The 211,035-nt window shown below is 48.5% G+C and carries 182 protein-coding genes and 1 pseudogene; 90 read left to right on the top strand and 93 right to left on the bottom strand.

What is annotated here, in order from left to right; all coding sequences use genetic code 11:
* Window positions 1-679 precede the first annotated feature (679 nt).
* Window positions 680-802: pseudogene (locus AC4IE7_RS15490) on the top strand (phage integrase N-terminal SAM-like domain-containing protein); the annotation flags it as partial.
* Window positions 803-996: 194 nt separating this feature from the next.
* Here AC4IE7_RS15490 and AC4IE7_RS15485 read toward each other — a convergent pair.
* The 10 genes from AC4IE7_RS15485 to AC4IE7_RS15440 all read right to left on the bottom strand — a co-directional run bounded on the left by AC4IE7_RS15485 (window position 997) and on the right by AC4IE7_RS15440 (window position 15,924).
* Window positions 997-2,448 (bottom strand): glutamate synthase subunit beta, encoded by a 1,452-nt coding sequence (locus AC4IE7_RS15485; RefSeq protein WP_490777756.1) that lies wholly within the window; start codon window positions 2,446-2,448, stop codon window positions 997-999.
* Window positions 2,449-2,450: 2 nt separating this feature from the next.
* Window positions 2,451-7,091 carry a glutamate synthase large subunit gene (gene gltB, locus AC4IE7_RS15480; RefSeq protein ID WP_490777755.1) on the bottom strand — a complete coding sequence of 1,547 codons (4,641 nt, stop codon included), beginning with the start codon at window positions 7,089-7,091 and terminating at the stop codon, window positions 2,451-2,453.
* A gap of 311 nt (window positions 7,092-7,402) precedes the next feature.
* Window positions 7,403-9,106 (bottom strand): AAA family ATPase, encoded by a 1,704-nt coding sequence (locus AC4IE7_RS15475; RefSeq protein ID WP_490777754.1) that lies wholly within the window; start codon window positions 9,104-9,106, stop codon window positions 7,403-7,405.
* 24 nt (window positions 9,107-9,130) lie between these two features.
* On the bottom strand, window positions 9,131-10,222 hold the full coding sequence (gene aroB, locus AC4IE7_RS15470; RefSeq protein ID WP_490777753.1) for a 3-dehydroquinate synthase: 1,092 nt from the start codon (window positions 10,220-10,222) through the stop codon (window positions 9,131-9,133).
* Between the two features lie 10 nt (window positions 10,223-10,232).
* Window positions 10,233-10,754, bottom strand: coding sequence for a shikimate kinase AroK (gene aroK, locus AC4IE7_RS15465; RefSeq protein ID WP_490777752.1), 522 nt, complete (start codon window positions 10,752-10,754; stop codon window positions 10,233-10,235).
* A gap of 198 nt (window positions 10,755-10,952) precedes the next feature.
* Entirely contained in the window at window positions 10,953-13,127 is a 2,175-nt protein-coding gene (locus AC4IE7_RS15460) for a type IV pilus secretin PilQ (RefSeq protein WP_490777751.1), read from the bottom strand.
* 31 nt (window positions 13,128-13,158) lie between these two features.
* A complete protein-coding gene (locus AC4IE7_RS15455; RefSeq protein ID WP_490777762.1) occupies window positions 13,159-13,683 on the bottom strand; it encodes a pilus assembly protein PilP in 525 nt (174 codons plus the stop codon).
* Window positions 13,684-13,694: 11 nt separating this feature from the next.
* Complete coding sequence (locus AC4IE7_RS15450) at window positions 13,695-14,294, bottom strand: type IV pilus inner membrane component PilO (RefSeq protein WP_490777750.1); 600 nt, start codon at window positions 14,292-14,294, stop codon at window positions 13,695-13,697.
* A complete protein-coding gene (locus tag AC4IE7_RS15445) occupies window positions 14,291-14,851 on the bottom strand; it encodes a PilN domain-containing protein (RefSeq protein ID WP_490777749.1) in 561 nt (186 codons plus the stop codon). Before AC4IE7_RS15445 ends, AC4IE7_RS15450 begins: the two co-directional genes overlap by 4 nt.
* Complete coding sequence (locus AC4IE7_RS15440; RefSeq protein WP_490777748.1) at window positions 14,851-15,924, bottom strand: pilus assembly protein PilM; 1,074 nt, start codon at window positions 15,922-15,924, stop codon at window positions 14,851-14,853. The genes AC4IE7_RS15445 and AC4IE7_RS15440 overlap by 1 nt, the downstream gene beginning before the upstream one ends.
* Before the next feature lie 210 nt (window positions 15,925-16,134).
* Here AC4IE7_RS15440 and AC4IE7_RS15435 point away from each other — a divergent pair, with 210 nt between their 5' ends.
* Together AC4IE7_RS15435 and AC4IE7_RS15430 are read left to right on the top strand one after the other, a co-directional pair.
* Window positions 16,135-18,600, top strand: coding sequence for a penicillin-binding protein 1A (locus tag AC4IE7_RS15435; RefSeq protein ID WP_490777747.1), 2,466 nt, complete (start codon window positions 16,135-16,137; stop codon window positions 18,598-18,600).
* Between the two features lie 169 nt (window positions 18,601-18,769).
* Entirely contained in the window at window positions 18,770-19,411 is a 642-nt protein-coding gene (locus AC4IE7_RS15430; RefSeq protein ID WP_490777746.1) for a hypothetical protein, read from the top strand.
* A gap of 11 nt (window positions 19,412-19,422) precedes the next feature.
* Here AC4IE7_RS15430 and AC4IE7_RS15425 read toward each other — a convergent pair whose 3' ends face one another.
* On the bottom strand, window positions 19,423-20,724 hold the full coding sequence (locus AC4IE7_RS15425) for a citrate synthase (RefSeq protein ID WP_490777745.1): 1,302 nt from the start codon (window positions 20,722-20,724) through the stop codon (window positions 19,423-19,425).
* A 488-nt stretch (window positions 20,725-21,212) separates the two neighbouring features.
* Window positions 21,213-22,553 carry a KamA family radical SAM protein gene (locus AC4IE7_RS15420; protein WP_490777761.1) on the bottom strand — a complete coding sequence of 447 codons (1,341 nt, stop codon included), beginning with the start codon at window positions 22,551-22,553 and terminating at the stop codon, window positions 21,213-21,215.
* 666 nt (window positions 22,554-23,219) lie between these two features.
* Here AC4IE7_RS15420 and sucC point away from each other — a divergent pair.
* From sucC to AC4IE7_RS15405, 3 genes are read left to right on the top strand one after another with little or no spacing between them, the layout of a single operon-like run.
* The gene (sucC, locus tag AC4IE7_RS15415; protein WP_490777744.1) at window positions 23,220-24,380 is read left to right on the top strand and encodes an ADP-forming succinate--CoA ligase subunit beta; all 1,161 of its coding nucleotides are present in this window, start codon (window positions 23,220-23,222) and stop codon (window positions 24,378-24,380) included.
* A 28-nt stretch (window positions 24,381-24,408) separates the two neighbouring features.
* Entirely contained in the window at window positions 24,409-25,278 is an 870-nt protein-coding gene (sucD, locus tag AC4IE7_RS15410) for a succinate--CoA ligase subunit alpha (RefSeq protein WP_490777743.1), read from the top strand.
* 14 nt (window positions 25,279-25,292) lie between these two features.
* Window positions 25,293-26,189 carry a PPK2 family polyphosphate kinase gene (locus tag AC4IE7_RS15405; protein WP_490777742.1) on the top strand — a complete coding sequence of 299 codons (897 nt, stop codon included), beginning with the start codon at window positions 25,293-25,295 and terminating at the stop codon, window positions 26,187-26,189.
* A 39-nt stretch (window positions 26,190-26,228) separates the two neighbouring features.
* On the opposite strand, the gene AC4IE7_RS15400 is transcribed toward AC4IE7_RS15405, so the two are convergent.
* On the bottom strand, window positions 26,229-26,384 hold the full coding sequence (locus AC4IE7_RS15400; protein ID WP_490777741.1) for a hypothetical protein: 156 nt from the start codon (window positions 26,382-26,384) through the stop codon (window positions 26,229-26,231).
* Between AC4IE7_RS15400 and AC4IE7_RS15395 the strand changes: the two genes are divergently transcribed.
* A complete protein-coding gene (locus AC4IE7_RS15395) occupies window positions 26,383-27,156 on the top strand; it encodes a hypothetical protein (protein ID WP_490777740.1) in 774 nt (257 codons plus the stop codon). The genes AC4IE7_RS15400 and AC4IE7_RS15395 overlap by 2 nt on opposite strands.
* 33 nt (window positions 27,157-27,189) lie before the next feature.
* A complete protein-coding gene (locus AC4IE7_RS15390; RefSeq protein ID WP_490777739.1) occupies window positions 27,190-27,351 on the top strand; it encodes a CPXCG motif-containing cysteine-rich protein in 162 nt (53 codons plus the stop codon).
* A 276-nt stretch (window positions 27,352-27,627) separates the two neighbouring features.
* Here the strand turns inward: AC4IE7_RS15390 and AC4IE7_RS15385 are convergent, their stop codons facing one another.
* The gene (locus tag AC4IE7_RS15385) at window positions 27,628-28,416 is read right to left on the bottom strand and encodes a dienelactone hydrolase family protein (RefSeq protein ID WP_490777738.1); all 789 of its coding nucleotides are present in this window, start codon (window positions 28,414-28,416) and stop codon (window positions 27,628-27,630) included.
* Between the two features lie 96 nt (window positions 28,417-28,512).
* Here AC4IE7_RS15385 and AC4IE7_RS15380 point away from each other — a divergent pair, with 96 nt between their 5' ends.
* The 3 genes from AC4IE7_RS15380 to AC4IE7_RS15370 all read left to right on the top strand — a co-directional run bounded on the left by AC4IE7_RS15380 (window position 28,513) and on the right by AC4IE7_RS15370 (window position 31,012).
* Window positions 28,513-29,787, top strand: coding sequence for a TlpA disulfide reductase family protein (locus tag AC4IE7_RS15380; RefSeq protein WP_490777737.1), 1,275 nt, complete (start codon window positions 28,513-28,515; stop codon window positions 29,785-29,787).
* 118 nt (window positions 29,788-29,905) lie between these two features.
* On the top strand, window positions 29,906-30,631 hold the full coding sequence (locus AC4IE7_RS15375; protein WP_490777736.1) for a hypothetical protein: 726 nt from the start codon (window positions 29,906-29,908) through the stop codon (window positions 30,629-30,631).
* Window positions 30,632-30,670: 39 nt separating this feature from the next.
* Window positions 30,671-31,012, top strand: coding sequence for a GNAT family N-acetyltransferase (locus AC4IE7_RS15370; protein WP_490777735.1), 342 nt, complete (start codon window positions 30,671-30,673; stop codon window positions 31,010-31,012).
* A gap of 224 nt (window positions 31,013-31,236) precedes the next feature.
* Here AC4IE7_RS15370 and AC4IE7_RS15365 read toward each other — a convergent pair whose 3' ends face one another.
* The 6 genes from AC4IE7_RS15365 to AC4IE7_RS15340 form a co-directional block, all read right to left on the bottom strand.
* On the bottom strand, window positions 31,237-33,033 hold the full coding sequence (locus tag AC4IE7_RS15365; protein ID WP_490777734.1) for a hypothetical protein: 1,797 nt from the start codon (window positions 33,031-33,033) through the stop codon (window positions 31,237-31,239).
* A 151-nt stretch (window positions 33,034-33,184) separates the two neighbouring features.
* Window positions 33,185-34,309: a 6-phosphofructokinase gene (locus tag AC4IE7_RS15360; RefSeq protein WP_490777733.1), complete on the bottom strand. Its 1,125-nt coding sequence runs from the start codon at window positions 34,307-34,309 to the stop codon at window positions 33,185-33,187.
* Window positions 34,310-34,412: 103 nt separating this feature from the next.
* The gene (locus tag AC4IE7_RS15355) at window positions 34,413-35,225 is read right to left on the bottom strand and encodes a thermonuclease family protein (RefSeq protein ID WP_490777732.1); all 813 of its coding nucleotides are present in this window, start codon (window positions 35,223-35,225) and stop codon (window positions 34,413-34,415) included.
* Window positions 35,226-35,240: 15 nt separating this feature from the next.
* Window positions 35,241-35,444 (bottom strand): 50S ribosomal protein L31, encoded by a 204-nt coding sequence (gene rpmE, locus AC4IE7_RS15350; protein ID WP_490777731.1) that lies wholly within the window; start codon window positions 35,442-35,444, stop codon window positions 35,241-35,243.
* A 116-nt stretch (window positions 35,445-35,560) separates the two neighbouring features.
* Window positions 35,561-35,911, bottom strand: a complete 351-nt coding sequence (locus AC4IE7_RS15345) for a DUF3135 domain-containing protein (protein ID WP_490777730.1) — start codon at window positions 35,909-35,911, stop codon at window positions 35,561-35,563.
* 166 nt (window positions 35,912-36,077) lie between these two features.
* The gene (locus AC4IE7_RS15340) at window positions 36,078-36,344 is read right to left on the bottom strand and encodes a transcriptional antiterminator, Rof (protein ID WP_490777729.1); all 267 of its coding nucleotides are present in this window, start codon (window positions 36,342-36,344) and stop codon (window positions 36,078-36,080) included.
* An 84-nt stretch (window positions 36,345-36,428) separates the two neighbouring features.
* Here AC4IE7_RS15340 and AC4IE7_RS15335 point away from each other — a divergent pair, with 84 nt between their 5' ends.
* The gene (locus AC4IE7_RS15335) at window positions 36,429-36,890 is read left to right on the top strand and encodes a hypothetical protein (RefSeq protein ID WP_490777728.1); all 462 of its coding nucleotides are present in this window, start codon (window positions 36,429-36,431) and stop codon (window positions 36,888-36,890) included.
* A gap of 33 nt (window positions 36,891-36,923) precedes the next feature.
* Here AC4IE7_RS15335 and AC4IE7_RS15330 read toward each other — a convergent pair whose 3' ends face one another.
* The 4 genes from AC4IE7_RS15330 to uvrD all read right to left on the bottom strand — a co-directional run bounded on the left by AC4IE7_RS15330 (window position 36,924) and on the right by uvrD (window position 44,739).
* The gene (locus AC4IE7_RS15330) at window positions 36,924-39,611 is read right to left on the bottom strand and encodes an EAL domain-containing protein (protein ID WP_490777727.1); all 2,688 of its coding nucleotides are present in this window, start codon (window positions 39,609-39,611) and stop codon (window positions 36,924-36,926) included.
* 401 nt (window positions 39,612-40,012) lie between these two features.
* Window positions 40,013-41,155 carry a radical SAM family heme chaperone HemW gene (gene hemW / locus AC4IE7_RS15325; RefSeq protein WP_490777726.1) on the bottom strand — a complete coding sequence of 381 codons (1,143 nt, stop codon included), beginning with the start codon at window positions 41,153-41,155 and terminating at the stop codon, window positions 40,013-40,015.
* 79 nt (window positions 41,156-41,234) lie between these two features.
* The gene (locus tag AC4IE7_RS15320; protein WP_490777725.1) at window positions 41,235-42,320 is read right to left on the bottom strand and encodes a TRAP transporter substrate-binding protein; all 1,086 of its coding nucleotides are present in this window, start codon (window positions 42,318-42,320) and stop codon (window positions 41,235-41,237) included.
* A gap of 262 nt (window positions 42,321-42,582) precedes the next feature.
* Window positions 42,583-44,739 carry a DNA helicase II gene (gene uvrD / locus AC4IE7_RS15315; protein WP_490777724.1) on the bottom strand — a complete coding sequence of 719 codons (2,157 nt, stop codon included), beginning with the start codon at window positions 44,737-44,739 and terminating at the stop codon, window positions 42,583-42,585.
* 118 nt (window positions 44,740-44,857) lie between these two features.
* Between uvrD and glk the strand changes: the two genes are divergently transcribed.
* The gene (glk, locus tag AC4IE7_RS15310; protein WP_490777723.1) at window positions 44,858-45,844 is read left to right on the top strand and encodes a glucokinase; all 987 of its coding nucleotides are present in this window, start codon (window positions 44,858-44,860) and stop codon (window positions 45,842-45,844) included.
* Between the two features lie 165 nt (window positions 45,845-46,009).
* On the opposite strand, the gene AC4IE7_RS15305 is transcribed toward glk, so the two are convergent.
* Both AC4IE7_RS15305 and AC4IE7_RS15300 read right to left on the bottom strand, forming a co-directional pair.
* Window positions 46,010-46,999, bottom strand: a complete 990-nt coding sequence (locus AC4IE7_RS15305) for a cytochrome-c peroxidase (protein ID WP_490777722.1) — start codon at window positions 46,997-46,999, stop codon at window positions 46,010-46,012.
* 301 nt (window positions 47,000-47,300) lie between these two features.
* A complete protein-coding gene (locus AC4IE7_RS15300; protein ID WP_490777721.1) occupies window positions 47,301-47,729 on the bottom strand; it encodes a Fur family transcriptional regulator in 429 nt (142 codons plus the stop codon).
* Between the two features lie 275 nt (window positions 47,730-48,004).
* On the opposite strand from AC4IE7_RS15300, the gene AC4IE7_RS15295 reads away from it, so the two are divergent.
* From AC4IE7_RS15295 to AC4IE7_RS15270, 6 genes are all read left to right on the top strand, one after another.
* The gene (locus AC4IE7_RS15295; protein ID WP_490777720.1) at window positions 48,005-48,421 is read left to right on the top strand and encodes a rubrerythrin family protein; all 417 of its coding nucleotides are present in this window, start codon (window positions 48,005-48,007) and stop codon (window positions 48,419-48,421) included.
* Between the two features lie 77 nt (window positions 48,422-48,498).
* Window positions 48,499-49,842, top strand: coding sequence for a heterodisulfide reductase-related iron-sulfur binding cluster (locus AC4IE7_RS15290; protein ID WP_490777719.1), 1,344 nt, complete (start codon window positions 48,499-48,501; stop codon window positions 49,840-49,842).
* 14 nt (window positions 49,843-49,856) lie between these two features.
* A complete protein-coding gene (locus AC4IE7_RS15285) occupies window positions 49,857-50,144 on the top strand; it encodes an encapsulin-associated ferritin-like protein (RefSeq protein ID WP_490777718.1) in 288 nt (95 codons plus the stop codon).
* A gap of 17 nt (window positions 50,145-50,161) precedes the next feature.
* Complete coding sequence (locus AC4IE7_RS15280; RefSeq protein ID WP_490777717.1) at window positions 50,162-50,746, top strand: DUF3501 family protein; 585 nt, start codon at window positions 50,162-50,164, stop codon at window positions 50,744-50,746.
* Between the two features lie 334 nt (window positions 50,747-51,080).
* Entirely contained in the window at window positions 51,081-51,476 is a 396-nt protein-coding gene (locus AC4IE7_RS15275; RefSeq protein WP_490777716.1) for a DUF4398 domain-containing protein, read from the top strand.
* A 40-nt stretch (window positions 51,477-51,516) separates the two neighbouring features.
* Window positions 51,517-52,350 carry an OmpA family protein gene (locus AC4IE7_RS15270; RefSeq protein WP_490777715.1) on the top strand — a complete coding sequence of 278 codons (834 nt, stop codon included), beginning with the start codon at window positions 51,517-51,519 and terminating at the stop codon, window positions 52,348-52,350.
* A 564-nt stretch (window positions 52,351-52,914) separates the two neighbouring features.
* Here the strand turns inward: AC4IE7_RS15270 and AC4IE7_RS15265 are convergent.
* The 4 genes from AC4IE7_RS15265 to cysC all read right to left on the bottom strand — a co-directional run bounded on the left by AC4IE7_RS15265 (window position 52,915) and on the right by cysC (window position 55,866).
* A complete protein-coding gene (locus AC4IE7_RS15265) occupies window positions 52,915-53,574 on the bottom strand; it encodes a PEP-CTERM sorting domain-containing protein (protein ID WP_490777714.1) in 660 nt (219 codons plus the stop codon).
* Between the two features lie 188 nt (window positions 53,575-53,762).
* Window positions 53,763-54,785 carry an AI-2E family transporter gene (locus tag AC4IE7_RS15260; RefSeq protein ID WP_490777713.1) on the bottom strand — a complete coding sequence of 341 codons (1,023 nt, stop codon included), beginning with the start codon at window positions 54,783-54,785 and terminating at the stop codon, window positions 53,763-53,765.
* Window positions 54,786-54,800: 15 nt separating this feature from the next.
* Entirely contained in the window at window positions 54,801-55,199 is a 399-nt protein-coding gene (locus AC4IE7_RS15255; RefSeq protein ID WP_490777712.1) for an asparagine synthetase, read from the bottom strand.
* Between the two features lie 58 nt (window positions 55,200-55,257).
* Window positions 55,258-55,866: an adenylyl-sulfate kinase gene (gene cysC, locus AC4IE7_RS15250; protein WP_490777711.1), complete on the bottom strand. Its 609-nt coding sequence runs from the start codon at window positions 55,864-55,866 to the stop codon at window positions 55,258-55,260.
* Between the two features lie 233 nt (window positions 55,867-56,099).
* On the opposite strand from cysC, the gene AC4IE7_RS15245 reads away from it, so the two are divergent.
* Window positions 56,100-57,299, top strand: a complete 1,200-nt coding sequence (locus AC4IE7_RS15245; RefSeq protein ID WP_490777710.1) for a TraB/GumN family protein — start codon at window positions 56,100-56,102, stop codon at window positions 57,297-57,299.
* Window positions 57,300-57,320: 21 nt separating this feature from the next.
* Here AC4IE7_RS15245 and AC4IE7_RS15240 read toward each other — a convergent pair whose 3' ends face one another.
* The 3 genes from AC4IE7_RS15240 to AC4IE7_RS15230 are packed head-to-tail and all read right to left on the bottom strand — an operon-like array spanning window position 57,321 to window position 59,185.
* Window positions 57,321-57,458 (bottom strand): hypothetical protein, encoded by a 138-nt coding sequence (locus AC4IE7_RS15240; protein ID WP_490777709.1) that lies wholly within the window; start codon window positions 57,456-57,458, stop codon window positions 57,321-57,323.
* Window positions 57,459-57,491: 33 nt separating this feature from the next.
* Window positions 57,492-58,718, bottom strand: a complete 1,227-nt coding sequence (locus tag AC4IE7_RS15235) for a multifunctional CCA addition/repair protein (RefSeq protein ID WP_490777708.1) — start codon at window positions 58,716-58,718, stop codon at window positions 57,492-57,494.
* Entirely contained in the window at window positions 58,718-59,185 is a 468-nt protein-coding gene (locus tag AC4IE7_RS15230) for a DUF4124 domain-containing protein (protein ID WP_490777707.1), read from the bottom strand. The genes AC4IE7_RS15235 and AC4IE7_RS15230 overlap by 1 nt, the downstream gene beginning before the upstream one ends.
* 487 nt (window positions 59,186-59,672) lie before the next feature.
* Between AC4IE7_RS15230 and AC4IE7_RS15225 the strand changes: the two genes are divergently transcribed.
* Window positions 59,673-59,996, top strand: a complete 324-nt coding sequence (locus tag AC4IE7_RS15225) for a PilZ domain-containing protein (RefSeq protein WP_490777706.1) — start codon at window positions 59,673-59,675, stop codon at window positions 59,994-59,996.
* Window positions 59,997-60,182: 186 nt separating this feature from the next.
* Here AC4IE7_RS15225 and AC4IE7_RS15220 read toward each other — a convergent pair whose 3' ends face one another.
* Complete coding sequence (locus AC4IE7_RS15220) at window positions 60,183-60,377, bottom strand: hypothetical protein (protein ID WP_490777705.1); 195 nt, start codon at window positions 60,375-60,377, stop codon at window positions 60,183-60,185.
* A gap of 96 nt (window positions 60,378-60,473) precedes the next feature.
* Window positions 60,474-60,941, bottom strand: a complete 468-nt coding sequence (locus tag AC4IE7_RS15215; RefSeq protein WP_490777704.1) for a c-type cytochrome — start codon at window positions 60,939-60,941, stop codon at window positions 60,474-60,476.
* Window positions 60,942-61,065: 124 nt separating this feature from the next.
* On the opposite strand from AC4IE7_RS15215, the gene AC4IE7_RS15210 reads away from it, so the two are divergent.
* From AC4IE7_RS15210 to AC4IE7_RS15195, 4 genes are all read left to right on the top strand, one after another.
* On the top strand, window positions 61,066-64,920 hold the full coding sequence (locus AC4IE7_RS15210; RefSeq protein ID WP_490777703.1) for a DUF3683 domain-containing protein: 3,855 nt from the start codon (window positions 61,066-61,068) through the stop codon (window positions 64,918-64,920).
* A gap of 148 nt (window positions 64,921-65,068) precedes the next feature.
* Window positions 65,069-67,888: a phosphoenolpyruvate carboxylase gene (ppc, locus tag AC4IE7_RS15205; RefSeq protein WP_490777702.1), complete on the top strand. Its 2,820-nt coding sequence runs from the start codon at window positions 65,069-65,071 to the stop codon at window positions 67,886-67,888.
* Between the two features lie 263 nt (window positions 67,889-68,151).
* Window positions 68,152-68,391, top strand: coding sequence for a type II toxin-antitoxin system ParD family antitoxin (locus AC4IE7_RS15200; RefSeq protein ID WP_490777701.1), 240 nt, complete (start codon window positions 68,152-68,154; stop codon window positions 68,389-68,391).
* Window positions 68,388-68,690, top strand: coding sequence for a type II toxin-antitoxin system RelE/ParE family toxin (locus AC4IE7_RS15195; RefSeq protein ID WP_490777700.1), 303 nt, complete (start codon window positions 68,388-68,390; stop codon window positions 68,688-68,690). Before AC4IE7_RS15200 ends, AC4IE7_RS15195 begins: the two co-directional genes overlap by 4 nt.
* Window positions 68,691-68,785: 95 nt before the next feature.
* Here the strand turns inward: AC4IE7_RS15195 and AC4IE7_RS15190 are convergent, their stop codons facing one another.
* Together AC4IE7_RS15190 and AC4IE7_RS15185 are read right to left on the bottom strand one after the other, a co-directional pair.
* Window positions 68,786-68,983: a manganese efflux pump gene (locus AC4IE7_RS15190; RefSeq protein ID WP_490777699.1), complete on the bottom strand. Its 198-nt coding sequence runs from the start codon at window positions 68,981-68,983 to the stop codon at window positions 68,786-68,788.
* Window positions 68,952-69,224, bottom strand: a complete 273-nt coding sequence (locus tag AC4IE7_RS15185) for a manganese efflux pump MntP (RefSeq protein WP_490777698.1) — start codon at window positions 69,222-69,224, stop codon at window positions 68,952-68,954. Before AC4IE7_RS15185 ends, AC4IE7_RS15190 begins: the two co-directional genes overlap by 32 nt.
* Window positions 69,225-69,408: 184 nt before the next feature.
* Here AC4IE7_RS15185 and AC4IE7_RS15180 point away from each other — a divergent pair, with 184 nt between their 5' ends.
* Both AC4IE7_RS15180 and AC4IE7_RS15175 read left to right on the top strand, forming a co-directional pair.
* On the top strand, window positions 69,409-69,984 hold the full coding sequence (locus AC4IE7_RS15180) for a phage integrase N-terminal SAM-like domain-containing protein (protein WP_490777697.1): 576 nt from the start codon (window positions 69,409-69,411) through the stop codon (window positions 69,982-69,984).
* A 507-nt stretch (window positions 69,985-70,491) separates the two neighbouring features.
* A complete protein-coding gene (locus AC4IE7_RS15175; RefSeq protein ID WP_490777696.1) occupies window positions 70,492-71,820 on the top strand; it encodes a CAP domain-containing protein in 1,329 nt (442 codons plus the stop codon).
* Window positions 71,821-71,864: 44 nt separating this feature from the next.
* On the opposite strand, the gene AC4IE7_RS15170 is transcribed toward AC4IE7_RS15175, so the two are convergent.
* The 5 genes from AC4IE7_RS15170 to hemE form a co-directional block, all read right to left on the bottom strand.
* Window positions 71,865-72,554, bottom strand: coding sequence for a hypothetical protein (locus AC4IE7_RS15170; RefSeq protein ID WP_490777695.1), 690 nt, complete (start codon window positions 72,552-72,554; stop codon window positions 71,865-71,867).
* A 499-nt stretch (window positions 72,555-73,053) separates the two neighbouring features.
* Window positions 73,054-73,491 carry a bacteriohemerythrin gene (locus tag AC4IE7_RS15165; protein WP_490777694.1) on the bottom strand — a complete coding sequence of 146 codons (438 nt, stop codon included), beginning with the start codon at window positions 73,489-73,491 and terminating at the stop codon, window positions 73,054-73,056.
* Between the two features lie 107 nt (window positions 73,492-73,598).
* Window positions 73,599-75,467: an ATP-binding protein gene (locus AC4IE7_RS15160; RefSeq protein WP_490777693.1), complete on the bottom strand. Its 1,869-nt coding sequence runs from the start codon at window positions 75,465-75,467 to the stop codon at window positions 73,599-73,601.
* A 920-nt stretch (window positions 75,468-76,387) separates the two neighbouring features.
* Window positions 76,388-77,275: an NAD(P)-dependent oxidoreductase gene (locus AC4IE7_RS15155; protein ID WP_490777692.1), complete on the bottom strand. Its 888-nt coding sequence runs from the start codon at window positions 77,273-77,275 to the stop codon at window positions 76,388-76,390.
* Between the two features lie 33 nt (window positions 77,276-77,308).
* A complete protein-coding gene (hemE, locus tag AC4IE7_RS15150) occupies window positions 77,309-78,379 on the bottom strand; it encodes a uroporphyrinogen decarboxylase (protein ID WP_490777691.1) in 1,071 nt (356 codons plus the stop codon).
* A 136-nt stretch (window positions 78,380-78,515) separates the two neighbouring features.
* Here hemE and AC4IE7_RS15145 point away from each other — a divergent pair, with 136 nt between their 5' ends.
* The 3 genes from AC4IE7_RS15145 (at window position 78,516) to AC4IE7_RS15135 (ending at window position 84,593) form a co-directional block, all read left to right on the top strand.
* Window positions 78,516-79,460 (top strand): hypothetical protein, encoded by a 945-nt coding sequence (locus tag AC4IE7_RS15145; RefSeq protein ID WP_490777690.1) that lies wholly within the window; start codon window positions 78,516-78,518, stop codon window positions 79,458-79,460.
* Window positions 79,461-79,708: 248 nt separating this feature from the next.
* A complete protein-coding gene (locus AC4IE7_RS15140; protein ID WP_490777689.1) occupies window positions 79,709-82,630 on the top strand; it encodes a chemotaxis protein CheB in 2,922 nt (973 codons plus the stop codon).
* 16 nt (window positions 82,631-82,646) lie between these two features.
* On the top strand, window positions 82,647-84,593 hold the full coding sequence (locus AC4IE7_RS15135; RefSeq protein ID WP_490777688.1) for a putative bifunctional diguanylate cyclase/phosphodiesterase: 1,947 nt from the start codon (window positions 82,647-82,649) through the stop codon (window positions 84,591-84,593).
* Between the two features lie 7 nt (window positions 84,594-84,600).
* Here the strand turns inward: AC4IE7_RS15135 and AC4IE7_RS15130 are convergent, their stop codons facing one another.
* The 9 genes from AC4IE7_RS15130 to AC4IE7_RS15090 form a co-directional block, all read right to left on the bottom strand.
* Window positions 84,601-85,359 (bottom strand): oxygen-binding di-iron domain-containing protein, encoded by a 759-nt coding sequence (locus AC4IE7_RS15130; RefSeq protein ID WP_490777687.1) that lies wholly within the window; start codon window positions 85,357-85,359, stop codon window positions 84,601-84,603.
* Window positions 85,360-85,708: 349 nt separating this feature from the next.
* A complete protein-coding gene (locus tag AC4IE7_RS15125; RefSeq protein WP_490777686.1) occupies window positions 85,709-86,113 on the bottom strand; it encodes a hypothetical protein in 405 nt (134 codons plus the stop codon).
* A gap of 211 nt (window positions 86,114-86,324) precedes the next feature.
* Window positions 86,325-87,731 (bottom strand): nitrogen regulation protein NR(I), encoded by a 1,407-nt coding sequence (gene ntrC, locus AC4IE7_RS15120; RefSeq protein ID WP_490777685.1) that lies wholly within the window; start codon window positions 87,729-87,731, stop codon window positions 86,325-86,327.
* Window positions 87,724-88,773, bottom strand: coding sequence for a nitrogen regulation protein NR(II) (glnL, locus tag AC4IE7_RS15115; RefSeq protein ID WP_490777760.1), 1,050 nt, complete (start codon window positions 88,771-88,773; stop codon window positions 87,724-87,726). Before glnL ends, ntrC begins: the two co-directional genes overlap by 8 nt.
* Window positions 88,774-89,191: 418 nt before the next feature.
* A complete protein-coding gene (locus AC4IE7_RS15110; protein WP_490777684.1) occupies window positions 89,192-89,695 on the bottom strand; it encodes a DUF4124 domain-containing protein in 504 nt (167 codons plus the stop codon).
* A gap of 111 nt (window positions 89,696-89,806) precedes the next feature.
* Window positions 89,807-91,213 carry a glutamate--ammonia ligase gene (glnA, locus tag AC4IE7_RS15105; RefSeq protein ID WP_490777683.1) on the bottom strand — a complete coding sequence of 469 codons (1,407 nt, stop codon included), beginning with the start codon at window positions 91,211-91,213 and terminating at the stop codon, window positions 89,807-89,809.
* Between the two features lie 341 nt (window positions 91,214-91,554).
* Window positions 91,555-92,691: a cation diffusion facilitator family transporter gene (locus AC4IE7_RS15100; RefSeq protein ID WP_490777682.1), complete on the bottom strand. Its 1,137-nt coding sequence runs from the start codon at window positions 92,689-92,691 to the stop codon at window positions 91,555-91,557.
* 5 nt (window positions 92,692-92,696) lie between these two features.
* The gene (locus AC4IE7_RS15095; RefSeq protein WP_490777681.1) at window positions 92,697-92,936 is read right to left on the bottom strand and encodes a sulfurtransferase TusA family protein; all 240 of its coding nucleotides are present in this window, start codon (window positions 92,934-92,936) and stop codon (window positions 92,697-92,699) included.
* Window positions 92,924-93,967 carry a tRNA (5-methylaminomethyl-2-thiouridylate)-methyltransferase gene (locus AC4IE7_RS15090; RefSeq protein ID WP_490777680.1) on the bottom strand — a complete coding sequence of 348 codons (1,044 nt, stop codon included), beginning with the start codon at window positions 93,965-93,967 and terminating at the stop codon, window positions 92,924-92,926. The genes AC4IE7_RS15095 and AC4IE7_RS15090 overlap by 13 nt, the downstream gene beginning before the upstream one ends.
* A gap of 197 nt (window positions 93,968-94,164) precedes the next feature.
* Here AC4IE7_RS15090 and AC4IE7_RS15085 point away from each other — a divergent pair, with 197 nt between their 5' ends.
* The 6 genes from AC4IE7_RS15085 to AC4IE7_RS15060 all read left to right on the top strand — a co-directional run bounded on the left by AC4IE7_RS15085 (window position 94,165) and on the right by AC4IE7_RS15060 (window position 99,518).
* A complete protein-coding gene (locus AC4IE7_RS15085) occupies window positions 94,165-94,614 on the top strand; it encodes a DUF2780 domain-containing protein (protein WP_490777679.1) in 450 nt (149 codons plus the stop codon).
* A 262-nt stretch (window positions 94,615-94,876) separates the two neighbouring features.
* Window positions 94,877-95,815 carry a glycine--tRNA ligase subunit alpha gene (glyQ, locus tag AC4IE7_RS15080; protein WP_490777678.1) on the top strand — a complete coding sequence of 313 codons (939 nt, stop codon included), beginning with the start codon at window positions 94,877-94,879 and terminating at the stop codon, window positions 95,813-95,815.
* Entirely contained in the window at window positions 95,808-97,898 is a 2,091-nt protein-coding gene (gene glyS, locus AC4IE7_RS15075) for a glycine--tRNA ligase subunit beta (protein WP_490777677.1), read from the top strand. Before glyQ ends, glyS begins: the two co-directional genes overlap by 8 nt.
* A complete protein-coding gene (locus tag AC4IE7_RS15070; RefSeq protein ID WP_490777676.1) occupies window positions 97,895-98,230 on the top strand; it encodes a nucleoside triphosphate pyrophosphohydrolase family protein in 336 nt (111 codons plus the stop codon). Before glyS ends, AC4IE7_RS15070 begins: the two co-directional genes overlap by 4 nt.
* Window positions 98,231-98,247: 17 nt before the next feature.
* The gene (gene gmhB / locus AC4IE7_RS15065) at window positions 98,248-98,799 is read left to right on the top strand and encodes a D-glycero-beta-D-manno-heptose 1,7-bisphosphate 7-phosphatase (RefSeq protein WP_490777675.1); all 552 of its coding nucleotides are present in this window, start codon (window positions 98,248-98,250) and stop codon (window positions 98,797-98,799) included.
* Window positions 98,796-99,518 (top strand): lysophospholipid acyltransferase family protein, encoded by a 723-nt coding sequence (locus tag AC4IE7_RS15060; RefSeq protein ID WP_490777674.1) that lies wholly within the window; start codon window positions 98,796-98,798, stop codon window positions 99,516-99,518. Before gmhB ends, AC4IE7_RS15060 begins: the two co-directional genes overlap by 4 nt.
* A gap of 65 nt (window positions 99,519-99,583) precedes the next feature.
* On the opposite strand, the gene gyrB is transcribed toward AC4IE7_RS15060, so the two are convergent.
* From gyrB to dnaA, 4 genes are all read right to left on the bottom strand, one after another.
* Window positions 99,584-101,989, bottom strand: coding sequence for a DNA topoisomerase (ATP-hydrolyzing) subunit B (gyrB, locus tag AC4IE7_RS15055; protein ID WP_490777673.1), 2,406 nt, complete (start codon window positions 101,987-101,989; stop codon window positions 99,584-99,586).
* Between the two features lie 77 nt (window positions 101,990-102,066).
* Window positions 102,067-103,137, bottom strand: a complete 1,071-nt coding sequence (gene recF / locus AC4IE7_RS15050; protein ID WP_490777672.1) for a DNA replication/repair protein RecF — start codon at window positions 103,135-103,137, stop codon at window positions 102,067-102,069.
* Between the two features lie 48 nt (window positions 103,138-103,185).
* Window positions 103,186-104,286, bottom strand: a complete 1,101-nt coding sequence (dnaN, locus tag AC4IE7_RS15045; RefSeq protein WP_490777671.1) for a DNA polymerase III subunit beta — start codon at window positions 104,284-104,286, stop codon at window positions 103,186-103,188.
* 228 nt (window positions 104,287-104,514) lie between these two features.
* Window positions 104,515-105,852 carry a chromosomal replication initiator protein DnaA gene (gene dnaA / locus AC4IE7_RS15040; protein ID WP_490777670.1) on the bottom strand — a complete coding sequence of 446 codons (1,338 nt, stop codon included), beginning with the start codon at window positions 105,850-105,852 and terminating at the stop codon, window positions 104,515-104,517.
* A gap of 264 nt (window positions 105,853-106,116) precedes the next feature.
* Here dnaA and rpmH point away from each other — a divergent pair, with 264 nt between their 5' ends.
* The 5 genes from rpmH to mnmE are packed head-to-tail and all read left to right on the top strand — an operon-like array spanning window position 106,117 to window position 109,875.
* Window positions 106,117-106,251: a 50S ribosomal protein L34 gene (gene rpmH / locus AC4IE7_RS15035; protein ID WP_071892818.1), complete on the top strand. Its 135-nt coding sequence runs from the start codon at window positions 106,117-106,119 to the stop codon at window positions 106,249-106,251.
* A gap of 11 nt (window positions 106,252-106,262) precedes the next feature.
* Window positions 106,263-106,625 carry a ribonuclease P protein component gene (gene rnpA, locus AC4IE7_RS15030; protein WP_490777669.1) on the top strand — a complete coding sequence of 121 codons (363 nt, stop codon included), beginning with the start codon at window positions 106,263-106,265 and terminating at the stop codon, window positions 106,623-106,625.
* Entirely contained in the window at window positions 106,613-106,849 is a 237-nt protein-coding gene (gene yidD, locus AC4IE7_RS15025) for a membrane protein insertion efficiency factor YidD (RefSeq protein ID WP_490777668.1), read from the top strand. The genes rnpA and yidD overlap by 13 nt, the downstream gene beginning before the upstream one ends.
* The gene (yidC, locus tag AC4IE7_RS15020; RefSeq protein ID WP_490777667.1) at window positions 106,842-108,515 is read left to right on the top strand and encodes a membrane protein insertase YidC; all 1,674 of its coding nucleotides are present in this window, start codon (window positions 106,842-106,844) and stop codon (window positions 108,513-108,515) included. The genes yidD and yidC overlap by 8 nt, the downstream gene beginning before the upstream one ends.
* 13 nt (window positions 108,516-108,528) lie before the next feature.
* The gene (mnmE, locus tag AC4IE7_RS15015) at window positions 108,529-109,875 is read left to right on the top strand and encodes a tRNA uridine-5-carboxymethylaminomethyl(34) synthesis GTPase MnmE (RefSeq protein ID WP_490777666.1); all 1,347 of its coding nucleotides are present in this window, start codon (window positions 108,529-108,531) and stop codon (window positions 109,873-109,875) included.
* 127 nt (window positions 109,876-110,002) lie between these two features.
* Here the strand turns inward: mnmE and AC4IE7_RS15010 are convergent, their stop codons facing one another.
* On the bottom strand, window positions 110,003-110,746 hold the full coding sequence (locus tag AC4IE7_RS15010) for a PEP-CTERM sorting domain-containing protein (RefSeq protein WP_490777665.1): 744 nt from the start codon (window positions 110,744-110,746) through the stop codon (window positions 110,003-110,005).
* A 264-nt stretch (window positions 110,747-111,010) separates the two neighbouring features.
* Between AC4IE7_RS15010 and AC4IE7_RS15005 the strand changes: the two genes are divergently transcribed.
* Complete coding sequence (locus tag AC4IE7_RS15005) at window positions 111,011-111,247, top strand: HP1242/YdcH family protein (RefSeq protein WP_490777664.1); 237 nt, start codon at window positions 111,011-111,013, stop codon at window positions 111,245-111,247.
* Window positions 111,248-111,289: 42 nt separating this feature from the next.
* On the opposite strand, the gene AC4IE7_RS15000 is transcribed toward AC4IE7_RS15005, so the two are convergent.
* The 3 genes from AC4IE7_RS15000 to AC4IE7_RS14990 are packed head-to-tail and all read right to left on the bottom strand — an operon-like array spanning window position 111,290 to window position 115,139.
* On the bottom strand, window positions 111,290-113,266 hold the full coding sequence (locus AC4IE7_RS15000; RefSeq protein WP_490777663.1) for a transglutaminase TgpA family protein: 1,977 nt from the start codon (window positions 113,264-113,266) through the stop codon (window positions 111,290-111,292).
* Window positions 113,253-114,221: a DUF58 domain-containing protein gene (locus AC4IE7_RS14995; RefSeq protein ID WP_490777662.1), complete on the bottom strand. Its 969-nt coding sequence runs from the start codon at window positions 114,219-114,221 to the stop codon at window positions 113,253-113,255. The genes AC4IE7_RS15000 and AC4IE7_RS14995 overlap by 14 nt, the downstream gene beginning before the upstream one ends.
* Window positions 114,222-115,139, bottom strand: a complete 918-nt coding sequence (locus tag AC4IE7_RS14990) for an AAA family ATPase (RefSeq protein WP_490777661.1) — start codon at window positions 115,137-115,139, stop codon at window positions 114,222-114,224.
* A 403-nt stretch (window positions 115,140-115,542) separates the two neighbouring features.
* Here AC4IE7_RS14990 and mnmG point away from each other — a divergent pair, with 403 nt between their 5' ends.
* From mnmG to glmS, 21 genes are all read left to right on the top strand, one after another.
* Window positions 115,543-117,417: a tRNA uridine-5-carboxymethylaminomethyl(34) synthesis enzyme MnmG gene (gene mnmG, locus AC4IE7_RS14985; RefSeq protein WP_490777759.1), complete on the top strand. Its 1,875-nt coding sequence runs from the start codon at window positions 115,543-115,545 to the stop codon at window positions 117,415-117,417.
* Entirely contained in the window at window positions 117,417-118,079 is a 663-nt protein-coding gene (gene rsmG, locus AC4IE7_RS14980; RefSeq protein ID WP_490777660.1) for a 16S rRNA (guanine(527)-N(7))-methyltransferase RsmG, read from the top strand. The genes mnmG and rsmG overlap by 1 nt, the downstream gene beginning before the upstream one ends.
* Before the next feature lie 129 nt (window positions 118,080-118,208).
* Window positions 118,209-119,000 (top strand): ParA family protein, encoded by a 792-nt coding sequence (locus tag AC4IE7_RS14975; RefSeq protein WP_490777659.1) that lies wholly within the window; start codon window positions 118,209-118,211, stop codon window positions 118,998-119,000.
* 12 nt (window positions 119,001-119,012) lie between these two features.
* Window positions 119,013-119,906, top strand: a complete 894-nt coding sequence (locus tag AC4IE7_RS14970) for a ParB/RepB/Spo0J family partition protein (protein WP_490777658.1) — start codon at window positions 119,013-119,015, stop codon at window positions 119,904-119,906.
* Between the two features lie 455 nt (window positions 119,907-120,361).
* Window positions 120,362-120,841, top strand: coding sequence for a GlcG/HbpS family heme-binding protein (locus tag AC4IE7_RS14965; protein WP_490777758.1), 480 nt, complete (start codon window positions 120,362-120,364; stop codon window positions 120,839-120,841).
* Window positions 120,842-121,579: 738 nt separating this feature from the next.
* Window positions 121,580-121,837, top strand: coding sequence for a BufA1 family periplasmic bufferin-type metallophore (locus AC4IE7_RS14960; protein WP_490777657.1), 258 nt, complete (start codon window positions 121,580-121,582; stop codon window positions 121,835-121,837).
* Between the two features lie 20 nt (window positions 121,838-121,857).
* The gene (gene bufB / locus AC4IE7_RS14955) at window positions 121,858-122,748 is read left to right on the top strand and encodes an MNIO family bufferin maturase (protein ID WP_490777656.1); all 891 of its coding nucleotides are present in this window, start codon (window positions 121,858-121,860) and stop codon (window positions 122,746-122,748) included.
* Window positions 122,732-123,496: an HvfC/BufC family peptide modification chaperone gene (locus tag AC4IE7_RS14950; protein ID WP_490777655.1), complete on the top strand. Its 765-nt coding sequence runs from the start codon at window positions 122,732-122,734 to the stop codon at window positions 123,494-123,496. Before bufB ends, AC4IE7_RS14950 begins: the two co-directional genes overlap by 17 nt.
* A gap of 37 nt (window positions 123,497-123,533) precedes the next feature.
* Window positions 123,534-123,974, top strand: a complete 441-nt coding sequence (locus AC4IE7_RS14945; RefSeq protein WP_490777654.1) for a DoxX family protein — start codon at window positions 123,534-123,536, stop codon at window positions 123,972-123,974.
* A 225-nt stretch (window positions 123,975-124,199) separates the two neighbouring features.
* Window positions 124,200-124,580 (top strand): ATP synthase subunit I, encoded by a 381-nt coding sequence (locus AC4IE7_RS14940; RefSeq protein WP_490777653.1) that lies wholly within the window; start codon window positions 124,200-124,202, stop codon window positions 124,578-124,580.
* A gap of 11 nt (window positions 124,581-124,591) precedes the next feature.
* Window positions 124,592-125,452: a F0F1 ATP synthase subunit A gene (gene atpB / locus AC4IE7_RS14935; protein WP_490777652.1), complete on the top strand. Its 861-nt coding sequence runs from the start codon at window positions 124,592-124,594 to the stop codon at window positions 125,450-125,452.
* Between the two features lie 45 nt (window positions 125,453-125,497).
* Window positions 125,498-125,728, top strand: a complete 231-nt coding sequence (gene atpE, locus AC4IE7_RS14930; RefSeq protein ID WP_068994713.1) for a F0F1 ATP synthase subunit C — start codon at window positions 125,498-125,500, stop codon at window positions 125,726-125,728.
* Window positions 125,729-125,779: 51 nt separating this feature from the next.
* Window positions 125,780-126,250, top strand: coding sequence for a F0F1 ATP synthase subunit B (locus AC4IE7_RS14925; protein ID WP_490777651.1), 471 nt, complete (start codon window positions 125,780-125,782; stop codon window positions 126,248-126,250).
* A 9-nt stretch (window positions 126,251-126,259) separates the two neighbouring features.
* Window positions 126,260-126,799 (top strand): F0F1 ATP synthase subunit delta, encoded by a 540-nt coding sequence (locus tag AC4IE7_RS14920; RefSeq protein ID WP_490777650.1) that lies wholly within the window; start codon window positions 126,260-126,262, stop codon window positions 126,797-126,799.
* Between the two features lie 13 nt (window positions 126,800-126,812).
* Window positions 126,813-128,354 (top strand): F0F1 ATP synthase subunit alpha, encoded by a 1,542-nt coding sequence (gene atpA / locus AC4IE7_RS14915; RefSeq protein ID WP_490777649.1) that lies wholly within the window; start codon window positions 126,813-126,815, stop codon window positions 128,352-128,354.
* A gap of 32 nt (window positions 128,355-128,386) precedes the next feature.
* The gene (gene atpG / locus AC4IE7_RS14910; protein ID WP_490777648.1) at window positions 128,387-129,247 is read left to right on the top strand and encodes a F0F1 ATP synthase subunit gamma; all 861 of its coding nucleotides are present in this window, start codon (window positions 128,387-128,389) and stop codon (window positions 129,245-129,247) included.
* A gap of 72 nt (window positions 129,248-129,319) precedes the next feature.
* The gene (gene atpD / locus AC4IE7_RS14905) at window positions 129,320-130,696 is read left to right on the top strand and encodes a F0F1 ATP synthase subunit beta (RefSeq protein WP_490777647.1); all 1,377 of its coding nucleotides are present in this window, start codon (window positions 129,320-129,322) and stop codon (window positions 130,694-130,696) included.
* 18 nt (window positions 130,697-130,714) lie between these two features.
* On the top strand, window positions 130,715-131,143 hold the full coding sequence (locus tag AC4IE7_RS14900; protein WP_490777646.1) for a F0F1 ATP synthase subunit epsilon: 429 nt from the start codon (window positions 130,715-130,717) through the stop codon (window positions 131,141-131,143).
* A 52-nt stretch (window positions 131,144-131,195) separates the two neighbouring features.
* Window positions 131,196-131,684, top strand: coding sequence for an FKBP-type peptidyl-prolyl cis-trans isomerase (locus tag AC4IE7_RS14895; protein ID WP_490777645.1), 489 nt, complete (start codon window positions 131,196-131,198; stop codon window positions 131,682-131,684).
* Window positions 131,685-131,843: 159 nt separating this feature from the next.
* On the top strand, window positions 131,844-133,214 hold the full coding sequence (glmU, locus tag AC4IE7_RS14890; RefSeq protein WP_490777644.1) for a bifunctional UDP-N-acetylglucosamine diphosphorylase/glucosamine-1-phosphate N-acetyltransferase GlmU: 1,371 nt from the start codon (window positions 131,844-131,846) through the stop codon (window positions 133,212-133,214).
* A gap of 21 nt (window positions 133,215-133,235) precedes the next feature.
* Entirely contained in the window at window positions 133,236-135,062 is a 1,827-nt protein-coding gene (gene glmS, locus AC4IE7_RS14885) for a glutamine--fructose-6-phosphate transaminase (isomerizing) (RefSeq protein ID WP_490777643.1), read from the top strand.
* Window positions 135,063-135,399: 337 nt separating this feature from the next.
* Here the strand turns inward: glmS and AC4IE7_RS14880 are convergent, their stop codons facing one another.
* Complete coding sequence (locus tag AC4IE7_RS14880) at window positions 135,400-138,183, bottom strand: hypothetical protein (RefSeq protein WP_490777642.1); 2,784 nt, start codon at window positions 138,181-138,183, stop codon at window positions 135,400-135,402.
* Between the two features lie 547 nt (window positions 138,184-138,730).
* Between AC4IE7_RS14880 and AC4IE7_RS14875 the strand changes: the two genes are divergently transcribed.
* On the top strand, window positions 138,731-139,369 hold the full coding sequence (locus AC4IE7_RS14875) for a cysteine hydrolase family protein (protein ID WP_490777641.1): 639 nt from the start codon (window positions 138,731-138,733) through the stop codon (window positions 139,367-139,369).
* 55 nt (window positions 139,370-139,424) lie between these two features.
* On the opposite strand, the gene AC4IE7_RS14870 is transcribed toward AC4IE7_RS14875, so the two are convergent.
* Complete coding sequence (locus AC4IE7_RS14870; protein WP_490777640.1) at window positions 139,425-140,144, bottom strand: transcriptional regulator domain-containing protein; 720 nt, start codon at window positions 140,142-140,144, stop codon at window positions 139,425-139,427.
* Between the two features lie 450 nt (window positions 140,145-140,594).
* Here AC4IE7_RS14870 and AC4IE7_RS14865 point away from each other — a divergent pair, with 450 nt between their 5' ends.
* A complete protein-coding gene (locus AC4IE7_RS14865) occupies window positions 140,595-141,389 on the top strand; it encodes a PEP-CTERM sorting domain-containing protein (protein ID WP_490777639.1) in 795 nt (264 codons plus the stop codon).
* A 144-nt stretch (window positions 141,390-141,533) separates the two neighbouring features.
* Here the strand turns inward: AC4IE7_RS14865 and AC4IE7_RS14860 are convergent, their stop codons facing one another.
* The gene (locus AC4IE7_RS14860) at window positions 141,534-142,796 is read right to left on the bottom strand and encodes an HDOD domain-containing protein (protein WP_490777638.1); all 1,263 of its coding nucleotides are present in this window, start codon (window positions 142,794-142,796) and stop codon (window positions 141,534-141,536) included.
* Window positions 142,797-142,813: 17 nt separating this feature from the next.
* Entirely contained in the window at window positions 142,814-143,782 is a 969-nt protein-coding gene (locus AC4IE7_RS14855; protein ID WP_490777637.1) for a dihydroorotate dehydrogenase, read from the bottom strand.
* Between the two features lie 34 nt (window positions 143,783-143,816).
* Here AC4IE7_RS14855 and trmL point away from each other — a divergent pair, with 34 nt between their 5' ends.
* Window positions 143,817-144,281 (top strand): tRNA (uridine(34)/cytosine(34)/5-carboxymethylaminomethyluridine(34)-2'-O)-methyltransferase TrmL, encoded by a 465-nt coding sequence (gene trmL / locus AC4IE7_RS14850; protein WP_490777636.1) that lies wholly within the window; start codon window positions 143,817-143,819, stop codon window positions 144,279-144,281.
* A gap of 5 nt (window positions 144,282-144,286) precedes the next feature.
* Here trmL and AC4IE7_RS14845 read toward each other — a convergent pair whose 3' ends face one another.
* The 4 genes from AC4IE7_RS14845 to AC4IE7_RS14830 all read right to left on the bottom strand — a co-directional run bounded on the left by AC4IE7_RS14845 (window position 144,287) and on the right by AC4IE7_RS14830 (window position 146,711).
* A complete protein-coding gene (locus tag AC4IE7_RS14845) occupies window positions 144,287-145,297 on the bottom strand; it encodes an NAD(P)H-dependent glycerol-3-phosphate dehydrogenase (RefSeq protein ID WP_490777635.1) in 1,011 nt (336 codons plus the stop codon).
* A complete protein-coding gene (gene secB, locus AC4IE7_RS14840) occupies window positions 145,297-145,779 on the bottom strand; it encodes a protein-export chaperone SecB (RefSeq protein WP_490777634.1) in 483 nt (160 codons plus the stop codon). The genes AC4IE7_RS14845 and secB overlap by 1 nt, the downstream gene beginning before the upstream one ends.
* Window positions 145,780-145,802: 23 nt before the next feature.
* Window positions 145,803-146,225: a rhodanese-like domain-containing protein gene (locus AC4IE7_RS14835; RefSeq protein ID WP_490777633.1), complete on the bottom strand. Its 423-nt coding sequence runs from the start codon at window positions 146,223-146,225 to the stop codon at window positions 145,803-145,805.
* A gap of 180 nt (window positions 146,226-146,405) precedes the next feature.
* The gene (locus tag AC4IE7_RS14830) at window positions 146,406-146,711 is read right to left on the bottom strand and encodes an ArsR/SmtB family transcription factor (protein ID WP_490777757.1); all 306 of its coding nucleotides are present in this window, start codon (window positions 146,709-146,711) and stop codon (window positions 146,406-146,408) included.
* A gap of 393 nt (window positions 146,712-147,104) precedes the next feature.
* Between AC4IE7_RS14830 and gpmI the strand changes: the two genes are divergently transcribed.
* The 5 genes from gpmI (at window position 147,105) to AC4IE7_RS14805 (ending at window position 152,648) form a co-directional block, all read left to right on the top strand.
* Complete coding sequence (gpmI, locus tag AC4IE7_RS14825; protein ID WP_490777632.1) at window positions 147,105-148,658, top strand: 2,3-bisphosphoglycerate-independent phosphoglycerate mutase; 1,554 nt, start codon at window positions 147,105-147,107, stop codon at window positions 148,656-148,658.
* 3 nt (window positions 148,659-148,661) lie between these two features.
* Window positions 148,662-149,936, top strand: coding sequence for a murein hydrolase activator EnvC family protein (locus tag AC4IE7_RS14820; RefSeq protein ID WP_490777631.1), 1,275 nt, complete (start codon window positions 148,662-148,664; stop codon window positions 149,934-149,936).
* 66 nt (window positions 149,937-150,002) lie between these two features.
* The gene (locus AC4IE7_RS14815) at window positions 150,003-151,331 is read left to right on the top strand and encodes a S41 family peptidase (RefSeq protein WP_490777630.1); all 1,329 of its coding nucleotides are present in this window, start codon (window positions 150,003-150,005) and stop codon (window positions 151,329-151,331) included.
* 52 nt (window positions 151,332-151,383) lie between these two features.
* Window positions 151,384-152,172 (top strand): divergent polysaccharide deacetylase family protein, encoded by a 789-nt coding sequence (locus AC4IE7_RS14810; RefSeq protein WP_490777629.1) that lies wholly within the window; start codon window positions 151,384-151,386, stop codon window positions 152,170-152,172.
* Complete coding sequence (locus AC4IE7_RS14805; protein WP_490777628.1) at window positions 152,100-152,648, top strand: DJ-1 family glyoxalase III; 549 nt, start codon at window positions 152,100-152,102, stop codon at window positions 152,646-152,648. Before AC4IE7_RS14810 ends, AC4IE7_RS14805 begins: the two co-directional genes overlap by 73 nt.
* A 592-nt stretch (window positions 152,649-153,240) precedes the next feature.
* Here the strand turns inward: AC4IE7_RS14805 and AC4IE7_RS14800 are convergent.
* From AC4IE7_RS14800 to AC4IE7_RS14790, 3 genes are all read right to left on the bottom strand, one after another.
* Window positions 153,241-153,621, bottom strand: coding sequence for a hypothetical protein (locus AC4IE7_RS14800; protein WP_490777627.1), 381 nt, complete (start codon window positions 153,619-153,621; stop codon window positions 153,241-153,243).
* A 7-nt stretch (window positions 153,622-153,628) separates the two neighbouring features.
* Window positions 153,629-154,312: a hypothetical protein gene (locus AC4IE7_RS14795; protein WP_490777626.1), complete on the bottom strand. Its 684-nt coding sequence runs from the start codon at window positions 154,310-154,312 to the stop codon at window positions 153,629-153,631.
* Between the two features lie 296 nt (window positions 154,313-154,608).
* The gene (locus AC4IE7_RS14790) at window positions 154,609-155,055 is read right to left on the bottom strand and encodes a hypothetical protein (protein WP_490777625.1); all 447 of its coding nucleotides are present in this window, start codon (window positions 155,053-155,055) and stop codon (window positions 154,609-154,611) included.
* Window positions 155,056-155,453: 398 nt separating this feature from the next.
* Here AC4IE7_RS14790 and yjjJ point away from each other — a divergent pair, with 398 nt between their 5' ends.
* Complete coding sequence (gene yjjJ / locus AC4IE7_RS14785) at window positions 155,454-156,803, top strand: type II toxin-antitoxin system HipA family toxin YjjJ (protein WP_490777624.1); 1,350 nt, start codon at window positions 155,454-155,456, stop codon at window positions 156,801-156,803.
* A 99-nt stretch (window positions 156,804-156,902) separates the two neighbouring features.
* On the opposite strand, the gene AC4IE7_RS14780 is transcribed toward yjjJ, so the two are convergent.
* The 6 genes from AC4IE7_RS14780 to AC4IE7_RS14755 all read right to left on the bottom strand — a co-directional run bounded on the left by AC4IE7_RS14780 (window position 156,903) and on the right by AC4IE7_RS14755 (window position 166,532).
* Window positions 156,903-157,640, bottom strand: a complete 738-nt coding sequence (locus AC4IE7_RS14780) for a M48 family metallopeptidase (RefSeq protein WP_490777623.1) — start codon at window positions 157,638-157,640, stop codon at window positions 156,903-156,905.
* Complete coding sequence (locus tag AC4IE7_RS14775; RefSeq protein ID WP_490777622.1) at window positions 157,633-160,767, bottom strand: type I restriction endonuclease subunit R; 3,135 nt, start codon at window positions 160,765-160,767, stop codon at window positions 157,633-157,635. Before AC4IE7_RS14775 ends, AC4IE7_RS14780 begins: the two co-directional genes overlap by 8 nt.
* Window positions 160,768-160,989: 222 nt before the next feature.
* The gene (locus tag AC4IE7_RS14770) at window positions 160,990-162,456 is read right to left on the bottom strand and encodes an ATP-binding protein (protein ID WP_490777621.1); all 1,467 of its coding nucleotides are present in this window, start codon (window positions 162,454-162,456) and stop codon (window positions 160,990-160,992) included.
* Window positions 162,453-163,556, bottom strand: a complete 1,104-nt coding sequence (locus AC4IE7_RS14765) for a restriction endonuclease subunit S (protein ID WP_490777620.1) — start codon at window positions 163,554-163,556, stop codon at window positions 162,453-162,455. Before AC4IE7_RS14765 ends, AC4IE7_RS14770 begins: the two co-directional genes overlap by 4 nt.
* 89 nt (window positions 163,557-163,645) lie before the next feature.
* Window positions 163,646-166,105, bottom strand: coding sequence for a type I restriction-modification system subunit M (locus AC4IE7_RS14760; protein WP_490777619.1), 2,460 nt, complete (start codon window positions 166,103-166,105; stop codon window positions 163,646-163,648).
* 19 nt (window positions 166,106-166,124) lie between these two features.
* Entirely contained in the window at window positions 166,125-166,532 is a 408-nt protein-coding gene (locus tag AC4IE7_RS14755; RefSeq protein WP_490777618.1) for a type I restriction endonuclease, read from the bottom strand.
* A 221-nt stretch (window positions 166,533-166,753) separates the two neighbouring features.
* Between AC4IE7_RS14755 and AC4IE7_RS14750 the strand changes: the two genes are divergently transcribed.
* Together AC4IE7_RS14750 and gspD are read left to right on the top strand one after the other, a co-directional pair.
* Complete coding sequence (locus AC4IE7_RS14750; protein ID WP_490777617.1) at window positions 166,754-167,047, top strand: hypothetical protein; 294 nt, start codon at window positions 166,754-166,756, stop codon at window positions 167,045-167,047.
* 319 nt (window positions 167,048-167,366) lie between these two features.
* Window positions 167,367-169,526 (top strand): type II secretion system secretin GspD, encoded by a 2,160-nt coding sequence (gene gspD, locus AC4IE7_RS14745; protein ID WP_490777616.1) that lies wholly within the window; start codon window positions 167,367-167,369, stop codon window positions 169,524-169,526.
* Window positions 169,527-169,920: 394 nt separating this feature from the next.
* Here the strand turns inward: gspD and AC4IE7_RS14740 are convergent, their stop codons facing one another.
* On the bottom strand, window positions 169,921-171,441 hold the full coding sequence (locus AC4IE7_RS14740; protein ID WP_490777615.1) for a YifB family Mg chelatase-like AAA ATPase: 1,521 nt from the start codon (window positions 171,439-171,441) through the stop codon (window positions 169,921-169,923).
* 123 nt (window positions 171,442-171,564) lie between these two features.
* The gene (ubiK, locus tag AC4IE7_RS14735) at window positions 171,565-171,810 is read right to left on the bottom strand and encodes a ubiquinone biosynthesis accessory factor UbiK (protein ID WP_490777614.1); all 246 of its coding nucleotides are present in this window, start codon (window positions 171,808-171,810) and stop codon (window positions 171,565-171,567) included.
* Between the two features lie 379 nt (window positions 171,811-172,189).
* Here ubiK and AC4IE7_RS14730 point away from each other — a divergent pair, with 379 nt between their 5' ends.
* The 4 genes from AC4IE7_RS14730 to AC4IE7_RS14715 all read left to right on the top strand — a co-directional run bounded on the left by AC4IE7_RS14730 (window position 172,190) and on the right by AC4IE7_RS14715 (window position 175,263).
* Window positions 172,190-172,867 carry a TorF family putative porin gene (locus AC4IE7_RS14730; RefSeq protein ID WP_490777613.1) on the top strand — a complete coding sequence of 226 codons (678 nt, stop codon included), beginning with the start codon at window positions 172,190-172,192 and terminating at the stop codon, window positions 172,865-172,867.
* A gap of 64 nt (window positions 172,868-172,931) precedes the next feature.
* Window positions 172,932-173,270: a P-II family nitrogen regulator gene (locus tag AC4IE7_RS14725; RefSeq protein ID WP_490777612.1), complete on the top strand. Its 339-nt coding sequence runs from the start codon at window positions 172,932-172,934 to the stop codon at window positions 173,268-173,270.
* A gap of 30 nt (window positions 173,271-173,300) precedes the next feature.
* Window positions 173,301-174,563 carry an ammonium transporter gene (locus AC4IE7_RS14720; protein ID WP_490777611.1) on the top strand — a complete coding sequence of 421 codons (1,263 nt, stop codon included), beginning with the start codon at window positions 173,301-173,303 and terminating at the stop codon, window positions 174,561-174,563.
* A 199-nt stretch (window positions 174,564-174,762) separates the two neighbouring features.
* Window positions 174,763-175,263 carry a DUF4124 domain-containing protein gene (locus AC4IE7_RS14715; RefSeq protein ID WP_490777610.1) on the top strand — a complete coding sequence of 167 codons (501 nt, stop codon included), beginning with the start codon at window positions 174,763-174,765 and terminating at the stop codon, window positions 175,261-175,263.
* A 479-nt stretch (window positions 175,264-175,742) separates the two neighbouring features.
* On the opposite strand, the gene AC4IE7_RS14710 is transcribed toward AC4IE7_RS14715, so the two are convergent.
* On the bottom strand, window positions 175,743-176,087 hold the full coding sequence (locus AC4IE7_RS14710) for a TusE/DsrC/DsvC family sulfur relay protein (RefSeq protein WP_490777609.1): 345 nt from the start codon (window positions 176,085-176,087) through the stop codon (window positions 175,743-175,745).
* A gap of 239 nt (window positions 176,088-176,326) precedes the next feature.
* Here AC4IE7_RS14710 and polA point away from each other — a divergent pair, with 239 nt between their 5' ends.
* A complete protein-coding gene (gene polA, locus AC4IE7_RS14705; RefSeq protein ID WP_490777608.1) occupies window positions 176,327-179,032 on the top strand; it encodes a DNA polymerase I in 2,706 nt (901 codons plus the stop codon).
* 250 nt (window positions 179,033-179,282) lie between these two features.
* Here the strand turns inward: polA and yihA are convergent, their stop codons facing one another.
* The 8 genes from yihA to AC4IE7_RS14665 all read right to left on the bottom strand — a co-directional run bounded on the left by yihA (window position 179,283) and on the right by AC4IE7_RS14665 (window position 186,417).
* Window positions 179,283-179,903 (bottom strand): ribosome biogenesis GTP-binding protein YihA/YsxC, encoded by a 621-nt coding sequence (yihA, locus tag AC4IE7_RS14700; RefSeq protein WP_490777607.1) that lies wholly within the window; start codon window positions 179,901-179,903, stop codon window positions 179,283-179,285.
* A gap of 128 nt (window positions 179,904-180,031) precedes the next feature.
* Entirely contained in the window at window positions 180,032-180,484 is a 453-nt protein-coding gene (locus AC4IE7_RS14695) for a bacteriohemerythrin (RefSeq protein ID WP_490777606.1), read from the bottom strand.
* 113 nt (window positions 180,485-180,597) lie between these two features.
* Entirely contained in the window at window positions 180,598-181,077 is a 480-nt protein-coding gene (moaC, locus tag AC4IE7_RS14690) for a cyclic pyranopterin monophosphate synthase MoaC (protein WP_490777605.1), read from the bottom strand.
* A complete protein-coding gene (locus AC4IE7_RS14685; RefSeq protein ID WP_490777604.1) occupies window positions 181,077-181,616 on the bottom strand; it encodes a metallophosphoesterase family protein in 540 nt (179 codons plus the stop codon). Before AC4IE7_RS14685 ends, moaC begins: the two co-directional genes overlap by 1 nt.
* 44 nt (window positions 181,617-181,660) lie before the next feature.
* Window positions 181,661-182,209 carry an inorganic diphosphatase gene (gene ppa, locus AC4IE7_RS14680; RefSeq protein WP_490777603.1) on the bottom strand — a complete coding sequence of 183 codons (549 nt, stop codon included), beginning with the start codon at window positions 182,207-182,209 and terminating at the stop codon, window positions 181,661-181,663.
* Between the two features lie 356 nt (window positions 182,210-182,565).
* A complete protein-coding gene (locus AC4IE7_RS14675; protein WP_490777602.1) occupies window positions 182,566-184,614 on the bottom strand; it encodes a sodium-translocating pyrophosphatase in 2,049 nt (682 codons plus the stop codon).
* A 141-nt stretch (window positions 184,615-184,755) separates the two neighbouring features.
* A complete protein-coding gene (locus AC4IE7_RS14670; protein WP_490777601.1) occupies window positions 184,756-186,012 on the bottom strand; it encodes a 6-phosphofructokinase in 1,257 nt (418 codons plus the stop codon).
* Between the two features lie 60 nt (window positions 186,013-186,072).
* Complete coding sequence (locus AC4IE7_RS14665; RefSeq protein ID WP_490777600.1) at window positions 186,073-186,417, bottom strand: hypothetical protein; 345 nt, start codon at window positions 186,415-186,417, stop codon at window positions 186,073-186,075.
* Window positions 186,418-186,850: 433 nt separating this feature from the next.
* Here AC4IE7_RS14665 and AC4IE7_RS14660 point away from each other — a divergent pair, with 433 nt between their 5' ends.
* From AC4IE7_RS14660 to AC4IE7_RS14650, 3 genes are all read left to right on the top strand, one after another.
* Window positions 186,851-188,185 (top strand): adenylate kinase family protein, encoded by a 1,335-nt coding sequence (locus AC4IE7_RS14660; protein WP_490777599.1) that lies wholly within the window; start codon window positions 186,851-186,853, stop codon window positions 188,183-188,185.
* 218 nt (window positions 188,186-188,403) lie between these two features.
* A complete protein-coding gene (locus tag AC4IE7_RS14655) occupies window positions 188,404-190,671 on the top strand; it encodes a bifunctional diguanylate cyclase/phosphodiesterase (RefSeq protein ID WP_490777598.1) in 2,268 nt (755 codons plus the stop codon).
* Window positions 190,672-191,138: 467 nt separating this feature from the next.
* Window positions 191,139-192,290, top strand: a complete 1,152-nt coding sequence (locus tag AC4IE7_RS14650; protein ID WP_490777597.1) for an integrase core domain-containing protein — start codon at window positions 191,139-191,141, stop codon at window positions 192,288-192,290.
* Window positions 192,291-192,431: 141 nt separating this feature from the next.
* Here AC4IE7_RS14650 and AC4IE7_RS14645 read toward each other — a convergent pair whose 3' ends face one another.
* The 3 genes from AC4IE7_RS14645 to AC4IE7_RS14635 all read right to left on the bottom strand — a co-directional run bounded on the left by AC4IE7_RS14645 (window position 192,432) and on the right by AC4IE7_RS14635 (window position 199,621).
* Complete coding sequence (locus tag AC4IE7_RS14645) at window positions 192,432-193,643, bottom strand: autotransporter outer membrane beta-barrel domain-containing protein (RefSeq protein WP_490777596.1); 1,212 nt, start codon at window positions 193,641-193,643, stop codon at window positions 192,432-192,434.
* 888 nt (window positions 193,644-194,531) lie between these two features.
* Window positions 194,532-197,993, bottom strand: coding sequence for a choice-of-anchor D domain-containing protein (locus AC4IE7_RS14640; protein WP_490777595.1), 3,462 nt, complete (start codon window positions 197,991-197,993; stop codon window positions 194,532-194,534).
* Window positions 197,994-198,733: 740 nt separating this feature from the next.
* Window positions 198,734-199,621, bottom strand: coding sequence for a hypothetical protein (locus AC4IE7_RS14635; RefSeq protein WP_490777594.1), 888 nt, complete (start codon window positions 199,619-199,621; stop codon window positions 198,734-198,736).
* Window positions 199,622-200,700: 1,079 nt separating this feature from the next.
* On the opposite strand from AC4IE7_RS14635, the gene AC4IE7_RS14630 reads away from it, so the two are divergent.
* The gene (locus AC4IE7_RS14630; protein WP_490777593.1) at window positions 200,701-201,924 is read left to right on the top strand and encodes a sensor histidine kinase; all 1,224 of its coding nucleotides are present in this window, start codon (window positions 200,701-200,703) and stop codon (window positions 201,922-201,924) included.
* Window positions 201,925-202,502: 578 nt separating this feature from the next.
* On the opposite strand, the gene AC4IE7_RS14625 is transcribed toward AC4IE7_RS14630, so the two are convergent.
* The 3 genes from AC4IE7_RS14625 to AC4IE7_RS14615 form a co-directional block, all read right to left on the bottom strand.
* Window positions 202,503-202,862 carry a hypothetical protein gene (locus AC4IE7_RS14625; protein ID WP_490777592.1) on the bottom strand — a complete coding sequence of 120 codons (360 nt, stop codon included), beginning with the start codon at window positions 202,860-202,862 and terminating at the stop codon, window positions 202,503-202,505.
* A gap of 110 nt (window positions 202,863-202,972) precedes the next feature.
* Window positions 202,973-203,371, bottom strand: a complete 399-nt coding sequence (locus tag AC4IE7_RS14620) for a hypothetical protein (protein ID WP_490777591.1) — start codon at window positions 203,369-203,371, stop codon at window positions 202,973-202,975.
* 337 nt (window positions 203,372-203,708) lie between these two features.
* Window positions 203,709-203,933: a hypothetical protein gene (locus AC4IE7_RS14615; protein WP_490777590.1), complete on the bottom strand. Its 225-nt coding sequence runs from the start codon at window positions 203,931-203,933 to the stop codon at window positions 203,709-203,711.
* 305 nt (window positions 203,934-204,238) lie between these two features.
* On the opposite strand from AC4IE7_RS14615, the gene AC4IE7_RS14610 reads away from it, so the two are divergent.
* From AC4IE7_RS14610 to AC4IE7_RS14580, 7 genes are all read left to right on the top strand, one after another.
* Entirely contained in the window at window positions 204,239-204,409 is a 171-nt protein-coding gene (locus tag AC4IE7_RS14610) for a tyrosine-type recombinase/integrase (protein ID WP_490777589.1), read from the top strand.
* Window positions 204,410-204,727: 318 nt separating this feature from the next.
* Complete coding sequence (locus tag AC4IE7_RS14605; RefSeq protein WP_490777588.1) at window positions 204,728-205,210, top strand: TlpA disulfide reductase family protein; 483 nt, start codon at window positions 204,728-204,730, stop codon at window positions 205,208-205,210.
* A gap of 256 nt (window positions 205,211-205,466) precedes the next feature.
* Window positions 205,467-205,688, top strand: coding sequence for a DUF4266 domain-containing protein (locus AC4IE7_RS14600; protein ID WP_490777587.1), 222 nt, complete (start codon window positions 205,467-205,469; stop codon window positions 205,686-205,688).
* Window positions 205,679-206,962, top strand: a complete 1,284-nt coding sequence (locus AC4IE7_RS14595) for a DUF3570 domain-containing protein (protein WP_490777586.1) — start codon at window positions 205,679-205,681, stop codon at window positions 206,960-206,962. The genes AC4IE7_RS14600 and AC4IE7_RS14595 overlap by 10 nt, the downstream gene beginning before the upstream one ends.
* Window positions 206,963-206,978: 16 nt before the next feature.
* The gene (locus tag AC4IE7_RS14590) at window positions 206,979-207,887 is read left to right on the top strand and encodes an FAD:protein FMN transferase (protein WP_490777585.1); all 909 of its coding nucleotides are present in this window, start codon (window positions 206,979-206,981) and stop codon (window positions 207,885-207,887) included.
* A gap of 151 nt (window positions 207,888-208,038) precedes the next feature.
* Window positions 208,039-209,724, top strand: coding sequence for a hypothetical protein (locus AC4IE7_RS14585; RefSeq protein WP_490777584.1), 1,686 nt, complete (start codon window positions 208,039-208,041; stop codon window positions 209,722-209,724).
* A 583-nt stretch (window positions 209,725-210,307) separates the two neighbouring features.
* Entirely contained in the window at window positions 210,308-210,559 is a 252-nt protein-coding gene (locus AC4IE7_RS14580; protein WP_490777583.1) for a hypothetical protein, read from the top strand.
* Window positions 210,560-211,035: the final 476 nt, after the last annotated feature.

Raw genomic sequence — 211,035 nt, 5'->3', positions numbered from 1 at the left:
AAATATACTCTGTAAAGTCGCTTCCATGCGTTTCTCCTGCTACTACCATTATCCTTAATGGCATGTTGAATTATTGGTGATGTAAGGCGCTATCTCTTCCTTTTATTTGTACAACAGTGGATTATGTGGACGGCTCACAGAATGACTTATGACGCCGGCACATATATTGTCTTATGACGCCATATGTACTATAAATGTTCTCAAGCATAGAAGGACAGACTTTAGAGTTATAATACGCATGGAATCTTCCGAAGATCGCTAATTTTGGCGAAATTGTGCAAAGATACTTTAATGTTTCCGTATTCCCCCAAAGTCTATCCCCTGGTATCGACGCCATATTGAAGCTTTTCTGGCTGATCATCCCAATGTAGGACTCAGATCTCATTCCGCTAAGAGTGTTACTGACTGGCTTGAACTCACTGGGAGAGATACCAATAATAATAGCTGGCAATTCCGTCAAAAGGTCGATGCCCTTCGATTGTTGATCTGCCACATCTTGAAACTGCCCTGGAGAAGTTACTTTGACTGGGCACACTGGTCTACCGGGTAGCAGGCTCTTGAAAAGAGCCACCCTACGATTACCCGCACTTATGAGATGATTCTTAAGACGGTGGAAGATCCAAAAAACCATTTGGGGAAGAACTTCCCTGATTAGAATCGGAAATTTCTTGTTGTAACCAGACTCCCCGACTATTCGATCAGCACCGAGCGCTGCCACCTCGGATGGATCAACCGGTTTCTCTATTTCCATAAAGAGAAGTATCCCTGCAATTGTGCTGAAACTGATGTTGTTCCTTTCTAGAACATTTATCGCTTCAACGCAAGGTTTCTGGGAAACTGCGGAATCTGGTGTACTGGACAGCCCCTAGGAGATATTGAAGGAAATAACAGAACAACGGGCGATCTAACGCACCTTAAATGAGCGCATCAATCAAAACCCAGGGATGTTAAATCAGTGACGGCATGCCCGGGTAGATAACCCGGGCAGACTATGCATTACCACAAAGGCAGGTCGGTGGTTCCCATCAGGTACTCGTCCACTGCGCGGGCGCATTGACGGCCCTCACGGATGGCCCATACGACCAGGGATTGACCCCGACGCATGTCACCTGCAGCGTAAACGCCATCGATGGAAGTTTTGTAGGCTGATCCTCCCTCGGTGGCCGCCTTGACGTTACCCCGGTTATCCAGATCAACACCCAGCTCTTCCAGCAGACCTTCATGTACGGGATGAACAAATCCCATTGCCAGGGTGACCAGGTCAGCTTTGAGTTCAAATTCGGACCCGGCGACTTCTGTCATTTTCCAGTTGCCGGCGGAATCTTTCTCCCACTCAACCTTTACGCAGAGAACCCCGGCCAGATTACCGTTGCCATCATCGATGAAGTTCTTGGTCGCCACCTGCCACATGCGATCACACCCCTCTTCCTGGGAGCTGGAGGTGCGCATTTTATTGGGCCAGTTAGGCCATGTGGTGCCCTTTTCCTCTTTTTCAGGAGGTTGAGGCAGTATCTCTAACTGGGTTACTGATGCAGCGCCGTGTCGATGTGATGTACCGATACAATCTGATCCGGTATCACCACCACCGATTACCACGACATGTTTTCCGTTAGCGGAGATAAAGTCATCTACCTGGTCGCCCTGTACTTTATGGCTGTTACTGCGCAGGAAATCCATTGCGAAGTGCACACCATTTAACTCGCGGCCTGGAATCGAAAGATCGCGGGGCTTTTCGGAACCGCCAGTCAGCACAACGGCGTCAAAATCATCGATCAACTGCTTGCCTGGAAGATCGACACCAATGTTGATGCTGGTCTTGAATTCCACACCTTCTGTTCGCATCTGAGCCATACGGCGGTCGATGATCTTTTTGTCGAGCTTGAAATCCGGAATGCCGTAACGCAGCAAACCACCGATTCGATTCTGCTTTTCATAGAGCACGACCGCATGACCCGCTCTGGCAAGTTGCTGAGCTGCTGCCATGCCTGCCGGGCCTGATCCGACCACAGCAACCCTTTTGCCACTCTTGTGATCGGCAATCTGGGGCTTGACCCATCCTTCATTCCAGGCCTTCTCGATAATGCTGAACTCGATGGTTTTGATCGTTACCGGACTGTCATCGAGATTCAGGGTGCAGGATGCCTCGCAGGGTGCGGGACAGATGCGACCGGTGAATTCAGGAAAGTTGTTGGTGCTGTGCAGCACGTCGATTGCAGCTCGCCAATCACCCCGATAGACCAGATCGTTCCAGTCCGGGATGATGTTGTTGACAGGGCAACCCTGATGGCAGAAAGGGATTCCGCAATCCATGCAGCGCGCACCCTGTTGACTGACATTATCATCACTCAAGGGAATAACGAATTCACTGTAGTGTGTGACTCTGTCTGCCACCGGAGCATAGGTCCGGTCCTGACGATCGATCTCTTTAAATCCTGTTGGCTTACCCATGATTAGCGACCCCCATGGCTTGCTGCTGAGCCATCACTCTTTTTTGCCTGCATCTCTTTCAATGCACGTCGATATTCAACCGGCATGACCTTCACAAACTTCGGTAGCATGGTTTCCCAGTTATCCAGAACCCTTTTCGCTACTGCGGAGTTGGTGTAGTGCAAGTGGCGTTCAACCAGCTGTTTTAAGCGCAAATCATCGTAACGGGTCATGTCATGGCTCAGATCCACCATGCCGTGCGTCTCCAGATCCCCACCCTGGTGATCCAGGTCTTCCAGGGCCTGATCCTCTGCCTCTATCGGCTCCAGTTCAACCTGAGCAAGGTTACAACGATCGCCGAAGTCCCCCTCCTCGTCGAGAACATAGGCAATACCCCCGGACATACCTGCTGCGAAGTTTCGACCGGTTGAACCCAGGCAAACCACGACACCACCTGTCATATATTCACAGCCGTGGTCTCCCACGCCTTCGATAACCGCAGTGGCGCCAGAGTTACGCACACCAAAACGTTCACCACCGACACCGCGAAAATAGCACTCGCCTTTGATGGCACCGTACAACACGGTGTTACCCACAATGATGTTCTCTTCCGCTTTGCCGATAGCAGACTCTTCTGGTGGATAGATAACCAAACGTCCCCCGGAGAGACCCTTGCCGACATAGTCATTACCTTCACCGGCCAATTCGACAGTGATACCTTTCGCCAGCCAGGCACCGAAGGATTGGCCTGCGGTCCCTTTGACCTTGATATAGATAGTGTCGTCAGTCAAACCGGCGAGACCATATTTCTCAGCAACCCGGCCAGAGAGCATGGCGCCGAATGTACGGTTGTAGTTGTGAATGTCGATATCGATCTTCACCGCCTCAGCTGACTCCAGAGCCGGCTTGGCCAGCTCTATGAGTTTCAGATCCATGGCTTTGTCGAGTCCATGATCCTGAGTTTCGCTGTTGAAAATAGCCACTCCATCAGCTGCCTCAGGTTTTTGCAGCAGACGGCTGTAATCGAGACCTTTGGCCTTCCAGTGGTTGATCGCTTTGCGCATATCCAGGCGATCACTCTGCCCGACCATCTCATTCCAGCTCTTAAAGCCGAGCTCTGCCATCAGGCGTCGAGCCTCTTCTGCTACAAAGAAGAAGTAATTGATCACATGATCAGGCGTACCGGTAAAACGTTTACGCAATTCGGGGTCTTGGGTGGCAATACCGACAGGACAGGTATTGAGATGGCATTTGCGCATCATCAAACACCCTTCTGCGATCAGTGGTGCGGTTGCAAATCCGATCTCATCAGCACCTAACAGCGCTGCAATCACCACATCCCGGCCTGTTCTCATTCCGCCGTCAGCCTGAACTGCAATACGTCCACGCAGTCTGTTCAACACCAGGGTCTGATGTGTCTCTGCCAGACCGATCTCCCAGGGTGAGCCAGCATGTTTGATCGATGTGAGAGGACTCGCCCCTGTACCACCATCATACCCAGAGATGGTGACGTGATCTGCATGGGCCTTTGATACCCCGGCTGCCACGGTACCCACACCCACCTCAGAGACAAGCTTGACTGATATACGCGCTTTTGGATTGACGTTTTTCAGATCGTGGATCAACTGAGCCAGATCCTCGATTGAGTAGATATCATGATGGGGCGGTGGCGAAATCAGACCCACGCCTGGGGTCGAGTGCCGCACCCGGGCAATCTGCTGATTCACTTTATGGCCAGGCAGTTGTCCACCTTCCCCTGGCTTTGCACCCTGCGCCATCTTGATCTGAATATCATCGGCATTGACCAGATATTCAGTGGTGACGCCGAAACGTCCTGAGGCGACCTGCTTGATGGCAGAGCGCTCTGGGTTTCTTGTGCCATCCGGGAGCGGGTTGAACCTTTCAGGCTCCTCACCACCTTCACCGGTGTTGGACTTGCCACCGATCTGATTCATCGCTTTGGCCAGCGTTGAATGGGCTTCGTAAGAGATTGAACCAAAGGACATCGCCCCAGTTGCGAAACGCTTTACGATCTCACTCGCAGGTTCCACTTCATCCAATGACAATGGCTGATCAGCCCGTTTGAACTCAAAAAGCCCACGCAGTGTCAGCAGGATCTCATTCTGAGTGTTAACCGCATCGGCAAAAGTCTGGTAGGTATTCCAATCATTGCTACGCACAGCATGCTGCAGATTGGCAATGGTCTGAGGTGTCCAGTTATGGTCTTCACCCCGCAGTCGATAGGCATAATCCCCACCCACATCGAGATGCTTTTTATAGATCTGCTGATCGCCATAGGCCTTGTCATGCCACTTCACGGCTTCAGCTGCGACCTCACTCATTCCAGCGCCTTCAATGGTCGTTGTGGTACCGGTGAAGAAGTCATCCACAAACTGACTGGAAAGCCCTATGGCGTCAAAAATCTGCGCGCCACAGTAGGATTGATAGGTTGAGATGCCCATCTTCGACATCACCTTCTTCAGACCCTTGCCAATGGCTTTGATATAGCGATGTTGAGCATCCGGGAAGGACAGTGACTCTGGCAGATTGGGCAACAACGCCTGAATCGTATCGAAGGCCAGGTATGGGTTGACGGCCTCGGCACCATAGCCAGCCAATGTGGCAAAGTGGTGTATTTCCAATGCGCCACCTGTTTCCAGTACCAGACCGGATTCGGTGCGCAACCCTTTCCGGATCAGATGGTGGTGTATCGCTGAAGTGGCTAATAGAGCAGGAATGCCTACGTTGTCTGCATCCACTTTACGATCGGAGAGGATGAGGATGTTGTAGCCCTCTCTGACTTTATTTTCCGCCAGCTCACAGAGAACCTTCAACGCAGGCTTCATGCCTTTGGCGCCATTTTTTATCGGATAGATGATATCCAGGGTTTTGGTACGGAAGGCACCACCGGTATTGTCCTCAATGTGGCGTATGCGTTCCAGATCCTCGTTGGTAAGCACGGGCTGACTGACCTCGAGGCGCATATGTTCGCCTGCATCAGCCAGATTCAGCAGATTGGGCCTGGGCCCGATCAGGCTTACCAGAGACATCACCAGCTCCTCACGAATCGGATCGATCGGTGGGTTGGTCACCTGGGCAAAATTCTGTTTGAAGTAAGTTGAGAGATGCTTCGCTCTCAGTGACAACACAGAGGGCGGATTGTCCGCGCCCATCGAACCGGTTGCCTCCTGTCCTGTCAGTACCATCGGTGTCAGCAGGAACTTGATATCCTCCTGGCTGTATCCGAAAGCCTGTTGGGCATCCAGCAGATCTTCATCGTTAGGCGCCATTGGCGCTACATCTGAAGGGAGTGAATCCATGTGGATCTGGGTCTGATCAAGCCAGTCCTGATAGGGTTGTGCCTTGGAGAGTTCAGATTTTATCTCGGCGTCGTCAATGATCCGCCCCTGATCCAGATCGATAAGAAACATCTTTCCGGGTTGCAGACGCCACTTTTTAACAATCTTCTCTTCCGGTATGTCCAATACACCCATTTCCGAACCCATCACCACCAAGTCATCTTCGGTGATCAGATAGCGGGCAGGGCGCAGACCATTGCGATCCAGGGTCGCACCAATTTGACGACCATCGGTAAAGGCAACAGCTGCCGGGCCATCCCAAGGCTCCATCAGCGCGGCATGATATTCATAAAAAGCGCGCCGCTGCTCATCCATCTGTTTGTTGCCACCCCAGGCTTCTGGAATCAGCATCATCATCGCCTGAGCAAGGCTATAACCGCCCGCCACCAAGAGCTCCAAAGCATTGTCGAAGCAAGCTGAGTCGGACTGACCCTCTGGAATCAATGGCCAGATCTTCTCAAGATCATCTCCCAGCACATCGGAAGCCATGGAGTTTTTGCGTGCCCGCATCCAGTTGACATTGCCGCGCAGTGTGTTGATCTCGCCGTTATGGGCAATCATGCGGAACGGGTGGGCAAGATCCCAGGTCGGAAAGGTATTGGTGGAGAAGCGTTGATGCACCAGAGCCAAGGCTGAAACCATCCGCTCATCCTTAAGATCCAGGTAGTAATCGCCCACCTGATCAGCCAGCAACATACCCTTGTAGACCACTGTTCTGGATGAAAAAGAGGTGAAGTAGAAGTCACTGCTACCCTCCATTTCAGACTGTTCGATCTTGTTTTCTATCTGTTTGCGAATAACAAACAGCTTACGCTCGAAGGCATCCTGATCTGCACACTCCTCTCCACGCCCAACAAAAATCTGTTTAATCACAGGTTCCGTGGGAATGACACTGTAGCCAAGATCGGTGTTACTCACAGGCACATCACGCCAGCCAAGTAGCTTTTGTCCTTCCGATGCTATAAAAGATTCGATGATCTCTTCAGCCGCTGTGCGGCTGCCGCTGTTTTGCGGCAAAAAGGCCATACCAATGGCGTAATCACCACTCTCCGGCAGATCGAAATCTATCTCAGCACGAAAAAAGGCATCCGGAATCTGAAGCAGAATTCCAGCACCATCCCCAGCTTTGGGATCCGCGCCTACAGCACCACGATGGGTAAGCCGCTCCAGTATTTCCAACCCCTGTCGGACTGTTTCATAGCTTTTAACCCCTTTGATATTGGCAACAAAGCCGACACCACAGGCATCGTGTTCATTTGCGGGATCATAGAGTCCCTGTTTTGGTGGTAAAGCACCATGGCTCATTTCACAAACCTCATTTTGCCCGCCCTTGGCGGATACCAATCACGCCAAAGGTCATGCATATAACCTAAAATAAGGAAGTCACAACGGCGAATTAAGCCGCCAAGTGTCACAGAACCTTGCAGGATACTTGAGAAATGCCTCTCAATCTAGAGCCTGAGGCTTTTTTCATTAATCCAACAGATTCACTATCCTAAAAAAACCGCTATTCGGACTCTTAGATTACACCTTCATGGCGCTGAAATACCCTGCCGCATACCATGGCAATCTGGAATCCAAACCCGCAAAGCAGTGAATTGTTGAGTTCAGCACTATCAGCCACCCGGCGGGCCGGTCAGAGATGAGAAAGTTCTCGCCCAAACGCCACTTTTTTGTACCGCCAGCGGAAGTTGTGTTTGTGCCTTCAATGCCTGCTCCCGACTTTCAAAGCTGCCCCAGACAAGTGCATACCAAGGCAAGCCTTTTCTTTGCGTTTTCACTGTAAACACTTGATTAACCAGGTTATTTAACCTAATGAACCGTGAAAGCGAGGCGATATTTTCAACAGCTATTAATTGAAGCGTATAGTTTTGAGGTGGCTGTTCATGCGCCCACTCCATGGACAGGGTAAGCTGATCTTTTTGTACCGGTTTTGTCGGTGTCTCTATAGGCGGTAGAGTCACCTCGGCCAAATTTTCAGTCGCTTTACTCTTTATCTGGGATGGAATTTCATCTGCTATTTCTGGCTCCACCGCTTCAGCAGCCAGGCCAACAACTTCTGTAGATTCTGGGGACTGAGCGCCACTCACAGCACCTGCATCTGGCTCTTCGACAGGAGTCACCTGCTCTGCTAGACGTATCTCTTCTGCCGCCACTTGCAGCGACTCTTCTTCCGCCTCAGGGATATCGATGGTTTGCGGTGGCAGATCCTCAGCCAGGGGCGACTCTATCGGCACCGGATCGATTACCGGCTCCTCTACCAGAGTTTCAACTGCCTTATTACTTGCGAGATCCACATCTCCAACCGGAGTTTCAGGTAGTGAGGGTAGCAAATCAGCGCCAGAGTCGCTCTCAGCTTGGGTATCGACAAGCTCAGCTTGTGCAGTTGTGTCTACTTCATCTGGCTGTTGCGCATCATTACTGCTAACGGCTTCCTCTGGTGATGGCAGGACAATCTGACTGCTTTCCTGCCCTGTGACAGCTGCGGTTGGGTTCTGCTCTACCTCAGACGGGTCAAACAGCGAGTTGATCGGACCCTGAAACAGTAGCAGTATCAGAATAATGGAGAGAATGGGTACGCCAATCGTGACAAGCTGCTTTCTGTAAACACTGAGAAAAGGCTGATTTGTGCTGCCTAGCTGTCCAATCTCATTCAGGATTTCATTCGCTAACCGCCCCGGAACCCCTCCTGTCTCCCGATGTAACCGGCTTAATTTCGCCTCATCCAGGTAAAATTGCTCAGACAGCCCCTCACTCTTCAATACAAAGTGCATGAAGCCAGTTGCCTCCTGCAGAGTCAGTGCAGGCATGTCGATGGCCTGTATCGCTTGTGGTGTCATCACCTGCAGCTGAGGTGTTGAAAGCAGCAGATCAATCTGCTCATCAGCGAACAGGACGATACTGACCAATCTTGCACCTTCCACCTGACGCTCAAACAGACGCAGCAGGGTCATCAGGCTGGTTGGAGGAAGCATTTGCGCATCGTCAATCAGCAAGACGGGAACCCGACCTCTTTTCCTCAAAACCTCAAAGCGATCAGCGAGACGCTGCATCAGGTCTCCTGCAATATCAGGCAAGCCACTACAACGCGCAATAAATGCAAGTAGACGCTCAGGCTGCAAGGTTGGTTCAGCAGAAAAATGGCATACAACCCAATTCTCCGGCGCTGACTGCTGGAGTCTGGATGCTAAAAGAGATTTGCCAATACCCGCCGGCCCTCTGACCAACGGCACCAGCTCACTGTTCTCGATTAGATGACGAACGAGATCGAGGTGAGCGCTAACTTCTGGTGTAGAAAAGAACTCATTGGAATCAGACACTATTGTCCCCGCAAAAAAATGAGATCAATTAGAATAATGCACTAAGGTTTGCTCTAACAACTCTCTATCGAAATCATCAGTGACCAAAGATTGGCCGATTTCTTTAAGAAGAACAAGCCTCAACTGTCCATCCACAACTTTTTTATCAACTGCCATCAATTCAAGAAAGCGTGCTGGTGTCAGTTCTCTAGGTGGATTCACAGGCAACTTAGCCCGCTCTATGAGACGAATCGTACGATCAAACGACTGCTGTGAAAACCAGCCGAGTCTAAGGGATAGATCGGCGGCCATACACATCCCTGTTCCTACAGCTTCACCATGCAGCCACTCTCCATAGCCCATTCCAGTTTCTATAGCATGCCCAAAAGTATGACCCAGATTAAGCAATGCACGCTGACCGGCCTCTTTTTCGTCAGCCTCAACAACATCAGCCTTACATCGGCATGAGACCTGAATGGCATGGGCCAATAAAGCTGGATCTCGTGCCAGCAGGCCATCCATGTTCTCTTCAAGCCAACTGAAAAACGGCTCATCGACGATCAGTCCATACTTGATTATCTCAGCCAAACCCGATGAAAACTGCCTGTCATCAAGGGTTTTCAATGTCGCGGTGTCTGCCAGCACCAACCGAGGCTGATAGAAGGCGCCAACCATATTTTTTCCCAGCTTATGATTTACACCCGTCTTACCCCCGACAGAAGAGTCGACCTGGGCTAACAGCGTCGTTGGCACCTGAATAAAATGAATACCACGTTGATAGGTTGCCGCAGCGAAACCGGTCATATCGCCAATCACGCCGCCACCCAAAGCGATGAGCGTGGATTGACGGGTGAAGCGATGCTCAAGCAAAGCAGTATAAATACGATTCACCATATCCAGGGTTTTATACTGTTCACCATCAGGCAGAATAGAGGTCGCCACCTCATAGTCAGCCAGTGCATCAATGGTTTTCTGCAGATAGAGCGGTGCTACTGTTTCATTGCTCACCACCATAACCTGACGCCCTGGAATCGCTTCTCGGTAGTGGTCTCTGTCGGCATAGAGACCTTCGCCAATGAAAATTGGATAACTTCTGTCGCCTAAATCGACATCCAATCGTTTTTCATAGTTACTCAAGGCTTAAATCCTACGAATTAAGTGAAATGATCTGTTTACGTATATCCTGAACCACGGCCTGGGTGTTCCTGCCCTCAGTACTGACCAATATATCAGAGGTCTGTCTATAGAGAGGATCCCGTTCCTCCATCAGTGATTTCAATTTCGACTTGGGGTCATCAGTCTGAAGCAGCGGACGATTCTTATCTCTGTGGGTTCTCTCATACTGCTGCTCTACAGTACAGTGCAGATAGATCACTAAACCCCTTGATGACAAGACTTTACGATTCTCCTCGTTGGTCACTGCCCCACCACCAGTCGCTAGAACAATCCCGTCTCTTGCCGTTAATTCGTTGATCACCTCTTGTTCACGTAAGCGAAAGCCCTTTTCTCCTTCAAACTCAAATATGGTTGGAATATCAACACCCGTTCGGCGCTGTATTTCCTGATCGGAGTCGATAAACTCCTTTCGGAAATATTCGGCCAGCTGTCGTCCGACAGTGGTCTTTCCAGCTCCCATGGGGCCGATTAGAAATAGGTTTTGAACATGCATACAATCATTGATAAACCGAAGTGACAGAAGAGTAATGATCAACTTATACAGCACATTAGGCCGCACAGAAAAGGATTATTCGCTTAGTTAGCAAGATTCCTGAGACAAGCTGGCAAAGAATCAGTGCTGAACAGGTATATTCTACAAAAAAAAGGCGCGCCTTTCAGGCGCGCCTTACTCATGATATCTGAGAACGAGCTAACGAACTGTAAGGGTCTCCTTGAGGATTTTCGGTGTTACGAAAATCAGCAGTTCGTTATTGTCGTCAACCTGCTCGTTACGTCTGAACAGCACACCTGCGTATGGGATGTCGCCGAAGAAAGGTACTTTCTCCGTGCTCTTGGTTTTGTTTCTCTCAAAAACACCACCCAATACAACAGTCTCCCCGTTATCCACAAGTACTGTAGTCTCGATCTTACGTGTATCGATAGGAGGTACGCCTAAAATTGAACGTGTGTAATCAGGATTATCCTTGTTGATGATGAGGTCCATTCTGATTCTGTCGTCCGGGGTAATATGAGGAGTCACATCAAGCTTTAGCAGCGCCTCTTTAAAAGAGATTTTAGTTGCACCACTGGCGGTAGCCTCTTGATAAGGTATCTCTACACCCTGCTTGATTGAGGCTTGGGTCTGGTCAGAGGTAATCACTCGAGGGCTTGAAATCAACTCGCCTCTACCTTCAGTCTGCATCGCCGTCAATTCCAACTGCAGCAGATAGCTCCCCACCTTACCTACCAGAAAGTTCAATCCACCGGAAGGTGAGTTGACCGGTAAATTCACCATCAGGGCTTCCCGATTGGCATCATCGCCGTCATCACCATTATTCTCGATACCAGGTGCATAACCGGCAGAATTATTAAGATGACCCGGCAAGGCGCCACCAGTTAAAGTGTAATTATCATCGAACGATCCATCGAAATTCGCACCAAATCGCACACCGAGATCCTTAGCGAAGTCGTTGTTTGCAATCACGATTCGCGACTCAATAAGCACCTGCCTGACAGGGATATCCAGTTTCTGAAGCAGGCGACGAATGTCTTCCAGTTTCGCAGCCGTATCTTGAATCAAGAGTGTATTGGTTCGAACATCAACCGTCACATTGCCCCTTTCCGAGAGAAGCCTGTTCTCTTCAGATTTCAGCAGTTCAGCTAAATCCTCAGCCTTGGCGTAGTTAACCTGAATAAAATCGGAGCGAAGCGGCGCCAGTTCTTCAATTTTCTGTTGAGACTCCAGCTCGAGCTGTTCCCGTGCCGCCACCTCTTCAGTCGGCGCCACCATAATCACATTATCGATCTGACGCTTGGTCAAGCCCTTTGATTTGAGGATGATATCGAGGGCCTGGTCCCAGGGTACATTTTTCAGCCTCAGTGTGATCCGCCCATCCACTGTGTCACTGGTCACCAGGTTCAAGCCGGTAAAATCTGCCAGCAACTGTAGTACAGCACGCACCTCGATATCCTGAAAGTTCAGTGACAGTCTATCTCCGGTAAAAACCAGTCTCTCTTTAAGCAGGTCCTCTTTCTCCTGTTTGGAGAGTGAGCGAACCTCTACAGCAAAGACTTCATTTGCCTGATAGGCAAGATAGTCATACTCACCATTAGGAGTAATTTCGATGACAACATTCTCACCAACCGGCTTGGTTTCAATCTTGCTGACGGGCGTTGCAAAATCCATGACATCCAATGACTGAATAAGGGAATTGTCAATCGAGGCCTTAAAAACCTCCATGATGATTTTTCCACCCTGTTCACGCACATCAATCGGAACCGAGGAATCACCCAGAGTTACCAGTACGCGACCTTCACCCGCCTCTCCACGACGAAAATCGATATTGGCGATATCAAAATCGCCTGCAGAAGAGATATCCTCCGCTGTCTCGTCATAGGTTACTGCCGAGGTAGTTGACTCCTGAGCTAAACTTGCACTTGAGCCAATACCCTGATTGCTGACATCCAGAGTGATCAATATATTAGAATCATTGACCTCTGTCTTATACCCCACCAATGAGGATAGATTGATAACAATTCGTGTTCTGTTACCTGCCTCAAGTGCAGTGATGCTGTGAGCGGGGCCGACACCAATCAGCTTGGTCTTGTAGCCCAGGGAATTGCTGACGCCTGAAAAGTCGAAAGATATTCGAGCAGGGTTTTCAGTGACGAAACTCGCCGGCTCATCGACAGCCCCTGACATCTCCAAAGTAATCTGTACCCTGTCTCCAGGTAGCGCGGAAAAATTTATCGCCTGCAGGGAAGGCCCGGCCATTGCCGCGAGGGGCAAGCCCCACAAAATCAACAGAAACATCAACCCGTTAACTCGGTGCGTTAAGTCACGAACCAGTCCAGATTGTTCCATCCCACAGTGTCTGAGTGCCATTGGCAAACCCCTCATCTCGAAATCCTCTTGACTATTCCGCCAACGCTAGCGAAGCCTGACGCTCAATGTAACCACCAGAACCATCCTGGACGATTTCGTTCAATTCGATTCTGTCTTCAGTAATCAGCATGATACGGCCATGGTTCTCGCCCATATAGTTGCCATTCTTTACCTTATGCACCGTACCCTCTTTGGTCTTCACAAGACCCCAAGCAACTCCTGTCTGCTCCAAGGTTCCAACCATACGGATCGAATCTAGCGGAAAACCTTCCAACTCTTCCCTGCGTCGATTGATATCGGGCCGCAGTCCGTTACCGGTAACACTGGTAGCCTCGGCCTGTTCACCCGACATATCAACGAATGGGTTGCGGCGACCCGCTTCAGTGTAGAGAAAGGTTTCAATCTGCTTGATCTCAGGCAGGGGTTCAATCCGTGTAGGAGGCGCCGATTTCTGATCAGCCACATAATTTCTCAACTCATCCAGATTAGGGTTTGCGCAGCCAAAGATCATTAGCATGGGCAACAAAGGGATCAGCAATCTGTATTTTTGCAGCATAATACTCACGCTCACTCTCCCCCCTCTTCATCAAGATAGCGGTAGGTCTTGGCCGTTGCTTCCAGCACCAATTCGGTATTACCCGATTTTGGATCGCCCCGCTTAATCTTGATGTCATGAATGGTCACGATGCGCGGCAGCGCGGCCAATCCACTGATAAAATTCCCGAACTCATGGTATTTACCATTTACAATGATCTGTATCGGCAACTCAGCGTAAAACTCCTTTGGTACTTCGTCTAGCGGCTTGAAGAGTTCAAACTCGAGTCCCGATGCCAAACCGGTCTGTGACACATCCACCAATAATTCTGCGACTTCTGTCTTATCCGGTAGTTGCCTCAACATGGTACCAAAAGACTGCTTCATCTCTTCCAGCTGCTGGCGGTAGGCATCCAGATTTGAAGCTTTCGCCTGTTTGGTCTCAAACTCCTTGCGTAAGGTCTGCTCTTTACTCTGTACAGCTTCGAGACCAATGAGCTGATCTTCGATAATCAGGTAGTAACCTGCTGCAATCACAATCACTGCAACAAGCACCACAACAACAGCCTTAACCGGTGTTGGCCAAATACCTATGTTATTCAGGTCTAGTTCATTGAGATCTTCAAAATTCATTCTTCCACCTCCACATTCTGGGAGGCTTGCTTAACCGTGAGCTTGAAATGGCTGTAACCCGTTCCGGTTTTCTCTTTGCTCTCGATAAAATCCAGTGTTGGACTATCCAGCCACTCAGAGCTATCGATATTTCGCATCAAGGAAGAGACCCGGGCATTGGATTGAGCCTGTCCTTTAAAAGCAACTTTATTACCTGACTGCTCAATCTCATCGAGATAGACCCCATCGGGCAGAGTTGACACAACCTCATCAAACAGATGTACGATCTGTGGCCGACTACTCTGCAACTCTTGAATGATGTTCATTCTGGCCAGTAGATTTTGTTTGGTCTTATCCAGATCACGAATTTCGCTAATCTGCTTTTCAACCGCCTTGATCTCTTGCTTCAGGTAGTTGTTTCGCTGATCTTGCGCTTCTATTTGAGACTGGATGATGCTGTGAACACCATATACAGCAAAAGCGGATAGGAGCGCCCCTGCCAGGACCATCATCCCAAACTCTTTCTGGCGCTCTTTACGTTCAGCTTCCCGCCATGGGAGTAAGTTAATGCGCGCCATCAGTCGAAACTCCTCAGTGCGAGACCACAGGCAATCATTAATGCGGGAGCATCAGCACTCAACGCCTGTGGTTTTACCCTGGATGAAACCGACATGTTAGCGAACGGATTCGCCACCGATGCCGGGGTTCCCAACTTCTCTTCCACTAAATCGTCAATACCCGGTATGGATGAACTGCCGCCAGCCAGGATAATATGATCCACGCTGTTGTAGGCACTGGAGGAGAAGAAAAACTGAAGTGATCGGCTAACCTGCTGTGCCATCGCCTCTTTGAAAGGCTCCAACACTTCAGGGATGTAGTTATCAGGAAGACCACCCTGACGTTTAGCCATACCAGCCTCTTCAATTGAGAGTCCGTAGCGTCTCTGAATCTCTTCAGTCAGCTGACGGCCACCAAAATTCTGTTCACGTGTGTAGATGATCTTATTGTTGTGGAGTACATTCAGTGTCGTTGTCGTAGCACCGATGTCAGCAATGGCGATGGTCTGATCCTCACCATGCTCGGGAAGCTGATCCAGTAACTGGGAGCAGGCATTCTCCATCGCGTAAGCTTCAACATCCACAATATTGCCAGTAAGACCTGCGATATCCAAAGCTTCAACCCGATCATCCACGTTTTCGCTACGGGAAGCAGCCAGTAACACATCCACCAACTCCGGATTTTTCTCCGAAGGCCCGATCACCTCGAAATCGAGATTGACCTCTTCCAATGGGTAGGGGATGTACTGATCCGCTTCTAACTGGATTTGGCTCTCCAGCTCTTGATCAGACAGGGAGGCAGGCATGGAAATTACTTTCGTAATGACTGCCGACCCTGAAACGGCGACAGCAGCATGCTTTGCCTTCGAGCCGGAACGCCGGACCGCAGCACGTATCGCTTCGCCAACAGCATCAACTTCAGCGATGTTCTTTTCAACGACAGCATTGCCGGGGAGTGGCTCCACGCCATAAGCTTCGACACGATAGGTCGAACCGGTGCGCCCAGTAGCTTGCGACAACTCCAGCAGCTTAACTGCCGTAGAACTGATGTCGATGCCTATTAAAGGCGGCTTTTTTCTTCCGAATAGTGACATGCGGTTTACCCAAACGATCCTTATGCCGCAGAACTTAACTAGGATTCTCTTTAACTAGAGTAAGTAACTATATAGCAGCAAATGATTTTTTTGTGAAGACATTTTTTCACAAATGAGCTGAAAAAGCTCGCATTTTATTTGCTAGACTATCTGACTTTGCATGGAAACCATTCTGTTCCCTCCGGATCAACCAATTCTGTGAACCAGCGCATGAAGTCGTTCTACAAACTCTCAAGATACCTCGTTTACTTCTTATTCGGCCTTTCGGCGATAGGTGCCATCGGTCTATATGGTACCTACCTCTACCTTGAACCCAAGTTGCCATCCATCGAAACACTCAAAGATGTGCATCTACAGGTCCCCCTTCGTATCTACAGCAGCGACCACCTGTTGATCGCAGAGTTTGGAGAAAAACGTCGCGAGCCTCTCGACTTTGACGAAGTTCCCCCACTCATGATCCAAGCCTTCCTGGCTGCTGAAGATGACCGCTTTTTCCAGCACCCTGGCGTGGACTATCACGGCATAATACGAGCAGCCGTTCAACTTCTCCTAACCGGTGAACGCCGGCAAGGTGGCAGCACCATTACGATGCAGGTCGCAAGGAATTTCTTCCTTAGCAGTGAGAAGACCTACACTCGTAAATTGAATGAGATATTTCTCTCCTTCAAGATAGAGCGTTTGCTCTCCAAAGAGGAGATACTCGAACTCTATCTCAACAAAATCTATCTCGGTCACCGTTCATATGGCGTGGGTGCCGCTGCTTTAGTCTATTACGGCCGGCCGGTTGAAAAACTTGAGCTTTCTGAAATCGCTATGATTGCCGGCCTGCCTAAAGCACCATCGCGACTTAACCCCCTTTCAAATCCTCAACGCGCATTGATTCGCCGTAATTATGTTCTACGCCGGATGCTGGATCTGGACTACATCAGTCAAGCTGAATACGAAGCTGCAAAGACAAGTCCAATCAGCGCTGAACCACATAATGCACCAAGTGAAATTGAGGCACCTTATGTGGCAGAAATGGCGCGGGCAGAAGCAGTTACGCGCTTTGGACAAGAAGCCTATACCAGAGGCTACACCATCACAACCACTATCGAAAGCCATCTTCAGGAGGCTGCTAACAGGGCATTGCGTGATGCAATTCAAAGCTATGATAAGCGCCATGGTTACCGGGGTAGTGCTGGATATTACGAAATCAGCGAGGAGACCGAAGAGGCGACATTGATCGAAAAACTCGCTGATCTGGCCGATGCAGCCGACTTAAAAAAGGGCATAGTGATCGCTGTAACTGAGAAGGAGATCACAGTTCTGTCAGCGCAGGGAGAGCACCTCACCATAGATTGGGCCGGTTTATCATGGGCTAGTGCCTATATCGACACTGAGCGTAAACAGACAGAACCCAAACAGGCAGCTGAGATAGTTAAGCCTGGTGACATGGTCTATCTCTATAGCGAACTGAATGAGGATGGATTACCCTACTGGCGGCTTGCCCAGATACCTAAAGTATCTGGCGCCATGGTTTCACTATTTCCAAATAACGGTGCAGTTAAGGCCTTAGTTGGCGGCTATGACTTCTACCTCAGCAAATTCAACAGGGTGACACAGGCAAGACGCCAGCCAGGCTCTGGTTTCAAACCCTTTATCTACTCATCTGCACTGGAAGCTGGCTTCAACCCTGCCAGTATTATTAACGATGCCCCTGTGGTCTTTGACGACGAAGGCCTGGAGGCTGCATGGCGACCTGAGAACTACAGCGGAAAATTCTTTGGCCCGACACGTCTCAGATACGCCTTGACTCATTCGCGAAACCTGGTCTCTATACGACTACTGAGAAAGATAGGTATCAAGCAGGCTATCAACTACGCAAGCCGCTTCGGATTCGATAAAAAACAGTTACCGCATGATCTATCTCTTGCATTGGGGAGTGGTGCAGTCACCCCTCTGGCTATGAGCGAAGGGTATAGCGTGCTTGCAAATGGCGGCTTTTATGTCTCATCGCATATTATAGAATCTATACGAGATGATCAGAGTGAGCTCCTATATCAAGCCAACCCTCTGCAGATATGCGACGAAGCTATGGAACAGGCCGCAGCTGAAGCGGCTGATCAGATATCAATAAACGATCCAGAGTCGGAAATCACAGAGCAAGCCGAGCCGATAACTCCCCGCTGCGCCGCGCAAGCCATATCCCAACAGAACCATTATCTGATGCACTCCATGCTGCGTGATGTGATTCAACTTGGTACAGCCCGGAAGGCCCGTGCACTTGGAAGAAAAGATATCGCAGGTAAAACAGGCACCACCAATGACCAGAAAGATGCCTGGTTCAACGGCTTTAATCACTATCTGGTGACCACTGCCTGGATTGGGTTTGACGATGTTTCCCCTCTTGGCAGAGGTGAAGTGGGTGGTCGTGCCGCACTACCCGCCTGGATCGACTATATGAAGGTAGCACTCAATGGCATAGAGGAGCGTATCCCTGACATGCCTTCAGATATGATCACCATGCGCATCGATTCTGAAACCGGCCAACCAGTCGGAGTTGGTCACCCCAGAGCAATGTTTGAAGTTTTCGAAGTTGGCAAAGCACCTGCTCAACCGAAGCAAAACTCCAACAGCAATACGCAACAGGAGCAGAGGAGAGGAAGCGTAAAAGCCATTGAGGATCCGTTCTGATATCGATGACCTCGGGCGAATCGCGATGAACTTTCAATCAAAGAAATGGCCAATGCTATAGAAACATGCTACGAATAGTCGGCGAGTGAGGATATCTCAAATCCAAAAAATTAATCGATGTAAATAGGCTATCCAGTCCGGCAGACAACACACTTCGGTAAATACTCCTATGACCAACGGCAAACGACTTCTACAAAAACGCATTGCCTACGAGGCCGCACGCATACTGACTGAATTACGTTCCGATAATATTGCCTACGCATGTCGAAAAGCTGCAGCTAAACTTGGCGTTACCCGGCAGCAGATGATGCCGAACAGGGAGGAGGTGGAATTTGCCCTTCAGGAACAGCAACGTCTGATTCTGGGTCATCAGCAACCTGATGCTTTACAGCTGTTGCGTGAAAACGCACTTGAGGCGATGCAGGCGTTGAAGACCTTTCATCCACATTTGGTTGGACCGGTACTTCGCGGCACTGCAGACAGTAACAGCCGGATAGAATTACATCTCCATGCCGAGACGCCAGAAGAGGTACTCTTCACCCTTAGCGACCTGCATATTCCATGGCAAGAGAAACAGCGTAACCTGCATTTCAGCGATGGCAGCCATGAGACAATACCCTGCTTTACCTTCTCAGCCGACGAGATACAGTTTTTATTGGTTGTATTTCCTAACGACAGCCGTCATAAACGCCCATTGGACTCTTTTGACAACCGCCCCTACGAGGGGATTAACCTTAAGCAGCTGAGAGATTTGCTGGCGAAGGAACAGGCAATGGATGAGCCATTGCCTGAGAACCGTGCCTTGATCTGAGCCATAGTTGCCTATCGCTTATCCATCGGCACATAGTCTCGCCGCGGATAGCCTTTGTAGATTTGACGGGGACGGCCGATCTTCTGCCTTGGGTCATCCATCATCTCCAACCAGTGCGCAACCCAGCCAACCGTTCTGGCAATTGCGAACATAACTGTGAACATATTGTTAGGTATACCGAGTGCCCGGTAGATGATGCCGGAGTAGAAATCCACATTCGGATAGAGTTTGCGTTCGATGAAATACTCATCATTAAGCGCGATCTCCTCCAGACGCTGGGCTAACTCGAACATCGGATTGCTGTCGTCAGCAAGACGCTCAAGTACCTGATGACAGACTTCTCTTATGATGCCGGCACGTGGATCATATTTTTTATAGACGCGATGACCGAATCCCATCAAGCGGAAACCATCATCCTTGTCTTTCGCTTTGGCCAGATATTTATCGATTTGTGATACATCGCCAATCTCATTCAACATATCCAGAACCGCTTCGTTGGCACCACCATGGGCAGGCCCCCACAAAGAGGCAATACCTGCAGCAATACAGGCAAAGGGGTTAGCCAGCGAGCTACCAGCAAGCCTGACTGTTGAAGTACTGGCATTCTGCTCATGGTCCGCATGCAGAATGAAAAGCAGATTGAGCGCCTTCTCAGCAACTGGATCCAATTCATACGGTTCACAAGGGGTGGCATACATCATGTGCAGCAAGTTCGCACAATAGGAGAGGTCATTGCGTGGATACATGATCGGCTCGCCAATATTGTGTTTGAAGCTGGCGGCAGCAATGGTGGGCATCTTTGCGATCAGACGATGGGCAGCCACTTGTCTCTGCTCAGGATCATTGATATCCAGTGAATCGTGGTAGAAAGCAGACAAGGAGCCAACAACCCCAACCATGATCGCCATAGGGTGAGCGTCATAGTGGAAACCGCCAAAAAAGTGCTTCAAAGTCTCGTTCAGCATTGTATGACGACTGATCAAACTGTTGAAATCAACCAATTCGCTTTTCGTGGGAAGCTCACCATTCAAGAGCAGATATGCTGTCTCCAGGAAATCTCCGCCATCAGCGAGCTGCTCAATGGGATAACCTCGATATTCAAGGATACCCACCTCACCCTGGATAAAAGTGATTTTACTGTTACAGCTTGCCGTGGACATAAAGCCCGGATCGTAGGTAAAAACACCTGCATCACTATAGAGCGAAGAGACGTCAATTGCCGGTGGACCCTGTACCGACTCCCGAACCGGTAGCTTGATTGACACACCGGTCTCATCATTGGTCAAGGTATAAGTTTTTTGATTATCCGCCATGGTGAACTCCGTAAATTACCGCAAACCAACCCGCTGCACGACACGATATGCCGATTTAGCTAAAAAGGCCAGTCACAGTGAAAACAGGCATAACCCTGTGAATTGATTATTTATTTTTACTGCCCATGGTAGGGGTAGGAGCTATAATGTTGACTGAACACATTCAGAGATTCAAGCTTTGCAAGTGACGCGGGGGCTCCTGTCACTTAATAAAATCACCTTAATGCGAGCAGAAAACCGCTACAGGTATAATCTCCATACTCCTCATATAATATTTTTATAAGGCCCCAAATTATAACTTAAAGCCATGCTGAAACATCAACAAGTTTATGTAAATGATAACTATTGGGTTTTACAGCAAATAGTCTGCAGGCAACACCATCACCCCTGAATAGTCACCAGAAAACAGCAGAACATCTCCGATCCGGCCCAAAAAGGTTCTATCTTTGTGGCAAGCTGTTAATCCAGAATCGCTCTCGCCCTGGCACCTACAAAGTGACCGGATCACTAAAAAAGCGGGCCGAAGCTTCATTGGCAGGCCTCAATTGATCGAACCAAGTCGCCCTTTCATCATATTTTGCGAAAAAAGGCTGCTGAACCCAAGAGGGGTCTCTCGCCTGAATGAATCGCAGCACGAATACCTTTTCGCCATCGACCTCAGCAACACCCTGAATCTCAACCTTGCCTGGGGCTGCACTCATACTGGGACCACGAGCGGTGCGACCAAGACCTGAGACCTTCTGCATCGCTTCTCTGTAGATTTCCCAGGCCTTATACAGCGGCACTTCAAAATAGCGTCTTGCGCCAGTATCTCGCTCAACGAACTGGTAGTAGGGAATAACCCCCAGCTTAACCTGTTCATTCCACATTCTCACCCAGTCATCAGCCTGATCATTGATATGCGCCAGCAGGGGACCCTGACTCCTTATTTCAGCACCCGTCGCCCTCAAGCGACGAATCGCGGCTCTTGCGATGTCCGTATCCAACTCACGCCAGTGGTTATAGTGCGCCATGATGGCGACATGTTTCCCCGCCAGAACCAGATGATGTATCAGCTCGATCAACTCATCTGCGTCACTATCGGTAATAAAGCGTTGAGGCCAGAAGCTAAGCGCCTTGGTACCAATCCTCAGCGATTGAATATGACTGAACTGCGGGTGCAGCAAGGGCTCAAGATAGCTCTTCAACTGACGACTCTTCATCACCATTGGATCGCCGCCAGTCACCAGCAAATCGGTTACTTCGGTGTGTTCCCGAAGATAGCTGTATAGACGCTCAGACTCAGTGGTGGCCATCCGCAAAGATTTATCACCGACAAACTGAGCCCAACGAAAACAGAAGCTGCAGTAACTGTGGCAAGTTTGACCCTGGCTGGGGAAAAACAGCACAGTCTCGCGATACTTGTGCTGCAAGCCCGGAACAGGTTCACCTGACTCATCGCGGGGTATGTTCTCACCCAGCTGACCGGCAGGATGAGGATTAAGTTCTGCTCGAATCGAATCAGCTAATACTCGCAGGGCCTTCTTATCCGCGCCAGAGCGTATTGCCAAAGCCATGCGATTGAAGTGTGCCTCTGAAAGCATCCCTTTCTGCGGAAATATGAGCTGAAAAATTGGATCCTCAGGCACACAGCTCCACTCTATAAGCTCTTCGATCACATAGGCATTAATCCTGAAGGGTAATACCGACGAGACGACCTTCATCTCAAAAAGCAACTCACTTGGAAGCTGCTTCAATTGTTCGATTTTATCGAAATCTCGAGCAGTAAATACCTTGAATTGCTGTGGTGCGTCTTCAAACTCAACTTTGTGTAGCAAAGTTCGAGTCATTGACGATTGTTGTGACATATTCGGCTCCAGGTCTTCCGCCTAACCTACGCAAAGGTCTCAGATGACTTAACAGCCAGCTGAGTTGCACCCGATAGATCAAGTTAAGTAGCTGTGGCAGATGACAAATTCATCGCCTAAAGTCTCAGCGAAAGATAAAGTTAGCGATTAACAGGCTCTTTTTTATGATTAACACTACTGTTTTGAGCTGCATTCACCTTGAGAAATGTTTTCGGTGAAACAGTAGCTATGTCCCTAAATCGAAGAAATTTTCCACCCCTCAGCAAATCCCTTTCATGTAGGAAGGAGGGCGCATACCCTAACAAACAATAGTCATCGGAGCAAAACAGTAGCGCACAGCCTCCGGCATAAAAAAACCCATCTCACCGAAATTAGCGTCATTTTAAAGCAATTAGCCTCTATATCATAAAACATAGATATACATTACGTTAAACAATACTTGATTACATAAGCATTAAAAACTATATATATTGTCTTGACTGCTATGTTAGACAAATAATTGCCAGCAACCTGTTTAGACACCAAATAACGAATATGGACACTTATTGTGCAAAGCACTATAAATTTTTTTCGCTACCATCCATAATTCAGCTTATGGACTCATAATTAAAAACAGATAGCCGACAGACCATCCACCAAGGCAACGATATGAACCTACACGAATACCAAGCTAAATCACTATTTGCCAACTACGGCATACCCGTTCCTCAGGGGCAGGCGGTTTCAAGCCCGAGTGAAGCCCGTGCCGCCGCACAGGAACTTGGAGGCGACCTTTGGGTAATCAAAGCCCAGGCCCATACCGGCGGACGTGGTAAGGCAGGCGGCGTACAACTGGCCCGCAACCTTGATGAAGTAGAGCAGATGGCTGGAGAGATTCTCGGCATGACACTGGTCACCAATCAGACCGGTCCAGAGGGATTGCCAGTCAACAGTGTTCTGGTGGAGGAGGGGAGTAACATCGACAGAGAACTCTATCTCGGCGCTCTGCTTGACCGGTCACGTTCCCGTATCGCATTCATGGCCTCTGCCGCCGGCGGCATGAACATTGAAGAAGTCGCCGCCAATACCCCGGAGAAGATCCTCACCACAGTGATTAACCCAGCCACCGGCATGCTCCCCTATCAATGCCGCAAACTGGCTTTTGGCTTAGGCCTTACCGGGGATCAGATTAAACAGTTTTCGAAAATTATGATGGCGCTTTATCGACTCTATATCGACAAAGATATCAGCCTGATCGAAATCAACCCACTGATAATCACCACTGACGGAAAACTCATTGCTTTGGATGCAAAAATCAATCTGGACAGTAACGCCCTCTATCGTCACCAGGATCTGGTTGCCCTGCGAGATATATCTCAGGAGGACGAAAAAGAGGCCGCAGCCGCGAAGCATGACCTCAACTATATAACCCTGGACGGCAGTATCGGCTGTATGGTCAATGGAGCCGGCCTGGCAATGGCTACTATGGATATGGTTAAGCTTCACGGTGGGGAACCGGCAAACTTCCTCGATGTGGGTGGTGGCACTACGGCCGAAAGAGTCACTGAAGCATTTAAACTCATTCTCTCTGACGACAAAGTCAAAACAGTATTGGTGAACATCTTTGGTGGCATTGTTCGTTGCGACCTCATCGCTGAAGGCATTATCACCGCAGCACGTAGCATCGGCGTACCGGTTCCAGTGGTTGTCAGGCTTGAGGGAACCAATGCAACAGAGGGCCTCGAAATGCTCTCTTCGAGCGGTCTGGACTTCATTACCGCCAATGACTTCACCGAGGCCGCTAAAAAGGCCGTCTCGGCCGCCGCTTGAAACCACCAGCTGACAGGAAAAAAGAGACATGAGCATTCTCGTAGACAATAACACCCGCGTCATCTGCCAAGGCTTTACCGGCAAGCAGGGTACCTTCCACTCTGAACAGGCAATCGCCTACGGCACCAATCTGACTGGTGGTGTCACCCCGGGAAAAGGAGGGCAGTCCCATCTCGACCGCCCTGTTTTCGATACAGTCCATGATGCTGTGGCAAATACGGGGGCTGATGCCAGCATGATCTATGTTCCTCCGCCATTTGCTGCCGACGCAATCATCGAAGCAGCGGACGCAGGTATCAAGGTTATCGCCTGCATCACTGAAGGCATACCCATCCTTGATATGCTGAAGGTCAAAGAGGCGTTGAAAACCTACCCATCCCGACTCATAGGACCCAACTGTCCCGGCATCATTACACCAGGCGCATGCAAAATCGGCATTATGCCTGGCTCGATTCATCTACCAGGCAGAGTCGGGGTTATGTCACGCTCCGGCACCTTGACCTATGAAGCGGTTCATCAGACCACCCAGGCCGGACTGGGTCAAAGCACCTGCGTCGGACTCGGAGGCGATCCGATCAATGGCACCAGTTTCATCGATTGCCTCAAACTCTTTGAAGATGATGAGCAGACTGATGGCATTATTATGGTTGGCGAGATCGGCGGCTCTGCCGAAGAGGAGGCAGCCGAGTACATCAAACAGCATGTGAAAAAGCCGGTAGTCGCCTATATCGCTGGAGTCACGGCACCTCCGGGTAAACGCATGGGACACGCTGGCGCAATCATCAGCGGCGGAAAGGGTACAGCTGAGGCCAAGTTTCAGGCTCTGGAATCTGCAGGGGCACATGTGGTTCGCTCCCCCGCCGAGATGGGTAGGCGCATGGCGGAACTGCTCGATTGAACGTTACAGGATCCATGATGAAAAAAGCCAATCTGACCAAACCAATCAAGAGCCCTTATCTGATACCCCTCGACGGGTCTTTAAAGTTAAAAGATCTCTCCACCCAACCTCCCGATGACGCCCCAGGAAAAAAGGACTGTAAAAAAAATCTAGCGAATGAGGTCGAGGCACTCAATGAACTGCAGCGACAACTCTATGCCGAGGATCGGCGTTCGCTGCTGATTCTATTCCAGGCGATGGATGCCGCAGGAAAAGACAGCACAATCCGGGCAGTGATGACAGGCATCGATCCCAGCGGCTGTCAGGTATTTTCATTCAAGCAGCCCTCCAAACTCGAGTTGGATCATGATTTTTTATGGCGCACCACACGCTGCCTGCCAGAGCGTGGTCGTATTGGCATTTTCAACAGAAGCTATTATGAAGAGACCCTGGTAGTGCGGGTTCATCCTGACTATTTAGACTCCCAGCGCATACCAATTCCGTCAAATCTGGATGATCTTTGGCAACAGCGTTTTGACTCGATTCGCCAATTTGAAAAACATTTAGCCCTGAATGGCACCGTGGTCATCAAATTCTGGCTCAATGTCAGTAAAGACGAACAGCGCAGGCGCTTTCTCTCACGTCTTAACGAACCACACAAACATTGGAAATTTTCAGTCAAGGACGTTGAAGAGCGGCAACACTGGAAAACCTATATGAAGGCATATCATGAGACCCTGACTGCCACATCAAAACCCGGAGCGCCCTGGTATGCCATCCCGGCTGATAACAAACCCTATATGCGCTGGCAGGTAGCACGAATTATCCGCAAAACCCTGGAGTCTATGGCCCCTCAATACCCTGAAGTAGATCAACAGGAGTCGGGGCGATTCGAAGAGATGCGCCAACTGCTCAGCCAGGAAGACTCATAAGGCAACCCAATCAAGTTATCAGGCGCTGATCAGGCGCCACTATAGCGGATCTACCAGTGTGGGCGCATAATAGGGTGGTTGCCCACTCTCCTCTTCAGCAGCCTCACGAAGAGGACGGTAATTGATGAAGCAAGATGCAAGGAAGAGATTTTTTAAACCAATGTCGATAAACTGACAGCCATCTGGAAAAACCATGACCCGTTGGATTCCCCTACTCACCACCATCGGCCTGATCATATCTCTCCCAGTTAGCGCCGATCGATTCTCCGAAACCCGAAGCAACCGCCAGAATGCGGCTACCACCTGCAACGACTATCGGGTTAATAATCGATTACCCTGCTTTGTTTCCCGCAACCGATGCCCTAACGGCTTTGAGGTATTAGAGCGCTTTGACAGTGGGCCTGGTACAGAATTTGTTGCCTGCCGAGACTTAAGACATGAACGTCCAGCCACCGTTAACAGAGCTACAACTGTCAGCAGCAGCAAACGCCTATTGTCGCAGCAGTTCAACCGACTGGTACGCCTGGCCCAAAATAGTCAGGTTGGGAAGACTTACCACCTGCCTAAATCGACCCAAAAAATACTGACCACCTATTTCTCTCAGATCAGTCTCGATAGGATCACTATCCACCAGAGCAAGGCGATAGAGACAGGCTGCTTCAACGACTGTCAGAGGATCTACTGCTCGCTCAAGGAACCGGTCGAAAATTGGATCAAGCCAAACAGGGGGCAGATTGCATCCAGCCTGTTACATCAGGTAGCCCACGCTGAGCGCTGTGATATTCAAGGTGGAAGGGAGAGATTTATAACAAACTGGCTAGATAACCTACCCGATGAGGTCATCAACAGTCTGGAGCAAGGCACCCCATTCGACGCCTCGAATATTCACTACGAGAACTACATAGAGCGACATGCACAGAATCGCACTGAAAGTGTTTGCCGCCGTATTCACTGCTCCAAAGAGTGACATGCATTGGCGTCACAAGCTATTGACCCTTAAATGAATCTGCTTGAAGCCACAACCCTCTACTGTCCCTATTGCGGTGAGATGAATGAGATTTTGGTTGACCGCAGCGAGACAGAACAATCCTACATTGAGGATTGCTCTGTCTGTTGTCGTCCTATGGCGCTTCAACCTAAAAAGATCAGTTGGGCAGCGTGAAGTGTGCGTTTGTGGTGGTGCAGGGCAAGGCGCAACGACGCGGAATAGCCCGCTATTCCAAGGAGTTGCAACGCCGCTATGCGCCGCCACAAGCGTGCAATTCATGCTGTAGCGTGATTCACCCAACAGGTGACCATCTGCATCGAAGCTATTTTCAACAAAATCAGTAACCTGCTATTAGAATGGAGCGGTCAACTGATTTTTTTAGGTTCAAATCAACTGTGGTCCCGAAATCAAACTGAGCGTTAAACGGGATGATGAGTGATTACTCTAAAACTATTGCTTATAGGTAGCCTTAAGCGCCTTTGATAGTGACGCCCATGATTTTTCATCTGCCTCTTTCTGATAGGCCAATGGCAACTCAAACTGCTTACCGAATTTATCAGCGTCAGGATTGGTAAATGAGTGTTTTGCGCCAGGATAATTGGTGAAAGTGTGTTTCACGTTCGCATGGGCCATCTCTGCCATGAATGCATCGATATGCTCCTGTTTAACGAAAGGATCATCAGCCCCGTTATACACCAGTACTTCGGCCTTTACGCCCCCTTTTTCCGCTGGCTTCGTGGCGGGCAGACTACCGTGAAAACTACCCACCAGATCAAGGTCTAAACCTCTACGGGCCATCTCCAGCACAATCCCACCACCAAAGCAGTAGCCGATGGCAGAGATATCCTCTTTTTCCACTGTCTCATGACCTTGCAGACTTGCCAGCGCCGCCTTGAAGCGAGCCGTAGCAACCGACATATTCTTTTTGACTTCACCAGCAAATTTACCTGCATCCTTTGGATGGCTGGCCTGTTTGCCTTCACCATACATATCAACGGCGAGCGCAGTATATCCCATACCAGCTAACTGCTTGGCCCGGTTACGGGCGTACTCATTGTGTCCCCACCACTCATGAACCACCAGTATGCCAGGGCGTTTACCCTGAATCGCATCGTCATAGGCCAAAAAACCCTTCATCAGGGTATCGCCGTCTCGATATTCAACAGGCTCGCCCACAACTGCAGCGGAGACCGCTATGGAAAAACAGTATAAAAGAGTTCCAATCAAGCTTCTTTTCATGACTCCATCCTCTTAGATTTAACCTGAATCCGTGGGTTCAGGTTTAATTTTAATTTATCGTGAAAGTAGAGTGGCAAAAGTTGTACCATCCCGCCCATGCGACACTTTTTTTCAATACTCCTCACCCTATGCAGTTTTACCGCCACTGCTGATGAAATCAACCTGATAGACTCTGAGGAGAATGATATTGCCATCCAGGTCAGCCCGGCAGAGGGTGACCTGCTGATGATTTGGTTGCTTGATCACGATCAACAGCGCCCCCTGTTTGATACCCTGCTGCAAAATATCGTAAAAGCCGGTATTGAAGTCTGGCGTGTGGATCTGCTGCAAGCCTATTTCATGCCCAGGTCGAGCGAGAACATTCGGACCCTTGATGGCAACGGCGTCGAAGCAGTACTGACTGCGGCCCATAAGCACAGTAATAAACGCATCCTGCTTGCCTCCTATGATCGTATGCCACTACCTCTGCTTCGCGGCGTGCGCCAGTGGCAGGCGCAGACTTCCGACTCGCGTCTGAGTGGCGCCCTGCTGTTCTATCCCAACCTCTTTGGCCCACCCCCCATTGCCGGGGAAGCCCCTGTAGCCGATCCCATTCTCTATGCGACTAATATCCCCCTGGCCATCTTTCAGCCAGCCCTGGGCAGCCACCGATGGCGAATGGATGAGATTCTTTCAGCCCTCTGGCAAACTGGCTCTGCAAGCTATCTCTATCTGGTACCTGGGGTTAGAGACTGGTTCTTTATGGGTGAGGGTGACGACCCTCCCACCGAAGAGGAGCAGCACGCAACAGATCTGATACCAGAACAGATTAAACAGTTCGCCAAATTGTTCGAGAGCCACCCCAAACCCAGCACCGCCCTTCCAATGGATGCTCATCACGACACCCCCAGAGTAATCCGATCACTGGAACAGCTCAAACAGCCAAAACCAGGCAGCAGTTTCACTCTATCTGACATTCATGACCAGAGGTTCGATAGTCACATCCTGGATGGCAAGGTGGTTTTACTCAATTTCTGGGCGACTTGGTGTCCACCCTGTGTCGAGGAGATCCCCTCTCTGAATCGCTTGAATCAGCTCTTCAAGGATAATGAGCTGCGTATTGTTTCAATCGATTTTCGTGAAACCCCTGAGGAGATGTCCACTTTTCTTAAGCAAATCCCTGTCGATTTTCCAGTACTGATGGACAGGGACGGGTTGGTTTCAATGGACTGGCAGGTCTTCAGTTTTCCCAGCTCTTTCATCATCGACCGGCAAGGTCAGATTCGTTACTCCGCTAACCGGGCGATCAGTTGGGATAGTGCCGAAGTGGTCAACACCTTGAACAATCTGCTTACAGAACAGGCTCCTACAGCAAAACCCAGCAGCAGATAGCACACCAGGGTTGAGGGAACTCTACAGCGTTCATAATGTGATCAAAATCATATCGCTGAATAAGTGTTTTATAATAAACTAATAAAACCTTACTCCATTTCAAGTGAGCAGTTTGATCATGGCTACAAAAACCACAAAGAAAACAGCGGCGCCGGCAAAGTCCAACGCCGCCTCAAGCAGCACTAATACCCGCAAGAAGAGCACCCCGAAAAAATCAACTGCACAGAAAAGCCAAGCCAAGAAACCCTCCTCAGACAACAAAATTCTTCCAGGCCTGATGCAGGGCTTACAGTCAGTCTTTGACAAAATCCACAAAGATAACCAGATTCGTGAAGATCACCATGAGAAGATCATTGAGGAGTTCAGTGATCGTCTCACCCACGCCTTCAAGCAAACCCATGAAGAGGCAGAAGAGCGGGAGAAACTGCTGCAGGAGAGACTTGAGGCGATCGAGAAGGAACAGACCTATAAGATCCAGAGAATCAAGCTCTTCTCCCTGCCCGGCACACTCATTGCGATAGCAGCACTGATCTATCTGTTCTATGTGGTGCATGTTATGGAGAGTTCCATGACCAGTATGTCAGCAGATATGCATAAGATCCAAGGCTCTATCGCCGCCATCGGCCAAGACACCTCCACTATGTCTGTTGGCGTGACAGACATGAATGAAAACATAACTGACCTGAATGGCAATATGAAGTCTATGACCAGTGAAGTGAAAGGCATGAATGGTAATATGGGGCATCTAAACCGTAACGTTGGAGTAATGACCCGGGATGTTGGTGATATGTCCCACACTGTCAGCCCAGTGATGAACGGTATGCGTACCTTCATGCCCTTCTAATACACTATCTACGATGGATTGCTAATAATAGGAGCCAGGATGAAGGATCATCTACTCACAGTAATACTGGAGCCGAGCAGAGATGAGATCAAACCCATTCTCGATGGACTCACCGAGTTTGGCATTCAAGCTATCGGGGGAGAGCACCCCCGATCTATAGCTGCTTTACTTCATGATGCTTCTGGAGTGGTAATTGTAGGCGCTACCGGACAAACCATTCTGGGTCATTTTCATCTCAATCAGCTTTGGGTCGAATCATCACTACGAAACCAGGGGAATGGTGGACGTATCCTGGAATGCATAGTCAGCCAGGCAATCGAACAGGGTTGTAGTGAAATTCGCTTGGATAGGCATGAATCCCAGGTCGAAATCATTTTATGAAAAGCACGGTTTCAAAATCTATGCTGAGATAGCAGATTACCTTCCTGGTTTTACACGTACCTTCTACACCAAGCTGGTTTAATATAGCTCTTAAGGCACTGAAGGGGTCGGAGTCGAGTGCTCCTTATTGTGTATCACCTCGAAAAAAACAGAACTGCATTTCTCTAGCAATTCAGTCCGTTCTAGATTCGACTCCGCCCCCAGAGATCAGTAACTTCATTACCTTAAAGAGTCGGAGATTTCCGATTGACGAAACGGATCAAGTCGACAGTTTCTCCAATCTGTGCCGGGCCAACATCAGCTGCCATAACAGCGAAGCCGATGACAGGAACACCAGTCCAATAACCTGCACCATCACCATTGATTCCGCCAACTGCTTCAGTCATATTCATGATTCTTACGTCAGTGTTGTAGTCGTATAGAGACATATCGATCTGAACCCAACCTGCCTCAAAACCCTCATCAAGTTGCCAATAAAAAACATTCGCCACTGGTGTTCCCAGCACTGAGGCACTTGTACCGTTGTTATGATGAGCCTTTACCACGTTAACCTCGCGATCCAAAGTGTACGCATCAAGATAATCGACAGGTGGAAGTATCCAGTCCCAGGTTTCTTCTAGGGTCAGAGAAGCAGCGCGCTCGTCGTAGTCATAGTAATAGAGACTGACCTGAACATCAGGCGTACTTGGTGCGAAACCACCATTTTCACAGTAAACACCTGCAATAACTGGGTAATCCTGAGCAGTGATACCAGTGTTGGGAATAGTAACAGCGGCACCATCGTCAATCCCATCATCGATGTCTCCGTCACAAGCAACAACTTCACGATCAATCTGGTCCGTCAAGACAGTGCCATTGTAGATACCGTGCTTTCTCATTGGGAAGGTGGCCACGATTTCGGTGCCACCGTTGATTCCGGCTTCAGTGAAATATGGCGCTGCGATGACATCAGCACTCAGAGCCACAGCAATCGGGAAAGGGTTAGAGCCCATCGGGACCGAAGGATTTGGCGCGATATCGTTGACCGCACCGGTATCCCACTCAGTAAGACTCAAAGAGCCGGTAGATTTAACACCTCTACTGTTGTTCAACATGTGCGCCTGAGTGACATCACCAGAAGCCAGTGAAGGTAGCAGGTAGTAGGATGAATCGTTGCTGCGATAGTGCTGTGGCAGTGTGGCGTAATCATCAATATGAGTACCAGGCTCAACGAAAGCGGCGCCGCTGGCAGCGTTGATCATTATCGCGTAGGCAGTGATGCCACCACGATCCGTCGCCTCATAGACCAGTCCGGCATTGAGTGTACTGTCGTAGGGGTCATTGGTGGCACTACTGGCGGCTATACCCTCAGCAGTCAATCCGCCTGGCTCAAAACCATTGATGTTGGCATCGACCTGACCAGCACTCCATGCATCCTCGACAACTGAGCAATCAGCGGGAATCCCGTTAGCATTATGTAGAAGACCAGCAGCGATAGAGCGGTCACCATCAGTAATCACTCCGTCAGCAATGCCAGTGGCGTCGATCTCAGCGTATTTATTACCATCAGTGGCACTAGAGCTACCGGGGCCATCAGCGATAACACCCATCTCTATAATCTCAACATAACCTTCTGTCAGATCGTCGTCACTGATGGCAGTGTAGTTGTTATTGAAGTCAACACCAGCCTGAAGATGTGCTTTGTCAGGAAAGGTGCAAGATTCATCCTCTGTGATGAAATTGGGGAGACCTGTCGCTGGGTTCAGGCGAATAGTACCGTTCCAGACGTCATAAGGTGACAGATAGAGGTTGACGTCGAACACATCTGCAGAGATAAGGGAATCACGAAAACGCACCTTTACCGCTTTGAACAGACCCGTGGTATTGATGATGTTGATGCTGGTGATGATGTTGTTGTTTACATTATAGTAAGGCAGCAGCGCGATCTGGCCAAAACCATCACTATTGACGAAAGCGGCATTTCCAACAGTTGTGATGCCAGCTATCAGCATGGTCAGGGCAATCCTGGATCTCCTTAACACGGGTGCATCTCCTATTTCCTTATACGATGCTGGATTATAAACATAACCAGCCAGTGACGCTTTGATAATCGTACCCTGAAGGGGTCGACCCCTGGGATAAAATCAACTATCAACAGCACTTCCAGGTGAAAAGGCTTGCTTGGCTAAGCTGCTATTCATCCCCAAAACTGGTTCCCACCCGCTTCGCACTGATTACCCAGGGGTGATCTGGAGGTACCAGTTTTTTGTAGCCTGCCACATCAACCAACGGCACAGGCACCGCCTGGTCACCCCTGGATGCCACCATCACACCGAACGCACCTTCTGAAATCAGATCGGTGCATGCGGTTCCCAGGCGGGTTGCCAGTAACCGGTCTGCAGCAGAAGGTATTCCACCCCGTTGCAGATATCCGAGAATGGTCACCCGGGACTCAAGCCCGGTCAGCTCTTCAAGCTGTCTGGATAGGGTGACGGTGTGGTTCGCATACTCCGATTCAATTGCTGTCAGCTCTGCTTTAATCTGTTTGCGCGCCTTCTTTTCTGTCTCTTTCTGTTTTTTGTCACGCAGATCCTGCACCTCTTCCGCCACCCCTTTAGGCAGCGCACCTTCAGCAACGGCAACGATACTGAACGGCTTGCCGCCGGCAGCGCGTGCTCGAATGGCTTCTGCTACGCTTTCGATCTCATATGGGATCTCTGGTAACAGAATTACATCAGCGCCTCCTGCTAATCCCGATCCCAGAGCCAGCCAACCAGCCCGATGCCCCATGATCTCCACCACAATGATGCGGTGATGGCTGTGCGCAGTGCTGTGCAATCGATCAATGGCGTCTGTTGCAATACCCAATGCGGTATCGAAGCCAAAGGTGGTGTCTGTATGAGCTACATCATTGTCGATGGTTTTCGGCAGGGTAATCACATTCAATCCCTTTTCCATCAACTGCAAGGCGTTCTTTTGTGTTCCCCCACCCCCAATACAGACCAGGGCGTCGAGATGGTGTGCCTGATAATTCTGTGCGATAACGTCAGTCATGTCCTGGCGTTTTCCATTGAAGTACATCCGATGAGGTTTCTCGCGACTGGTTCCCAGAATAGTGCCGCCGCGAGTGAGGATGCCGGATAGTCCTGCCCTGTCCAACTGCATGGTACGATTTTCAACCAGGCCACGAAAACCATCCCGAATCCCTATGACCTGCATATCATATTGGCCCAATGCTGCTTTGCCGACACCACGGATGGCCGCGTTCAAGCCGGGGCTGTCACCACCGGAGGTCAGAATTCCGATATGCTTGGTCATGAAAACTCCTGCACTGCTGAGGGTCAGTTTTGCGTAGTGTACATTGTCAGGAGGATTGTGGAAGGCCTTGCGTTTTATTAACCCGTAGATCAAATCCTATCAGTCAGTCCAACCAGCGTATCGAACTGGGATGGCGAATCCTCAGGCGTTGCTGACCTTTACGCTGGTATAGCCATCCTCTGGCCTCTAGGGAGTGACCAACCAGCTGCTCGGGATCATCAATACCGAAGGCCTTCCAATCTTTCCAGGTAATGCGTAACGCTAGGGGGCCTTCCAGGTTTAGCCACAAGGCACTGCGGCTCTCACCAACCCGTACAATACGACCTTCAAGATGGTGAAACCCAGTCTCATTCCCCTGTAGCGAGGTAGCTCGATTCGGAGCCTCTTTCCATATTCCAAACCGCTTATCCCTGGCTTCAGATTCTGCGGCAAAATAGCAATTCGTACGACTCAGGTTGGGTGGTACGGCGATCGCCCAGCCCATCCCTTCACGCAATAATTGTGCAGCTATATTCTGCCCATCCTGACCGGAGAGATGGGCAAGTTGACGACCGTAGCGATCTTGTTTCTCAGCGCCAGGACAGACAGCGACCCGTCCTAGGTTCTGAGAGATCAGCTTCTGCAGATACTCCTTCGCTGCGAGGCCGCCAGGTTGCTCCGGTTTCCCCCAATGCCCAAGTTCAGGTGTATTGATCCCAATCAGACGAATTTTTTCACCACTTTTCAGCCTCAGGGTATCCCCATCGACTACCCGGTCCACTTTATGGGGAACACCACTGCAGGGCTTACAAACAGAGGCTTCAAGAGAGAGAGAGGAGAATATCAGGAAGGGGAGAGCGAAAAGCAAAAAGGCTCCGCGTTGCGGAGCCTTTTTAAACACTTTCGTGACCATCGACCAAGCGTCATGACGACGCATGAATAAGCCGATAGCTTAACGGCTGTATTTTTTGCGGAACTTGTCTACACGGCCAGCAGTATCAACCATTTTCTGCTTACCGGTATAGAAAGGATGACAAGAAGAGCATACTTCAACATGCATCTCTTCCTGACCCAATGTGGATCGGGTGACAATTTCGTTGCCGCAACTGCATACGACTTTGATGTCCTCGTATTGAGGATGAATGTCCGCTTTCATGACTGACTCACTCGTGAGAAATTAGTAATGATCCTGCCACATCGGCAGGCAAGGCGCGAAATAATAGGCCAAGATGGCTCATAAGGCAAGTACCAGACCCAGGAAAATCGAAATTATCAGCTGGGGCGCAAAGGAAAATCGAGAATCTGGCAGCAGTTTCCATCCGCTTGCATGCCAGTTGCAGTGGAATTTACACCCTGTAAATATCCAAGCATCCCTTTTGGGCCGACCATATTCTCCCACATCAAGCCTGATATATGCATACAAGCACTCAGTGGAGATCGATTTCGCCGCTCCTGGTCAATACGCCATTGAAGTCTGCGCAGCAGTACCTGGCGCTCATTGGGCAGTGTAGTAATGTAGTTGTCGATCGCATTCTGACGCAGATCCTCGAATTTTACCGGGTCCCTCTCGGCCAATTGGAGCAAATGGTCGAAATCCAGATCTCTAGGATCATCTTTGTTCATGGCGCTATTCTCTTGCGTCGTCAATTATAAAGCTACCATACTCTCTGAACACTGTCTCAGATGGTAATTCCTAAAGTAGGATACTTAACCTGCACCATAAACTACGATATTAATTATATTTCAATAAGTTAACTCCATTAACACTCTAGTGACGAATTTTAATCACCTAATATACGAGGACTTTGCCAGTTGATGCCTCCACTGCCTGTTCAATCCAATCAAGACGTATCTCCAGGGTCTGTCCACTTTTCTCTCTGAAAACCAGATATTCAGCTCTATCCCGGGTTACCACGTCCAGTGGCATTACCTGAGCTTGATGGGGCATACCTGACCCATCCCGCCAGTGTAGAACCAGCTCAGAACAGGCTAAAACCGCATACTGAAAGGATTCATGCAGACCACAGTCGATAGGGCGGTAGGGGTTATCATTCATTAATCATACTCTAGTGTGATTTGCTATCATGCCTCAAAGGATTTTACAATTCTCCAGAATTAAAATCATAATGAGCAGAGGACTATGCCAAATATTGAGAAGCAAATCGAGGCCCTGAAGGCTGAAATTACCCGCCTGGAAAAGGAACAACAGAAGGCCGATCAGGAGAAGAGGGCCCTGCGGAATGCCAGTGAACAGATCACGGCCATCCTCAAGGAGAACGATGTCAGTTTTGAAGCCTATATTGGTTACCAACTTAAAAAAGTCAGCCGGATTGTAGATAAACTTCTTGAAAAACAAGCCACTAAAGCCAGCGCACCTGTCAAAAAGCCAGTAAAGTCACGCACCACCAGCAAAAGACGCCAGGCCGTAAAAAGCAAAGCCAAAATAACTGTAAAAATACCTGCCGGACAATATGGCAAACTGCCCGCTCAACCAGAGCAGGTATTTGAAGTCAAAGAGAAGGGCCCCCGTCCCAAGATTTTAAAGGCTTACGCAGAAGAGATTGGCCTGGAAGCTTTCCTGAGTCAGTGTCGCATCAACTAGGATTGATCCCAGAGCTAGCTGCTCAAAGCAGATTTAGTGGAGAAGGCCGGGAGAGGAGATCTGTTCTCTACCGATGCCATGCAATGGGGAAGGCTGAACTATCCCGTAGCCTTGGGCATAATCAACGCCAATATCTATCAGCTGTTCTAGTATCTGATCGTTTTCTACATATTCCGCGATGGTCTGCAACCCCATCAAGTGGCCAATATGGTTGATCGACTCAACCATCGCTCTGTCCACAGGATCATTCAGCATATTGCGTACGAAACTACCATCAATTTTCAGATAGTCGACTGGCAGATGTTTGAGGTAGGCGAATGAGGACATTCCAGTTCCGAAATCATCCAATGCAAAACGGAAACCCCGCCTTTTCAGCAGACTCATAAAACGAGCAGCCTGATCAAGTCGACTGACTACCGCGGTTTCTGTAATTTCAAAAGAGATCTTTTCAGCAGGCAGATTATAGAGGCGCAGTTTCTCAAGAATATACTCATGTAAATTTGTTTCGCCCAAAGACTGGCCCGATAGATTGATCGCGCACAAGCCTAACTCTTCAAGACGCTCAGGATTTTCCGAAAGCCACCGGAATGCCTCACCAATCACCCATCGGTCAACGCTGTGCATGATATTGTAACGTTCCGCTGCTGGGATAAAGGAGCCGGGCATGATCTGCTCACCATCTTCATCCTCCATGCGTACTAACAGTTCAATATGCTCATCCCCGATGGCATTGCTCTTAAGGGACATAATCGATTGTTGCAGCAATGAAAAGCGTTGCTGATCGATAGCGCTCTCTATTTTGGTTACCAGACGCATCTCCCCCTGTTGACGGTTGATCTCTTCGTCATAGGTTTGATAGATATGAATTCGATTACGCCCCATATCTTTCGCAACGTAACAGGCTGCATCCGCTGAACTCAAAGCGCTGTGCGGACTCTCAGTTTTTGGCCCTATCGCCACAATACCAATACTGACACCGGTAGTGAAACTACGCCCCTCCCAACTGAATCGAAATGCTTTTACTGTTGCGCTGATCTCATTTGCCTTTTGCCGGGCCTGATCCAGCTTACAGTTTTCCATCAACAAGCCGAACTCATCCCCACCCAAGCGAGCCAAGACATCATTTACGCCGATTGTGCTTTGCAGACGGTGGGAGAGTTGTCTCAGCATCATATCCCCGGCCACATGGCCACAGGTATCATTCACCAACTTGAATTGATCAAGATCCATGTAGAGCAGCACATGTTCAGCACTGTGCTCCTGGGAGTCAGCAAAAGCCTGACGAAGTCGCTGGTCAAAAGCGTGCCGGTTCAGCAGATGGGTGAGAGAATCATGGGTGGCTAAAAATCGCATCTCTCGCATCATTGAACGACTAGAGGTGACATCACGAAAGACAGTAACCGAACCTTTGAATACTCTTTTTTCCTCTATCGGATAGGTTGAATATTCAACTGGAAACAGGGTTTCATTCAACCGTAAAAAAGACTCATCCTTCACCCTGGCAGGATTCCCCTGCACCACAACCGTATTGTTGAATGAGAGACCCGCCTCATCAAACATCCTTACCTTTGTATGTATGGGCTTTCCAAGTAGCTCTTTCTGGGCGTATCCCAACATCTCTGCCCCAGCCTTGTTGATAAAAGTGCAGCAATCTTTATCGTCGACGCCGAAGATACCCTCTCCAGTCGACTCAAGCAGCAGGGAGAGCTGCCTGTTCGCCTCAGTAAGCTGCCTCGATGACTCTTCCGATGACTCCCGTGCAATCCTATGAGCCTGGTCACGCTCATAGTTCTCTATGGCGAAGGCAAGACTACTGACCATCGCATCCAAAAGATCATGGATCGATTGTGAAATAGTGTTCGGTTCAAGTGCATAGACGGTAAATGCTGCAACCACTTCCTGTTTTACCAGGATAGGAAACACTGCAACAGATTGACCACCACTCATCTGAGCTATCCGATGCCAAGTGGTTTTACCCTCTTCCTGGTCAATCCTGGTAACTACCGATGAACACTTCCCGTAGATTGCTGCCGCTAATGGACTGTCCCCCTGAGGGTCAGTCAGGTCGAGGTCAAATTTGCACACTTTGAGGTGCTCTTTTTTGATTCCGGCGCAAGCAATTGGGTGGAGTAGTTTCCCCTCAATCTCTACCTCACCAACCCAAGCTGCTACAAAACCACCGAAGTTCACAGCGATATCGCATGCCTTCTCAAAAAGCACATTAGGCGGTGGGTTTAGCAATACCATCTTGCTGATTTCTGATAGCGCGGTATAAACCTTTTTCTGTTGCGCTATAACCTGTTGATGTTTGAAGTTCTCCCTTGCCATCTGCTTAATGACATCAGAGAGCGGCGCCAAGGCCCCTGCTACAGGTAGCCGATGGGCTGCCAGATAGTTACCCTGCGACAACTCATCAGCAATTTTCCTATATTCAGATAGCGGTGAGCGTAATACACGGTTGATCAGCCAGTAGAGGAGTAGAAAGCTAAAAATCAAAGCCAGACCATAGATCAAAGCATTTTGCTTAACAGCATCCACTGTTTGCACTTCGAATTTTGTCCCTTGGTCTTTCAGGCCAGCTAGACCCTGAGATGTAGATGAAGAGTGAGCGCTTTGTTGGGATTCAGTATGGATCAGGCGGTAATCCAGATAGCTGTCCAGAATGAACAAGCAAGCAAACAGCACGGCCATCGCCGCAACAAATTTTGAGATCAGTTGCATTGCTCAGCCACTGCGCATGTCACGCCGAGGCCCCCCCCACAGAACAGTAACTGGAATCCGGTCAACAGGCTTGCGGGTGCAAAACTTAATGACCTTTATAATGGAAGCCCAATGTGATGGATTCCGTTCGCTCCCTGCTTAACAGCTCGCGTATCCAGATCAGACGAGAGGTTTTTCTAACTCCTGGTGAAATCTTCTATCCTAATTAAACGCAGGATAGTGCCTATAAATTTAATACCTTAGATCAATTACGTCAAATTAATATTAAGAAGTCACTTTAACCTAAAAAGATCAGTTGCAGAGTGTAGAGCGTACGCATGACAAGGGCGTGCTGCAGCTCCACGCGCCGCCACAAGCGTTCTATTTAGTCACCGGATGGAGCATTCAACCGTTTTTTAGGTTTAATTTGAGAAATGAGTTATCAAGTCATTTAAAAACCGTCGCCCCAGATCAGTGGCACAGAGTCTCTGTTCTACCGGCAGTAGTAAACCCTTATCAACTGCGTGGCTAAGCAGACCTTCAATCTCTGCCAGTCCGATACCTGAATGGGCCTCAAACAGATCCACTTCCACGCCTTGATAGAGTCGCAACGCATTCATCATGAACTCCAGTATCAGATCATCCTGATCGAGGTACCTCTGCCCCTGGGTAAAATCCTCTGCTTCCGCTGCTGCCAGATAGGCTTCGGGATGGCGATGCTTCCAAAACCGCTTAACTTGCCCTCCTGGCAGGGTCAATTTAGCGTGGGCGCCTGCACCGATTCCCAAGTAGTCTCCAAAGCGCCAATAATTATTGTTATGACAACATTGAGCATCCGGCCGAGCAAAAGCGGAGACTTCATAGTGCTCAAAACCGGCTTCGGCCAGGATCTCCTCCCCCTGTTGCAGGATCTGCCACAGATGATCCTCTTCTGGTAGTGGGGGTGGGTTGTGATAAAACGAGGTGTTTGGCTCCAGTGTCAATTGATAGTAGGAGAGATGTTCACTGTTCAGGTCTATTGCAGCAAGTAGATCCTGACGGGCCATTTCCGGCGTCTGTTGAGGCAAGCCAAACATCATGTCGATATTAATGTTGTCAAACCCAGCCTTTCGAGCCAGGGAAACCCCATCGATAGCTTCCTCAGGGCTGTGAATTCTTCCCAATGCCGATAGGGCACTCGCCTGCAGGCTTTGAATACCCAACGACAAGCGATTGACCCCCGCTTCCCGGTATCCTGCAAATGCCCTGGAATCAACTGCTCCAGGATTTGCTTCAAGGGTAATCTCTATCGATTCAGTAAGCTCTATCTGCTGCGCTATACCCTGTAACAGGGTTGCTACCGCATCAGCGGAAAAGAGACTGGGGGTCCCCCCTCCGATAAAGATTGAGTTCAGTTTTCGCGCTGAAATGTAGCTCGAATCAGCCTTCAAATCACTCAACAAAGCAGCCACATAGGCCTGCTCTGGCAGGTCACTCTTCACGGCATGAGAGTTGAAATCACAATAGGGGCATTTACGCACACACCAGGGAATGTGGATATAGAGCGATAGTGGTGGCAAATTCACTTTGAAGCGGTATTACAAAGGTGTGGTATGCAATTGACTCTATGGCCCGTTACAAGCCACACCTTCATACGATATGAGATCAACCTTTGTCTCTTGCCTTCAAGTAGGCAAAGTCTGAGATTGAGCCCCATTCCCGCGAGCCTTTTAGAAAGTTCATATAGGAGTCATACACCTTCTTGGCGAAAGCATCTTTTCCAGCCAGCTCCTCAACCACCTCACTGGAGAACTTACGCAGGGTAGCCATTACGTCATCAGGATAGGCACGGATATCCACCTTGTGTTTTTCAACCAGTGTCTTCAGTGCAGCTGGATTACGCGCTGTATACTCCGCGAGCATCTCCTGATTGGCAACTTTACAGGCATTTAAAACAATCGCTTGAAGATCTTTCGGTAAGCCATTAAACGCCTTCTCATTGATGATCGCTTCAAGGGTGGTACCCGGCTCATGGAAGCCTGGAAAATAGTAATATTTTGCCGCTTTGAAGAGACCGAAGGCCAGGTCATTATATGGATTGACCCACTCGGTGGCATCGATTGCACCAGATTGCAGGGAGGTAAAAAGCTCACCACCAGGTAGATTGACCGGTGTCCCTCCAGCCCGTTTAAGCACTTCACCACCTAAGCCGGGGATGCGCATTTTCAACCCTTTCAGATCAGCAACACTATTGATCTCTTTATTGAACCATCCACCCATCTGCATACCGGTGTTGCCACCAGGTGCAGGTATCAAACCAAAGGGCTTATAGAGTTCTCGCCACAGCTCCAGTCCACCGCCGAAATAGAGCCAGCCATTCATCTCCTGGGCGGTAAGCCCAAAGGGGACAGTGGAGAAAAACTGTGCGGTTTCACTCTTACCTTTCCAATAATAGGCCGCGCCATGTCCCAACTCTGCAGTTCCACTGGAGACTGCATCGAAAACTTCAAAAGCTGGAACCAGCTCTTTTGCGCCATAGACTTTGACGTGCATGCGCCCGCCACTCATCTCATTGATGACTTCGGCAAGTTTGTTGGCGCCAGTTCCGAGGCCAGGAAAATTCTTTGGCCAGGTGGTGACCATCTTCCATTTGATCTCAGCTTTAGCTTCAGCCATACGTGTAGTAGACAAACCCACACCGGTTGCCAACGCACCCACGCCAACCTTTGTTATAAATTCACGACGTTTCATCTAACCCTCCTCTCTTTTTTATTCTCTCTGATGCGGTTGCTGCTCAACACCCAGCGCCCAACCGAAACGACTATTGTGGCTCAGTAGATCGATTCAGAGCTAAGCTGAACGACTTACGCACCATACTAGTGGTGCGACACTATTACCCCTATCAGGGATGAATTGCAAAACCTGTAGGGGCCGGCTCTGGCACTCTACCTGAGATGCTTTTATTTTTATTCACAACCAGTTGCGAGCTTAAAGACCAGCTTGGAGAGCTGCGTCAACAGGGAGATAGATTGGCATAGGCCACCACCAGCCATTTGCTGCCAACCTCCTCGAAGTTAACCTGAACCCTTGCACTCTGTCCCTCTCCTTCAGCATTCAGTACAACACCCTCACCAAATTTTGCATGGCAAACCCGCTGCCCCAGATCGAAGCCGCACAACTCAGTCGTTTCGAGATAGGGTGAAGCACCATAGATTGGCTGACTGACACTGGGGCCAGCGCGTACCTCCCGCATCAGTTCCGCCGGAATCTCGCGGATGAACCGGGAGGGCAGGGGATAGCTTTCGCTACCGTGTAATCGCCGACTCTCTGCATGACTGAGATAGAGCATTTTCATCGCTCGCGTGATGCCGACATAGCAGAGCCTGCGCTCCTCTTCGAGTCGCGTGGGGTCGTCTGCTGACATGCTGTGAGGGAATAGCCCCTCCTCAACACCAACCAGAAACACCAGTGGGAACTCAAGCCCCTTGGCTGAATGGAGGGTCATCAATTGCACACAATCCTCAAACGGGTCTCCCTGGGACTCACCTGCCTCCAGTGCAGCATGTGATAGGAAGGCATCTAGCTCATCCAACTCATCATCATCTGCCCACTCAAACTGACGCGTGGCGTTGACCAGCTCTTCAAGATTCTCTTTTCGATCAACGCCTTTGCCATCTCTGCTTTTTTCAAAGTGAGCGGGAAGACCGCTGGCAGTCAACACCTGATCGACCTTCTCAGCCAGGGACAGATCACCTGTATCCACCTTGAGCTCTTCCACTAAATCAATGAATCGCTGAAGCGCGCTGGCGGCACGTTTCGTCATTCCACCACCCTTCAAAAGATCGACAGAGGCCTGCCACAGTGAGCAGTCAAACATCCGCGCATGACTGCGCAGTGCCTCCATGGTCTTCGCGCCTATCCCTCTCGGGGGGGTATTTACTGCACGTTCGAAACCGCTGTCATCATCTGAATTGCTGAGCAGTCTCAAGTAAGCGAGTGCGTCTTTGATCTCTGCCCGTTCGAAAAACCGCAACCCGCCATAGACCCGATAGGGGATGGTAGACTGGATCAGCGCCTCTTCAAAGAGACGGGACTGGGCAGTAGTCCGATAGAGAATCGCAACCTCGGTACGGGCATGCCCCTCCTCGATGAACTGGCGAATTCTCTCTACCACAAAACGCGCCTCATCAATCTCATTGAAGGCAGCGTATAGATTGATCGGCTCTCCATCACTGTCTTCTGTCCAAAGCTGCTTTCCTAGGCGTGAGGGGTTGTTGTTGATCAGCGCATTTGCCGCATTCAGAATATTACCGGTTGAGCGGTAGTTCTGTTCCAGACGAACCAGCTTTGCGTTTTGGAAATGTGACTGAAAGCTTTGGATATTCTCGACCTTGGCACCACGCCAACCATAGATCGACTGATCATCATCTCCGACAATGAAGAGGTGACTCTTTGAACCTGCCAGCAGACGCAGCCAGGCATATTGAATGGTATTGGTATCCTGAAACTCATCCACCAGAACATGCTGAAAACGATTCTGATAGTGCTGCAACAGATCCGGACGATCACGCCACAGCTCATGAGCCCTTAGCAGCAGCTCAGCAAAATCTACCTGACCACCCCGCTCGCAGGCCGACTGATACTCTTTATAGATCTGAATCATCTGCCGTTGGTATGGATCACCACCATCATCCAGGTGTTGAGCGCGCAGCCCCTCATCCTTACGGCCATTGATATACCATTGAACCTGCCGGGCCGGCCAACGCGCCTCATCTAGATCGAGACTCTTCAACAGCCGTTTGATCATGCGGAATTGGTCGTCTGAGTCGAGTATCTGGAAACTCTGAGGCAATCCAGCCTCTTTCCAGTGGGCACGCAACAGTCGATGAGCCAGACCGTGAAAGGTACCGACCCACATCCCTCCAAGAGGTTGGCCCAATAGGGATTCAATGCGCTGGCGCATCTCTCTGGCCGCTTTATTGGTGAAGGTAACCGCCAACAGAGACCAGGGGGTTATCTGCTCAACCGCCAGTAACCAGGCGATTCGATGTACCAGAACCCGGGTCTTACCGCTTCCGGCGCCCGCAAGCACAAGCAGACTGCCGACTGGGGCAGTTACCGCCTCGCGTTGTGCCTCATTGAGAGGATCAAGTATGGGAGAAACATCCATCCGAGTATGATACTAGTGTTTCATCCTAGAATCCGCAGTTGAGCATCGATTTATCAGAGATATCGGCGGTCCACTGATTTTTTAGGTTCAAATAACAATATAACCAGCGAGGTCAACCATGCAGATATTGGCAGGCGACATTGGAGGAACCAATACCCGGCTCGCGCTGTTCGACACCTCTAGCCCAACCTGGCCAAAAGCGACCATCGAAACCAGCTATCCCAGCCCGGCACACCCCTCGGTCGAATCGATCCTGGAACAGTTCATCAGTCAACATAGACTCAGCAACATAGATCGCGCCTGCTTTGGTCTGGCTGGGCCTGTTATCGATCAAGTTTGCGAAACCACCAATCTGCCCTGGCGAGTTGTTGCCGCCAACATAACCCAACAGTTCTCTTTCAAACAGAGCTGGCTGCTGAATGACCTGGAGGCAAATGCCTGGGGTATAGAGACCCTGGAGAGTAGCGATATCTTCACCCTTAACCAGGGTAGTGATAGTGCAGCTGGAAACCGCTCTATCATCTCCGCAGGCACCGGTCTGGGTGAAGCTGGGCTGCTGTGGGACGGCAATAGATACCACCCCTTCCCTTCAGAAGGTGGGCATACAGACTTCTCCCCCAGCTCAAATCTGGAGTATGCACTCTACGAACACCTTGCCGGACACTATGGACATGTCAGTTGGGAACGAATCATCTCTGGCCCAGGCCTGGAGATGTTATATCGTTTTATAAGCAATTATCGAGCAACCACAACACCGGACTGGCTACAGCAGCAGATGAACAGCATCGGGGTTGCACCGGCAGTTTCCGGGGCTGCAATGGATAAAAGCGATGCCATCTGTGAGGAGACACTGGATCTGTTTATTCATCTTTATGGACGGGAGGCCGGCAATCACGCTTTGAAGATCATGGCCACCGGAGGCGTCTATCTAGGAGGCGGTATTGCCCCCCAGATCCTGCCCCTGTTAAAAGAGGGAGGATTTATGCGGGGTTTTCTCGATAAAGGACGCATGCAGCAGTTGGTGGCTTCAATGCCAGTAAAAATAATACTCAATGACAAGACAGCACTCTTGGGCGCAGCACACTATGCATCTTTGCAGAATTGATGCGGTAATTTCTCCCTCGTGTTGATAGTCAGAAACTTGTTTCTGACTATCAACACGAGGGTTCTGGAGAACTACAAGCTGTTGCCGAACTTGCTACAAGCTGCAATCACACCATGGCCCGATTGGCGCCATGGTGTGATTCAGGTGGACGGTGTAAACCGCTACTTAGTCGAAAGGTTTGGGTTGCGGTGTATTATCGGTTGACGGCGGTAGTATAGGCATCAGAAATGAGGGTTGATCCCCTGTCAGCGTCTTCAGAAAGAGAACAATCTGCTCATTCTCATGTTTGCTGAATTTGCGCCCAAGCTGCAGCCTGCCCATGATATCTACCGCTTCCGTCAGGGTCTCTGCCTCGCCATCATGGAAGTAGGGATAGGTCATTTCCACATTTCTCAAGGTGGGTACTTTGAATTTAAAGCGATCTGCATCCTTGCCGGTTACCCCACTCAGGCCCTCTGCAGAGCTTTTGGTTTTATAGGCTTCAACCAGACCCATTTTTTGAAATGAGTTACCGCCAACTGCCTCTCCATTGTGGCATGCTGTACAGCCGCTCTCTTTGAATAGTTTATAACCAGCCAACTCTTGCTCGTTCAGCGCAGCCTTATCACCCAACAACCACTTGTCAAAATCGGCATTTGGCGTCACCAGGGTCTTTTCAAACTCTGCGATTGCCTGAGTGACCTCATCAATGGTGATCTTGTCGACACCGAAGACCGCTTTGAACTCCATGACATATTGCGGAATCGACTCAAGCACTTCAATTGCCAGGGTATGGGTGGCTGCCATCTCCCCCGGATTGGCGATAGGCCCGCCGGCCTGCGCTTTCAGGTCTGCAGCCCGCCCATCCCAGAACTGAGCCAGGTTAAGACTGGAATTCAGCACTGTAGGTGCATTAATCGGTCCCTGTTGCCAGTTATGACCAATTGAGGTTTTAAGGTTATCGGTTCCGCCCATGCTCAAGTTGTGGCACGAATTACATGAGATGAAACCAGACTTGGAAAGACGTGGATCAAAATAGAGTTTTTTACCTAACTCAACCTGTCCTAGATTGATATTCTGCACCGGTTTTATAGGCTTTATCGGCTCTTCCGCCGCTGTTACAGAAACTGAGACACCCAATAGCACACAGACAATTATTGTAAGTTTAAAATTCATATCCCTTACCTACTCGTTCATTATGACATTTAAGACCATCCTCATAGAGAGAAACGCAGTTTCACTTGCAAATCAGCTGGGTGACACGGCAATTCCCACATTTAAATTGTTATCGTTTTTTTAGCCACACCTTCCACACTTCAACCCACCACTAAATTAAACAGCGTGGGTAAACCATGAAAAGCGCAGGGTTAATTTAGAATTAGTCTAAATCTAAAACAATGATGTAGGTCAATTGATCACATCGCTTCTGTTATGAAGGCGAATCTATGAAGTGCAAACAAGCAGATGCCAGGCTAGATCAGGGGCTCTTATTTTTAACCCGTATGACCAGGTCAAGGATCTCCATGGACGTTCCGTCAGGTAAGTTCGGACCTAAGAAGTGTGGTGCTAAATGCTCTTTGATGTCGATCAAATCCCCGGTATCGACATTGTAGAAGTGATGATGGTGACTGTTATTGGAGTCATAGAAAGTACGAGTGGCATCGATGAATATCTCCCGAATCAACTTCTTTCGGGCAAAAAGTCCCAAGGTATTGTAAACCGTTGCCTTGGAAACTCGACTTCCTGATTGCTGAACTGCATCGAACAACTGATCAGCCGTCACATGCTGGTTCCGTGCAAAAAGAACATCCGCAATGATGCGTCTCTGTTTTGTCGGATTAACCCCGTGTGAATACAACATTTCAGTGATGTTGCGATTCTGTTGGATCTGATGTTGATCTTCCATTTCCACCTCGCCAAAGTAAGTCCCCCCGCGGAAGACTACCATAAGCGTGACTAAACTCTCAAGAAAACAGAGGATTATGACTAGATACTCATTTTCGACTGTTCGCCTGAAAAACAGCGCCAGAAAGGTGTAAACTAATATTAGGCAAAAGCTATCAATACCATCGAAAAGACCATTCGCTTCCAATCATTTTTAGATCTATTCTAATCATCAGCGGAGAGTTAATTTGACTCATCGTAAAAATCCACAATAACCATCATTTCGGAGAACCAGATATGGAACTCAAAGGTAGTAAAACCGAGCAAAACTTAAAAGACGCATTTGCCGGAGAATCTCAAGCCAACCGTCGCTATCTCTACTTCGCAGGTAAAGCGGATATTGAGGGTTATAACGATGTCGCGGCTCTGTTTCGCTCAACCGCAGAAGGTGAAACCGGACATGCTCATGGCCACCTTGAATACCTCGAACAGTGCGGCGATCCAGCTACCGGTCTGCCGATTGGCGCAACCGGAGACAATCTGGCGGCGGCAGTTGCAGGTGAGACCCACGAATATACCGATATGTACCCAGGTATGGCTAAAACTGCCCGTGATGAGGGATTCGATGAAGTAGCTGATTGGTTCGAAACCCTTGCAAAAGCAGAGCGATCTCATGCCAACCGCTACCAAAAGGCCCTGGACGAGATGGAATAAGCCCCCTTTAAGGAACAGGCTTAAACCGATCAGGCGGCCTCCAATGGGGCCGCCGAGCATCAACCAGGAGCACATTCATGGCAGCACCCACCGGTCAGAGAGAAGGCAACCTGGAAGCCCCTACAAGGCATCCAATCGACTGGAAGAATCCAGAATACTACAACCAACAGAAACTGATGGAGGAGCTGGAACGGGTCTTTGACCTGTGCCACGGATGTCGACGCTGCGTCAGCCTCTGTCAGAGCTTTCCAAGCTTATTCGATCTGGTGGATGAATCGGAGACCATGGAAGTCGATGGGGTTGCAAAAGAGGACTATTGGCAAGTGGTAGACCACTGCTATCTGTGCGACCTCTGTTACATGACGAAATGTCCCTATGTACCGCCTCATGAATGGAATATCGACTTTCCTCACCTGATGCTCAGGGCCAAGGCCGTCAAGTATAAGAACGGCGACGTGAAACTGCGTGATCGGCTACTTACCAGCACAGACAATCTTGGCAAACTGGCAGGCATACCTGTGGTTTCAGGTGTCGTCAACCGATTCAATAAAACAAAAAATTTCCGTGAAATTCTCGACCACGCTTTGGGTGTTCACCCTGAAGCTAAACTACCGGAATTTCATAGCAAGCCACTACGCAAACGCCTGGCAGAAAAAGTTTCCATTGAAGCGCAAGGGGTACCTGCCGGTAAAACCAATGGCAAAGTAGCCCTGTTTGGTACCTGTTATGGCAACTACAACGAACCCCATGTTGGAGAGGATCTTGTCGCTGTGTTTGAGCATAACGAGATCCCGGTGACCCTTGCGGAAAAAGAGCAGTGCTGCGGTATGCCAAAGTTGGAATTGGGCAATCTTGATGCAGTGGAAGAGGCAAAAGAGGCAAATATACCTGTGCTCGCCAAACTGGTCGATGAAGGCTGGGACATTGTTGCTCCAGTGCCATCCTGTGCGTTGATGTTCAAGCAGGAACTACCCTTACTGTTTCCTGACGATCCACAGGTCAAGAAAGTTGCCAATGCGGTTTTCGATATCTTTGAATACCTGATTATTCGCCACAAATCAGGTTTGCTCAAAACCGACTTCAAACAGAGCCTGGGTAAGGTTGCCTACCATGCCGCCTGTCACCAGCGAGTGCAGAACGTCGGTGCAAAAACCAAAGAGATGCTGACACTGATACCAGATACCCAGGTTACCGCCATCGAGCGCTGTTCGGGTCATGACGGAACCTATGCTGTCAAAAGTGAATTTCATAAATATGCGATGAAGATCGGAAAACCCGTAGTCAATCGGGTTAAACAGGCCGAAGCGGATTATTATGGGAGCGACTGCCCAATGGCGGGACACCACATCGAGAATGGTCTCCAGGACGGTAGAAAACCAGAACACCCCATTAGCTTGATTCGTAAAGCCTATGGTATTTAAGACGGAGAATTACTATGTCAAATGAAGGGTATCACGAACCCGTAGATCAACTCAGTAATGAGACCAGAGATATGCATCGCGCTATCGTTTCTCTGATGGAAGAACTGGAAGCGGTCGACTGGTACAACCAGCGGGTAGATGCCTGCACCAACCCAGAACTCCGCAACATTCTTGCCCATAATCGAGATGAGGAGAAGGAGCATGCTGCGATGGTGCTGGAGTGGATTCGGCGTCAGGATCCCAGCTTCGACAAAGAGCTGAAAGACTACCTGTTCACAGACAAGACTATCGCACACGATTGATATATTAGGAGTGCCTCATGACACAGCTTTCCCATGAAGACCTCTACAGTCTCGAAGAGTACGCCCGCATTCGCCAGGAGTTCAGGGCTCGCGTTATGGATCATAAAAAAGCCAGACGTTTGCCAATTGGCCCTCATGCCGCGCTCTATTTTGAAGATCAACTGACAATGCAGTACCAGATTCAGGAGATGTTGCGTATCGAGCGCATATTTGAACCTGATGGCATCCAGGATGAGCTGGATGTCTATAATCCACTGATCCCTGATGGCACGAACTGGAAGGCTACCTTTATGGTGGAGTACCACGACGTCGAAGAGCGCAAAGAGGCATTGGGACAACTGATCGGCATCGAGAATTCGATCTGGATTCAGGTCGAGGGACACGAAAAAGTGCGTCCGATTGCCAATGAAGATCTTCAGCGTTCGACCGAAGACAAAACTTCTGCGGTACATTTTATCCGCTTCGAGCTCACCACTGAGATGATTGATAGTTTGAAAAAGGGTGCCAGCCTTTCAGCGGGAATCGATCACTCTAATTACAATTACACTGTTGATAACCTTGACTCTCCGGTAAAAGCTTCGTTGATCAAAGACCTCCATTGACCACTATACATATCGGCACTGTTTTAGCAGTGTCGATATGACCTCTCTGATAAACGCCCAAAAGCGTTAACCACTCCCGCGACACTCCAATCGTTATAAATCGTAAAATCAGAAGATAGAGTTGCATTGGTTATTCTCAATCTGAGGTATACTTACCTGGTGTGAATCTGTTCGCGCCAGTATAAGATCAGAGACACTCATTACAGGTGTGGCTTTTTTGTAAACCAGATCTCACTCAAAGAAAGCGTGGTTGACGGATAAGCCAAAGCCTCCAATAATCGATCCACAATAAAAACTACCAGACTGCCGAATCTAAACAATAAGGAATGTCGTCATGCTGAACTCTCTATTATCAAATTGGCGGGCGTTTAAGTTCCCCGCAATCATTACCCTGATTTTCATTGCAATACCGGGGTGCAGCTCTGCTCCCAAGCCTGTAGCTGAAATCTCAGCCGCTGAAACAGCCCTTATTGCTGTAGAGAGCGATGAGGCCTCAAAACATGCCCCCGTACGGATGGATCGTGCACGACAAAAGCTAAAACAAGCCAGGGCGGCGATGGCCAAAGAGAACTACAGTGAAGCCAAAAGACTTGCTGAAGAGGCTCAGGCTGATGCAGAACTGGCTCAGGCAATCACCGCAAAAGCGGAAACAGACATGGCCGTCAGCGAACTCGAAAACAGCATCAAGGTGCTACGTGAAGAGATCATGCGTGCCAGAAAAAGGCAGTGATAGATCCATTTAAAAACAAGATTTATAGGGAGTACCCGCCATGTCCCGGATTTTTTACAGTTTATTGATCTTTGCTGCCCTTGCGATAGTGCAAACAGGTTGCAGCACCATTCAGAAAAACCAAGCCCTTACTGACGCTGAGCAAGCCTTTGCAGAAGCAAAACAGGATGAACAGATTCTGCAGTATGCCTCAACAGAGCTTGAGAGAGCATCGAAGGCGCTGAACCGAGCAGCTTCTGCAGAAACAGAAGAGGATATGACCTCACTCGCCTATGTGAGTAGTACCCGCATTGAATCAGCCCGTGCCATCGCCGCACGAAAAGCGGCCAATGCCAGACTTCAGGAGCTTGGGGATGTCAAAAACAAGGAGCGACTCAAGGCACGTGAAATAGAGATTCAACTCGAGCAGCAGGCAAAATCGCAGGCCCTTCGTGATAAAGAGGCCGCTCTGTTGGAAAGAGAGAGTGCCTTGGCAAAGGCTGAAGCGCTTCGCCGTGAACTTGAAGAGTTACAGGCCCTCAAGACCGAGCGCGGCATGGTCATGACCCTGGGGGACGTGCTTTTCTCAACAGGTAAGACCGAGCTTCTTCCCGGCGCAATGAACACCATCGATAAACTCGCTGCGTTTCTACAGGAGTATCCTGAAAAAACAGTTTTAGTCGAAGGACACACAGATAACGTAGGCACTGATGAATTCAATATGGATCTCTCTGAAAGACGGGCCCTATCGGTAAAAGAGGCGCTGATCCAGGTCGGTGTCGATGCTTCAAGGATTGATACACTTGGCTTGGGTGAGACCTCCCCCATCACCGACAATTCAACCTCTGCTGGACGCTTGAAGAATCGTCGGGTGGAGATAGTCATTCGCGACTGATTGCTTTTTTGGTGGGGCCCTGCCCCACCAAAAGGCTTATATTAGGATTTAGCTAACGCAAAGAAAGTTTCGATTGTTGGAAATTCCGGCTCAGGAAAATCTACCCTATCCAGAGTGATTGGAAAGGCATTAGAAATTGAGGTTTTCACTGTAGACAAAATCTATTGGCAGCATGGATGGAAGCAAACACCTCACGAAGAATCTAAGAAAATTCATGATGCATGGTTGAATTCGGATTCGTGGATTATAGATGGTGTTGGGCACTGGGAAGAGATGCAACAAAGACTACTTCAATCTAAGGGAACAACCATTACCTGCGGGCTGCGCCTTGCACTCACGGCTTGAGCGGCTTTCTAAATACAGGGTTTATATGACGCACCACACTAGGGTAGGGTGGGGCCATGCCCCACCAAATGCCATCTTGAAACGAAAGGTGCAGCAGGGCTGCACCATAGGGATTCCAGATTGAATATTTCTTTTTAGGAAGACAAAAAAAAGCCGCCTGTTAAGGCGGCTCAATGATGGAGTTCTAAAGGAGGAGAACTTTCAACATAAAACTTTAGGCTACTTCTTTTTACGAGCGAGTCTGCTGGCACCAATACCAACCAGTCCAAGTCCAAGAAGTGCAATCGTGCTGGGCTCAGGTACGCTGACCTGGAAATTCTGAACAACCTTGTCACCACGCTCGACGACATCAACCATAGGTGCATTGAAATCCTGACCAATGAAGATGCCAGTCGCTTCAACCGGTGAAGTGCTCGGCGTTAGGTCAGTAAAGTTGGTGCTCCAAAGGCTGAAGTTCAGCACTGCATAATATTGGGTGTTAAGTGAAAAATTGAAACCGTCGTAACCGGATCCTGCAAAGCCATCAAAGTTGATGAAATCTTCAATACCGCCTACATCCTGGAACACATAGGTCGCATCACTCTGTCTGGATTCGAAACGAACATCGACAACGCTACCACTAGCAAGGTCGGTGAGGGCTACTTGGCCACCCCAGTCACCACGAAGCACTGTACCAAAATCATTACCGGTCCAGCGAACAGCCCATTCATCATAGGTGTCGTTGCTCCAGATGTAGTAGCCAGCAGCATTGCTGGCAGCACCACCAGGATTGGTGCGGAAGTCGGCCGCTGTTTCGCCACTATAGATAGGCAGCGCCTGGGTCACAGTGGATAAGCAAAGAGCAGTGAATGCCAAAGCCGATAGTATGATTTTTTTCATGACTCTTAAACCTCAAAACAAAATACGTCGTGTTATACCTGGACTCTTAAGCATTCTGCATGCCAATATTTTTAAGTCATTGATTACATGCAGAATAAAACTTAAATTCCTGGTAAGGTTTTAAGTCAATGTAAATAATACCGACACCCAGCAGCTCTCTATAAAAGGGGGGTGTGGCTTGATCAGAGTTAACCTAACATTGCCGCGTAACCCCGTGTACCGGGATTGCTGTCGAGGACAATCTTCATGGTCATAGTTAAAGGAACTGAGAGAAACATGCCTACTGGCCCTAAAATCCACCCCCAGAAGACCAAGGATATAAAGACAATCAATGGCGACAATCCAAGCCCCTTGCCCATAAAACGGGGCTCAATGCCATTACCTACCACGCTGTTGATAATTAAATAACCCACAGCTGTCCATACAGCCAGCTGGGGGCCCAATTGAATAAGTGCCAGAAGTACTGCTGGCACAGAGGCAATGATTGAACCTATGTTGGGTACGTAATTGAAAAGAAATGCCAATGTGCCCCATAGCAGTGGATAGTCCACACCAAGAAGTGCCAGCAATACCGCCACCAAAACGCCAGTCAACAGACTGGTCGAGGTTTTAATCACCATATAGCGCTTAATACTGGATGTGATTGCCTCTACTCTGGCAAGTGAACGCTCAGGACTCTCGGCATGATTTTTTAATTTGGTCTGAAAGGAACTCGCTTCAAAAAGCATGAAAATAACAGTGATCAGAATCAGGAAGGCCTGTGTCAGTACATTCCCCAGACTACCCATCAAACTACCCGCCAATGCCATTGCTTTAGAGGGATCAAAATAGGTTGTCATGGCATTCAGCTTCAGCTCGATACCCTGCTGCCCCAGCCAAGCCACAAATTTGGCACTTTGCTGCTTCAGCACCTCCTGATAGCTTGGAAGATTAGCGGTAAAGTCATCCAGCGAGCCACCAACCAGCCACGCAAGCATCAGACCAATAACAATAATCATCCCCACCACTGAGACCATCGCCAATCCACCAGGAACCCCTTTATCTTTTAGATAGAAGAGTGGTGGGGCCGCAATCACCGCAATGAACAAGGATAGTAAAAATGGGATAAGCAGTGTTACGGCTGCTTTCATACCCGCCACGATGACTACGAAGGCAGCTGCAGAGAGGAGAAATCTGGTGGTAGGCGAGAGCGCGTGATATTCCTCATTCATAGCCTTCAGGTGCCTCTATTTATACTCTGGAACCGGACTGTATAAATGCCAGGTCTCTGCCTCTTCGTCATAGCGCCACTCCTGTTTATCACTAACCTCTCTAAGTACCTGGGTATCCTGAAAAACAAATTGGATGATGACTGTTTGAATAGCCAGATCCTCACCAAGCATGGTAGGACCCTGTACCACTTCATAGTGGGTCACCTTGAGATTTCTGGATACAGGTTTGTACTCTTTATCCTTGTGCTCAGGGGGGAGGAAATTGTGCACCTGCTGGCCCGATGTCCAACGCACTGAAGCCTCATAACGACGTAGAACATTTTCCAGGGTTTCAGCCCGCTTGTGTTCACCCAATGTCTGACAAGCTGTCAAGAGGATGAAAAATGGGATAAGGAAATATTTTAATCTAATCACAGGCCGGCTCCTAAATACATTAGCCTAAGATAATTCAGCGTATCTATGAGAGTCTCATCTATACCACACGGTTGGGAATTACACCCCTCTGCTCCAGGGCCTCAACAATCTCACTGACACAAGCCTCCACCTCTTTATTCGCCGTTTGTATGGTGATCTCTGGTTTAACAGGTGGCTCATAGGGAGATGAGATTCCTGTGAACTCCTTGATCTCTCCGGCTCTCGCTTTTTTATAGAGCCCTTTTACATCTCGTGTCTCACAGACCTCCAGCGGACAGTCGACATAAACCTCAATGAAATCCCCATGGGGGAAGAGGCCCCGGGCTCGATCCCTATCTTCACGGATGGGTGAAATAAAAGCTGTCAGTGATATCACACCGGCATCGACGAAGAGCTTTGCCATCTCACCGATACGGCGAATATTTTCAGTACGATCCTCCACACTGAAACCAAGATCCCGACAGAGTCCATGACGTACATTGTCACCATCAAAAACGTAGGTACGACATCCCCGCTGAAAAAGCTCCTCTTCCAGTGCGTGAGCCAGGGTCGATTTTCCCGATCCAGACAAGCCGGTAAACCAAAGTAGTTTAGCCCGGTGTTTATTCACTTTTTCCCGTCGTTCCCGGGTGACTGTAGCTTGGTGCCAGACGATATTATTTTGCATTGAGATCCATCTTTCCTGATTGGAAGAAAACCATACCGCGTAAGTTAGCAGAGATGATATTTATTTGTAAGCTCAAGACATTCAACCTCCGCAACTACCCATCAACACTGACATAGCCATGTTCAGTCCAAGTGTTCCTGACAAACCACCTCGAAACCTTTGGATTTATCCGCCCTCTCACTGAGCAAGACTGATACAATGAGCGGCTTTTACAACAACTAAAAAACGACACCATGGAACAAACTGACCGGGAACCCATAAAGGAAATCCTTCTGGGAGAAAGCAAAATCACCCTTCTGGGGACAGCCCATGTCTCACGAAGCAGTGCTGAGAAGGTTCAGGAGCTGCTGAACTCCGGTGACTATGATGCCGTCGCGGTAGAACTCTGCCCAAGTCGGTTCAATGCACTGATCAACCCGGATGATCTGGCAAAGATGGATCTGTTCAAGGTGGTCAAACAGGGCCGGGTGATGATGGTGATGGCCAATCTCGCCCTGGGCGCCTATCAGCAAAGGCTCGCCAACCAGTTTGGCATCGCACCTGGTGCTGAGCAAAGGGAAGCGATACGCATAGCTCAGGAATCGAACCAACCCCTGTTATTGATCGACCGGGAAATCAGCACCACGCTGAAGCGGGTTGCCGGAAACCTCTCCTGGTGGAAACGTCTGACTCTGTTTACCGGACTGCTAGCAAGCATCCTCTCAAAGGATGATGTTACAGAAGAGGAGATCGAACATCTCAAAGAGGGAGATATTCTTGAGACCACATTTGCAGAGTTTGCAGAGGATCGCCAGGATCTCTATCTACCTTTGATCGACGAGCGGGATCGCTATATGGCGGCACGACTCAGGCAAGAGATCGAAGAGCAGGGTCATGAGAATCTGCTGGTCGTCATCGGCGCAGGACATATGAATGGTATTGCCAACTATCTCCAGCAATCCGATCAAACCAACCCCACAGAAACCATTTCACAACTCGAGCAGGAACCCAAGCCCAGTTCCTGGCCTAAACTGATCCCCTGGCTGATTGTCGTTTTGGTGTTGAGCGGATTCGCTATCGGCTTCAGCCGCAGCCCCGAACTGGGTTGGGAGCTTATCGCTGATTGGGTGTTGATCAATGGTGGCCTATCCGCCTTGGGCGCACTGCTGGCAGTCGCCCACCCATTGACCATCCTGACCGCTTTTCTTGCGGCCCCACTGACTTCACTCAATCCGGCGGTAGGTGCCGGCATGGTGACTGCCATGGCAGAAGTATTTCTTCGTAAACCCACTGTGGCCGACTTCAGTCAATTGCGAGACGACACCACCAGCGCCAAGGGTTGGTGGCGAAACCGGGTCTCCCGGACACTGCTGGTATTCCTTTTCAGCACAATCGGCTCGGCTGCAGGCACCTATATTGCGGGCTTCAGGATATTTGGCCGTCTGGTTGATTAAGGCTGGATTTCTACTCGCAGATCATTTTGCTGAGAAGCTCTCAGCAAAATGGTATCCGGTTTTTTTCACACCTTCCCGCTCATAAAAGCGGTGCGCGTCCAGTCTCTGCAGCCCTGAGTCGAGATGCATCTGTTCGCATCCCTCTCTTTCGACTTCCATTTTCAATTTCTCTATCCGTCTCGACAACTCTAATCATAACTGCTGTTTAACCGAAGACATTACTGTTTTAATTTGCTCAATACGTGCTCGGCGAATCGCCTCACCAAGCAGTGGACCAACAATGCCTTTTGGAAAATCACCCGGCACCACTTGCAGAGCAGCCTGATAGGCGCTGATCAGATCCTTTGCCTGGGGATAAGCGCGTTGTTCAAACCCTTTTCGGCCCTGGAAATCTGCCGTACAAACGATAATAAACCATTCAAGGTTCTGCGGTTTTCTAAATGCATCCAACCCTTGCAGTAACTGCAAGATTGTTTTCGGCCTCAGTTCATATAGACGGTGAAGATGGGTATGGAAAGTTGCACAGCGCTCAGCCAGGTCACGAAAACCAGCTGGTGCTTTAAGGCGCTTACAGAGAGACTTTATAACTTTTGCTCCCCGCATCTCATGCCCATGGTGACTCGGCAGAATATCCTTGGATGTAGTTGCCTTACCCAGGTCATGGGTCAGGGCAGCAAATCGAACCTCCAGGGCATCACTCAAACGACAAGCCGTTGCCAGCGCCATCATAGTATGAACCCCGCAATCCACTTCAGGATGCCAGTTTTGAGGTTGAGGAATCCCCCAAAGTGCGTCTATTTCAGGAAAAATATGGCGCAAGACGCCCATCTCTCGCAAACACTCAAAGAAACGTTGCGGCTGTACCTCGGCCAGAGACTTCACCAGCTCCTGCCAGACCCGTTCAGCAACCAGGTTATCCAGCTCTCCCGCCTCAGCCATCGATTGGACCAACTGTTTTGTCTCAGCTGCCACCTGAAAATTGAGGTCGCTGTAGCGGGCCACAAATCGGGCCAGTCGAAGCACCCGTATCGGATCTTCCCTGAATGAATCGGAGGCATGGCGTAACAAGCCATTGTGTAAATCTTCAACACCGTTAAAGGGGTCGAACAGTTGCCCTGACTCATCCTCAGCAATGGCATTGATGGTTAAATCGCGACGACCAAGATCCTCTTCAAGGGTAACACCTGGCTCGGCGATGACTTCACCACGCTGATGGTGTTGTGTTCTGCGTGCGCGAGCGAGTGCATACTCTTCATGAGTTTCTGGATGGAGAAAAACTGGAAACTCCTGACCAACCTGACGATATCCCAAAGCTTGCATATCTGCTGGGGATGCCCCAACAACCAAATAGTCTCTTTCTGTAACGACTCTACCTAGTAGCCGATCTCTGACAGCACCACCAACAAGATAGATCTGCATCAGTAACCACGTAGCGACTTGTAACGTTTTCTCGCCTCTTCCAACTCCTTCTCAGCTTTTTTTACACGCTCGTAGTAATCAGGCTTGATGAAACTCTTGCCCCCCTGCAGGGTTTGGCGGTCATCATCACCAATCTCCTGCATTTCACTGAGTCTCTTCTCAGCCTCTTCAACCTCTTTCTTAGCCTCGCCGAGTCGCTCCTTGCCTGAAGTCTGTGCCTCAAGTCGTTTTTCCCGCGCCTCCTCCATCGCTTTACGGATGGCTTTATTGCGTTCCATGGCTTCGCTGATCGACTCTTCAGAAGGCCCAGGATGTATTTCGATCTTCTCGACTTCAGATGGGTTGGCCGAGGGGGAGTCGGTGTAGGTAATATTGCCCTCCTCATCCACAGTACGAAAAACCTCAGCCTGTAGAGTCAGCGGGACGACCACCATTGCGATCAGTACTGGATAGAATTGCTTGACCATAATAGTTCCCTTATTCGGGTGACCTCTCTAATGGTTAGACATCAATTAGATGATATTTTCGCATATCACAATAGACAGCATCATCTGTTTATACGTTCTAATCAATGGGCAAATAGAAGAATTGCTCTCAATCAGTAGATGAGAGCCAGGCGGCGACTACAACTACTCCGACAGGCGATGATCTGCTCAGTAAGGCCAGAAAAATCGACTGTTCCGGCCTTTTGCACTATCGCTGATGCAAACCCAGGAAAAAAAAGCCTGAATTTAGGTTTAAAAGATCCACTTTTGTCCTCCAAGCCTGATAAATTATGGCCCAGGTGATCCAAACTACTGGATAGCTCTTTGTATAGAACAAGGTTCCAGTTATGACTCAACCTAAATAGGTGACAGCTGCTAAGCTAAGCAACACGCCTATCGATACCAATCGATCGGCTATTCAGGCAGCTTGGCAGAATACCCTAGCCTTCACTTTCGGGGAGACTTTAGCATGAATGACTTTTCAGAAAAGCGCAGCTTTTATCGTATGGCTGTGAATGGCCCGGTAAAATTTCGAGTCAATGGGGACAGTAAAGTATCGACCGGCAGTGTTATCAATCTGAGTAGCAGTGGCCTGCTTATCGCCTCTGAGGAAGAGGTACCGGTCGACAGCCATATGATCGTTCAGATTATCCCCACCCAGGCAATCACCCCACCGCTGACAGCCGAGGTCGAAGTCGTGCGAGTCGAACCTGATAGCCAATTTGGGAATCAGATTGCCTGTCGCATGGTGAAACTTCTGGCGGATAATGAGGCTGGACCCGAATTCTCTTGATCTAATAAATGCAGCCTGGATGAAGCGCAGCGGAATCCGGGATAACATGGATCTTTCATGAATGGTACTTACTAATCAGATATAAGTAGGGCAGGATCACACTCTGCACGTGATAAAAGCAGGAAACAAACAGAGGGAGAGAGATCCAGCACCCCGGATTCCGCTACGCTCCATCCAGGCTACGGACTAGGCAGTAGCCTGCCAACTCACAGCAAGTAGCAACAACAGAGCATCAGCCGCATCCTGAGGAGTAACATTACCAACCCCTACAGGCACTTCGAAACTTGCCACCACCCTCACCAGTTGATCCACTTGACTTCTCGGTGGGGCATGGCCCCACCCTACGCCTATACGGACAGGTAGGGTGGGGCCATGCCCCACCAAAACCTGCTGAAAAGCGCCACCTGACAGGCGTCGTTGCAGATAAAGTCAGTGCCATTCAGAACCTACCCTGGATTCCCCACCAAAGGCGAGCAATCAGTTTTTATACTTTTTATGGCAGGCCTTGCAGCTCTTGCCCGCTGCCTTCAATGCCTCACCCATTTTTGACTTGTCACCGTTTTGTGCAGCGTCATTCAAGGCTTTGGCAGCAATACCCATTTCCCGATATTTATTTTCAAAATCCTCAAAATCCATCCAGATCTCTGCCAGGGCATCACTCTCTTCAGATTCTGAATCCTCAGGAAAACCTCTCATCAGATTGAGTTTAGAGGCAGTTGCCAGCTCCTGGGCATGCTCAGCAAATTGCTTTTGATCATAGCTGGTTTTACCCTTCATCATGTCCCCCATCGCTTTCATGTTCCAGCTGAAGACATTCATCACCCCTTGTCGATACTCCACCGCCTTTTCCACATCCCCTGCAATAGCTGGTGCTCCGCTGTGGAAGAGGATAAAAGATGCACTCAAACCTAAGGCACGAGTTAAAAGTCTATTCTTGCTTTTCATTGGTCGACCCCTGTAAACACTTAAAAGTTTTGATTATTGAAAAAAACTATACTTATAAAGTAAAGACCCATTGTTCTTTTGGGTTACAATAGGCCGCTTCACCCCTGGAAAACGCCTGCCCTAGATGAACATGCAGCCTACTGCGCGGATTCGAGAAATCCCATATAACTATACCTCCTTCTCTGACCGGGAGATCGTTATCCGGTTCCTCGGAAAACCGATGTGGACTCTGATCGAAGAGTTGCGCGGCACACGCCGCACCGGACGCTCTGCTCGCATGTTGTTCGAGATTCTGGGTGATATGTGGGTCGTCAGCCGCAATCCCTACCTGCAAGATGACCTTCTCGACAATGATCAGCGCAGACAGGCTCTGATCGATGCGTTGAATCATCGTCTGGTCCAGTTCGAATCCCGGGCCAACAACAACCAGCAAGCACTGCAGCTACATGCCGCCACCCGCCAGGCTGTGGATGATTTTGCCAAACGCTTTGTGGATCTGATTGAGCTGCGACGTCTCACCCGCCGCAACATGATCGGACTGACCCGGCCTGACAATATCGACTTCAGCGGATTGGCAAGAGTCTCTCACGCTACCGATGCAACAGATTGGCGTGTCGAAATTCCTTTTGTGGTTATCACTCCAGACACGGAAGAGGAAGTGGCGCCGATTGTTAAGGCTTGTCTCGATTCTGGCCTGACACTGATCCCCCGCGGCGGCGGTACAGGCTATACCGGCAGTGCGGTTCCTCTCGACCCTCACAGCGCTGTAATCAATACAGAAAAACTCGACGGGATTGGAGAAGTCGAGAGGATTGATCTGCCTGGCGTTGCAAACCAGGTGGCCACGATTCAGGTTGGCGCCGGGGTTGTCACCCGCCGGGTCTCTGAAAAGGCGGATGCCCAGGGACTCGCATTTGCTGTCGATCCCACATCCCAGGACGCATCGACCATCGGTGGCAATATCGCAATGAACGCCGGCGGTAAAAAAGCGGTTTTATGGGGAACCACTCTCGACAACCTGGCCAGTTGGCGCATGGTCACGCCCAATGGCGAGTGGCTGGAAATCGAACGCCTGAACCACAACCTCGGCAAGATAGACGAGCAGGAAGAGGTCAGCTTTCTACTCACCCGATATGATAGCAGTGGAAAAAATACCCTTGGCGAACCTCAACAGCTCACCATGCCCGGTCGCTCATTCCGTAAAGCCGGGCTAGGAAAAGATGTCACCGATAAATTTCTCTCCGGCCTGCCCGGTGTGCAGAAAGAGGGTTGCGATGGACTGATCACCTCGGCACGTTTTGTTCTCCATCGTATGCCGGAGCAGGTACGAACACTTTGCCTGGAGTTTTTCGGTGCCGATATCGGCAAAGCAGTACCTGCGATTGTCGAACTCAAAGAGTATCTCGACCAGCATCAAGAGGTTCTGCTGGCTGGTCTTGAGCATCTCGATGAACGCTACCTCAAGGCTGTCAAATACTCCACCAAAGCAGCCAGGCGCGAGCGACCAAAAATGGTACTGCTCGCTGACCTGGTCAGTGACCATGTTGAGCTTCTGGAGACCGCCGCCAAAGAGGTGGTGCGAATGACCGAAGCCCGGGAAGGGGAGGCGTTTATCGCCAGCAGCCCTGAAGCACGAAGAAATTTCTGGCTCGACCGCTCACGCACCGCCGCGATTTCCGCCCACACCAACGCCTTCAAGATCAATGAAGATGTGGTCATTCCACTGGATAAGCTGGCTGACTACAGTCGAGGCATTGAGCGCATCAACATCGAGGAGTCGATCAAGAACAAGATCGCAATCGCTGATGAAGTCCTGGCCTACCTGGTTGGTGACCACTCACTTCGTAAGCCAGATGGTGATTTTGAGGCAAGTGATGAGAACCGCTCCATACTGCAGGGCAAGCTCGATCTGGCTCAACAGGCGGTACAGCAGGCAAAGCAGCGCTGGCAGACCTTACTGGCCCAAATCGAATCCCCGGCCAAGGATCACATCGAGTTAATAAATGGTACTTCGAGATCCCTGCTACAAGCCGGAGACCGGTTGCTGGATCTGTTACTTCGAAGAGATTTCGTGGTCTCCTACAGGGAGGAGATTGCCTCCCGACTCGATGAGATTTTTTCCGGACAGGAGGTCAAACGGCTACGCCTTGCGATGCGGGAGATCCACACCCGGTTACGTGACTCACGCCTGTTCGTAGCACTGCATATGCATGCCGGTGACGGTAATGTTCACACCAACATTCCTGTCCACTCAGATAACTACGCCATGTTGCAGCAGGCAGACAGGATCGTTGATCGAATCATGCAACTGGCCCTGAGTCTGGATGGGGCCATCTCTGGTGAGCACGGTATTGGGCTGACCAAGCTGCAATACATGGAGAGAGAAAAACTTGAAGCCTTCGCAGCCTATAAGCAGCAGGTCGATCCCGACAGTCGCTTTAACCGGGGTAAACTGATTGCCGGTGCAGATCTGGAGTTGGCCTATACCCCCTCTCTGAGATTGTTGGAACAAGAGGCTATCATTCTCGAAGAGAGTGAGCTGGGCACCCTCAATGATGAGATCAAACACTGCCTGCGCTGTGGCAAGTGCAAGCCGGTATGCATGACCCACATACCCAGAGCCAATCTGCTCTACTCCCCACGAAACAAGATTCTTGCAACCGGCCTGATCATCGAGGCATTTCTCTACGAGGAGCAGACCCGCCGTGGTGTCTCGATACAGCACTTTACTGAAATGAATGATGTTGCTGACCACTGCACCATCTGCCACAAGTGTGAAAACCCCTGCCCGGTGAATATCGATTTTGGCGAGGTCACGACATTGATGCGTAAGATCCTCATCGATCGTGGCAAAAAGCGTTTCAGTCTCGGTGCCAAAGCCGCGATGACCTTTCTCAATATGACCCACCCCACCGCCATCCGCTGGATGCGCCGCGGTTTGGCGGAGTGGGGCTTCAAAGGCCTCAACCTGGGTCATAGCATTGCCGCCAAAGCGGGACTGCTGAAGGCCAACAATCAACCACCTGCTGCTACCACTGGCAATCCGAAGCCCCAAACTCTGCTGGTGGAGATGCTGCAGAAACCGATCCGTGTCGAACCTCCTAAGCAGACCCTGCGGGATGTGCTCAAGCTGGAAGATACCCAGTCTGTGCCGATCCTGCGCAATCCTAAGCTGGTCTCTGAAGAGAGCGATGCGGTGTTCTATTTTCCCGGTTGCGGCTCTGAAAGGCTGTTCAGTGAAATCGGTCTCGCGACTCTGGCGATGCTGACAGAACTCGGCGCTGAAACCGTACTTCCTCCTGGCTATCTCTGTTGCGGCTATCCACAGACCGCAGCTGGACTCCATGCCAGGGGACGACAGATCACCACCGAGAACAGGGTGCTGTTCCATCGCGTTGCCAATACCCTCAACTATATGGATATCAAGACAGTACTGGTCTCATGCGGAACCTGTATGGATCAGTTGCAGGCGTATCAGTTTGAGAAGATATTTCCTGGCTGCCGCTTACTCGATATTCACGAATATATGTTGGAGAAGGGGGTCGCTCTGGATGGCAATCAGAGCACCGAATACCTCTATCATGACCCCTGTCATACCCCGATCAAACACTACAGCCCATTGAAAGTGGCCTCTGAGTTGACCGGCAAGTCGGTTCTACTCAGCGATCGATGCTGTGGTGAAGCTGGTACCTTAGGCACCAGTCGCCCCGATATTGCCAACCAACTCCGCTATCGCAAGGCAGAAGAGCTGGATAAGGGTATCCAGACACTCTCAGCTCAGCAGCCTGGACGACCGGAGATCAAACTACTCACCAGTTGCCCGGCGTGTCAGCAGGGCCTCAGTCGCTATACCGACCAGACTGGCCTCAAACCCGAATATCTGGTGCTTGAAGTGATGCGCCAACGCAACGGCGATCAGTGGCAGCAGCAGTTTATCGATCAGTTGATGAAAGATGGTATCGAGATGGTGCTGGTCTGACCCAGCGTGGCAGATTGGCTAAGCCAGTCTGTACTTCAAAAAGTCTCTGCGCTCGAGCAGAGATTCCATGTGATATGAAGGGTGTCAGGCCTGCTGCTGATTCTGCTACTGTTTGAGTCAGAGTTTGCCTAATTGAATCGAGCCCCCAATGACAGATAATTTTACTAAAGCCTGTGTTAAGCATGATAAAAATCTACGCAGTCGAGTGCGTCTCCTCGGTGTTTTGCTGGGGGAGGTGTTACGTGAACAGGTGGGTAAGGAGACCTATACCGTCGTTGAGCGACTACGCAAAGGCTATATCAAGCTACATAAGCGACATGACCCGGCCCTCTATGATCGACTCACCCGACTGATTCAATCCCTGCAACCTGAAACACTGAGTGCAGTGGTACGCGCTTTCAGTATCTATTTTGTGCTGGTGAATATTGCCGAGGAGGCGTTTCAACATCGGCAGAGACGTCGTATCGCCGGCAAAGGCAGTGAACTTTGGGAAGGCTCCTTCGACCACACCCTGCGCGAATTTCGGGCTGATAACATTCAACCGCAGCAGCTACAGAGCATCCTCGATGATGCAGCTTACATTCCGGTATTCACTGCCCATCCGACAGAATCCAAACGGCTGGTCATCATGAATCTGCTGCGCCGTATCTTTCTCACCAGTGATACCCTGGATGCCCCCAAGCGGCGGCTGGAGCAGCGGGAACAGACTATCCGCTCCCTGAAGACACAGATACAGACACTATGGAAAACGGAGGAGGTTCGGGCGGTACGCCCCGAAGTGCGGAATGAAATTAGACTGGGCCTGCACTATTTCCAGAGCAGCCTGTTTGATGCCGTACCCCAGGTATTCCGACGCCTACAGGCCGGTATCGAACGCATCTACGGCAAACATCCCGACTATCACGGTATTCAGCTCTCCCCCTTTATTCGTTTCGGATCCTGGATCGGCGGCGACAGGGATGGCAACCCCTATGTGACCCCCGAGGTCACACGACTGGCCCTTGGGCTGCAGCAGCAGACCATACTGCGTGAATATATACGACGCATCGACGGTTTGATTGCTGAACTGACCTTCTCCAATCGTTTCTGTACCCCAAACTGGCCATTCACTGAGAGCCTTAAGGCTGATAGTGAACTCTGCAAACAGCTGTTTTGTGATAACCCCAGACGCTTCGAAGATGAACCCTATCGCCGCAAGCTCTATATCATGCGCGAACGCTTGCGCCTGACACTACCCTCCTTTGAATCCGAGACGGAGGATGTCGCCAAAGCCCACCCAGGTGCCTATGCCAATGAACAGGCCTTTCAAAGGGATCTCAAACTGATCTCCAATTCCCTCTTGAGCCATGGTGACGGCGACGCCGCAGAGTGCGCTCTACAGGACTTGATCCATTTGGCCGAAACCTTTGGTTTCTACCTGACCTGCCTCGATGTTCGTCAGGAATCAACGCAGCATACCAATGCCGTTGCTGAGATCCTCAAAGCCAGTGGAGACACAGACGAGTATCTACAACTCGATACCTCAAAGCGTCTCTCGTTACTCGATCAAACGATAACCAATGGACTCTCAACCCTACCTGTCAGAGACCAGCTTTCCCAGGAGACTCAGGATATTCTGGCTGTGTTTGATCTGATTGCCGAGACGCAGAAACGGGTCAGCCCTAATGCGATTGGCCAATATGTCATCTCTATGACCCACCAGGCGAGTGATATTCTGGAAGTGGCACTACTTGGCGGTATGGCCGGCCTGTTAGGCGTAGAGAATGGCACCTGGTTTTGTCGACTCGAGATCTCCCCACTGTTTGAAACCATCGACGACTTGAAACGCAGTGAAAACATTCTGCAACAGCTCTTCGCCAGCCCCTGTTATCAACAGCTGCTAAATGCCAATCGTCGACGCCAGGAGGTCATGCTTGGCTATTCCGATTCGGCCAAAGACGGTGGCATCATGGCCTCGGCATGGAATCTCTATCAGACCCAGAAGCGCATCATTGCTCTGGCCAATCGCGAGAAGATACGCTGTCGCCTGTTTCACGGCAGAGGCGGTACTGTAGGCCGGGGTGGCGGCCCCACTCATCAGTCGATCCTGGCACAACCAAAAAACACCGTAAATGGTGAGATCAAATTTACCGAGCAGGGTGAAGTCCTATCCTACAAATATGGCAATCAGGAGACTGCGATATTTGAGTTGACCATGGGTATAACCGGCTTGATCAAGGCAAGCCAAGGGCTGGTACGTCATGTCAAACAAGAACGAGAGAGTTACGCTCAAACCATGCAGGAGATCGCTCATTTCAGTGAACAGCGATTTCGTAAACTGACCGAAGAGACCCCCGGTTTTCTCGACTACTTCTATGAAGCCACACCGGTAAACGAAATTGCACTGATGAATATCGGTTCTCGCCCCTCCCACCGAACCAAAGGCAATCGATCCAAATCCTCAGTACGTGCCATAGCCTGGGTATTTGGCTGGGGCCAGTCGAGGCAGAATCTGCCAGGCTGGTACGGTATAGGCACCGCTCTGTCGAAGTGGCACAAAAACAAACCGGGAAGGGTGAAACAGCTACGTACCATGTACCAGGAGTGGCCCTTCTTTCAGGCCCTGCTGAATAACGCTCAGATGGCCCTCTCCAAAACGAATATGACCATCGCCAGGAAGTACGCCAATCTCTGTCTCGATAAACCGAGCCGCAAACTGATCTTTAATGAGATCGAGGCTGAGTATGATCTAACCTGCAAGGAAATTCTCTCAATTGCGGAGATAGACGAACTGCTGGATGACTCACCAATCCTGCAGAAATCGATCCGCCGGCGTGACTCCTATCTCGACCCTCTGAACCACATTCAGCTTGAGTTGATAAAACGATATAGACACAGTGGCCTCAGTGAAGAGGAGAAGGAGCTGTGGTTGACGCCACTACTGCGCTCTATCAATGCAATATCAGCAGGATTGCGTAATACCGGATAGCGCCTAATTTCAATCTTCAACAGAGTATCTTAGAGTAACTCCCCTCTCCCCTTGCGGGAGAGGGGCCGGGGAGGGAAAGATTCGATATCAACTTCTGTATTGCGACCATAGACGACATTAGGGTGAAACTTACTACTTCCGGAAAGCGGACATTAACGCCGCAATTAGTGGCAAACGGAGCAATGCGTAGTGCGTCCGCTAGATTGCCTTGTTATGAGTTTTATACCATAATTTGGTATATATTGGTATAACTGAGGTGAAACATGGCTAAAAACACTAGTATTACACTTGGCGAACACTTTGATGGGTTCATTACACACCAGATTGAAAGCGGCCGTTATGGCTCTGCAAGTGAGGTGATACGCGCTGGATTGAGAGAGCTTGAAGATAGAGAGCATAAACTTGAAGCATTGCGGCAAATGTTGACTGACGGTGAGGAGAGCGGGAGAGCTGAGTACAGCTATGATAAGTTCATCGCCGAGCTGGATGATGATAGCAAGTGAGTACATTTACATTAACACGGCGTGCTAAAGCTGATTTGAAAGCCATAGCGAAGTTTACGGAACAGCACTGGGGGCGTACACAACGGAACGTTTACATTAAACAGTTTGACGATACGTTTCATATGCTTGCAGACACCCCATCTATTGGCAAAGAGTGTGGTTATATAAAGCCGAACTATCAGAAATTCCCTCAAGGCAGCCATGTGATTTTTTACAAAACAAGCACTTCAGAAGAAATTGAAATAATACGTATACTTCACAAAAGTATGGATATTACTTCCAACCTCATTGACTCATAACGCCAGCCATAACCGGCGGCAAAAAGCGCAACGCAGCGTAGCTTTTTGGCATCCGAGTTTATGGCATTGTTGTGTGTTTGATTCATGGCCGAGATTCAAAAGAGTAAAATTTTAAAGCCAATCGCGATCAATATTACTCCACCTAATAGCTCAGCCTTACTCTCAAGCCAGACTCCACTCTTGACGCCTACAAATACCCCTGCCCAACTGAATAGAAAAGTTGTTGCTCCAATTATACCGCAGGCTATGAGTGGATTAACGTCAAGCAAATTTAGAGTGAACCCTGCTGCCATTGCATCTATTCAATAGCAAAAGGAAAAATGCAATCCAATGGGCGTAACTTTCAACCCAACCAATAACACCTTTCCCACCAAAAAAACCGATTAGAGGCATCAATCCTTGAAACAGTCCGAAATAAGTCGAAGCAAGTAAGGCTAGTGTTTTCGTCTTCTTGGCATTTTTTGAGCCTAGCCCCACTGATATAGCAAAAGCATCCATACTCAGTGCTATAGCCAAAATTAGCACTTCAAGCATTAAATATTCTCATACTCGTTGCTCAGCAGTTTTTTACACATAACAGCTTTATTAACGAGACCCCGTGTCTCGTTATACATTTATAGCAAGACCTTTATATAACACTTTAATTGACAGAATATCAATGAGTTAGATTCATGGCGTCTCGTTATACATTCTCAGCAAGTCGTGACAGTGGCAAACTATGGATTTCGGAGGAAAATCATGGGGTCAGCCAACTGAATCCCGTAAGCCACGCTTACTTGATCAGGTACGAATCGCCTGTCGGCAGAAACATTTCAGTCACAGAACTGAAAAGACTTATGTCTACTGGCTACGCCAGTTCATCCTATTCAATGGGAAGCGCCATCCCAATGAGATGGGCAAGCAAGAAATCGAGGATTACCTCAATCACCTGGCTTCCCGACGAAATGTCTCTGCCAGTACCCAATCAGCTGCCCTCAATGCGATAGTTTTCCTGTATCACATTGTTTTGAAACAGGAATTACCTGAGTTAGACAATCTCAGACGGATCAAACGCTACAAATCCATTCCTATGGTGATACCGGCGCAAGAGGTGTCGGCCGCCTTCGCGCTGATGAGCGGTACTACGCGCCTGATGGCAGAACTCATCTATGGAACAGGAACGAGAATCCATGCGTGTATAACCCTCCGGGTCAAAGACCAGGTCTGCTTGGGTACAGAAAAAAATCTTACGCTTTCCCGCCATCAATGGTGCGGCAGGGCCGGCACCCTACGACGTATGCGACACCCTCCGTAAAGGAAAGGGGCTTGTAAACGATCTCCCAATTACACACATGTGTGCTTACTTATGGGTGTTTGAGAGTTAAATTGTGAACTCGCCCTATTTTTACACCGTTTAATCCTCTAGTTTCAAACATCGCAGCCGACACTTTCTCGTGAGTGCCCTTGTCTCAATGCAAAGGATGGCTGGGTCATTGACTGGCACACGGGTTCTAGTGTGGTGCGCCATATTAATCGACGATTCTAGAAGCCAGCTCAGGCCAGGAGACAAGGCGCAATGCGCAGGGAATGGCTTGCCCTTTTCAAGCATTGCAACGCAGTATCCTGGCCTGAGCTGGCTTCCCTTCGGGCGAGACGCTAAGCGGTCATCCGCGTTGCACCCCAAGGGCACTTCCTTTGGGGCGTTGCGAGCCTTGGATAGGGCCTGCCATTCCCGGCGGCACGCGCCTAGCGGCTGACCACTTAGCGTCTCGCTAGAATCGTCGATTAGTATGACGCACCACACTAGCTACTGGTTACTCTTATGTCTCTTAAAGAAATTATTAAGCCTCTCTGTCTGTCGTTATTGATCAGCCTCACTTTTATTGCCTGTGGTGGTGGTTCCGGAGGTGATGATCAAAGTACTCAAACCACACCGGAAGAGAACACTCAGGATGATCCTGCCGATGATGGCAACACCACCACCCCGGATGAGACAACGAATCCAGATCAAGGTGACAGCGCACCAAACCCAGATGATGACGCTACCCCACCAGTAGATGAAGCCACCCCACCGCAAGCGACCAACCAGCCTCCGGTAGCCAATATTACCGGAACTCAATCAGTCACCTCTGGTGAGACAGTGACTCTTGATGGTTCATCTTCCGATGATCCGGATGGAGATACACTCAGTTTCGTCTGGAGCCAGACCCAAGGCACCCCCATCAACCTTGTTGATAGCAGCAACCCGACCCTCAGCTTTATTGCACCTGAGGTGACTCAAACCACCACCTTAGGCATTCAGCTGAGTGTCAGCGATGGTGAATACACTTCAATCTCGGCCATCGGAATTCAAGTGTCGCCTATGGCTGACTCCACAGCCCCGTCAATTACATCCCAATCACCGCTGCCTGATGCTATCGGGGTTTCCACAACAACTACCATCAGTGTCAGTTTCGATGAGGCATTGGACGAAAGCCTGATCAACAATCAAAGCCTGCAAGTCACGCAAGCAGGCAATGATGTTGCTGGGACAGTCAGCTATGACAACAACTCAGAGACCCTTACACTGACCTTCGACGCGGCTTTGCTGGCCGATAGCAGCTATAGCGTTACCCTCGGAACAAATCTTCAAGATCCCAGCGGCAATCAGGTTGAGAATAGTAGCTGGAGTTTCACTACCGGCTCGGCCTACAACCTGGGCGCCACATCCCAGGCAACCATTGACCTATGTATGAATGAGAGTGACAAACTGATGCTTACCCTGGTTAATAATGCCCGGGCAGTTACCCGCTCCTGTGGAGATACCGAATATAAGGCTGTTGAGGCCATAGCCTGGAACTGTCTGCTTGAAACTGCAGCACAGAACCACTCCACCTCGATGGCGGACAACGATTACTTCAGCCATACGGGCCTGGATGACTCAAGCCCTGGCGACCGGATAACTGCAACGGGTTATAGCTGGCGCACCTATGCAGAGAATATTGCTGCCGGATATGCTGATGAAGAGGCGGCAATGACCGCCTGGCTGGAGAGTCCGGGTCATTGTGTCAATATTATGAGCAGTCGGGTGACTGAGCTGGGAGCAGGAGTTTCAGAAAACCCAGCTGCCCAGTATCGGATCTATTGGACTCAGGATTTTGCAGACCAGTAATCAGCCCCGGCTGTCCAGAATTTAAATTGGTGGGCTATTTGCGATCAGGCATTGAGTCCATCACTCTCCAGTGAATCGAGCAGCCCCTGGAGTGTCTCAAAGCGGGCTTTCGCTTTTTCCCAGGCGTCATTCTCTTGCGCAAACAGAAAAAAGGCCTCACCCAGTCGGCAGATTTCTGCCAATTGAGTGGGGTCAAACAGGGTTATTGCTGCCTCGAACTCACTCTGCTCTGCACTCAGCAGAACGGGCAGTAATTCATCTTCATTGATCAAGGATTCAGGATCGAGAAGATCCGCTACCAGAGTGCTTTCGAGTAGTTCGAAATGGGTCCTACGTGCCGCCTCCTCCTGTTGGAGTTCACGATGTGCCAGGGTGTCGTTACCCGCACCCTTCCATACGGCACGCATGATCACCTCAACGAGTTTTAAAATCGCATCCTTGTTCGGGGTTTGGTCATCTGCCAGTCGGCAGGCAGTCTCATAAGCCTTATCCAGACGCTCCTTAAGCTCCAGGATAACGTCACTCTGCTCATGTGGGCCCAGGGCCACTGCTTCACCCACTAATTTACGCAGGCCTTCAATATAGGCCACCAACTCTTCGTGATCCAAACGCTGGGCTTCGGTCAGTTGCTCTTGAGTCAGTTGGCGAAGAGGCTCTTGAAACAGGGGGTTCTCATACTTGCGCATCAAGTGGCGTTCAAAGCGTCCTGGAAGTTCACTAAACAACAGATTCATATTGGCTTGTACTCTCGGAAATATGTGCTATTTGTACCATGAAAGCAGGCTCGATTGGCAACTTCAAAACCTGCCAACCGGGCTGAGCAGGTGAACTTGGAGCAATCCTGGGGTAACTGACTGAATCAGAACTTACGGCAACAAAAGCGTATTCCGACATTCACACTTCTGTCTCTTTTTTTGTAGGAGCTCTTTAAAACCTTTCAGTTCATTGACTTAAGTCAGTTTAAATCACAAGAAGAATAAATACCCTGTCTCGTGCAATGTTATTGCTGGTCTCGTGAGTAAACAGCTTACTAATCAGTCTAACTCAGTGAGACTAACGTTTGGTCAGTGTCAACTTTGGAGGACAACGCCATGTTAGGTAGTGATAAAGCAATAGTCGGCGCACTAGCAATCCTGATTCTGGGAATCGTAATCTCAGTATTGATTGGCTAACCGCAAAGGAGGGCGGAGGTCAGTGAATGGCCCCGCTCTCCCTAAATTTCTTACCAAAGTCTCAGTCATTAATCCGTGCCAGAAATTGGGCAGTAACACTATCCATACTCTTCACGTGACCATCAAACCAATTTCGCCACTCCACAAAGACAAACTTTACCAGTTCGTCCAGATCCCGTTGTTTCAACCACTGCTCATATAGACCCTGGATAAGCGCCAAAACCTGATCATGCTCACCTTTATGTACAGGGTAGGGCGGAAAACCGTGCTCTGCCATCAGTCTGTTTTCCCTCTCAAAATGTTCGCGGGTATGTACAATCCACTCCTCAAGGCAGAGATCAATGGCCTCATAAACAGAGCTCTGCTGTAAACCTTCCAGTAATAAACCACCCAATCGATTGATCAGATCGACCTCTTCTCTATGAACCTGGTTCATGATTTCCAGATCGACAAGAGGCATCTGATCGGGAACAACGATAGGTAATTGATATTCACTCATATTGGGCTAATCATAGTGAAGGAGAGTTTAAACAGACATGATTTGAATCAAGTGGCGTAAGCTATTAATCCGGTAACAAATCTCTAGCTCAAATTGATCTCATTGTTTTATAGAATATTTTCAGATACCTGATATTTGTTGTAATCCCCTCGATAAGCATAGGTTAATGTCTTTACAAGGTCTTCCAGACCAATGGGTTTGGTCACAAGGTCAGAAAAGCCCGCTTCAAGTATCGTTTGATGTTGTTCTGGAAAAGCATGTGCAGTAACTGCAATCAATATTGGGATTGATAAGGACTCGGATTGCAAACGGTTAGCCACATCGATTCCGCTAAGTCCAGGCATCTGAATATCCAATAAAACCACATCGAAGTTTCCACGCCGAATATGCTCCAGTGCTTCATACCCACTGGAAGCCTGTTCAAACGAATTGCCAAGTTTTGAGAGAAATGCACAAAGTAACATGCGGTTTATCTCATTATCATCTACCACTAATACATGAAATTGTCGCCATAGATCAGGCGTCACTCCAGGTGGCTTTTCCGTCTCTATTATTCTTTTGATATCTGGATGATATTTCATAGCCAATTCGAAACTAAAACAGGATCCCTCATTGGGACTGCTCTCTACATCAAGTTTGCCTCCCATTTTATGCGCCAGGCTTTTTACAATTGCGAGCCCCAATCCTGTTCCTTCTGTTCGACGTGTTTCAAAGTTTTCGATGCGTGTAAAATTATCAAAGATATTGTTCAGTGCGGCCTCGTCAATACCAATACCTGTATCTATAACATCGAAACGTAGCACTATATTGTTATTACCCGTTTCTGCTAACTGCTCTATATTCAGAGTAACGCATCCCGATTCAGTATATTTAATGGCATTTGAGAGTAGATTACTGATGATCTGTCTAAGACGGCTTGCATCACCATAAAACTGTTCTTTTAAATGCTCATCTATATTAATTTTTAAACGTAAATATTTACGCTCTGCAATAGGACGCATTATGGCCACTAAATCATCCATTTCCGTGCGTAGCGAAAACGGCTCTTCATATAAACTTATCTGTCCTGCTTCAATGGCTGTGATATCGAGGATATCATTGACGATGCGCAGCAGGCTCTTACCTGCTTTATCAATCTGGCTCACAAAGTCTCTATGCTTTTGTTCTAATACCTCTTGACGAAGCAGTTCAGCAAATCCTGTGATGCCATTCAATGGTGTACGAAGTTCATGGCTTACATTTGCTAGAAATTGGTTTTTTGCTTCACTTGCGCGTTCCGATCTCTCCTTGGCTTCTATCAATTCAGATTCGATTTTTTTTCGGTACTCTATCTCCTTAGTCAGTTCCTGATTGGCCTCCTCTATTTCAGCGTGTGACATGCGTACTTTTGCCAGAAGCTTTTCGTTATCAAGCCAGATTTGTATATTTCGATTTACGCTGAAGCTGTAACCCTTGGCAACCCATAGCATGAATACGATATAGATCATTATCAGGATAAACATGCTTTCTGCTATCGCAGTACCTTGCATTGCAAGTGTTACTGCCAACGGCGTCAATAGAGCAAATAGTGATATCACATAATTTCTAAAAATTGTCGCACGTGTGATTATTCCAGTTGCCGTTACACCACCCAGCATGAATAGCGTTAGCAATTGATAAATTTCATTATCAATCATAAAACTGATGGGACCAATAAAGCCCCATGGCACTTCCGTCAGAATTACCAGATAGGTGTAATATGCCAACCATTTGTGGGCATTATCTTCTGTTGATTTACTATTGAACTCTCTAGTGACAATCAACACGAGAGTTGCGATAAGAAAATTCACCCCAACCCAAGAGAGCAAAATATAGGAAGGTAACTTTCCCCAAAAGAAATAGGTGATGGCAAGAAGCATGGCATAACTTCCAAAACTGTTTTTAACAACCAGCCTGTAGTACTCCTTAGCCAATTCCAGATTTAGTTTTTTATTCATATCTGAACACTTTTATAAATTCCGTTTAAAAAGATATTACTAATTACTTCCTCTACCGAACAGTGTGCTTTTTAAATTATGTCTCCCTTGTAAACACACAGGCTATTAACTCAGCTCATTCTTCACTATTTAAAGATCTAGTCTGATACTGCACTTTGGTTATTTGACTACTTACAATTGTTAACAGCGGTTTAGTATTACTATTCGCTTCAGTTAGGAAAATTAAAAGGAAGTGTCAATTTCATGCAGAACCACTCAATTGCTATGAATAGTACTGATGGGCAATAACAAGGTGAAACTATATCTCAGTGCTTGAGATTAAATCAGGTAAGGTCACGGTTCCCTCCGAATATTTATTGTTACAATCAAATATAATATGTCATTTAACACATTTATTCATATTGGGGAATACCCAAAGACAGCTCTCTTTCAGGCAATTTCTACTGAATTAAAGCTAGCAGTAGATAGATTTTCAGCCAATAATTCACTGGCTATAAGCGAGAATAATAATACATTTCTTCATAATAAAAAAAGAGTGTCTATATTTACGCCTTAACTACAATCTAATTGAACGGAAAACTTTTCCAATAACAGTTGCTCAATGGATAGGGTAGAGCTCTCCCCCTACCTAGATGTTTGAGAATTTAAAATTATAAAACCATGTTGAATATATTAAATAGAGATAACTTTTTACTACTACATTGATGTAGCAAAATATCTGGGGCAATAGTGTAAACAGATGGGATGAGTTAATGCCTACTTTCAAAGTTTAAAGTAGGCAGTCCACACTCAACATCTATTTGCAGCAGACGAGAAGGGGTTGAAAACCTTAGTTTAATCTATCGTGAAACAGTGATCTGAAATAACGGATAAGACTGACCCGGATGACTTAAGGGCACAAGCAATTAACAGAGGCGCCCTTAACAACCAATATCGGTCTCTGCATCAAATCCGGGATTAATCGCTTCATAGAGTGCAGAGTAATCCTCATCACCATAACCTGCCTGCTCTCCGCTGTTGAGTACACTCAACATTGCATCTGAAACCTGGGCATTCATTCCTGATGATTCAGCAACCTGCTTGAAGAGTCCAACATCCTTGATCAGATGTTTGAGGGGGAAGTTTGCGTTGCTATAGTCGTGTTCAATATATTTCTGTAACTTTTTATCAAATGTGGGTGCATAGAGAGAACTTTCACGTAGCAACTTCATGAACAGCTCTAGATCAACACCTTCCGCCCTTACCAAGCCCAGGCTTTGGGCAAATCCCACTGTAAGCGCTGCAATCAACTGATTCATTGCCAATTTCATTGCTGCAGCCTGGCCAACACTACCAACCAGATCAACTTCCTTGCCCAAGCCCCGTAACAGTAGCAGACAGTGATGATAGGCTGCTTCAGAACCAGCAGCCATGATAATCAATTCGCCATTTTTTGCCTCTGGAATACTGCCTAAAACCGGTGCCTCTAGATAGTCGCCACCTGCAGCCTGAACGCGTTCAGCCAGTGCACGACTCTCATCTGGAGATATGGTACCCATTTGCAAAACCGTCTTGCCTTTGAGTTGGGATTCGACCTGAGCACTGAATATCACCGCTTCTATGGCGGCGGCATCACTTAGGGTAAGTAGCAGCAATTCATTGTCAGCTACTGCCTGGGCCAGATCCGGCTGGATCTCTATACCCTCTTCGGTAGCCACTTTAAGCCGCTCTTCGGATCGATTCCAGGCCGTTACTTCATGGCCACGCTGAATCAAGCGATGGGCAATAGGAAGTCCCATCAATCCGAGCCCTAAAAGTGTCACTTTCATAATTGTAAACCGTTTAGAAAATCTATGGTCTGGTTATTCAGGTACGTGGTAGGGTCGGCTCAACTCATGAACCGCCTCGATAAATACCCCAGCATGCTCAGGATTGATCTCTGGATGAATACCATGTCCCAGATTAAAGATATGGCCACTACCCTGGCCATAACTTGCCAGTACTTGAGCCACCTCGTCGCGAATCCGTTGCGGTGAGGCATATAGGGTGCATGGATCCATATTACCCTGTAGTGCAACCTTGTCTCCTACCCGGCTTCTGGCATCGGCCAGTGACAATGTCCAGTCAATACCGAGACCATCGCAACCCGTTTCCGCCATCTTTTCCAGCCAAAGCCCCCCCCCTTTGGTGAACAGAATGGTGGGTATCTTTCTGCCGTCTGCCTCTTTCTTCAGACCATTCAGGATCTTTGCCATATAGTCCAGAGAGAAGGCCTGATAGTGTTGAGGCGTCAATGCGCCACCCCAGGTATCAAAGATCATCAGTGCCTGAGCACCAGCGTCAATCTGTGCATTCAGGTAGGCTGTGACAGCCGTCGCCACCTTCTCAAGCAGTCGGTGCATCAGATCAGGACGATCAAACATCATCCCCTTAACTTTAGAGAAGTTCTTGGTACCCCCGCCTTCGACCATATAGGTGGCCAGTGTCCAGGGGCTGCCGCTGAAACCAATCAGAGGCACTCGTCCATCCAGTTCCCTGCGTATGGTGCTCACTGCATCCATCACATATCCCAGGTCATCGGCCATATCCGGCAGACCCAGTGCCTCGACCGCGGCATCATCTGTCACCGGCCGCTCAAAGCGGGGGCCCTCTCCAGTCGTGAAATAGAGCCCAAGTCCCATGGCATCCGGGACGGTAAGTATATCCGAAAAGAGTATTGCCGCATCCAGGGGATAGCGCGCCAAGGGTTGCAGGGTAACCTCACAAGCCAATTCAGGGTTTTTGCAAAGATCCATAAAACTACCGGCCTTTGCCCGGGTCGCACGATATTCAGGCAGATAGCGCCCAGCCTGTCGCATCATCCACACCGGAGTCATATCTACAGGTTGTCGTGCCAAGGCTCTTAGAAATCGGTCATTTTTCAAACTGGTCACGGAAGAAGATCCTTTGGAATCATTTTTTGGTATAAAGAACAACTAAATCCAACACCATAATATGGTGTCAGGATGATAATTGTACACAGAAACGTGTTTTACATCCCTTTTCACCCCAGGAGCAGACTTCAGTAGCATGTCCCCGGTCAAACAGATCATTCTTGCAAAAAAAGATGCCTTAGCCAGCGCTATTGGCGACCCCCTCTCTCAACTGGCTGATCAGTGTGCGCTAGTGTGGCAGGACGCAGACGCATTGGATGCTGTTTTATTCAAGCACATCTCCACAATCACCAATTGTGAATTTCTCTACGCCTGGGATCTGACCGGTAAGGAGATCTCCTCCCTGGTCATGCCAGACGGACTGAATAACAGCTGGCGTGGCAGAGATCTTTCGGAACGCCCCTATCTGAAGAACAATCTCCCTTTCAAGGGCATCATGCTCTCCTCGGTCTACCACAGTCAGTTCAGCCAGCGGGAGTGCGTCACTGCCCTCCAGGCAGTTCGACAGGATAAACAGCTGGTGGGCTTCATCGCAGCAGATTTCTCTCTCGACAAACTCACCGCCCAAGAAGGGGGTCTCGAAGAGCAGCCCCAGTGGCAACAGTTTAAAGGGGATCCAGCGGTACGCGGACAGCTGTTCATGCAACAGAGAATTCAGAGTCGGCTTGATGAACATATCGATTCAGTACATGACACCGTATATGACCTGATGACGGAGCACGGCATTTTCCACTGCAAGATTCACTACTCAAGCGGACGCTGCTCTTTTTGGGATATCAAAGACCCCTACAGTTACCATATTCACGGTGTGGAGGAGATTATCGATCCAGACATTGCACTGGCCTACTCACTCCAACCCTATCCTGATCGGGCGCAGGTAACACCTGCACAGCTGAGAGAGGTTTTTCAGGAGTTCAAGGCTTTACGCTTTGCGGATGAGACCATCTATCTGCGTAGTGCGTCGATCAACATCATGAATCGCATGCTTGGCCTCACCTTCTCCTGTGACGGCTCCCACTATATGCCTGTCGATGAATTTATCGAAAAAAATCTCAGTTTCTGGATCGGCTCCAGCCACTAAGGCGCGACAACTCAACTCCCCGGCTATTGGAAAGGGCTGACCATTCTCGGCGAGCCGCGCCTTGATCAAGGGCAGGTTTGAAACCCTGAAGACGACATACTTAGTCGCCGGGTTAATAGTTGCTTGTTCCCTTAAATATCAACGACGCAAATGGGACTTAAATTTGTTGATCGACAGCATTCAAGATACTATCTTAATAAGTATTATATTATGGGAATCATACACCAACACCATGACCAAGCTCCGATATGAATGAGAAGAACAGTGATGACAAGGCACAATCCAACAAAGTGGAACAAGCAGCACACCCCACACACATAGTCGGTATTGGTGCTTCGGCAGGTGGATTGGAAGCCATAGAGGCTCTTTTCAAGGAGATGCCACCAGTAAGCGGGGTGGCCTTCGTCGTAATACAGCATCTCTCCCCAGACCACAAAAGCCTGATGGCAGAGTTGCTTTCAAAGCGTACCAGAATGCCGGTCCACCGGGCTGAGGATGGAATGGGGGTAGAGCCTAACTCAGTCTATCTGATCCCACCCAATAAAAATCTCCGCCTCTTCCATGGTCGTATCATCCTCTCGGAACAGGACAGGGATTCACGAGGCATCAATCTCCCCATTGATATATTCTTCCGCTCTCTGGCCGAAGACCAGGGCGCAAAAGCGATCGCCATAGTGCTTTCTGGCACTGGTAGTGATGGTACCAGTGGCATTCGTGCCATTAAGGAAGAGCTGGGCATGGTCATGGTTCAGGCCGAAGAGACCGCTGCCTTTGACGGCATGCCCCGCAGCGCAATCGCTACCGGACTGGTGGACTACATTCTTCCGCCGAATGAGATGCCCATTCAGTTACTCTCCTACTTGAAACACCCGTTTACTGCCAAGGATGAATATGACAGCACGGTGCTCAACGATGAGGATGGGGTAGCAAGAATATTTGCCCTGCTTCGGGAAAGCAGCAAAATTGATTTCACCTACTATAAACCGACTACCATCATAAGACGTATCGAACGTCGCATGGCGGTCAATCAAATACACGATTTAAACGACTATGTCAGGTTTATGGAAGGCTACCCTGTTGAACTCAACAGTCTGCATAAAGATCTCCTGATAGGAGTTACCAGCTTTTTTAGAGATCCTGAAGCTTTTAAGGGAATCGCAAACAAGTATCTACCACAACTGTTTCTAGATGCGAAAGAGGACAAGCTCAGACTCTGGGTGAGTGGTTGTTCAACCGGTGAAGAGGCCTATAGCCTGGCCATTTTATGTTGTGAGGAGATCGAGAAGCAAAACCTCAGAACAGACGTCAAAATATTTGCCACAGATGTGGACAGGGAAGCGATTCTTACTGCCAGTGCAGGGGTATTTGCTGAAAGTGCAGTCGCAGATATTGAGCCAGGCATGCTCTCCAAATATTTTTATCGCCGAGACGAGGGGTTCCACATCAGTCGCCAGGTCAGGGAGATGGTGGTCTTTGCACAGCACAACCTGGTCAAGGATCCGCCCTTTACCAATATGGATCTGATCAGTTGCCGCAACCTGCTTATCTACCTTCAACCCGTACTGCAAAAGCGTGTACTTGAACTATTCAATTTTGCACTTAACCCCAAGGGCATCCTGTTTCTGGGAAGCAGTGAGACCACTGGTGAAATGGCCGAATATTTCGAACCGATCGACCATAAATGGCGCATTTATCAATCACGGGGACGGCGCAAACATTCAGAACTATCAGAACCCGCTATAAATTTCGATGCCAAACGATGGTACAACAACAATCGTATGGCAGGACGCGGTACAAGCGCCCGTCTCCAGGAGGAGGAACGTCTCCTGGAAAGACTCGTTGAAGGTGTAGCAGGAGACTATTTACCATTCTGCCTCGTCGTCAGCGAAACACTGGAACTGATGCATGTCGCTGGCGATGCAAAAGACTATCTACAGTTTTCTACTGGGAAGGTGGTCAATGATGTCTCAAAACTGGTGATTAAGGATTTATCAATTCCTCTAACCACCGGCTTGCAAAAAGTTTTTAAGAGCAAAGAGGAGTTAGTCTACTCCAACATCAACTTGAATATGGAAGCGGTACATAAAGTCGTCGATATGCGACTAAAACCTCTGCCCACAAAAAAGCGACAGGCATTGTTGGTTGCAGTTTTTATTGAAGAGGTACGTACTACCCTTGAATCAGAAACTTTTTCTGCAGAAACCTATAATGTCGGCAAGGAGGCTCAGCAACGCATTGTAGATCTTGAGAATGAGCTTCAATTTACCAGAGAGAATCTGCAGGCCACAGTTGAAGAGCTTGAAACCTCGAATGAAGAGCTTCAAGCCACCAATGAAGAGTTGCTGGCGAGTAATGAGGAGTTGCAAAGTACCAACGAAGAGCTGCAATCCGTCAATGAAGAACTCTATACCGTCAACTCAGAGTTTCAAGGCAAGATTACAGAGCTGACAGAAGTCAACAACGACTTGGACAACTTACTGCGTAACACCCGTGTTGCCACCCTGTTTCTTGACGAAAATCTGGAAGTACGTCGCTTTACACCAGAAGTTACTCAACTGTTTCGTGTTATAGACCAGGACATTGGTCGGCCGGTCAGTCATCTCTCCCATAGTCTCAAGGATGTAGATATCATTGAACTGGCTAAAAAGGTTCTATACACAGAAAAAGGGATCGAGATAAAAAAAGTTAGCTCTGACAATAATGACGAGTTTTTATTACGGGTCTTTCCTTATCAGATAGCACCGAATACTTACTCAGGTGTGGTTTTTACTTTTATTAATACAAGTGGACTAAAAAAAGCCCTCAATGAGTTGGTTGAGCGCGAACTACGCATGGAGGCACTGCTCAAGGTTAGCGATGCCTATGTGCTTATTAATGATGACGGTGTCATTCAAGAGGTAAACGATAAACTTTTAGAGCTGGTCGACTTCGAACAATCAGAGTTGATTAATAACAACATCTCAATGTTAATGCCTGATAAGGATGCCTCACAACATGACCACCATATCAGTAGATATTTGAAGGAGGGCACTTCAAAAGTCATCGGCACCAGCCGGGAAGTTCAAGTCAAAAAGAAAGATGGAAAAACCATCCCTTGTATACTGACTCTTTCAGAAGTCACTATCGACAACCGCCATTGGTTTGTTGGCCTACTCAAGTCATTAAATTGAAGCGTGGAGACTAGAGTTGAGTAGTAATGATAAAAACAATCCTGTCAGCGTACACCACGAATTCATGCGTGATAAAGCTGAAAAGATTGCACAAAGACGGGCACGAATTGATTTCGAAAAAAAGATAGCTGACCGTGACAGGCTTTTACAGGATTTACATGTTCATCAAATTGAACTTGAACTACAGAACGATGAGTTACGACAATCACAAATTAAACTAGAGTTTACTCACCAACAGTATCTTGACCTTTATAACGATGCGCCAGTGGGATATGTCAGCTTGGACGATAGCGGAATTATAGTTCGCGCCAATCAAATGTTTGCCTCTATGTTGGGGATTGAGAAATATATCCTCTCCGGTAAGGCACTCGCGGAATTTATGCTTCCGGCTGACCAAAATATATACCGCAGCCGCTTCAAAGCGTTCTCAAACAAACCTGACAACAAACACATCGATGTCCGATTCAAAATTGGCTCGAATGATAAAGAGAACAATATCTTTGTCGGTAGGATTCAGGGACGCCGGCTCAATAATAAAAATTCATCACCTAACAGTTCTCACTGGTCTGAAACTATTCTTGTCGTTATCAGTGATATCACTGAACTTAAAGAATCGGAAGAGAAGATTCACTTTCAAGCTCACCACGACACGCTTACTAAGATACCCAACCGTACTTCACTTTTTGATCAGTTAGAGACAGCACTTTCACTCGCGCTTCGGCAGGGCAAATCTGGCGCTCTGCTTTTTATGGATCTAGACCACTTTAAAAATGTAAATGATTCACTCGGTCACCATACAGGTGACAAACTTTTGATCAGCTTTACAAAGAGATTACGCGAACATATTCGCCGTGAAGACATGCTGGCTCGAATGGGTGGGGATGAGTTTGTAATACTGCTTGCTGAACAACATTCTGACAACAATATGATGGCAGTTATTGCGCAACGCTTTGCTGAACATATTGCCGAATCCCTCAATGAACCAATCATAATTGATGGCCACATTTTTCAGATAACTGTAAGTACAGGAATCTCTATCTTTCCATTTCATGATGACGACAACATCAATGATATTGTGCGTCAAGCAGACACAGCAATGTACCAGGCCAAGAGTGATGGCCGAGGCATGGCACGATTTTTTCAATCCTCTATGCAGGAAGCAGCAAAACAGCGTATGACTGTTGAGGCAGAGCTGCATGTTGCATTAATCGAGCAGCAGTTTAAGCTTTTTTATCAACCCCAAGTAGATAAAGATGGAATCATTCATGCGGTCGAAGCACTACTGCGTTGGCAGCACCCCTATCGTGGGATAGTAACACCAGATAAATTTATAAATGTTGCTGAAGATACTGGAATGATTGTAAAAATCGGAATCTGGGTCATTGAAGAGGTAGTAAAACAGATTGTCGAGTGGCGCAAGCAGAAAGTCTTTGACTCAAATATATCCTATGCGATTAACATCAGCGCAAAACAGATAACATCACCAACATTTTATAGTCAGGTCGAAGAGATTATTGAGAAATACCAGATTGACCCAAGCTGTCTCGTATTTGAAATCACTGAGTCACTCCTTCTACCCAACAACAAAATCGCCAACGAAACCCTAAACAGACTTTCGCAGCTGAATATTACCTTTTCTGTAGATGACTTTGGTACCGGCTATTCATCTCTTGCCACAATAGACAAAGCCCCCATAGGACAACTGAAAATTGATAGATCTTTCGTAACAGATCTGAATTGGCCTGATGAAGCAGAAGAACCAGTGCAGGATCAACCATACTCTCTCGTGAATGCGGTGCTCTCACTTGGTAGGGCTTTAGGTCTTGATGTTGTAGCAGAAGGGGTGGAGACTCTGGAGCAGTTGCGAGTATTGATACATCTTGGATGCCCATACCTGCAGGGGTACTATTTTAGTCGACCAATTCCAGAGAACGAGGTCCCTGAATTGGTCGACAAACTGTAGCTGGGATTCAGGGCAGTTGATAGTTAGCCTGGGTCACGAGATCAACACCACACTCCAGATTCTCAACCCAAGATATAAACTCTTTGACCACCTTTTTACCAATAAAGGCACGACCATGCTGGGGTACGATCATCTCGATGTCGAGCTGTCTAACCATATTAGCCCAGAGTCTGCATACCTTATTGGAGTTCATGTAGCGTCGGTGAAAACCCTCCATATAGGGCATCACTTCTGATAATTTTTTCACTGGGGCATTCAGATCACCTGGTGGTAGATTTGCCCCTAGATCGCCAGAGAAAAGTATTCTGCTAAGTGGATCGTAAAATTGGAAATTACCTTCCGCATGCAGGAAATGGGCAGGTAGTGCCATCAGCCGGATATTTCCCAGCTGCAGATTGGTGCCCTCATCAGGAATTGGTACAACACGATCAACAAGTCGGCCTGGTCGCGTGAAATGGGGTATGAATCGTTCCCAGAGTGCAGGTACTACGACCTTACAATCAGTGCCAACCAGCCATTTGTTGACTGAAGCAACAATATCCGGGTCTTGATGCGAAGCGACTACATAGTCGAGTTTCTTCACATTCATATAATCACTGATTGCCATGAAGAGGCGAGAGTAGGTTAACTCCCCTCCAGGATCTATAAGTGCAGCATGTTGATGATCGTAAATAAGGAACTGGTTGGCTTGAACTGCTTCGCCAGATACCAGATCCCTGAATGCCACACATATGTGGCTACCATTATTGAATAGCTCAACTGACATAATTTTCGCTGCTTATTGTGATTGAAACTTTGCTGCTTAGAGCAGGTTCATCCTTGTATTCGATATCGGCCTTATCGTCCGGAATCTTAAAAGCTTAACCATAATACAGTAAAATATAAATAAAAAAGGCCTTTTTATTGACCTCTAACCACCCATACAGCCTCTAATCGTCTCTAAGATGCCGTTATTCTTCTTTTAAAGGGTAATTTAAATCGTGAAAATTTCATTGGATCTGGCAACAAAGTGATCTGTTGCAGTGCAAAATCCCATTGGATCATGATTTGTGCGGGTAGATCAGGGCAAATCAGCCCGTCAGCTTCTTATCAGACTTTTTACAGAAACCGCTTGGCTAATCCTGATCTCCAGGACGTATATGCTCGATATAGCGGGGCCGGTCTACCATTTCCAACTTTACCCCTTCAGCCCAAGCCTGTAGTGGCTCCTGGTCCTTGAATCTGAGATCGCAACGGGCTCTTCCATGGCTATCCAGAGGTAGTGGAATCATATCCCTATAGGTGTAGACATTCTCTCCGACATCTCCACCTTCACAAATGGTAGGACAGCTGGGTAGGGTGGTTTCCAGTTCAGCACTCTCAAAAATCAATGAACCTGCCTGCCACCATCGGGTTCGCTCTGATGAACCACTCATGGTTTTGATAATTATGGTTTTTGAAAATCTGATCGTCAGCGTACCGTTTTCATACTCGACCGACTCCACCTCGCTACCTGGTAGATCAATTGTGCTGGAATCCATGAATCACCTGCTTTGCTAAATCTTGAATGAATAACCTTAAGGGCACCATAAAAAATAGCTGCTCCGGTTGCTCAAGAGGGGCATCATAACCTTATGCCAGCCTGAGATGAAAGCCGGGTTACCCCGATCTTTTTGGGGATGAGGGTTGGCAATCAGCTATGGAACAGCCAACTTCACAAGCCTCAAAAAACCTCATTAAACAGAATTAGAGTTATCTCTCTTCCATTCCAAGCTCTTTAATCTTTCTTGTTAATGTGTTGCGTCCCCATCCCAGCAATCGGGCCGCATCCTGGCGTTTGCCTGCTGTGTGCTCCAGTGCTGTCTCAATCATCACCATTTCAAAATCAGGTTCAGCTTCATTGAGTATCCCTTCGCAACCCTCATTAAGGCGCCTTTTGACCCATCCTCTCAATGATTGCCGCCAATCATCCTGAGCAACCCCCTCAACCTCCGTCTCTTTCAGCTCGGTAGGCAGATCTTCAATATGGATCTCCTGACCCGAAGCCATGACAGTCAGCCAGCGGGCAGTATTCTCCAATTGTCGAACATTCCCCGGCCACTCCAATTGACTGAGATAACCTTCTGTCTCAGGTAGCAATAGCTTTGAATCCACGGCCAGCTCTTCTGCAGCTGACTTAAGAAAATGGCCCATTAGCAAAGGAATATCTTCCCGACGCTGACGCAGCGACGGCAGATGAATACGGATTACATTGAGTCGATGAAAGAGGTCCTCACGAAAAGCACCTTCTTTCACCAGCCCTTCCAGATGTTGATGAGTCGCAGCGATAATTCTTACATCCACCTTCACCGGCTCATGGCCTCCGACACGATAGAATTCACCATCGGCAAGCACACGCAGGAGTCTTGTCTGCAACTCCGCAGGCATGTCACCTATCTCATCCAGAAACAGGGTACCTGTATCTGCCTGTTCAAAACGTCCAACCCTACGAGTCTGTGCACCGGTAAAAGCACCCCGCTCATGTCCAAACAGTTCTGACTCCATTAAATCCTTGGGGATCGCTGCCATGTTGAGGGCGATAAATGGTCCTTCTGCACGACTGCTGTGACGGTGTAGAGCCTGGGCAACCAACTCTTTACCTGTTCCAGACTCACCATTGATCAATACCGTGATATTGGATCGAGCCAACCTGCCGATAGCACGAAACACCTCCTGCATGGCTGGCGCTTCACCGATGATCTCCATCGCACTCTCTTTAGCATCGATTTTAGGCTGCTCTTCAACCGTTAACTGCTGACGACAAGCCCTACGAATCTGCTGTACAGCATCGTCTACATCGAAAGGCTTGGGCAGATATTCAAAGGCACCACCATGATAAGCGGAGACGGCGCTCTCCAGATCCGAATGAGCCGTCATAATTATCACTGGCAGATTTGGGTAGCGAGCATGAAGCAGTTCCAATAACTCAAGCCCGTCCATACCCGGCATACGGATATCGGAAACGACCACATCTGGTTGCCCCTTATCCAATGAACTCAGCACACTGTCTGCGCTCTCAAAACTGGTCACCTCCATTTCAGCTTTTTCCAAGGTTTTTTCCAAAACCCATCGAATTGAGCGATCATCATCAATCACCCAAACCCGGCATGCTCTATCCATCTACCTGCTCCAAAGGAAGTAATACTCTAAATACTGTTTCACCAGGTTTACTGGTAAATTCGATCAATCCATGATGTCGGTTGATTAAGGTTTGGGATATGGAAAGACCAAGCCCCATACCTTCACTGCCAGAGACAAGGGGAAAGAACACCCGCTCTTGTAACTCCGGTGGAATTCCCGGACCGTTATCTGAGATTTCAATCGAGGCCACCAGTCGGTGGCGTATATTGCCAATAGTGAACTGTCGTAAAACCCGGCTATTGATTCCTACCACACCATTCGGGCCCGCAGCCCTTACAGCATTACGGACAATATTCAGAAATGCCTGGATTAACTGATCCATATCCCCTGTCATATCGGGAATACTTGGATCATAATTTTTGCTGATCACCAACTTCGCCCCTGTCTCTGCTTTGGTCAGACCACAAACCCGTTCCAGAACCTGGTGAATGTTAGTAGGCTTCATTTCAGGGATGCGATTTGGCCCAATCATTGTATTTACAAGGTTTTGAAGTCGATCAGCTTCCTCAATGATTATCTGGGTATATTCTGTCAGTGATTCATCGGGCAGCTCTCGTTCCAGCAGCTGAGCTGCGCCACGCAAACCACCCAGTGGATTTTTTATCTCGTGGGCCAAACCTTTCACCAGTGCTCTGCTGGCTTGATTTCGTGACAGGATCTGTTCCTCTCGAGTGATTCTCAGCTGTCTGTCTACCTGCTGTATTTCTACAAGAAATTCGTTCACAAACTGTCCAGAGCGTAAGGGAATTACCGTACAATCCACTGTAATCTCCCGCCCCTTCTGCAGTTGCAGCTGGTGTTCTCGCTCTGTAAATGGCTGTCCGGTCTCCAGTGAACGGTTTAAATTATTCCTCACTATCCCACTGGAGCAGTAGATCAGTTCAGCCGCTGGGTTCCCAACCATCTTCTTGGCACTTACACCAAACAACATCTCAGCTGATGAGTTGATGAAGAGCAGATTAAATTTACGATCGAAGAGCAGAATGGCTGTGCTCAAATTATCAAGCACTCGGCGCTCCATCGGAGAATTTGGATGATGTGGGTTCATGTCAAACTACCTGCAATAAGTACACCAACGATAGAGATAGGAGAGTGATCAACCATTTTTTTGCAGCTAACCTAACTAAAAGGCGCAGCTTCAGGTATTTCAATGGCGTTTCATGAACTACCGATCAACCAACTGAACTTGAATGCCCATAACTTTCTCTTTGTTATAGTGAGCAAAGCAGGTCTATTGCACTATTATAGTGCATCGATCACATTGACTGTTTGAATTTAACTGAAAATGGGACTGGGGCTTAATTGGAGAGGTCAAAAGTGTTGCTGGCTTTTACCAGAGGAAAAGGGGAGATCGGCGCATCATGAGCTACTGGTTGACCCAGCTGTAGACGCGTGAGTAATCAGCAGCTCTAAAGCAACCGTAAAACAGGGAAGAGGTATTACTCAACTTCAGCTTGGCGAAGATGGAAGGTGGTACTGCCAGTCTCTTTCATCTTATTACCCTCTGCATCGAGGATCTCAGCATTAAGGGTATGTGTGCCCCGACTGAGCTGCTGCAAAACCAGCTGCGAGGTTGTGATATCAGAGTCAAGTTTTCTACCATCCACATAGAGATGAATGATGTGACCGCTTCGCAGAGGAGGAGAGATGGAAAGACCAACGGAAACCGATCCTTCGGCACTGCGTATGGTCTCATCATTGCCCGGCTGAACAATGTCGAAATTGGTATATTCACCAGTAGCCGCAGCTTCGGACTCTTTATCCAGATTTTCCACATTCAGGGATGATTTTCTCTTTTCATCACTCACACGGATCTTCTCTGCGCCCGGTTGATAGGATTCAGAGTAGACGACCTCTCCATCCTCAGTAACCCATTTATAGACATCTCTGGCCATAAGCGGCTGAGAAAGCAGAAGAATAACTAATATGATTACGATACGCATAGTGCCAAGCATAGACATTCAGAGCAAAACTAACAAGCGACGAAGTTCGCAAAAAAAACGCCCCCCGATGAAGGGGGGCGTTTTAACTACACATCAACCCGGATTGTAATATCAGAGGCTGTAATACATATCAAATTCAGCAGGATGTGTGGTCATACGCATGGTGGTCACTTCTTCCATCTTCAGATCAATATAGCCATTGATCAGGTCATCAGTGAAAACGCCACCAGCTGTGAGGAAGTCACGATCTGCATCGAGTGCTTCCAGAGCCATATCAAGGCTATGACAAACTGTTGGAATGCTTGCAGCCTCTTCAGCTGGCAGATCATACAGATCCTTGTCCATTGCATCGCCAGGATGGATCTTGTTCTGGATACCGTCCAGGCCAGCCATCATCATGGCTGCGAAAGCCAGGTAGGGGTTGGCTGTTGGATCAGGGAAACGAACCTCAACACGGCGACCCTTAGGGCTTGATACCCATGGAATACGGATTGAAGCAGAGCGGTTACGTGCGGAGTAAGCCAGCATTACTGGTGCTTCAAAACCTGGAACCAGACGCTTGTAAGAGTTGGTAGAAGCATTGGTGAAAGCGTTCAGAGCGCGGGCATGCTTGATGATGCCGCCGATATAGTAGAGCGCAGTTTCAGACAGGCCACCATACTGATCACCTGCAAATACGTTCTCTCCACCTTTAGATAGGGATTGATGCACATGCATACCAGAGCCGTTGTCACCAACGATTGGCTTAGGCATGAAGGTCGCGGTTTTGCCGTAGGCGTGGGCAACATTCCAGGTACAGTATTTCTGTATCTGAACCCAGTCAGCTCTCTCTACAAGGGTACTGAAACGGGTACCGATCTCACATTGACCGGCAGTAGCAACTTCGTGATGGTGAACTTCAACAGGTACGCCCATCTCTTCCATGGCGAGGCACATGGCACCACGCAGGTCGTGCAGTGAATCTACTGGGGGTACTGGAAAGTAACCGCCTTTGACGCCGGGACGATGACCGATATTACCATCTTCATAGACACGCTCAGAGTTCCACTCAGCCTCTTCAGAGTCGATCTTCACCATGGAACCACTCATATCGACGCTCCAGCGAACATCGTCGAGCACGAAGAATTCTGGCTCTGGTCCAAAGAATGCAGCATCAGCAATTCCTGTTGATGCCAGATAGGCTTCTGCACGCTTGGCAACAGAACGAGGATCACGCTCGTAGCCCTGCATGGTGGCAGGCTCAAGAATATCACAGCGAATGTTCACCGTATTCTCGTCAGCGAAAGGATCGATGACTGCAGTGGCATCCTCAGGCATCAGAATCATGTCCGACTCATTAATACCTTTCCAGCCCGAGATGGATGAACCATCGAACATCTTGCCATCAGTGAACAGTTCTTCGTTGATCTCACTGACTGGCAGAGTAACGTGCTGCTCCTTACCGCGAGTATCGGTAAAGCGGAGATCAACGAATTTCACGTCATTGTCTTTGATCATCTTAAGGGCTTTCGAGGCCATCTCATTCTCCAAGAGTTTTGGTTTACACAATGCTGAGCAAGTATCAGCTACTCATTAGCTTTGGCGGCCAGGCAACTATACCAGACGCTTTGGAATACGCATTAGAGCATGAATCATGCCATGGGTAAAAACTGATAATGATAGCGAAATACTCACCTTTGGCTGCTAAGCCTAAGCAATAGAAATATTCTGCGAAATTAATAGGTTATTATATACAAAAAAGAAAACTGATACGGGTCCTTAGATTGGCTTCCTGCTAGCTATGAATTAGAAAAAAAGTACAAACCTGGAACGACGCACAATTGTAGTGCGTCCAATATTATCAATGCACCAGATTAGTGCTAACCAAACCAGACCTGAACCGTTCTGAACAGTTCAGATCCTTCAATGGCCTTTTGATAATCGGATTTCAGTTCACTCGCACTTTCACTTGACTTGAAACAGTGGCTCGGTAGATAGATATCCACATCAATTTTTCCTGACAGGTAGTGCAGCACTATGCGCATCCGCTCATCGAAACAGGCCATCTCAGACCAGTGGGAGAGTAGTAATTTTTCTGCTTCTTCTCGCAATGGCAATTTTGCACACGAGGGTCCGGCCTCATCATCTTCGGGATCGATGTGGACAGTAACATCCTCCAAAACATCGACACCATCAATCAATCCATACTGAACAACTTCTGCAATTCTATGCCCCTCGGAAACGCTCAACCAGGGATCAACCTGCACATGGACATCAGCAAGTGCATGCCCGCCCAGCTTCCTGGTACGCAACATATGTACATTGTTCACCCCGGAAACGCTGCCAATGACCTTGCGTATCTCTTCTAGTGACTCTTCCTCAAGCCCGGCATCTGCTAGTTCATGTAGTGCCTGCCAGCCGAGTTCCCAACCGATTTTCACTACCATCAAGCCAACCAGTACAGCTGCAATTGCGTCCAGATAGGGCAGGCCAAGGATGGTGCCTCCGATACCAACCAGAACCACAATGGAGGATACTGAATCACTGCGATGGTGCCAGGCGTTTGCCCGCAACAGATCTGAATTGATGAGATTTGCCAGATAACGGGTGTAGAAGAAGAGGGCTTCATTCGCCAGGATGGAGAACGCCGCCACATAGAGTGTCAGGGTTTCCGGTACCAGTAGTTCTTCAGGAGAGAAGAGGCGAAATACAGCATCCCAGACAATGCCAACCCCAACAGTGATCAGGAAACCGCCGAGTACTAAGGTGCCAACCGTCTCGAATCGCCCATGTCCATAAGGGTGCTCTTCATCCGGTTCCTCATTTGCATGACGTGCCGTGAACAGCACCAGGGCATCCGTCAGCAAATCAGAGAGAGAGTGAATGCCATCAGCGATCAATGATTGTGAGTGACCCAACCAACCGAAGAGTATTTTCAATAGCGCCAACACGCTGTTTGTGATGGCTCCCACAATCGCTGCCTTGCGGCTCATTTCATAGCGTTGATCACTTTTCATGATATCTACTCGCCCACAACCTCAACTACCACAATATACTCACCATCATCTGTTCGCGTCTCCACTACCCGGTGACCGTTGATCCTTGACCAGGCAGGAATATCGTTCAAAGCACCAGGATCGGTACAGACAGCTTCTACAAGCGCCCCAACCGGCAACGACTCGACCGCATTCTGCACCTTGATAACCGGCATTGGACAGAGCATTCGCCGGCAATCAATCTGATGACGATTCAAATCAGCCACTCTTTGGGTATCTCATGGGGTTTCAGGGGTACTGAATGTATATCACGGGAGTCACCGCTTTTATTGGTAAACTCCAAAATCACTTGATCAGCATCTCTACCCTGACTGTAGCGGGCAACCAGCCTACCGATCAACTCAACATCCGTATCAGATATCTCGCCATCTATAAGCGCCAGTGGGCCGCCGTGACTGGTTGTCTTGATGTGTGGAAAGCTTTTTCTGTACCCTTGCAGAAAATTCGCTTCTCCCTCTTCACGAGCAATGATCACTTTATAGTGAGGAGATGGACGCAGATGTCTACCGACCTTCAACAACATAATATCATCCATCTCATACTCACGACTGCCGCGGGCCTGCCATAGATCTTTCAATTTGACAGCATACTGCTCATCGGTAAGAAAACAGCAGCCACCTGCAGGTTGTGCATAGTCCTCAAAACCAAAACTGGCGGCAAGTGCCATTTGAGGTTTACGGCTGCGACCTGAGAAATCGAACAGCTGCTCACGATCCACCCAGCCTTCACGTTCAGGCAGAGTCTCCGGCAGATTTTTTGCGCAGAGAGGCCGCAACAAAAGATCATTGGCGCCAGACTCATCGGAAATGATCGGCATGGTCTCTTTTCGCTGTGACATCGGACGCTGACCAATTACCTCTCCGGTAATAATGAAATCGAAGCCTCTCTTCTGAATCCACTCATGGGCTTTGCGAACCATGAAGACCTTACAGTCGAGACAGGGGTTTAGATTGGCGCCATAACCATGCTTTGGCTTAGTCAGAACTTGTTTGTAATCTTCAACGATATCTTCAATGTGCAACTTCATACCCAGCTGTTCAGCGACCCAAAGGGCATTATTGCGCTTAGCCTTGTTCTGATCCTTTTTACGAATGGCATGAGTGTGCCCCTCTACACAGAAACCGGTAAAGAAGTTAATGCCTTCAACATGTATACCCTGCTCTTGAATGACGCGGGCAGCTAAAAGCGAGTCCAGCCCCCCGGAAATCAGTGCAACAGCCTTTCTTTGCTCACTCATGAGATATCATCATTAGCCAAAATGGCAATTATACCCTGAATCGTCCTGGCATAGGATGGGCAAAGGCTAGCGTAAAATTGGCTAAATACCCCATTTACGCTCTCAATCTGCAACACCCTTTTACAATTCAGGGAAACTACAAAACCCTTTTTGCGAATATAATGCCCATACATGAATATAAACCTGAGGAAGGAATAATGAAAAATTTCGCACGTACGCTTTTTGCAATCTCACTGCTTTTTTCCACCGCCACGGTCTTCGCAAATGATCTGTTGTCAGCACTCACCAGTCAGCTTGGGGTTAGTACGGAACAGGCCTCAGGTGGCGCAGGCTCCCTGTTTAAAATGGCTCAGAGCAATCTTTCAGAAGGAGATTTTTCGCAAATAGCTTCTGTTGTACCCGGTATTGAAGAGATGATGTCCGGCGCCCAGTCTTCAGGTAAAGAGTCTGGCGCAGTTGGTGCTGTTGCTTCAATGCTTGGGGATAACAGCTCAGCAGGAAATCTGGCTAACCTCGCCTCATCATTCGGTAATCTGGGTATGGATTCAGATATGGTCGGAAAATTTATGCCCATCGTTCTCGACTTTCTTCAAACACAAGGCGGTGACACTGTTATGTCTTTGATGAAAGGTGCTCTTTCACTCTAAGTAGAGTGACTGATAATGGTAATCTCCGGTTAAACCTGGTGGGACTTGCGGTATATTTTGTAATGTTCCGACAGCCCACTGAGTTTTAACAGACCGGGGATTACCTCTAAATAGCCTCTGGAACCCTATATCCATTCTCAGATCCCCCTCAATTCTTCCTTTAAAATGTGGCTTAAACCAGCATAACCGCCCGTAAGTTAGCCATTGTAAGGCGGCATCGTTATACTTACGCCGTTTTCATCCACATCAACGGGGCCTCGTTGTGACTCGAGCTTCAGAACCAAATCAGCGAAACATAAAAACTTTTCAGGAACTGATATTCGCGCTTCAGGAATATTGGGCAGACCAGGGGTGCATCATTCTGCAACCCTACGATATGGAAATGGGTGCTGGCACCTTCCATACCGCAACATTTCTACGCTCAATAGGGCCTGAACCCTGGAACGCTGCCTATGTCCAGCCCTCACGTCGTCCAACAGATGGTCGCTATGGTGAAAATCCAAACAGGCTGCAGCACTACTATCAGTACCAGGTTGTGATGAAGCCATCACCAAAGAATATACAGCAACTCTACCTGGGTTCTTTGCAGATGTTGGGGCTCGATCTCAATGTGCATGATATCCGCTTCGTAGAGGATAATTGGGAATCTCCAACCCTCGGAGCCTGGGGACTAGGATGGGAAGTTTGGCTGAATGGCATGGAGGTCACCCAGTTTACCTATTTCCAACAGGTCGGTGGACTCGATTGCCGCCCTGTTACTGGTGAGATCACCTATGGTCTGGAACGAATTGCCATGTATCTGCAGGGGGTCGAGAGCGTATATGATCTTGTATGGACTGAAGGTCCTCAAGGCATCGTGACCTATGGCGATGTGTTTCATCAAAATGAGGTTGAACAATCTACCTACAATTTTGAACATGCCGATGTGGACTATCTGTTTGCTCAATTTGACCAGTGTGAATCTGTCTCACAAAAACTGATAGAAGCGGGTCTGCCCCTGCCTGCCTATGAGCAGGTGCTTCAAGCTTCACACACATTCAATCTGCTCGATGCACGTCATGCAATTTCTGTCACCGAACGCCAGCGCTATATCCTGCGTGTTCGCGCCTTGGCACGGGCGGTAGCCCAAGCCTACTACGATGCTCGAGAACGACTCGGTTTTCCCATGCTCAAATCGTCCCAGGAGGCTGCTAATGGCTGATCAAGCAGACCTGTTATTCGAACTAGGTACAGAAGAGCTTCCTCCCAAAGCACTGAAACGCCTGAGTCAATCTTTTACTGAGACCTTTATAGCTGGTCTCAATCAGGCAAATTTAGAACATGGAAAAGTTGAAAGTTTTGCCTCACCGAGACGCCTGGCCCTGCTAGTAAGTGAATGCTCACTACTCCAGCCCGACAGTGAAATGGAGAGACGTGGTCCGGCTATTAAAGCTGCATTTGATGACGCAGGTAATCCAACCAAGGCTGCAGAAGGTTTTGCCAGATCCTGCCAGACAACCGTGGATCAACTGCAGCGACTTAAAACAGATAAAGGCGAGTGGTTGACCTACAAATTGGCCACAAAAGGTAAATCAGCTGAAGAGCTGTTACCTGATATTGCCACTCAAGCGCTCAACAAGTTGCCAATCCCCAAACGAATGCGTTGGGGTGCCTCAGAAGCACAATTTGTACGCCCTGTGCACTGGCTGGTATTTCTTCTCGGAGAAAAGGTCGTTCCATGCACACTTTTGGATGCAGAATCTGATCGCTTGACCTATGGCCACCGTTTTCACCACCCAGGCGCCATCACCCTATACAATCCTCAGGATTACGCTTCAGTCCTACAGGATCTGGGCTATGTAATTGCCAGCTTTGAAGAGCGCAGATCCAAAATTGCCGAATCTGTGCAGAGCAGTGCAGCTGCCTTGGGAGGTAGTGCCGACCTGGATCCTGATCTGTTGGATGAGGTAACTGCACTCAACGAGTGGCCGGTTCCTGTTTCAGCCAGTTTTGAAGAGCGTTTTCTTGAAGTACCCCAGGAAGCACTGGTCGCTACCATGAAGGGTAACCAGAAGTACTTTCCTCTATTCACCGCCGAAGGCAAGTTGATGAACCACTTCATCACCATCGCCAATATCAGTAGTCCCCAACCCGAACTGATCCGTGAGGGCAATGAAAGAGTGATCAGGCCCCGCTTGGCTGATGCCATGTTCTTCTGGGAGCAGGATGGCAGGAAAAGTCTCGAAGATCGTTTGGAATCTCTGAAACAGGTGGTTTTTCAAAATCAACTGGGCAGTATGTTCGACAAATCCCAACGGGTTGCTAATCTGGCAAAAACCATCGCTACTCAAATTGGTGGCGATGCAGATCTTGCTTATCGAGCGGGCCTGCTCAGTCGCTGTGACCTTACCACCGATATGGTCTATGAATTTCCCGAGATGCAGGGGATCATGGGGCGCTATCAGGCAAAAAGAGACAATGAATCTGATGAGCTGGCTCAAGCACTGGATGAATTCTATATGCCAAGATTTTCCGGTGATCAGCTACCGAAAACTACCACCGGCATCGCCATCTCTTTAGCAGAGAAACTCGACACCCTGATCGGTATTTTTGGCATAGGTCAACGACCTACCGGTGATAAGGACCCCTTTGCACTAAGGCGTTCTGCTCTAGGTGCTTTGCGTATAATACGTGAGCACTCACTTACATTAAACCTACTGGAACTACTTGAGTCAGTAGTAAGTTCTCTTGCTGGAAGTCTGACTGAAGAGAAGATAGCTGAATCAGTCTACCACTTTATGCTGGATCGCCTGAAAGGTATCTATACCGATCTTGGCGTCACTCTTGATCTGTTTCAGTCAGTAGCCGATGTGACACCTGAAACCCTTGCTGATTTTGACCGACGTATATGGGCCATGCAGGCATTCTGCAAACTTCCTGAAGCAGAGAGCCTTTCAGCAGCAAACAAGCGCATTCGCAACATCCTTAAAAAGAGCAGTGAGGAACTTACAGAATCTGCTGATCCAGCCCTCTATCAAGACCAGGCCGAGCGCCTTCTTGCCGAGAAAATGGATGAACTGGCGCCTATGGTACAACCTCTGTTTGAACAGGGAGAGTATGCAAAAGGCCTGCAAATTCTGGCCGGTCTGAAAGAGCCTATCGACAATTTCTTCGACCAGGTGATGGTCATGACCGATGATCAATCGCTCAGAACCAACCGGCTCTCCCTACTCGCTCAACTTGAACGTCTGTTCCTCTCTGTTGCTGATATCACCCGTCTACAGATAGAGGAACAACAGACATGAGCAAAGACTCCTACGAACAGATGCTAACTGCGGTTCAATCCTTTCATGACAAACACCGTTTTCGCGAAACCGGTGGTGAAGAGATGACCTACCGGGTTGCATTAATGGCTGAAGAGTTAGGCGAAATCTCATCATGTGTCACCAAAGGAAAATCCAAACAGGCTCTGGCTGAAGAGGTGGCTGATCTACTGATACTGGTGATGGGCACTGCAATAGCCCAGGACTTCGATCTCAATCAAGCCTTCTGGGAGAAGATGCAAAAACTCGATAAGAGAGATTCAAGAATGGTCAACGGCCGAATACGTGTCTCCGAATTCAGAGATGTAGACTGAAAGTAAGTACTCACTTAATGAAATTAATAATCCTCGACAGGGATGGTGTAATCAACAAGGATTCTGACAGCTATATCAAGCACCCCGACGAGTGGCATCCAATCGAAGGTAGTCTTGAGGCGATCGCTCGACTCAGCCGTGCCGGCTACCGGATTTTCGTTGCAACCAACCAGTCTGGGCTGGCACGAGGCTTGTTCAATATAGAGGCCTTGAATGCGATTCATCGAAAAATGTTCGATGCAGTTCAACAGGTCGGCGGTCATATTGAGGGCATACTCTTTTGTCCCCATGGTCCAGATGATAACTGTAGCTGCCGCAAGCCAAATCCTGGACTATTCAAAGCTATTGAAGAGCGGACTCATACTGTACTGGAGAATATACCAGTTGTTGGTGATTCACTTAGAGATCTTCAGGCAGCAGTAGAAGTAAAAGCTCAACCGATTCTTGTTCGCAGTGGCAATGGTGAGAAGACACTAACTCAGCTAAGCGGTCTCCTTGCAGATATTCCTGTTTATGATGATCTCTACTCTTTTTCAGTGAAACTTATCAAAGAAAGTGAGCATAAATGATTCTTCTTCGTTCAATTCTCTTTTTCACTTTTCTGGTCATCAATACAATATTGATCGCAGGATTGGGTAGTCTCTTAGGATGGGTGCTCCCCAGCAAACAGATACATCTTTTCGATACTACATGGAGCCGTATCAATCTCTGGGCACTCAAATTCTTTTGTGGGTTAACTTATAAAATAAAGGGACTGGAAAACTTACCCAAAGAGAACTGCATCATTTTTGCCAAGCATCAGTCAGCCTGGGAGACCATAGCGCTAGTCAGCCTGATACCTGGTCCAAAGTCCTGGGTTCTGAAACGAGAGCTGCTCTACGTGCCTTTCTTCGGCTGGATAATGGTTCACTTCAGACCTATTGCGATTGATAGAAAATCGGGCCGCAAAGCTGTAGAACAGATCATCGAACAGGGCATTGAACGACTCAAATCTGGCAACCATGTGATTGTCTTTCCGGAGGGAACAAGAGTCGCTCCTGGAACCCGTAAACGTTATGGAATTGGTGGCGCAATTTTGGCAGAGAAGTCTGAATATCCAGTTATGCCTGTGGCTCATAATGCTGGCGTATTTTGGCGACGTCGGGATATTCGCAAATACCCTGGTGTAATAGATGTCTCGATCGGACCAATGATCGAATCTACCGGTAAATCTGCCTCAGAAATCAACCAGATTGCTGAGGAGTGGATCGAGACAGAAGTAGAAAATTTACCCAGTGATAGAGGCTGAAATATCTATAAACCAGCCTCTGAAAGGTAAGTATGTACTTACTAACTTAATTCAGATCAGATAGCTTATACATCCAGATTTTCAACAGTCAGAGCATGAGTTTCTATAAAATCGCGGCGTGGTTCTACCTGATCACCCATAAGCGTAGCGAAGATCTGATCTGCTGCGACTGCATCCTCAATGCTGACTTGCAGAAGACGACGTGATTCAGCGTTCATCGTTGTCTCCCAAAGCTGTTCAGGATTCATCTCACCCAAGCCTTTGTAACGTTGCACGTGCTGACCACGCTTTGCATCATCCATAAGCCAGTTCAGGGCCTGCTTGAAACTAGCGACTGGCTGCTCCTTTTCGCCTCTTTTTATAACAGCATCATCACTCAACAAGCCATTGAGCTGTGTCCCTAACTCGACAATCTTTCTATATTCAACACTGTTGAAAAAATCGAAGGGAATAAAGTGTTCATTTCCGATGCCATGAACTTTTCTAACCAGAAGCAAACCAGCATCATCGCCATCAGCTTCATCAATCTTTTGCAAAGTGCATGACTCAGAAATACCAAGATCGGTATTTAATCTTCCTTCAAGTTCTTTGATCCAGGCATCGATCTCTTTTTGCTCTTCAATCATCTTCTCTTCAAGCTTTGGCATATAGATCAGCTTTTCGAGTAGATCAGCATCATAACGTAGTGAAAGACGGTTAATACTTGCCATAACCACCAAGAAGGATCTTGCCATATTCTCAAGGCTCTCACCTGATAGAGGTGGTGCACCTGTTGTTACAATCAATGCTGCATTATCGAGTGCTGATTGAAGAAAGTAGTTATTCAGATCCTGATCATCTTTCAAATACTGTTCTTGTTTACCCTTCTTAATTTTATAAAGAGGTGGCTGAGCAATATAGACATGACCGCGATCGATCAGCTCAGGCATCTGACGATAGAAAAAGGTAAGCAGTAGAGTTCTGATATGAGCACCATCCACATCAGCATCAGTCATGATGATAATGCGATGATAGCGCAACTTATCCGGATTGAACTCTTCTCTACCAATGCCACAACCCAACGCAGTAATCAAGGTGCCTACTTCTGCAGAAGATAGCATCTTATCGAAACGCGCCTTTTCGACATTCAGTATTTTACCCTTCAGAGGAAGAATAGCCTGAAACTTCCTATCCCTGCCCTGCTTTGCAGATCCACCGGCAGAATCACCCTCCACCAAGTAGAGTTCAGATAAAGCGGGATCCTTCTCTTGGCAATCAGCCAACTTACCAGGTAAACCTGCTATATCCAGTGCACCCTTTCTGCGGGTCATCTCCCTTGCCTTACGAGCAGCTTCCCGGGCACGAGCCGCATCTATCATTTTCCCAGCGATACTCTTTGCTTCGCCAGGGTTTTCCAGAAGGAAATCACTCAGATTATCAGCAAGTAGATTTTCTACGACACCTTTAACTTCTGAAGAGACAAGTTTATCTTTTGTTTGCGATGAAAATTTTGGATCTGGCACCTTTACCGACAATACTGCGGTCAAACCCTCACGAGCATCATCACCTGATGTATTTACTTTCTGTTTCTTAGAGAGACCGGACTGCTCTATATATTGATTCAATGTTCTAGTGAGTGCAGCTCGAAAGCCCGCAAGGTGGGTACCACCGTCACGCTGAGGAATATTATTGGTGTAGCAGAAAATGCTCTCTTGATAAGACTCATTCCACTGCATAGCAATCTCGACAACAATGTCGTTCCGCTCATCTGAAAAGCTGAAAACCTGCTCATGCAGTGGTGACTTATTTCGATTCAGATGCTCTACAAAGGCAAGTATTCCACCAATATATTCGAAAACGTCCTCCCTTCCTGTAGCCTCTTCTTTCAGATGAATTTTAATACCTGAATTAAGGAAAGAGAGTTCACGTAACCTTTTTGCCAAAATATCGTAGTGGAACTCGATATTACTGAAGGTACCGCTGCTCGGAAAGAATGTCACACTGGTACCACTCTTCTCTGTTACACCTGTCTCCTTCAAATCAGATACAGGAACACCATGCTGATAGGTTTGCTCCCAAACCTTTCCCTGGCGCCTGATCTTTAACTTCAGCTCTTCAGAAAGCGCATTAACAACAGATACTCCAACGCCGTGCAGTCCGCCAGATACCTTATAGGAGTTATCATCAAATTTACCCCCAGCATGCAGCACCGTCATAATGACCTCTGCAGCTGATCTTTTTTCCTCTGGATGCTCATCAACAGGAATACCACGACCATTATCACTAACAGTCACTCGTTGATCAGAGTGGATTGTCACTTTGATTTCGTTACAGTATCCTGCGAGTGCCTCATCAATTGAGTTATCGACAACTTCGAATACCATATGGTGAAGACCTGTACCATCATCCGTGTCACCGATGTACATACCAGGACGCTTTCTTACCGCATCCAAACCCTTCAACACTTTTATATTCGAGGAATCGTAAGTCATTAATTATTCCGTAGAGAAAACCCATGTAGATGATAATCCGTTATTATACCTACACTTTCAGTCGATACACGACTCATTTAGCATTCTTTGATAATTCCATGTTCCACGTGGAACATACCAATCTCCTCACGCTTGAAGAATTTGGCATTTTCTTTAGTCAAGGACGTTATAAAGGTTTGTACATTGAGATCAGATATCTGATTTTGAACCTGTTCGTAGTGATCTCTATCAAGCTCTGACTGAAAATCGTCGACAAGAATGATTGGAGACTCTTTTTTGTCTCTCTTCAGTAGCATTGTTTGAGCAAGCATCATATTCAAGGCGAGTATTTTATTCTGTCCTCTTGAAAAAAAGTTCTTAGTTAATCTATCTTCAACAGTAATCTTAATATCTAGTCTATGTGGTCCAGGGGTTGTGAAACCTCTTTCCAAATCAGAGTTGGTCTGATCTTCTAGGGCCTGTAAAAGTGAAAGCCCTTTTTTCCAACCATTTTGCATCTCGAGTCTGTATTGACTTCCTAAACTCTGATTTTCTGAAAGTTCGTTTAAACAATTATTCCATTTTGTTAGATAGCTCTTCTGGAGTTGGTTTAGCTCCTCACCAATTACAGCCAGCTGTTTTGTCCAAATGGGGAGTTCTTTTCTATTTTTTCTTAGTGCACTATTCCTTTGGTCAATAGTTTTTTTATAGCGTAGTGCCATTTCTCCATATGATTGTTCCACGTGGAACAATCCCCAGTTTAAAAGTTTTCTTCTATGGGCAGGCCCCTCTTCTACAATGCGCTGTATGTTTGGAGTAATAATAGTTAGTGGGATGGTACTGGCTAGATCTGAAAGACGAATAATTTTTTTACCATCTTTTCGAACTGTTGTTTTCTCTTTTTTCTTACTTAGCCCGATTCTATTCAGTGATGAGTCATCTCTGGTGATTTCGGAATAGATTATGAGTTCTGACTGATTTTCTGAAATAAGATTTCTATTTTGACTTTGTCGGAATGATTTTGCTCTTGCGAGTAGATAGATTGATTCAAGGAGGGTTGTTTTACCTGCGCCGTTCTTACCAAGAATTATGTTTACTTTTGGTTTGGGGAAAATCTCCGCACTTTTTATGTTGCGGAGATTTTGAATCTTTAGTTTGAGCAGGTGCAATTTTTAATGCAGTGTGTCGCTGATCTTTAGTATTTGTATAACTGTTTACTAAATTCTCATGGGCATTACGACGTATTTACTATCCTTGTTATTTTTACCGTAGATCAGTGCACTGCTGTTTGTATCTTTTAGCTCTATGATGATGGTCTCTTCCTTAATAGCAGATATGGCATCAAGAAGGTATCCAACATTAAAACCTATCTTCAGCTCATCTCCCTGGTAAGTTACCTCAAGCTCTTCTTCAGACTCCTCCTGTTCAGGATTATGGGCCTGGAGTTCGAGTAAATTTGGTTTTAGATGAAAGCGTATGCCACGATACTTTTCATTCGATAGAATTGAAGCTCTTGTCAGTGACTGTTTAATCGTGCTCTTTTCCGCTTCAACTTCTTTGTCAGATCCAGAAGGCATTACACGTTGGTATTCAGGAAATCGCCCATCTATTAATTTTGATGTAAAAACGGTTTGTTCAAAGAGTACTTTAATGTAACTGTTGCTTAGCTCAACTTTGATCTCATCTTCGCTGTCACTTAATAGACGACTCAGTTCGATAACTGCTTTACGAGGCAGAATAACTTGTAGATTGATTTTTTCCTCAATCGCTTTGAGTGACTGACTCATTGCCAGGCGATGCCCATCAGTGGCTACTGTTCTGATATCACCCCCGGATAATTCGAGTAACATCCCGTTTAGGTAGTAGCGAACATCCTGCTGTGCCATAGCAAATTGAGTGTTTTCAATGAGTGTATTTAGAATTGACTCTTTTATCGAAAAAACTGAACTACTGGGTGTTGGCTCTATTACCGGGTAGTCGCGAGCTGGTAACACACTAAGAGAAAATCTACTTCTACCTGATTGTAACTTTACCTTATCGTCAGATACATCCAGTGTGATGGGAGCGGACTCTGGAAGCGCCTTACAGATGTCGAGTAGCTTTCTGGCAGGTATTGTGAAGTCAGTATCGCCCTCACACTCAGCTTCTGTTTGAGTTTTGAGTTCCACTTCCAGATCAGTTGCAGTGAGATTTAACTGACCGTTGTTAGCGTTTACAAGAATATTTGCCAGTATTGGAAGTGTTTGTCTTCGTTCTACAACGCCAGCTATCTTCTGTAGTGGTGCAAGCAAGTTGTCCCGATCGGTGCTAATTTTCATGTTATCCACTCAGCATCTTATTAATTATCTTTTAAGATATATAGACCTGTTATTATTATTAGGCCTGTTGATATCTTGATTGATTGTTTCTATCATATTGATTTATATGAATATTTTCATGTTTTTTCATATGTATCAGCCTACTCTAATCCTGCTGAATAAGTGTTGATGGTTTGTGGATAAGTTTGGATTTTTATATTAGCTGATTTTCTTAACATTTTATCCACATTAACTACTTAGGGTTCTTAACAGATTGGAATAGTCTTCTGATATTCTCGGATCACTCTCTCTTAACTCTTTAACCTTGCGATTTGCATGTATGACTGTGGTGTGATCTCTGCCACCAAATGCAGTGCCTATTTCAGGGAGACTGTGATTGGTCAACTCTTTTGCCAGGGTCATCGCTATTTGTCGTGGTCGTGCGATAGAACGGCTTCGCTTGGAAGAGACTAAGTCTGATGTTCTGATCTGAAAATACTCTGCAACGGTCTTTTGAATATTCTCAATAGTTACCTGCTTGTCATGAGCAGCTAACATATCGCGAAGTGCGTTTTTTGCAAAATCGAGATTGATGTCTCGACCGGTGAAGGTGGAGTTTGCGATGACGCGTCTCAATGCACCTTCGAGTTCTCTAATGTTTGATCTGATGCGCTTGCCCATAAAGAAAGCAACTTCGGTGGGTAATTCAGCATTCAGCTGTAGTGCCTTGCTTTGCAGTATTGCAACTCTTGTTTCCAGATCAGGGGGTTCTATTGCCACGGTGAGACCCCATCCAAATCTTGATTTCAGGCGCTCTTCCAGTCCGGTAACCTCTTTTGGAAATCGATCACTGGAAAGGATAATCTGCTGCTGTGACTCAAAAAGCGCATTGAAGGTGTGAAAAAACTCCTCCTGTGAGCGCTCTTTGCCAGCAAAAAACTGAATATCATCGATAAGCAGCGCATTTACAGAACGGTATTTCTTTTTGAATTGATCAATGGTGTTGTGTTGTAGTGCTTTTACCATTTCAGCGACAAATCGTTCTGAGTGGAGATAGATGACCCTGGCCTGAGGGTCCCTCTTCAGCATCATGTTGCCCACTGCATGCATCAAATGGGTTTTACCCAATCCTACCCCACCATATATAAAAAGCGGGTTGTAAGCCTTGCCAGGATTTTCACCAATCTGCATGGAGGCGGCCCTGGCAATCTGATTGGATTTACCTTCGACAAAAGTATCAAAAATAAAACTTTGATTGAGATTGCTTTGTATGGGTGAGGTATTGTCACGCCTGGAGGTTACTGTAATAGGTTGGGGTGGTGGGATAGGTTGCTTTTTCTGAGGGCGGGACTTAGAACCGATTTCTACCAGGATCTTGGGCGCTTCTCCATTACAGACGATATTGAGATGATTCTGTATGACATCCAGGTAGTGGTTACGTACCCAGTCAAGAACAAATCTGTTTGGTGCGAGGAGTCTAAGAAGCTGAGGCTCTTCGATGATTTGCAGTGGCCGAATCCAAGTGTTGTATTGCTGTGGTGAGAGTACTTGCTCCAGGTGCTCAGTGCAGCGGTGCCAAAGGTCCAATTTCACTCTCCAGCGATGGTCTTGAATCTACTTGGTGTTTAGTTCGAAGGTTATCCCGAGAGCCCATACATTGATCTGTAATACAGCATGGTTCGGTTCAAAGTATGCAAGTCTACTCTTGGTCGCCAGAGTTATCCACAGTTATAATTAATTTTATCTTACGTAATTTGTTCTATTATCTATTGACAAACCATCTCTTTTCGGACTAGTCTACGCGTCTTTTTTTCGTCCATAATTCATTGGCGGATTTACCGGTAAGCAGCTATGAAAAGAACATTTCAGCCCAGCAATCTAAAAAGAGCCCGTACGCACGGTTTTCGTGCGCGCATGGCTACACGTAATGGCCGTAAAGTGCTTAAAGCAAGACGTGCTAAAGGTCGTGCTCGTATCGCTCTCTGAGCAAAGGTTCATTGCCAAGATCTGAAGGGGCCTTCCCTCGCAGTCGTAGATTGTTAAAACCCGACGAATATCGTCGGGTTTTTAGTGAAGGTCGGCGATCCAGTGATCGTCACTTTCTGGTATTGGCATATCCTAACAGAGACCTCCATGCTCGCTTGGGTCTTGCTGTCGCAAAGAAGCATTGTCGAAAAGCAGTGGACAGGAACCGTATCAAGCGTATGATTCGCGAAAGCTTCAGACATAACCAGAATGTTGTGGCTGGATTGGACTTGGTTGTTGTCGCCAGACATGGTGCAGCAGTCGCGGATAACAAGCGTTGTCTGGATTCACTACAGCAGCATTGGTTTAGGATTGCAGAGCTATGCGCCAAATAATGATCTTTGTGATCAGGCTCTATCAAACTATACTAAGCCCCTTTGTCGGCCAGCACTGCCGTTTCTACCCCACTTGCTCTGCCTACTCACTGGAGGCTATTGAGAAGCATGGGGCTTTATACGGTTTCTGGCTCTCTCTGAAACGAATATCACGTTGTCACCCCTGGCATGAAGGCGGGGTTGACCCGGTACCTGAACCTCAAAAAAAGCAGTTAAATGGATAATCTACGACTGATTCTCTTTTTTACCCTGGCCTTTCTGGGCCTTCTTATTTATCAAGCCTGGCAGGAGGACTATGGTGTCCCTGCGCAGAGGCAAGCCGAGCAGACCAATGGTGGCACCGATTCACCCAGCGTACCTGGTGAGGTGGACACAGGTGTTCCGACGGCTGATGTGAAGGCAGATCTTCCCCAGGCCGCATCAAACATGCCACATCAGGATGGCACTGTTTCGACTCAAAATGTAGAAGTAATCAAAGTAGTAAGTGATCTCTTGAGCCTTGAAATTTCCACTTTGGGTGGAACGGTTCAGAGAGCTGATCTCCTTAATTTCAGAGACACGTTTGAGACGCCAGATATCAAGGTTGAGCTGTTAACCCCTTCAGGTCCGAATCTCTATATCGCTCAATCCGGATTAATTGGCGCTGAAAATGATGCTGCGCCAAACCATGATGCGATTTTTCAGAGCGAGCAGTCTCTCTATGAGATGGCTGAAGGTGAGGATGAGCTGATTATTCCGCTGGTATGGAAAAGCAGCGAAGGCGTTACTGTAACTAAACAGTTCAAACTGAAAAGAGGCAGTTATCTCACAGAAGTCAGGTATTTGATTGACAATCAGTCTGGTGAGAGTTGGGCGGCCAGGGATTATGGCCAGATTCAGCGCTCTGAGCCTGAAAGCGACAGTAGTGGCTTTACTACCTATACCTATACAGGTGGCGTTTTTTACAACCCCAAGGATAAGTACGAGAAAGTTGATTTCGATGATATGGCTAAGAAAAAGCTTGATGTCGAATCGGATCGCGGTTGGTTGGCGATGATTGAACACTACTTTCTCTCTGCCTGGATTCCGCCTAAGGATCAGGTAGAGCACTACTACACCAATGCACTGAGTGGTGGAAAGTACCTGATCGGCAGCTATTCTCCCTCGATCACTGTAGAGCCTGGTCAGTCCAAGGAGATCAGTAGACAGCTCTATATAGGCCCAAAACTGCAGGATCAGTTGGAAGCTATAGCTGAAGGTTTGGAACTGACAGTCGACTATGGATGGCTCACAGTAATTGCCAAGCCGATTTTTTGGCTGCTGAAGACAATCCATAACCTGGTTGGGAATTGGGGCTGGTCAATCATCCTGCTGACGATATTGATTAAAGCCGTTTTCTTTAAGCTCTCGGAGACCAGTTATAAGTCGATGGCGAATATGCGCAAGTTTACTCCCAGAGTTCAAGCGCTTAAAGATCGCTACGGGGATGATAAGCAGCGCTTTCAGCAGGCGATGATGGAGCTCTATAAAAAAGAGAAGATAAATCCATTAGGAGGCTGTCTGCCGATTCTGGTGCAGATTCCGGTTTTTATCGCACTCTACTGGGTGCTGCTGGAGAGTGTGGAATTGCGCCATGCACCTTGGATTCTTTGGATAGAGAGTCTCTCTGAGAAAGACCCCTACTTTATTCTGCCCTTGATCATGGGTGTTTCCATGTTTGTTCAGCAGAAGCTCAATCCGGCGCCACCAGATCCAATGCAGGCAAAAATTATGATGAGTCTGCCGTTTGTCTTTACCATCTTTTTCGCCTTCTTCCCGGCGGGATTGGTACTCTACTGGGTGGTTAACAATCTGATCTCAATTGCTCAGCAGTGGTATATCACTCGCCAGATTGAGAAAGCCGCCACCTGATTGAGATAGATTAATGACGCTGCGTGAGACGATCGCTGCAGTTGCCACCCCACCCGGTCGAGGTGGGGTGGGTATAGTTCGGATCAGTGGAGCTGGCTGTCAAAAGATTGCAGATTCTCTGATCGGTACACTCCCCCCTCCCAGGCAGGCCAAACTGGTCGATTTTCGCGATCGGGATCAACAGATCATCGATAAGGGGATTGCCCTTTTCTTTCCTGGTCCACACTCCTTTACCGGGGAGGATGTATTGGAACTCCAGGGGCATGGTGGTCCAGTGGTCATGGATCTACTGCTTCAAGCTGTTCTCAATGCAGGAGCACGAGTTGCCCATGCGGGAGAGTTTAGTGAACGTGCATTTCTGAATGATAAATTGGATTTAGTTCAGGCTGAGGCCATTGCTGATCTCATCGATGCACAGAGTCAAGCTGCGGCCCGTCTGGCCAGTCGTACCCTGCAGGGTACTTTTTCTCAACGTATTACAGATCTAGTAGAGCAACTGATTGAGTTGCGACTCTATGTGGAAGCAGCAATTGACTTCCCTGAAGAAGAGATAGATTTTTTGAGTGATGGCCATGTTAGTAAGCAATTACTTACGGTTATTGATGCTGTTACAAAGACTTTCAATTCTGCACAAAGTGGTAAAGTTCTACGGGATGGTTTAACACTTGTTATAGCTGGACGGCCGAATGCCGGTAAATCGAGTTTGCTGAATGCCCTGGCAGGGACAGATTCAGCAATTGTTACAGAGATTCCAGGAACGACCAGGGATATTCTGAAGGAACGCATCAGTATTGATGGTATTCCGCTGCATATAATCGATACGGCTGGACTGCGTGAGAGTGCAGATCCGATTGAAGAAGAGGGTATTCGTCGAGCAAAGCAGCAAATGGCCGATGCCGACAGGGTGCTTTGGGTTTTTGATGATCAATCTGATCCGGATCATCAGCTGCAGGATGATGCTGTACTGCCACAAGGTGTGCCTCTGACACTGATTCGAAATAAAATTGATATCACCAACAAACAACCACAGATTCGGGAGTCAGGTTCAGCTGTTGAGATTTCGTTATCTGCGAAACAGGGAATAGGTATAGATCTTCTCAATGATCATCTCAAACATTGTGCTGGCTATATGGATCAGAATGAAGGTGAATTTATTGCCCGCCGCAGACATCTTGACGCCCTGCAGCGAGCTCTGCAGTATCTTGATCACGGAAAGTTGAGCTTGCAGCGGGATAAGGCTGGAGAACTGCTCGCGGAAGATCTGAGATATGCACAACAAGCACTATCTGAAATCACTGGTGAATTTACTGCAGACGACTTGCTGGGGCGGATTTTTTCCAATTTTTGTATTGGAAAATAGCTTCTATTAAACCTGAAGACGACATACTTAGTCGCCGGGGTAATAAGGTGGGGCAATGCCCCACCGAATCACGTTGACTGAAGGATTTGTGGTGGGGTATGAACCTACCCTTCACAAAAAGATGCCGTTAGGCTGCTTTTTTTCGTAACAATCCTATCCCTAAAAGTCCGCTGAGCACCAAAAAATAGGTGGTAGGTTCAGGAACGTTTGCGGGCGAATCCTCTATGGGTGTCACAGGATCTGGTTGAGTGGGATACTGGGGTTCACCGCCAGTATGATCTTGGGACACGATATTTAAAGCTAAATCTGCATCGAAAGCCATGAAGCCTTGTGGACTTTCCATTATATTCCAGTCAGCGTCAGTCATTATTTGCGAATCTACCTGCCACTCTGAATAACTGGACATAATATTGAGTTGGATAAACCCATTTGATCCATAACCTCTAAAGATCACTTCCATATCACCAATATTCCCTTGCGGTGTTATGCCCTCACGAGCATAAAACTGACCATAGGAATTACCAGTCAGAGGATTGTAACCCGTTGCGTTTTCATCAACGAGGATCTCACTTCCACCGACAAATTCAGCGTAGTAATTGTAACTGTGATACACCCACCCTTCACCCGAACTACTTGTATGGCCGTATTCCACAGTTCTTCCCTCAGGATTTACCCAACTGCTAACCTCGTCATCGACGACAAAGCTATACGAGATCGGATCACCTACCGACACATTCACGGTATCATCCATTTCATATTGAGCTGTAACATTCCCTGTAAAAGTATATAAGACCGGCAGAGCGAGAGTGTTCTGCATATAAAATGACAATCCCCCCCAAACAAACAGTGTGATCAATTTGAAAGTTTTCATAGCTACAGCTCCTTGTTGTACATTCCATTAATAACGCCACCTATAGAAGGCAAATATTGAGCCACAAATAGGAATTTTAGTAATATCAGAATGTTAAAGATAACCAACGTGTTTTATGTGTTAAATTATTCGACAAGAATTCAGGACACCAAAAATTCCTGTTGAATAAGAGGAATTACTGTTTTCTTGATTCTGTACATTGTTGTCATAGCCTTGTAACAGATAAGGTGTTGAAATAAGGGTTCATAAGAAGAGGAGAGAGAGATGCTGGGTGAATCACACGATCTTTTGCATGAGTTTCCTGAGTATGCCGACAAGATTGTAGACATGCGTAAGAGCAACGAGGTTTTTCACAATCTGATGGATGAATACGATTGGCTGGATGCCCATATTCGTAATCTGGAAGAGTTGAGTACTCCAGTCTCTGATTTCCATATAGAAGAGATGAAAAAACGTCGTCTTCTATTAAAAGACAGACTCTATACAATCTTGCATGACTGATAACCCACTTGGGTTAAACAGACCCTTGAATGACGAGGTACACTAGGCTTTGTGACGGCTTGGATGAAACTGTCTGACCTGTCGAATTAAGGCCTGCGCCTGGTTTTTCTCTGGGTTCGGGCCATAGCGCACTTTGATATAGAGCGCAGTAATTCTGCTGATGGATGCAGTCAGGTCGGGTCTTATCCTGATTGCTTTTTTTGCATAATCCATCGGTCCTTCATGAACTTCACGTTTGATACCCAACCGGGCAAGACGTTTACAAAAAAGATTATAAGCGTGTGTGACAGGTGAGGGTGCTTTTCGGCCTGAAAGCACCAGCCTCAGTGCCACCAGAATCAGTGGGATTGCTATCAGCGATATGGTTATAAGACTCCATTGAAGTGGGGTTAGATTATCGAAGCCGAAATTGCGCATCAGTGAGAATTGATGTTCTCGACTATATCCAATCACCCAGCGTCGCCACTCTATGTTGGCGCTATCCAGCAAATGAGTAAATCGTCGCAGAGTTGATCCAACCAGGCCTGAATCATCCAGTTGAAACATTACGGGTGAGCCTTGCTCACCAAAATCTGCTCTGATCCGAAAACGTATCCGTTCCGGTGCAACTGCCGCTGTGGGATCGACTCTCTGCCAACCGGTATCATCGAGCCAGACTTCAGTCCAGGCATGGGCATCGTATTGTCGTATGATGAAATAGTCACCCATCTCGTTGTACTCGCCCCCCTGATAACCCAACACCAGACGACTCGGAACCCCGGCGATTCGCATCAGCTGTGCAAAGCTTGTAGCGTAGTGCTCGCAAAAACCTTCACGACCTTCAAACAGAAATTCGTCTATAGGATTGTTGATATAACGTGGTGGTGAGAGGGTGTAGACATAGGGTTGGCTGTTGAAATGGGAGAGTGCCAGATCGACGATCTGCCGAGAAGTAGTTGACTCTGCCTGCCATTTAGCGACCAGATCGAATTGGCGTTGGGTGACATTGTCTGGCAGTTCCAGTGCCCGATCACTCATACCCGGTAATAGTAATCTGTTCTGCTTCTCAATTGTGGACCAGACCCGGTATTGCAGTGATTGGGTAACAGGGCGACTACTGCGCAATAAAAAGTCAGATGTTATGGTTGAAGTTATGCTTGATTTGATGGGCAGATCAAGCGCATAGAGCCAATTTTTCTGGTGAGCTTCGAGAAACACTTCGTAGCTCACTTCTCCTGTGTCACTGATTGCTATCGGTTGTTGAGATTGTTGTTTTTCTGCGTTGAACCAACTTTCGCCATCTGTATCCCAGATCACCAGGCCCCGCCAGTAACGAAGTTCAGGTTCTGGTGGTTGCTTGTCGAAACTTACCCGGAAGGCAACTTCTGGAGATTCAACCAACTCTGCAAATTGACCCGGAGATACACGATCACTGAGGCCTGTTGTTCCACTGGCGCCAATGCCAAGACTCCAGAGTGGATGTGAAATGCGAGGAAAAATGATGAACAATACGATGGCAATAGGCAAAGCCTGAAGTGTAATGACCGCTGTTCTCAGAAAAGATTTATAGCTCTGCTGCGAAGGCCTGATACGATTTATCTCAATCAACAGAGCAGTCAAACAGATCATGATGATACTCAGATAGAGCGCCATAGCCATCGACTGATTAAATAGAAAGTGGGTAATGATTACGAAGTAAGAGATAAAAACCGCATTGTATATATCCTGTCTTTTTCTGGTCTCTAAAATTTTCAGCATCATCATCACAGTAAGCAGAGCAACCCCTGCATCCCGACCAATCAAGGTATGGAATTGGTTGAAGACCAGAAAGATTCCACCCATGGTTACAACTACCAGTATCCAACGGCCTGGCTGTAGTCGGGTATAGTGAAGTGTCATAAATCGCCAAAACAACAGAAATAGCAGTAACAGTGAAATCGGCGTGGGGAGATGTATCACATGAGGAACAATGGCCAGCGCAATAAATAGAGTGGCCATTAGGTGTTGTCGAGGGGTCAGACTGTGCTCAGTGGTCAGCATTTTGAGTACCGAATTTGGCTAGAGCAGAGAGGCATTTCTGCATATGAGTGGTGCCAAGATCAGAGGGAATGGATAGACCGGGTATATGTAGAGAGTAGGCGTGCCCCTGCTCCTCTTGTTGAATAATAAATCGGCATAGCAGGCTGAGGCGTCTTTCCGGTTCCTGCTCAGGTATAAGATCCCAATCGAGTCGTATCTCGATATGACGATCACCACCGAACTGTTTGCTCAACAACCCCTGTTGTTTGGCATAGGCCTTCCAGTCAATATGTTTGGGGGAGTCACCGGAGCGAAAATTTCGTAAACCAACAAAGTCATCTGCACCGACCCCGCGGTCGCCACTGTTACTGCGTGTATAGCTGGTTGTTACCGGTGGCTCACCACGTTCGGCAGGTTTCGGATAGACCAGACAACTCAGATCGAGTTGGGCATAGGTCCAGGCGTGAAAAAGCCCTAGTGGATAGGTGGTGTGAAGTGAGATCTGAGGTAGAGGGAAACTACCGCGTTTACGGCTGACAAGAGGCAGATGAATGGTTAAGCGTTCACTATTCGGTATATCGATGCTGTCGCCATTGATCTTGCGATGCTTTAGGCTGATTCCGAATCTATCGAGATTCGAAGGGTTGACAAGGGATAGGCAAAAATCAGCAGTTTCACCTGCAAACACTGAATCGACATGGTGTGGCTGAAGTTTCAGACCCAGTAGATTACGCCAGGTGTGGAGTATGCTGGTGATCCATATGCCCCCCAGAAGAAAGGTTGCCAGATGACCCAGATTACTGCCGTAATTGATGGAGCCAGCCAACATCGCCAACAACACAGTGGCGAGCAGTATTCCCTGTTTGGTTGGTAGAATGTAGATGCTACGTGCCTGAATGGTTACGCCACCCTGCTGATCAGCTTTCGCCTGACGGCGAAACTGTTTAAGCCAGGAATATAGGGAGCGTTTACTCATCTAGGGTAAAGGTACTCTATTCAGTAGATCCTTCACCAGACCATCACCGCTAATGCCTGTCTTCTCTCCGGAGGTCTGCAATCGATGGCCGATGGTTGTCGGTAGTATGGCCTGCAGGTCTTCTGGCAAAACCAGATCACGGTCTTCTAGAAAGGCCCATGCCCGGGCCGCCTGAAGTATGGCCAGACCGGCCCTGGGTGATAAGCCAAGCCGATAATCCGGCATATTTCTGGTATGGGCGAGGATGTCCTGACAATACTCAATCAAGGCATCAGCAACATGCACTTTCGCGACCTTTTTTTGATATTCGGAGAGACTTTGGGTGTCGAGTACAACAGGATGGTCTTCGAGCTGAGCCCGACGGTCTCCCCCTGCCAGTAGATCCCGTTCCGCAGAGCGTCCCGGATATCCGATATTGATACGCATCAGGAATCTATCGAGTTGGGATTCCGGTAGAGGAAATGTGCCTACCTGATGACTTGGGTTCTGTGTGGCAATAACAAAAAAGGGTTCCGGTAGTGAATAGGTCTCTCCATCTGTGGTTACCTGTCGCTCCTCCATGGCTTCGAGCAGTGCGCTCTGGGCCTTTGGGGTGGCGCGGTTTATTTCATCGGCAAGTACCAGTTGGGAGAAAATTGGCCCACGATGGAATTGGAAGCTCTGCTGCTTGGCTTCATAGATAGAGACACCAATAATGTCCGATGGCAGTAGATCGCTGGTGAACTGAATACGCTGATAGTGCAGGCCCAGCAGATGGGCCAGGGTATGGGCCAGAGTGGTTTTGCCGACACCAGGCACATCCTCTATCAACAAATGTCCTCTGGCTAAGAGACAAGTCAAAGAGAGTTTGACCACATCCTGTTTTCCCAGCAGGATGTTGCCTGCTGCTTTGATTACCCCACCTAATTCAGAACCCATTACTTGCCTCTTCTATCAATTAAGGTACAACCGGACGTTGTCAGGTTCCCTTTGTGGTTATTGTCATCCTGCCGAATATGAAAGATAACTTATTTCTACACTCACCGTATTCTCGGGGATCTACTGCTTCTTAATCGGCCAAAGGTTCCATTCGCTGAACATTACTTTAGTGTTAACAGTCCCTAGCAAACAGGCCAGATTCGAGACTTGTCCTAAAAACCGATCGCAAGAGCGGATAAATAGCTATAGTGACTCAGAAGGTTCCTTTGAAATATCTCATTCCTCCTGTTAATCAGTTAAAATAGTGGGTTCGTTGGTTTTTTATCAGAAATCGGTGTTACTAAACCGGATATGGCGATTTCTGATGGTACGGTTAGCGGCCATTTAACGCTTAAATATGACAATGTTATTTACAGATAAGTTTGATGTGATTGTGGTGGGAGGCGGCCATGCCGGTACAGAAGCGGCGTTGGCAGCGGCCCGCATGGGCTCCCGAACCCTGCTATTGACCCATAATATAGAGACCCTTGGCCAGATGAGCTGCAATCCTGCGATTGGTGGTATCGGCAAAGGGCATCTGGTCAAAGAGGTGGATGCCCTGGGTGGGGCTATGGCTCAAGCTGCAGATTTGGGCGGCATACAGTTCCGCATTCTCAACTCTCGCAAAGGTGCGGCGGTGAGGGCAACCAGAGCTCAGGCTGACCGGGTACGCTACAAAGCAGCGATTCGGCATCTGCTGGAAAACCAACCCAATCTACAGTTGTTCCAACAAGCGGTGGATGATCTGCTGGTTGAGCAGGATAGGGTCACCGGTGTTGTCACCCAGATGGGCCTGAAATTTCGCGCCGAAGCTGTGGTGCTTACGGTGGGTACTTTTCTTGGTGGCCGGATACACATCGGTCTCTCAAACTATGAAGGTGGACGGGCAGGTGATCCCCCATCCAACGCCCTCTCCAAGCGACTTAGAGATCTGCCATTCACCGTCGAGCGCCTGAAGACAGGCACCCCGCCCCGCATCGATGGCCGTTCTATCGATTATTCTCAACTTCAGGCGCAGCCTGGGGATACGCCGACGCCGGTCTTTTCATTTCTGGGATCGAGGGATCAGCACCCCCAACAGGTGAGCTGTCACATTACCCATACCAATCAGCAGACCCATGAGATCATCCGTGGCGGACTCTCCCGATCACCAATGTATGCCGGTGTCATTGAGGGCGTTGGCCCTCGGTACTGCCCCTCCATTGAAGACAAAATCGTGCGCTTTGCCGATAAGGACTCCCATCAGATCTTTATTGAGCCGGAAGGGTTGGATACCAACGAAATCTACCCCAATGGAATATCCACCAGTCTGCCCTTCGATATACAGTTTCAACTGGTGCGCTCAATGAAAGGCTTTGAGCAGGCCCAGATTACCCGCCCTGGTTATGCCATCGAATATGACTTTTTTGATCCCAGAGAGCTGAAAGCCTCACTCGAAACCAAACATGTTGAAGGCCTGTTTTTTGCCGGCCAGATCAATGGCACCACCGGCTATGAAGAGGCGGCTGCCCAGGGGCTATTGGCAGGAATCAATGCTGTGCGTTTCGCCAACGACCAGGAGTCCTGGTCACCGCGAAGGGATGAGGCCTATATAGGGGTAATGGTGGATGACCTGATAACCCAGGGGACCCAGGAACCCTATCGGATGTTCACCAGCAGGGCTGAGTATCGCTTGCTACTGCGAGAGGATAATGCTGATCTACGACTCACTGAGAGAGGCCGGGAGCTTGGCGTCGTGGATGATCATCGTTGGCAGGCATTTTGCCAAAAGCGGGAAAATATCGAGCGGGAGCAACAGCGTTTGAAAGATATCTGGCTGCGACCATCCGATGTAGAGCCAGATCGGGCGGAGGCCATATTTGGCGCTAATCTGTCGAAAGATGCCTCTGCACTCAATTTGTTGGCAAGGCCCAATGTTAGCTATCGGGATCTGCTGACCATCCCCAAGTTGGGTTCCGGTCTGGAGAATGCCCAAGAGATCGAGCAGTTGGAGGTACAGGCAAAATATGCCGGCTACATCGTTCGTCAGAAAGATGAAATAGATAAACAACGGGCCAATGAAGCAGTGGCGCTACCGCAAGACCTGGACTATGAAAACGTTCGCGGCCTCTCCTCGGAGGTGCGGGAAAAATTCCAGCGGCACAGGCCGGAAACCTTGGGGCAGGCAGGACGTATCCCCGGGGTCACCCCTGCAGCGATCTCCTTACTACTGATCCATCTGAAGAAGCGTTCAGCCTGATGGCGAAGCTGGAATTTGATAGATCCGCATGTCAGCAGCGGCTCTCGGATGGGGCGGCTCGTATGGGTATTGCACTGAGTGAATTGCAACAGCATCAGCTTTTGGATTATCTCGCGCTGATGACGAAGTGGAATAAGGCCTATAACCTCACTGCAGTTCGCGATCCGATGGAGATGGTGGGCCGACATATACTGGATAGCCTGGTGCTTCTGCCCTATCTGAAAGGAAACAACTGCCTCGATATGGGAACGGGCCCAGGCTTACCCGGAATTCCCCTGGCGATAATGCGCCCAGATATCAGCTTTACACTGCTCGACAGCAACAGCAAGAAGGTTCGTTTTCTACGTCAGGTCGTACTGGAACTGGGGATGAATCACTGCCAACCGGTACACAGCAGAATAGAGGCGTACCAACCGCACTATCCATTTAAGGTTCTAACCGCCCGGGCACTGACCTCTCTGCCTAAGCTTCTGGACTTGAGTCAGGCACTGCGTAGTGATGAGAGCGAATTATTGGCTATGAAGGGCCGAGTACCGGATCTGGAGATTGAAGAGATAAAGCCAAACTATGATTGTACGGTGATTCCGCTGCAGGTGGCTTTCACAGAGGGAGAACGCTGTCTACTCAGGATAAAAAGAGCAGATTCAGAGGAATCGCTCTGATCCGATAACGCGCTGTAGACGCGGGATTCTCCCCCCCTCTCCACTCAACATGAGAGAAAGGTTACCACCTTGAGCGGCTGTGCCGTTATGATAGGCTCTTCCTGTCACTGTGGAATTAAGTAGACCAACATGGGTTACATCATCTCCATCGCTAACCAGAAAGGCGGTGTCGGCAAGACAACCACCACCGTTAACCTGGCGGCATCCCTGGCCGCCATGAAAAAACGTGTGCTGTTGGTGGACCTGGATCCCCAGGGAAACGCCAGTATGGGTAGCGGTATCGATAAGCACAATCTGGAAAACACCAGTTGTGAGCTGTTGCTGGGTGATGCCACCTTGCGCGAGACCCTGCAGACCTCACCTGAAGGTGGCTTCGATGTCATCCCCTCGAACGCGGACCTGACCGCAGCAGAGGTGGGCCTGATGAACAGCTCAATGCGCGAAAAACGTCTCGATCTGGCACTGGCCCCGGCTAAAGAGGATTACGAATATATCCTCATCGATTGCCCCCCATCCCTGAACATGCTCACCCTGAATGCCCTGGTGGCGGCAAATGGCGTGCTGATCCCGATACAGACAGAGTACTACGCCCTGGAGGGACTGTCGGCACTGATGAATACCGTCGAGCAGATTCGATCCCATCTCAATCAAGACCTAAGGATCGAGGGATTCCTGCGCACCATGCACGATCCCCGTAACAATCTGGCCATAGATGTCTCAGGACAGCTGCTTGCTCACTTCAAGGATGCAGTATTCAACACCATCATCCCCCGCAACGTCCGGGTAGCCGAGGCACCAAGTCACGGATTGCCGGTATTGCTTTACGATAAACTATCCCGAGGCGCAACCTCCTATCTGGCACTGGCCAGTGAGCTATTGCGACGGCATCGCCTGCGTGAGAGCGAAGCTAAAACGGTTTAACGGAAAAAATAAATGGCAGCAAAGAAAAGAGGTTTAGGTCGTGGACTGGATGCCCTGTTGGGGGGAATGCAGTCTGAGGGCGAGCAGAGTGGTAGTGAAGCGGCTACCAATGAGAGTAAACGTGACAATCTGAGTCGGCTGCCCGTCGATCTGATTCAGCGGGGGCGTTATCAACCGCGCCGTGAGTTTGATCCAGACAGTTTAAGAGAGCTGGCCGACTCTATTGCTGCCCAGGGTGTAATACAACCGATCATCGTACGAGCGGTTGAGAATGAGCGCTACGAGTTGATCGCAGGGGAAAGACGCTGGCGGGCAGCCCAGCAGGCAGGCTTGGATGAGATTCCTGTGGTGATCAAGGAGGTCACTGAAGAGGCCGCCATGGCGATGGGGCTGATTGAAAACATCCAGCGTGAAGATCTAAACCCTCTGGAAGAGGCGAACGCCCTCAGTCGACTACTGCATGAGTTTGGCTTGACCCACCAGGAGGTGGCAAAAGCTGTTGGTAAATCCCGCACCACAGTAACCAACCTGCTGCGCCTGCTCGATCTCAACGAAGAGGTTAAATCTCTCGTTGAGTCCGGTCGTATTGAGATGGGTCATGCCCGCTCTCTACTCGGCCTGAAAGGAGAGGATCAGACCAAAGCGGCCAATCTAGTGGTCAGTCAGGGACTCTCAGTACGCGAGACAGAACGGCTTGTGCGCAAACTGCAGAATGAATCGGAAAACCCGAAGCCCAAAGCTGCAGCGTCAGCAGTAGACCCGGATATACGACGCCTGGTGACAGATCTATCGGAAAAGCTTGGTGCCAAAGTGGATCTGCAACAAGGTGGCAAGGGTAAAGGAAAGCTGATCATCGGCTATAACAGCCTGGATGAGTTGGAAGGGATTCTTGATCACATCAAGTAAAGTTAGGTATGTAAAGGGGTCGGAGTCGAGAGTTGTCATGTTGGGAATCACTTCGAAATAACATAAGCGTATGCTCTAACAAGCCACTCCGTTGTCAGTCCGACTCCGACCCCTTAGGATAAATTCCAGTAGTGTAGGGTGCGGCCCTGCCGCACCAGACGTGCTTATTAAGCGATGCGTCTTATTTATTGAATAGCAACCAGCAACACCCCAACAATACCAGATCAACGCTTAGAGTTATTATTTACTATGCTCAAAATACAAATTGTATGTAAGAGGTTAAATATAGTCTGGCGTTGAGATTACACCACAAAAAAAAGATTAATATTGAAACTATTATTGTGTAGTCATTCACTTATCCAATGGTATTAGATAAATAAGATCACCTACTTTTTATTCTAACAAGCCAGATTATCTATTGAGGTACTAAAGTGAAAAAAATAATTCAAACTCTAATGTACTCTGTATTTGCTGGAACATTAAGTACAAGTTCATTGGCAGCAGATATAATCACCCAAAAAAATATAGGCCTGCAAGCAGCGAATGACATTGCAAAAATGAGTATCGATGCCTGTCGGGATAAGGGATATCACGTCTCCGCTGTAGTGGTGGATAAACATGGAAATTTACGCAGTGCCATGCGCGATGATCTGGCAGCAAACCCAACTCTGGAGATCGCAGAGAGAAAAGCAAATATGGTAATCATGTCGGGGATAGCTTCCGGTTCTTTTCGTGAGGCTAGAAGAGATATTCAACAAGAGTTGAACCATATCGATGGTTTGATTGTAATGCAGGGTGGGTTGCCAATAAGGTCTGCCGGTACTCTGATTGGTGCAGTTGGCGTAAGTGGAGCGCCTGGTGGCGAGAAAGATGAAGTCTGCGCTGCTGTAGCTTTAGAGAAAATCTCCGAACGATTGGAATTTGCAGATGAATGATTTTCATTAATTGATACATTTATGGATTTTAAAAAGCCATCTTTATACAGGTGGCTTTTTTATTTTGTAGTGCCGTAGTTATCAATATCGTTTAGTAAGTTGTTTGGAGTTACATCAGCTGTATGGAGTGGATAATTCCATATAATCGTTTTTTGGTGGGGCATGGCCCCACCCTACTGTTAAAATTGATTTGAGTGGTTATATAACAGATATCATGAGCAGTAGTGCGTAGGGTGGGGCCATGCCCCACCAAACAGTTCTAATTTTTGCTTTGAACAGCTATCTCTAATCCCCAGCTATTGTGTCGTATTAATGGTTGCGAACTCTCTATACTCACCTAATAGGTAACACAGTGCATTGTGATACTTTTGTTAATACTAGTCGTTACAAGAACTGCTAAAGTCTTATCCATCACGCCAAGACGCCTTTTGTGTAACAGTGATGAATTCTTGATTTGTGTTATGGAGAGCAAGTTTTAAAAACTTGTATGAAGCAGAAAGCTGAAGTTAGATTTTTTAACAACAGCAGCCAGTTGATCCATAGCTTGGAGATAAGGGTTTATCAAAGACCCAAAAAAATAGTGAAAAAATTGAATCCAACTGGGTGACTGAAGCGTAACTAATCTTGAACAAAGGGTTCAGATTCACTAAGAAATGAAAAAACACTATGTGGTTTTCTCATTATAAACCGCAAATAATTGCATTATTAAATTCATACATACTCTTGGAGGAGTAAATCATGAAAAAGACCAATACTTCAGCCATCGTTGCAGGCGCAATTACCACAGCTTTAGCATTCTCCCCTGTCGGGGTTGCAAATGCAGCTGACACCGAAAAATGTTTTGGTGTAGCAAAGGCAGGTAAAAATGACTGTGCGGCCGGCCCTGGCACCAGCTGTGCAGGCACATCCACCGTAGATGCTCAAGGTAATGCCTGGATGCTGGTGCTCAAGGGCAGTTGCGGAAAGATTGTTGGCGGCAGTCTGACTGAAAAATAGTCTGACCTGCTGGACCTGATATGGATACCATTAACTTGTCTGGCAGAAAGCCTGCTCCGGTACCAATACGTGCCGGGGCAGGTTTAAAGCCTCAACATTATCAATCCGTGATCGAAAACCAGCCTGATGTTGGCTGGTTTGAGATACATCCAGAAAACTACATGGGTAGAGGTGGACCGCCGTTGCGCTATCTCGAACGGATACGCCAGGATTACCCTCTCTCACTTCACAGTGTTGGCACCTCACTTGGAAGCCACATGCCTCTGGATATGTCGCATCTGAAACAGCTAAAGATTCTGGTTGATCGATTCGAACCGGGACTGGTTTCAGAGCATCTGTCATGGAGTCATGGATACGAGTGGTTTACCCATGACCTGATACCTCTGGTCTATACACCGGAAAGCTTACAGCTGATGGTTGATCATATTGAGCAGGTACAGGATTTTCTTCAAAGACAAATCCTGATAGAAAACCCATCCACCTATCTGCAGTTTAAAGAGAGTGAAATACCAGAACAGGTATTTTATGTAGAAGCGGCAAAACGCAGTGGCGCAGGCCTGTTATTGGATATCAATAATGTGTTTGTCTCCTGTGAGAATCATGGTTGGAGTAGTGAGGCCTATCTGGCAGATGTACCGATGGAGTTGGTTGGGGAGATTCATCTTTCTGGACATTCGATCCAGCAACTTGAGGGGGAGACCTTAAGAATAGATGACCATGGTTCGCCGGTTTGTTCAGAGGTGTGGACGCTCTACCAACAATTCATAGCACGTCATGGCTTGGCGCCCACTTTAATCGAATGGGACAATAACATCCCTGAGTTACCCGGCTTGCTTCAGGAAGTGACAGCAGCACAGAGTTTAATGGATGCTGTCGTCAACGAGGAGGTTAAAGATGTCGTTGTTGGCTGAGTTGCAGAGAAGCTTCTGTGACGCGCTGCGTACATCGGAGCCACCAGATCCAGCCTTGTTGGATAGACTACCCAACGATGGCTTAGCACTGCAAAGATTTCAGGTCTATCGAAACAATTTTATTGTTTTAAATGGTGACGCCGTTGCTGATATGTTCCCGGTCATTAAACGATTGGTGGGAGATGAAGCATTTCGTATGTTAGCAACAGCCTATGTACGTAAACATCCACCAATGGAACGTATACTGCTTTTGTATGGGGAAGCCTTTCCTGACTTTCTGCAATCGATTCCAGAATTATCAGGCCTCTCTTACCTGGCTGATGTTGCTCGATTGGAGTTTGCATGGACAGCGGCTTACCACGCAGCTGATGCTGAAGCACTTCAAGTGCAGCAGATTTCTGGTTTGGATGATAGTGACTTTTCGTCCCTTAGGCTCAGACCCCATCCTTCTATTCAGTTTCTTGAATCCGAATACCCCGTTTATCGTATCTGGGAGACCAATCAATCTGATGATCAGGATGAACAGGTCTCTCTGGACGAAGGGCCTTCTCGGTTGGTCGTGATTCGTCCCGAAATGGAAGTTGAGGTACGCGAAGTTAGTACTGGAGAATTTTTATTCCTGAAACACCTCCACGCCTCAACAACAGTGGGTGAAGCTTACGAACACACCGTTCAGGTTGAACCTGAATTTGATTTGCAGGCCTTTTTTCAACGCCGTTTATTAGATGGGACGTTCTGCAGTCTTTAGAGTATTTTCGAACATTCAAACTATAGATATTTAAAATATGAAAACAATAATCAACGGCCTGATATCCCTTTTTGACTTTATCGCCAAGTTTATACCTGACTGGTTGATTTCACTTATGGCGAGAGGCGCGGTCGCCTATACATTTTGGTCATCTGGCAGGTCGAAGGTATCTGGGATACTCGACATCTCCGAGTCGACCTATCTGTTATTTGAACATGAATATGATGTTCCCCTGATCCCCTTCCAGATTGCGGCACATATGGCGACCTATGCGGAACACCTGTTTCCTATCCTGCTGGTGTTCGGTCTATTTACCCGATTTGCTGCGCTATCCTTATTAATGATGACCGCGGTAATCCAAATCTTTGTCTACCCGGAGGCTTGGAATGTCCATATGTGGTGGGCTGTTGCTTTGCTGTTCCTGCTTCGGCATGGTGGCGGTAAGGTTTCCCTCGACCAATTGTTGTGGAAGAGATGATTGTGGGGTTCTGTTAGCCTGGCCTTTAGGCAGAAGTCAGCTACTGGTCGGCACTATTTAACCCTAATAAAATGTAGGTTATGGTTGATCTACTGCCCGACCAGGCCGAACTATGCTCAGGTTACGAAAAATTTTATGCATCTATCCTTTGACCTTATATACCAGACCCCTTATACTCCTCCCTCCTTACTGGTTAGGCTCGTATAGGGGTACCGGGAAACCGGCATGCAGCTTACCGGAAACAGTCAGATTCGCACCATTGTAGTGCTCCAATTTGGGGCATCGGTTATTATCGGTCTGGGATTGCTGTTTTTCGGTAAAACTATTGCATTGTCAGGCTTTATTGGTGCTGTTATCGCCGCGATAGCGAATGGCTATTTCGCTCTCAGGTCTTTTGCACACTACCGTGCGCAGGAGCCGGAGAAGATAGCCGGGCGCATGTTCGGTGCTGAAATCCAGAAGATGATAATGACAGGTTTGTTGTTCGGGTTGACAATTGTCACCTTCGAATCGGTCAATATCGGTTTATTATTGGCCTGCTATCTGATCGTACAAGTAGCAGTTCCAGTTATCGTATTGATTTTTAGAGACAGAAAGTTTTCATAGGTATAGGAAAAATGGCCGGCGACGCCCTTACCTCTAGTGAGTACATCAAACATCACTTGACCAATCTAACCTTTGGTCAGCACTCCGACGGCAGTTGGGGCGTGGCGCATAGCGCTGCTGAAGCAAAGGAGATGGGTTTCTGGGCTATTCACCTGGATACCATGTTCTGGTCAATATTCCTGGGTGCGCTGTTCCTCTACTTTTTCTCTAAAGCGGCAAAGACTGCAACCCAGGGGGTTCCCGACGGCTTGCAGAATTTTGTTGAGTGGATTGTCGAGTTTATCGACACCAGCGTGAGAGGCTCCTTCTCCGCGAGAAATTCCCTGGTTGCGCCCCTGGCGTTGACTATTTTTGTTTGGATCTTCCTTCAGAACTTAATGGATCTGGTCCCGGTTGATGTGATTCCTTTCATCAGCGGACTGTTGGGCATTCATTTTATGAAGGTCGTCCCCTCCACCGACCCGAACGCGACTTTTGGCATGGCCATTGGGGTGTTTCTGCTGGTGCTGTTCTACAGCATCAAGATAAAGGGAGTTGGTGGCTTTGTAGGGGAGTTGACCCTTCAGCCCTTCTCTGCCAAGAATCCAGTTGTCAATCTTCTATTCATTCCAGTTAATTTTATACTTGAGTTTGTCAGTTTGATTGCCAAACCTATTTCACTTGCCCTGCGACTGTTCGGTAACATGTACGCTGGCGAGATGATCTTTATATTGATCGCCATCATGTACAACGCCGGGTTGGTATTCGGTCTGTTTGGTGGCGTTCTACAGCTGGGATGGGCCATATTTCATATCTTGATTATCACACTGCAGGCGTTCATTTTTATGACCCTGACCATTGTGTACCTGGATATGGCACACCACGAACATTGATCACATTTTCTTAAACTATATAGTTCATTAAACGGGAGACCAATAATGGAACAAGCACTGCTGTACATTGCCGGCGCGATCATGATGGGCCTTGGCGCCCTGGGCGCGGCGGTAGGCATCGGCGTTTTGGGTGGCCGCTTTCTCGAGGGCGCTGCTCGTCAACCTGAACTCATTCCTATGTTGCGTACCCAGTTCTTCATCGTCATGGGACTGGTAGACGCCGTACCCATGATCGCTGTGGGTCTGGCCATGTACGTATTGTTCGCTGTAGCTTAAAAGCTTTGAGCGAACTCTCTCTCATCTCGTCCAACGAGAGGTAATTCCGGGATGAACATCAATCTGACTCTTATAGGTCAGCTGCTCTCTTTCGCGGTGTTCGTGTGGTTCACCATGAAGTATGTCTGGACCCCGATTATGGGAGCGCTGGAAACCCGTAAAAAGGAGATAGCCGACGGACTGGCGGCAGCTGAACGAGGCCAGCACGAGCAGGAGCTGGCAAAGGAACGCGCCAAAGATGTGCTGCATGAAGCTAAAGCCCAAGCTGCTGAAATCGTAGCTCAGGCACAGAAACGTGCGGCAGAAATTGTCGATGAGTCCAAAGGTACTGCCCGTGTGGAAGGTGATCGTATTATCACTGCTGCACAGGCTGAAATCGAGCAGGAGACCAATCGCGCACGTGAACATCTGCGTGAGAAAGTTGGGCTCTTGGCTGTGGCTGGTGCTGAAAAGATTCTCAAAAAAGAGATCGGCGCCGACGCACACCAGGATATCGTCGCGGCCTTGGCCGAAGAGATTTAGGGCAAAATTATGGCCGGTGAAGCTACCACAATCGCCCGCCCCTACGCGGAAGCGGTGTTTGCACATGCCGATGAGAAAGGTAACCTCGAGCTTTGGCAAGAGATGCTTAACTTTCTATCGACCGTCGTTGAAGATGAAACGGTTTCTAAGGTTGTTAGAAATCCGCTAGTCGATCAGCAGGCAATGACCGATCTGCTGCTGGAGATTGCCGGCGGTCGGATAAATGAAGAGGGAGGTAATCTGATCAGGCTCCTGGTTCAGAACCGCCGTCTTCAGGTTCTGCCTGAGATCAACGTACTCTTCGATGAGCTTAAAGCGGAAAAGGAGAAGGTGATGAGTGTCCATGTCACCTCTGCTTATGCGCTCAAGCCCGCGCAGGAAAAACTCATTGCTGAAGCCTTAAAGGCGAAGTTGGGACGCAATATCACTATTACCAGCGAGAAGGACACTGACCTTATTGGCGGTGTACATATTCGCGCTGGAGATATGGTGATCGACGGTTCCGTCCGTGGAAAACTTCAGCAACTGGCTAACGAATTGGGAATCTAAGCGAGAAGCCATCATGCAACTCAATCCATCCGAGATCAGTGAACTGATCAAAAGTAAGATCGAAAAATTCGATCTAAAGACCGAAGCCCGTAACGAGGGTACGATCATCAGTCTGACTGATGGTATCGCCCGCATCCACGGACTCGAAGACGCCATGTCTTACGAGATGTTGGAATTTCCGGGAAACACATTTGGGCTGGCGCTCAACCTTGAGCGTGATTCAGTCGGCGCTGTGGTGCTGGGTGATTACAAGCACCTGACTGAGGGCGATGCGGTAAAATGTACCGGTCGTGTACTCGAAGTGCCAGTTGGTGAAAGTATGCTGGGACGTGTGGTCGATTCCTTGGGTACCCCCCTTGACGGAAAAGGCGACATTAAAGCGGAAGGCTCTTCACCAATTGAAAAGGTGGCGCCTGGGGTTATCGAGCGTAAGTCGGTTGATCAACCGGTTCAGACCGGTATCAAGTCTATCGACGCTATGGTCCCGGTCGGGCGTGGTCAGCGCGAGTTGATCATTGGCGATCGTCAGACTGGTAAGTCTGCTGTTGCCATCGATGCAATCATCAATCAGAAAGGCACCGGCGTAAAATGTATCTACGTTGCGGTTGGCCAGAAGAACTCCACTATTGCACAGGTTGTTCGTAAGCTCGAAGAGCATGATGCCATGGCACACACCATCATCGTTGCTGCGCCAGCTGCGGATTCTGCCGCGATGCAGTTCATCGCCCCCTACTCCGGTTGCACCATGGGTGAATATTTCCGTGACAAGGGCGAAGATGCGTTGATCATCTATGATGATCTGACCAAGCAGGCATGGGCTTACCGTCAGGTATCTCTGTTGCTGCGACGTCCACCAGGTCGTGAAGCCTACCCAGGTGACGTCTTCTATCTGCATTCCCGTCTTCTGGAACGTGCTGCCCGAGTCAATGCCGACTATGTCGAGAAAAAGACAGGCGGTAAGGTCAAGGGTCAAACCGGTTCACTGACCGCATTGCCGATCATTGAAACCCAGGCTGGTGACGTATCAGCATTCGTACCCACCAATGTAATTTCGATCACCGACGGTCAGATCTTCCTTGAGGCGGATCTATTCAACGCCGGTATCCGTCCGGCCATCAACGCCGGTCTTTCAGTATCCCGTGTTGGTGGTGCTGCACAGACGAAGATCATCAAGAAGTTGGGTGGCGGTGTTCGTTTGGCACTGGCTCAATATCGTGAATTGGCTGCTTTCTCACAGTTTGCATCTGATCTCGATGAAGCGACTCGTAAGCAACTGGAACGTGGTGAGCGGGTAACTGAGCTGATGAAGCAGGCACAATACACGCCACTATCCGTGGCCGGTATGGGTGTCTCGCTGTTCGCCGCGAATGAGGGCTACCTGGATGACGTCGATGCGACAAAAATTGTTGACTTCGAATCATCACTGCAAGGTTATATGAAGAGTAACCAGAAAGAGCTGATGGACAAGATCGATGAGTCCGGCGACTACAATGCCGAAATCGAACAAGCCCTTCACGATGCTCTCAAGGACTTCAAGGCTAACCATACTTGGTAGACGTCAGGCAATCACGATATAGGGTTTAAGCAATGGCGGGTGCAAAAGAGATCCGGACACAGATCGGCAGTATCAAGAATACTAGCAAGATCACAAAGGCTATGGAGATGGTGGCCGCATCTAAGATGCGTAAGGCGCAGAACCGTATGACGGCGACGCGTCCCTATGCTGAAAAGATGCGTAATGTAATTGGTCACCTTTTCCATGCGCATCCGGAGTACAAGCACACCTTCATGATCGAGCGTGAAGTGAAGCGGGTTGGTTATATTATCGTCTCATCAGACCGTGGTCTGTGTGGCGGTTTGAACAGCAATCTGTTTCGCAGGCTGATCAAGGAGTTGAAGGGGTATCACGACACTGGTGTAGAAGTTGATTTCTGCACCATCGGTAATAAGGCTCTGGGCTTCTTCGGACGTTTCGGCGGCAATATTGTCAGTCAATCAACCCAACTGGGTGACATGCCTCATATCGAAGATCTTATCGGTACTGTCAAAGTCATGCTAGATGCATATGCTGAAGGCAAGATTGACCGCATCTATATTGCGTACAACAACTTCGTCAACACCATGACGCAGAGTCCGACTTTCGAACAGCTTGTCCCGATTGCCTCCAACATGGAGGAAGAGCTCAAGCATCACTGGGACTACATCTACGAGCCGGATTCGAAAGAGGTTCTCGATAACCTGCTAGGTCGATATGTCGAATCACTGGTCTATCAAGCTGTGGTTGAAAATGGCGCTTGCGAACAGTCAGCCAGAATGGTCGCCATGAAGTCTGCATCCGATAATGCTAAGAGCCTGATCGATGAACTGCAGCTGATCTACAACAAAGCCCGTCAGGCAGCGATCACGCAGGAGATCTCGGAAATCGTGGGTGGTGCGGCGGCTGTCTGATGACAGGGCCAGTTACAGAATTGAATTTTTTATTTTTTTGAGAGTCGCCTCGAGCGGCAAGAGGAACCAGAAATGAGTTCGGGCAAAGTAGTTGAAATCATCGGCGCTGTGGTGGATGTACAATTTCCCCGTGGCGAGATGCCTAAGGTCTACGAGGCACTGAAGATCGACGAGGCGGATCTCACCCTGGAAGTTCAGCAGCAACTGGGTGACGGTGTGGCAAGGGCCATCGCCATGGGTTCGACCGACGGACTTAAGCGCGGTGTAACCGTCGAAGCCACCGGTTCGCCGATCCGTATACCTGTTGGACAAGGTACACTGGGTCGCATCATGGATGTACTGGGTAACCCGGTTGACGAAGCAGGCGATGTCAAAGCAGACAAGCTGATGCCGATCCATCGTCAAGCGCCAAAGCTTGAAGATCAGGCCTCTACAACAGAGATTCTCGAAACAGGTATCAAGGTAATCGATCTGATCATGCCCATCGCCAAGGGCGGTAAGATCGGCTTGTTCGGCGGCGCCGGCGTAGGCAAGACCGTTACCCTGATGGAACTGATTCGTAACATCGCGGTAGAGCACTCTGGCTTCTCAGTATTCGCAGGTGTCGGTGAGCGTACTCGTGAAGGTAATGACTTCTACCACGAAATGGCAGAAGGTGGCGTACTAGATAAAGTAGCCCTGGTTTACGGTCAGATGAACGAGCCTCCTGGCAACCGTCTTCGTGTTGCGTTGACTGGTTTGACCATCGCTGAGAACTTCCGTGATGAAGGTCGTGACGTTTTGATGTTCGTTGATAACATCTATCGTTATACCCTGGCGGGCACCGAGGTATCAGCACTTCTGGGACGTATGCCTTCAGCGGTAGGTTATCAGCCAACCCTGGCTGAAGAGATGGGTGCTCTGCAAGAGCGTATCACCTCCACAAAGACCGGTTCGATCACCTCATTTCAGGCGGTATACGTACCAGCTGATGACTTGACCGATCCATCACCAGCTACCACCTTTGCTCATCTGGACGCGACCCTGGTACTTTCCCGTCAGATTGCTGAGTTGGGTATCTACCCTGCGGTTGATCCACTCGATTCCACATCCAGAATCCTTGATCCGAATGTCGTGGGTCAGGAGCACTACAGTGTTGCACGGAATGTGCAGGGAACCCTGCAGCGCTACAAAGAGTTGAAGGATATCATCGCCATCCTGGGTATGGACGAGCTATCTGAAGAAGATAAACTGGTTGTACAGCGGGCTCGTAAGGTCCAACGTTTTCTGTCCCAGCCCTTCTTCGTGGCGGAAGTATTCACCGGCTCACCCGGTAAGTACGTCTCGTTGAAAGACACCATTTCCGGATTCAAGGCAATTGTTGAGGGCGAGTATGATCACTTGCCTGAGCAGGCTTTCTACATGGTCGGCGGTATCGATGAAGCAGCCGAGCAAGGCGGGAAGGGCTAAGAGCCCGGGAGATAGAAGATGGCCATGACCATTCATGTGGACATCGTTAGTGCCGAGGGTGAGATCTTCAGCGGTGTAGCTGAGATGGTCTATGCACCGGCTGTTATGGGTGAGGTTGGTATCGCACCACGCCACACCCCGCTGGTCACTCAGTTGAAACCAGGTGAAGTTAGAGTTGACACCGGTAGCGGCAAGGATATGCAACATTTCTACGTCTCTGGTGGCATCCTCGAAGTTCAACCGCATATGATAACTGTTTTGGCGGATACCGCCATTCGTGCTTCTGATCTTGATGAAGCGGCTGCTCAGGAAGCTAAACGTCGGGCCGAAGAGGCCATGTCTGATCGTAGTGCAGAATTCGAATATGCCAAAGCTCAGTCTGAGCTGGCAGAAGCGGTTGCACAGCTGCGTGCCATCGAAAGAATTCGCAAAGGCAAGCGCGGTTAAATCCCCTCATCATGAATGGGCCTGAGCAATCAGGCCCACTACCCCACCTAATATGTCAAAAGAAGTTATACAAACCGGTAAGTTCGTTTCGCTGACCTACGCGATTCTGGACAAAGATGGGAATGTACTTGAACAGAGCGATCTTCCCGTCAGTTACATCCACGGTGGTGAAACAGAGTTGATTGGCGGCATGGATCGCGCAGTAGCCGGTAAAGCTCAGGGTGAAGAGGTCACTATGACTATCGCACCTGAGGATGGCTTTGGTGACTATGACCCGAATTTAACCTTTACCGATGATCTTGAGAATGTCCCCCCTGAGTTTCGTCAACTCGGTGCTGAGGTGCAGATGCAGAACGAAGCAGGGGATGTGAAGAGTTTCTACGTGACCAAGATAGAGAATGGAAGCCTGACAGTCGATGGAAACCACCCTTTGGCGGGTAAATCTCTTAAGGTCAGAGTCAAAATTCTTGAGGTGCGTGACGCCACGCCTGAAGATGCCATGCAAGTGGGTATGCCGGGTCAATCTCATACCCTAAATTAAACCACCATCGGAATCAGGGAAGATTTCGCGTTACACCATAAATCCAAGTTTTAAGTTTCCTTTGACTGTTGTACGCTGAGTGCCTGAAAGATTCGCGCTACTGGCGACTTCAGCAGCGGTATTATTTTTTTTAGGTTTAACTGACTAGGGGGATAAAGGATGCATCTTGGTGCGCTGATTCTAGCTGCAGGGGAAGGGACGCGTATGCGCTCCAAGCTTCCTAAAGTACTGCATTCACTCGCGGGAAAGCCTCTACTTTCCCATGTCATCGAAACCACTCGCAACATCCATCCTGAGGAGATCTCTGTAATCTATGGCCATGGTGGTGAGGAGGTCCTTACACGCCTGGCAGCAGATGACCTGAATTGGATCGAGCAGCAAGAACGGCTGGGAACAGGCCACGCGGTGATACAGGCCTTACCCCACCTGCAGCGCGTGGATCAAGTACTTATTCTCTATGGAGACGTACCGCTGATCAGTGGACCTACCCTGGTCAGCCTGTTGAGTTGCCTGCATACCAGTGATCTCGCGCTTCTGACTGTCGACCTGGAAGATCCAAGCGGCTATGGACGAATTGTACGTGATAGAAATGACCACATTTCCCGCATCGTCGAACAGAAAGATGCCACTTCAAGAGAGTTGGAAATCACAGAGATCAACACCGGCATTATGGCAGTCAATAGAGCTAAACTCGAAACCTGGCTATCCCGAATCGATAACAACAATGCCCAGAATGAGTATTATCTGACCGATATCATCGCTTTGGCAGTCGAGGATGGGGTGAACATACAAGCTGTTCATCCACACAGCGAAGAAGAGGTGATGGGGGTTAATGATCGCAAACAACTCGCCTATCTCGAGCGTTTTTATCACAGAAACAAGGCAGATGAGTTAATGCAGTCCGGTGTTACCCTGGCTGATCCGGCACGAATCGACATTCGAGGCGTATTGAAGACAGGGCAGGATGTCTATATCGACTGTAATGCAATTTTTGAAGGGCATGTAAGCCTTGCTGATGGCGTCACTATTGGCCCAAATGTACTACTGAAGAACTGCACAATAGGCGCAGACACCCAGGTGTTCGCCAACAGTGTTATCGAAGATGCAGCTATTGGTGAAGCATGCCGTATCGGTCCTTTTGCCCGTGTTCGCCCAGAGAGTGAAATCGCGAACCAGGTACATATCGGTAACTTTGTTGAAATAAAAAAGAGCCAGGTTGCAGATGGCAGTAAGATCAACCATCTTAGTTATGTGGGTGATAGTGATATTGGTTCAAAAGTGAACATCGGCGCAGGTACCATAACCTGCAACTACGATGGTGCGAATAAATTTCGTACCACCATCGGCGATGGTGCATTCATCGGATCAGATACACAGTTGGTAGCACCGGTTACCGTCGGTAAAGGGGCAACCATAGGGGCAGGTTCAACGATTACCAAAGATGCACCTTCAGATCAGTTGACACTCAGCCGCTCAAAACAGTTAAGCCTGGAAGGTTGGACAAGGCCGGTTAAAAAACCAAAAGTTTAAATAGGAATTGGAGAATTCGTTATGTGTGGCATTGTTGGTGGTATAGCGCATAGGGACGTGGTTCCGGTCCTGATGGAAGGGTTAAAGCGTCTGGAGTATCGCGGTTATGACTCAGCCGGTGTTGCCGTGCTCGATGATCATCAGCATCTGCAACGGATTCGTTCTGTAGGAAAGGTCGCCAGTCTCAAGGGGTTGATCGATCAGGCCGAGTTGCAAAGTAAATTAGGTATCGCCCACACCCGTTGGGCAACCCATGGCATGCCATCTGAGCGAAACGCTCATCCACACATGAGTGGAGAGAGCGTCGCGATTGTGCATAACGGTATTATTGAAAACTATGCCGACCTCAGAGAAGAGCTCACTGCAAAGGGCTTTATCTTTACCTCAGAGACCGATACTGAAGTAATCGCCCATCTACTCGCCGATATCCTCAAGCAGGTACCAGACATCGTAAAGGCAGTACGCGTAGCCTCAAAGAAACTCGTTGGTGCTTATGCCCTTGCCGTGGTCAGTCCGGAAGATCCTGATCAGATGGTGGTCATCCGCGCAGGCAGCCCGCTGGTGATCGGTCTTGGTGAAGATGGAAACTACATCGCTTCTGATGTCTTTGCACTGCTACCCGTTACCCAGCAGTTTATCTTTCTCGAAGAAGGCGACTTAGCCCATATTTCATCGGATAAAGTCTCCATATTTGATTCTAATGACAACCCGGCAGAGCGTGAAGTCCGCACCTCGCAGGTCTCATCGGAAAAGGCAGAGAAAGGCCCCTACCGTCACTACATGCTGAAGGAGATTTTCGAACAGCCGGCAGTCATTGCTGAGACCCTGGAAGGGCGCATCCACAAGGGACGATTACTGGAAGAGTCGTTTGGTCACGAAGCCAAAACGCTGCTCGATAAGACCAAGAATGTACATATCGTAGCCTGTGGAACCAGCTACCATGCAGGACTGGTTGCCCGATACTGGTTGGAAGAGATTGGCATTCACTGCAGTGTCGAAGTCGCTAGTGAGTTTCGCTATCGTGAAGTGGTCGTACCTGAAGATACTCTCTTCGTTACCATCACCCAGTCAGGTGAAACCGCCGATACATTGGCAGCGCTACGAGGCTCAAAATCAAAAGGTTATCTGGGTAGTCTGGTTATCTGTAATGTTCCGGAGAGCTCACTGGTGCGTGAATCCAATGTAGCACTGATGACTCGTGCCGGGCCAGAGATCGGTGTAGCGTCAACCAAGGCATTTACAACCCAATTGGTAGCTTTGAGGTTACTCACCCTGGCGTTGGCAAAGCGTCGTGGCATGACAGTAGAGAGGGAGCAGCAACTGGTCAATGAGCTTCATGCCCTGCCCCGTCAGGTAGAAGTCATACTTAAATTAAACGATTCCATTAAGGAAATGGCGAACTCTTTTGCAGAACGCCACCATGCCCTGTTCCTGGGACGAGGCTGCTTCTATCCGATTGCAATGGAAGGCGCACTAAAGCTTAAAGAGATCTCTTACATCCACGCCGAAGCCTATCCTGCCGGAGAGTTAAAGCATGGCCCACTAGCACTGGTCGATGCAGAAATGCCGGTAATCTGTGCGCTACCTGATGATCCACTACTGGAAAAAGTAATTTCAAATTTACAGGAAGTAAGAGCCAGAGGTGGTGAGCTGTTCCTGTTCAGTGATCACAACGTAAAAATTGGCCTCGACCACTATCAGAATCTGACCCTCTCCGACATTTATCCTTCAACTGCGCCCATTGTTTACAGTGTGCCTCTGCAGCTACTCGCCTACCATGTGGCGATATTGAAAGGTACGGATGTGGATCAGCCGCGTAATTTGGCGAAGTCTGTAACGGTTGAATAAAGAGTATTACGGCACTCTGATAATGATGCGGTTCGTGCCTCACCACACCCTACGTTCTATTCAATGGAACACAAGACAGGTAGGGTGGGGCCCTGCCCCACCAAACGCCCCGCTGGAAATTAACAAAGACCACCTGCAATCTTCCACAGATCCATAACTAGTTCCGTAGTTAATTTTGGAGGGTAATCAGATAGAGATTAAATAATGGGTTGTTTATGGAAATGGTTAGAGTTTGATTAGCTGATTGCTTGCTTATGGTCGCATTGAAAGTAGGCCTCTTTTTTGTTGGTAATTTTTGGGTGTAGCGACTAATTGAGAACTGGCCTGAAGTAACAAATCAAAGATCAATATGTTCGAGAAAAAACTGATCAAGTAACGTGCTCAGTGCGTTGCGTTGTTGCGGATTATAGAAATGAGTTCGAACCCGCTGAATCGCGGGTAGGTGCAAATGGGGGTTGTGATTTTGGCATATCACTAAGGATGGACGTCCAAGTGCATTGGCAATGCCTAACTCAAGCAATGCATTCGGGTTCAGGTTGGTGATATCCACGACGATAAGAGAAGAGTGGCATATATCCTTCCACACAGCACGCATGATATCTGGGTCTATTCGGTTATAACCAATCATATACTTTATTTGATAACGTTCGCATGCGGCTCGGATTTCCTCCTCAGCAACTTTTGACCAGGTTCGAAAGGCGGTGACATGAAACAACTGTAGCTGTTGCTGGGGATAGCTACCCTCGAAAGCAGGTACAATTATTAAAGGCCGTTTCCGTTCAAGGCAATCAAACACACTCTCTAAAACAAGTCGCACTTTTGTCGCATCGTTGGATTCCACAACTTTATCAAGTAGGTTTTCAGTTGTGCTGTCTGTTGTAGATTTAAACCAATGTCGCGCATACTGAACTGACTGTTTGAGTGTGCTGTTCGCGATACGTCGGTGTGATCCATACAACGCTATTTGTACCGCGCTAACAATACGGTCTACATCTTTATCATTACCTTCAATGAATATCGGAGAGATATCCACATCGAAGGGAACAGGCTGTCCACGCCGTGTAGTAATAATTATTGGAACACCCAGTGTCAAAGCCCACCCTGTCTCATAGGCAACCTGTGCATTTTTTGCCGCTACACTCAGCACTATCTGCTCTTCTTCTCCTGGCTCTGGCACACTTTGCAGATCGGCCACTGATGCATCGTATTCAGAGTAATCTAAAATTGCGATAGCAGAACTCCGAAGCTGTTGCCATCGACTGTGCATGTAATCCGCTAAACCACTTCTTGTCGGTTGTTTCATAGCAAGCGTGACACAAGCTTCGTTGACCGTCTGCTGAGTTGATTTGGCCCCTGAAAAAAAGATACTGTTAGGATCCACCGCAAGTGAGGCTGTAGGAAAATCCGGATCAGCGATCATCAATAGTCGTCTACGCTCAAACTTCCGGAACTCCATAGCAGAAAGCCTTAGCCCACCCTTTTGATGACGAAGGATTTGTTCAACAGTTGTGGCTGATGCAATCATCCGAAGATCTGCCTTTATAGCTTCGCTTAATCTTTCAAGCTCCTGAGAGTCACTCTCTCCCAGATTATCGCGTAAACCAGATTCGGTGAGTCGATTGCTGAAGGCAAGGAAAAGTTGGGTGAACTGTGTGATATGAGCCGGTAGATCTTTTGCGGGAAGGTCCAATGAGCTGGTCATACGCTTTATCTGTTCAGCAACCAGCTTTTTCATCAATGCACCAGAAAGTTCATCGTCTGAAGTAAGTTCGGTAACACCCTGGTTTATCGTTCCCATCAAACCTCGAGCCTGTCGCCATGTCTGCTTTTTATCCTCAGGAACGAAGGGGCTCATTAATGCTGGTAAATCCTCCATCATGACCTTCATTACCGGAGCCAACATCTCTTCCTCAAAATTATCTGCCGTACGAATGATCAAAAAATTAAGCCTGAGACTTGCTTTTGTGAATGCAGCCCCTACATCAATACCCTCTTCAAGTTCGTCTTTCATATCTTTTCGGATTGCTTTGCATTCCATGTTCAGTTCATCAAGGGACTCTATTTCATCCATATCTTCACCAGTGATGAGTTTATTCATCCACTCCTTCAATGTGAGCATGGAGGGTTTATAATCTTCGGGAGCGTAAGGTAAGGCTGTATCTATGACACGGTTTAATGTTGCTGTGGCAATCTTGCTCTCTTCCAGGGTATCGGTGGAGAGTTGTTGAACTCGATTGATTGCTATATTCAACTGGTACTCGCTGAACCCTTCACTTGCTAACACAGATGAAAAGTCGGACAGAATCTGATCTGGAGTCAACGGATCGTCAGTTTTATCCAGGGTATTCTCTTGAGCATTAGCATTTTCAACTGTTTCTGATGGTTCACCAGATAGTTGAGGTAACAACTCCATAATAGATTGCTGAATCGATTCCAAACCGGGTCCATAGTCGGGGCGCATGAGCAGGCTGAGGCCGAAAATAATCATGACCCCATTCACTCGCGACTCTGTTTCGATGAAATCACCCAGCTGAAGAATTGTATCGGCATAAGTAATAGCCTCATCCAGCATAACACCCTTATTCTCTACAGATTGCCAAAAGCACCAGATGGCCTTTTCACGGGGATGCTCTGGAGCATCCTCTGTTATTTCACTACTCAACCAATGGAATGCTGTAAGTAGGGATATAACTCGAATGCTCGCTGCTGCGGCGAAATGTGCATCTTCTTGTGTAGGTTTTAGATCAAGATTACCAATTTCTGTCATTGCCATCTCGGCTAGATCATCTACAGAGCCACCGTTTCGAAGCCCGTCAGCAAGATGTGTGACAATTTCGATTGACGTCGTATAGACCGCACCTGGTGTGTACATTGCTCCAAGTTTTTGTTTGATCGTGTCTCGTTGAGGTATCATGGCTACACTGATTTCTTCACCACCATGCTCGATCAGGAAATCAGCAAGATGTAGAAAACCCTTCAGGTGTGTATGACGATCCTCCTCCGTCTCAACTGGAAGCGATGACATAGCCTGTACGGCTTCAGATGCATTGGAAAAATCGATACCATCACCTGCGAGTTGCGCAGTGAGTCGCCACTGAATCTCATCTATAAGGTTTTGCATATCAACAGTATCCGCTTGGTATATAACGGCAGAACATGATCAACTAAATATTAATTACGGTCGATAAAACGCAAGTCGCCCATTAAATTATCAACATTATTAACCCGGCGACTAAGTATGTAGTCTGCAGGCAGGCTTGAAACCCTGAAGACGACATACTTAGTCGCCGGGTTAATAGTAAGACAGCTATATGGGTAGTATAGCGCTATAATAGAGAAGTCCGAGACCCAGTTGTTACTATCAGTTAAGGAAGCAATTGCCTGAGTCCACTCTGGAGGAAACATGCCGACACCCAACCTTTGCCATACTTAAAATGAACAATAATATGCATTATGTGATGTTTGATATTGATGGCACTCTCGTGCGGTCGTATGACCTGGATTCATTTTTGTGTTAATCGGTAATAAATTTATACATAATCCAAGCTTTACGGACTTTAAATTAACAGATGAGTTAATGGCATCAATTGGTATAAATTAAAGGAAGGTAAGTGTCAGTCTCTATTGTCCTGTCATCAGATAGTTTTTGTACAATTAGCGGAGTATAAATGAGTAATTATACTGAGCCACATTTTACAAAATCTGCACTAATAACAATCGATGTACAGAATGATTTCACTCTGACCGGTGCGCCGGCTGAGATTGCAGGCACCCAGGAAGTGATTCCTAATATGACAAATCTATTAGAAATCTACCGCAAAAAAAGATTGCCGATAGTTCATGTTCTCCGCTTGTATTCTGCTGATGGTTCAAACGTGGACCTGTGCAGAAGAAAGACCATTGAAGAGGGAGTTACAATAGTTATCCCAGGTTCAGATGGAGCAGAGTTGGTAAATGAGTTAAAACCAGATGCCTCAATAAGATTAGATGCTGATGAGCTTATGGCAGGTAAACTACAGCAGATAGGCAACCATGAATACATGCTATACAAATCGAGGTGGGGAGCATTTTATAAAACACCACTGGAAGCCTTCTTAAGCGAACATGAAATCGATACATTGGTGTTTAGCGGTTGTAATTATCCTAACTGTCCTAGAACGAGCCTCTTCGAAGCTAGCGAAAGAGATTTTCGAGTAGTAGTTGTTAGTGATGCTATGTCGCAGCTATATTCAAAAGACAAAGATGAGTTGAAAAATATTCATGTAAGTTTGTTTGAAACGAAAGAGATCGAAAGCCTATTGGATTAACAATGGGTGCTTCCCCATCAATGCGACTTTTTTACCACAACGGCCATAAAAGTAATCAGGCTAAAAAAAGCAACTGACGGTATTCATGATCTCTTAGATCTAGTGCTTCTGACAGCAGTAGAGTGACTTCGGCTTGGCTTATCATCAAGACATTGGAAATATCAGCAGTCGATGCTTTTTCGGAGAGGCTATCCAAAAGTCGTAGATAGAGAGTGAGAAGTTGGTTGCGTTTAGATAGTGTCGGCGCGAGCACATCGCCAGATTTGACTCGATCTCTTTGCTCGATCTGTAAGCGGCGTTTTGCGTCAACAAGTTGGGGCTGCAGGGGCATACTTAAATCAAATAACAGTGCTGCCTGATGGGATGGGTCTTCGATCGCTTGACCGATTTCTAGTGTTGGCGTTTGCCAGTTGATCTCTCGCCAAACCAATCGTCCACCACCAACCGGGTCGTCATCAGTCGGGTCGGGTGGAAATTTGTAGTATCCCCAGCGAGCGCCTAAGGCGCATTCGATCAATACTCTATCTCCATCAATACGGCAGTCACTTTCCAGGCATGTTTCGGCTGGTACCCAGGCACGCTCATCCTGTTGCCAGGCTTTGACATCTCTCTGCGAAGGTTTGCCATAGCAGGCTTCAAGCGCTTGCCATGTGCTAATAAAGCTTTGCCATTGTTGCTGATACGTTGGATTTCTGCGCAAAAATTCCCAAGCCCACTGCTCTGATGAGAGTTTATGAGCAAAGAGGTATTGATCAGGAGTTCGCCAGTCGAGCATAGTGCGAGTTTACTATTTATTACTGTTTTATTTAAAAAACTTTAACCAGTTAGCATATTAGGCAGTAGAAGATCACATGAAGCTATTTTGATTCCTGTAAGATGTTCAGTGCATCCGATATTTGAGTTCATATCTAAGCAGACTTAATGGGCGCTTAGTGAAACTTAAATTAACTGGATTGATGATTTTTATTATATAGGATTGAGTTAAGGCATCCTGCTTAATCGTACAGCATTAGATATTGTATATTTTCGTATCTTGTAAGCAGCGCCGAAAGTGGTCTTATAACGGGGTTTTCTCTGAGCAGTGTATAGGTGTTCAATCAGGTTGTGTCGAAATATTTTACACAGCGTTTTGTCTGGTTAGGCTATCTCCTTGTTTGCGGGAAATAAAATCATTTGGCGTGCTATTTGCATAATTACAGGATAATTACAATAGGGAGTTTTCAAGATGAAATTCGGAATTCCACTCATAGCAGCAACAGGCCTCGCTGCGCTATTTCATATTACTTCTGCTCAAGCTATTCCTCTCTACTACTCATTCGAGGGTAGTGTTGAGACCTACCCTATATCCGATGAATCGGGATTTTTAAGCGACATCGGTTTAGCTGCTGGGGATTCTGTCTCATATACCTTTATGGTCGATAAAGATAGACAAGGTAGCCACCGCAACGAATTCGGTGATCTTGTTGAGGATCAGGATACGGTTCGCACCGGCAGTCGAGCAACAAACTATTTTGTTCACGACAGCTTTTATGTGGAGCTTGTTGAATCGTCAGTGTTTGATCTGGTGCAAGGTCTCTACCCTGACAGGGGTGATGATGAGCCTTGGATCGGCAGTGGCTATGAAAATTCCGCTTATCGCAATGGTTTGCTTGAACCGGGTTATAGTGAGGTCTCCCTGGAGGCTAACTCAGCATCCTTAGGCAGCAGCAGTATGTATGTCTATAGCGATATGACTAGCTGGTTAGTTGGCAGTACTATCTCGGCTGATAACTCAACTAATCTATATGGCAGTCAAGCAGGTGATAGTTCTACCTTCCGCTCTCGACTGACCCTCACTGGAATTTCTGAGGGCAACCCGGCCAATCAAGATCGCTCATTGGTTTCAGGTATTTCGGGCGGCGCAGATGACGAAGAAGGGACCATTATTCACGAAGTGCCAGAACCCTCGACTTTTTTACTTCTTGGGCTGGGTCTGCTGAGTATTGGTGCTGGTCGATTCAAAAAACTGGGACGTTCCTAACACCTTAGGCGAGGCTCTTTGCAGCATTTTCTCTGCTGCAAAGAGCGTCCTAAATTGTGGTTAAGTCCTAAATCAAGCTTCTTTCCCGCAGAAGCTTTCTGATTCCTCTCAGGCAGACGGTTAATCAGTTTTTCGTGGCGTTTTTTAACCCGCCATCAACATCGCTTCAGCATGTGCGATTTTCTCGTCTGCTTTATCGAGAATCTTCAAGCTCAGCTTGGGAGTCAGCTCACCCAGGTTGAGACGATTAAAAGAGGGTGCCTGATCCAGGGTAGGGATATCCTTCATTTGAGGTGTACCTATGAAACTGTGTAGCTGGGCAACGATAACCAGGTCAGCATAGTCGGCCTCCCCCTCTATCTCCCTCTGCCAGTTTTCGGCCTCTTGAGTTACCTCTATCAGATCTTCAATGAAGCCCCAGTTGCGTAAAATCACGCTGCCTATTCTTCCACGCATGTCTTTCATTACCTGATCCAGTTTTTCTGAATCATTGGCGACTTCAGGATAGCGCTCAGCATAGCTGAGGATTGCAACATTACCGATGTCATGCAGCAGTCCTGCGAGCAGCGCATGCTCCGGGTTAAACTGCTTGGTGACTTTAGCAAGGATAAAGCAGACCGCGCTGACCTTGACGCTATGCAGCCAAAGGTCACGCATATGCTCCTTTAACATGCTGGAGCGTGTATTGAAGAGTTCTCTGAGCGCGAAAGTCAGGACTAGCTTATGCGTGGTGTCTGCGCCAAGTCTGACAATAGCGGCAGCACAGGAATCGACTGGTGTCACGCCAGCGTAGAGAGGGCTGTTCGCTGCACGTATCAATTTGGTCGTGATTGCCGGGTCGGTCTGTACGATTTCTGCCAGTTTGCGTGCATTGGTGGTTTCATCGCGCATCGCTCTGCCAACGCGTACCGCAACATCGGGAAGACTGGGCAGAACCAGTTTATCCTGGTCAAGATCAGTGATCAGAGCTTCCATGAGGGCGCTTTCGGCACCGTCTTTATCATAAGGTTGAGTGTCGACATCGATTTCTGTCGCTGTTATCCCCTCTCCCTCATTCAGCAATCCTTTTATCAAAGCGTTATCCACCATCAGGTAATCTACAGGTGTGATGGCCTCTACGCCGTAGCGTCGTGGAATCAAGTTGGCTATTGGGTTTTTGGCCTGGGGGGTCTCTCCGCTGATTTCACTGACTCGTCCATCCTCTGAGTGAAGGCGAACCCGGCCTTTGAGCAGGTAGAGACTGAATTCCGTGGTATCGCCCTGTTGCAGGATAATCAGTCCTTTGCCTGCTGAGTAGATCTTGAGTGAACGCCCAAGCAGTTCGAGTTGGACATCATTGAGATTATGCAGTGGATTAAAGTTTTTTAGTAACTCGGGATCAGGGTTTGTCATTTTTTCTTCACTCATAATTCCATTACTGATGATCAACAGCCACACTTGTTGGCTGGTGGCTGATTCATCTGGAGTGTACCTACCAGTTGATCGACAGAAGATAACTGATGTTGTTCAAGATATTTGATGATGCCAGCGTTGATCGATTTACATACCAGTGGATCGTAAAAGAGTGCTGTACCTATACCGATAGCACTAGCGCCAGCAATTATAAATTCCAGGGCATCCTCTGCTGTAGTGATGCCACCTTGTCCGATGATGGGGATCTGGTGCTCCCTGCAGACCTGATAGACCTGATGCACCTTGAGCAGGGCAACGGGCTTGATCGCCGGGCCTGAGAGACCACCCTGGTTGTTACCAATGATTGGGCTTCGGCTCTGAATGTCGATGGCCATCCCCATCAGGGTGTTTATCACCGAAAATGCATCACTGCCTGCTTCAATGCAGCCTTTGGCATTACCAGCAATGTCAGTTTGGTTGGGTGAGAGTTTGGTGATCAGGGGTTTGTCGGTGGCTTTGCGGCAGGTTTCCACGACCCGGGCGGACATTTGAGGATCATTACCGAAGGCAACCCCTCCCTCTTTGACATTTGGGCAGGAGATGTTGATTTCAATGGCGTCGATTGGTGAATCATCGAAGCGACGTGTCACCTCATAATACTCTTCCACACTGGAGCCTGAGACGTTGGCTATGAAGCGGGTTTCTGTAAAGTCGAGGCTCGGTAGAATCTTATTGACGACATGATCCACACCGGGATTCTGGAGGCCAATGGCATTCAACATGCCTTGAGATGTTTCGTAGACTCGGTGCGGCTGGTTGCCCATGCGAGCTTCCTGAGTGGTTCCCTTTAGGCAGACGGCGCCCACGTCGCGATTGCTAAAACCATTGACCCTTGTGTACTCTTCACCAAATCCAACACATCCGGAAAGAAGAACAATGGGGCTATTGAACGACATACCACAAAATTCGGTATTTAAAATTGGAGGGCTGTTGCTGCTCATGAACCTTTTCAAAATCTTCGGTTAGGGGTGTGGGATGTTCCATATCGTTCTATTAGAACCGGAGATCCCGCCAAACACAGGTAATATCATACGCCTGTGTGCCAATAGTGGCAGCAAATTGCATTTGATTCATCCCCTGGGCTTCAAGCTGGATGATAAACGTTTACGGCGAGCAGGTCTCGATTATCATGAATGGGCCGATGTTGGGGAATATAATTCATTAGATGACTTTTTGAGTCAGGTGGCGCCAAAGCATCTCTATGGCTGCACCACCAAAGGAAAACGAAGCTATGCAGATGTGAGTTTCACCCCTGGAGATGCCCTGTTGTTTGGCCCTGAGAGCCGGGGATTACCAGCGCAGTTGCTTGCAGAATTGGATCCTGAGCAGCGCATTCGAATCCCCATGAAGCCTGAGAGTCGAAGTCTCAACCTGTCGAATGCGGTGGCTCTGATACTTTATGAGGCCTGGCGCCAGTGCGATTTTGTCGGTGGAGAGTGAGGGCGCTATAAGCCTTCAGCTTTCTGTCTTCTATCCAGCAGATTATGCACCGCTGTTTTAGGATCAAGCCCTTCATGAAGCACCCGGTAGACCTGCTCTGAGATCGGCATTTCAACCTGATGACGCTTTGCCAGGGCATACACCTCTTTCGCAGTGTTGACCCCTTCTACCTCCTGACCGATGGCAGTGAGTGCGCTTTCGAGTGAGAGGCCCTCCGATAATGCAAGTCCCATACGGCGGTTACGGGATTGGTTGTCAGTACAGGTCAGCAGTAGATCGCCCAGTCCTGCAAGTCCCATGAAAGTCTCTTGCTCTCCACCGAGCTTGAGGCCCAGGCGCATGATCTCTGTGAGTCCACGGGTAATCAACGCAGAACGGGTATTGGCGCCAAACCCAAGGCCATCAGCGATACCAGCAGCGATCGCCAGTACATTCTTACACGCCCCACCCACCTGCACACCGACAATGTCGCTGCTGGTGTAGGCACGGAACCAGGGTGTGTGTAGCCGTTCGGCCAACTTTTCAGCATGTTCGGGGGTTGTTGCCGCCACTGTAATCGCAGTGGGTAAACCACGAGCCACTTCCCCGGCGAAGGTGGGGCCTGATATGACGGCAAGATCTCTACCCGGCAGATTTTCTGCTGCCACATCGCTCAGAAGACGCTGGGACCCTGGTTCAAAGCCCTTGGTTGCCCAGGCAATGCCGGGATTGCCGTCAAGTAGTGGCTCGATGGCTTTGGTGACACTACTAAAGGCGTGGCTAGGTACAGCGATAACCACCTCTGAAGCCTGATACAGAGCTTGCTTGAGGTCAGCTTCCAGAGTGAGGGTGTCGGGAAAAGAGAGGCCAGGGAGAAACTGTCGGTTCTCCCTGGCTTCCGCGAGGGCATCGACTTCGGCTTTAAGGTGACCCCAAAGCCTGACCGGTTGCCCTTCGCTGCTGAGCAATATAGCGAGTGCGGTTCCCCATGACCCTGCACCAAGAACCGCAACGGCTTTTTCGCCAGGCTGACTCATTAATGCTGGTTTTGGCTGGAAGCCTCTTCCTGAGCCTTTTTAGCACGCTCTTGCTGGTGCTGGGCATAGATCATGTCGAAATTGACCGGCTGCAATACCATTTGAGGGAAGCTGCCTTTCATGATCAGGTCAGAGATAACTTCACGAATATAGGGAAACAACTGATTCGGGCAGAAAGCGCCGAGTAGTGGGCCCATCTCTTGCTCCGGAAAGCCTTTGGCGCTGAAAATACCCGCCTGTTTGACTTCAGCCAGATAGGCGGTCTGCTCACCGAGTTTGGTGGTGACCGTGACCGTCAGGGTGACTTCAAATACATCGTCGGAGAGTTTGTTGACTTCAGTATTCAGGTTGACCCCGGTTTCCGGCTTCCACTCTTGTTGGAAAACGGCGGGTGAATTGGGAGTCTCAAACGAGATGTCCTTGGTATAGATTCTCTGAATAGCGAATTCACGATTCTGCTCTTCTTGCTTGGCTTCGGTCATGTTGGCTTCCTGATGGGGTGAGACTATTTCTTCTTACGGGTGACTGGTAGATTGGCGCTCTGCCAGGCGAGTATACCGCCTTTCAGATTAAACACCTCTTCATACCCGGCCTTTTTCAATTGCTGACAAGCGCTTGAGGATTGGGCGCCGGAGCGGCAACTGACAATAATGGGTTTGTCTTTGTGCTTGCTGAGCACGCCCATCTGGCTGGCAAAGCCGTTGCTGGGTATATTTATCGCGTTGATTATGTGACCTTTGTTGTAATCCGATGCTGGTCTGACATCAACGACAACCGCCTCCTTTCTATTGATTAGATCAGTTGCGGCACTGGGATCCAGGGCATTTTTTTCCCCGGTAGCCATGTTGAAGACCAATACGCCCGCGACCAGATTAAAGGTCAGGACGAGTATCCAGTGATTCATCGCAAATTCGATGAGTTGTTCCATTCGGCGCCTCGTGTGCAGCAGTTTGTTCTACAGGGGGCGGAGTTTATACCAGCGGGAGCTAATGTTTAAGGGCTGAGTGGGTGTTGAGGCAAAAAATAGCTCTGGCTAAGCTGAAACAGAGCCAGAAATTTGCTCTTGAGACCTCAGGTCGCTGTCAGCGACCGTGATCAGAGAGGTCTCTTATGCGGAATGGGTGCAGAAGACTTCCCGCATCATGCCGATCAATTTCAGGGTGCGAAAATCGCTGACTCGATAGTAGACCCTGTTGGCATCTTTTCGAGAGGCGAGTATGCCCTTATCACGCAGAATGGCGAGATGCTGGGAGATGTTGCTCTGGGAGGTTCCAACCTGCTCAACAATTTCCTGTACACTGACTTCCTGACTGCCAAGGGTGCAGAGAATCTTTAATCTCAGCGGATGCGACATGGCCTTCAGCGAACGGGAGGCACGATCCACATCATCATCTGTCGCAAACAGATTTTGCATACCTTCGCTCTCTTCCAAGCTCAGGGGTTGGGCGCTCTTGCTGTACTTGTGTTCCATATACGACCAGCCTTTTACTAATAACTAATACAATAATACGCTGTTTTTCGTGCCAATGAGAACCCCTTTATTTTTTCTGGTTACTATTTGGCCTCTTTTCCAAGTCTACTGAACTTTGCTGAAAGGCCAAGGCCTGGAGATATGGGGGGTTTGGCTAAAGGGAAAAGATCGAGGGCTTCGGCTTGATATCTGTTTCAAATTGATTAAAGTCGCATCGGTTTTCTGGTCTGGCATGGGTTTTGGTGATTTAATTGAGTTTAAATTTGTTATACCTACTTTTAAGCTGAAATTATCGCTGTTTGCCACACAAAAAGTCTTTAATTAAAGAGAACCATCATGACAGAGAAACCTAAACCGGTCGTCCTGACCATTCTGGACGGCTGGGGTTATAGTGAAGACAGAGAAGTGAATGCCATCACAGAAGCCCGCACCCCGGTTTGGGATCGTCTTTGGCGTGAACACCCACACACACTGATAACCACATCCGGCGCTGCGGTTGGTCTGCCTGGTGGTCAGATGGGAAACTCAGAAGTGGGCCACCTCAATCTGGGTGCCGGTAGGGTTGTCTATCAAGAGTTTACCCGGGTCTCCCGATCTATTCGAACTGGATCATTCTTTTCCAACGAGACACTTACCGCAGCAGTGGACAAGGCTGTAGAGAATGGAAAGGCGATACACCTGCTGGGGCTGCTCTCCCCTGGTGGGGTGCACAGCCATGAAGAACATCTCCACGCGATGGCCAAACTTGCTGTGGATCGGGGTGCAAAGCAGCTCTATTTTCACGCTTTTCTCGATGGGCGAGACACACCACCCAAAAGCGCCGAAGCCTCGTTGGTTGCAATGGACAAAATGTTTAGTGAGCTTGGGACAGGGCGCATAGCCAGCCTGATCGGGCGCTACTATGCGATGGACCGTGATAACCGCTGGGAACGCGTAGAGCAAGCTTACAAGCTGTTGGTTGAGGGTGAAGCGGAATATGTCGTTGAAGATGCGGTTCAGGGTCTGCATGACGCCTATCAACGTGGCGAAACCGATGAGTTCGTAGTGGCAACCCGCATCACCTCGACTGGTGAAGACCCGGTCAGAGTGGAAGATGGTGATGTGGTGATGTTTCTTAACTACCGGGCCGATCGTGCGCGTCAGCTGACAAAATCCTTTGTTGACCCGGAATTCAATGATTTTGAGCGCAGTCGTGTGCCGAAATTGGGTGAATTTGTGAGTCTGACCAGATACCACAAACAGTTCGGTATCCCAGTGGCATTTCCACCGGAAAAACTTCGCAATGTGTTTGGTGAATATATCGCCAAGCTTGGGTTATTGCAGTTAAGACTCGCTGAAACTGAAAAATATGCCCACGTCACCTTTTTCTTCAATGGCGGACGTGAAAAGCCATTTGAGGGGGAAGATCGGATTCTTGTGCCATCACCCCAGGTGGCGACTTACGACCTCAAGCCTGAGATGAGTGCTGAAGAGGTGACGGATCATCTGGTTGAGGCGATAGAGAGCGGTAAGTATGACGCCATAATTTGTAACTTTGCCAATAGTGACATGGTGGGCCATACCGGCAAATTTGAGGCGGCGAAACTTGCCATAGAGACCCTGGATCACTGTCTCGGTAGAGTGCACAAGGCCCTGCACCGGGTGAATGGTGAAATGCTGGTTACTGCTGATCATGGCAATGCGGAACAGATGGAGGACCTGATCAACCACCAGCCCCATACCGCACACACCACCAATCCAGTACCGCTTATCTACATCGGTCGGGACAGTGCTCAGCTGTTGGAGGGTGGTGCGTTATGCGATATCTCACCGACCCTGCTGAGAATCATGGGGTTGCCTCAACCGGATGAGATGAAAGGGCGTTCATTGATAGAGTTTGATGAGGCATAGCCAGTGCTGCGTCTGAGTTGCCTGTTGGCGCTCTGCCTGAGTTTTTGTGGATCGCTATTTGTTCAGCAAGCATCAGCAGATGAGTCGGAAAAAGATGCTAAGTCCAAGCTGGACCAGGTCAAGCGTCGCATTCAGAATATACAGGATCAGTTGCGTTCAACGGAAGGCAAACGAGAGGAGCAGAATCGGGCTTTACAGGATATGGAGATGCAGATTGGCGCCCTCGCCCGGCGAATTCGAGTGACCAAGCAGAGTTTGAAGCGTCAACAGCGTCGGCTGGCAGAGCTTGAAGGTGAGCGTGCCGATGCCCGCCTCCACTTGGATCAACATCGCTCTTCTTTAGAGCGTCAGCTCAGAGCCGCTTATGCGATGGGTCGGCAGGAAAAAATGAAAATCCTGCTCAACCAGCAAGATCCGGCAGTAGTCAGTCGGGTTATGGTGTATTACGATTACTTCAATACAGCCCGGATCGAGCAGATGGTGCAGATTCGTAAGAATCTCCAGCAATTGAAAGCGATTGAGCATAAAATTGCTCAAGAGGAGCAGCGCCTGCAACAGCTCCAGACAAAGAACCTCAATCAGAAGAGGCAGTTCGAAGCTGCCCAAATGGGTCGGAAAGAGATTATTGCCAGCCTCAACAGCCGGCTGCAGAACAAAGGTCAGGAGTTACAAAGCCTCAAATCGGATGAAAAGCAGCTGCAGTCCTTACTCAATGAGCTGCAACAGACACTTGCTGATATTCCGCTCAACCCGACGGCTCATGTCGCATTTCAGACCCGCAAAGGTAAGTTGCCCTGGCCCTCCAGAGGCAAAATACTGTCCCGGTTTGGTTCTGCAAGGGAGGTTGGAAAACTGAAATGGGATGGGGTAATGATTTCTGCCCCTGAGGGTCAGGAAGTTCGCGCCATTCACCATGGCAGAGTGGCTTTTGCCGATTGGTTACGTGGTTTTGGTCTATTGTTAATCATCGATCATGGTGAAGGGTTTATGAGTCTCTATGGCCACAATCAGAGTCTGTTTAAAGAGACAGGAGAGTGGGTGGAACCCGGAGAGGTAGTGGCTCAAGTAGGCAGTAGTGGAGGGCGATCCACCTCAGGCATCTACTTCGGGATTCGCCACAACGGCGAACCTAAAAACCCAACCAAATGGTGTCGGCGGACACGGGGGCGGGTGATCGCAGATAAGACAATTAAGGAACTATCTTTTTATTCACTCACTCACAGTTCAAAGACCGATTACGCCAAACCATTGACCAGAAACAGCCGGTCACCTGGTTAATCGCCAACTGAGCATTGAAAATTCAGTCTGCTACTCAAGGTGGCGACACGATTGTAGGAAAAACAGATGATAAATGCCGTAATGCGGAAAAAACGATTTGGTTTCAGCTTGATTTTAATGGCTGCGATGCTGATACCACTTACGCTCTCAGCTGAAGAGGATGATGAGTCGAACAATAACCTGCCTCTACAGCAGTTGAGGACTTTTGCCGACATATTCGGCCGCATCAAAGCAAACTATGTCGAGCCAGTAGACGATAAGGTTCTTCTCGAAAATGCGATCCGGGGTATGGTCTCCGGACTCGATCCCCACTCCAACTACCTCGACTCGGAGGATTACAAAGACCTTCAGGTCGGCACCAAAGGTGAGTTTGGCGGTTTAGGCATAGAAGTGGGTATGGAAGATGGTTTTGTGAAAGTGATTTCACCGATTGATGATACTCCTGCAGCTCGCGCCGGTGTGCGCAGTGGCGATCTGATTGTAAGGCTGGATGATACGCCGGTTAAGGGGATGAGCCTGAATGATGCGGTTGCTCTTATGCGTGGCAAACCGGGCACTCCGCTTGAGCTGACCATCATCCGCAAAGGCGAAGAGAAGCCGATCAAAATAACGGTGGTTCGTGATGTCATTCGCGTAGCCAGTGTGAAGAGTCGACTGCTTGATGAGCGATTTGCCTATCTGCGTATTTCCCAATTTCAGACCCACACTGCACGGGATATGTTGAAAGTCCTGCGTGAACTGGAGGATGAGGCGGAGGGGAATCTGCTTGGGATGGTGCTGGATCTGCGAAACAATCCAGGTGGTGTATTGAATGCAGCAGTCTCTGTCAGTGATGCCTTTTTGGAGGATGGCCTGATTGTCTACACCAAAGGTCGTGAAAGTGACTCTCAATTACGCTTTGAGGCGGCACCGGACGACGTGCTCGATGGTGCGCCAATCGTGGTTTTGGTGAACGAAGGCTCAGCTTCAGCTTCCGAGATTGTTGCTGGAGCGCTGCAAGATCACAGCCGGGCGGTGATCATGGGTACCCAGACCTTTGGAAAGGGATCTGTTCAGACCATAATTCCGATAAGTGACACATCAGCGGTAAAATTGACAACGGCTCGATACTTTACCCCTTCAGGACGTTCGATCCAGGCCGAAGGTATCAAGCCGGATATCGAGCTGGAAGATTTCACTTTGTCCAAAGTAGAGAGTGATAAGGTCAAGCCGATCAAGGAGTCCAATCTCACTGGCCATCTTGAAAATGGCAATGGGAAGGAGAACAAGACCCCAGTTGATTCCAAGACAGAGAAAGAGGCTGATTCAGTTGCAACAAAGGATTATCAATTGGGAGAGGCGCTCAATCTGCTGAAGGGCCTTACGATCCTGAATGCTAATAAAGAGGCAGGCTGAGCCGATTCTAAAGTAGATGATCAAATGGTACATATTGATTGGATTTTGGATAGTGTTTGGTGCATCCCCTGCCCTCCTGGCGGATGCACAGCCCAACCGGCCAATCAAAATTGCAGTGATCATTGATGACCTGGGTAATCAGAAACAGGCAGGCGAAAGAGCGCTGCAGCTGCCTGGTTCTATAACCTACGCATTTCTACCCCAGACCCCATTTGCCTGGTTACTGGCGACCAAAGCCAGTGAGCAGAATAAAGAGGTGATGCTGCATCTGCCGATGGAGTCCGACCTGGGGAATCGTTTGGGTGAAGGCGCACTCACCGTGGATATGCCCAAATCCGTATTTCTGCAGACACTGAGGCGAGATATTGCCTCAGTACCTTATCTGACTGGGGTCAACAATCACATGGGTAGCCTGCTGACACGGGATCCAACCGCCATGCGCTGGCTAATGGGCGAGCTGCGTCGTCAAGGGCTCTATTTTGTAGATAGCCGTACGACTGAAGCCACGGTTGCCCAGCGGGTTGCGCGCTCCAACATGATTGCCAATGCTCGACGAGATATATTTCTGGACAATGTCCCTGAGGAGCGACTGATCCGAAAACAGTTACAGAAACTGGTCAATCTTGCTCGGGAAAGAGGCAGTGCGATTGGGATTGGCCACCCCTATGCAGCGACCGTATCAGTACTGCGTGAGGAGTTGCCTAAACTTAAGCAACAGGGAATCGAGTTGGTTCCTGTATCTGAAATCATAAACCACAGGAGGCTAGAATGGCACGTGTCCTCGTCCCCCTCGCCCAAGGATGTGAAGAGCTCGAAGCAGTCACCATTACCGATCTTCTGACCCGGGCCGGTATTGATGTAGTCACGGCAGGTCTGGATGATCAGCCAGTTAAGGCATCACGGGGTATTACCCTGGTTCCTGACACCACAATCGATGCAGTGGATGCCGATGATTTTGACATGATCGTCCTGCCCGGAGGATTGCCTGGTGCAGACAATCTTGATGCTGATCGAAGAATTCACACCATTCTGCAACAGCTGCATAAACAGGGTAAATACACTGCGGCAATCTGCGCTGCGCCCAAAGTGCTGGCCGGTGCAGGTCTTCTAAATGGCCGCAAGGCTACGGGCTACCCTGGTGTGCTTGACTCGATGTCTCTTCCTGAAGTTGAAATAGAATCTAAAGCGGTTGTCAGGGACGGTAAAGTGATCACCTCAAGAGGGCCGGGAACGGCCATGGATTTTGCACTGACGCTGATAGAGCAGCTCCAGGATCGTAAAACCCGTGATGAGGTGGAGCAGGGGCTCTGTCGCTGAGGTTTCACCCATGCGGCTGGGCCGACACCCCACGTGATTTTGCAACCCGTAGGGTGGGGCCATGCCCCACCAAACCAACCTCTCAGTCACAGCCTCAAAGGTATCATCTCTCACCTGCGCTCTATTGAGGAAAAGGTGCGGCAGGGCCGACACCCTACGTGATTTTAGCGACCCGTAGGGTGGGGCCACGCCCCACCAAACCGACCAATCAGTCACAGCCTCAGAGGTATCATCTCTTTCCCGTGCTCTATTGAGGAAAAGGTGCGGCAGGGCCGACACCCTACGTGATATTGGCGCTCTGTAGGGTGGGGCCATGCCCCACCAAACCGACCTATCAGTCACAGCCTCAGAGGTATCATCTTTTTCCCGCGCTCTATTGAGGAAAAGGTGCGGCAAGGCCGGCACCCTACGTGATTTTAGCGCCCGTAGGGTGGGGCCATGCCCAACCAAACCAACCAATCAGTCACAGCCTCAGAGATTTCATCACATTCCCGCGCTCAATTGAGGAAAAGGTGCGGAAAGGCCGGCACCCTACGTGATATTGGCGCCTGTAGAGTGGGGCCATGCCCCACCAAACCGTCTAAAGACAGAATCAACTGACCTTCAGTACAAACACGCCAATGACTTCATTGCCACGTATGATGGCGTAGCCTTCAAGACCAGCAAGTCTTTTCCAGGCCTCTTCAGGGGTCGTAAAGTGGATTAAACAATCACCATGTTGAAATTTATTTTTGAAAGCTAACCATTTTTCATTCCTAAAACCAAATGGCTTATGCGGCACATCAGGGTTAAGCGTAATCTTTCTTAAAGAGTTCTCTTCGATAACTGATAATTCTTGTGCTTTGCTAACGATAATCTCTCTTCCAATCGATTTTTTTAGTTGCTCTACATTGCAAGATGAAGACCCACATGCAGAAGAACAGATCAAAAACCAGGAAACAATTAAAAAAAATACTGGACGATGAATATGCACGATATGGTTAATGCCAGTTAGGGTCTCTGGCTGGTTCCTTAAAATTGTTCCACATAAATTCATTAGTTTCTTGGATTACTGGTGCTTCAAACTGGCTAGGGTTGAGATCGTAGAGTAACTGATAATCTGGTTGTAAAGCATGATGTGCCTCATGGACCAGTTGGCGCTCAAACGAAAAAGGATAACTTTCAGGATAATTATCCATGAATTCCCAATAGTCTTTGTCTGGGAGTTTAGCCAGGGAGTTTTCTATGCTCTCGTTAATCACTGTTTTGTATGGGGTGTTCTTTACATAGGCTGGATTGATGATTATCTCGTTTTCGTCTGCGTTATATCCAGTCTTTTTTGTATAGTCTACGGTGAGCTTGATTTTACCAACCTTCTCCTCTATTGCCTTGATTTCTGGATAACTTCGCAGGCTTTCCCAAGTCGCTTGAACCTGTTTTGTCTCATCAGCTAGATCAGTGGATGTTTCTGTTGCAGCGTTCGGTTTTACTGCAGTGCTCGGCGTGTTTCTCAAGCGCTCTTCAGTGGTAGGGGTACTAGCAATACGTTCGCCAGTCGTCATATTTTCTGGACTGAGGCTATTCTGTGTTGTGGAATCGTCTTTAGCGACTGGGTTATTAAGTGAATTCGTGGATGCTGCAGATCGACCTAATGAGCTGCCATAATTACCAACTGCACTATCCATTTTACGCTCCCTGTAGAATAAATGATTATCTTAGATTTTAAGTGTATTGGTATACGCGAGCTACTAGCAATTACCCTTACATTGTCTACCCTTTTATATACTCACAATGACTTTCATAACATCCAGGGTGCAGCCCTGCTGCACCAATCCAACCTTTCAGTCACAGCCTCACTTGAACCATGGCAAATGAATCAACCAGCTTCCGCTTCGGTGATCAACAGACCCGTGGCGCAACCGCCCAGAAAGACCAACTCATCTGTCAACTGCCCAGCTGGGTAACAGCCAGTTCCAATAGCTCAAGATTGGGATTCTGTGCTCTTGTCATACTGTTCCAGCCTATTCCTTAGTTCCTTGGCAGCAATCTCACGCTCACGGGCCCGTCCTCCCCGTATTGCATCCAGTAATGCCAAAAGCTCATAGAGTGCCTGATCCTGCCTTGCGGCTTTGGGTGCAGACTTATACAGCGGTGAGAAAGCCATACCTCTGATTTCTCCATTAGGATCAGGCCAAACGGGGGGTGGCTCCTGATCAGACACGATAATCATCTTAAGCGGTGGTGCGGCATGGGCCGTCGGCATACCCCGAGTCAGCTGCCCGTGCTCGGGTATAAATACAAACCTCAATCCGTGCAGGAGGAACTCGACTAAGTTTCTGATAAGTGGCTGTATGCCTGTGTGTTTTTTGACGGCAAGGCCTGCCGCCAAGGCACGCTTAATCGCTGAATGGACCTCCGACGGGCTCATTCCAAGCTCTAGCGCCAGTCGATTATAGGATCATGTATCTTGGCCTACTGCGACCAGTTTCAGCAGCACCAGAACGTCTTGTGGCTTAAGGATCATGTTCGTTCTTTATTTGCGATTCGCGAATTGAGAATGGCAGTTAGATGACTAATGTCAAGCTGACAACTATAAAACTCTCATTTCGAGATCCCTGTATCTTGTTAAGCCATTCTCCGCGAGATACTCCAGCGCTGCCTTCGAAGAGGACGTTATCAGGTACTACCACAGCGGCTTTACCATCGAGCTTGGCACGGAGGCCTTCTTGTCACAGGTTTACGCCGTTGATTTTTAGGTGTATTACACAGTAACATGTTTATTCACAATTCTATTCATTAAGTTATGCACTATTTTATTCACTGTTTATGAGCAACATCTCAGCAATTCGAGATCGACTTGCCGGAGGGCCAATGAGAACTCGGCAACTCGTTGAATCAACAGGCATGAGTCAGCCCACGATTTCCCGTGCCATCTCCAGCATGGGCGATGAGATTGTTCGGATAGGCTCAGGTCCATCTATTCAGTACGCGATCCGCGATGGTTCACGCGGTATTGACGACGTGCCTGTTTACCAAGTGGATGTCGAAGGGCGGTTGCGACTGCTTGGGCAACTGATCGCGGTTCAGCCCGAGGGTTACATTATGCGGCAGGAGGACGGAGTTAGACTGCATTACGATGGCTTGCCGTGGTGGCTATACGACATGCGCCCACAAGGCTTTCTTGGGCGTGCGTACGCCCATCGGCATGCCGACGAACTTGGCCTGCCGAGCAACCCGCAAGAGTGGAGCGATACGCACGCTTTGCGCGCGTTGCTGCGGCACGGTGAAAACTCCGTTGGGAATCTGCTGCTCGGGGATCGCTCTCGCGAGCGTTTCTTGAGCCAGCCCGCCCAAACACCTGTAGATGACGCTGTTCGAGGCGAGACCTATGTCAGATTGGCGGACGAAGCAACGCGTGGTGAATTGCCGGAGTCATCTGCCGGTGGTGAACAACCGAAGTTTGTCACCTATGCAATGACGTCTGATGGTCCGCGCCACATGCTTGTAAAGTTTTCGGTGGCTGAGGAAAACCCTGTCGCAGAACGCTGGCGTGATTTGCTACTGGCCGAGCATATAGCCGCAGAAACGCTGCTTGCGGCTGGCGTCGACGCCGTCAATACACGGTTATTCGATTATGGCGGCCAGCGATTTTTCGAAATCGAGAGGTTTGACCGCGTTGGAGATATGGGCCGTCACGGTCTAGTTTCATTAGCCGCCCTAGATGCCGAGTTCGTGGGAATGGGAGCCGGCGCTTGGCCCGAAGCGGTGCGCCGACTATCTGCACAAGGGCATGTTCAAGAACAAGCCTACAGCGGTGCCGCCATTTTGCATGCCTTTGGCACACTGATCGGCAACACGGACATGCACTTCGGTAATCTTTCCTTTCTGAGCGATCACGGGCGGCCCTACGAGTTAGCGCCGGCCTACGACATGCTCCCCATGGGGTTTTCGCCGCGTCGTAGCGGCGAACTACCTGACGCGTTGCCAGAACCGTCCATCGTATCGTCGGTGGACAATAAATTATGGGCAAAGTCGTTAGAAGTGGCTAGGGATTACCTTTATAAGCTCCAAGCAGCCAGGGACGACGGCGACTTTAGCGAGCGGTTTTGGGCGTGCATAGTCGCATTGGAACGACACATCAACACGGCGTCAGGCAAAATTGCCCGGCTAGGCTAACCATCTGATATTGAGTGGCTTTAGACTATCCCAAATGGTGACTGTAACGAGAGCAAAAAAACATGGAAACCGTGGGCAGTTCCTAATTGCTCAAGATAATCAATAATTCCAGTTTTCGTGCTTCAACGGCAGTTGGTTTAGCCGTCTTTTTGCCAAACGCCAGTTGGGCATAAACTTATCCATGTAGTAACGGAAGTTGTCGTTATGTCCGCGCTCCAGAAAGTGGACCATCTCATGTACCAGAATGTATTCAAGACACTCCGGCGGTTTTTTCGATAATTCCAGATTCAACCAGATGTTGCGCTTTTCACTATTGCAACTACCCCATTTGGTCCGCATCTTCCTGATGCCGCAGTGGACGACCTGTTTGCCTATGATAGGTTGCCACTTTTCAAGTAACTCCGCTGCACGCTTCTTTAACTCGTTGCGTCGCCACTCGTCGAGTAGCTTCTCACGATTTGCGATGGTTGTATTGGGGTTAACGAAGAGCTTCAACTTGCCCGATTGCAAAAGCTCGACCTTGTGGCTACCGACACGTTCGATCAGTTGCAACCTGCATCTTTTGCCAAAATGGTAGTGGCACTCACCCGAAACATACTGTCGTTCCGATTGGCGAGTCTGTTCTTGAAAATCTTTTTGCTGCTTTTTAATCCAGCTCAACTTCGAGACTACAGCCAGTCGCACATTGTCATCCGTAATATGATTTGGCACTGCCACCCGTACGCGACCGTCGGGCGGATAGACAGCAAGATGAAGATTCTTGATATCTTTCCTCACCACCTGCACCGCAATTCCGTTTACTGTCAGCATCTCATTCGCCTTGGCCAACTCAGTCATACTCGGATTGGTTTTTGATGAGTTCGATCACCTCATCGAGTTTCACTTGATACTCACCCAGCTCTTCCCTCACAGCATGTTCCACATCGCGTGTCTTGAAGCGGTTATGCTTCCAGTCAGCCTTCTTAGTGTAACGGATCGCCGTATCGATGCGTGTCACCAGCTCTTCATTTTGATCCAGATTGTCGTAGAGCGACTGCTTGCCACGCGTATCCATCGAATCCGGATACGACGTAGTACCCCCGGATGCCGATAGCTCTTGCGCCAGTTTCTTGACCTCTTTCAGGTAGGCCTCGTAGTCCAGCGCCTCTTCACGCCGTTGTTCGATCAGCGCGTCCAACAGCTCGGACATCTTTTCATAGTATTTGGGGTTGATCGGCTGGCCGTCGATGATCACCTTGCGGATGTTGTTCTCAATCGTCTCGGCCATCACCTCAGGCACCTTGCCGCCAGCCGTCGATTGATACTGCGCGGCTTTGGCGATAACCAGCTCAACCAGTCCCAGCTCTTCGAAGTCGACCACCGTCTCGCTATCTTCGGCACGGATATAGGTATCAAGCAGGCGGCGCATTGCCGGTTCGTACTTTTTCATATCCACTTCATCTTTTGATGTCAGCTTGATCTCCTGTCGCATCTTGCTGAAATGCTCGACCTCCTCCTTGACCACCTGCGCCTCTTCGGGACTGTATCCCGCCGCATTCATCTCGTTCGCGAGATTGGCGTAGGCGCGTACCAGCGCCGCAACATTTTTATAAAGCGCGACCCGCTTTGGCTCGTTCAGCTTAAGGTCTTCACTGTTGGCCACATCGCCACAGAAGTAGCGTTGATAATCAATCAACTCTCTCGGTTCCAGCACCGGTTCACAGAGACTCTTTACTGTTTCCCGCGCCTCTTCCAGCGTCTCGCGGCTCTTGTCCAGCCGATCGGTCAACAGGCCGTGCACATCCGCCGTGTCGTAGGCATCAAACGCTCCGCTGGTGTAGTCCTTGATCGAGGTTTCCAGGCTATGGAACAGATCCTTGTAGTCGACGATATAGCCGTACTCCTTGTCATCGCCATCCAGCCGATTGACGCGACAGATCGCCTGGAACAGGCCGTGGTCATGCATCTTTTTGTCGATATAGAGGTAGGTGGCCGAGGGCGCATCGAAACCGGTTAGCAATTTGTCGACCACGATCAGCAGGCGCATCTGCCCCGGCTCTTTCTTAAACTGCTTCTTTACCTGCTTTTCGAACTCTTCCGCGCGGTTGATCGCTTCTTCCTTCGGCACCTCGAAGTAGTCCGCCAACATCTGCTGGTAGATCTCGTACTGGTGCAGCTTCTCGGTATAGCCCTCACCGGTCTCCTCACCCTTGATGTCATTGGGTGAGGGCAGGTAACTGGTGACGATGGCGCACTTACCCTTCAGTTCGGTCAGGGTAAACAGCTCATAGACCTTACACGCCTGGTAGATGCTGGCACAGACCAGCATGGCGTTACCGCGCCCACTCATCAGACGCGGACGCTTTTTCATATCCATCCAGATATCGTTGACGATCATCTCCAACCGCTCTTTGCTGGAGAGCACCTTCTGCATGGTTCCCCAACGCTGCTTGAGCTGCACCTTGGCCATGTCGGTGAGTCCGGCGGTGTTCACCTCAAACCACTCGTCGATTTTTTCTGGCGAACGGATGTACTGATCGATATCCCGCGCCTCGTACTGCAGATCGAGCACCACCTTGTCGTTCACCGCCTCATCGAACTTGTAGGTGTGGATGAACGAGCCGAACACCTCGATGCTCTTCTGCTTGTCCTTCTTCAACAGCGGTGTGCCGGTAAAACCGATAAAGGTCGCCTCGGGCAGGATCGCGGTCATCGCCTGATGCAACTTACCCGACTGGGTACGGTGACACTCATCGACAAAGACATTGAGATTGCCCTTCGCCTTGAAGTCCCTAGGCAGTTGTTTCATCAACTCTTCGATGTAGTCATCGGTTGCCTGGTCGTCGTCCTTCTCACCGCGCCTGCCGAATTTATGCACCAGGGAGCACAACAACCAGGGTTTGGGCTCGTTGAGAGTAGCAACCAGATCCGCGCCACTCGTCGTGCGGTAGATCGCCTCATCCACGCCCAGATAGACCCCCTCGATCTGCTCATCCAGCTCGGTGCGGTCGGTCACCACCAGCACACGGGCATTCTCCACATTCTCGCGTATCCACTTCGCCAGCCAGACCATGGTCAGGCTCTTGCCCGAGCCCTGGGTGTGCCAGATGATGCCGCCGTTGTTCTCTTTTACACGTTGCTGCGCCGCCTTGACGCCGAAATACTGGTTATGACGGCAGAGTTTCTTTGTCCCCGAATCGAAGACGATGAAGTTGTGGATGATCTCCAGAAAGCGCTCTTTATTGCAGAGCTGAATCAGGTCAAAGTCGAGCAGCTCGTCGATGCTGTCCAGATCATCCACCGAGAGACATTTCCTGCGCCGATCATCCACCTCGGGGTTATAGGCGGGGTTCTCCTCCTTCCAACTGTAATAGTGCTTGGCCTGTGTCTCGGTGGTGCCGTAGCGCAACCCCTGGGAGTCGTTCCCCGCCATCACCAACTGCATGGTGGTGAAGAAGTCGCGGATGAAGGTCTTTTTCTGATTGTCGAGGTTCTGCTGTATCCCCTCATCCACGCCGACACTGGCGCGCTTCAGCTCGATCACCCCGAGGGCGATACCGTTGACGTAGAGCACCACGTCGGGGCGCTTGGTGTTGTCGCCCCTGACCGTCACCTCCTCGGCGATGGCGAAGTCATTGTTGAGGGGATTCTTCCAGTCGATGAGCCAGACCGTCTTGTCCTGTTTACCCTGACCCTGCGGCACCTTCACGCCGTAACGCAGCTCGCTGTAGACCGCTTGGTTGGCTTGGTAGAGTTTCTTGCCATCGCCCACCGCGGCGGAGCGCTTGAACTTGCGAATGGCCTTGTTTGCCATCGCCTCGTCTACCTCCTGGCGCTGTAGCCAGTCGCGCAGGTAGTCCTCTTCGATGTTGGAGTTCTCGGGCCGATCCTGCCAATCGCCGTAGTAGTCGTAGCCCAGCTGTTTCTGGAACAGCGCGACCACGCGGTTTTGTGTGACACGTTCGATTTGGCCTATCTTGCTCATTCCCTATTTCCCCAATACTTTCCAGCTTCTACGCTTGGCTGGAGAGATTTGCTCAATTATCCCTTATCGTCCCATCCTTTTTACCCACTTCTATCAAATAAGGCGATCGTGACATTTAATGCATTTCATTTGATTATTCAATATGTTGCAAAGCCTCGCTTGCTCATAATTCGTTATTAGCTCAATTATCATCAAATAACCATCAAATAAGATTTTTTTCATTCACGCCCAAATTGGCACATATTTTCTGTGTTTGCGGGACATATCATCTTCAACTGGCTTAACCAGCCCCGCTTCTAGCGCATCTTTAATAATCCTGGATGCAATCGCACTGTTTTTAGTCAGAATACCAAATCGCTCACGCAGGCTGGAATTTGTCATAAACTCCCTGTTCACATATTTTAAACAGGCATGCAAATAACAGGCTCTAATCTTGTCGTTTTTATCCATATCATTGAGCGCCTTATGCGCAAACAGTACGGCACGCGTATGTTCATCAGTGACTTCAAATATTGGTGCAGGCAATTGATAATATTCCGTTTGAAAAACCACTTTATCAACACCACTACCACGCTCTTCACAAACACCGATGCGTCGCATAAATGAAGCTACTGCCTCATTTCTGGATTTTGGCGGGCTATCAAGAAAACGATCTGTTGCAACCAGAGGCGTACCTGGATTGGTGATTTCCATTCTATCTGAGAATATTTCCACCATCGGCCCAGTCCCCTTTAAAAAGAAATCCTGATGAATAAGCGCATTTGCCACCAACTCGCGCACAGCCAGTTCAGGATACATAGGTACATCCTTGCGTAACGCCTCACCTACGATCTCATTTCGAGGCAACAGGTTATTGATGTATCCAATTAACCCCTCAAAGCCACCGGCATACCCCTTTGTACCCATTTGCTCACGAACTGTCTCAACACGGCTATTATCCTTGTAGACAATAACGCGCATTGCCTTGCGTTTTAATTGTGTAAAGTCATCCAGTTTTTTTGCCAGCAGAACGGCACCCAAATTAGTAATATTCCATCCGCCTGCTTCACACGGCATAATCATTTCATCAACCTGTAGGCGCTCAAGAATACCCTGTCTATTATCGGGCAGTGAGAGATCGAGCAATTCAAAATAGGCGGGGTAATCAAGCAATTTCAACACTTCATCATCGGCCATACGCTCAAGTGCTATCATTCGCTCAAAAGGTATTTCATCAAATACGCGCCAGAGTGCCCGCTCCTTTTCAGAATATTCTTTTAGTTTCTTTTTATACGAACCAACACGAATGTATTCAATACCTTGAAATTGCACGGGGCTGCGTGCCGCACGTGCAATCTCGAGTATAACGACGGATTTATGATCAATTTCAAGCGTGTAGAAATAGAAGTGGATACGCGGAGTCAATAATCGCAAAAGCCAGTTTTCCAGCTCTTCATTGCCCTTTTTAGTCGTATGTGGTGAGAATGTGGTGCCAACAATATCATGCGTTACATTATGCACGCCCCAAACCACATAACCGCTTGTCTTACCGCATAAGGCCGCAGAATTACTGATAGCAGAGATGTACTCACCAATAAGTTGTGGTTCTTCATTATTCTCCTTAAATTCAACCCACTCTGTTTCTGAGGGCAGCGCACTTAACTCCCGCAACAAGGCGTTTAAATACTCAACTGAACGACCACTGGTCATAGTAAACGTGTCCTCCCGGTTAGTAGTTCCTGCATCATGCCTTGTTTGAGTTGTTGGGTTTTGGTTAGGCGCACATCTAGCAAACCTATCTCTATATCCATATCAGATATCACACTAGCTATTACAGTCTGCTCGTCTTTTGAAGAGGGTACTGCAACTTTATAGCTATGTGCATCATTCCTGTTAAGCGTTGGCACTCCTGAACCACTAGCGAAACGCAAAAACCCAATCTTTAGATACAGGTAATATACAAACTTTGGATCAGCATTATTAAATTTTGTCACCCATAGTGCAGTGTTATGTGGCCAATAATTTCCTTCGACATAGTGCACTTTCCCAAGCGTTCCAGAGCGACCAGTTACAACACCTGGGCCTTTAACTTGGAATTGATTATGGAAATTAACAATGCCATTTGAATAAACCACTGGGTAAACACCATCTACTCTATCTCTATTAGGCAGATCAAACCCTCTCTGAAGAGGCGCAAATTCTCCAACAGTCGTAACTTCCCAATCCTCCGGAATCTCACCCAGTTCGGTCTGTTTGTAACCGGTGTGGGTTTTATCGAATGGTGGCAGGCGCTTTTTGCCGGTCAGCAGTTGCTGCATGGCGGCGGTTTTGATAGCGCGCTTTTTGGTGATTAGGGTCTCCAGTGAGGTGATCAGGGCATCGACATCGGAGAGTGCGTTGGCGATGGCGGTTTGTTCTTCAAGTGTTCCAGGCACTGCGAGTTTAAACGAATGAGCATCATTTCTATTTAATGTTGGAACACCTGAACCACTCGCAAATCGTGAAAACCCTACACTTTCATAAAGGTAGTAAACATATTTTGGAAAAGCGTTGTTAAACTTTGTGACCCATAACGCGGTATTGTGCGGCCAATAATCACACTCAACATAATGTACTTTTCCGATAGTTCCAGACCTTCCGGTTATTACCCCAGGACCTTTGACTTGATATTGATTGTGATAATTAACAATCCCATTTGAATAAACCACTGGAAAATCACCGCTAATACGATCTCTGCTGGGCAAATCAAAACCCCTCTGAAGTGGTGCGAAAACACCAATGGTAGTGATCTCCCAATCCTCAGGAATCATTCCAACCTCTGTCCTCTTATACCCCTTAGGACTATCATCCACCCGCCCGGCACTCCGGTACTCGGCACTGGCCTCCTTCACTCCCCCGCTCACCACACCAACCCCATCTTTCGCAGATGCGCATCGACCCTGGTGCTGAGTGTCTCCACCTCTTCAGTCAGTTCCGGCAGCGGTGTTTCGTAACGCTCCTCCAGCGTCTTCACCCGGTTGGCGAGTTGCTGGGTGACTCGCTCGATCTCGGCGATGATGCGGCCTTGCAGGGTGGCGAGCCATTTGTCCTCGACGATGAGGGCCTTGTTGTCGGCCTCGGTGAGTTTGGGGTATTGCAGGAAGACCTTTTTATCCAGTTCCTCTTGTGCAGTTTTTACCGCTTTTTTGTTTTCGGCCTCGGCGTCGATCAGTTTTTTCGCTTGGTTGAGGGCGGCGACCTCATCCTGGATTCCCGCCTGCGCGGGAATGACGGAGAGTTGTTTCAGCCTGGCGGTGACGCTGCCCTTGTTGACCTTGCCGTTGTCGGTGAGCGCCTCTTCGAGCAGTCCACCCTCGACGGCATGCTCTTCGATGTAGGCCTCCAGCGCCTGGGTGGCGCTATCGAGTTTGGTTTGCAGGGCATCGAGCGCCTGTTGTTCCTCGGCAAAAAAGCGCTGCACGATAAGGGCGGGGGGGATCAGCTCGGCTTTGTACTTTTTCTTGTTGATGATGAGGTCCGGTGTCTCCTTGAGCTTTTCGCCCTTCTTCACCACCAGCTCACGCAGGGCGTTGGCGGCGGGCCAACCGTCCTGGGTGATGAAGTAGACGTCGTCCTGCATCACCTCGGCCCAGTAGTCCATGATGATTTGGTACATGTCGTAGCGGTCGAGCAGGGGGGCGTCGGTATAGGCCTTTAGCAGCGCCTCGGAGATGCGGTGGATGATTTCCTTGGGATTGTCGCCCTGCTGGATCGCTGCGAGGTCGGCCCCTATCTTCCAGTCGTGGAACAGGGCGAGACCCTGCTCGGCAAAGTCCTGGAATTCTTTGTGTTCGAGGATGGTTGCCTTGACCGCGGCGGCCTTGACCAGCGCCTTGCTGTATCCCTCGCGCTCTGGCGTAAAGAGAGTTTTGCGCAGGCTGGGGAAGACCTGCCAGTAGTTGTCCAACGCCTCGATATCGGCATTGGGGATGCCGCCGTTGAGGTGGGCAGAGAGGTCGTGCAGGTCTTCCGGGTTGGAGCTGTCGATATAGCGGGGGATGTTGAGGTTGTAGTCGTTGGCCTCGATCTCGCTGAACCGGACCATGCGGCTGTAGCAGCTCTGGGTGATCTGGTTGTTGAAGACGTCGACGATTTTGTGGATGTCCTGACTGCGTAGACGATTTTTGGGGCCGTCTTTCATGAAGCCTTTGCTGGCGTCGATCATGAAGATGCCGCAGCTTTGATCACCGAGGCGCGCCCTGGCTCCCGCCTTGTCGATAACGATGATGCAGGCGGGGATGCCGGTGCCGTAAAAGAGGTTGGCGGGCAGGCCGATGATGCCCTTGATGTAACCCTGCTTGATCAGGTTGCGGCGGATGTCGGCCTCGGCATTGCCACGGAACAGTACGCCGTGGGGAAGGATGACGGCGGCCTTGCCGCTGCTTTTGAGTGATTTGAGGATGTGCAGCAGAAAGGCGTAGTCGCCGTTCTTCTCCGGCGGGACACCGTATTCAAAGCGGGCGTATTGATCTTCGAGCGGGGTAAAGCCGGTGTTCCACGCCTTGAAGGAGAAAGGGGGATTGGCCACGGCGAAGTCGAAGCTCTTCAGCGCGTTATTGGCCTCCTTGAACTCGGGCTCGGCCAGGGTACTGTGGCCGCCGGGGGCGATCTCCGCATCGGCGTTGTCGTGCAGGATCATGTTCATGCGACAGAGCGCAGTGGTGGCGACATCCTTCTCCTGGCCGTAGATGCTGAGGCCGTTAGCCGCCTCGTCCGCCGACTTGAGCAGCAGCGAGCCGGAACCACATGTGGGGTCGTAGACGGTTTTATCCTGAGTGGTCTCTTTGGTGATGCCGACCACTTTCGCCACAACACGGGAAATCTCCGCAGGAGTATAGAACTGCCCCTTGCTCTTGCCTGATTGGGTGGCGAAGTTGCGCATGAGGTATTCGTAGGCGTCACCAAGCAGGTCATCGCCCTGGGCATTGTTACCGATAAAGTCGAGACCCTCGAAGATGCCGATGAGGTTGGAGAGGCGATCGACCATCTCCTTGCCCTTGCCGAGGCGCTCCTCGTCGTTGAAGTCGTTGTCCTTGTTCGCCAGCCACGGCAACTCGTTCTCCTTGCCGATCCCCTCCAGCACCATGTTGAGCCTCTCGCCCACCTCCTTGTCATTCTTGAGTTTGACGATGTCGGGGAAGGTGCAGCCTTTTGGGCAAACGATCTTCGCCCTGGGGTCGTTGAGGAATTTGTCGGAGACGTATTTGAGGAAGAGGAAGGTTAGGACGTAATCCTTGTATTGCGAGGCATCCATGCCGCCGCGCAGTTCGTCGCAGCTGGCCCAGAGGGAGGAGTAGAGTTCGGTTTTTTTTATGGCCATTAAATGAATACTTCCTGAACTATCGAATTATTTGTTCCATTGTAACGGTAACTTTGGCCTTGCTTTTGTTTGTATGAAAAAATTTCTGATTGATCCCTTTGTAGAGTAGTGGGAGTGGCTCATTCTCAGGCACCCAGCGTTGGATGAATTGGGTGTTTGAGCTGGCGTAACGGGCCGATTGTTCGGCTACCCCACCCAGGTCGGTCCCTTCCCGCTTGGCCTCGATGATGCCGCAGGCCTTGCCCTCGACGAAGAGCATGTAGTCGGCGGGGCCGGTACTGGTGTCCATCTCCCTGACAGCCACACCGAGGGATTCATGCAGGTTAATTCGGTTTTTATCCTGGATGACCCATCCGGCGGCGATCAGTTTCTGGTCAATGATCTTGCGGGCTTCTGCTTCGGGGAGTGTCTGCTCGGGGGGTGTCATGGGTTGCACCGCCTGCATTGGCGCTGCTGTTGCTGCTCTTTATGGGTCTTGAAAGAACGATGTGCTTTTTTATGGCTCAATGGCGTCTTCCATGAAGTCTGGGGCAGAAGTGGGTTTGAACCCGTTCATGTTTAGCTTATTTAACTATTAATATCAATGTAATGGTGAATTGAGGTGATTTGGGCATGCGGTATAGGAAAGACGTTCTTTTTTGAGGGGGAGTGTTTTTATTCGTTCCCACGCTCTATGTGGGTAAGAGGAAATGTTGCGGTAGGGTTGGCGTTATCTGGGATAGGTATGGCGGTTGTTTGGTGGGGCATGGCCCCACCCTACGGGCAGATGTGGCGGTTGTTTGGTGGGGCATGGCTCCAGCCTACGGGCAGATGTGGCGGTTGTTTGGTGGGGCATGGCTCCAGCCTACGGGTAGATGTGGCGGTTGTTTGGTGGGGCATGGCCCCACCCTACGGGTGGATGTAGCGGTTGTTTGGTGGGGCATGGCCCCACCCTACGGGTAGATGTGGCGGTTGTTTGGTGGGGCATGGCCCCACCCTACGGGTAGATGTGGCGGTTGTTTGGTGCGGCAGGGCCGACACCCTACGTGATATTGGCGCTCCGTAGGGTGGGGCCATGCCCCACCTTTTCGAATCTTTGCATAACAGAACAACCTCTCGATTGTGTCTATTTGTATGCTTCATCTGAATGGAACTCTAACAGTTACAGCAACTCTCAAGTGACCATCACGCTCATTCAAGCTAGAATGCTCGATTGTTCGAGCCGGCCTCTCCATGACGGTTAGAATTTTTCTTAAGCTCCTAATGCAGAAAAAACCATCAGATGTTGATTAAGTACACGCTCCCTACCCTGCTGCTGCTGTTTATTACCGGCTGTTCCAATTTAAACAGTAAATCTGATGACGAAGCTTCGGTCGCTGTTAAAAATAGTTTTCCACCGGGTCACCTGTTACCGGGAGGCGACCAGGGTGAACAAGATGCTGGTCTGAAAACCTTTGATCAGGAGAAGCCGAAAGAGAAACAGGCCAGTAAAGATAGAACTGAGATTTTCTATGGCACTGGGCAGTTTGTTAACAGCGATAAATCGATCGATAAGGCTGCGGCTTCAGCACCTGCAGGCGATATTACCCTTAATTTCGAAAAGGCCGATCTGCGCGAAGTGATTCAGACGATACTCGGGGAGCTACTCGATGAGAGCTATATCCTCGATCCGGCGGTAAAGGGCAATGTGACCATCCAGACAGGAAAATCGTTGAGTCGTGCGGATCTGCTGCCGACCCTGGAGACCCTGCTGAGGATGAATAACGCCGCCATGGTTAATGTGGATGGGGTCTACCGTGTTCTGCCCCTGGGCAAGGCTGTACAGGGGCAAAAGGTGCCCAGGCTTGCTGATAGCAGCGCGCCAATACCGGCCGGGTACGCCCTGCAGATTGTACCGCTGGAGTATATTGGCGCCCGCGAAATGGCAGAGATACTCCAACCGTTAGCGCCGAAAGAGAGCATCATAAGGGTCGATGCAGTGCGCAACCTATTGGTTATGGGCGGTACCGGCGCCGAGATGGCGGGGCTTCTGGAGACAGTCAATCTTTTTGATGTGGACTGGATAAAGGGGCTGTCGGTCGGTTTCTTCCCGCTGAAGTATGCCAAGGTCTCCACCGTCACCAAAGAGCTACAGGCGATAGTCGGCAGTATCGATAGCAACCCCCTGCAGGGCATGTTTCGCATCGTACCGATTGATGAAGCCGATGGTATCCTGGTGGTGACACCACAAAAGCGCTATCTGGATCGGGTGGCTGAGTGGATTCCAAGACTCGACCGGGTCGATACTCAGGACGCCGGAACGGGGCAGCGTCTCTATGTCTACCGGGTACAAAATGGCGATGCAGAAGATCTGGCGGATATGCTACAGCAGCTCTTCTCTTCCGCAGCTTCAACACGCACAAAAAACAAATCTGCCAAGGTCGCACCAGGAAAAACAAAAAAGACGCTGAGCAGTTCAACAGATAGTGAATCAAAGACTGTATCGTCTACATCCGTGACCCGTATGACCCTGACCGGTACAGTGGGCGACTCATCTGATAAAGAGATCAGGGTAGTGGCCGATGCCAAACACAACTCTCTGGTGATCACGGCAACCCCCTCACAATATGCAAGCATGTTGGAAGCACTGGAGAAGTTGGATCAGCGCCAGCTTCAGGTAATGGTTGAGGCGACCATAATCGAGGTAGCATTAACGGACAATCTGAAGTACGGCCTTCAATGGGCTTTTAACAACAGTGTGGATGGAGATAATTTTACTGGTGAAGGAAGCCTTACAATCAGTGAGACTGGAACGGCATTAGCTACCTCAGTACCCGGATTTAACTTCTCTTTGTTACGCGGTGTTGGCGATGTACGGGCAATTTTTACTGCATTGGCAGAAGACTCTCTGGTTCGTGTGCTCTCATCACCTTCATTGATGGTCCTTGATAATGAGACTGCCTCCATTCAGGTCGGTGACCAGGTTCCGGTAGTGACAACACAACAACAGTCTACTACTGACAGCACGGCCAATTTGATTAACAACGTGAGTTATCGAGATACGGGTGTGATGTTAGAGGTCACCCCAAGAGTCAATCCTGGTGGGTTGGTCACATTGGAAGTCACACAGGAGGTCAGTGATGCCTCCTCAACAACATCATCCTCTGTTGACTCGCCCACTATCTCGACCAGAAAGATCGAAAGCACCGTGGCCGTACAGAATGGAGAGGCTCTGATCCTGGGTGGTTTAATCCGCGATCAAGGAAACAGTGGTAGTTCAGGTCTTCCCTTTCTAAGCAACTTGCCACTGATTGGTTGGCTGTTTGGTCAGGAGTCTGAGAGCAGCAGGCGAACTGAACTGGTCGTGGTGCTGGTGCCGACTGTTGTCTCTGATTCCAGCGACAACAGAAAAGTGGTTGAGTCTTTCAGAAGAAAACTTGAAGGATTGAAGGGTACCTTTTAACGACCAAGCTCAGCCGTGGCGGCACGTCAGCGCAGACGTCGGCTGGAGCAACTGGTTATATGGATTTGTACACATATTCCCTTCCTACTATTTTCGGGCTATGTTCTTCAAGCAGCCACTCACTCAGAGCCTTATTGTCTAGTACATTGCTAGATATTCCAGTGGGAAAGCAATATTGTTCTTTCTCTCCACATGTACTTTCGAAAATGTGCCCGTCTTCAGGGTCTAACCCCATGTACACCCAAGTTTGAATATATGGGATTGTCAGATTCTCATCCATGAAGGCCGCATAAAAATAGACAGCCCCCTTCTTTAGCAAAATTACGTTACTCATTTTGTAGCCATATTACAGTGTTGTCTGGAGTACGTTTCATCTTTTGTGAAGCATTCTGATCTAATATAGATTGCTTTGCGCGCGATCCAGACGGCGATAGCCGATAGCTTCACTGATATGTTTAGCGCCAATCTGTGATTGATCCTCAAGATCTGCAATGGTGCGGGCAACTTTGATAATGCGGTGATAGGCCCGCATCGAGAGCCCAAGCTGGTCGATGGCTCTTTGTAACAGGGCTTGGTTGGACTCGGCGATTTGAATGTGAGTCTCGATTTCACTACCGGCCAGTGCTTGATTGGTCTTACCTTGGCGCTGTTGTTGTCGATCTCTTGCAGCCATAACCCGATCACGTATTGCATCACTCCCCTCCTCTCTATTGGTTTCAGCACGACGCCCAATTTCGATCGGCTGTCGTGGAACTTCAACATGCATATCGATACGGTCAAGCAGCGGGCCGGAGATACGGCTTCTATACCGGGTGATCTGTTCAATAGTACAGTGGCATCGCTGGCTGCCATCTCCAAGATGGCCACAGGGACAGGGGTTCATCGCAGTGATCAATTGAAAACGGGCAGGGTAGTCAACCTGGCGGTTGGCCCTTGAGATGGTGATCGAGCCATTCTCCATCGGCTCCCGCAGCACCTCCAGTACATGGCGGTCGTATTCAGGCAGTTCATCCAAGAAGAGCACACCCTGATGGGCGAGAGAGATCTCTCCCGGCTTTGGGTTGCTACCACCACCGACCAGCGCAACGGCTGAGGCAGTGTGGTGGGGGGCGCGAAAGGGGCGTTGGCGCCAGTAGGCTGAATCAAAAGGTTGTTGCTGGGCGACTGAGCGAATGGCTGCGCTCTCCAGGGCCTCTTGCTCGACCATTGGCGGCAGAATGCTAGGCAGACGAGCGGCGAGCATCGATTTACCTGTGCCTGGAGGGCCTATATAGAGTAGTGAATGTGAGCCAGCGGCACTGATCTCCAAAGCGCGGCGCGCCTGTTGCTGTCCAATCACATCTTTCATGTCCGGGTGTGTCACCGGCGATTCGGTTTTGGGTTGCTGATATATGGGAAGTGGCTGCACCCCATTCAGATGTGCACAGACCTCAAGCAGGTGTCTGGCTGGAAAGCAGCTGAGATCGTTGACCAGTGTCGCCTCAGGGGCATTCTGTTCAGATACGATCAATGATCGGTTTGCATCTCTGGCTGCCAGGGCGGCGGGGAGAATGCCATGAACCCGACGCAGTTCTCCCGACAGCGCCAGCTCTCCTGCGAACTCATAGTCATCTAGTGACTGTTTGGGAATCTGCCCAGAGGCCGCGAGAATGCCAAGGGCGATGGGTAGGTCGAATCTTCCACCCTCTTTCGGCAGGTCGGCTGGTGCAAGGTTGATCGTGATGCGGCGGGCAGGGAACTCAAACTGACTGTTGATCAGGGCGCCTCTGACACGATCCTTGCTTTCACGCACCGCCATCTCTGGTAATCCGACGATAGAGAGTGCAGGGAGTCCGTTGGCGAGGTGAACTTCGACTGTGACCAGGGGAGAGCGGATGCCCTCTTGGGCACGGGAGTAGAGTATGGCGAGTGACATCGGTTCCTTCCGTGGTTTCGCAGGTCGATTATTCCGCTATCGACGATGTTTTGATCTGTTGTTGCTGCGCGATAGTGCGTCAGCCGTGCTTATCAGCTTGCAATGAGTGTGGAGCCAGCCAGCCTAGTCCTGTTGCTCTTCCAACGCTTTTACCTGTTGTTCCAGTTGTTTAAGTTTCTCCCGTGTGCGGGATAACACAGCGGCCTGAACCTCAAACTCTTCCCTGGTTACCAAATCTAACTTGGCCAATCCCGATTCCAGACCGGCGCGAAGATTTTTCTTAACATCGCCTTGCAGGGTCTGAATGCCGGCAGGTAGGGCGCTGGAAAGCCGTTGGGCGAGATCATCAATTAGTTTCGAATCAATCATGAAGCAGACAATAGCCAGTGTTGACGCTGTTGTCCAGACGGGCGCACCTGTAGATTAACTGTCTCATTATTACAACAAATATTGGTTGTGTAGTTATCGAGACATGAAGCCGTGACCGGACTCACAGTTTCCGGATTACGCACCGGTTTGGTGCACTGATGCAGTGCATGCCCATTTTTGTGACTACAAATAAGGCACAGAGATTTTATTGATCTCTACTTAACTTCTGAAATATTACAGAAATGTCATGTTTTACAGTCGGTTGCAATGATTGGCACGAAGTCTGATTAGTTAAACGCACATTCGGCTTATCTCACGAAAGAGCTGAACCAAAATTTCAACATTTTAATGATCGATATAAGTAGAGGTATTGAAAACCATGAAAATGAATAAACTTGCTCTGGCCTGTGGTGTTGCATTGCTGGGGTTGTCATCAGTTGCTGCAGCCGAGATCAGTACCAACGTTGGTGTAACCAGCAACTACATCTGGCGTGGTCTTACCCAATCAGGTAACAGCACTGCCTTCTCTGGTGGCGTTGATTATGCTCATGATTCCGGTCTCTATGCAGGTACCTGGATCTCTGAGGCTTGGGATGACTATGAGTTGGATTTCTACGGTGGTTATGGCGGTGAAGTCGCTGGCGTCAGCTACGATGCAGGCCTGATCTACTACTCCTACTCAAGTGATTCAGACTCAGATTTCGCTGAAATCAATGCCAATGTTGGCTGGAATTTCCTCTCTGCAGGTTTTGCCTATGTGATCACTGCTGAAGACGCAGTTGAAGCGGTTGAAGAGGATCTCTACTTCTACCTGGGCGGTAGCTTCGACCTTCCTGAAGATTTCTCAATTGGTCTGACCGTTGGCTTCGTTGAGCCAGATGGTGATGGCGATGATGACGCAGATGACTACATGCATTATCAGATTGACGTATCCAAGGCTACTGGTGATTTCGGTGATGTGACTTTCAGTCTCTCTGATACCGATCTGGACGATACCGATGCAGCGGGTGAAGACTCAGATATGCGTTTCTTCGTCTCCTGGTCAAAAGAGTTCTAAATTTTTTGTCCAGCTAAATCATTTGTCCGCCTTCGGGCGGACTAGGTAACTGAGGAGTAACAGCATGAAAATGATTTCCGCAATCATTAAGCCATTCAAGCTTGATGATGTTAGAGAAGCGCTGTCAGACGTTGGTGTGGCCGGTATTACCGTCACCGAGGTCAAGGGTTTCGGACGACAAAAGGGTCATACCGAGCTCTACCGTGGCGCTGAATATGTAGTCGACTTTCTTCCAAAGATTAAAGTTGAAATTGCAGTTGATGACGAGGTGGTTGATCAAGTGGTTGAGGCGATATCCAATGCCTCTAAGACTGGCAAGATCGGCGATGGCAAGATCTTTGTCACCACCCTCGAACAGGTGGTCCGTGTGCGTACTGGCGAAACCGGTTCTGAAGCACTGTAACCGATTAGTAACTGAATATTGGAGAGTATCGTGGAAGCGATTACACAACTAAGCTACGCATTGGACACCTTCTACTTTTTGGTGTCTGGTGCACTCGTAATGTGGATGGCAGCAGGTTTTGCCATGCTCGAAGCCGGTCTGGTTCGAGCGAAAAATACTACTGAAATCCTCACAAAGAACGTCGCCCTGTTTGCCATCGCTTGTATTATGTACATGCTGATGGGTTACAATATCATGTACCCGGCTGACGGCAATGGAATCTTTCCTGCGCTGGATCTGAGCTTCATGTTTGGTGGTGACAATAGTGTCGAAGATGTATTGGCCAGCAATGGCGATACCTACTACTCCGGCATGTCTGACTTCTTCTTCCAGGTGGTGTTTGTTGCCACAGCCATGTCTATCGTCTCTGGTGCGGTAGCTGAGCGTATGAAGCTCTGGGCCTTCCTGGTGTTTGCGGTGGCGATGACCGGTGTCATCTATCCTCTGCAGGGCTACTGGAAATGGGGCGGTGGCTTCCTGGATGCAGCTGGTTTCCAAGACTTTGCTGGTTCCGGTGTAGTGCATCTGTGTGGTGCGTCAGCTGCTTTGGCTGGTGTTATCCTGCTTGGTGCTCGTAAAGGAAAATACTCAGCAGATGGTCGTGTTAACGCAATACCTGGCGCCAATATGCCGCTTGCAACCCTGGGTACTTTCATACTCTGGTTGGGATGGTTCGGCTTCAATGGTGGTTCAGAACTGAAAGTTTCTGATATCGGTGAGGCAAATGCCGTAGCAGCTGTCTTCGTCAACACCAATGCAGCTGCAGCCGGTGGTGTAGTAGCGGCTCTGTTGACTGCCCGCGCACTGTTCGGCAAGGCTGATCTGACCATGGCATTGAATGGTGCTTTGGCTGGTCTGGTAGCGATTACCGCTGAGCCATTGGCGCCAACACCGCTATGGGCAACCATTGTCGGCTCCATTGGCGGCATCCTGGTTGTTTTCGCAATCATCACTATGGATAAGATCAAAGTTGACGATCCTGTGGGCGCTATCTCTGTCCATGGTGTAGTTGGTATGTGGGGTCTGATTGCAGTGCCCTTCTCCAACACCGATGCCAACTTTGGTGCACAGCTCCTGGGTCTCGGCGTCATCTTCGCCTGGACTTTCATTGCCAGCTTTATCGTATGGCTGGTCCTCAAAGTTGTCATGGGTATCCGTGTCAGTGAAGAGGAGGAGTACGAAGGCGTCGACCTTGGAGAGTGTGGAATGGAAGCCTATCCGGAGTTCACCGGTAACCGGGGTTCCGGACTCTGATCTCATATTGATGGGATGACTACACTGCAAAAGGGTGCTTCGGCACCCTTTTCAGTCTCTGCATGTTTCATATCCACTTCTAATCTGCTCCGCCCGCTCGCTCGTGTGAATCACCACACCAGTACATGCTCCTTGTTTTTTGATAGGCTATCGCCTTCATATCGCATTTATTTTCAATTCAAAAATTTTGGTGACAGCTATGGTAAGCCGCACTATCGGGTATTTCGAAAATATAAGGGAATTACTAACCTTCAGAGTAGTAGCGCGCTCTCTCTTCATCGCAATTGTCTACCCTCAAATGCTGCATGCCGGAGTCTATAAGTGGACGGATGAGCAGGGACGGGTTCATTTCAGTGACCGCCCTGTGTCTGAATCATCGACTGAAGTAAAGATCAGACCAGCACCGAGCAATAGTTCAAGCAATGAAATACCGGAACAACGACAGCAGAAAATGAAACGTATGCTGGACAGCTACCAAGAGGATCGAAGTAATAAAAAAGAGGCCCGGCAAAAGGCGAAAAAAGAGAAAGAAAAACGTAAGGCAAAATGTATCTACGCTAAAGACAGATACAAGTCTCATAATCGTGCTAGAGGAATATATAATTTCAAGAAGGATGGCGAACGTAGCTATATGAGTGATGCAGAGCGACAAAGCCATATGAAGCAGTTGAAAGCGGATGTGGATCGTTGGTGTAAGTGATGTCGCTTGTTTGTCGTTGAAGCAACATCAAAAAAGGGCCGTCTGGCCACTGCCGTCCCATTACTTTAACTATTACGTTTGTAACAGATTCATTGCTGTTGGTTTCTATTGCTGTTTGAGAATTGAGACATGAAAAGCATCGTAAAGCAGAGGGTTACGGCTAGAAAAAACGTACAAGTAATCAGTATCTTAAATAGGTGGGGATAGAAACCCCCCTCTCCCCTCGCGGGAGAGGGGCTGGGGGAGAGGGGGAGAATGAACACCCTACTTCCCCCAACAATCAGCAAGACAAATATGAACGATTAATGCAGTTTTTCTCTTTCAACCACATGAAACGCTTCGCCTACACCCTCTCCCCAACCCCTCTCCCGTAAAGGGAGAGGGGCTTTCAGAGTTGTTCTGAGAAGATTGAAAGTTAATGGGACGTTGTGGCCCTTTGGCCCCTTATTATTTGTTCGCTTGGATAACTTTATTCCCAATCAGTGCACACTACCGAAGGATAGATCCAGAGAGTAGGGAGGAAGCGGTATGCCGGCAATTTTACAAGCCTGCACAACTGGCCCTCTAGGGAAGAGACTGTAGAGATATTTTTTACCGCCCTTCTGCTTGACTTCGCCTGTCATGGCTTTTAGCACCAGCCTTGCACTGCATGTGGCGCCATTCTGTTCACAGTGATGACGTAGAAAATGTATCACTTCCCAATGGGCATCGGTCAGCTCGATATTCTCTTCTGCGGCAAACTTTATTGCTTGATCCTCTGTCCAATCTTCGAAGCCCTCAGGGGTGTTGCTGTTCTCAACAGCCATAGGATTCATATCTGGCATCGGTTTATCTCCAGTGGTGATGGTTGTGATTTCTAGAGGTCATTTATATTCGGTTTTTTAGTGCCTCCACGCCTTAAAGATAGAACAGATTTCTATAAAGACCAAGAAAAATAGTAGGGTATTTCGCAGTATTAATTTCCAGCGTGACCAGCTAGCGACAAGAAGGGATGTTTTCCGCTACCATGGAGTAGTATAGCCGGCTTGGCTTGTTCAACTATTTTTAGGTGTATCAGTTAGTTATGTCTGACAATCCTCCGTTTGTCCTGGTAGATGGTTCCTCCTACCTTTTTCGCGCCTACCATGCGCTTCCGGAACTCAGTAACTCTAAGGGTGAGCCGACTGGCGCTATTGTCGGTGTGTTGAATATGCTGCGACGACTCTTTAATGACTATCGTCCAGAGCATATTGCAGTCGTCTTTGATGCGCCGGGTGGGAGCTTCAGAAATGAGATCTATCCTGAGTACAAGGCAAACCGCCCGCCGATGCCTGAAGACCTCCGCTGCCAGATTGAGCCGCTACATGAAATCATTCAAGCCATGGGACTCCCTCTGGTGATGGTATCCGGGGTTGAGGCCGACGATGTTATCGGCACCCTTGCTAGCCAGGCGACTGATGAGGGGGTTAAGACGGTGATCTCCACTGGAGACAAGGATATGGCCCAGCTGGTCAATCCACTAGTCAGTCTGGTCAATACCATGTCTGAAACGACAATGGATGAGCAGGGTGTGGTTGAGAAGTTCGGTGTCAGACCAGATCAGATTATCGACTACCTGGCCTTGGTGGGTGATAGTTCGGATAACATTCCCGGGGTACCGAAGTGTGGACCAAAGACTGCTGCAAAGTGGTTAAAAAGCTACGATTCTCTGGATAATCTGATCAGTAAGGCTGACGAAATAGGCGGTAAAATCGGTGAAAACCTGCGATCCAGTCTCGATCAGCTGCCTATGTCGAGATTGTTAGCAACCATCAAGTTAGATGTCGATCTGGATAAAAAGCCAACGGAATACGTCTTAAGTGAGCAGAATACCGAGTCATTAAGAAGCCACTATGAGCGAATGGAATCCCCACGCCTGCTCTCCACTCTGGATGAGAAAGGGGAGGGGGAGGTAGAGGAAGTGTCACAACCTCAGCTTGAAACAGACTATCAGGCGATATTCACTAAAGAGGCTTTCCTGGAGTGGATGGATCGCCTCAAGCAGAGTGAGTTGTTTGCCTTCGACACGGAAACCACCAGTCTTGACTACATGCAGGCAGAGTTGGTCGGTCTATCTTTTGCTGTGGTGCCGGGAGAGGCTGCTTATCTACCCCTGGCCCATGACTATCCGGGAGCACCTGAACAGCTCTCTTTGGATTGGGTGCTGAGTCAGATGAAACCTTTGCTGGAAGATCCGCAACAGAAAAAGCTCGGTCAGAACCTTAAATACGATATGAGTGTGCTCGCCCGCTATGATATTCAGATGCAGGGTATCGCCTATGACACCATGTTGGAGTCCTATGTGGTCGATTCCACTGCGACACGGCACGATATGGATTCATTGGCGAAAAAGTATCTCGACCATAGCACCATTCACTTTGAAGATATCGCGGGTAAAGGAAAAAAGCAGCTCACTTTCAACCAGATAGATCTGGAGCAGGCGGTGCCTTATGCTGCTGAAGATGCAGATATTACCTTGCGGCTTCATCAGAAACTCTGGCCTAAACTAAAGAGTGAGCATTTACTAACAAAACTATTCACTGAGTTGGAGGTAGCCCTTGTGCCGGTATTATCCCGTATCGAGCGCAATGGGGTGAGCGTCAACAGTGAGATGCTGCGGGCTCAGAGTGATGCCTTTTCACGCCAGTTACATGAGTTGGAACAGCGTGCCTATACCCTGGCTGGACATAACTTCAATCTGGGTTCTCCCAAGCAGATTGGCGAGATCTTTTTCAACGAGCTACAGCTGCCTGTAATCAGTAAAACGCCCAAAGGGGCCCCCTCTACAGCTGAATCGGTGCTGATTGAATTGGCTGACCAGGGGCATGACCTGCCGGCAGTCATTCTTGAACATCGGGGCTTGGCAAAGCTGAAGTCGACCTACACCGATAAGCTGCCTGAGATGGTGAACCCAGAGACTGGACGGGTACATACCTCCTACCATCAGGCGGTGGCAGCAACCGGCAGGCTCTCCTCCACCGACCCCAATTTACAGAACATTCCCATCCGCAAAGAGGAGGGCAGACGAATCAGGCAGGCTTTTATACCTCAGCATGGCTGGAAGATGCTGGCAGCAGACTACTCACAAATAGAGCTGCGCATCATGGCCCATCTCTCCCAGGATAGTGGCCTTTTAAAGGCGTTTTCCGAAGGTAAGGATATTCACACCGCTACTGCTGCAGAAGTCTTTGGTGAAGATCTGGACAAGGTCAGCACTGACCAGCGTCGTTCTGCCAAAGCGATCAACTTTGGTTTGATCTACGGTATGTCTGCTTTCGGTCTGGCTCGGCAGTTGGGTATAGAGAGAAAGGCTGCCCAGGAGTATGTCGATCTCTATTTCGAGCGTTACCCAGGCGTTTCAGAGTTTATGGACAAAATTCGCGAGCAGGCGCATCAGCAGGGATATGTAGAGACCCTTTTTGGCAGACGTCTCTATCTACCTGAAATAAATGCGCGGAACCACCAGCGTCGTACCGCTGCAGAGCGTACAGCAATCAATGCACCGATGCAGGGGAGTGCCGCAGACATCATCAAGCGGGCGATGCTCTCAGTCGATCAGTGGATTGAGGGTGAAAAGCCTCCGATCAGGATGTTGATGCAGGTTCACGATGAGCTGGTATTCGAGGTGGAGCCTGGATATTTGGAGTCAGCGGAGAAGATTCTACGAGAACGCATGGAGCATGCTGCGACCCTCGCTGTACCCCTGCTGGTCGAGATAGGGGTGGGCGATAATTGGGATGAAGCCCATTGATCTGAAATTATTTTTAAATAGTTGAGCGATTAGCTGAACTTTTTTTCGCAGGCCTAGTCTATGTTTCTGTAAGTTGTACGGCACGGGTCGCTTTCCTCCCTTTGCGACCCACCCCTTCCCGGTAACCCCATCCGGGAAGATCCGGCCCTGATAGTCTCTCCCCTTAGACTACCAGGGCCTTCTTTTTTCTCCATAAAAAAATTTGTTTCTCATTGATTCCATTGAATTATTTATTGGAGATTAATCTTTTTTAGCGACTACTGGAATCAGCTCTCTTTTCCAGCTCAAACCAGATGTCCATAACTTCATGACAGGTTTCGATACCCTGTTTTTTCAGCGAGGAGAATCTCTGAACAGTAATCTCAGGGTGATCGCTGAGGCTGCGTTCTACCTTTAATTGGGTGTTTTTTGCTGCACCGCTCTTTAGTTTGTCAGCCTTGGTCAGCAGGATATGAGTCGGAAGCCCGTGATGGGTGTTCCATTGCAACATCTGCAGATCAAATTGGGTCAGGGGGTGACGGATGTCCATCAGCAAAATCAATCCCCTCAAACATTCGCGGTTTTCTATATAGTCAGCCAGACTCTGCTGCCACTGTTTTTTGACCGATTCTGCAACTTTGGCGTAGCCGTATCCCGGCAGGTCGACCAGTCGGCGCTCATCATCCAGTGAGAAAAAATTAAGTAATTGGGTGCGTCCTGGCGTTTTACTGGTTCGCGCCAGAGATTTTTGGCTGCAGAGGGTATTCAGGGCGCTCGATTTTCCAGCATTGGAGCGACCAGCAAAAGCGACTTCATAGCCACTGTCTGCCGGTGATTGGGATAATTTGGCCGCACTTTTCAGAAAGTGGGCTTGATGATAGTAGGGGTTCATGGTCATCCTTCAATCGGTGAACCCGTAAGTTTAGCCTGTCTGGGCTGCCGGTCACCAGTCTGGTGTACGTGAAAGCACCAGAAGGTTATGTGGCTATTATGGAAGTTAAATTATCTTTCGGAGAAAGATCAACTCCAGAGGCGTTGAATCCAGGACTTTTTGCTCAATTTGGTTTGAGCCCCAGCCTTGATAAAGAAGCCACTGTATTGCATATCCTCTTCCATAATATGCTTTGTCAGCCAGGTTTTGAGAAAGTGCATCAACTCAAAGCCGATGGCGGTCTTGCCCGTTGAGACCTTCTCCAGAAGGTCAGAGACAGACTCGAGTAGCTCTTCATGGATCTCTTTATGCTCATCGTATCCGGGGTAGTTGAGGATACGCATCAGACTCTCTTCAACAGCAAAATGTATGCGAGTGTATTCAGCCAGATCAGCAAGAATGGCCTGGACTACATCACTTCCATGGCGCTGATGTATCGCTTCATGCATTTTATTTACTAAATCGACCAGCATTTTGTGCTGTTCGTCGATCTCTTCGATGCCGACACTTAAAGTGTCGGTCCACTCTACAAATTTGCCCATATGTGCATCCTTACTACTCGATAATATCTTCTTAGTTTGTCAAATAAACGGCATTATATTGTGACAGGCTTCACGTATTCGCACAAATATAAGCGGCTGTGGTTTTTTAAACTTTAATCACCCCTTTCCCATGTTCCCGATTTTCCACCACTCTTCTCTATAAGCTGAACATTAAGGAGAGACATTCCCCGGTCAACAGCTTTGCACATATCGTATATGGTGAGCAATGTGATCTGAGTGGCACAGAGTGCTTCGATCTCTACACCAGTCTGGCCCTGAGTTTCGACATGGCAACGGCAGTAGATAGTACTGGTCTCTTTTTCCGGGATGAGGTCGATAGCAACCTTGGTCAGGGAGAGGGGATGGCAGAGTGGAATCAGGTCTGATGCTTTTTTAGCTGCCATGATGCCGGCAACCCGAGCGATACCGAGCACATCCCCCTTTTTGTGACGGCCTTCAACGACCATTTCAAGGGTCTCAGCCTGCATCGATATTCGACCTTCGGCAATTGCCTTGCGCCGGGTTGAGGCTTTATCCCCCACATCCACCATGTGAGCCTCACCAGAGGCGTTGAAGTGGGTGAACTCTGCCATCAATATCCTGCCTCGCGTTCAATCTGCTTAGAGATTTCCCGTGCCTCGAAAGTCATTTCTTCCAGGTCAGCCATAACAAAGGTGGCTGGCGATTTACCTACGCCACCTATGGTACCGGGATTGATCAGGTGTGTGGTACCACCTTGGATATTGGTGAATTGCTCAAACCCAAGTTTATGGCTGTGGCCGCAGCAGACCAGATCCCAGTCACCTGTTGCAGCCATCGCACGAGCATAGTGGGGGTAGTGCACCAGAAAGATTTTTCGACCGGCCAGTTCAACCCCTGCGTCCATACCATGATAGTGAATATTACTGTCATCATTGTTTGCTAACCTGGCCAGGGTATAGAGATCTCCGGAGTTGTTACCGTGGATCACATGTATAGGCAGGTCATATTTCTGCAGACAATGGAGTGTACTGGGTGCGACGACATCACCGCAGTGCAGTACAGCCTCAGCACCATCCTCCTTGGCCGACTCAACAGCGGCATCCAGTAAGGGAATATGGTCATGACTGTCAGAAACTATACAGACCTTCATATTTCGCTCCTGGATACCTTGACACTATCTCTGGCAATGAACACTTAGAAGTGTGGTTTTTCAGGTGCGTCTTGGAACATTTTGACCGAATTACTAATCTCATTCTTAGCTGCTTCAATGCCATCCCATCCGGAAACACGAACCCATTTTCCCTCATCGAGATCTTTGTAGTGTTCAAAGAAATGGGCAATACGCTCCATAAGCTCCGTAGGCATATCCTCATAGCTTTTTACATGGCTCCAGCGGCTTGAGACGCTGTCTATGGGTACCGCAACAACTTTCGCGTCATCACCGGATTCGTCGGTCATTTTCAAAACCGCAACTGGACGGCAGCGGATTACTGAGCCTGGAATCAGGGGAAATGCAGTAGGCACCATAACATCGCAGGGGTCGCCGTCGTCTGACAGGGTATGGGGAATATAGCCATAGTTGGCAGGATAGTGCATGGCCGTACGCAGGATGCGGTCGACGAACATCGCCCCAGTCTCTTTGTCGACCTCATATTTCACAGGTTCTGCATTTGCGGGGATTTCAATTATGACGTTTATTTCGTCAGGAATGTTTTTTCCCGATGAGACGCGGTCTAGGTTCATTTATCTTACCTTGCAGGTGGAAAACAGCTGTTATCGAATCCAGCCGGTTGGGCCGGTGGTGTTTGAGAAGTGAAGAGTACGGATAACCAGAGCAGGTGTCTAGTGCAGTGTCCTATATTGTTTGATGTTTTTAGAGGCCCACAAATGCAGCAGGCTAAGGGTTATCAGGCTAAAAATGGCAGGCCACTATCCAACGAGATGCAAGCAGCTACCTTGCGCTGCACAACTGCACTTACATGGGTTATATCAGTCAAGCTGCCGAATATAGAAACCGGATAACCACGAATTAAGAGTGGCCTTTGGTCACTAAAAAGGGGAGCCGAAGCTCCCCTGATTCTTGCTTGAAGTGTCCTATTTTAGAGAATAGGCACAATCAACAGTGCAACGATGTTGATAATCTTGATCAAAGGATTGATCGCAGGACCGGCAGTATCTTTGTAGGGGTCACCCACGGTGTCCCCGGTAACGGCTGCCTTATGTGCGTCAGAGCCTTTGCCACCGAAATTTCCATCTTCGATGTACTTTTTCGCATTATCCCAGGCACCACCACCGGCGGTCATTGAGATGGCGACAAACAGACCGGTTACGATGGTACCGATCAGCAAGCCACCCAGCGCCTGGGCACCGAGAAACAGGCCGACCAGCAGCGGTACTGCAATGGGCAGCAGAGAAGGGATGATCATCTCCTTGATGGCTGCCTTGGTCAGCATATCTACAGCATTGCCATAATCAGGCTTCTCGCTGTGGTCCATAATCCCAGGTTTCTCGCGAAATTGACGCCGCACCTCATTGACGATTCCACCAGCAGCTCGACCCACTGCCTCCATGGCCATGGCACCGAACAGGAAGGGCACAAGGCCACCAATGAGCAGGCCAATAAGTACCATGTGGTTGGATAGGTCGAAGCTTATGCCGGAACCGAAATGGCTCTCCAGACTGTGCGTGTAGTCGGCAAACAACACCAGTGCTGCAAGACCTGCTGATCCGATCGCATAACCCTTGGTCACTGCTTTGGTGGTATTGCCCACCGCATCCAGTGGATCAGTGATATTACGGATCTTCTCGTCCAGCTCCGCCATCTCGGCGATGCCACCGGCGTTATCGGTGATAGGACCGTAGGCATCAAGGGCGACAATGATGCCTGTCATAGAGAGCATGGCAGTGGCTGCAATGGCGATACCGTAGAGGCCGGCCATGTCATAAGCGCCCCAGATTGCTGCGCATATTACCAATACCGGTGCCGCAGTGGCCTTCATCGAGATGCCCAGGCCGGCGATGACATTGGTGCCGTCTCCGGTTGTGGATGCTTCAGCGATGGAGCGGACAGGGGAGTATTCGGTAGAGGTGTAGTACTCTGTGATTACCACCATGGCTGCAGTCAGCACCAGGCCAATCATGGCAGATCCAAAGAGTGCCATTACCGGGTCAGTCACAGCGACACCACCGACCACAATGTTCGCACCGCTCATCATGTAGTCAGTGACAAAGTAGAAGGCTATAGCCGCCAATACACCCGCGACAATCAGACCCTTATAGAGGGCTGGCATCACATTGGTATCGGAATCCTTCGCTTTGACGAAGTAGGTGCCGATGATGGAAGCAATAATGGAGACACCCCCCAGTACCAAGGGGTAGATAACCGCCTCGTTACCCAGTCCTGTAACCAGCAGGCTGCCAAGCAGCATGGTGGCAACTACGGTAACCGCATAGGTCTCGAAAAGATCGGCAGCCATACCTGCGCAGTCACCAACATTGTCACCTACATTGTCGGCGATAACTGCAGGGTTGCGTGGGTCATCCTCAGGGATTCCAGCTTCTACTTTACCAACAATATCAGCACCAACATCGGCACCTTTGGTGAAGATGCCGCCACCCAGTCGGGCAAAGATGGAGATCAGTGAGCCACCGAAAGCCAGTCCGACCAATGCATGCAGGGCATGGGCGTCTGAGACACCCATTGCGTTGAGGATGTAGTAGTAACCGGCGACACCCAACAGGGCGAGACCGACTACCAGCATGCCAGTAATAGCACCACCACGGAAGGCGATCTGAAGGGCGGCGTTGATACCATTATGGGCAGCTTCAGCTGTACGCAGATTGGAGCGAACAGAGATGTTCATGCCAATGTAACCTGCCAAACCTGAGAAGATGGCGCCAATCGCAAAACCAATGGCTGTAGCGCTGTCCAGTCCGAAGAAAATAACCACCAGCACGACTGCGCCAACGATACCGATGGCGGTGTATTGTCGGTTTAGATAGGCTTGAGCGCCCTCCTGGATAGCGCCGGCGATCTCGCGCATTTTTTCGTTGCCTTCCGGCTGAGCGAGTATCCATTTAACGGATATGAGGCCATAAACCAGTGCAGCTGCGGCACAGGCTAGGGCAAAGATCAGTTCTATATTCACTTAGAGATCCTCCACTGAGTAATGATAAAAGAGTTCAGGTACAAAATAGGTGTGCGACACTTATCAGCCTCCATAGCGTTTATTTTTTCTAAGCACGTACACACAAATAAGGGGGCTGATAAGCCCCCTCTTTGTCGTTGTCTAGAGTTCAAAAGTATCTAGTTTTTTTGGAACTGCTACGCCTTTCATCGTTACGTAGTCAGGCATTCCATTATCTTTATAAGGGGGGTATGCCTCACCTTTGATCAGTGGGTAGAGGTACTCCTTACAGGCATCGGTAATTCCGAAGCCATCCTCGGTAATAAAATCCAAAGGCATCATTTTCTCTACATTGGCGACCTCGCTGAGAGGTGCCTCACCGATATGCCATTTGTAGGGGTTTGATGATTCGCGTACCACTGTAGGCATGATGGAGTTCTTTCCTTCAAGTGCCTTTTCCACCGCAGCCTGGCCAAGCGCATAAGCCTGAGCAACATCAGATTCTGAGGTAAGGTGGCGAGCAGCCCGCTGTAGATAGTCTGCAACAGCCCAGTGGAACTTATGGCCCAGAGCATCCTTAATCATATTTGCTACAACAGGTGCAGCACCGCCTAGTTGGGCATGTCCAAAAGCATCTCTGGTGCCCTGTTCAGCTAGGAATTTACCATCAGGCCAGTGACAGCCTTCCGATACCACAATGGTGCAGTAGCCATGCTCTTTTACCTTGGCATCGACATTGGCCAGGAATTTATCTTTGTCGAACTCAATCTCCGGGAACAGAATGACGACAGGTATGCCTTCATCCTCTACCAGGCCGCCGGCAGCAGCGATCCAGCCAGCATGGCGCCCCATAACTTCGATGACAAAAATCTTGGTCGAGGTGGCGGCCATGGAGCGTACATCGTAGGAAGCTTCCAGAGTGGAGACCGCGATATATTTCGCTACAGAGCCAAAACCTGGGCAGTTATCTGTGATCGGCAGGTCATTATCGACAGTTTTCGGTACGTGAATAGCCTGTACCGGGAAACCCATCTTTTCAGAGAGTTGTGAGACTTTGTAGCAGGTATCAGCAGAGTCACCACCGCCATTGTAGAAAAAATAGCCAATGTTGTGTGCTTTAAAGATCTCGATCAGGCGCTCATATTCACGCTTATTCTCTTCAAGACTCTTTAGTTTGAAGCGGCAGGAACCAAAGCCACCGGATGGGGTGTGCTTCAATGCTGCGATATCCTCAGCTGACTCCTGGCTGGTATCGATTAACTCTTCAGTCAATGCGCCAATGATGCCGTTACGGCCGGCGTAGACATTGGCAATCTTGTCTGGGTGTTTACGCGCGGTTTCGATAACCCCGCATGCAGAAGCGTTGATTACTGCTGTAACGCCCCCCGATTGTGCATAGAAAGCATTTTTTGCTGTCATGAGTTAGATCCCCTTTATGTTATTGATATTAATATATTTTATTGAATTTGATCTGGCCGTTTAGAGGTCACCTTTCTGCTGGGCCGAATGGTCGGCCTGTGCCTGTAGAAGCGACACAATACACTCTGTCAGGTCGTCATATTCGTGTACCCCGGTACCATACTGCTGATAGCCACGGTAGAAAAACTGGCAGCGATATTTACGACTACCGGTCTTAAAAATGATGAAGTTGCACTCCTCTTGATCCCAGTAGACAACTGGGCAACTGCTCAACTCCCGATCAGATGGCATGAGGCGGATTTCTGCATCCGCGATCTGGGTTTCCACCTTTTGACCATATCGTTCAGTCAATGTGGTTTCGATGATCCAATGCTCAGAATCTGTAATATCTGGGATTTGCGGCATGAGGTTACTCTGCTTACAGTCACTTCGTGAGGCAGAGAAGAATAATCTAATCGAGCCTTTTAGTACATAAAGTCCGTTGACTTTACTGGAAATCTTGGATTAGCTTACCCAACAGAACAAGATTCGGCTAATCCAAAAGTTGGATGGAGTCATGGAATTTCTTAATTAATAAATAAGTGAAATCTGTGACTTCATGCCGGTAAATCTTACAAGTCATTGATCTTAGAGCCATATGTTCCATTCCATATACTCTATTTGCCCCCAAAGCCGGGGATACCGAATTGACCAAAATATAGAGCAGCAGTTAGCCTGTGCCGGGTCAAGTGCCATTGATGTGTCTCAACTCTGGTTCGAGCCGGGGCGGGTCACATAGAATACTGAAATGCAAGGGATTATCCGACATTGTGACCTGGCCATGGGGGAAGTGTAAGGAATGCGTATTGTGATACTCGGGGCGCCTGGAGCGGGCAAGAAAACCCAATCAGCCCTATTGGCGGAAAAGCTCAAGCTCTCCATCGTAACGACTGGCGAACTCCTCAAGAGAGCTGTAGCTGAACAGAACCCATTGGGTTTGGAGGCGAAAGCACAACAGGATGCTGGGCATGTGGTGACTGAAGATATTATTCTTGGCCTGCTGCGTGACCATTTTCTGAAACCCACCCTGAGCAGTGGCTTTATTCTGGATGGTTTTCCAAGGAATCTTTTACAGGCTCTGACACTGGATGAGCTGTTAGTCGAGCTCGACATGCCTCTCGATAGGGTCATCCTGCTTGATATCGATGTAGACAATCTGATGGAGCGCCTGGTTGGACGACTTACCTGCCGCAGCTGCAATCAGCTCTACAATGCCTACCGGAACCCACCGCTAGTTGATGACGTCTGCGACAGCTGTGGAGGGCGCCTGCATAAACGTTCGGATGACAATGAAGAGACGGTAAGTAACCGCATCCATGTGTTTGATCATCTGGTCGCTCCCCTCATAACCCACTATGAGAAGAGTAACAGGCTGGCCAGAGTCGATGGTAACGGTGAGCTTGAAACTGTTTTCCAGGGCATGCTTGAGGCCATTGAAGGCTCTGCGCTCAACAGCTCTGAAACAACACCAAAGGGGAATCAACCTGAAGTCTCGGTTGAGCGTGCGAGTGTGGTGCAGATGCCACCTCCAGCAACTGAAGAAGCAAAAAAGCCCGAGGATGAGCAGTCAAAGCCTCAATCAGAGACAGCCTCAGTAGAGAAAAAATCTGGAATTGCGAGAAAAAAGAAGTCAAAAATCGCTAAAAAAGCAAAAGCTGCGGGTAAGAGTGTAGTTAAGAAGAAAAAGAGCGTCCCTGGTGCTGGAACAAAAACGGTTACAAAAAAAGCGGCAAAAAAGGCTGAAAAGGTAACTAAAAAGAGCGCCAAGGTGGTAAAAAAGGCAGCGACGAAAAAAAGTCGCTCATCAGTGAGCCGTAAGAGAGCTGTTCAGCTGAAAAAGCGAGTGGCTAAAAAAAGTGCGTCTAATGCCAAGACCAGTAGCAGTAAGAAGGTAGTGGCGAAAAAATCAGTAGTTAAAAAATCGACCGTCAAGAAGAGTCTGAAAGTAACTAAAAAAACCGCAGCCAAGAAAAAGGTAGTGAAAAGAAGCAAGGTTACACAGGTAGGAAAAAAGGCCAGCAAAAAGCCGCTTCCAAAACAGAAGATAGCAAAGAAGAGCAGTAACAAGAAAGTGGCTGCAAAAAAGAGAAGAAGCAAGAAAAAAACAGTTAAAAAGAGGGCGGCGAAGAGGTAAGTGTGATTCTCGGAAAGTGATCAGAGAGAAGCGATAGTTACAACGCATTAGGTTTAAGCAATTCAATAGATACTAATGTATCGAATTAGCCCAGTACAGTTTTTAGCAGCATGGTGGCAGGGCCGTTGAATTGATAAATCTCAATCAATGTCAATATTTACCCCCAGTGTGGAGTTGCTTTAGCTCATATTAAGCGTCGTTTACATTATACTCGGCAGATGAAAATTCCGGCTCTAAGCAATGTCTCTCCAATTTGGCGGCTCTATTGGCTGCTATCAATCATTACAATCATTTTGTCACTTTTAATCGCACGCTACTTTTATAATGACGTACTCGATGGCAAATTTAGGGATCTCGATCAATTTAATACACTAGTGAAAGAGGGATGGGTAGAGTCACGCCTTTTTGCACAGGAGTCAGTATTAAGAATTCTCTCAGAACGCCTGGTTGAGATGGACGCAATCGCGCACCCTGATCGATCATTGAATCTCTTAGACTCTCGAGTCAAGAACAGCGCCAATATTATTGGAATGGGTCTTTTTGATTCTGAAGGTAATTTGATTATTGCAACCCACAGCAGCAAAGAAAAGTTTCCCAATCTGAAAAAAAATAGTGCAACCGTCAGTACTTTTATAGATACGTTAAACCGCAGCCACATGGTGTTGGGTCATACCTACTACAATCCTTTCTTTGATAAATGGATACTTCCATTACGTTTAGCGTTTCGGTCAGCTGAGGGCAAACAGTACGTCGTAGCCTCATGGTTAGATGCGGAAAGTGGAAACGCACTGTTTAACCATGACAATATCCCTGATGATATAGCCTCAGCAGTAATTTCCAATGATTTTTACATGCTGGATTACAAGATCAATTATCCGCGAGATTACATCTTTTTTCAGGTTCCCTTGCCAGAAGCTGTTGTCGATCAGTTTAACTTGCGTAAGCTCAAAGGAAAGCAGCGTATACTTCAACCCTATATAGACCGCAATGAGTATCTACGCTACATATCCGTAACTTATATTCCAAAATATGAGATATATATATCTCTGACTCGCGCTCACAGAGAAGCAATCAAAGGATTCACACCCATCGCGAAAAAAATTGCCCTTGCTACACTCTTTTTCTGGTTGATCCTCTACCTTTTCTTCTACATTGTTTCCAAGAAAGAGAAAAAAGCAATCGCAGCATTAGAGTATCAAGCGAAGCACGATAACGTCACAGGATTGATGAATCGATTTGCGATTAGTCAGCAGATAGGAATTTACATCGCCAAAGAAAAGCAGTTCTGCCTCGCCTTTGTTGATCTCGATAATTTTAAAACCGTAAATGATCTATATGGGCATAGAACTGGAGACAAGGTACTCGCCCAGGTTGCTGAACGGCTCATGACAGTAATTGAGGATGATATACATTGTGCGCGATTCAGTGGAGATGAGTTTGCACTGATAATTCCACACGTTCCTGAAAAAGCAGTCGATGTCTACCTGAATGTACTTGAATTAATCAAACTCCCATTCGATTTAGAATATAATGCACTACATATCAGCGCGAGTATGGGGGTAACTGTATATCCCTCTGATTCCGATAACTCGGAAGAGCTCATGCGTTTTGCCGATATCGCCCTAAACCAGGCGAAGAAGAAAAAGGATCGCCTTACCTTTTTCGATCAGGATTTTTATAAGAAAATAGAACGTAGATCGATTATCCAAGAGCTTTTTAATTCTGCCCTGGAGCGTGATGAGTTCTACATCGCATATCAACCACAGATAGATATAAAATCCAATTCAGTCATTGGTGTGGAAGCATTGGCGAGATGGAAGAGCCATGATTTAGGAGAGATATCACCCGCTGAATTTATTCCTATAGCCGAGGAGGCGGGCTTTATCATCCCTCTGGGAATGCATATTCTGGAAATTGCGTGCAAAACGACGCAAAATCTTTGGGAACAAACAGATCAGAAATTTAAACTCTCAGTCAACGTCTCTGTACGCCAACTGGTTGATGAAAACTTCATTGCAAACGTCAGCAAAATCATTAACAAGCTAAAGTTTCCGTTTGAAAAACTTGTTCTGGAAGTCACTGAAAGCATCATGATTGACGACAGTGATAAGATTATTCATACGCTTCAAAGTTTACTAGACCAGGGAATAGGAATCTCTCTTGATGATTTTGGCACAGGCTTCTCCTCATTGAGCATGGTAAGCAAATTACCCATCACTGAACTCAAAATAGACCAAAGTTTTGTTTTTAACTTATTAGTCGATGAAGATAGCGCTCATCTATCTGAAATAATCATTCAAATCGGACAACATCTTAACCTGGATATTATCGCCGAAGGTGTTGAACAGAAAGAACACGTCGAACTTCTAAAACAGTGTGGATGCCATATTTTACAGGGGTACTACTTTTCAAAGCCATTGAACGATGAAGACTTAATAACCTATCTACTTGAGCAAAACATCGGTTCAGAGGGTATGTGTCTTTAATATATAAAAAAATTAATGCCTGAGCAGGCGCAATTTAAAAAAATCAGCAAATTAAGTATTTATGACAAAAAGAAGGGTTGCACGAATTTCCTATCTGTCAACTTTCTTGGATATCGTAAAAATAGTATTCCCACTAGTAAAATTAGGAATTTTAGTCACTGCTGTCACATAAACTTTAAATCTTCTCCGAACAACTCTGAAAGCCCCTCTCCCTTTACGGGAGAGGGGTTGGGGAGAGGGTGTACGCGAAGCGTTTCATGTGATTGAAAGAATAAAGAACTGCATTGATCGTTCATATTTATCTTGCTGATTGTTGGGGGAAGTAGGGTGTTCATTCTCCCCCTCTCTCCCGGCCCCTCTCCCGCGAGGGGAGAGGGGAGTCTGGTACAAACCGGTATCATCATTTACAGATTAGACTGGGTAGATCGTTTACAGGTAGATAATGCATAGGTAAGGAGGAAAGACCTATGCCCTGGAAACGAGAGACCCCAATGGATCAAAAAATGATGTTAATAGGCGATTGGCTGAGTGGTGACTTCAGCAAGTCTGAGCTAGCGAGATATTACGGCATCAGTCGACCAACAGTTCATAAATGGATCAGTCGATATGTGCAGGAAGGTAACAAAGGTCTTGAGGAGCGCAGTCGAGCCCCCCTTAGTTGCCCCCACCAAACAGGCGATAAAGTCGTCCAGAGGCTGATCAAAGCAAAGCAGCAGCATATGGATTGGGGGCCGAAAAAACTTGTACGGCATCTGCGGAAGCAGAGCCCTCGAACGGTCTGGCCAGCTGCCAGCACAGCAGGAGAGATTCTTCGTAAGGCTGGCTTGGTTAGTCGGCGCCGGCGTATTCATAAGACGCCGCTTTACGAACAACCCTTAAGTCATTGTAAAAAGCCGAACCAAGTATGGAGCGTGGATTACAAAGGACAATTCAGAACGGGGGATGGTCGCTGGTGTTACCCGCTGACGCTAACGGATAATGACAGCCGCTATTTGCTGGCTTGCCAAGGGTTGCATCAACCAAGACTAGAGGAGACGCAACCTTGGCTGGAATGGGCATTCCGTGAATATGGGTTACCGGATGCAATACGTAGCGACAATGGGGCACCATTTGCATCAACCGGATTGTCAGGCCTGTCAACCTTATCGGTATGGTGGCTTAAGCTGGGTATAACCCCGGAACGGATAAAGCCCGGACGTCCAGATCAAAACGGACGTCATGAACGTATGCACCGCTCACTTAAAGCGGCGACCCTAAACCCTCCGGCCCAGAATCTGCGTAGACAACAGGCCGTGTTCAATGCATTTGTGGTGGAGTTTAATAACCAACGTCCACATGAAGCATTAGGAATGGAAACACCATCATCACGATACTATCCCTCTGAACGAGCTTACCCCATGAAAATAGCTGATATTGAGTATGGTGATGAGTTTGAAGTGCGGAGAGTCCGTAGTAATGGTGAGATCAAGTGGCGGGGACAATTATTGTATACCTCAGCTGCACTTATAGGAGAGCTTGTTGGTTTGAAGATAAATGATCATGACCAATTAGAACTATTTTTCAGCACATGGCATATAGGCACTATGGACCCTATACGTCAAAGATTTGTGAGCCAATAATGTGTAAACGATCTACCCGGTCTAATCTGTAAACGATGTTCCAGTTGCACATCTCTCCCTACCTACGTAAGATACTGAGGACTTGTGAGAGTGGTAGCTTCGTCTTTTAACCACACTATTTCCCGCTGTGTATGTTGCTACCTATAAATCCATTCGAAAGCCAACTTTAAAAGTTTGTCCGCTCCAGTTGTTGTGTACAAATGAGGTGCCATAGTTGATGTAGGCTTCTGCTCCTCGTTTGAATTTTGCTGAGGTGCCGATCTTTAATCTTAGATAATCTCTGTCGGGATCACTGGTGGTTATTGGAATGGCGTTGCCATCTGAGTCATAAAGGAAAAAGGCATTAAGATTTTGTGCACTATCTTTGTATTCATGTAGCCAATCGATGCTTGAAAAGGGCATGAGTGTGCCCCAGTTCATATCCTGTGTGTAGCTGAGTTTTCCACCCAGATTCCATGCCAGCCAATGCCGATTGATGGCGCTAGTCCGTGAAGCCCAGCTGCTGCCCTGAGTATTAGTATCTACAGACTGTTCCCTAAATCCATCTACATTTGATCTGATGTATTGTAAATCCATGCGTGGTTCAAAGGTCCAGAATTTATTTCTGAAGTCGTAACCTGAACCGAAAAAAAGAGTAAATTTGTCGCTATTATAGTTAGCCATCATCTGTTGAATGACAGGGTCAGACTGATCAAGTTGATAGCTAATAAGTCGCTGTTGCTGAATATTGTTTATTCCGTAGCTGGCTGCAAAATCGAGATGGTATTTTTCTCTTCCAGAGTATGTGCCGTAGAGACTGAAGCTGTAACCTTTTGTATCCAGGTCGCCTGTACCATTCATTAAGCTGGTATTGGTATCTATATAACCCAAAGCGCTGCCTAAAATCAGTCGATCTGTAAGACGGTAGTCTGTACCAAATGTCACGCCCTGAGTATTAAACTTAAGGCTTGAGTCTGGGTCAACTAAACTGCTTTTACTGGTAACGATATCACCGGTGAAGAACACCCCGTAATTTGAGTCGATTCTCAACTGATCTGCATCTAAACCACTCCTCTGTTTACGCTGTTTTTCGTAAGCGTTGTTAATTTTACCAATGGGTAATTTTTGATCATAGATATGTAGATCAAATTCCTGAAGTGACAAACCCCGGCGACCTGTACGCAATGAATTGAATCGGGATTTTAAATTATTAATCTGTGCCACGCTGCCCGCTCTAGCTATCTGATTAGTTTTGCTGGCATGCCTCGGTATAATCTGCAGTAGGGCTGAGGTGGTTTGAGTGTCATTTTCTCGTGCAGCATTGATCAAGGCATTGCAGTCTTGCTGTAAGCGCGGGCTTTTCATTTTATTCATACAGGTCTCTGCAATGGCGTAACTGATGGGGAGTGCATTAGTATTGCCTGATAAATATGGCTGCAGAAGGTTTGAGATAGAACTGACTGTGTCATGCTCCGTATCGTGCCGAGAGGTAATATTACTATTCAAGTCATTCTCAACTATCTGTTGATCTGAGTTTATATCAGATAGCTGTGGTGTTGTTGAGGTAAGTAGATTGCAGGGGCTACTACTATTTAGGCAGGCATCGATCTGTTGTGTCAGTGCATACTTAGGAATTAATAGCATAAGAAAGAGTATGCAATGAACTGCATAAGTACGATCGAAGTACCTTCCTGTAGTATTTTTGCTGAATATAAGCATGTCAATCCTTAGCAACTGAGCTTTAGTAAAAACTCTGCTGTTCCATGCCCTGAATATATGACCTGCTGATAGTCTGGGAGTTGTTCGCAGTACGCGTGTAACAGTCTGTTGCGCCTCTTAGGCAAGGTTAAAAACAGGTTTTAAGTAGTAAAACCTATCGTCATTTCAAGGTGAAATCTTTAGGTGCTCTGCAGAAAATGGAGCAATTTGAGGGGTTTTTCAGGAAGTGGAATCTTTTTTTCAGCGTTAGGTTTCCACCTGTGAAATGGTTAGATGGATAGCATCAAAAAAGAAAAAGAATAGGAGCCCCAATTTCGATAACACGATCTAAGCACTGTACCTTCAACGTTTACCGCTAAGTCGGTAAAATCCTATTAAGCACCTTTCCATCTCTGTTTTATCAGGTTTTGAATGTTTAGTTTTATCTGACTCAAGCGAGAAACTGTTTCTTCTGCAAGGTTATGAGTGAAAACGCTTAACCATAGGTGGAAATGCCTCCTGTACAGTAGCGGGGACCGTGCTGGTTCGGTCCCCGCAGGCGGGTTAACAGGCGTCGTCTTTCTTCTCGCACTCTTCGTCGAAACAGCAGGCATCGAGGCTTTGGGGCGTACAACTGCGATCACAACAGCACTCGCTGCAGCCACACTCGTCGCAATCCTTTCTCGGTGCTTTTTCCCAGACGGTGTAAGCGAGTAGGTCAAGGGTGGTTTTCGGGTTTTGTGGATCGTCACTCTTGATCACCAGACCCTGGGCCCGTGGGCATTTCTCCTCAGCTTTGTAACGTATGAGGATGTCGAGGCTTGCGCCCGGCTGGAGCGTTGCAGGGAATGGGTTGTTGACCAGTTTCCAGTACTTGCTCTGACGAGCAAGACCGACATGGGTGATTTGAAGCTGGCAGTGGCCTGTATTCGTGAGGGTGAGTATCTGCTCTCCTACACAGCAGGCCTTGACGCCGCCAATACAGGTCGAGCCGGTGATCGACAGACGCCCTGGAGGCGCAGTGCCAGTGACCTTAATCTTCTTCGGTCCCTGGGGATCGTCACTGTTGATCGTGAGCATGCCCGTCTTTGCACCGAAATCGGATGGCTGCAACCGAATAGGCAGTTGGAGGCTGTCGCCCGCACCGATGATGATGGGGTAGCTCTGCACGCTTGGGAGGACAAATTCGGCGCTCGACGAGGCGATGCTCTGGATCGTCAGCGGACAGTGGGCGCTGTTTGAGAGGGTCAACATCCGGTCGGTGAAGTCACCGATGCAGGTGTTGCCGAAATCACCATTGTCAGCGATTGCTGAAACCAGGCGTGGCGGCGCTGCTTTACCAGAGACGTTGAGTACGCGAACCCCGTCAGGGTCGTTGGAGAAGACTCGGATTAACCCCGCCTTATTACCGAAAGAGGTAGGCTGGAAGCGTATGGGTAAGTCAATGCTGTCTCCAGAGGCGATCACGATAGGGTAGGCGATTACGCCGGGCGCAATGAATTCCCCCGAATTCGAAACGATGTTGGTTATCGAGAGCATGCCAAACCCACTATTGGAGAGCGTCAGCATCATATCTTTTGATCTGCCGACACAGACATTCATGAAGGCGCCAGTATCAGGCAGTACGGTGACAAGCCGTGAGCGGAGTTGTACTGTGCGGATTGCGATGTTGTTGTCATTGGGAACGAGTCGCCAATCCTCGATGGTGCGACCTGCATGGTATTTGTCTGCGTTGTCCGGATCACCCTCGGCCGAGACCACCATCATCATGCTGTCATCGCCGTCTTCGTTCGGGTTCGGAACCCATGCGAAGGGGCCGACTACGATCTCTTCGCTGTCGTTCGGCTGGATCGTGGCTGCGCCAATCTCCGCAGTCTCCATGGCTTTGAAATCTGTGGGCCAGAGATGTCCCTCAAGCGGCTTGCAATGGAAACCCCGGACATTGACCTGATTGGCGGTCGAGCTACCGCGGTTTTTGATCCGGACATAGGCGTAGTTGGTACCGATCACTGGTTCCTGATGCGCGCTGCTGCCATCGGGCTGGTGACGGTTCCAGATGGTGGTGGTGGCGCGGTGGTCGGCGAGATATTCATATTCGCCGCCGCGCCCGTCGTCGATATAGACGTCAACTAAGGGTGGATCACCGTCGTTCAGATCCTGTCTCTCGAAAGACCATTCTAATACCTTGGTGTAGGCGCCACCCGAGAGGCCGTGTGTTGTCCAGTCGCCTGCATCGGCGGTCAGTAGTGCATCGAGGAAACCTGCCGGGGAGTTTGGGTTTGTCCCAGGGGATAGGGTGCTGACAGCGCGGAGTATAAGATAGGCCATAAGATGGGCCGAGAATTCGCGTCGGGTCAGCGCTGTGGAATCACCGCCGATGCTGCGATAGGCGCGGAACAGCGTTGTCGACAGGATCTGCTCGGAGGAGTAGCTACCGACATCATTGGCGCCACCCCAGCCCCAGCCAGCGGCGGGGTCGCGGTCTGAGCGTCGGCCTAAGGCGGAATAGGGCCAAAGCAGGAAGCGGTCGTTGTTGCCGCCATTGTGCCATCCGGAATAGGGGTCATTCAGAATCATGCCAAAGCTATCGCCAGCACTGTGCGCGAAGCCAAAATTCGGGCCGTTCACATGGTCGTAGAGGATGCCGTGCCCACCCAGCTCGTGCAGTACCAGATACCAGTCCGAGGCATTGCCTGTGGGGGTTCCGCCGGTGTTGTCGATTCGGCCGTAGCAGGTATGGTCTATGCCATCTCCATCACCGATGCAATGGCCGTTGTTGCTGCCACTGAACCCTCTGTGGTCGACGTTGATTGGAAAACTCGTACCGTCGAAATAGGTATCGAGTGGGAATCCTAGATCCTGAACCAGACGGAAAAAACGGTCGTTATGATAGTAGGCGTTGACCGCAAGAAACTCATCAGTGCGAACATCGTAGTCAAAATCAACACCCTCAGGCTGGGTGGGTGGTGCAATGTTGGGGTTGTGCACATTGGTCACTTGGACATATTCACCTGTAAGTGATTGTGTACCGCCTACAGCTGGGTCAAGCCCAAGAAGCTCGACATCGTCCCGCAGCGGATTGAGCACAGCATTGCTTTGGCTGGCGTCGTTTGCTGTGTCACCTGTCGAAACAATCGGGTCGTAAGTGAAGACGAGTCCGTTCACATGAGAGGTGAGCGCCCGCATGTAGAGAATGTCACCTGTTGCGACACTGACCAGAAGCCGCCAGTTCATCCGATGTCCCTCGTAAGGTAGTCGGATGATAAGTTCTGCAACAAGATGCCAGCTACCCTCGTTGATTGAGTCGGGGAGTTTGGGGAGTGGCAGGGTTGGAAGGTCTTCATGCTCAATCTGTTCAGCAGGGTTTTTCTGCTGATTTTGAAGTGGTTCAAGGTAGTCCTGCTGACGTCGTGCGCGGTCAAACTGGTAGACGTAGAAACGCCCGGAGATAAGTTCCGGTGTTACACGCTCTTTGCCCTTTGCGTAGCCATCGAGGCATGAGCCGAGAATCTCGGAGAGTTGTGATGTCGGAGCGCCTGGCGTCTGTTTCGATGAGCTTTTAGCAGAGTTGGGGCCTGACTCACCAGCAGAGAAGAGTTTACGGTAGCGGTTGATGTCACGGGCTGGGGGGAGTTCGGCATACATACCCGTTTTGCTTGTGTTGACTATCGAAATGATGCGCCCGGTTTTATCATTTCTGGTCGCTGTGATACCGGCGCCCCAGACAGGTGTATCGAGATAGGTCTGGGCATAGACGTAGGTGGTGGTATCAAAGAAGCGCTTTTCATCGGTGAGATGAAAGGAGGGGCCTGATTTTTTGGGCTCGACATGGGTCGCATGACGGTCAAGCTCCCGGAGTTCACCGATGTCGATGCCGATTTCGCCAGCGAGGCGGCGAAGATGGGACTTCGCTGAGGTGTTATTCGGTGTAGACGAGTTATTGTCAGTAAAAGTGAGTGCCCGTATGGTGCCGTTATCATCGCGGGTAATCGTGGCGTTCAGATCTGTTTCTAGACGGTGTTTCATCGCTCTTCTCCATTAATAAGGCAATCAAACTTGTTGGAAATCACGAACAAATAAGCATCCTGCTAACTTCTCGAGCAAAACTTTATACTCAGCTTTCTTTGTCATTTAACAACTATTGTTTCTCCAGCTGGCGTTAGCCGACCCTGAGACGTAGTGGGCCTGAAACCAAGCAGATGAATCGTCGCAACAGAGAACATAAGGCAATGTTCAATCCCTTTGAAGGTCGAACCTAAATTGGTGTACTGTTCACTGAAATGGCGCTTTGCTCAGTCCAAGGTGCCCCACCGGCCATGTTAATCAGTGGTCGAAACCTCTCTCCTGCTGAGTTGACGACGACTCTGGAACGCTTGCGTGGGAAGTTAAATCCTAGTGTAGGAAGAGTACAGCGTCCTTTCAAAGTGAAAGTTACCGTGCAATTGAACGAACAATCATGTATGGGATTTTTATCCTGGATCGGTTGAATATCGACCCGGAAGCTTGACTCGATAGCGTAAAAAACTATGGCAACAAATACAACACAGTGATCGATATAAGGAAGGGATAAAGCAGTTAATTCAAGCAGGAAGAAAATGGTTCAGCGTGAGTGGGTTTTCGTTGCAGATCTATCAGACATCGCCCGCCTGAAATCTTGTAAACCCAGCCTCAGTCAAACGGTAACTGACCTTGAAATCTTGAATATCCCTCCTATCATTCGTTGGCGATGCTCTCCAAATAGGAGAAAGGTAAACCTCTCAGCCAACTTAGGCCAGGGGTGCCAGCTCCCGCCCGGTGCTCATTAACTCCGAGAGGCCATCTTGATTGGCTTGAATCTCCTTCACCGCCTTTTTGTAGAATCCCCGAAGATGCTTTTTCAGGTGCCTGCTTACCGTTGCGTTCGGGATCTCTTTCAATACCGCAAAGAGTGCCAGAGCATAAGTCGCCTCATACTCACTGAGTGCCGCCTGACGGACTGCACTTGGGTTATAACAACTACCGCATCCCCCCTTGAAGGTGAAGGCGCTATTGGCGAACATCAGCCCAAAGCCCATAAAGATAGCCAGCAGTTCCGTGGTTTCCGGCCAATAATCAGCGCCCCCGGGAGGTGGCTCCTGAGTCATCTGTCCTAGATAGTAGGCAAGGATGTGTGCGAAGCTTGCAATCATTCCTTCCGGGTTATTGATCTGTTGAGGGTTATAGGGAATTGAGAGGCGTTGCGACTGATCTTTCACAATACTTCCCTCTACATCCCCGCCTCTGATAGGGCCTTGTAACAGTAACGGCCTCTGGTCAATTACTGGACACTGGTTTTGATCGATAACCGAGGTTGGCCAATGCCTGACCCCGGCATATTGTTTAACCTGTTCAAAGATCAGTTTCGCCATGCCTTCCGTGCTATCCACAACACCTGGAAAGTACTCGTTGGTCGGCAACACCAGTCGGGTATCCTTATGGAAAAAATCGGCGTTAAAGTTTCTTAATGACCAGCCAAAGGTCGCAAGCAACCAATCCATGGAAGCTTGATTCAGCAGAGGTTTGTTCTTGATCAGACCAAACATTTTCAAAATGACTACCCCATTCAATAGCCTATCACTCAGCCCACGACATACAGATTCGGCGCCGTTGTATATTGGGAAAGGTATCAACGACATAAAAGCCCCTTTTCCAACTATCTTGAGTATCCAAGGTCACCGGGCGGTCGTCAAATTACCATGTGATGAATGGCGAACTCTGCAAGGCCTTTGTTACCTTCCTGCACATATCGACTGATCCATTTATTAATTGTTGGTCGACTGACGCCCTAATATCTCGCTAGCTCAGACTTGCTGAAATCACCACTTAGCCAATCGCCTATTAACATCATTTTTTGATCCATTGGGGTCTCTCGTTTTCAGGGCATAGGTCTTTCCTCCTTACCTATGCATTATCTACCTGTAAACGATCTACCCGGTCTAATCTGTAAATGATGTTACCGGTTTGTACCGAAACTCCCCTCTACCCTCGCGGGAGAGGGGCTGGGGGAGAGGGGGGGAATGAATATCCTATTATCCCCAACAATCAGCAAGATGAATTTATACGATCAATGTAGTTTTTCTCTTTCAACCGCATGAAACGCTTCGCGTACACCCTCTCCCCAACCCCTCTCCCGTAAAGGGAGAGGGGCTTTCAGAGTTGTTCTGAGAAGATTTATAGTTTATGGGGCAACAGTGGGCCCATAGCCCCCTTTGCATCAGAGCCAATGGCTTTGCTGACTGAAGTGATCAGTCATTTTCTTACCTTTGCGAAACTTACCCCAGTTGCGGTCTTATCGATAATCATCGTAAGAATGCTCCTCTTTGTTTCTACAGAAAAGCATGTAGTTATCTGGTTTGGAATCTATGACAAATTTATTTAGAACAGGCAACATTTGTTCAAAGTAGGCGCCTACCTGGAGGGGGAAGGTTTCAAGCGTCCGAGTATTCGGTATTTGGTACTTGCCCAAGTATTTCCAGTATTTGTAGCTGTGGTACCGCTGAGTCCGGATAAGCTGTTGGCCAAGCTGGTGCAGCTGACTATAATGCTAGTATGACCTTTGCCTAGCCGAAGCGTTGCTCGACGAGTTGAGTGCGTGGGTGACGGGCAGCGATATGGAAGATGCAGTAGGTTAAATCATCGCTAAGGTAGACCTGTTCGAGATCAGTGAAGAACTCGCTCTGATCACCTTCTTACGCACGCAATTGCAGGAGAAGACATGAACATAACCGGCAATGAAAAACCATTAATCCTCATCGTTGATGACATTATTGAAAACCTTCAGTTGTTGATGGCTATTCTGCGCAGCGAATTCGAAGTGATTGTTGCCAACAACGGTGCAAAGGCCTTGCAATTGGCGGCCGATTCGCCACCCCCTGAGCTGATCCTGCTGGATATCAGGATGCCTGTCATGGATGGCTACGAAGTGCTGCGCCGGCTCAAGGACAATCCCCTAAGCGCTGAGATTCCTGTCATCTTCGTCTCGGCATTGTCAGATGAGGCAAACGAGGCACAGGGACTGGACCTGGGTGCAGTGGATTACATTACCAAGCCGATCAATCCCGCTATTACCCTATTGCGGGTGCGCCATCAAATCGCACTGAGGAAAGCGCAGTCGGATCTGCTCAAGAGCCAGCAGGCGAACATACAGGCGGGGCGATTGGCTTCTATCGGGTATCTAGCAGCTGGTATTGCTCATGAAATTAATACACCAGCCCAATATATTACTAACAACCTGGCATATATTGGGGAGTCAATGGACTCAATTCGTTCGGTCCTTGAAGCCGCACAGAAGCTTGCTGAATCCACACCAAATACAGAGGGAATTAAAGTCTTCAATGAAGTCTGCACACCCGAGGATATCGAATTCATCCTTGAGGACCTTCCCGCGGCCATAAGACAATCTCAGGAGGGAATCACCCACATTGCCAAAATCGTCCAATCGATGAAAGAGTTTTCTCCTCAGGGAGCAGCTGAGAAACTTATCGGGAATATACATAATGTGCTCGACTCGGTCATTACAATCACCCACAACTCTTACAAAGATGTGGCTACCGTGACTAAGCACTATGCTCCAGACTTTCCGGAAATTCTCTGTAACATAGATGAACTGCGCCAGGTTTTCCTGAATTTAATCATCAATTCTATTCAGGCTATCGAGTCATCAGATAAGCGGGGGGAGAGCCTGGGTCAAATAGATATCACGACAGAGTTGCAGGGCGAGGCCGTGTCCATCTCCTTTGCCGATACGGGAGATGGTGTACCGGAAGAGATCCGCGATCACATATTTGATCCGTTCTTCACCACAAAGGATGTCGGCCAGGGAGCTGGTCAGGGGTTGAGTATCTGCTACGACATCATCGTCAATAAACACGGGGGTAAAATTGAGGTCGAGAATATTGCGGATTCCGGGGCCGTCTTTACCATCCATCTGCCGAAATGAGGATTATTACAAATTCTTGTAGCGCTAATGAGTTCACTTAGTGGGTGAAATAATCCAGATCATTGATATGGCATAATAATGCCTATATCACATGATCAAAAATAGCTAGGTTAGCAAGAGCACTAACATCGCTTGCAGGGACACGAAAACCAGAGCGAAGGTTTAGAGCAAGTACTTGACCGGCTTGTTCGTTATGTGTTTTAGAGACATGTGCTAAAAATTAAATACACCGCCTAATAAGAGAACTAATAGGCAAACACCCAGTATGATAAATGTTTCTTTACCATATGCTGTGTCTATTGAAGCCATTTTTTTACTTTCTGTTTTATCAATTTTATAGCTCTTAATCATCCATACGCTTTTGTATAGGAAATATATTATAAATATTCCAAAAGCTATGTAACTACTAATCACGATTTAACTTTAGGAGCTTATAGTGCTGCGTTTATATGGAGAGCGAGCGCTGCGAGTGCTTCCAAAATGAGCACCTTGTTATGTGGTTTGAATATTACCGGGGGAGGTTCAATTCTTTGTGCAGTAACTTGTTATGCGCAGGACTCTCAAGCTTAAAGTTGTTTTTACTCACCGGTGCCGACGAATCCCACCATACGCGAAATTTTCTCTCCCTCTTTTTCTATAAAATATTGACCAAGTTGAACTTGTTCGTTTCCATCAGGGCCCATTCCACTGAAAACGACAGTGACACGTGTCGCATTGGCGGTAGTATCACTTTTAACTACCTTTGCTGACCAACCCGGAGCATTTGCACTAAACATACCTACGTAATTATTTAATGCAGCAATGCCATTCAGAGTTTCAGGTGTACGAGGGTCGTCGTAGCGTATATTTTCAATGGTTGCACTAGTTATTTTAGCAAGTCTAAGTTCGTCTTCCTCGATTTGCCAGGCGTCAAAGAAGTTTGTGATGCATTCAGACACGTTATTCTCCTAAATATATTATAAAAAGTAACGGTTAACGCTCAGCTCTGCGGCTGGAAAAAAATTAAGGTGAAGCCGGAGCTTTTGCCTGTTCGAGTAAAATTACATTACTATGCGCTTGCGCGTAGTGCATCAATATCATGAAGATCAACTGGTCGTGCAAGAGCTTTTTTATAGTTGATTAAGTCTTCTTTTGCCATTAATGGAATGTTTATGCCATAGACTGAGCGGTACTCAATTTTTGAAAAATCGACCTCTAACTCAACCCATTCTTTGAGCGATGTGTCGAATATTTCAATGTCCTTCGAGCTACCAACTTCTATCTTAGTTACTCCGTACTTGAACTGGACGTATTTATCATTCCAGCCCTCAGCTTCTTCGATGTAGTGTTTTGCAGGCTTAGAGACATAATTATTACCTAGGTTGACTACATGATTAAAATATTCTTCAGGTACAAATATGTCGATGTCGTTAATAGCACGCTTTGAACCGTACATGAACGCTAACATATATTTTTCCTCGATCTTGGAAATGCAAGCGAGCATGAATTGCTCCGCTAGCATACTCGGGACCAAATGAACCAAACTCAATATCGTAGATGCCCCCGTATAGATAAGTTTTAAATATTTCAATTTTCGATATTAATTCGTCATAAGCGTTATAGCCTACATATACCTTTTGAACGAAAAGAGACAGACCATCTGAAGATGAAATCTGAAACTCATACATATCGTCGTCATGCCAAATATTTTTGATTTTGATTCCAGAATTCATTTGAATGATCGCCTAGCGCATTTAATCAGCTGCGCGCGCCTTTGAGTGACATGACTTTCTTGTTACAGATTTTCACTTAGAAATATATGCACTGACTACAATTTGAGTAACATTCCGTTTAAGAATCATAGTATGATTTTGGCTTTTTTCCTCCTTTGGACCGAGTTTAACAATTATTGTACTTTCACCGACAACCTCGTTTGATACTGCATCATCGATTCTTCGTCTTCTGTGCGCACGAATTTTTACAGTTGCCTCTTGTACAAAATCACCATTGTTTGTAATTGTGTAGCTCACAAGGCATTCTCTAGCATTATTATTCTCACAATCCCACGTATAATCCACTACTTCGATTGGGCCGTTAGAACAACTAGCAAGAGATAAAAATATGCAGGTGTCTATATGCCAGGTGCGCTGGGTAGAAAATACCCGAATGCCAGTCTTTCATTGGACTGGCAATATCTATTTCCCTCAGCTAAGTTAGCCTTTCAGCCGGGTACAAAAAAATTGTGCCGACACCATATTGATGAATCGGGTGTCACTCGATCGATCAAAGCAGCAGCAGAACGTGCAGACATAGAAAAGAGGTCACGAGCACTAAGTTGCGCCACTCATTTGCTACACATCTTTTGGAATCGGGGGCTGAACTAAGAATGGTTCAAGAACAATTGGGACATGCTGATGTAAAGTTGACTGAAATCTATACCTACGTGTTGAAACGTGGCGCTTTCGGTGTCAAGAGTCCGCATAGTGATCTGAACATACCTGGATGACCGGTATGCAAAGCGCCAAGAATATCTAAAAATACGATAAAAACAGGTGTAACCGAAAGGGCTGAGGCTATTTATCCGCACTGCAGCCTTATCATTCACTCCAACTACCGAAAAGTAGTCTCTGTTATAACGTGATGCAATCTATGATTGCTTGTGCTTGATTTAAAGTTTGTATTAGAAAATAGAGAGTTTCCTGACAAGGCTGAACTATATATTTTGAACTTCTTTTTCAGCTTGGGTCGAACAGGTAGTTAATTCGAGTACAATGGCGCTATTCGATGAGTTGTGATGAGAAGGGCGCAAGAGTGGAGATATTTTATGTGGGATAGAGTTTTAATCATATGTGCAGTTCTGCTTTTTCCAGTGGCACTCAATGCTGGGGATGTTGGTTCTGAGCCTGGTCGATCCGCTGCACAGAGTGATAAATCATTCAGTCTGGAGGATTACCGGGGTAAAGTGGTGTTGATCGACTTCTGGGCCTCCTGGTGTGCGCCTTGCCGAACAGCATTTCCTTGGTTGAACAGGATGCAGCAGAAGTATCAAGCCCTGGGGTTTGAGGTTGTCGGTATAAATATTGATGAGGATCTTTCGCAGGCAGATCTTTTTCTAAGCAAGGTGCCTGCTGATTTTACCATTGCCTATGATCCTGAAGGGAAGTTGGCAAAAGAGTATGATCTCCAGGGAATGCCCGCCTCCTATCTCATCGACAGAGAGGGTCAACTCATCAAGAGTCATTTCGGGTTCTTTGAATCGGAAACTGAGATGCGTGAGTCTGAGATCAAGCAGGCTATCAAGCAGTAGGTTTCGTGATCTTCCAGATAAAGAGAGTTGGTATATGAAGTGATCAGTCGCAACTGAAGTATATTACCTGGTTAGTTCATGGCTGAAGTTTGTTGCAATCCCTTGCCGCAGCAACTTACCAGATCTGTCTATTAATCTTGAGTAAAACCGTATGGATCTTGGTCTCTGTCAGATGAGGTTAAGGTTCACTTAATAAAACTCTGCCACTATGGCGCATTCTGGCCATAGCTATTGATTGAAAAGGAGAAATCCCTGTATGGAACTTAAATTGACCGTGTGCTTTCTTCCGGTCGTTCTATTGCTATCGGGTTGTAGCAGCCTGGGAGTAGAACCCTGGGAACGAAGTACTCTTGCTAAACCAGAGATGCAACTGATTTCGGACCCTGTCAGTTCCGGTCTTGATGACCATATCTATTTCAGTAAAGAGGGATCAAGTGGTGGACGTGGTTTTGCCGGGGGAGGTTGTGGGTGCAATTAAAAAAACATAAAAAAATCAAACACGCCTTGACAGCGGCTACATGCACTTTGCTGGGTGTTGATGCAACTGACTCTATTGCTGAGGAGGGTGATTGGGCTTTCGATAGCGCAGTGCTCTACTATTCTGAAGTTGATCGAGTGGATGCTGTTGAGCCAGTGATTTCCGCCACACGGGATTTTGGTGATGAGAAGCTTCTCAATCTTAAACTTGTTTTTGATGTTCTGACTGGCGCCTCAGCCAATGGGGCAACACCTAGCGATCAGCCACAAACCTTTACCCGTCCCTCTGGTAAAGGTGCCTACACCTCATCGGCAGAAGAGACACCGCTCGACGATACGTTTAAAGACACCCGGATTGCCCTCAGTTCGCAGTGGGAACAGCCGATCAATCGAGATTACAAGACAGGTTTTGGTGTTAACTTCTCTACCGAGTATGACTACACCTCTTTCAGTGCCAATGGAAATCTCTCCAGGGATTTTAACAAAAGCAATACAACCCTGAGCGCAGGACTTTCATTAGCCTATGACACGATCAGTCCCGAGGGGGATATCCCGATCGCCTTTTCCTCAATGGCTATCGATTCCGGGCAAGATGGCTTCAGAACTGAATTCAATGCCACCCGTGGGGATGGTGAAGATACAAAAGATACGGTAGATCTGGTGTTTGGTTTAACTCAGGTAGTTGATAAAAATACAGTGATGCAGTTGAGCTACTCATTCAGTGATGTGAATGGCTATCTCACCGACCCTTTTAAGATTGTCAGCGTTGTCGACAATAACGGTCGCCCCGTTGATTATCTCTATGAAAAGCGTCCTGATTCCCGCAATAAACAGAGTCTTTTCTGGCAGGCCAAGCATCACTTTAAATCGGATGTTGTTGATTTCTCCTATCGATATTTCTGGGATGATTGGGGGATTACCTCTCACACAGTCGATCTACGATATCGCTGGAAGTTAGGACGTAAAAGTTATCTGGAACCACACATCAGGTACTACGATCAGAGTGAAGCAGATTTCTACCACCGCTTTCTTAATGAAGGGGATAGCCTGCCTGATCACGCCTCTGCAGATTACCGTTTGGGGGATCTGAATGGGATCACAGTTGGTGTGAAGTACGGCGTGGCGTTAGCTAATGAACAGGAGTTGAGCTTGCGCCTGGAATATTATCTGCAAAGTAATGACAATACCGAAGGGGCGCTTCCGGGTATCCTGAATGATGTTGATCTATACCCTGATGTTGAGGCGATAATTTTTCAGCTCAGCTATAACTTTTAAGGTGTTGCTGTAGTTAGTGATTGAGGGGAGAGAGATCGATCATTTAGTTAGTCTGAAAGCTGAAGAGGGGTATTGGCTCGGATCTTTTGAAGCCATGGCCAGTCCGTGTGAGATTTTCATGGAAGTTGAGGATCAGAGTCTGGCGGCAAGATTGCTCGATATTGCTTCGGTTGAAGCTTGGCGAATTGAATCTAAGTTCAGCCGATACCGTAGCGATAATATCGTTCATCAAATTAACAACAGCAAAGGTCGGCCTGTAAAGGTCGATGATGAAGTTGCCCACTTGCTCGATTTTGCACAACAGTGCTGGTCGCTAAGTGAGGGCATGTTTGATATCACATCTGGTGTTTTGAGACGCGTCTGGCATTTTGATGGTGGATCGAGACTACCTGAAAAACAGGATGTTGATCAGGTGTTGTCTCATGTGGGTTGGCATAAGCTCACATGGTCGAGACCCTATCTTACCCTTCCTGATGGCATGGAGATCGACTTTGGTGGGCTGGGTAAGGAGTATGCGGTTGATAGATCACTGTTGCTTCTGCAAAAAGAGACCCGTGGCGCAGTTCTGATCAACTATGGTGGAGATATCAATGCCAAGGGTCAGAGAAAGGGGGGCAAGCCCTGGTCCATCGGAATCGAAAACCCCGGCCAACTCAATACCCCCATGGGAGTGCTCAAAGTCAATCAGGGTGCTCTCGCCACCAGTGGTGATGCACGCCGTTTTATTCTCAATAATGGCCGGCGTTATGGACATATTCTCAATCCGAAAACCGGTTGGCCTGTTGAAGGTGCGCTTCGCTCGGTAACTGTTGCGGGCAGTAGTTGTACCGAGGCGGGTCTGCTGGCCACACTGGCATTGCTTCAGGGTGAAGATGCAGAGAGCTTTTTGCAAACCCAGGATGCGGTTTTTTGGGTTAATCGCTGATTTTGCATTTTTCAGAGTGGCAGTCAGAGCGACCAGTCTATTGCCATGATTTTCGATTTGGCCTGGAAGTGATATTCTGTCTGTTGCTGTGCTTAGCGCTACCAGGGCATGACATGAGTTTATAGGGATAGATTTAATTAAAGGATTATTTATGAATAAACTGTCTGAATGGCGAAAGCTCGCCTTTAACTTCAAGTTATTTGCACCTTCTGTCGTTATTTTACTGCTGCTGTCAGCATGCGGCAGTGGCGATAGCGATACGCCGAATACTAACACTCCTACAGAGGATTCAGGGCGCTATCTGTTCTATACCAGTGGTTCGGTTGATCAGGGTAACCTGTTCGCAATCGACCCTGACTCTCCCGCTGTATCGATTCCAGTTGAGGCGGGGAGCGATATAGTCGGGTGTGGTGATGATTTGGATCTTGATCTGTGTAGTTTTTCATCGGGGAAATACGAGAACAGCACCAATAGGGTTTCAGGCTATATGGCAGATAGCCTGGTCTATATCAAGACTGATGGCAGTTTCTATAAAGTGAGCAGTATAAAGCGTGGTGATTTGACGCCACAGCAGCTCTCCAGTGAGACTGAAGCGGATCAGATCTGTCGTTCAGATATATATGGTGGCGTCTACCGTGCCGGGGATTTCTCGGATATCAATCAATCACAATTGGTTTACCATCTCCCTGGGGAGGATGGTGACTGTTTATCGAGTAGTGACAATATCTGGAAGATGATCCGCCTGGGAATGGGCGAATCCGATACGCCCATTGATGCGCTTCATCCAGTGGTCTGGCTCAGAAATCTCGACAGTGATGCCTCAATTAGTGGTTGGCTGGTTAATGATGAGGGGACTCTGCGAAGATGTGATGAGAACTTTTTGAATTGCAGTGACGGTTTGGCTCAAGGCGACACTTCTATGCGTATGGTTTTCGGGTTGGGACGAAATAGTTATCTGCTTGAAATAGATGGGCAGAATTATGTCTACAATGGTGAAGTTAACAGCCTTTCGAACTCTATTTTCACCCCGCCGCAGAATGAGGTGTTCAGCAATCATGTAGCTGATGATAACTTCATCTATTTTGTTAATTCAAACCGTTTCTACAGGGCGCCTATCGATGGCAGTTCAACCGCCACGCAGATTGCTGAAGAGAGTGAGGATGCATCCCTCAATATTTGGATATTTTCCGCGATGGAGAGCAGATTGATCTACACAATAGATGCAGGTACAGGAAATGATGCGGAGATTAAGGCGATCGATAAGACAGGGGGCGAGCCGATAACCCTTGCTACCCTGGATGATGCCGACAGGGCAGTATTTTTTACAAAGCAAAATTTAATTTTCTACTACTTTTATGAGTATTACGTGACCTCTGGCTATGAAATGATTCCGCTTCTTGCAGGAATAATGGATGAAGATGGCAATACTCAATTTGAAACAGCCGATGCCGAATGGGTGGGCTTCAAAAAATCCAGGATCTATGATTTAAGCAATAACATTTATGATTTATGGGCGGATGATATGTTTATTTTAGGCGAGCGAACCAACCGGGAAATTTCCGGTATGACACTTCGGGGGTTCGATGGTGTGAGTGGAAATGAGCTAGTCAATCTTGGTGATGTTTCCGAGTTGGAGGATCTGAGGGGGTTTATCTGTTACACGAATTCCCAAGAGGATATGTTGTGTGAGGTGACATTAGATCGATCTCCAGTTGCCGAACCGCCCGTTGAGACTACGCAGCAGGATATCTTCTATCTCAACACCTCGACCAGTGACTCACTGGTAAGAGTGACAGATACGCCTGAGACCTCGGAAGCCGCAGTCATCCAACACTAAGCGGCTGAACCTTTATGGTACGGCATGGCCTCATCCACGCTACGGGTTGCCGTATTCAACGAGGAGAGTGATTCGCAGGGGGGCGAAACTGAATCGTGATGACTCCCGAAATAAATTCACCTGTAGGGTGCGGCCCTGCCGCACCATGTCCAACTAAAACCAAACCACCTAACAAGTCGGTATAGAGATGCTGCTGGTAATGAACAAACTATTTGGGGTTTTAGTGAATGCTCACCCTGATGGTGCGGCAGGGCCGCACCCTACGATTCATCATGGCCCTAGCCTCAACAGAATCGTCAAGATCGAAAAGTAAGGTAGCCTGGATGGAGTGAAGCGGAATCCGGGAAGATTGGTGCAGTGTTCTCCCGGATTCCGTTGCACTTCATCCAGGCTACGGGTTGCTGTATTCAACGAGGAGAGTGCCTCGCCGGGGGGGGCGGAAACTGAATCGTGATGACTCCCGAAATAAATTCACCTGTAGGGTGCGGCCCTGCCGCACCATGTCCAACTGAAACCAAAACCACCTAACGAGTCCAGCTGAAACCAAACCACCTAACAAGTCGGTATAGAGATGCTGCTGGTAATGAACAAACTATCTGGGGTTTTAGTGAATGCTCACCCTGATGGTGCGGCAGGGCCGCACCCTACGATTCATCATGGCCCTAGCCTCAACAGAATCGTCAAGATCGAACAGCAAGGTAGCCTGGATGGAGTGAAGCGGAATCCGGGAAGATTGGTGCAGTGTTCTCCCGGATTCCGTTGCACTTCATCCAGGCTACGGGCTGCTGTATTCAACGAGGAGAGTGATTCGCCGGGGAGCGAAACTGAATCGTAATGACTCCCGAAATAAATTGATCTGTAGGGTGCGGCCCTGCCGCACCATGTCCAACTAAAAACCAAACCACCTAACAAGTCGGTGTAGAGACGCTGGTAATGAACAAACTATCTGGGGTTTTTAGTGAATGCTCACCCAGATGGTGCGGCAGGGCTGTACCCTACGATTCATCATGGCTTTAAGTGGAGCATCAACAAAATCGTCAAGATCGAAAATCAAGGTAGCCTGGATGAAATGTAGCGGAACCCAGGAAGATTGGTGCAGTGTTCTCCCGGATTCCGTTGCACTTCATCCAGGCTACGGGCTGCTGCATTCAACGAGGAGAGTGACTCGCAGGGGGGCTCGTGCTGACTCCCGAATTAAATTGATCTGTAGGGTGCGGCCCTGCCGCACCATGTCCAACTAAAAACCAAAACCACCTAACAAGTCGGTGTAGAGACGCTGGTAATGAACAAACTATCTGGGGTTTTTAGTGA

The organism is Candidatus Thiodiazotropha sp. AKAK3 (genome assembly GCF_058244645.1).
The sequence above is the reverse complement of the archived record's forward strand: the minus strand, read 5'-3'. Positions and strand labels throughout refer to the sequence as shown.

Excerpts from the sequence above, each read along its gene's own strand:
- AC4IE7_RS15085 (WP_490777679.1), top strand. The coding sequence starts at position 94,165 with ATGAAAAATTTCGCACGTACGCTTTTTGCAATCTCACTGCTTTTTTCC.
- AC4IE7_RS15175 (WP_490777696.1), top strand. The coding sequence starts at position 70,492 with ATGTCTCTTAAAGAAATTATTAAGCCTCTCTGTCTGTCGTTATTGATC.
- AC4IE7_RS14830 (WP_490777757.1), bottom strand. The coding sequence starts at position 146,711 with ATGCAAAATCTGTTTGCGACAGATGATGATGTGGATCGTGCCTCCCGT.
- dnaN (WP_490777671.1), bottom strand. The coding sequence starts at position 104,286 with ATGAAAATTAGCACCGATCGGGACAACTTGCTTGCACCACTACAGAAG.
- AC4IE7_RS15375 (WP_490777736.1), top strand. The coding sequence starts at position 29,906 with ATGGCTACAAAAACCACAAAGAAAACAGCGGCGCCGGCAAAGTCCAAC.
- AC4IE7_RS14585 (WP_490777584.1), top strand. The coding sequence starts at position 208,039 with ATGAATAAACTGTCTGAATGGCGAAAGCTCGCCTTTAACTTCAAGTTA.
- ppa (WP_490777603.1), bottom strand. The coding sequence starts at position 182,209 with ATGAACCTAGACCGCGTCTCATCGGGAAAAAACATTCCTGACGAAATA.
- AC4IE7_RS15235 (WP_490777708.1), bottom strand. The coding sequence starts at position 58,718 with ATGCAGATCTATCTTGTTGGTGGTGCTGTCAGAGATCGGCTACTAGGT.
- moaC (WP_490777605.1), bottom strand. The coding sequence starts at position 181,077 with ATGGCAGAGTTCACCCACTTCAACGCCTCTGGTGAGGCTCACATGGTG.
- AC4IE7_RS14945 (WP_490777654.1), top strand. The coding sequence starts at position 123,534 with ATGAAAACAATAATCAACGGCCTGATATCCCTTTTTGACTTTATCGCC.
- AC4IE7_RS15180 (WP_490777697.1), top strand. The coding sequence starts at position 69,409 with ATGGATTTCGGAGGAAAATCATGGGGTCAGCCAACTGAATCCCGTAAG.
- AC4IE7_RS14835 (WP_490777633.1), bottom strand. The coding sequence starts at position 146,225 with ATGGAACAACTCATCGAATTTGCGATGAATCACTGGATACTCGTCCTG.
- AC4IE7_RS15370 (WP_490777735.1), top strand. The coding sequence starts at position 30,671 with ATGAAGGATCATCTACTCACAGTAATACTGGAGCCGAGCAGAGATGAG.
- AC4IE7_RS15290 (WP_490777719.1), top strand. The coding sequence starts at position 48,499 with ATGGCAGCACCCACCGGTCAGAGAGAAGGCAACCTGGAAGCCCCTACA.
- AC4IE7_RS15380 (WP_490777737.1), top strand. The coding sequence starts at position 28,513 with ATGCGACACTTTTTTTCAATACTCCTCACCCTATGCAGTTTTACCGCC.
- AC4IE7_RS15125 (WP_490777686.1), bottom strand. The coding sequence starts at position 86,113 with ATGGATTCCAGCACAATTGATCTACCAGGTAGCGAGGTGGAGTCGGTC.
- AC4IE7_RS14600 (WP_490777587.1), top strand. The coding sequence starts at position 205,467 with ATGGAACTTAAATTGACCGTGTGCTTTCTTCCGGTCGTTCTATTGCTA.
- gspD (WP_490777616.1), top strand. The coding sequence starts at position 167,367 with ATGTTGATTAAGTACACGCTCCCTACCCTGCTGCTGCTGTTTATTACC.
- atpD (WP_490777647.1), top strand. The coding sequence starts at position 129,320 with ATGAGTTCGGGCAAAGTAGTTGAAATCATCGGCGCTGTGGTGGATGTA.
- AC4IE7_RS15210 (WP_490777703.1), top strand. The coding sequence starts at position 61,066 with ATGAACATGCAGCCTACTGCGCGGATTCGAGAAATCCCATATAACTAT.
- AC4IE7_RS14925 (WP_490777651.1), top strand. The coding sequence starts at position 125,780 with ATGAACATCAATCTGACTCTTATAGGTCAGCTGCTCTCTTTCGCGGTG.
- AC4IE7_RS14855 (WP_490777637.1), bottom strand. The coding sequence starts at position 143,782 with ATGAGCAGCAACAGCCCTCCAATTTTAAATACCGAATTTTGTGGTATG.
- AC4IE7_RS14640 (WP_490777595.1), bottom strand. The coding sequence starts at position 197,993 with ATGAAACACCGTCTAGAAACAGATCTGAACGCCACGATTACCCGCGAT.
- glmS (WP_490777643.1), top strand. The coding sequence starts at position 133,236 with ATGTGTGGCATTGTTGGTGGTATAGCGCATAGGGACGTGGTTCCGGTC.
- AC4IE7_RS14960 (WP_490777657.1), top strand. The coding sequence starts at position 121,580 with ATGAAAAAGACCAATACTTCAGCCATCGTTGCAGGCGCAATTACCACA.
- gmhB (WP_490777675.1), top strand. The coding sequence starts at position 98,248 with ATGAAATTAATAATCCTCGACAGGGATGGTGTAATCAACAAGGATTCT.
- ubiK (WP_490777614.1), bottom strand. The coding sequence starts at position 171,810 with ATGATTGATTCGAAACTAATTGATGATCTCGCCCAACGGCTTTCCAGC.
- AC4IE7_RS15185 (WP_490777698.1), bottom strand. The coding sequence starts at position 69,224 with ATGCTTGAAGTGCTAATTTTGGCTATAGCACTGAGTATGGATGCTTTT.
- AC4IE7_RS15070 (WP_490777676.1), top strand. The coding sequence starts at position 97,895 with ATGAGCAAAGACTCCTACGAACAGATGCTAACTGCGGTTCAATCCTTT.
- AC4IE7_RS15340 (WP_490777729.1), bottom strand. The coding sequence starts at position 36,344 with ATGAATGATAACCCCTACCGCCCTATCGACTGTGGTCTGCATGAATCC.
- atpA (WP_490777649.1), top strand. The coding sequence starts at position 126,813 with ATGCAACTCAATCCATCCGAGATCAGTGAACTGATCAAAAGTAAGATC.
- AC4IE7_RS15485 (WP_490777756.1), bottom strand. The coding sequence starts at position 2,448 with ATGGGTAAGCCAACAGGATTTAAAGAGATCGATCGTCAGGACCGGACC.
- AC4IE7_RS15280 (WP_490777717.1), top strand. The coding sequence starts at position 50,162 with ATGACACAGCTTTCCCATGAAGACCTCTACAGTCTCGAAGAGTACGCC.
- AC4IE7_RS15060 (WP_490777674.1), top strand. The coding sequence starts at position 98,796 with ATGATTCTTCTTCGTTCAATTCTCTTTTTCACTTTTCTGGTCATCAAT.
- yihA (WP_490777607.1), bottom strand. The coding sequence starts at position 179,903 with ATGAACCCCTACTATCATCAAGCCCACTTTCTGAAAAGTGCGGCCAAA.
- AC4IE7_RS15430 (WP_490777746.1), top strand. The coding sequence starts at position 18,770 with ATGACCAACGGCAAACGACTTCTACAAAAACGCATTGCCTACGAGGCC.
- AC4IE7_RS14790 (WP_490777625.1), bottom strand. The coding sequence starts at position 155,055 with ATGAGCCCGTCGGAGGTCCATTCAGCGATTAAGCGTGCCTTGGCGGCA.
- AC4IE7_RS15200 (WP_490777701.1), top strand. The coding sequence starts at position 68,152 with ATGGCTAAAAACACTAGTATTACACTTGGCGAACACTTTGATGGGTTC.
- AC4IE7_RS14995 (WP_490777662.1), bottom strand. The coding sequence starts at position 114,221 with ATGAGTAAACGCTCCCTATATTCCTGGCTTAAACAGTTTCGCCGTCAG.
- gyrB (WP_490777673.1), bottom strand. The coding sequence starts at position 101,989 with ATGACTTACGATTCCTCGAATATAAAAGTGTTGAAGGGTTTGGATGCG.
- AC4IE7_RS15005 (WP_490777664.1), top strand. The coding sequence starts at position 111,011 with ATGCTGGGTGAATCACACGATCTTTTGCATGAGTTTCCTGAGTATGCC.
- ppc (WP_490777702.1), top strand. The coding sequence starts at position 65,069 with ATGACAGATAATTTTACTAAAGCCTGTGTTAAGCATGATAAAAATCTA.
- AC4IE7_RS15400 (WP_490777741.1), bottom strand. The coding sequence starts at position 26,384 with ATGGTTTTTCCAGATGGCTGTCAGTTTATCGACATTGGTTTAAAAAAT.
- rpmH (WP_071892818.1), top strand. The coding sequence starts at position 106,117 with ATGAAAAGAACATTTCAGCCCAGCAATCTAAAAAGAGCCCGTACGCAC.
- aroK (WP_490777752.1), bottom strand. The coding sequence starts at position 10,754 with ATGCATGTTCAAAACCTATTTCTAATCGGCCCCATGGGAGCTGGAAAG.
- AC4IE7_RS15145 (WP_490777690.1), top strand. The coding sequence starts at position 78,516 with ATGTCCCCGGTCAAACAGATCATTCTTGCAAAAAAAGATGCCTTAGCC.
- bufB (WP_490777656.1), top strand. The coding sequence starts at position 121,858 with ATGGATACCATTAACTTGTCTGGCAGAAAGCCTGCTCCGGTACCAATA.
- secB (WP_490777634.1), bottom strand. The coding sequence starts at position 145,779 with ATGACCGAAGCCAAGCAAGAAGAGCAGAATCGTGAATTCGCTATTCAG.
- AC4IE7_RS15265 (WP_490777714.1), bottom strand. The coding sequence starts at position 53,574 with ATGAAAAAAATCATACTATCGGCTTTGGCATTCACTGCTCTTTGCTTA.
- AC4IE7_RS15425 (WP_490777745.1), bottom strand. The coding sequence starts at position 20,724 with ATGGCGGATAATCAAAAAACTTATACCTTGACCAATGATGAGACCGGT.
- AC4IE7_RS15355 (WP_490777732.1), bottom strand. The coding sequence starts at position 35,225 with ATGCGTCGTCATGACGCTTGGTCGATGGTCACGAAAGTGTTTAAAAAG.
- AC4IE7_RS15010 (WP_490777665.1), bottom strand. The coding sequence starts at position 110,746 with ATGAAAACTTTCAAATTGATCACACTGTTTGTTTGGGGGGGATTGTCA.
- atpG (WP_490777648.1), top strand. The coding sequence starts at position 128,387 with ATGGCGGGTGCAAAAGAGATCCGGACACAGATCGGCAGTATCAAGAAT.
- glnA (WP_490777683.1), bottom strand. The coding sequence starts at position 91,213 with ATGGCCTCGAAAGCCCTTAAGATGATCAAAGACAATGACGTGAAATTC.
- AC4IE7_RS15245 (WP_490777710.1), top strand. The coding sequence starts at position 56,100 with ATGGAACAAACTGACCGGGAACCCATAAAGGAAATCCTTCTGGGAGAA.
- AC4IE7_RS14950 (WP_490777655.1), top strand. The coding sequence starts at position 122,732 with ATGTCGTTGTTGGCTGAGTTGCAGAGAAGCTTCTGTGACGCGCTGCGT.
- AC4IE7_RS15295 (WP_490777720.1), top strand. The coding sequence starts at position 48,005 with ATGGAACTCAAAGGTAGTAAAACCGAGCAAAACTTAAAAGACGCATTT.
- AC4IE7_RS14660 (WP_490777599.1), top strand. The coding sequence starts at position 186,851 with ATGCGTATTGTGATACTCGGGGCGCCTGGAGCGGGCAAGAAAACCCAA.
- AC4IE7_RS14775 (WP_490777622.1), bottom strand. The coding sequence starts at position 160,767 with ATGAGCAAGATAGGCCAAATCGAACGTGTCACACAAAACCGCGTGGTC.
- AC4IE7_RS15440 (WP_490777748.1), bottom strand. The coding sequence starts at position 15,924 with ATGTCACTATTCGGAAGAAAAAAGCCGCCTTTAATAGGCATCGACATC.
- AC4IE7_RS14580 (WP_490777583.1), top strand. The coding sequence starts at position 210,308 with ATGAACAAACTATCTGGGGTTTTAGTGAATGCTCACCCTGATGGTGCG.
- AC4IE7_RS14860 (WP_490777638.1), bottom strand. The coding sequence starts at position 142,796 with ATGAGTGAAGAAAAAATGACAAACCCTGATCCCGAGTTACTAAAAAAC.
- sucD (WP_490777743.1), top strand. The coding sequence starts at position 24,409 with ATGAGCATTCTCGTAGACAATAACACCCGCGTCATCTGCCAAGGCTTT.
- gpmI (WP_490777632.1), top strand. The coding sequence starts at position 147,105 with ATGACAGAGAAACCTAAACCGGTCGTCCTGACCATTCTGGACGGCTGG.
- AC4IE7_RS15160 (WP_490777693.1), bottom strand. The coding sequence starts at position 75,467 with ATGAATAAAAAACTAAATCTGGAATTGGCTAAGGAGTACTACAGGCTG.
- mnmG (WP_490777759.1), top strand. The coding sequence starts at position 115,543 with ATGTTATTTACAGATAAGTTTGATGTGATTGTGGTGGGAGGCGGCCAT.
- AC4IE7_RS15230 (WP_490777707.1), bottom strand. The coding sequence starts at position 59,185 with ATGGTCAAGCAATTCTATCCAGTACTGATCGCAATGGTGGTCGTCCCG.
- AC4IE7_RS15455 (WP_490777762.1), bottom strand. The coding sequence starts at position 13,683 with ATGCTGCAAAAATACAGATTGCTGATCCCTTTGTTGCCCATGCTAATG.
- AC4IE7_RS14630 (WP_490777593.1), top strand. The coding sequence starts at position 200,701 with ATGAACATAACCGGCAATGAAAAACCATTAATCCTCATCGTTGATGAC.
- AC4IE7_RS14665 (WP_490777600.1), bottom strand. The coding sequence starts at position 186,417 with ATGCCGCAAATCCCAGATATTACAGATTCTGAGCATTGGATCATCGAA.
- AC4IE7_RS14780 (WP_490777623.1), bottom strand. The coding sequence starts at position 157,640 with ATGACTGAGTTGGCCAAGGCGAATGAGATGCTGACAGTAAACGGAATT.
- AC4IE7_RS15100 (WP_490777682.1), bottom strand. The coding sequence starts at position 92,691 with ATGAAAAGTGATCAACGCTATGAAATGAGCCGCAAGGCAGCGATTGTG.
- AC4IE7_RS15285 (WP_490777718.1), top strand. The coding sequence starts at position 49,857 with ATGTCAAATGAAGGGTATCACGAACCCGTAGATCAACTCAGTAATGAG.
- AC4IE7_RS14605 (WP_490777588.1), top strand. The coding sequence starts at position 204,728 with ATGTGGGATAGAGTTTTAATCATATGTGCAGTTCTGCTTTTTCCAGTG.
- rsmG (WP_490777660.1), top strand. The coding sequence starts at position 117,417 with ATGGCGAAGCTGGAATTTGATAGATCCGCATGTCAGCAGCGGCTCTCG.
- rpmE (WP_490777731.1), bottom strand. The coding sequence starts at position 35,444 with ATGAAAGCGGACATTCATCCTCAATACGAGGACATCAAAGTCGTATGC.
- atpB (WP_490777652.1), top strand. The coding sequence starts at position 124,592 with ATGGCCGGCGACGCCCTTACCTCTAGTGAGTACATCAAACATCACTTG.
- AC4IE7_RS14895 (WP_490777645.1), top strand. The coding sequence starts at position 131,196 with ATGTCAAAAGAAGTTATACAAACCGGTAAGTTCGTTTCGCTGACCTAC.
- AC4IE7_RS14865 (WP_490777639.1), top strand. The coding sequence starts at position 140,595 with ATGAAATTCGGAATTCCACTCATAGCAGCAACAGGCCTCGCTGCGCTA.
- AC4IE7_RS15345 (WP_490777730.1), bottom strand. The coding sequence starts at position 35,911 with ATGAACAAAGATGATCCTAGAGATCTGGATTTCGACCATTTGCTCCAA.
- AC4IE7_RS15420 (WP_490777761.1), bottom strand. The coding sequence starts at position 22,553 with ATGACTCGAACTTTGCTACACAAAGTTGAGTTTGAAGACGCACCACAG.
- atpE (WP_068994713.1), top strand. The coding sequence starts at position 125,498 with ATGGAACAAGCACTGCTGTACATTGCCGGCGCGATCATGATGGGCCTT.
- AC4IE7_RS15300 (WP_490777721.1), bottom strand. The coding sequence starts at position 47,729 with ATGGAAGATCAACATCAGATCCAACAGAATCGCAACATCACTGAAATG.
- AC4IE7_RS15110 (WP_490777684.1), bottom strand. The coding sequence starts at position 89,695 with ATGCGTATCGTAATCATATTAGTTATTCTTCTGCTTTCTCAGCCGCTT.
- AC4IE7_RS14760 (WP_490777619.1), bottom strand. The coding sequence starts at position 166,105 with ATGGCCATAAAAAAAACCGAACTCTACTCCTCCCTCTGGGCCAGCTGC.
- AC4IE7_RS15270 (WP_490777715.1), top strand. The coding sequence starts at position 51,517 with ATGTCCCGGATTTTTTACAGTTTATTGATCTTTGCTGCCCTTGCGATA.
- AC4IE7_RS14875 (WP_490777641.1), top strand. The coding sequence starts at position 138,731 with ATGAGTAATTATACTGAGCCACATTTTACAAAATCTGCACTAATAACA.
- AC4IE7_RS15275 (WP_490777716.1), top strand. The coding sequence starts at position 51,081 with ATGCTGAACTCTCTATTATCAAATTGGCGGGCGTTTAAGTTCCCCGCA.
- AC4IE7_RS15130 (WP_490777687.1), bottom strand. The coding sequence starts at position 85,359 with ATGTCAGTTGAGCTATTCAATAATGGTAGCCACATATGTGTGGCATTC.
- AC4IE7_RS15450 (WP_490777750.1), bottom strand. The coding sequence starts at position 14,294 with ATGAATTTTGAAGATCTCAATGAACTAGACCTGAATAACATAGGTATT.
- glmU (WP_490777644.1), top strand. The coding sequence starts at position 131,844 with ATGCATCTTGGTGCGCTGATTCTAGCTGCAGGGGAAGGGACGCGTATG.
- glyS (WP_490777677.1), top strand. The coding sequence starts at position 95,808 with ATGGCTGATCAAGCAGACCTGTTATTCGAACTAGGTACAGAAGAGCTT.
- AC4IE7_RS15215 (WP_490777704.1), bottom strand. The coding sequence starts at position 60,941 with ATGAAAAGCAAGAATAGACTTTTAACTCGTGCCTTAGGTTTGAGTGCA.
- AC4IE7_RS14970 (WP_490777658.1), top strand. The coding sequence starts at position 119,013 with ATGGCAGCAAAGAAAAGAGGTTTAGGTCGTGGACTGGATGCCCTGTTG.
- AC4IE7_RS15240 (WP_490777709.1), bottom strand. The coding sequence starts at position 57,458 with ATGGAAGTCGAAAGAGAGGGATGCGAACAGATGCATCTCGACTCAGGG.
- AC4IE7_RS15445 (WP_490777749.1), bottom strand. The coding sequence starts at position 14,851 with ATGGCGCGCATTAACTTACTCCCATGGCGGGAAGCTGAACGTAAAGAG.
- cysC (WP_490777711.1), bottom strand. The coding sequence starts at position 55,866 with ATGCAAAATAATATCGTCTGGCACCAAGCTACAGTCACCCGGGAACGA.
- AC4IE7_RS15170 (WP_490777695.1), bottom strand. The coding sequence starts at position 72,554 with ATGAATCTGTTGTTTAGTGAACTTCCAGGACGCTTTGAACGCCACTTG.
- ntrC (WP_490777685.1), bottom strand. The coding sequence starts at position 87,731 with ATGGATAGAGCATGCCGGGTTTGGGTGATTGATGATGATCGCTCAATT.
- AC4IE7_RS15390 (WP_490777739.1), top strand. The coding sequence starts at position 27,190 with ATGAATCTGCTTGAAGCCACAACCCTCTACTGTCCCTATTGCGGTGAG.
- AC4IE7_RS15225 (WP_490777706.1), top strand. The coding sequence starts at position 59,673 with ATGAATGACTTTTCAGAAAAGCGCAGCTTTTATCGTATGGCTGTGAAT.
- AC4IE7_RS14620 (WP_490777591.1), bottom strand. The coding sequence starts at position 203,371 with ATGTTAGCGTTCATGTACGGTTCAAAGCGTGCTATTAACGACATCGAC.
- AC4IE7_RS15330 (WP_490777727.1), bottom strand. The coding sequence starts at position 39,611 with ATGCAACTGATCTCAAAATTTGTTGCGGCGATGGCCGTGCTGTTTGCT.
- glk (WP_490777723.1), top strand. The coding sequence starts at position 44,858 with ATGCAGATATTGGCAGGCGACATTGGAGGAACCAATACCCGGCTCGCG.
- AC4IE7_RS15090 (WP_490777680.1), bottom strand. The coding sequence starts at position 93,967 with ATGAGTGAGCAAAGAAAGGCTGTTGCACTGATTTCCGGGGGGCTGGAC.
- AC4IE7_RS14740 (WP_490777615.1), bottom strand. The coding sequence starts at position 171,441 with ATGTCACTCGCCATACTCTACTCCCGTGCCCAAGAGGGCATCCGCTCT.
- yidC (WP_490777667.1), top strand. The coding sequence starts at position 106,842 with ATGGATAATCTACGACTGATTCTCTTTTTTACCCTGGCCTTTCTGGGC.
- AC4IE7_RS14965 (WP_490777758.1), top strand. The coding sequence starts at position 120,362 with ATGTACTCTGTATTTGCTGGAACATTAAGTACAAGTTCATTGGCAGCA.
- AC4IE7_RS14635 (WP_490777594.1), bottom strand. The coding sequence starts at position 199,621 with ATGTCGTTGATACCTTTCCCAATATACAACGGCGCCGAATCTGTATGT.
- uvrD (WP_490777724.1), bottom strand. The coding sequence starts at position 44,739 with ATGGATGTTTCTCCCATACTTGATCCTCTCAATGAGGCACAACGCGAG.
- AC4IE7_RS14655 (WP_490777598.1), top strand. The coding sequence starts at position 188,404 with ATGAAAATTCCGGCTCTAAGCAATGTCTCTCCAATTTGGCGGCTCTAT.
- gltB (WP_490777755.1), bottom strand. The coding sequence starts at position 7,091 with ATGAGCCATGGTGCTTTACCACCAAAACAGGGACTCTATGATCCCGCA.
- polA (WP_490777608.1), top strand. The coding sequence starts at position 176,327 with ATGTCTGACAATCCTCCGTTTGTCCTGGTAGATGGTTCCTCCTACCTT.
- sucC (WP_490777744.1), top strand. The coding sequence starts at position 23,220 with ATGAACCTACACGAATACCAAGCTAAATCACTATTTGCCAACTACGGC.
- AC4IE7_RS15360 (WP_490777733.1), bottom strand. The coding sequence starts at position 34,309 with ATGACCAAGCATATCGGAATTCTGACCTCCGGTGGTGACAGCCCCGGC.
- AC4IE7_RS15305 (WP_490777722.1), bottom strand. The coding sequence starts at position 46,999 with ATGAATTTTAAACTTACAATAATTGTCTGTGTGCTATTGGGTGTCTCA.
- AC4IE7_RS14710 (WP_490777609.1), bottom strand. The coding sequence starts at position 176,087 with ATGCCAGATATGAATCCTATGGCTGTTGAGAACAGCAACACCCCTGAG.
- AC4IE7_RS14670 (WP_490777601.1), bottom strand. The coding sequence starts at position 186,012 with ATGACAGCAAAAAATGCTTTCTATGCACAATCGGGGGGCGTTACAGCA.
- AC4IE7_RS14695 (WP_490777606.1), bottom strand. The coding sequence starts at position 180,484 with ATGGGCAAATTTGTAGAGTGGACCGACACTTTAAGTGTCGGCATCGAA.
- AC4IE7_RS14770 (WP_490777621.1), bottom strand. The coding sequence starts at position 162,456 with ATGACCAGTGGTCGTTCAGTTGAGTATTTAAACGCCTTGTTGCGGGAG.
- AC4IE7_RS14715 (WP_490777610.1), top strand. The coding sequence starts at position 174,763 with ATGGTAAGCCGCACTATCGGGTATTTCGAAAATATAAGGGAATTACTA.
- AC4IE7_RS14990 (WP_490777661.1), bottom strand. The coding sequence starts at position 115,139 with ATGGGTTCTGAATTAGGTGGGGTAATCAAAGCAGCAGGCAACATCCTG.
- AC4IE7_RS14725 (WP_490777612.1), top strand. The coding sequence starts at position 172,932 with ATGAAAATGATTTCCGCAATCATTAAGCCATTCAAGCTTGATGATGTT.
- AC4IE7_RS14900 (WP_490777646.1), top strand. The coding sequence starts at position 130,715 with ATGGCCATGACCATTCATGTGGACATCGTTAGTGCCGAGGGTGAGATC.
- glnL (WP_490777760.1), bottom strand. The coding sequence starts at position 88,773 with ATGGAGCGCCGAGTGCTTGATAATTTGAGCACAGCCATTCTGCTCTTC.
- AC4IE7_RS14870 (WP_490777640.1), bottom strand. The coding sequence starts at position 140,144 with ATGCTCGACTGGCGAACTCCTGATCAATACCTCTTTGCTCATAAACTC.
- AC4IE7_RS15140 (WP_490777689.1), top strand. The coding sequence starts at position 79,709 with ATGAATGAGAAGAACAGTGATGACAAGGCACAATCCAACAAAGTGGAA.
- yidD (WP_490777668.1), top strand. The coding sequence starts at position 106,613 with ATGCGCCAAATAATGATCTTTGTGATCAGGCTCTATCAAACTATACTA.
- AC4IE7_RS14645 (WP_490777596.1), bottom strand. The coding sequence starts at position 193,643 with ATGAATAAAATGAAAAGCCCGCGCTTACAGCAAGACTGCAATGCCTTG.
- AC4IE7_RS15335 (WP_490777728.1), top strand. The coding sequence starts at position 36,429 with ATGCCAAATATTGAGAAGCAAATCGAGGCCCTGAAGGCTGAAATTACC.
- AC4IE7_RS14650 (WP_490777597.1), top strand. The coding sequence starts at position 191,139 with ATGCCCTGGAAACGAGAGACCCCAATGGATCAAAAAATGATGTTAATA.
- AC4IE7_RS15435 (WP_490777747.1), top strand. The coding sequence starts at position 16,135 with ATGAAGTCGTTCTACAAACTCTCAAGATACCTCGTTTACTTCTTATTC.
- mnmE (WP_490777666.1), top strand. The coding sequence starts at position 108,529 with ATGACGCTGCGTGAGACGATCGCTGCAGTTGCCACCCCACCCGGTCGA.
- AC4IE7_RS15190 (WP_490777699.1), bottom strand. The coding sequence starts at position 68,983 with ATGGCAGCAGGGTTCACTCTAAATTTGCTTGACGTTAATCCACTCATA.
- trmL (WP_490777636.1), top strand. The coding sequence starts at position 143,817 with ATGTTCCATATCGTTCTATTAGAACCGGAGATCCCGCCAAACACAGGT.
- AC4IE7_RS14730 (WP_490777613.1), top strand. The coding sequence starts at position 172,190 with ATGAAAATGAATAAACTTGCTCTGGCCTGTGGTGTTGCATTGCTGGGG.
- AC4IE7_RS14880 (WP_490777642.1), bottom strand. The coding sequence starts at position 138,183 with ATGCAAAACCTTATAGATGAGATTCAGTGGCGACTCACTGCGCAACTC.
- AC4IE7_RS14765 (WP_490777620.1), bottom strand. The coding sequence starts at position 163,556 with ATGATTCCTGAGGATTGGGAGATCACTACCATTGGTGTTTTCGCACCA.
- AC4IE7_RS14920 (WP_490777650.1), top strand. The coding sequence starts at position 126,260 with ATGGCCGGTGAAGCTACCACAATCGCCCGCCCCTACGCGGAAGCGGTG.
- AC4IE7_RS14940 (WP_490777653.1), top strand. The coding sequence starts at position 124,200 with ATGCAGCTTACCGGAAACAGTCAGATTCGCACCATTGTAGTGCTCCAA.
- AC4IE7_RS15165 (WP_490777694.1), bottom strand. The coding sequence starts at position 73,491 with ATGAGTGAATATCAATTACCTATCGTTGTTCCCGATCAGATGCCTCTT.
- AC4IE7_RS14815 (WP_490777630.1), top strand. The coding sequence starts at position 150,003 with ATGATAAATGCCGTAATGCGGAAAAAACGATTTGGTTTCAGCTTGATT.
- AC4IE7_RS14795 (WP_490777626.1), bottom strand. The coding sequence starts at position 154,312 with ATGGATAGTGCAGTTGGTAATTATGGCAGCTCATTAGGTCGATCTGCA.
- AC4IE7_RS15385 (WP_490777738.1), bottom strand. The coding sequence starts at position 28,416 with ATGAAAAGAAGCTTGATTGGAACTCTTTTATACTGTTTTTCCATAGCG.
- AC4IE7_RS15260 (WP_490777713.1), bottom strand. The coding sequence starts at position 54,785 with ATGAATGAGGAATATCACGCGCTCTCGCCTACCACCAGATTTCTCCTC.
- AC4IE7_RS14755 (WP_490777618.1), bottom strand. The coding sequence starts at position 166,532 with ATGACACCCCCCGAGCAGACACTCCCCGAAGCAGAAGCCCGCAAGATC.
- yjjJ (WP_490777624.1), top strand. The coding sequence starts at position 155,454 with ATGAGCAACATCTCAGCAATTCGAGATCGACTTGCCGGAGGGCCAATG.
- AC4IE7_RS15395 (WP_490777740.1), top strand. The coding sequence starts at position 26,383 with ATGACCCGTTGGATTCCCCTACTCACCACCATCGGCCTGATCATATCT.
- AC4IE7_RS15320 (WP_490777725.1), bottom strand. The coding sequence starts at position 42,320 with ATGAAACGTCGTGAATTTATAACAAAGGTTGGCGTGGGTGCGTTGGCA.
- AC4IE7_RS14685 (WP_490777604.1), bottom strand. The coding sequence starts at position 181,616 with ATGAAGGTCTGTATAGTTTCTGACAGTCATGACCATATTCCCTTACTG.
- AC4IE7_RS15405 (WP_490777742.1), top strand. The coding sequence starts at position 25,293 with ATGATGAAAAAAGCCAATCTGACCAAACCAATCAAGAGCCCTTATCTG.
- AC4IE7_RS14845 (WP_490777635.1), bottom strand. The coding sequence starts at position 145,297 with ATGAGTCAGCCTGGCGAAAAAGCCGTTGCGGTTCTTGGTGCAGGGTCA.
- AC4IE7_RS14975 (WP_490777659.1), top strand. The coding sequence starts at position 118,209 with ATGGGTTACATCATCTCCATCGCTAACCAGAAAGGCGGTGTCGGCAAG.
- AC4IE7_RS15000 (WP_490777663.1), bottom strand. The coding sequence starts at position 113,266 with ATGCTGACCACTGAGCACAGTCTGACCCCTCGACAACACCTAATGGCC.
- AC4IE7_RS14805 (WP_490777628.1), top strand. The coding sequence starts at position 152,100 with ATGGCACGTGTCCTCGTCCCCCTCGCCCAAGGATGTGAAGAGCTCGAA.
- AC4IE7_RS15460 (WP_490777751.1), bottom strand. The coding sequence starts at position 13,127 with ATGGCACTCAGACACTGTGGGATGGAACAATCTGGACTGGTTCGTGAC.
- AC4IE7_RS15155 (WP_490777692.1), bottom strand. The coding sequence starts at position 77,275 with ATGAAAGTGACACTTTTAGGGCTCGGATTGATGGGACTTCCTATTGCC.